Origin of the sequence: Bacillus sp. FSL K6-1106, from assembly GCF_038005245.1 — a bacterium.
GTDB lineage: Bacteria > Bacillota > Bacilli > Bacillales > Bacillaceae > Bacillus > Bacillus altitudinis.
In genome coordinates this window covers 634,387-865,072 of sequence record NZ_JBBOSV010000001.1, presented here as the reverse complement: position 1 = coordinate 865,072, position 230,686 = coordinate 634,387, and the positions used below count along the sequence as shown (strand labels likewise).

The 230,686-nt window shown below is 40.9% G+C and carries 239 protein-coding genes, 2 other RNA genes and 2 riboswitches (2 of these 243 running past the window's edge); of the genes, 191 read left to right on the top strand and 50 right to left on the bottom strand.

The window, feature by feature from the left end; all coding sequences use genetic code 11:
* From resB to MHI20_RS04380, 7 genes are all read left to right on the top strand, one after another.
* Positions 1–1,013: the 3' portion of a cytochrome c biogenesis protein ResB gene (resB, locus tag MHI20_RS04410; RefSeq protein WP_335352591.1), read on the top strand. It extends 667 nt beyond the left edge of the window; 1,013 of the gene's 1,680 nt are visible here — the last part of the coding sequence; its start codon lies off the left edge, out of view; the stop codon is at positions 1,011–1,013.
* Positions 997–2,175 (top strand): c-type cytochrome biogenesis protein CcsB, encoded by a 1,179-nt coding sequence (gene ccsB / locus MHI20_RS04405; RefSeq protein WP_017359778.1) that lies wholly within the window; start codon positions 997–999, stop codon positions 2,173–2,175. Before resB ends, ccsB begins: the two co-directional genes overlap by 17 nt.
* 86 nt (positions 2,176–2,261) lie before the next feature.
* The gene (locus tag MHI20_RS04400; protein ID WP_003215596.1) at positions 2,262–2,984 is read left to right on the top strand and encodes a response regulator transcription factor; all 723 of its coding nucleotides are present in this window, start codon (positions 2,262–2,264) and stop codon (positions 2,982–2,984) included.
* Positions 2,981–4,762 carry an ATP-binding protein gene (locus MHI20_RS04395; protein ID WP_024718919.1) on the top strand — a complete coding sequence of 594 codons (1,782 nt, stop codon included), beginning with the start codon at positions 2,981–2,983 and terminating at the stop codon, positions 4,760–4,762. Before MHI20_RS04400 ends, MHI20_RS04395 begins: the two co-directional genes overlap by 4 nt.
* 202 nt (positions 4,763–4,964) lie before the next feature.
* Positions 4,965–5,525: an RNA polymerase sigma factor SigX gene (gene sigX / locus MHI20_RS04390; protein WP_007501006.1), complete on the top strand. Its 561-nt coding sequence runs from the start codon at positions 4,965–4,967 to the stop codon at positions 5,523–5,525.
* Positions 5,485–6,591 (top strand): hypothetical protein, encoded by a 1,107-nt coding sequence (locus MHI20_RS04385; protein WP_041507008.1) that lies wholly within the window; start codon positions 5,485–5,487, stop codon positions 6,589–6,591. The genes sigX and MHI20_RS04385 overlap by 41 nt, the downstream gene beginning before the upstream one ends.
* Before the next feature lie 100 nt (positions 6,592–6,691).
* A complete protein-coding gene (locus tag MHI20_RS04380) occupies positions 6,692–7,339 on the top strand; it encodes a M23 family metallopeptidase (protein ID WP_041507009.1) in 648 nt (215 codons plus the stop codon).
* A 32-nt stretch (positions 7,340–7,371) separates the two neighbouring features.
* Here MHI20_RS04380 and serA read toward each other — a convergent pair whose 3' ends face one another.
* Positions 7,372–8,946 (bottom strand): phosphoglycerate dehydrogenase, encoded by a 1,575-nt coding sequence (gene serA, locus MHI20_RS04375; protein ID WP_017359773.1) that lies wholly within the window; start codon positions 8,944–8,946, stop codon positions 7,372–7,374.
* Between the two features lie 287 nt (positions 8,947–9,233).
* Positions 9,234–9,366, top strand: a riboswitch (FMN riboswitch).
* Positions 9,367–9,515: 149 nt separating this feature from the next.
* Between serA and MHI20_RS04370 the strand changes: the two genes are divergently transcribed.
* Positions 9,516–10,097 carry an ECF transporter S component gene (locus MHI20_RS04370; protein WP_008344490.1) on the top strand — a complete coding sequence of 194 codons (582 nt, stop codon included), beginning with the start codon at positions 9,516–9,518 and terminating at the stop codon, positions 10,095–10,097.
* A 34-nt stretch (positions 10,098–10,131) separates the two neighbouring features.
* On the opposite strand, the gene MHI20_RS04365 is transcribed toward MHI20_RS04370, so the two are convergent.
* Positions 10,132–10,380 (bottom strand): ferredoxin, encoded by a 249-nt coding sequence (locus tag MHI20_RS04365; protein ID WP_008344492.1) that lies wholly within the window; start codon positions 10,378–10,380, stop codon positions 10,132–10,134.
* Positions 10,381–10,648: 268 nt separating this feature from the next.
* Here MHI20_RS04365 and MHI20_RS04360 point away from each other — a divergent pair, with 268 nt between their 5' ends.
* From MHI20_RS04360 to fni, 17 genes are all read left to right on the top strand, one after another.
* A complete protein-coding gene (locus MHI20_RS04360; RefSeq protein ID WP_125590257.1) occupies positions 10,649–11,701 on the top strand; it encodes a helix-turn-helix domain-containing protein in 1,053 nt (350 codons plus the stop codon).
* Positions 11,694–13,202, top strand: a complete 1,509-nt coding sequence (locus tag MHI20_RS04355; RefSeq protein ID WP_340936905.1) for a RecQ family ATP-dependent DNA helicase — start codon at positions 11,694–11,696, stop codon at positions 13,200–13,202. Before MHI20_RS04360 ends, MHI20_RS04355 begins: the two co-directional genes overlap by 8 nt.
* Complete coding sequence (locus MHI20_RS04350) at positions 13,199–13,840, top strand: CPBP family intramembrane glutamic endopeptidase (protein ID WP_017359770.1); 642 nt, start codon at positions 13,199–13,201, stop codon at positions 13,838–13,840. The genes MHI20_RS04355 and MHI20_RS04350 overlap by 4 nt, the downstream gene beginning before the upstream one ends.
* Positions 13,785–14,549, top strand: a complete 765-nt coding sequence (locus MHI20_RS04345; protein ID WP_340936902.1) for a LysM peptidoglycan-binding domain-containing protein — start codon at positions 13,785–13,787, stop codon at positions 14,547–14,549. The genes MHI20_RS04350 and MHI20_RS04345 overlap by 56 nt, the downstream gene beginning before the upstream one ends.
* Before the next feature lie 64 nt (positions 14,550–14,613).
* The gene (locus MHI20_RS04340; RefSeq protein ID WP_335364298.1) at positions 14,614–15,066 is read left to right on the top strand and encodes a DUF2663 family protein; all 453 of its coding nucleotides are present in this window, start codon (positions 14,614–14,616) and stop codon (positions 15,064–15,066) included.
* A gap of 87 nt (positions 15,067–15,153) precedes the next feature.
* A complete protein-coding gene (locus MHI20_RS04335) occupies positions 15,154–15,942 on the top strand; it encodes a metallophosphoesterase (RefSeq protein WP_335364297.1) in 789 nt (262 codons plus the stop codon).
* 164 nt (positions 15,943–16,106) lie between these two features.
* Positions 16,107–16,685, top strand: a complete 579-nt coding sequence (locus MHI20_RS04330) for a genetic competence negative regulator (RefSeq protein ID WP_007500984.1) — start codon at positions 16,107–16,109, stop codon at positions 16,683–16,685.
* 196 nt (positions 16,686–16,881) lie between these two features.
* Positions 16,882–18,156, top strand: coding sequence for a Glu/Leu/Phe/Val family dehydrogenase (locus MHI20_RS04325; protein ID WP_007500982.1), 1,275 nt, complete (start codon positions 16,882–16,884; stop codon positions 18,154–18,156).
* A 124-nt stretch (positions 18,157–18,280) separates the two neighbouring features.
* On the top strand, positions 18,281–19,252 hold the full coding sequence (locus MHI20_RS04320; RefSeq protein ID WP_024718498.1) for a YpdA family putative bacillithiol disulfide reductase: 972 nt from the start codon (positions 18,281–18,283) through the stop codon (positions 19,250–19,252).
* Positions 19,253–19,407: 155 nt separating this feature from the next.
* The gene (gene prsW / locus MHI20_RS04315) at positions 19,408–20,064 is read left to right on the top strand and encodes a glutamic-type intramembrane protease PrsW (protein WP_008344507.1); all 657 of its coding nucleotides are present in this window, start codon (positions 19,408–19,410) and stop codon (positions 20,062–20,064) included.
* A 132-nt stretch (positions 20,065–20,196) separates the two neighbouring features.
* The gene (sleB, locus tag MHI20_RS04310) at positions 20,197–21,108 is read left to right on the top strand and encodes a spore cortex-lytic enzyme (protein ID WP_008344509.1); all 912 of its coding nucleotides are present in this window, start codon (positions 20,197–20,199) and stop codon (positions 21,106–21,108) included.
* 16 nt (positions 21,109–21,124) lie between these two features.
* Positions 21,125–22,474, top strand: a complete 1,350-nt coding sequence (ypeB, locus tag MHI20_RS04305) for a germination protein YpeB (protein WP_008344510.1) — start codon at positions 21,125–21,127, stop codon at positions 22,472–22,474.
* A 102-nt stretch (positions 22,475–22,576) separates the two neighbouring features.
* On the top strand, positions 22,577–23,224 hold the full coding sequence (locus MHI20_RS04300) for a flagellar brake protein (RefSeq protein ID WP_007500975.1): 648 nt from the start codon (positions 22,577–22,579) through the stop codon (positions 23,222–23,224).
* 63 nt (positions 23,225–23,287) lie between these two features.
* On the top strand, positions 23,288–23,470 hold the full coding sequence (locus MHI20_RS04295) for a YpfB family protein (RefSeq protein WP_008344514.1): 183 nt from the start codon (positions 23,288–23,290) through the stop codon (positions 23,468–23,470).
* A gap of 71 nt (positions 23,471–23,541) precedes the next feature.
* Positions 23,542–24,219: a (d)CMP kinase gene (gene cmk / locus MHI20_RS04290; RefSeq protein WP_017359766.1), complete on the top strand. Its 678-nt coding sequence runs from the start codon at positions 23,542–23,544 to the stop codon at positions 24,217–24,219.
* 223 nt (positions 24,220–24,442) lie between these two features.
* The gene (gene rpsA / locus MHI20_RS04285) at positions 24,443–25,594 is read left to right on the top strand and encodes a 30S ribosomal protein S1 (RefSeq protein WP_008344519.1); all 1,152 of its coding nucleotides are present in this window, start codon (positions 24,443–24,445) and stop codon (positions 25,592–25,594) included.
* 14 nt (positions 25,595–25,608) lie between these two features.
* Entirely contained in the window at positions 25,609–26,676 is a 1,068-nt protein-coding gene (gene fni / locus MHI20_RS04280; protein ID WP_046527082.1) for a type 2 isopentenyl-diphosphate Delta-isomerase, read from the top strand.
* A 175-nt stretch (positions 26,677–26,851) separates the two neighbouring features.
* Here fni and MHI20_RS04275 read toward each other — a convergent pair whose 3' ends face one another.
* The gene (locus MHI20_RS04275) at positions 26,852–26,983 is read right to left on the bottom strand and encodes a YpzI family protein (RefSeq protein ID WP_008344525.1); all 132 of its coding nucleotides are present in this window, start codon (positions 26,981–26,983) and stop codon (positions 26,852–26,854) included.
* 118 nt (positions 26,984–27,101) lie between these two features.
* Here MHI20_RS04275 and MHI20_RS04270 point away from each other — a divergent pair, with 118 nt between their 5' ends.
* From MHI20_RS04270 to ypjB, 36 genes are all read left to right on the top strand, one after another.
* Positions 27,102–27,704, top strand: a complete 603-nt coding sequence (locus MHI20_RS04270) for a YphA family membrane protein (protein WP_419145717.1) — start codon at positions 27,102–27,104, stop codon at positions 27,702–27,704.
* Positions 27,701–28,585 (top strand): YIEGIA family protein, encoded by an 885-nt coding sequence (locus MHI20_RS04265; protein ID WP_007500964.1) that lies wholly within the window; start codon positions 27,701–27,703, stop codon positions 28,583–28,585. Before MHI20_RS04270 ends, MHI20_RS04265 begins: the two co-directional genes overlap by 4 nt.
* A 6-nt stretch (positions 28,586–28,591) precedes the next feature.
* Positions 28,592–28,786, top strand: a complete 195-nt coding sequence (locus MHI20_RS04260) for a capping complex subunit for YIEGIA (protein ID WP_008344527.1) — start codon at positions 28,592–28,594, stop codon at positions 28,784–28,786.
* Positions 28,787–28,945: 159 nt separating this feature from the next.
* Positions 28,946–30,256 (top strand): ribosome biogenesis GTPase Der, encoded by a 1,311-nt coding sequence (der, locus tag MHI20_RS04255; RefSeq protein ID WP_008344528.1) that lies wholly within the window; start codon positions 28,946–28,948, stop codon positions 30,254–30,256.
* Positions 30,257–30,270: 14 nt separating this feature from the next.
* Positions 30,271–31,308, top strand: coding sequence for an NAD(P)H-dependent glycerol-3-phosphate dehydrogenase (locus tag MHI20_RS04250; protein WP_268431882.1), 1,038 nt, complete (start codon positions 30,271–30,273; stop codon positions 31,306–31,308).
* A 266-nt stretch (positions 31,309–31,574) separates the two neighbouring features.
* Positions 31,575–31,778, top strand: a complete 204-nt coding sequence (locus MHI20_RS04245; RefSeq protein ID WP_024718503.1) for a DUF2768 domain-containing protein — start codon at positions 31,575–31,577, stop codon at positions 31,776–31,778.
* An 18-nt stretch (positions 31,779–31,796) separates the two neighbouring features.
* A complete protein-coding gene (locus MHI20_RS04240; RefSeq protein WP_007500961.1) occupies positions 31,797–32,522 on the top strand; it encodes a hypothetical protein in 726 nt (241 codons plus the stop codon).
* A gap of 205 nt (positions 32,523–32,727) precedes the next feature.
* Positions 32,728–34,206, top strand: coding sequence for a stage IV sporulation protein A (spoIVA, locus tag MHI20_RS04235; RefSeq protein WP_008344534.1), 1,479 nt, complete (start codon positions 32,728–32,730; stop codon positions 34,204–34,206).
* Positions 34,207–34,580: 374 nt separating this feature from the next.
* Positions 34,581–34,859, top strand: coding sequence for a non-specific DNA-binding protein Hbs (hbs, locus tag MHI20_RS04230; RefSeq protein ID WP_003215863.1), 279 nt, complete (start codon positions 34,581–34,583; stop codon positions 34,857–34,859).
* A 190-nt stretch (positions 34,860–35,049) separates the two neighbouring features.
* The gene (gene folE / locus MHI20_RS04225) at positions 35,050–35,619 is read left to right on the top strand and encodes a GTP cyclohydrolase I FolE (RefSeq protein WP_003215789.1); all 570 of its coding nucleotides are present in this window, start codon (positions 35,050–35,052) and stop codon (positions 35,617–35,619) included.
* Positions 35,620–35,642: 23 nt separating this feature from the next.
* The gene (mtrB, locus tag MHI20_RS04220) at positions 35,643–35,873 is read left to right on the top strand and encodes a trp RNA-binding attenuation protein MtrB (protein ID WP_008344541.1); all 231 of its coding nucleotides are present in this window, start codon (positions 35,643–35,645) and stop codon (positions 35,871–35,873) included.
* Positions 35,874–35,988: 115 nt separating this feature from the next.
* Positions 35,989–36,756 (top strand): heptaprenyl diphosphate synthase component 1, encoded by a 768-nt coding sequence (locus MHI20_RS04215; RefSeq protein ID WP_024718505.1) that lies wholly within the window; start codon positions 35,989–35,991, stop codon positions 36,754–36,756.
* 3 nt (positions 36,757–36,759) lie between these two features.
* The gene (locus MHI20_RS04210) at positions 36,760–37,464 is read left to right on the top strand and encodes a demethylmenaquinone methyltransferase (protein WP_007500957.1); all 705 of its coding nucleotides are present in this window, start codon (positions 36,760–36,762) and stop codon (positions 37,462–37,464) included.
* A 24-nt stretch (positions 37,465–37,488) separates the two neighbouring features.
* Positions 37,489–38,451, top strand: a complete 963-nt coding sequence (gene hepT / locus MHI20_RS04205) for a heptaprenyl diphosphate synthase component II (protein ID WP_007500951.1) — start codon at positions 37,489–37,491, stop codon at positions 38,449–38,451.
* A gap of 129 nt (positions 38,452–38,580) precedes the next feature.
* Entirely contained in the window at positions 38,581–39,027 is a 447-nt protein-coding gene (ndk, locus tag MHI20_RS04200) for a nucleoside-diphosphate kinase (protein WP_003216015.1), read from the top strand.
* 144 nt (positions 39,028–39,171) lie between these two features.
* Positions 39,172–39,948: a CheR family methyltransferase gene (locus tag MHI20_RS04195; protein ID WP_282900957.1), complete on the top strand. Its 777-nt coding sequence runs from the start codon at positions 39,172–39,174 to the stop codon at positions 39,946–39,948.
* Positions 39,949–40,024: 76 nt separating this feature from the next.
* Positions 40,025–41,197, top strand: coding sequence for a chorismate synthase (aroC, locus tag MHI20_RS04190; RefSeq protein WP_008344548.1), 1,173 nt, complete (start codon positions 40,025–40,027; stop codon positions 41,195–41,197).
* Positions 41,197–42,288: a 3-dehydroquinate synthase gene (aroB, locus tag MHI20_RS04185; protein ID WP_056704669.1), complete on the top strand. Its 1,092-nt coding sequence runs from the start codon at positions 41,197–41,199 to the stop codon at positions 42,286–42,288. The genes aroC and aroB overlap by 1 nt, the downstream gene beginning before the upstream one ends.
* Entirely contained in the window at positions 42,285–42,668 is a 384-nt protein-coding gene (gene aroH, locus MHI20_RS04180) for a chorismate mutase (RefSeq protein WP_008344549.1), read from the top strand. Before aroB ends, aroH begins: the two co-directional genes overlap by 4 nt.
* A 232-nt stretch (positions 42,669–42,900) precedes the next feature.
* Complete coding sequence (gene trpE, locus MHI20_RS04175) at positions 42,901–44,448, top strand: anthranilate synthase component I (protein ID WP_268431892.1); 1,548 nt, start codon at positions 42,901–42,903, stop codon at positions 44,446–44,448.
* Positions 44,420–45,442: an anthranilate phosphoribosyltransferase gene (gene trpD / locus MHI20_RS04170; RefSeq protein WP_340936870.1), complete on the top strand. Its 1,023-nt coding sequence runs from the start codon at positions 44,420–44,422 to the stop codon at positions 45,440–45,442. Before trpE ends, trpD begins: the two co-directional genes overlap by 29 nt.
* Complete coding sequence (gene trpC / locus MHI20_RS04165) at positions 45,435–46,187, top strand: indole-3-glycerol phosphate synthase TrpC (RefSeq protein ID WP_340936868.1); 753 nt, start codon at positions 45,435–45,437, stop codon at positions 46,185–46,187. The genes trpD and trpC overlap by 8 nt, the downstream gene beginning before the upstream one ends.
* Positions 46,184–46,852 (top strand): phosphoribosylanthranilate isomerase, encoded by a 669-nt coding sequence (locus MHI20_RS04160; RefSeq protein WP_251185249.1) that lies wholly within the window; start codon positions 46,184–46,186, stop codon positions 46,850–46,852. Before trpC ends, MHI20_RS04160 begins: the two co-directional genes overlap by 4 nt.
* Positions 46,833–48,032 (top strand): tryptophan synthase subunit beta, encoded by a 1,200-nt coding sequence (trpB, locus tag MHI20_RS04155; RefSeq protein ID WP_007500937.1) that lies wholly within the window; start codon positions 46,833–46,835, stop codon positions 48,030–48,032. Before MHI20_RS04160 ends, trpB begins: the two co-directional genes overlap by 20 nt.
* Positions 48,029–48,832, top strand: a complete 804-nt coding sequence (trpA, locus tag MHI20_RS04150) for a tryptophan synthase subunit alpha (protein ID WP_340936865.1) — start codon at positions 48,029–48,031, stop codon at positions 48,830–48,832. Before trpB ends, trpA begins: the two co-directional genes overlap by 4 nt.
* Positions 48,833–48,843: 11 nt before the next feature.
* Entirely contained in the window at positions 48,844–49,941 is a 1,098-nt protein-coding gene (gene hisC / locus MHI20_RS04145) for a histidinol-phosphate transaminase (RefSeq protein ID WP_024718511.1), read from the top strand.
* A gap of 117 nt (positions 49,942–50,058) precedes the next feature.
* On the top strand, positions 50,059–51,174 hold the full coding sequence (locus tag MHI20_RS04140) for a prephenate dehydrogenase (RefSeq protein ID WP_041507024.1): 1,116 nt from the start codon (positions 50,059–50,061) through the stop codon (positions 51,172–51,174).
* A gap of 10 nt (positions 51,175–51,184) precedes the next feature.
* Positions 51,185–52,471, top strand: coding sequence for a 3-phosphoshikimate 1-carboxyvinyltransferase (gene aroA / locus MHI20_RS04135; protein ID WP_024718513.1), 1,287 nt, complete (start codon positions 51,185–51,187; stop codon positions 52,469–52,471).
* Between the two features lie 289 nt (positions 52,472–52,760).
* Positions 52,761–54,032 (top strand): tetratricopeptide repeat protein, encoded by a 1,272-nt coding sequence (locus MHI20_RS04130; protein WP_035702924.1) that lies wholly within the window; start codon positions 52,761–52,763, stop codon positions 54,030–54,032.
* 75 nt (positions 54,033–54,107) lie between these two features.
* Complete coding sequence (locus tag MHI20_RS04125) at positions 54,108–54,647, top strand: ReoY family proteolytic degradation factor (protein ID WP_008344562.1); 540 nt, start codon at positions 54,108–54,110, stop codon at positions 54,645–54,647.
* A 61-nt stretch (positions 54,648–54,708) separates the two neighbouring features.
* Positions 54,709–55,155, top strand: a complete 447-nt coding sequence (locus MHI20_RS04120) for a YpiF family protein (RefSeq protein ID WP_073414792.1) — start codon at positions 54,709–54,711, stop codon at positions 55,153–55,155.
* Between the two features lie 144 nt (positions 55,156–55,299).
* Positions 55,300–55,806, top strand: coding sequence for a ubiquinol-cytochrome c reductase iron-sulfur subunit (locus MHI20_RS04115; RefSeq protein ID WP_007500911.1), 507 nt, complete (start codon positions 55,300–55,302; stop codon positions 55,804–55,806).
* Between the two features lie 2 nt (positions 55,807–55,808).
* Positions 55,809–56,483 carry a menaquinol-cytochrome c reductase cytochrome b subunit gene (gene qcrB / locus MHI20_RS04110; protein ID WP_003215804.1) on the top strand — a complete coding sequence of 225 codons (675 nt, stop codon included), beginning with the start codon at positions 55,809–55,811 and terminating at the stop codon, positions 56,481–56,483.
* Positions 56,484–56,524: 41 nt separating this feature from the next.
* Complete coding sequence (locus MHI20_RS04105; protein WP_008344567.1) at positions 56,525–57,292, top strand: menaquinol-cytochrome c reductase cytochrome b/c subunit; 768 nt, start codon at positions 56,525–56,527, stop codon at positions 57,290–57,292.
* Between the two features lie 102 nt (positions 57,293–57,394).
* Positions 57,395–57,988, top strand: coding sequence for a DUF1405 domain-containing protein (locus tag MHI20_RS04100; RefSeq protein WP_007500909.1), 594 nt, complete (start codon positions 57,395–57,397; stop codon positions 57,986–57,988).
* 65 nt (positions 57,989–58,053) lie between these two features.
* Positions 58,054–58,860, top strand: a complete 807-nt coding sequence (gene ypjB / locus MHI20_RS04095; protein ID WP_008344572.1) for a sporulation protein YpjB — start codon at positions 58,054–58,056, stop codon at positions 58,858–58,860.
* Positions 58,861–58,891: 31 nt separating this feature from the next.
* Here the strand turns inward: ypjB and MHI20_RS04090 are convergent, their stop codons facing one another.
* A complete protein-coding gene (locus MHI20_RS04090) occupies positions 58,892–59,764 on the bottom strand; it encodes a YitT family protein (RefSeq protein WP_003215598.1) in 873 nt (290 codons plus the stop codon).
* A gap of 137 nt (positions 59,765–59,901) precedes the next feature.
* Here MHI20_RS04090 and MHI20_RS04085 point away from each other — a divergent pair, with 137 nt between their 5' ends.
* The 17 genes from MHI20_RS04085 (at position 59,902) to MHI20_RS04005 (ending at position 74,857) form a co-directional block, all read left to right on the top strand.
* Positions 59,902–60,237, top strand: coding sequence for a nucleotide pyrophosphohydrolase (locus MHI20_RS04085; protein ID WP_008344575.1), 336 nt, complete (start codon positions 59,902–59,904; stop codon positions 60,235–60,237).
* A 5-nt stretch (positions 60,238–60,242) separates the two neighbouring features.
* Positions 60,243–61,046: a 4-hydroxy-tetrahydrodipicolinate reductase gene (gene dapB, locus MHI20_RS04080; protein ID WP_017359745.1), complete on the top strand. Its 804-nt coding sequence runs from the start codon at positions 60,243–60,245 to the stop codon at positions 61,044–61,046.
* 17 nt (positions 61,047–61,063) lie between these two features.
* A complete protein-coding gene (mgsA, locus tag MHI20_RS04075) occupies positions 61,064–61,483 on the top strand; it encodes a methylglyoxal synthase (protein WP_035702930.1) in 420 nt (139 codons plus the stop codon).
* Entirely contained in the window at positions 61,470–62,174 is a 705-nt protein-coding gene (bshB1, locus tag MHI20_RS04070) for a bacillithiol biosynthesis deacetylase BshB1 (RefSeq protein ID WP_024718519.1), read from the top strand. The genes mgsA and bshB1 overlap by 14 nt, the downstream gene beginning before the upstream one ends.
* Before the next feature lie 2 nt (positions 62,175–62,176).
* Entirely contained in the window at positions 62,177–63,322 is a 1,146-nt protein-coding gene (gene bshA / locus MHI20_RS04065) for an N-acetyl-alpha-D-glucosaminyl L-malate synthase BshA (RefSeq protein WP_058336706.1), read from the top strand.
* The gene (locus MHI20_RS04060) at positions 63,315–64,517 is read left to right on the top strand and encodes a CCA tRNA nucleotidyltransferase (protein WP_268431909.1); all 1,203 of its coding nucleotides are present in this window, start codon (positions 63,315–63,317) and stop codon (positions 64,515–64,517) included. Before bshA ends, MHI20_RS04060 begins: the two co-directional genes overlap by 8 nt.
* The gene (locus MHI20_RS04055; protein ID WP_017367494.1) at positions 64,490–65,473 is read left to right on the top strand and encodes a bifunctional biotin--[acetyl-CoA-carboxylase] synthetase/biotin operon repressor; all 984 of its coding nucleotides are present in this window, start codon (positions 64,490–64,492) and stop codon (positions 65,471–65,473) included. Before MHI20_RS04060 ends, MHI20_RS04055 begins: the two co-directional genes overlap by 28 nt.
* Before the next feature lie 199 nt (positions 65,474–65,672).
* The gene (panB, locus tag MHI20_RS04050; RefSeq protein WP_256688472.1) at positions 65,673–66,512 is read left to right on the top strand and encodes a 3-methyl-2-oxobutanoate hydroxymethyltransferase; all 840 of its coding nucleotides are present in this window, start codon (positions 65,673–65,675) and stop codon (positions 66,510–66,512) included.
* Positions 66,509–67,375, top strand: a complete 867-nt coding sequence (panC, locus tag MHI20_RS04045; protein ID WP_047945929.1) for a pantoate--beta-alanine ligase — start codon at positions 66,509–66,511, stop codon at positions 67,373–67,375. Before panB ends, panC begins: the two co-directional genes overlap by 4 nt.
* Entirely contained in the window at positions 67,368–67,751 is a 384-nt protein-coding gene (gene panD / locus MHI20_RS04040; RefSeq protein WP_017359738.1) for an aspartate 1-decarboxylase, read from the top strand. The genes panC and panD overlap by 8 nt, the downstream gene beginning before the upstream one ends.
* 115 nt (positions 67,752–67,866) lie before the next feature.
* Positions 67,867–70,659, top strand: coding sequence for an ATP-dependent DNA helicase DinG (dinG, locus tag MHI20_RS04035; protein WP_340936849.1), 2,793 nt, complete (start codon positions 67,867–67,869; stop codon positions 70,657–70,659).
* Positions 70,660–70,791: 132 nt separating this feature from the next.
* Positions 70,792–70,962, top strand: a complete 171-nt coding sequence (locus MHI20_RS04030) for a YpmA family protein (RefSeq protein WP_008344594.1) — start codon at positions 70,792–70,794, stop codon at positions 70,960–70,962.
* A 12-nt stretch (positions 70,963–70,974) separates the two neighbouring features.
* On the top strand, positions 70,975–71,460 hold the full coding sequence (tseB, locus tag MHI20_RS04025; RefSeq protein WP_144665682.1) for a cell wall elongation/penicillin-binding protein regulator TseB: 486 nt from the start codon (positions 70,975–70,977) through the stop codon (positions 71,458–71,460).
* 116 nt (positions 71,461–71,576) lie between these two features.
* The gene (gene asnS / locus MHI20_RS04020) at positions 71,577–72,869 is read left to right on the top strand and encodes an asparagine--tRNA ligase (RefSeq protein WP_024718525.1); all 1,293 of its coding nucleotides are present in this window, start codon (positions 71,577–71,579) and stop codon (positions 72,867–72,869) included.
* 97 nt (positions 72,870–72,966) lie between these two features.
* Positions 72,967–73,671, top strand: coding sequence for a DnaD domain-containing protein (locus tag MHI20_RS04015; RefSeq protein ID WP_007500879.1), 705 nt, complete (start codon positions 72,967–72,969; stop codon positions 73,669–73,671).
* 17 nt (positions 73,672–73,688) lie between these two features.
* Positions 73,689–74,351 (top strand): endonuclease III, encoded by a 663-nt coding sequence (nth, locus tag MHI20_RS04010; protein WP_008344602.1) that lies wholly within the window; start codon positions 73,689–73,691, stop codon positions 74,349–74,351.
* Positions 74,348–74,857: a YpoC family protein gene (locus MHI20_RS04005; protein ID WP_144665680.1), complete on the top strand. Its 510-nt coding sequence runs from the start codon at positions 74,348–74,350 to the stop codon at positions 74,855–74,857. The genes nth and MHI20_RS04005 overlap by 4 nt, the downstream gene beginning before the upstream one ends.
* Positions 74,858–74,892: 35 nt before the next feature.
* Here the strand turns inward: MHI20_RS04005 and MHI20_RS04000 are convergent, their stop codons facing one another.
* Positions 74,893–77,565, bottom strand: coding sequence for a PBP1A family penicillin-binding protein (locus MHI20_RS04000; RefSeq protein WP_340936846.1), 2,673 nt, complete (start codon positions 77,563–77,565; stop codon positions 74,893–74,895).
* Positions 77,566–77,584: 19 nt separating this feature from the next.
* Positions 77,585–78,220, bottom strand: a complete 636-nt coding sequence (recU, locus tag MHI20_RS03995) for a Holliday junction resolvase RecU (RefSeq protein WP_017359733.1) — start codon at positions 78,218–78,220, stop codon at positions 77,585–77,587.
* A 46-nt stretch (positions 78,221–78,266) separates the two neighbouring features.
* On the opposite strand from recU, the gene MHI20_RS03990 reads away from it, so the two are divergent.
* Entirely contained in the window at positions 78,267–79,223 is a 957-nt protein-coding gene (locus MHI20_RS03990; protein WP_041507037.1) for a DUF2515 domain-containing protein, read from the top strand.
* 23 nt (positions 79,224–79,246) lie between these two features.
* Here the strand turns inward: MHI20_RS03990 and sspM are convergent, their stop codons facing one another.
* A complete protein-coding gene (gene sspM / locus MHI20_RS03985; RefSeq protein WP_017359731.1) occupies positions 79,247–79,351 on the bottom strand; it encodes an acid-soluble spore protein SspM in 105 nt (34 codons plus the stop codon).
* Between the two features lie 196 nt (positions 79,352–79,547).
* Here sspM and MHI20_RS03980 point away from each other — a divergent pair, with 196 nt between their 5' ends.
* The 3 genes from MHI20_RS03980 to MHI20_RS03970 all read left to right on the top strand — a co-directional run bounded on the left by MHI20_RS03980 (position 79,548) and on the right by MHI20_RS03970 (position 80,772).
* Positions 79,548–79,781: a DUF5446 family protein gene (locus tag MHI20_RS03980; RefSeq protein WP_224558417.1), complete on the top strand. Its 234-nt coding sequence runs from the start codon at positions 79,548–79,550 to the stop codon at positions 79,779–79,781.
* Between the two features lie 49 nt (positions 79,782–79,830).
* On the top strand, positions 79,831–80,211 hold the full coding sequence (locus MHI20_RS03975) for a YppE family protein (protein WP_225310452.1): 381 nt from the start codon (positions 79,831–79,833) through the stop codon (positions 80,209–80,211).
* A gap of 108 nt (positions 80,212–80,319) precedes the next feature.
* The gene (locus MHI20_RS03970) at positions 80,320–80,772 is read left to right on the top strand and encodes a YppG family protein (RefSeq protein WP_017359729.1); all 453 of its coding nucleotides are present in this window, start codon (positions 80,320–80,322) and stop codon (positions 80,770–80,772) included.
* Between the two features lie 21 nt (positions 80,773–80,793).
* Here MHI20_RS03970 and MHI20_RS03965 read toward each other — a convergent pair whose 3' ends face one another.
* The gene (locus tag MHI20_RS03965; protein ID WP_007500867.1) at positions 80,794–81,213 is read right to left on the bottom strand and encodes an Hsp20/alpha crystallin family protein; all 420 of its coding nucleotides are present in this window, start codon (positions 81,211–81,213) and stop codon (positions 80,794–80,796) included.
* Between the two features lie 168 nt (positions 81,214–81,381).
* Between MHI20_RS03965 and MHI20_RS03960 the strand changes: the two genes are divergently transcribed.
* Positions 81,382–81,888 carry a PTS sugar transporter subunit IIA gene (locus tag MHI20_RS03960; RefSeq protein WP_039165664.1) on the top strand — a complete coding sequence of 169 codons (507 nt, stop codon included), beginning with the start codon at positions 81,382–81,384 and terminating at the stop codon, positions 81,886–81,888.
* Positions 81,889–81,937: 49 nt separating this feature from the next.
* Here the strand turns inward: MHI20_RS03960 and MHI20_RS03955 are convergent, their stop codons facing one another.
* On the bottom strand, positions 81,938–83,056 hold the full coding sequence (locus tag MHI20_RS03955) for an NADH-dependent flavin oxidoreductase (protein WP_286069271.1): 1,119 nt from the start codon (positions 83,054–83,056) through the stop codon (positions 81,938–81,940).
* A 160-nt stretch (positions 83,057–83,216) separates the two neighbouring features.
* Between MHI20_RS03955 and MHI20_RS03950 the strand changes: the two genes are divergently transcribed.
* The 12 genes from MHI20_RS03950 (at position 83,217) to pbuX (ending at position 96,169) form a co-directional block, all read left to right on the top strand.
* Positions 83,217–85,463 (top strand): DEAD/DEAH box helicase, encoded by a 2,247-nt coding sequence (locus MHI20_RS03950; protein ID WP_340936838.1) that lies wholly within the window; start codon positions 83,217–83,219, stop codon positions 85,461–85,463.
* 23 nt (positions 85,464–85,486) lie between these two features.
* Positions 85,487–86,734, top strand: a complete 1,248-nt coding sequence (locus MHI20_RS03945; protein ID WP_340936836.1) for a ribonuclease H-like domain-containing protein — start codon at positions 85,487–85,489, stop codon at positions 86,732–86,734.
* A gap of 314 nt (positions 86,735–87,048) precedes the next feature.
* Positions 87,049–87,285 carry a spore coat protein CotD gene (cotD, locus tag MHI20_RS03940; RefSeq protein WP_072368252.1) on the top strand — a complete coding sequence of 79 codons (237 nt, stop codon included), beginning with the start codon at positions 87,049–87,051 and terminating at the stop codon, positions 87,283–87,285.
* Positions 87,286–87,334: 49 nt separating this feature from the next.
* Positions 87,335–87,877, top strand: a complete 543-nt coding sequence (locus MHI20_RS03935) for a DUF1273 domain-containing protein (RefSeq protein WP_340936834.1) — start codon at positions 87,335–87,337, stop codon at positions 87,875–87,877.
* Positions 87,878–87,952: 75 nt separating this feature from the next.
* Positions 87,953–88,258, top strand: coding sequence for a cell division regulator GpsB (gene gpsB / locus MHI20_RS03930; protein ID WP_008344631.1), 306 nt, complete (start codon positions 87,953–87,955; stop codon positions 88,256–88,258).
* Positions 88,259–88,318: 60 nt separating this feature from the next.
* Positions 88,319–88,700, top strand: an RNA gene (rnpB, locus tag MHI20_RS03925) — RNase P RNA component class B.
* 109 nt (positions 88,701–88,809) lie between these two features.
* Entirely contained in the window at positions 88,810–89,964 is a 1,155-nt protein-coding gene (locus MHI20_RS03920; protein WP_039165648.1) for a THUMP domain-containing class I SAM-dependent RNA methyltransferase, read from the top strand.
* Between the two features lie 105 nt (positions 89,965–90,069).
* Entirely contained in the window at positions 90,070–90,267 is a 198-nt protein-coding gene (locus MHI20_RS03915) for a hypothetical protein (RefSeq protein ID WP_017359721.1), read from the top strand.
* A 76-nt stretch (positions 90,268–90,343) separates the two neighbouring features.
* Positions 90,344–92,281, top strand: a complete 1,938-nt coding sequence (locus tag MHI20_RS03910) for an ATP-dependent DNA helicase (RefSeq protein ID WP_039165643.1) — start codon at positions 90,344–90,346, stop codon at positions 92,279–92,281.
* Positions 92,282–92,408: 127 nt separating this feature from the next.
* The gene (locus MHI20_RS03905) at positions 92,409–93,914 is read left to right on the top strand and encodes a carboxypeptidase M32 (RefSeq protein WP_024718539.1); all 1,506 of its coding nucleotides are present in this window, start codon (positions 92,409–92,411) and stop codon (positions 93,912–93,914) included.
* A 136-nt stretch (positions 93,915–94,050) separates the two neighbouring features.
* A riboswitch (purine riboswitch) is annotated at positions 94,051–94,150 on the top strand.
* A gap of 118 nt (positions 94,151–94,268) precedes the next feature.
* A complete protein-coding gene (gene xpt / locus MHI20_RS03900; RefSeq protein ID WP_008346333.1) occupies positions 94,269–94,853 on the top strand; it encodes a xanthine phosphoribosyltransferase in 585 nt (194 codons plus the stop codon).
* Positions 94,850–96,169, top strand: coding sequence for a xanthine permease PbuX (gene pbuX, locus MHI20_RS03895; protein ID WP_039165638.1), 1,320 nt, complete (start codon positions 94,850–94,852; stop codon positions 96,167–96,169). Before xpt ends, pbuX begins: the two co-directional genes overlap by 4 nt.
* Positions 96,170–96,233: 64 nt before the next feature.
* Here the strand turns inward: pbuX and MHI20_RS03890 are convergent, their stop codons facing one another.
* The gene (locus MHI20_RS03890) at positions 96,234–97,088 is read right to left on the bottom strand and encodes a polysaccharide deacetylase family protein (RefSeq protein ID WP_340936825.1); all 855 of its coding nucleotides are present in this window, start codon (positions 97,086–97,088) and stop codon (positions 96,234–96,236) included.
* Positions 97,089–97,904: 816 nt separating this feature from the next.
* Here MHI20_RS03890 and MHI20_RS03885 point away from each other — a divergent pair.
* The 6 genes from MHI20_RS03885 (at position 97,905) to MHI20_RS03860 (ending at position 104,875) form a co-directional block, all read left to right on the top strand.
* The gene (locus tag MHI20_RS03885) at positions 97,905–99,002 is read left to right on the top strand and encodes a type III polyketide synthase (RefSeq protein WP_135009185.1); all 1,098 of its coding nucleotides are present in this window, start codon (positions 97,905–97,907) and stop codon (positions 99,000–99,002) included.
* Positions 99,002–99,511 (top strand): isoprenylcysteine carboxyl methyltransferase family protein, encoded by a 510-nt coding sequence (locus MHI20_RS03880; RefSeq protein ID WP_144610229.1) that lies wholly within the window; start codon positions 99,002–99,004, stop codon positions 99,509–99,511. Before MHI20_RS03885 ends, MHI20_RS03880 begins: the two co-directional genes overlap by 1 nt.
* Before the next feature lie 64 nt (positions 99,512–99,575).
* On the top strand, positions 99,576–99,683 hold the full coding sequence (gene fbpC, locus MHI20_RS03875) for a Fur-regulated basic protein FbpC (protein ID WP_306172627.1): 108 nt from the start codon (positions 99,576–99,578) through the stop codon (positions 99,681–99,683).
* A 131-nt stretch (positions 99,684–99,814) separates the two neighbouring features.
* On the top strand, positions 99,815–103,408 hold the full coding sequence (locus MHI20_RS03870) for a dynamin family protein (protein ID WP_340936821.1): 3,594 nt from the start codon (positions 99,815–99,817) through the stop codon (positions 103,406–103,408).
* 41 nt (positions 103,409–103,449) lie between these two features.
* Positions 103,450–103,713 (top strand): YpbS family protein, encoded by a 264-nt coding sequence (locus tag MHI20_RS03865; RefSeq protein WP_008346351.1) that lies wholly within the window; start codon positions 103,450–103,452, stop codon positions 103,711–103,713.
* Between the two features lie 274 nt (positions 103,714–103,987).
* A complete protein-coding gene (locus MHI20_RS03860) occupies positions 103,988–104,875 on the top strand; it encodes a 5'-3' exonuclease (protein WP_340936817.1) in 888 nt (295 codons plus the stop codon).
* A 38-nt stretch (positions 104,876–104,913) separates the two neighbouring features.
* On the opposite strand, the gene MHI20_RS03855 is transcribed toward MHI20_RS03860, so the two are convergent.
* Genes MHI20_RS03855 through MHI20_RS03845 form a run of 3 tightly spaced genes read right to left on the bottom strand, consistent with a single transcriptional unit; the run spans position 104,914 to position 106,169 of the window.
* Positions 104,914–105,039 (bottom strand): hypothetical protein, encoded by a 126-nt coding sequence (locus MHI20_RS03855; RefSeq protein ID WP_008346357.1) that lies wholly within the window; start codon positions 105,037–105,039, stop codon positions 104,914–104,916.
* A 43-nt stretch (positions 105,040–105,082) separates the two neighbouring features.
* Positions 105,083–105,478 (bottom strand): reverse transcriptase-like protein, encoded by a 396-nt coding sequence (locus tag MHI20_RS03850; protein WP_079919900.1) that lies wholly within the window; start codon positions 105,476–105,478, stop codon positions 105,083–105,085.
* A 1-nt stretch (position 105,479) separates the two neighbouring features.
* On the bottom strand, positions 105,480–106,169 hold the full coding sequence (locus MHI20_RS03845; RefSeq protein ID WP_007500834.1) for a queuosine precursor transporter: 690 nt from the start codon (positions 106,167–106,169) through the stop codon (positions 105,480–105,482).
* A 309-nt stretch (positions 106,170–106,478) separates the two neighbouring features.
* On the opposite strand from MHI20_RS03845, the gene MHI20_RS03840 reads away from it, so the two are divergent.
* The 5 genes from MHI20_RS03840 to MHI20_RS03820 all read left to right on the top strand — a co-directional run bounded on the left by MHI20_RS03840 (position 106,479) and on the right by MHI20_RS03820 (position 109,868).
* Positions 106,479–107,378: an oxidoreductase gene (locus tag MHI20_RS03840; RefSeq protein WP_340936811.1), complete on the top strand. Its 900-nt coding sequence runs from the start codon at positions 106,479–106,481 to the stop codon at positions 107,376–107,378.
* An 85-nt stretch (positions 107,379–107,463) separates the two neighbouring features.
* Positions 107,464–108,369: a helix-turn-helix domain-containing protein gene (locus MHI20_RS03835; RefSeq protein WP_138278656.1), complete on the top strand. Its 906-nt coding sequence runs from the start codon at positions 107,464–107,466 to the stop codon at positions 108,367–108,369.
* 288 nt (positions 108,370–108,657) lie between these two features.
* Entirely contained in the window at positions 108,658–109,329 is a 672-nt protein-coding gene (locus MHI20_RS03830) for a ribonuclease H family protein (protein WP_340936808.1), read from the top strand.
* A 1-nt stretch (position 109,330) separates the two neighbouring features.
* Complete coding sequence (locus MHI20_RS03825; protein ID WP_008346366.1) at positions 109,331–109,513, top strand: zinc-finger domain-containing protein; 183 nt, start codon at positions 109,331–109,333, stop codon at positions 109,511–109,513.
* A 172-nt stretch (positions 109,514–109,685) separates the two neighbouring features.
* Positions 109,686–109,868, top strand: a complete 183-nt coding sequence (locus MHI20_RS03820) for a hypothetical protein (protein ID WP_008346368.1) — start codon at positions 109,686–109,688, stop codon at positions 109,866–109,868.
* A gap of 51 nt (positions 109,869–109,919) precedes the next feature.
* On the opposite strand, the gene cspD is transcribed toward MHI20_RS03820, so the two are convergent.
* The gene (gene cspD, locus MHI20_RS03815) at positions 109,920–110,120 is read right to left on the bottom strand and encodes a cold-shock protein CspD (RefSeq protein WP_003215784.1); all 201 of its coding nucleotides are present in this window, start codon (positions 110,118–110,120) and stop codon (positions 109,920–109,922) included.
* Between the two features lie 267 nt (positions 110,121–110,387).
* Here cspD and MHI20_RS03810 point away from each other — a divergent pair, with 267 nt between their 5' ends.
* The gene (locus MHI20_RS03810) at positions 110,388–111,089 is read left to right on the top strand and encodes an AIM24 family protein (protein WP_216894589.1); all 702 of its coding nucleotides are present in this window, start codon (positions 110,388–110,390) and stop codon (positions 111,087–111,089) included.
* Between the two features lie 35 nt (positions 111,090–111,124).
* Here MHI20_RS03810 and MHI20_RS03805 read toward each other — a convergent pair whose 3' ends face one another.
* Together MHI20_RS03805 and metA are read right to left on the bottom strand one after the other, a co-directional pair.
* Positions 111,125–112,276 carry a diglucosyl diacylglycerol synthase gene (locus MHI20_RS03805; RefSeq protein WP_007500831.1) on the bottom strand — a complete coding sequence of 384 codons (1,152 nt, stop codon included), beginning with the start codon at positions 112,274–112,276 and terminating at the stop codon, positions 111,125–111,127.
* Positions 112,277–112,503: 227 nt separating this feature from the next.
* Positions 112,504–113,412 carry a homoserine O-acetyltransferase MetA gene (gene metA / locus MHI20_RS03800; RefSeq protein WP_024718548.1) on the bottom strand — a complete coding sequence of 303 codons (909 nt, stop codon included), beginning with the start codon at positions 113,410–113,412 and terminating at the stop codon, positions 112,504–112,506.
* Positions 113,413–113,550: 138 nt separating this feature from the next.
* Here metA and MHI20_RS03795 point away from each other — a divergent pair, with 138 nt between their 5' ends.
* From MHI20_RS03795 to MHI20_RS03740, 12 genes are all read left to right on the top strand, one after another.
* Positions 113,551–115,233: a formate--tetrahydrofolate ligase gene (locus MHI20_RS03795; protein ID WP_340936802.1), complete on the top strand. Its 1,683-nt coding sequence runs from the start codon at positions 113,551–113,553 to the stop codon at positions 115,231–115,233.
* Positions 115,234–115,307: 74 nt separating this feature from the next.
* Positions 115,308–115,790, top strand: a complete 483-nt coding sequence (locus MHI20_RS03790; protein ID WP_340936800.1) for a glutathione peroxidase — start codon at positions 115,308–115,310, stop codon at positions 115,788–115,790.
* 2 nt (positions 115,791–115,792) lie between these two features.
* Positions 115,793–116,416 carry an HD domain-containing protein gene (locus MHI20_RS03785; RefSeq protein ID WP_340936798.1) on the top strand — a complete coding sequence of 208 codons (624 nt, stop codon included), beginning with the start codon at positions 115,793–115,795 and terminating at the stop codon, positions 116,414–116,416.
* Positions 116,417–116,446: 30 nt separating this feature from the next.
* The gene (locus tag MHI20_RS03780) at positions 116,447–117,586 is read left to right on the top strand and encodes a conserved virulence factor C family protein (protein WP_017367471.1); all 1,140 of its coding nucleotides are present in this window, start codon (positions 116,447–116,449) and stop codon (positions 117,584–117,586) included.
* A 320-nt stretch (positions 117,587–117,906) separates the two neighbouring features.
* Positions 117,907–119,583 (top strand): dihydroxy-acid dehydratase, encoded by a 1,677-nt coding sequence (gene ilvD, locus MHI20_RS03775; protein ID WP_007500822.1) that lies wholly within the window; start codon positions 117,907–117,909, stop codon positions 119,581–119,583.
* 81 nt (positions 119,584–119,664) lie between these two features.
* Complete coding sequence (locus MHI20_RS03770; protein ID WP_008346384.1) at positions 119,665–120,099, top strand: BrxA/BrxB family bacilliredoxin; 435 nt, start codon at positions 119,665–119,667, stop codon at positions 120,097–120,099.
* 65 nt (positions 120,100–120,164) lie between these two features.
* Entirely contained in the window at positions 120,165–120,962 is a 798-nt protein-coding gene (locus MHI20_RS03765; protein ID WP_017367470.1) for a class I SAM-dependent methyltransferase, read from the top strand.
* Between the two features lie 266 nt (positions 120,963–121,228).
* Positions 121,229–121,846, top strand: coding sequence for a YpjP family protein (locus MHI20_RS03760; protein WP_024718552.1), 618 nt, complete (start codon positions 121,229–121,231; stop codon positions 121,844–121,846).
* A gap of 18 nt (positions 121,847–121,864) precedes the next feature.
* Positions 121,865–122,392 carry a phosphatidylglycerophosphatase A family protein gene (locus MHI20_RS03755; protein WP_008346387.1) on the top strand — a complete coding sequence of 176 codons (528 nt, stop codon included), beginning with the start codon at positions 121,865–121,867 and terminating at the stop codon, positions 122,390–122,392.
* Between the two features lie 103 nt (positions 122,393–122,495).
* Positions 122,496–123,290: a thymidylate synthase gene (locus MHI20_RS03750; protein ID WP_017367468.1), complete on the top strand. Its 795-nt coding sequence runs from the start codon at positions 122,496–122,498 to the stop codon at positions 123,288–123,290.
* The gene (gene folA, locus MHI20_RS03745; protein WP_024718553.1) at positions 123,287–123,775 is read left to right on the top strand and encodes a type 3 dihydrofolate reductase; all 489 of its coding nucleotides are present in this window, start codon (positions 123,287–123,289) and stop codon (positions 123,773–123,775) included. Before MHI20_RS03750 ends, folA begins: the two co-directional genes overlap by 4 nt.
* A gap of 19 nt (positions 123,776–123,794) precedes the next feature.
* Positions 123,795–124,418 carry a lysophospholipid acyltransferase family protein gene (locus tag MHI20_RS03740; protein WP_024718554.1) on the top strand — a complete coding sequence of 208 codons (624 nt, stop codon included), beginning with the start codon at positions 123,795–123,797 and terminating at the stop codon, positions 124,416–124,418.
* A gap of 38 nt (positions 124,419–124,456) precedes the next feature.
* Here MHI20_RS03740 and trhA read toward each other — a convergent pair whose 3' ends face one another.
* The gene (gene trhA, locus MHI20_RS03735; RefSeq protein ID WP_008346394.1) at positions 124,457–125,092 is read right to left on the bottom strand and encodes a PAQR family membrane homeostasis protein TrhA; all 636 of its coding nucleotides are present in this window, start codon (positions 125,090–125,092) and stop codon (positions 124,457–124,459) included.
* 13 nt (positions 125,093–125,105) lie between these two features.
* Positions 125,106–126,074, bottom strand: coding sequence for a sigma 54-interacting transcriptional regulator (locus tag MHI20_RS03730; protein ID WP_024718555.1), 969 nt, complete (start codon positions 126,072–126,074; stop codon positions 125,106–125,108).
* 180 nt (positions 126,075–126,254) lie between these two features.
* On the opposite strand from MHI20_RS03730, the gene ilvA reads away from it, so the two are divergent.
* The 7 genes from ilvA (at position 126,255) to ypmT (ending at position 131,083) form a co-directional block, all read left to right on the top strand.
* Positions 126,255–127,523, top strand: coding sequence for a threonine ammonia-lyase IlvA (gene ilvA / locus MHI20_RS03725; protein ID WP_008346398.1), 1,269 nt, complete (start codon positions 126,255–126,257; stop codon positions 127,521–127,523).
* A gap of 36 nt (positions 127,524–127,559) precedes the next feature.
* Positions 127,560–127,811: a YpmP family protein gene (locus MHI20_RS03720; protein ID WP_008346400.1), complete on the top strand. Its 252-nt coding sequence runs from the start codon at positions 127,560–127,562 to the stop codon at positions 127,809–127,811.
* Between the two features lie 187 nt (positions 127,812–127,998).
* Complete coding sequence (locus MHI20_RS03715; protein WP_017359697.1) at positions 127,999–128,841, top strand: DegV family protein; 843 nt, start codon at positions 127,999–128,001, stop codon at positions 128,839–128,841.
* A gap of 22 nt (positions 128,842–128,863) precedes the next feature.
* Positions 128,864–129,454: a cytochrome c oxidase assembly protein gene (locus tag MHI20_RS03710; RefSeq protein ID WP_007500791.1), complete on the top strand. Its 591-nt coding sequence runs from the start codon at positions 128,864–128,866 to the stop codon at positions 129,452–129,454.
* A 69-nt stretch (positions 129,455–129,523) separates the two neighbouring features.
* On the top strand, positions 129,524–130,285 hold the full coding sequence (locus MHI20_RS03705) for an SGNH/GDSL hydrolase family protein (protein WP_017359696.1): 762 nt from the start codon (positions 129,524–129,526) through the stop codon (positions 130,283–130,285).
* Between the two features lie 9 nt (positions 130,286–130,294).
* Entirely contained in the window at positions 130,295–130,861 is a 567-nt protein-coding gene (locus MHI20_RS03700; RefSeq protein WP_007500787.1) for a YpmS family protein, read from the top strand.
* 24 nt (positions 130,862–130,885) lie between these two features.
* Positions 130,886–131,083 (top strand): protein YpmT, encoded by a 198-nt coding sequence (gene ypmT / locus MHI20_RS03695; protein ID WP_008346409.1) that lies wholly within the window; start codon positions 130,886–130,888, stop codon positions 131,081–131,083.
* Between the two features lie 188 nt (positions 131,084–131,271).
* On the opposite strand, the gene MHI20_RS03690 is transcribed toward ypmT, so the two are convergent.
* The 3 genes from MHI20_RS03690 to MHI20_RS03680 all read right to left on the bottom strand — a co-directional run bounded on the left by MHI20_RS03690 (position 131,272) and on the right by MHI20_RS03680 (position 132,802).
* On the bottom strand, positions 131,272–131,940 hold the full coding sequence (locus MHI20_RS03690; protein WP_024718557.1) for a DUF4397 domain-containing protein: 669 nt from the start codon (positions 131,938–131,940) through the stop codon (positions 131,272–131,274).
* Between the two features lie 117 nt (positions 131,941–132,057).
* Complete coding sequence (locus MHI20_RS03685) at positions 132,058–132,318, bottom strand: hypothetical protein (protein WP_024718558.1); 261 nt, start codon at positions 132,316–132,318, stop codon at positions 132,058–132,060.
* Between the two features lie 52 nt (positions 132,319–132,370).
* Entirely contained in the window at positions 132,371–132,802 is a 432-nt protein-coding gene (locus MHI20_RS03680; RefSeq protein WP_007500780.1) for a MarR family transcriptional regulator, read from the bottom strand.
* Between the two features lie 138 nt (positions 132,803–132,940).
* Between MHI20_RS03680 and msrA the strand changes: the two genes are divergently transcribed.
* Together msrA and msrB are read left to right on the top strand one after the other, a co-directional pair.
* Positions 132,941–133,474: a peptide-methionine (S)-S-oxide reductase MsrA gene (gene msrA, locus MHI20_RS03675; RefSeq protein WP_017367464.1), complete on the top strand. Its 534-nt coding sequence runs from the start codon at positions 132,941–132,943 to the stop codon at positions 133,472–133,474.
* The gene (msrB, locus tag MHI20_RS03670) at positions 133,474–133,905 is read left to right on the top strand and encodes a peptide-methionine (R)-S-oxide reductase MsrB (RefSeq protein WP_007500777.1); all 432 of its coding nucleotides are present in this window, start codon (positions 133,474–133,476) and stop codon (positions 133,903–133,905) included. Before msrA ends, msrB begins: the two co-directional genes overlap by 1 nt.
* 53 nt (positions 133,906–133,958) lie before the next feature.
* Here the strand turns inward: msrB and MHI20_RS03665 are convergent, their stop codons facing one another.
* Entirely contained in the window at positions 133,959–134,987 is a 1,029-nt protein-coding gene (locus tag MHI20_RS03665) for an SDR family NAD(P)-dependent oxidoreductase (protein WP_072368232.1), read from the bottom strand.
* Between the two features lie 254 nt (positions 134,988–135,241).
* Here MHI20_RS03665 and MHI20_RS03660 point away from each other — a divergent pair, with 254 nt between their 5' ends.
* The gene (locus tag MHI20_RS03660) at positions 135,242–135,964 is read left to right on the top strand and encodes an acylneuraminate cytidylyltransferase family protein (protein WP_138278649.1); all 723 of its coding nucleotides are present in this window, start codon (positions 135,242–135,244) and stop codon (positions 135,962–135,964) included.
* Positions 135,965–135,992: 28 nt separating this feature from the next.
* On the opposite strand, the gene MHI20_RS03655 is transcribed toward MHI20_RS03660, so the two are convergent.
* Positions 135,993–136,787, bottom strand: a complete 795-nt coding sequence (locus tag MHI20_RS03655) for a CgeB family protein (protein WP_234925056.1) — start codon at positions 136,785–136,787, stop codon at positions 135,993–135,995.
* Between the two features lie 183 nt (positions 136,788–136,970).
* Positions 136,971–137,372, bottom strand: a complete 402-nt coding sequence (locus tag MHI20_RS03650; RefSeq protein WP_007500770.1) for a hypothetical protein — start codon at positions 137,370–137,372, stop codon at positions 136,971–136,973.
* A gap of 208 nt (positions 137,373–137,580) precedes the next feature.
* Between MHI20_RS03650 and cgeC the strand changes: the two genes are divergently transcribed.
* The 7 genes from cgeC (at position 137,581) to MHI20_RS03615 (ending at position 143,681) form a co-directional block, all read left to right on the top strand.
* Positions 137,581–137,901 (top strand): spore maturation protein CgeC, encoded by a 321-nt coding sequence (cgeC, locus tag MHI20_RS03645; RefSeq protein ID WP_050827307.1) that lies wholly within the window; start codon positions 137,581–137,583, stop codon positions 137,899–137,901.
* A gap of 18 nt (positions 137,902–137,919) precedes the next feature.
* Positions 137,920–139,215 carry a glycosyltransferase family 2 protein gene (locus MHI20_RS03640; RefSeq protein WP_340936776.1) on the top strand — a complete coding sequence of 432 codons (1,296 nt, stop codon included), beginning with the start codon at positions 137,920–137,922 and terminating at the stop codon, positions 139,213–139,215.
* A 156-nt stretch (positions 139,216–139,371) separates the two neighbouring features.
* The gene (locus MHI20_RS03635) at positions 139,372–140,748 is read left to right on the top strand and encodes a sigma-54 interaction domain-containing protein (RefSeq protein ID WP_340936774.1); all 1,377 of its coding nucleotides are present in this window, start codon (positions 139,372–139,374) and stop codon (positions 140,746–140,748) included.
* Positions 140,749–140,864: 116 nt separating this feature from the next.
* Positions 140,865–142,265 (top strand): lysine 2,3-aminomutase, encoded by a 1,401-nt coding sequence (gene ablA / locus MHI20_RS03630; RefSeq protein ID WP_008346434.1) that lies wholly within the window; start codon positions 140,865–140,867, stop codon positions 142,263–142,265.
* A 2-nt stretch (positions 142,266–142,267) separates the two neighbouring features.
* A complete protein-coding gene (locus MHI20_RS03625; protein WP_340936773.1) occupies positions 142,268–142,549 on the top strand; it encodes a YokU family protein in 282 nt (93 codons plus the stop codon).
* Between the two features lie 79 nt (positions 142,550–142,628).
* Positions 142,629–142,853 (top strand): YozE family protein, encoded by a 225-nt coding sequence (locus MHI20_RS03620; protein ID WP_003215834.1) that lies wholly within the window; start codon positions 142,629–142,631, stop codon positions 142,851–142,853.
* A gap of 147 nt (positions 142,854–143,000) precedes the next feature.
* The gene (locus MHI20_RS03615; RefSeq protein WP_008346441.1) at positions 143,001–143,681 is read left to right on the top strand and encodes a hypothetical protein; all 681 of its coding nucleotides are present in this window, start codon (positions 143,001–143,003) and stop codon (positions 143,679–143,681) included.
* Here MHI20_RS03615 and MHI20_RS03610 read toward each other — a convergent pair.
* Positions 143,678–143,812 carry a hypothetical protein gene (locus tag MHI20_RS03610; RefSeq protein ID WP_017359686.1) on the bottom strand — a complete coding sequence of 45 codons (135 nt, stop codon included), beginning with the start codon at positions 143,810–143,812 and terminating at the stop codon, positions 143,678–143,680. The genes MHI20_RS03615 and MHI20_RS03610 overlap by 4 nt on opposite strands.
* Positions 143,813–143,931: 119 nt before the next feature.
* Here MHI20_RS03610 and MHI20_RS03605 point away from each other — a divergent pair, with 119 nt between their 5' ends.
* The 5 genes from MHI20_RS03605 (at position 143,932) to MHI20_RS03585 (ending at position 146,839) form a co-directional block, all read left to right on the top strand.
* Positions 143,932–144,102 carry a YozD family protein gene (locus MHI20_RS03605; protein WP_008346445.1) on the top strand — a complete coding sequence of 57 codons (171 nt, stop codon included), beginning with the start codon at positions 143,932–143,934 and terminating at the stop codon, positions 144,100–144,102.
* 51 nt (positions 144,103–144,153) lie between these two features.
* Positions 144,154–144,762: a phosphatase PAP2 family protein gene (locus MHI20_RS03600; protein WP_159159730.1), complete on the top strand. Its 609-nt coding sequence runs from the start codon at positions 144,154–144,156 to the stop codon at positions 144,760–144,762.
* 54 nt (positions 144,763–144,816) lie between these two features.
* Positions 144,817–145,134 carry a YodL domain-containing protein gene (locus MHI20_RS03595; protein ID WP_007500756.1) on the top strand — a complete coding sequence of 106 codons (318 nt, stop codon included), beginning with the start codon at positions 144,817–144,819 and terminating at the stop codon, positions 145,132–145,134.
* A 110-nt stretch (positions 145,135–145,244) separates the two neighbouring features.
* Entirely contained in the window at positions 145,245–145,940 is a 696-nt protein-coding gene (gene deoD, locus MHI20_RS03590; RefSeq protein ID WP_007500754.1) for a purine-nucleoside phosphorylase, read from the top strand.
* Between the two features lie 68 nt (positions 145,941–146,008).
* On the top strand, positions 146,009–146,839 hold the full coding sequence (locus tag MHI20_RS03585; protein WP_017367458.1) for a M15 family metallopeptidase: 831 nt from the start codon (positions 146,009–146,011) through the stop codon (positions 146,837–146,839).
* Positions 146,840–146,888: 49 nt separating this feature from the next.
* Here MHI20_RS03585 and MHI20_RS03580 read toward each other — a convergent pair whose 3' ends face one another.
* Together MHI20_RS03580 and MHI20_RS03575 are read right to left on the bottom strand one after the other, a co-directional pair.
* A complete protein-coding gene (locus MHI20_RS03580; protein ID WP_047946638.1) occupies positions 146,889–147,140 on the bottom strand; it encodes a hypothetical protein in 252 nt (83 codons plus the stop codon).
* A gap of 92 nt (positions 147,141–147,232) precedes the next feature.
* A complete protein-coding gene (locus MHI20_RS03575; protein WP_340936771.1) occupies positions 147,233–147,931 on the bottom strand; it encodes a class I SAM-dependent methyltransferase in 699 nt (232 codons plus the stop codon).
* A gap of 151 nt (positions 147,932–148,082) precedes the next feature.
* On the opposite strand from MHI20_RS03575, the gene MHI20_RS03570 reads away from it, so the two are divergent.
* Together MHI20_RS03570 and MHI20_RS03565 are read left to right on the top strand one after the other, a co-directional pair.
* Positions 148,083–149,468, top strand: a complete 1,386-nt coding sequence (locus tag MHI20_RS03570; protein ID WP_340936770.1) for a S41 family peptidase — start codon at positions 148,083–148,085, stop codon at positions 149,466–149,468.
* Between the two features lie 351 nt (positions 149,469–149,819).
* Complete coding sequence (locus MHI20_RS03565) at positions 149,820–150,734, top strand: class I SAM-dependent methyltransferase (RefSeq protein ID WP_327855395.1); 915 nt, start codon at positions 149,820–149,822, stop codon at positions 150,732–150,734.
* Positions 150,735–150,823: 89 nt separating this feature from the next.
* Here the strand turns inward: MHI20_RS03565 and MHI20_RS03560 are convergent, their stop codons facing one another.
* The 3 genes from MHI20_RS03560 to MHI20_RS03550 all read right to left on the bottom strand — a co-directional run bounded on the left by MHI20_RS03560 (position 150,824) and on the right by MHI20_RS03550 (position 153,375).
* Positions 150,824–152,317: a sodium:solute symporter family protein gene (locus tag MHI20_RS03560; protein WP_340936767.1), complete on the bottom strand. Its 1,494-nt coding sequence runs from the start codon at positions 152,315–152,317 to the stop codon at positions 150,824–150,826.
* Positions 152,302–152,520 (bottom strand): DUF3311 domain-containing protein, encoded by a 219-nt coding sequence (locus MHI20_RS03555; protein WP_017359680.1) that lies wholly within the window; start codon positions 152,518–152,520, stop codon positions 152,302–152,304. Before MHI20_RS03555 ends, MHI20_RS03560 begins: the two co-directional genes overlap by 16 nt.
* Before the next feature lie 237 nt (positions 152,521–152,757).
* Positions 152,758–153,375, bottom strand: coding sequence for a nitroreductase family protein (locus tag MHI20_RS03550; protein WP_017359679.1), 618 nt, complete (start codon positions 153,373–153,375; stop codon positions 152,758–152,760).
* Positions 153,376–153,516: 141 nt separating this feature from the next.
* On the opposite strand from MHI20_RS03550, the gene MHI20_RS03545 reads away from it, so the two are divergent.
* Together MHI20_RS03545 and MHI20_RS03540 are read left to right on the top strand one after the other, a co-directional pair.
* Positions 153,517–153,849 (top strand): winged helix-turn-helix transcriptional regulator, encoded by a 333-nt coding sequence (locus MHI20_RS03545; protein WP_008346466.1) that lies wholly within the window; start codon positions 153,517–153,519, stop codon positions 153,847–153,849.
* 75 nt (positions 153,850–153,924) lie between these two features.
* Positions 153,925–154,143: a hypothetical protein gene (locus tag MHI20_RS03540; RefSeq protein WP_003215921.1), complete on the top strand. Its 219-nt coding sequence runs from the start codon at positions 153,925–153,927 to the stop codon at positions 154,141–154,143.
* A gap of 40 nt (positions 154,144–154,183) precedes the next feature.
* Here the strand turns inward: MHI20_RS03540 and MHI20_RS03535 are convergent, their stop codons facing one another.
* Entirely contained in the window at positions 154,184–154,657 is a 474-nt protein-coding gene (locus MHI20_RS03535) for a spore gernimation protein GerT (protein WP_024718570.1), read from the bottom strand.
* Between the two features lie 86 nt (positions 154,658–154,743).
* Here MHI20_RS03535 and rarD point away from each other — a divergent pair, with 86 nt between their 5' ends.
* The 4 genes from rarD (at position 154,744) to bshB2 (ending at position 157,042) form a co-directional block, all read left to right on the top strand.
* Positions 154,744–155,652 carry an EamA family transporter RarD gene (gene rarD / locus MHI20_RS03530; RefSeq protein WP_251211171.1) on the top strand — a complete coding sequence of 303 codons (909 nt, stop codon included), beginning with the start codon at positions 154,744–154,746 and terminating at the stop codon, positions 155,650–155,652.
* A 78-nt stretch (positions 155,653–155,730) separates the two neighbouring features.
* Positions 155,731–156,012, top strand: coding sequence for a hypothetical protein (locus MHI20_RS03525; RefSeq protein WP_008346472.1), 282 nt, complete (start codon positions 155,731–155,733; stop codon positions 156,010–156,012).
* Positions 156,009–156,359, top strand: coding sequence for a YojF family protein (locus tag MHI20_RS03520; RefSeq protein ID WP_008346474.1), 351 nt, complete (start codon positions 156,009–156,011; stop codon positions 156,357–156,359). Before MHI20_RS03525 ends, MHI20_RS03520 begins: the two co-directional genes overlap by 4 nt.
* Before the next feature lie 17 nt (positions 156,360–156,376).
* On the top strand, positions 156,377–157,042 hold the full coding sequence (gene bshB2 / locus MHI20_RS03515) for a bacillithiol biosynthesis deacetylase BshB2 (protein WP_024718573.1): 666 nt from the start codon (positions 156,377–156,379) through the stop codon (positions 157,040–157,042).
* 21 nt (positions 157,043–157,063) lie between these two features.
* Here the strand turns inward: bshB2 and MHI20_RS03510 are convergent, their stop codons facing one another.
* Positions 157,064–158,428 (bottom strand): MATE family efflux transporter, encoded by a 1,365-nt coding sequence (locus MHI20_RS03510; protein ID WP_326377960.1) that lies wholly within the window; start codon positions 158,426–158,428, stop codon positions 157,064–157,066.
* A gap of 59 nt (positions 158,429–158,487) precedes the next feature.
* Entirely contained in the window at positions 158,488–158,613 is a 126-nt protein-coding gene (locus tag MHI20_RS03505; RefSeq protein ID WP_003215647.1) for a hypothetical protein, read from the bottom strand.
* Between the two features lie 81 nt (positions 158,614–158,694).
* On the opposite strand from MHI20_RS03505, the gene cdaS reads away from it, so the two are divergent.
* The 7 genes from cdaS to odhB all read left to right on the top strand — a co-directional run bounded on the left by cdaS (position 158,695) and on the right by odhB (position 168,939).
* Positions 158,695–159,321 (top strand): sporulation-specific diadenylate cyclase CdaS, encoded by a 627-nt coding sequence (gene cdaS / locus MHI20_RS03500; RefSeq protein WP_024718575.1) that lies wholly within the window; start codon positions 158,695–158,697, stop codon positions 159,319–159,321.
* 404 nt (positions 159,322–159,725) lie between these two features.
* The gene (locus MHI20_RS03495) at positions 159,726–161,057 is read left to right on the top strand and encodes a C40 family peptidase (RefSeq protein WP_024718576.1); all 1,332 of its coding nucleotides are present in this window, start codon (positions 159,726–159,728) and stop codon (positions 161,055–161,057) included.
* Between the two features lie 77 nt (positions 161,058–161,134).
* Positions 161,135–161,713 carry a superoxide dismutase family protein gene (locus MHI20_RS03490; RefSeq protein ID WP_008346485.1) on the top strand — a complete coding sequence of 193 codons (579 nt, stop codon included), beginning with the start codon at positions 161,135–161,137 and terminating at the stop codon, positions 161,711–161,713.
* An 89-nt stretch (positions 161,714–161,802) separates the two neighbouring features.
* Entirely contained in the window at positions 161,803–162,681 is an 879-nt protein-coding gene (locus MHI20_RS03485) for an ATP-binding protein (protein ID WP_017359496.1), read from the top strand.
* 11 nt (positions 162,682–162,692) lie between these two features.
* The gene (locus tag MHI20_RS03480; protein WP_327871805.1) at positions 162,693–164,609 is read left to right on the top strand and encodes a vWA domain-containing protein; all 1,917 of its coding nucleotides are present in this window, start codon (positions 162,693–162,695) and stop codon (positions 164,607–164,609) included.
* Positions 164,610–164,833: 224 nt separating this feature from the next.
* Positions 164,834–167,668: a 2-oxoglutarate dehydrogenase E1 component gene (gene sucA / locus MHI20_RS03475; RefSeq protein WP_017359494.1), complete on the top strand. Its 2,835-nt coding sequence runs from the start codon at positions 164,834–164,836 to the stop codon at positions 167,666–167,668.
* Between the two features lie 14 nt (positions 167,669–167,682).
* On the top strand, positions 167,683–168,939 hold the full coding sequence (gene odhB, locus MHI20_RS03470; protein ID WP_007500721.1) for a 2-oxoglutarate dehydrogenase complex dihydrolipoyllysine-residue succinyltransferase: 1,257 nt from the start codon (positions 167,683–167,685) through the stop codon (positions 168,937–168,939).
* Between the two features lie 31 nt (positions 168,940–168,970).
* Here odhB and MHI20_RS03465 read toward each other — a convergent pair whose 3' ends face one another.
* The 4 genes from MHI20_RS03465 to MHI20_RS03450 all read right to left on the bottom strand — a co-directional run bounded on the left by MHI20_RS03465 (position 168,971) and on the right by MHI20_RS03450 (position 174,547).
* A complete protein-coding gene (locus MHI20_RS03465; protein WP_251211176.1) occupies positions 168,971–169,921 on the bottom strand; it encodes a bile acid:sodium symporter family protein in 951 nt (316 codons plus the stop codon).
* A 152-nt stretch (positions 169,922–170,073) separates the two neighbouring features.
* On the bottom strand, positions 170,074–170,895 hold the full coding sequence (locus MHI20_RS03460) for a superoxide dismutase (RefSeq protein ID WP_340936749.1): 822 nt from the start codon (positions 170,893–170,895) through the stop codon (positions 170,074–170,076).
* Complete coding sequence (locus MHI20_RS03455; RefSeq protein WP_340936747.1) at positions 170,888–172,765, bottom strand: terpene cyclase/mutase family protein; 1,878 nt, start codon at positions 172,763–172,765, stop codon at positions 170,888–170,890. The genes MHI20_RS03460 and MHI20_RS03455 overlap by 8 nt, the downstream gene beginning before the upstream one ends.
* A gap of 297 nt (positions 172,766–173,062) precedes the next feature.
* Positions 173,063–174,547 (bottom strand): aldehyde dehydrogenase family protein, encoded by a 1,485-nt coding sequence (locus MHI20_RS03450; RefSeq protein ID WP_144665619.1) that lies wholly within the window; start codon positions 174,545–174,547, stop codon positions 173,063–173,065.
* Positions 174,548–174,756: 209 nt separating this feature from the next.
* On the opposite strand from MHI20_RS03450, the gene MHI20_RS03445 reads away from it, so the two are divergent.
* From MHI20_RS03445 to MHI20_RS03410, 8 genes are all read left to right on the top strand, one after another.
* On the top strand, positions 174,757–174,969 hold the full coding sequence (locus MHI20_RS03445) for a DUF6501 family protein (protein ID WP_017367443.1): 213 nt from the start codon (positions 174,757–174,759) through the stop codon (positions 174,967–174,969).
* Between the two features lie 49 nt (positions 174,970–175,018).
* Positions 175,019–175,156, top strand: coding sequence for a YozQ family protein (locus tag MHI20_RS03440; RefSeq protein WP_017359491.1), 138 nt, complete (start codon positions 175,019–175,021; stop codon positions 175,154–175,156).
* Between the two features lie 277 nt (positions 175,157–175,433).
* Entirely contained in the window at positions 175,434–175,775 is a 342-nt protein-coding gene (locus MHI20_RS03435) for a PH domain-containing protein (protein ID WP_008346505.1), read from the top strand.
* Between the two features lie 177 nt (positions 175,776–175,952).
* Positions 175,953–176,600 carry an SDR family oxidoreductase gene (locus MHI20_RS03430; protein WP_061419351.1) on the top strand — a complete coding sequence of 216 codons (648 nt, stop codon included), beginning with the start codon at positions 175,953–175,955 and terminating at the stop codon, positions 176,598–176,600.
* A gap of 89 nt (positions 176,601–176,689) precedes the next feature.
* Positions 176,690–177,190 (top strand): TraR/DksA C4-type zinc finger protein, encoded by a 501-nt coding sequence (locus MHI20_RS03425; protein WP_178930264.1) that lies wholly within the window; start codon positions 176,690–176,692, stop codon positions 177,188–177,190.
* Positions 177,191–177,323: 133 nt separating this feature from the next.
* A non-coding RNA gene (gene ssrS / locus MHI20_RS03420) (6S RNA) lies at positions 177,324–177,509 on the top strand.
* Between the two features lie 135 nt (positions 177,510–177,644).
* Entirely contained in the window at positions 177,645–179,426 is a 1,782-nt protein-coding gene (recQ, locus tag MHI20_RS03415; RefSeq protein ID WP_340936737.1) for a DNA helicase RecQ, read from the top strand.
* Between the two features lie 256 nt (positions 179,427–179,682).
* Positions 179,683–180,474: a LysM peptidoglycan-binding and 3D domain-containing protein gene (locus MHI20_RS03410; protein WP_007500712.1), complete on the top strand. Its 792-nt coding sequence runs from the start codon at positions 179,683–179,685 to the stop codon at positions 180,472–180,474.
* A gap of 152 nt (positions 180,475–180,626) precedes the next feature.
* Here MHI20_RS03410 and MHI20_RS03405 read toward each other — a convergent pair whose 3' ends face one another.
* A complete protein-coding gene (locus MHI20_RS03405) occupies positions 180,627–181,133 on the bottom strand; it encodes a GNAT family N-acetyltransferase (protein WP_008346514.1) in 507 nt (168 codons plus the stop codon).
* Positions 181,134–181,337: 204 nt separating this feature from the next.
* On the opposite strand from MHI20_RS03405, the gene MHI20_RS03400 reads away from it, so the two are divergent.
* From MHI20_RS03400 to prpB, 4 genes are all read left to right on the top strand, one after another.
* Positions 181,338–181,877, top strand: coding sequence for a DUF420 domain-containing protein (locus MHI20_RS03400; RefSeq protein ID WP_008346516.1), 540 nt, complete (start codon positions 181,338–181,340; stop codon positions 181,875–181,877).
* A 167-nt stretch (positions 181,878–182,044) separates the two neighbouring features.
* A complete protein-coding gene (gene mmgD / locus MHI20_RS03395; RefSeq protein WP_019743303.1) occupies positions 182,045–183,187 on the top strand; it encodes a citrate synthase in 1,143 nt (380 codons plus the stop codon).
* Between the two features lie 2 nt (positions 183,188–183,189).
* Positions 183,190–184,626 (top strand): bifunctional 2-methylcitrate dehydratase/aconitate hydratase, encoded by a 1,437-nt coding sequence (locus tag MHI20_RS03390; protein WP_135009158.1) that lies wholly within the window; start codon positions 183,190–183,192, stop codon positions 184,624–184,626.
* A gap of 12 nt (positions 184,627–184,638) precedes the next feature.
* A complete protein-coding gene (gene prpB, locus MHI20_RS03385; RefSeq protein ID WP_340936733.1) occupies positions 184,639–185,556 on the top strand; it encodes a methylisocitrate lyase in 918 nt (305 codons plus the stop codon).
* 34 nt (positions 185,557–185,590) lie between these two features.
* Here prpB and MHI20_RS03380 read toward each other — a convergent pair whose 3' ends face one another.
* Both MHI20_RS03380 and MHI20_RS03375 read right to left on the bottom strand, forming a co-directional pair.
* The gene (locus MHI20_RS03380) at positions 185,591–186,253 is read right to left on the bottom strand and encodes a lysozyme family protein (RefSeq protein WP_017359484.1); all 663 of its coding nucleotides are present in this window, start codon (positions 186,251–186,253) and stop codon (positions 185,591–185,593) included.
* A 97-nt stretch (positions 186,254–186,350) separates the two neighbouring features.
* Positions 186,351–187,676, bottom strand: coding sequence for an APC family permease (locus tag MHI20_RS03375; protein ID WP_017359483.1), 1,326 nt, complete (start codon positions 187,674–187,676; stop codon positions 186,351–186,353).
* A gap of 187 nt (positions 187,677–187,863) precedes the next feature.
* Between MHI20_RS03375 and czrA the strand changes: the two genes are divergently transcribed.
* Entirely contained in the window at positions 187,864–188,193 is a 330-nt protein-coding gene (gene czrA, locus MHI20_RS03370) for a Zn(II)-responsive metalloregulatory transcriptional repressor CzrA (protein ID WP_007500691.1), read from the top strand.
* Positions 188,194–188,228: 35 nt separating this feature from the next.
* Here czrA and MHI20_RS03365 read toward each other — a convergent pair whose 3' ends face one another.
* A complete protein-coding gene (locus tag MHI20_RS03365; protein WP_035391760.1) occupies positions 188,229–188,753 on the bottom strand; it encodes a hypothetical protein in 525 nt (174 codons plus the stop codon).
* Between the two features lie 118 nt (positions 188,754–188,871).
* Here MHI20_RS03365 and MHI20_RS03360 point away from each other — a divergent pair, with 118 nt between their 5' ends.
* From MHI20_RS03360 to MHI20_RS03330, 7 genes are all read left to right on the top strand, one after another.
* Positions 188,872–189,795 (top strand): helix-turn-helix transcriptional regulator, encoded by a 924-nt coding sequence (locus MHI20_RS03360; RefSeq protein ID WP_058336749.1) that lies wholly within the window; start codon positions 188,872–188,874, stop codon positions 189,793–189,795.
* Between the two features lie 53 nt (positions 189,796–189,848).
* Positions 189,849–190,325, top strand: a complete 477-nt coding sequence (locus MHI20_RS03355) for a GyrI-like domain-containing protein (protein WP_046526860.1) — start codon at positions 189,849–189,851, stop codon at positions 190,323–190,325.
* Positions 190,326–190,363: 38 nt separating this feature from the next.
* Positions 190,364–191,083: an MBL fold metallo-hydrolase gene (locus MHI20_RS03350; RefSeq protein WP_256688444.1), complete on the top strand. Its 720-nt coding sequence runs from the start codon at positions 190,364–190,366 to the stop codon at positions 191,081–191,083.
* A 3-nt stretch (positions 191,084–191,086) separates the two neighbouring features.
* Positions 191,087–191,659, top strand: coding sequence for a TetR/AcrR family transcriptional regulator (locus tag MHI20_RS03345; protein ID WP_340936722.1), 573 nt, complete (start codon positions 191,087–191,089; stop codon positions 191,657–191,659).
* 151 nt (positions 191,660–191,810) lie between these two features.
* Positions 191,811–192,692, top strand: a complete 882-nt coding sequence (locus MHI20_RS03340) for a hypothetical protein (RefSeq protein WP_024718313.1) — start codon at positions 191,811–191,813, stop codon at positions 192,690–192,692.
* The gene (locus tag MHI20_RS03335) at positions 192,655–193,260 is read left to right on the top strand and encodes a DUF4166 domain-containing protein (RefSeq protein WP_135009153.1); all 606 of its coding nucleotides are present in this window, start codon (positions 192,655–192,657) and stop codon (positions 193,258–193,260) included. The genes MHI20_RS03340 and MHI20_RS03335 overlap by 38 nt, the downstream gene beginning before the upstream one ends.
* Positions 193,253–194,878, top strand: a complete 1,626-nt coding sequence (locus MHI20_RS03330) for a YndJ family protein (protein ID WP_340936716.1) — start codon at positions 193,253–193,255, stop codon at positions 194,876–194,878. Before MHI20_RS03335 ends, MHI20_RS03330 begins: the two co-directional genes overlap by 8 nt.
* Here the strand turns inward: MHI20_RS03330 and MHI20_RS03325 are convergent.
* Positions 194,875–195,354, bottom strand: a complete 480-nt coding sequence (locus MHI20_RS03325; protein WP_007500681.1) for a hypothetical protein — start codon at positions 195,352–195,354, stop codon at positions 194,875–194,877. The two genes, MHI20_RS03330 and MHI20_RS03325, sit on opposite strands and share 4 nt — an antisense overlap.
* Positions 195,355–195,620: 266 nt before the next feature.
* Here MHI20_RS03325 and csaA point away from each other — a divergent pair, with 266 nt between their 5' ends.
* From csaA to MHI20_RS03310, 3 genes are all read left to right on the top strand, one after another.
* A complete protein-coding gene (gene csaA, locus MHI20_RS03320; RefSeq protein WP_017367427.1) occupies positions 195,621–195,953 on the top strand; it encodes a chaperone CsaA in 333 nt (110 codons plus the stop codon).
* Between the two features lie 516 nt (positions 195,954–196,469).
* Complete coding sequence (locus MHI20_RS03315; RefSeq protein WP_024718316.1) at positions 196,470–197,861, top strand: MFS transporter; 1,392 nt, start codon at positions 196,470–196,472, stop codon at positions 197,859–197,861.
* A gap of 25 nt (positions 197,862–197,886) precedes the next feature.
* A complete protein-coding gene (locus tag MHI20_RS03310) occupies positions 197,887–199,494 on the top strand; it encodes a glycoside hydrolase family 43 protein (RefSeq protein WP_340936713.1) in 1,608 nt (535 codons plus the stop codon).
* 46 nt (positions 199,495–199,540) lie between these two features.
* Here MHI20_RS03310 and xylR read toward each other — a convergent pair whose 3' ends face one another.
* Positions 199,541–200,701, bottom strand: coding sequence for a transcriptional repressor XylR (gene xylR, locus MHI20_RS03305; RefSeq protein ID WP_340936711.1), 1,161 nt, complete (start codon positions 200,699–200,701; stop codon positions 199,541–199,543).
* A gap of 213 nt (positions 200,702–200,914) precedes the next feature.
* Here xylR and xylA point away from each other — a divergent pair, with 213 nt between their 5' ends.
* The 3 genes from xylA to MHI20_RS03290 all read left to right on the top strand — a co-directional run bounded on the left by xylA (position 200,915) and on the right by MHI20_RS03290 (position 204,560).
* On the top strand, positions 200,915–202,252 hold the full coding sequence (xylA, locus tag MHI20_RS03300; RefSeq protein WP_340936709.1) for a xylose isomerase: 1,338 nt from the start codon (positions 200,915–200,917) through the stop codon (positions 202,250–202,252).
* Between the two features lie 33 nt (positions 202,253–202,285).
* Positions 202,286–203,779, top strand: coding sequence for a xylulokinase (gene xylB, locus MHI20_RS03295; RefSeq protein ID WP_340936708.1), 1,494 nt, complete (start codon positions 202,286–202,288; stop codon positions 203,777–203,779).
* Between the two features lie 94 nt (positions 203,780–203,873).
* Positions 203,874–204,560, top strand: coding sequence for a glycoside hydrolase family 11 protein (locus MHI20_RS03290; RefSeq protein ID WP_008346560.1), 687 nt, complete (start codon positions 203,874–203,876; stop codon positions 204,558–204,560).
* Between the two features lie 46 nt (positions 204,561–204,606).
* On the opposite strand, the gene MHI20_RS03285 is transcribed toward MHI20_RS03290, so the two are convergent.
* Both MHI20_RS03285 and MHI20_RS03280 read right to left on the bottom strand, forming a co-directional pair.
* Positions 204,607–206,646, bottom strand: a complete 2,040-nt coding sequence (locus MHI20_RS03285; protein WP_340936704.1) for a molybdopterin oxidoreductase family protein — start codon at positions 206,644–206,646, stop codon at positions 204,607–204,609.
* Positions 206,647–206,764: 118 nt separating this feature from the next.
* Entirely contained in the window at positions 206,765–207,961 is a 1,197-nt protein-coding gene (locus MHI20_RS03280) for a cytochrome P450 (protein WP_340936702.1), read from the bottom strand.
* A gap of 469 nt (positions 207,962–208,430) precedes the next feature.
* Between MHI20_RS03280 and proC the strand changes: the two genes are divergently transcribed.
* The 3 genes from proC to MHI20_RS03265 are packed head-to-tail and all read left to right on the top strand — an operon-like array spanning position 208,431 to position 211,661.
* Entirely contained in the window at positions 208,431–209,228 is a 798-nt protein-coding gene (gene proC / locus MHI20_RS03275) for a pyrroline-5-carboxylate reductase (protein ID WP_411814112.1), read from the top strand.
* Positions 209,229–209,255: 27 nt separating this feature from the next.
* Complete coding sequence (proB, locus tag MHI20_RS03270; RefSeq protein WP_025207481.1) at positions 209,256–210,374, top strand: glutamate 5-kinase; 1,119 nt, start codon at positions 209,256–209,258, stop codon at positions 210,372–210,374.
* 18 nt (positions 210,375–210,392) lie between these two features.
* Complete coding sequence (locus MHI20_RS03265) at positions 210,393–211,661, top strand: glutamate-5-semialdehyde dehydrogenase (RefSeq protein ID WP_324657292.1); 1,269 nt, start codon at positions 210,393–210,395, stop codon at positions 211,659–211,661.
* Positions 211,662–211,858: 197 nt separating this feature from the next.
* On the opposite strand, the gene MHI20_RS03260 is transcribed toward MHI20_RS03265, so the two are convergent.
* Entirely contained in the window at positions 211,859–212,428 is a 570-nt protein-coding gene (locus tag MHI20_RS03260; RefSeq protein WP_058336761.1) for a GNAT family N-acetyltransferase, read from the bottom strand.
* An 88-nt stretch (positions 212,429–212,516) separates the two neighbouring features.
* On the opposite strand from MHI20_RS03260, the gene MHI20_RS03255 reads away from it, so the two are divergent.
* On the top strand, positions 212,517–213,338 hold the full coding sequence (locus MHI20_RS03255; protein WP_340936695.1) for a MerR family transcriptional regulator: 822 nt from the start codon (positions 212,517–212,519) through the stop codon (positions 213,336–213,338).
* 59 nt (positions 213,339–213,397) lie between these two features.
* Here MHI20_RS03255 and MHI20_RS03250 read toward each other — a convergent pair whose 3' ends face one another.
* The 3 genes from MHI20_RS03250 to MHI20_RS03240 form a co-directional block, all read right to left on the bottom strand.
* Positions 213,398–215,227, bottom strand: a complete 1,830-nt coding sequence (locus MHI20_RS03250) for an ABC transporter ATP-binding protein (RefSeq protein WP_203143335.1) — start codon at positions 215,225–215,227, stop codon at positions 213,398–213,400.
* Positions 215,224–216,957 carry an ABC transporter ATP-binding protein gene (locus MHI20_RS03245; protein ID WP_203143333.1) on the bottom strand — a complete coding sequence of 578 codons (1,734 nt, stop codon included), beginning with the start codon at positions 216,955–216,957 and terminating at the stop codon, positions 215,224–215,226. Before MHI20_RS03245 ends, MHI20_RS03250 begins: the two co-directional genes overlap by 4 nt.
* Positions 216,958–217,051: 94 nt before the next feature.
* Entirely contained in the window at positions 217,052–217,954 is a 903-nt protein-coding gene (locus tag MHI20_RS03240; RefSeq protein ID WP_056704310.1) for a LysR family transcriptional regulator, read from the bottom strand.
* Positions 217,955–218,107: 153 nt separating this feature from the next.
* Between MHI20_RS03240 and gltB the strand changes: the two genes are divergently transcribed.
* Together gltB and gltD are read left to right on the top strand one after the other, a co-directional pair.
* Positions 218,108–222,679, top strand: a complete 4,572-nt coding sequence (gene gltB, locus MHI20_RS03235) for a glutamate synthase large subunit (RefSeq protein ID WP_340936689.1) — start codon at positions 218,108–218,110, stop codon at positions 222,677–222,679.
* A gap of 16 nt (positions 222,680–222,695) precedes the next feature.
* Complete coding sequence (gene gltD, locus MHI20_RS03230; protein ID WP_047946545.1) at positions 222,696–224,180, top strand: glutamate synthase small subunit; 1,485 nt, start codon at positions 222,696–222,698, stop codon at positions 224,178–224,180.
* A 63-nt stretch (positions 224,181–224,243) separates the two neighbouring features.
* Here the strand turns inward: gltD and MHI20_RS03225 are convergent, their stop codons facing one another.
* The gene (locus tag MHI20_RS03225; protein ID WP_017367412.1) at positions 224,244–225,446 is read right to left on the bottom strand and encodes a nitrate/nitrite transporter; all 1,203 of its coding nucleotides are present in this window, start codon (positions 225,444–225,446) and stop codon (positions 224,244–224,246) included.
* 169 nt (positions 225,447–225,615) lie between these two features.
* Here MHI20_RS03225 and nirB (MHI20_RS03220) point away from each other — a divergent pair, with 169 nt between their 5' ends.
* From nirB (MHI20_RS03220) to nirB (MHI20_RS03210), 3 genes are all read left to right on the top strand, one after another.
* Positions 225,616–227,877 carry a nitrite reductase large subunit NirB gene (gene nirB, locus MHI20_RS03220; protein WP_268383830.1) on the top strand — a complete coding sequence of 754 codons (2,262 nt, stop codon included), beginning with the start codon at positions 225,616–225,618 and terminating at the stop codon, positions 227,875–227,877.
* Positions 227,874–230,012: an assimilatory nitrate reductase catalytic subunit NasC gene (gene nasC, locus MHI20_RS03215; RefSeq protein WP_340936686.1), complete on the top strand. Its 2,139-nt coding sequence runs from the start codon at positions 227,874–227,876 to the stop codon at positions 230,010–230,012. The genes nirB (MHI20_RS03220) and nasC overlap by 4 nt, the downstream gene beginning before the upstream one ends.
* 89 nt (positions 230,013–230,101) lie before the next feature.
* On the top strand, positions 230,102–230,686 hold the beginning of the coding sequence (gene nirB / locus MHI20_RS03210) for a nitrite reductase large subunit NirB (protein ID WP_249855728.1). Its footprint extends 1,827 nt past the window's final position; only the first 585 of its 2,412 coding nucleotides appear in the window; its start codon is at positions 230,102–230,104; the stop codon falls past the right edge of the window.

Genomic DNA, 230,686 nt, shown 5'->3' with positions numbered 1-230,686 from the left:
TAATTATATTTCTCATTGGATCCATGCTTCGGTTTGTCCCAGGAATGTACGTGGATGAAACATTATGGGTAAGAGAAGGCGAAACGGCACCAATCCCAGGGACGGGAGGCCAATACTTCTTAAAGAATAATGCGTTTTCAATTGACCGCTATGAATCTGAAAAAGAAAAAGAAGTCTTTGAAAATGCTATTGAAAAGGCTGGCGATGGTCAAGTCGTCAAAAGTTATAAAACCGATGCCGTTTTATATAAACGTGAAGGGGAAGTTGTTTTTGGTGAAAAGCCAAAGCTGAAGCAGGTAACAGAACACGATATTAAAGTGAATGAACCGCTTAAGTTTGACAATTTCTCATTATATCAAGTGGATTTTAAACAAAATGAACTCGATCAAATGGTCTTTCAGCTGATTCGAAAAGATACTGAGAAATCTTTCGGAACAGTGAAGATTAATCTGCTGGAGCCTAAGTCAGAATATGATCTTGGTAGCGGTTACAAAGTCAAGGTGATGAGTTATTTGCCTGATTTTTATTTTGACGAAGATGGCACACCTAGTACGAAAACGAGGAATCCGAATAATCCTGCGTTCGTATTTGAAATGATCTCTCCTGAAAAACCAAAAGGTGAAAAAAGTTTTGTCGCGATTCAAGAGACAGTAGAGGGTTCTGATAACAATCTTTATAAAATGAAATTTGACCGGGTTGAAACAAAAAACGTGACAGGTTTAACGGTTCGAAAAGACTTAACACTCTGGGTACTTATTGTTGGCGGAATGATCTTTATGATTGGTGTCGTACAAGGGATGTACTGGCAGCATAGAAGAATCTGGCTGTCGGCAAAGGATGGAAAAGTGTTTGTGGCAGGACATACAAACAAAAACTGGTTCGGCTTAAAGTCTGATCTCAAGGTGTTACTGCATGGCAGTGGCATCAAACAGCCAGTGGATCAAAAAGAACTGCCTGATACAACAAGTATCAGCAAAAGCAAGGGGGAAGGATTAGATGGCGGCAGTCAGTGAAAACCTGTTATTTGCAGCTTTTCTATTGTATTTAGCAGCAGTTCCTTTTTTTGGAGGGGCCATTAAAGGAAAAAAGAAAGAAGAGGGTCCGCGCAAAAACAAGGCGGCACTTATCGGCATAACGCTCACCATCATCGGTTTTTTGAGTCAATTTGGCTATTTTATTTCAAGATGGATCGCGTCTGGTCACGCACCAGTCAGTAATCTGTTTGAATTCACCACAGCCTTTGGCATGATGCTGGTGCTCGCATTTATTATTTTATATTTTGTCTATCAAGTGTCTGTGCTAGGTTTATTCACACTTCCAATCGCTTTATTAATCATTGCTTATGCAAGCATGTTTCCATCGGATATTTCACCGCTGATTCCTTCGCTTCAAAGTAATTGGCTATATATTCACGTCACGACAGCAGCGCTTGGTCAAGCCATTTTGGCGATCAGTTTTGTGGCAGGTGTGATTTTTCTTTTGAAGCATGTCGATCAAACAAAACCGGGGAAGAAAACCTTTGGCTTAGAGCTGGTCATGTTTATGATTGTGGTCACCCTTGCATTTATCGCTGTCACGTCCATCTTTAGAATGACAGGGTATGAAGCGAAATTTAATTGGGTAGATAAAAATAAAGAAGAGAGCGTCATGGTCTATGAGCTTCCTGCCTTAGTAGGACCTCATAAAGGAGAACTTATCACAAAAGATCGTTTAGAGCCTGTAGTTGATCTGCCGCCTGTTTTTTCAGGTAGAAAGGTGAATACAGTGCTGTGGTCATTTGGCGTTGGGCTGATCATTTATGGACTGCTAAGATTGATCATTCGAAAACGACTAAGTGCGCTGCTTCAGCCGCTCGTAAGACAGGTGAATCTCGATTTAGTCGATGAAATTGGGTACAGGGCTGTTTCCATTGGTTTCCCTGTATTTGCGTTAGGCGGCCTTATTTTTGCGATGATCTGGGCGCAAATTGCATGGACGAGATTCTGGGGATGGGACCCGAAGGAAGTGTGGGCTTTAATTACATTTTTATTTTACGCCGCCTATCTCCACCTTCGGTTATCAAGAGGCTGGCATGGTGAAAAGTCCGCTTGGCTTGCTGTAATCGGATTTGCGATCATTATGTTTAACCTCATCTTTGTCAACCTAGTGATTGCGGGGCTTCATTCTTACGCGTAATCGCATGAAAAAGGCCAACTTTTATGATTCGATTCGGCTTTTTGTTAAAATGTATGTAACAACGGAGAAAGCAGGAGGATTGTCTAATGGAACACACAACTCAAACGAAAATATTAGTCGTCGATGATGAGGCAAGAATTCGTCGCCTTTTAAAAATGTATTTAGAACGGGAAAATTATGAAATTGATGAAGCGGAAAATGGGGATGAAGCCATTCAAAAAGGACTTCAAACCGATTATGACCTCATTTTGCTTGATTTAATGATGCCTGGGACAGATGGGATTGAAGTGTGTAATCAAATCCGAGATAAAAAAGCCACACCAATTATTATGCTGACAGCAAAAGGTGAGGAAGCTAACCGTGTGCAAGGCTTTGAGGCAGGAACGGATGATTATATCGTCAAACCTTTCAGCCCCCGTGAAGTGGTTCTTCGTGTGAAAGCACTGTTAAGAAGATCGTCTCAAACGTCATACCTTAATACTGGAACAACCACAAAAGATGTTCTCGTGTTTTCTCATCTATCCATTGATCATGATGCACACCGGGTCACAGCAGATGGAAAAGAAGTCAGCCTCACGCCGAAAGAATACGAACTTTTGTACTTCTTGGCAAAAACGCCGGATAAGGTCTATGACAGGGAAAAGCTTCTCAAAGAAGTGTGGCAGTATGAATTCTTTGGGGATCTGAGAACAGTGGATACTCACGTCAAAAGGCTTCGTGAAAAACTGAATAAAGTGTCACCAGAAGCAGCGAAAAAAATCGTGACAGTATGGGGTGTCGGGTACAAATTTGAGGTCGGCGCTGAATGAAGCTGTGGAAAAGTGTCGTCGGAAAGCTATGGTTAACCATTCTTTTCCTCGTGCTCATTGTTTTATCGATTTTAACTGTGCTTCTTTTAGAGTTCATTGAGAATTACCATGTGGAAGAAGCAAAGTCTGATTTAACACAAATGGCCAACAAAGTAGCAGTCATTTTAGAAAGCCATGAGGATCAATCGCTTGCAAGATCGATTACATCAGAACTAGCTGATAAATTGACAAGTATCGCGATTGTTCAAGAGGATGGACTAGAATGGTATTCGTCTGAAAAAGGCGGGAAGCTTCCTGCGATCACAAAAGAACAAATTGAAGCAGACAAAGATTTGAACAGGGCACTGACAGAACGAAAAAAAATCAGTAAACGAGCTGAATCTGATACAGGCAATCAGAAGGATGAGCGCATTGTAGTAGGTGTTCCTTACGAGGCGAACGGAAAGAAAGGGATGGTCTTTCTTTCTCAATCCCTCCTCGCAGTAGAGCAGACAACAAAACATACGACGCGTTATATCTTCCTCGCAGCCGGAATTGCGATTGTGCTCACCACGATTTTCGCTTTCTTCTTATCCACTCGTGTCACCTATCCTCTCAGAAAGATGAGAGAGGGAGCACAAGATTTGGCGAAAGGGAAATTTGATACAAAGATTCCTATTTTAACGCAAGATGAAATTGGGGAACTGGCGATCGCCTTTAATCAAATGGGTAAGCAGCTTAAATTTCATATAACCGCTTTAAATCAAGAAAAAGAACATTTGTCCAACATTCTCAGCAGTATGGCAGACGGTGTCATCACGATCAATATTGATGGAACGATCCTCATGACAAACCCTCCTGCAGAAAGATTCTTGCAGGCTTGGTATTACGAGCAAAATATGAAGATCAAAGATGGGGATGAACTGCCGCCAGAAGCGCGTGAATTGTTTCATACTGCCGTCAGTACGGAAAAAGAGCAAATGATCGAAGTCACGCTGCAAGGGCGTACTTGGGTTCTTCTCATGTCTCCGCTTTATAACCAGCAAGATGTCAGAGGGGCGGTAGCGGTACTTCGCGATATGACAGAAGAGAGAAGACTGGATAAGCTAAGAAAAGACTTCATTGCAAATGTCAGTCATGAACTCCGTACACCTATTGCTATGCTCCAGGGCTATAGTGAAGCGATTGTCGATGACATTGCCGGATCAGAAGAGGAAAAGAAAGAGATTGCCCAAATTATCTATGATGAATCACTTCGAATGGGTCGTCTTGTGAATGATCTTCTCGATCTCGCACGTATGGAAGCTGGTCATATTACACTGAATCTTGAATCAACTGATACAGAAGAGCTGACTGAAAAAATCTACCGTAAATTCCTTGGAATTGCGAAAGAAAAACAAATCAACCTGACGTATGAAATTCAAGTAGAAGAACCGTATTTTGTATTTGATCCAGATAAAATAGAACAGGTTTTTACAAATCTCATCGATAATGCCATTCGTCATACACCAGAAGGCGGAGAAGTTCACTTCTCAGTTCAATCGGTGGAAAATGGGCTCAAGATGGATGTGAAAGATTCGGGAAGCGGCATTCCTGAAGAGGATCTCCCGTTTATTTTTGAACGGTTCTATAAAGCAGATAAAGCAAGAACAAGAGGACGTTCCGGTACGGGGCTGGGCCTTGCGATTGTGAAGAACATCGTAGAAGCGCATCAAGGCTCCATTCATGCACATAGTAAAGCTGGAACAGGTACTCACTTCACTTTCTATATTCCGAAAAAAAAGCAGGAACTCGTCTAATCTTGACGAAGAATCTTGTTACATGAGAAACACTTCTTTTCGAAAGAAAATGAAGTGTTTTTTCTATTTTCATATTTTTAAGGAGAAGTTAAACTAAAAGCCCTTTCCAAATTGTCGATCTTGTAATATATTTGTCATAAAGTTGTAATGTAACGTTTTGTGAGAGTCACTCGACAAAAATAAGTGAACGGAGGGGTTTCCTATGCATGAAACCTTTCAAAAAATATATGATTCGTACCATCAAGATTTGTACCAATTTTTATTTTATATGGTAAAAGATAAAAATCAGGCAGAGGATCTCGTTCAGGAGGTTTACATTCGGGTACTTCACTCATATAAAACTTTTGAAGGAAGAAGCAGCGAGAAAACATGGCTGTTTTCAATTGCAAGGCATGTGGCAATTGACTGGTTTCGCAAACAGCAAACCATCAGACAACGGGTGCTTGGCACGTTTGATTGGGATAAACAGGATGTAAAAGATCCAGACCTGCTCCCAGATGAATTGGCTGTACAGGATGAAAATATCAAAGAAATTTATGCCGCACTTGATCATTGCACCATTGATCAACGAGCCGTCATCATTTTAAGGTTTATCCAAGGCTACTCAATCATGGAGACGGCCAAGGCGCTAAAGTTCTCGGAAAGCAAAGTCAAAACAACGCAGCACCGAGGCCTGAAAGTGCTCCGAAAACATATGGAGCTTTTGAAGGAGGAGCTAGTGAATGAAAACGAACAGGTCCAATTGGAGCGAAGAACGAATTAAAGTATTACTCAGTCAGCTTCCAAAGGTGGAGGACAACCGTTCATCTAAGCAGATTTACCAGCAAATGCTGATGGCAAGCGGGAAGAAAAAGAAAAGTGCCAGATGGATCGGTCCAGCGGTCGCAACCGTTGTGGTCTTATTTATGGCGTTTTTGATTTCTCCTCATTTATTTCAGCCGGCTGCTCAAGATATAAAGAAAGTGAAAATGGACTCGAGTGCTGAAAAAGGACAGGTGAATGCTACATTAGAGGCGGTAAAAAACACAAATGATCCTTCACATGTTGCTTATGCATCTGACAAAGAAAAGTATATGACGATTTCATACATAGATGAATCGACTTCTCAAGTTGTCCCAATCAGTATTCAAAAAGAAAATAAGCATGATGATGTGCAGGCGCTTCTTGATACATATGAAAAACTGGAGCTGCCTGAAATGACAAAACCTCTTCAAGCCTATATGGATATGGTGGATGTGAGTGAAAAAGGGGACACACTGATTTTTCAGCTGAAAAATGATTTGTCTCTTGATACATTAAAAGAAGCCAACCGTTTTAAAGACATGGTCAAAGAAACGTTAAAATGGAGCCAATATAAACAAGTACAGGTCAAGTCTGTCAATGGCTCGCACCTTCAATTAGGGACGAATGGCCGTCTTGGTACCATTTCAATTAATAAACAAACAAAGCACGCTTACTACGTTTTAGAAAATAAGAGCGGGACATTTTTGGTGCCGTCAAAAGATGATTATCCTTCTTATAAAGATGCGGTAGAGGCGATGAAGCGGACGAATGATGCAGGACTCGATCCACTCATTAAAGAAGAGCCTATTCAAAAGGTGACATCAAAAGGAAAACATGCAACCATCACGTTTGGAGCATCAGCACAATTAACGGACTCAATTGATCATATTTTACTTATTGAAGGACTGCTGCTCACAGCGAAAGATTTCGGTTTTACAGATGTCACGATACAAAATGCAGGAACAGATCAAGTAGGCCCATATGAATTAAAAGAACCGCTAGAGGTACCGGCATTGCCAAACCCAGTTGTTATCAAAGAACGCTAAAGGACGCAACTTATTGCGTTCTTTTTTCATGTATAGAAAAGGGCTTCCTTGAGGTATACTAAGCTGTCATGAAAAGAACTTCAAAGAAGGGAAGTCACTGATGAAAAGGTATTGCTACATATGTGCTAGCTGTTTCTTGTTCGTGACCTTATCACCGTTTGCCCGTGCAGAGAAAACAACCGAGTGGGTGGAACCAATCAAAGGTGAAGTCACTGATTTGTTTGGGACAAGAGGTGGTTCGCATAAGGGGTTAGACATTGCTGCACCGGAAGGAGAATCCATTTTGGCTGCTAGCGAAGGTGTGGTCACTCGTTCCTATGTATCTGCTACATATGGTGAAGTTGTATTTATTCGGCATCCAAATGGATATGAAACCGTCTATGCGCATTTAAATGCGCGTTTTGTGAAGAATGGTGACCATGTACAAACAGGACAGCCGATCGGCATCATAGGCAACACAGGCGCTTCTAGGGGCACTCATTTGCATTTTGAGGTGCACAGGGGTCATTGGTCAGTTAGTAAAGAAGATGCAGTAGATCCGCTCACAATCATTGCAAGAGATCGTTTCCAAGAGCCAGCCCTTCATGTAGATGGATATGAGAAACATACATATGTCATACAACAAGGGGACACGCTCTGGTCCATTGCTAAAGCACATCAAATGACCGTTGATCAATTGAAGAAAATCAATGCACTGACAACGCATCTCATACGTACAGGTGAACGTTTAATCGTTTCAACAAAATAAACCTCATGCTTTTGCATGAGGTTTACCATTTTTTATAGGTCAATCAGACGCACAGAAAGAATATCGCTTACTTCAGTTAACGTTTGGACAATTTCATCTTCAAGGTGCTTGTCAAAAGAAAGCATCATGATGGCTTCGCCGCCTTTTTCTTTACGGCCTACTTGCATTGTCGCAATGTTCACATCGTGGTCGCCTAAAATCTTTCCAACTTGACCGATCACACCAGGTGCGTCAGTATGCTGAATATAGACAAGGTGCCCATCTGGGTAAAAGTCAATATTGAAACCATTAATAGAAACGACACGTTCACCTAGATGCGGGATATACGTTGCTTTTAATGTAAAGGTGGAAAGGTCACCTTTGACTTCAATGGAAATGCTGTTCTCATAGCCAGATTCGCTTGAAGAAATTTTCTCGCTAAAGCTAATGCCGCGTTCTTTTGCCACCATACCTGCATTGACTTCATTTACAGTCGAATCGACACGCTCTTTCAAAAAGCCAGAAAGCAGACTTTTTGTAATAAATGATGTTTCGAGTTTTGCGATAGATCCTTCATATGAAATGCTGACTTCTTTTACAGGTTCTCTCATCGATTGAGAAACAAGACGTCCAAGTTTTCCCGCAAATTGATGATAAGGCTGGATTTTTTTGAACTCGTCTTTTGTCATCGCTGGTAGATTAATAGATGACATGACCGGGAGTCCTTTTGCAAATTGAAGAACTTCTTCAGAGACTTGTGCCGCCACATTTAATTGTGCTTCTTTTGTAGATGCACCAAGATGCGGAGTGGCAATGACGTTTGGATGATCCACAAGTGGATTCTCAGTAGGTGGTTCTACTTCAAATACATCGAGTGCAGCCCCTGCGACATGACCATTTTCAAGTGCTTCAAGAAGGTCTCGTTCGTCAATGATGCCGCCGCGTGCACAGTTCACTAGACGAACACCTTTTTTCGTTTTTGCGATTGTTTCTTTATTGAGAAGTCCTCTAGTTTCTTTTGTTAAAGGTGTATGTACCGTAATAATATCTGATACTTCAAGCACTTCATCAAGTGATTTTGCATTGACACCAATTTTTTCGGCACGTTCTTTTGTGAGGAAAGGGTCAAATACGTTGACCGTCATGCCAAATGCTCTTGCACGCTGGGCGATTTCACTTCCAATTCTGCCTAAGCCAACAATCCCAAGAGATTTTCCGTAAAGCTCAGCACCAACATATGCGCCTCTGTTCCATTCTTTTGATTTCACAGAAATATTCGCTTGAGGAATATGACGCATGAGAGATGAGATCATCGCAAACGTATGCTCTGCCGTTGAAATCGTATTCCCATTTGGTGCATTGATGACAATCACACCGTGTTTTGTCGCTTCATCAATGTCAATGTTGTCGACTCCCACACCGGCACGGCCAACGATTTTTAATGAAGTCATTTTTTCATAAAGTTCTTTTGTCACTTTTGTGGCACTTCTGACAAGTAAGGCATCAAACGTGTGTAATTCATCTTCTGCTTCTGTTACATTTTTTTGAACAATTTCAACAAAATCTGATTCTAATAGTGGTAAAAGACCATCATTGCTCATCTTATCTGAGACTAATACTCGAAACATCGTAAGATTTCCTCCTAAAATAAACGTCATAAATATCTGATAATTTACCATATTCCTTTTCACTGTGTCAATCAAATTAAAGCAGTAAAGCGAAAAAGAAAACACGAACATTTTTTAGTGTCTTGATCAAGAATGGACACCTTTAAACAAAAGATAACCAATTTTTACGCATTTGTCATTATAAATTTTAGGTTTTTTACGATTTCTTAAAACTGATGAATTTGCTCAGGATTTTTATCTGTACAAATGCTCATATATCATATATAATGATGTCGAATTGAATAATGATCAATCTTCGGGGCAGGGTGTAATTCCCTACCGGCGGTGATGAGGCATAGTCTCTAAGCCCGCGAGCCTTTTTTGGCAGGATTCGGTGTGATTCCGAAGCCGACAGTATAGTCTGGATGGGAGAAGATGGAGGTTCGTAAACGTTGAAAACATGTCTGTTTATACGTTTATTTGTGTAGCCTAAATTTCCCGCTCCTGTGTATGTATTCAGAGCGGTTTTTTTGTGGCTAAAATTGAACAATCCTCTTTTCGAAAGATTTGATCGAAAAGGAGAGAGAATATTGAATCAAAGTAAAGTAAAACGTTTAGTTGTCATCAGCATGCTTAGCAGTATCGCATTTGTATTAATGTTATTGAATTTCCCTTTCCCTGGGCTTCCTGGGTATTTAAAAATTGATTTTAGTGACATTCCTGCGATTATTGCGATTTTAATTTATGGGCCAGGTGCTGGGATTGCTGTTGAAGCTTTAAAGAATCTATTGCACTACCTCATTCATGGTAGCATGTCCGGTGTTCCTGTGGATCAAGTAGCGAATTTTACAGCAGGTGTACTATTCATCTTACCGGTGGCTTTTATTTTTAAAAAGATTAAATCAGCAAGAGGGTTAGCGTGGTCCATGATTCTCGGAACATTACTCATGACAGTCATGATGAGCATCTTAAACTATTTCTTGTTCCTTCCTGCTTATACATGGTTTTTGAATGCACCCGTCCTGTCAGATCATGTGCTAAAGGCAACCATTACAGCAGGGATCTTGCCTTTTAACCTGATTAAAGGAATCATCATCACCATCGTCTTTAGTTTCATTTTTGTCAAAATGCGTCCATGGTTTGAAAATAAACGCCGACTTCAAAATAGTTAATATAAAAAAAGCCCCTTTTAAAGGGGCTTTTATCCTATTCATGCTTAAGTGGATCACCATCGAAAGTTTCGTCCGCAACTTTAATTGAGTCAGTTGGGCAACCTTCAAATGCATCAAGCATATCTTCTTCAAGTACTTCTGGAACTTCTACAGTCCCCTGATTGTCATCAAGCGTGACAAATGCAATGCCTTCATCATCATAATCATAAATGTCTGGAGCAGCTGCACCGCATGCGCCGCAAGCAATACATGTGTCTTTGTCTACAATTGTATATTTTGCCATGTTAAAAAAATACCTCCCAGATTGTTCGATGGAACAAATGGTTTAACCTTTTTAGTTTCACCGATAAAAAACCAATTTCCTCAAACCTTATTGTAATGATTTTAAATTCACATTTCAACTGTAAAGTGATTGAGAATGCTTATCACATAAGGGTTTGTTCATAACTTTCCCCCATTAATTGAGTTTAAACATTTCTTCTTCAATGAAATCTGTTAAAATAAAGGGAGAAAATATTCGAATTTTGTCAGGAAGACAGGTGCTTTGGTCAATGACGATTCATTACTTGGATGTCATGTTGATGGACAGCGTACATAAATTGAACGGCGAACGCTCCATTAGTGCTGTCTACCATCTCTTTAAAGGAAAAAAATCATCTCAAACGATACAGGATGCAAGTTTGTTTCAGCTCTCTAGCTACTTCGGCTGCTATCCAGCTTTTACGAGGGATCAGCTGAACCGCTCTGTAAAAAGGCTGCTAGAGCAACACTTTATCAGAAATACAGAGGATACATTCATTGCCACAGATGAAGGAATAAGTATGCTAAGTCAGCGTTTTGCTGAAAAACCGATGCCAGTTTATTTTGATGGTGCCAAGTATCATGATAAAGCAAAAATATTATGGATGAGGCTGTCTTTACTTGTGCAGGTCCTTTCACATCATGCAGCGCGGTCACAACACTATGTGCCGATTCAAAGAGATATATCGGTTCAAAACTGGACGAAATCCTTCTTCTCGCAATATCATCAGAAGAAAAAGCTTTCTGAAGATATCCATCATGAGCTTGAAACACTTCTGGCTCATTTAACTGATCAAGAGGCACTGCTTTTTGTTTATTCATTGACTTCCAATGAAAGAATCGGACGGACGTACCAGCAAATGGCGGAATGGATGAAAGAAGATGTATGGTATGTTTACTTGCTTTTTTGGAATGTGCTCCATTATTTTATTCAATGTGCGAAAAAAGGTGAGGCACCGATCATTCAGCGAATGATAGATGATCTTCAATTCAAACGTGTGCTGACCACCTCTACTCATAAAACGCTTGAGCTTGTACAAAAAGGGTTCAGTATTGATCAAATTGCTCATATTCGTTCACTAAAAAAAGCGACAATTGAAGATCATATTGTGGAGCTCTCGATACATGAGCCGAGCTTCTCGATCGAACCATATGTCAGCAGTGAAGCTCAAAAGGCGATACATGAGGTAGCCGGTCAGCTCCAAACCAACAAGATGAAGCTGATCAAAGAAAGTCTCGAGCATTCATTTACTTATTTTCAAATACGATTGGCATTGACAAGGATGGTGAAAGCAAGTGGATAAGCTTCATCAGACGCTGATGCGATACTTTGGTTATGATGCCTTCAAAACAGGTCAGGAGGACATTATTCGAAGTGTACTTCAACAAAAAGATACGGTTGCCATGCTTCCTACTGGTGGCGGGAAGTCACTTTGTTATCAAATTCCGGGCTATTTGACAGACGGGTTAGTGCTGATCATTTCACCTCTTTTATCACTCATGGAAGATCAAGTGGAACGCATGAAAATGCGCGGTGAAAAGCGAGTAGCTGCGCTTAACAGTACACTGTCTTTTCAAGAAAGAAGACATATTATTCGGCATTTGCCATCATATAAATTTTTATTTGTCGCACCTGAGGCGCTTATGTCAGAGGCATTGTTAGAGCAGCTCAAAGCGATGCATGTGGGTCTATTCGTTGTAGATGAAGCTCACTGTATATCGGAATGGGGACATGATTTCCGCCCGGAATACTCCAAGCTTGGGGAATGGAGGGAAGCGCTCGGCAATCCTGTCGCCTTAGCACTAACGGCAACTGCAACGAAACAAACCTTAAAAGATACTGTGCAAACGTTGCGGCTAGAGCATCCAGATGTTCATATTCATTCAGTCAACCGGCCGAATATTGCACTATTAAAAGAGGCGCATGAAACGAAAGAAGCAAAAGAGAAACGAGCACTGGAGCTTGTGGAAACCCTTCAAGGGCCTGGGCTGATTTATTGTCCGACCCGGCAAATGACAGAAGATATCTCACGTTTGGTGAAACAAAAAACGCATCAACGTGTAGAGTTTTATCATGGCGGAATGGAGTCAGGGGACCGCATGCTGATCCAGCAGCAATTTATCAGTGGTCAAATTGATCTCATTTGCTGTACAAGTGCTTTTGGAATGGGAATTGATAAAGCAAATATACGCTTTGTGATTCATATGAGTCCGCCTCAGTCAATTGAAGCATTTATGCAGGAAATTGGAAGAGCTGGACGGGACGGGAAAAATAGTGTGAGCGTTCTTTTATATACAGAAGAGGATGCGGATATTCAAAGTCATTTGATTCAAGCAGAAGGTTTTGATGATCCAGAAATTGATTTTTTCTTAGCCCGATTATCACACATGCCGATAAATGATGAAAAGAAATTACGTGAACAATTGATGGAAGCAGGGCTTCAGGAGACGCGCGCGCGAATGCTCTCGCATTATTACACGATGTACCAAACTGAACAGCCTCGTTTGCTCATGAAGAAGCTGAAAGAAAAGCTGCAGGATAGACAAACAGAAAAGTTAAAAAAAGTGTGGCAGTTTAAAGAGCATATCACTGGCCATCGCTGCTTTAGGCAATCTCTGTTATCATACTTTGATGAGCAGCTTGATCTAACGGAGGACGCTTCCTTTGGGAACTGCTGCTCTTCATGCGGACTTGACCTGTCTGATTACGAAAAAAAAGATCAACCATTGGAGCTGAATGAAATGAAACACTGGAAGACCGAGCTGAATCGTCTGTTTCACCTGACAAAAGAGGCGCAGCATTGATTGAACAACATCGCCGTATTATTGAAAAATTAACCGATCGACAAGTAGTAGAACAGTTGTATTTCACACAGCTGCTCATGCTGATTGTCTCTTTTTTACTAGGGATGTTTATGTTTGATCATTGGACTGATTTTACAGCCTTATGGCAGATCCGAGATATGCGTATCCTGACTTACGGAATTGGCGGCGCTTTGCTTGTGATTATTGTCGACGCTATTGTCATGAAGGTGTTTCCGGCTCATATGTATGATGATGGCGGATTAAATGAAAAAATGTTCAAAAACCGCAGCATCCTGCATATTGTTTGGTTAACGCTGCTCATTGCCTTTTCAGAAGAAATTTTATTTCGCGGGATCGTTCAGCAGCAATTTGGACTGGAGATTGCAAGCATTGTGTTTGCACTTCTTCACTTTCGCTATTTGTCAAAAATACTCTTGTTTATCCTTGTGGTTTCTATTAGTATTTTTTTAGGACTTTTATACGAGTGGACAGGAAATTTATTCGTTCCTGTCATGACACACTTTGTCATTGACCTAGTCTTTGCATGTCAAATTCGTTTTAAATATTGGGGGAGGGATGAACATGGAAGAAATGTCGAGAATGAAGAGAAAAAAGCAGCAGCTGACAAACATCCATGATGATGATGTAGAGAAAAATTTTGAAGAAGAAAAAGTGCATCCTTCAGATGACTCTCACTTTCCTACACGAGAAGATTTTCATGAATATAAAAAGCAGCGAACCAAAAAGGTGCGTAATCCATTGTTTACGACACTGGCTATTATCTTTCCTATTATTGTCGTCACGGTTTTCTTCCTGTTGATTTATTACACATCAAAGGAAATTAACGATAACAACAATCAAGGTGTTTATATTGATAAAACATCGAGTGCTGACACAGATCCAGTCCCGTCAGCACTTGTTGACACAAAAAATGATTCAAGCGCTGACAAAGCGGATGCGTCTGATGATGAGAAGAAAAAGAAAGATGCTGATAAAGAAAAGCAGCGTTCAAAAGAAAAAGCAGAGCAAAAGAAAAAAGAACAAGCCGCTAAAGAGAAGGCTGAGCGTGAAAAGGCCGAAGCTGCAAAAAAGCGTGAGCAGCAACAGCTCGCTCTTCAAAAACAGCAAGAAGAAAAAAAGCGAAAAGAAGCAGAAGAGAAGAAGAAGCAGGAAGAAAAGCCTGTTCGTGTCGTGCAGCATACTGTTGGACCAGAGGAAAACTTGTATCGAATTTCCATGAAGTATTATCAAAACCGATCAGGGGAAGAGAAAATTCGAGCTTACAATCATTTAAAAGGAAATAGCGTGTACAGCGGGCAAGTATTGAATATCCCATTAGAAAATTAATATTTGACATGAATGAATCGCAAAGCACATACATATGTAGAAAAAAGGGACAAGGGTGTATGTGATGACTTTGCACGCAATCAGCCGCTATATGGATCAGCCGACACAGAAAATGATTGAAACATTGATCAAAAGGAAACGCAAATACGAGGGATTTGCAAAACAATGCAAAAGGTGGCAATGGACAGCCCTTTTATCACTTGCGATTCTTCTGTTTTATTTTGTGATAACAGCTAATAGCGGGGGCTCCCTGCAGCCGGAAGCGATGATTGCCACATTGCTTGGCCGTGAGGTGTTTCTGTTTTGGATCATGGCTGAAGTGTTTGCTTTTTACGCATCGTATTATTATAAGAAAAAAGAAGAAAAGGCTGAGGATGAATATCATAAGCTCAGATGTGAAATTATACAGAAAAGCACAGATTTATGGCCTCAATCAAATCAGTGGAAAGAGCGCGAGGCCGTTTTTCACTTCATGCAGACGCAATATGACATCAACCTCTATTATGAAAGTAAATAAATGAGCAAAAGACGTTTAAACAGTTGAAACGTCTTTTTTCATTCAAGCGTCCTATAAAAGAAAGCTGATACAAGGGAGTCATTCATAATGAAATATGCCATCGGATTTACTGCTGCCATAGCGGCTGTGACAACAGGTGTGTGTGTAACAGCGAAAATGGTGAAAACGGCAAAACAAAACAACATCAAAAAGCATTACTTTACAATAGAAGGACTTCAGTCAGATCGACCTGCAGTCATTTTCTTTATTTCTGATACCCATCGCCGTCTAATTAGTGATACTTTATTAGCGGAAGTGGAAGAGCAGCAGCCTGATGTCATTATGATTGGCGGGGACTTAGCTGAAAAGGGAGTCCCTTATGCTAGAGTCGAAGAAAATGTGAAACGTTTAGCAAGGATTGCCCCGGTGTACTTTGTGTGGGGGAATAACGACCATGAGCTGCATCAGCAAAAACTCAAAGACCTCCTCCATACCTATCAGGTGACGACATTGCAAAATGAGATGGCTGTGTGGGATTTTGAAGGACAGCCCATTAAAATAGGCGGAATCGATGATATCCGGCTTGAAAAAGCAGATTATGAAGCGATACGGCCGGAGTTTGTCAAAGAAGACGTGAATATCCTTTTATCACACAACCCAGATGTGCATCACTTGATGAGTGAAGAAGAGGGAATTGATCTCGTTTTGAGCGGTCATACCCATGGGGGTCAAATTCGTATTGGGAAATTTGGTCCGTATGAAAAAGGAAGAACAGGCCAAGTCAAAGGTGCTTTCTTTCTGATTAGTAATGGTTACGGAACAACAAAGATCCCGATGCGTCTTGGAGCAGAACCAGAAACCCATCTGATCTATTTAATGCCGCTAAAAACGCGCTAAGTTGATGCCCCATCAATATTTTCCATAAAAGTCACCGTAAGCATAGCTTCATGCTTGTCTTCCGTCTTGACACAGTGTAAACTGAATACAAAATTAAGAACCTATGACTCATCATCTCATATACTACAGTATGATGTGTGTTAGAAGAGGCAGGAGGGAACGTTATGCGGCTAGAGCGTCTGAATTATAATAAAATCAAAATTTTTCTCACACTAGATGATCTGACAGACCGAGGTCTTACGAAAGAAGACCTTTGGAAAGATTCGTTCAAAGTTCATCAGCTGTTTAAAGACATGATGAACGAAGCGAATCAGGAGCTCGGTTTTGAAGCGAATGGACCGATTGCTGTTGAAGTATTTTCTCTTCAGGCGCAGGGGATGGTCGTCATTGTGACAAAGAGTCAGCAGGAAGATGCTGATGATGAGTTTGATGAAGATTACATTGAGATGCAAGTCAAGCTCGACGAGAGCAAGCATGTGCTCTATCAATTTGCCTCGTTTGAAGATGTGATTCAACTGTCCCATAGTTTAAGTCGTATTGGACTTTTAGGGGGTACAGTTTACCATTATGAAGGTCAATATTTTCTCAGCCTAGATGATTTCGAAGAACTGTCTGCAGATACGGTCATTTCTATTTTAGCGGAGTTCGGTTCTCCGACGACATTAACCATTCACCGGTTAAAAGAATACGGAAAAGTGATCATGCAGGAAGATGCAGTGAAAACGATTCAACTGTATTTTTAATCACTTTTTTCTATTATATTTAATACTGTTGTGATGAAACAACAGTATTTTTTTATATCCATTTTTATATTTATAAACGCTGATATTTTATTTTGATAAAAAACGCTTTTTACCTTTGCTTTACCAGTACGAAGGTGTATACTATTGCTTGAAAGGGAGCAGTAGATCATGAAAGATTTCTAGGGGGTTTATTTTAATGGCAGCCGATCAAAACGCCGCTCATAACGCAGAAGATAAGCTAGATGTTTTAAAGTCAACTCAAACCGTCATACATAAAGCGCTTGATAAATTGGGCTATCCGCAAGAAGTGTATGAATTGCTGAAGGAGCCAATTCGCCTATTAACGGTCAAAATTCCAGTACGTATGGATGATGGATCGGTGAAAATTTTCACTGGTTATCGTGCGCAGCATAATGATGCTGTCGGTCCAACAAAAGGCGGAATTCGATTCCACCCGAACGTTACTGAAAAAGAAGTAAAAGCGCTTTCAATTTGGATGAGTTTAAAATGTGGTATTGTGGATCTTCCTTATGGCGGAGGAAAAGGCGGTATTATCTGTGATCCAAGAGAAATGTCATTTAGGGAGCTTGAAAAACTAAGCCGCGGATATGTTCGCGCAATTAGTCAAATCGTTGGACCAACAAAAGATGTTCCAGCGCCAGATGTGTTTACAAACTCTCAAATCATGGCATGGATGATGGATGAGTATTCTAGAATTGATGAATTTAACTCGCCAGGATTTATTACAGGAAAACCAATTGTTCTTGGAGGCTCACATGGACGTGATACTGCAACGGCAAAAGGTGTAACGATCTGTATTAAAGAAGCGGCGAAGAAAAAAGGAATTGACATCAATGGGGCTCGTGTTGTCGTTCAGGGATTCGGAAATGCAGGAAGTTACTTGGCTAAATTTATGTATGATGCCGGAGCGAAAATTGTAGGAATTTCAGATGCTTACGGCGGTTTGTATGATGAAGATGGTCTCGATATTGACTACTTGCTTGACCGACGTGACAGCTTTGGAACCGTCACTAAATTATTTAATGATACAATTACAAACCAAGAGCTGCTTGAGCTAGATTGTGATATCTTAGTACCTGCAGCCATTGAAAATCAAATTACAGAAGATAATGCGGCGAACATTAAAGCCAAAATTGTCGTAGAAGCAGCAAATGGACCAACGACATTGGAAGGGACAAAAATTCTTTCAGATCGTGGTGTACTGCTTGTTCCAGACGTACTTGCAAGTGCGGGTGGAGTGACTGTTTCTTACTTTGAATGGGTTCAGAATAACCAAGGGTTCTACTGGACAGAAGAAGAAGTAGAAACTCGTTTAGAAGATATGATGGTGAAATCATTTAATAATATTTATGAAATGGCGCAAAACCGCCGTATTGATATGCGACTAGCAGCATATATGGTCGGTGTACGTAAAATGGCTGAAGCTTCTCGATTCAGAGGCTGGATTTAAGCGACTTATTTGCATCGCGCCTTAAAATCTCCTATCCTTAAATAGGAGATTTTTTTATGGAATCATGCAAAGAATCAAACAGCCCAGCAATTGTTATTGCAGTGAAACGACAGGAGTGGAACAAATGAAACAAGAAAAAGCGATCATAATAGGAGGCGGCCCGTGCGGTCTATCAGCTGCCATTGCATTCAAGCAAATTGGGATTGATGCACTTGTGATTGAAAAGGGCAATGTGGTCAACAGTATTTATCATTACCCTACACACCAAACCTTCTTCAGTACAAGTGAAAAGCTTGAGATCGGTGACGTCGCTTTTATCACTGAAAATCGGAAACCCGTTCGTATTCAGGCGCTTTCCTATTACCGAGAGGTGGTCAGACGAAAAAGCCTTCGTGTGAATGCTTTTGAAAAGGTAAACGCTGTGACGAAAAAAGATGGCCGTTTTACGGTAAATACATCAAAAGACGACTATACATGTGACTATGTTGTGATTGCGACTGGCTACTATGATCATCCTAACTATATGAATGTAAAAGGGGAAGACCTTCCTCATGTGTATCATTATTTTAAAGAAGGACACCCCTACTTTGATAAAGATGTGACGGTGATCGGCGGGAAGAACTCTAGTGTTGATGCTGCCCTGGAACTTGTGAAATGCGGAAGCAGGGTGACGGTTTTATATAGAGGAACTGAATATTCATCCAGCATCAAACCTTGGATTTTACCAGAGTTTGAAGCGCTTGTTCGAAATGGCACCATTCGAATGGAGTTCGGTGCAGAGGTGAAGGAAATCACAGAACAGGATATTGTCTTTACAAACCAGCAGGGTCAAACGGATCGAGTGAAAAGTGATTATGTGTTTGCGATGACAGGTTATCATCCTGATCACTCATTTTTAGAAAAAATGGGTGTAACAATCGATCCAGAATCAGGTCGCCCAGCATTTGATGAACAAACAATGGAAACAAATGTAGAAGGTATTTTCATTGCAGGGGTCATTGCAGCTGGTAACAACGCCAACGAAATTTTCATTGAAAATGGAAGATTTCATGGCGGGTTAATTGCAGAAGAAATCAACAAAAGAATCAACGGGTAAAAAAAGAACTGGGTCCTTCTAAGGGATTCAGTTCTTTTTTGTGCAAATTGGGATTATATAGAAGATTATTTTTGGGAAAATGGGCTCGAGTCATATAAAAAAGGGGTGATTCGTGGTACGATAATAAAGGATAATGTAGGGAAAGAGGTCTGATTATGATCGCAATCATTTCAGCAGGTTTAGCTCCCGGCATCGCACTTTTAAGTTATTTTTATTTGAAAGATCAATACGACAATGAGCCGGTTCATATGGTCATCAGATCTTTTATGCTAGGTGTCATACTTGTGTTTCCAACCATGTTTATTCAGTATGTCCTCCAAGAGGAAAATATCGCTACGAATCCTATCGTGATTTCATTTGTGACATCGGGATTTTTAGAAGAATCATTAAAGTGGTTTATTTTAATGGTCAGTGTCTATGCGCACGTACAGTTTGATGAACACTATGACGGGATTGTCTATGGAACAAGTGTCTCGCTTGGATTTGCGACACTTGAAAATATTTTGTACTTAGTGGGTCATGGGGTAGAGTACGCGTTTACACGTGCCTTGCTGCCTGTATCAAGCCACGCTTTATTTGGTGTGGTGATGGGATTTTATATAGGTAAAGCTCGCTTCTCTGATAAAAAAGAGCAGCGAAAATGGCTGATTCTCTCTTTAATACTTCCTATCCTTTTTCATGGCTTATATGATTTCATTCTTCTTGGCATGAAAAATTGGGGATATATTATGTTGCCGTTCATGATTTTTTTATGGTGGTTTGGTCTGCGGAAAGCCAAAAAAGCCCGTGCGGTGAAGATGGTACAAATTTAAATTGGAAAACGTCCTATACGTCTTTAGGGCGTTTTTTGTCTTTTCCATCCAATTCCCTCCTGTGATGAATGTATAAAAATAGGGATCGGAAGAAACATATATTCAAACATCAAAAGTACAGGAGGATCAAATATGGACAAAGCTCGTTTTATGAAACAAATCGTCCTTATCTTCTCAATTGTTCTGCTCGCGTCTTCATTGATGACAGCTGAAAAAAGTGAAGCTTTCACGAATCAAGTGATTCAGCGAGGAGCTACAGGAGAAGATGTCGTCGAGCTCCAGGCAAGGCTCCAATACAATGGTTTTTACAATGGAAAAATAGACGGGGTGTATGGCTGGGGAACTTACTGGGCCGTGCGCAATTTTCAAAGCCAGTTTGGTGTAAAGAAAGTCGATGGACTCGTAGGGGAAAAAACAAAAAGCCTATTAGTTCAAAAGACGAAATACTATAAAGAGTTTGTGCAGCAGCAGCTGCAAAAAGGAAATCAGTTTACGCATTATGGTGGGAAACCTCTTGATCAGCAAACAAAGGCTCCTGCGCAAAGAAACACGCAAAAAAAGACAGCACAAGGTGCAAAAGAGAATCAAAAAAGTCAAAGCGGAGGAAACAGCTCGTCTGGAAAGCAGTCAGGAAATGGTCAAGCAAATCAAACGCCGAAACAAACAGCAGCCAACATGCCAGGTGGTTTTTCAAGCAATGACATTCAGCTTCTTTCACAAGCTGTTTATAGTGAAGCGAGAGGTGAACCTTATGAAGGACAGGTAGCGATCGCAGCCGTCATCTTAAACCGTTTAAACAACCCGACCTTTCCAAACACGATTGCTGGTGTCATTTTTGAACCGCTTGCGTTTACTGCTGTAGCAGATGGACAATTTTATATGGCACCAAATGAAACCGCTAAAAAGGCAGTATTTGATGCCATTAATGGCTGGGACCCATCTGAAAGCGCCGTTTATTACTTTAATCCTGATACAGCAACAAGCCCATGGATTTGGGGAAGACCACAAATTAAACGAATCGGGAAACATATTTTCTGTGAATAAAAAGAGGTGTAAATAAATGATCAGAGGAATATTGATTGCTATTTTAGGAATTGCTGTCATCTCAACAGGATACTGGGGCTATAAAGAGCATCAAGAAAAAGATGCAGTACTGCTTCATGCAGAGAACAACTATCAAAGAGCCTTCCATGATTTAACGTATCAAGTCGATCAGCTGCACGATAAACTTGGCGCAACACTTGCGATGAATAGCCAAACATCTATATCTCCAGCACTGGCAGATGTATGGAGAATGTCATCAGAAGCGCATAACAATGTCAGTCAGCTTCCGCTCACATTGATGCCTTTTAACAAAACAGAAGAGTTTCTAGCGAATGTCGGTGACTTTAGCTACAAATCGTCACTTAAATCTTTATCAGATGAACCATTAAACAAAGATACACACAAAACCATTACCACTTTATATGATCAAGCGGCAGATATTCAAAACGAACTTAGACAAGTGCAGCATCTCGTACTCAACAAAAATTTAAAATGGATGGATGTTGAAATGGCACTGGCTGATGGAGATCGAAAAAACGACAACACCATCATTGACGGATTAAAAACCGTTGAGAGAAATGCTGATGCGTTTGCAGATGTTGATCTTGGACCTACAAATGTGTCAACTGAATCAGAAACGCAAGGCTACAATCACTTAAAAGGGCAAAAGATTTCAAAAAAAGAAGCGATTCGCATCGCCCAGCAATTTGCGCCTGACCATAACAAAGATTTCAAGGTGAGAAAAAGTGGGAGTAAAACGAACCGTGATGTCTACAGCCTGTCAATGTCTGACCCAGACAACCGGGCAAACTTTTATTTAGACTTGACTGAAAAAGGCGGCCATCCTGTCTATCTTCTTCAGAACCGTGAAGTGAAAAAACAAAAAATCAGTTTAAATGATGCCTCAGAAAAAGCACTAAGTTTCTTAAAGAAGCATGGATTCGATACCGAATCATTTCATTTAGATGAGAGTGCGCAATTCGATAATATCGGCGTATTTACCTATGTACCTTTACAGAATAACGTATTGCTTTATCCAGATAGTATTCGAATGAAAGTCGCTTTAGATGATGGTGAGGTTGTGGGATTCTCAGCGAAAGACTATTTAATGAATCACAGAAAACGTGACATAAAAGCACCAAAGATTTCTCGAAAAGAAGCTGAAAAGACCTTAAATAAACATGTGAAGATCGAGGATACACATGTAGCTCTTGTTCAAAATGATATGTCAGAGGAAGTTCTCTGCTATGAGTTTTTAGGAACCATTAAAAACGACACGTACCGAATGTTCATTAATGCAGATACTGGAAAAGAAGAAAGAGTAGATAAACTAAAAAATGCAGAACCTATATATAAAGACCTATAGAAAAGGGAGCGAGGAAAAGGCGAATAAGCCTTTTCCTTTTGTTTTATACATGGTTTAATATAAGAGAGGATACGATTTCACAGATGAAAAGAGTGATGAGGAATGTTACAAATAGGGGATGCAATCACAATTGAGTATGTCAATGAGAACAAAGAAGTGAAAACCGCAAAATCGAAAGTTTTGGAAAATAATAACGATGATATTTGCATTAATTATCCAGCTGATAAAGAAACGGGGCGCACGATCTATTTAAATCAAGAAACAGAAATCACCGTCTTCTTTTTCGATGAAAATCAAATTCCATACAAATGTACAAGCAAAGTCATTGGGAAAAGAAAAGAAGATATCCCGATGATTGTCGTTTCGATTCCGCCAAAAGAAGAAATGATTCGGCTTCAGCGAAGAGAATATCTTCGAGTGGATACGATGGTGAAAGCGTCCATTACTCAAAATGGTGAAGAAACCTTCGACACATTTATTGTCAATATGAGTGCTGGCGGTGTAGCAATTGCTGTTCCAGAAGGTGTCTCACTAAAAGAATATGGCGAGGTCGTCACAGAGTTTGAACTTTCACTTAAAGAACCAGTGAAAATTAAAGCGATTGCAGAAATGAATCGTGTTTATCAAGATGAACAGACGGGGAAAACAAGAGCGATTATGGAATTTACTGAAATCACAAACGACCACCAGCAACACATCATGAAGTATTGCTTCCAGCAGCAGCTTCTAACACGTGTAAAAAAAGTATAAGAATAAAGGTTGTTAAAAGCTTCCATACTAGAGAGAAAGAATCTAGCGTTGGAGGCTTTTTGTATGAAAACAATGGAAAGATGGCTATTCAAAGCAGTGCTCATTCAGCTCATTCTGCTTTTGGCGGTTCAGGTCACCCTTCACTTGACGAAAGGAGAACTATTTTTGTCAAAAGTCGTACAATACGAGGGTGTGAATAACATGAGCATTGAAGATTGGATTGAGACATTTAAGCAAAAGGATTGATAGAAAATTCCCCCGTTTGAGCGGTGATCGTGTTACAATTCATAAGGGAGATTCAATCAAGGAGAGGTATTATGAAAAAGAAATTATCTATCGCAATTGACGGTCCTGCTGCAGCAGGAAAAAGCACTGTGGCAAAAATTGTCGCAGCGAAAAAATCATATATTTATATCGATACAGGTGCGATGTACCGCGCAATTACACTTGCAGCACTCAATCAAGGCGTAGACCTTGAAGACGAACAGGCACTTGATGCGTTATTGAAAAACACAGTCATTGAACTTGTGTCAACTGACGAAGGTCAAAAAGTACATTTAGACACGATCGATGTCACAGAAGACATCAGAACAGACCGCGTAAGCAATCAAGTCTCTGTTGTTGCAAAGCATCGAGCTGTTAGGGAAGAAATGGTCCGCAGGCAGCAAGAGCTGGGGAACCGAGGCGGTGTCGTCATGGATGGAAGAGACATTGGCACGCATGTTCTTCCAGATGCAGAAGTGAAAATTTTCTTGCTTGCGTCAGTAGAGGAAAGAGCAAAACGTCGTTTTGAAGAAAATCAGAAAAAAGGCTATGATGTCAATTACGATCAGCTGATTGAAGAGATTGCAAGACGTGACAAGCTTGATTCTGAGCGGGAGGTATCACCGCTGAAGAAAGCAGATGATGCCATTGAAATTGACACGACTTCCCTTTCTATTCAAGAGGTTGCAGGTAAAATTTTAGATGCAGCAGAGCGTGTAGAAAAACAGTAAGAAATTTTAGAAAACTTTTATAAGTTAGAGGTTTATCTCTTGACAAACAAGGTCTTTTATTAGAAGTTTATACTAATACTATTTTTATTGATCATTCAAGCAATTCTGTTGATTTGAATGTTTCTATAATACATATTCGGCTGGCAATCATCATGCTAAGGACACATATTCACCCAGTCGTTTTAACTAAGCTGTGTAGGTTTGGACCAAGGAGGTTATCGAAATGACAGAGGAAATGAATCAAATCGATGTTCAGGTACCAGAGGTTGGAGATGTAGTGAAAGGGATTGTTTCTAAAGTTGAGGACAAGCATGTCAATGTAGATATCGTCAATGTGAAACAACCTGGGATCATCCCAATCAGTGAATTATCAAGTCTTCACGTTGAAAAAGCATCAGATGTCGTGAAAGATGGCGACGAGTTAGAGCTTAAAGTAACAAAGGTCGAAGACGATGCTTTGATTTTATCGAAACGTGCTGTTGATGCAGACCGCGCTTGGGAAGACCTAGAGAAAAAGTTTGAAACAAAAGAAGTATTTGAAGCAGAAGTAAAAGACGTTGTCAAAGGTGGTCTAGTGGTCGACATTGGTGTTCGCGGATTTATTCCTGCGTCTCTTGTTGAGGCACACTATGTAGAAGACTTCACTGACTACAAAGGAAAAACACTCTCGCTTGTTGTGGTAGAGCTTGACCGCGAAAAAAACCGCGTGATTCTATCGCATCGTGCAGTCGTTGAGCAAGAACAATTAGACAAGAAGCAAGACTTCCTGCAAAAGCTTGCAGTAGGCAGTGTGATTGATGGAAAAGTGCAGCGCCTGACTGACTTTGGTGCATTTGTTGACATTGGCGGCATTGATGGATTAGTTCACATTTCTCAACTATCCCATGCGCATGTCGAAAAGCCATCTGACGTTGTTGAAGAAGGACAGGAAGTGAAAGTCAAAGTTCTTGCTGTTGACCGCGATAACGAACGTATCTCACTATCTATTAAAGAAACATTACCAGGACCTTGGAGCCAAATTGGTGAAAAGGTAAAACAAGGTGATGTTCTTGAAGGAACCGTTCAACGCCTTGTGAGCTTTGGAGCATTTGTTGAAATTCTGCCAGGTGTAGAAGGACTTGTGCATATTTCCCAAATTTCACACAAACATATCGGTACTCCTCAAGAAGTCCTTGAAGAAGGGCAGACTGTGAAAGTGAAAGTGCTTGATGTCAATGAAGATGAAGAGCGCATTTCACTTAGCATTCGTGAATTAGAAGAGAATCCTGAAAAACAAATCGAAGAGGATTACCGTCAATATCAGGCGAAAGAAGAAAATACAAGCGGATTCCAGCTTGGTGACCTGATTGGTGATAAACTCAATAAACTAAAATAATTTGGTGATCAAAATTGACGCGAGCAGAAAGAAAGAAACAGCATATTGAGCATGCTTTGTCGACTGGCCAGCATGCAGCAACAGGTTTACAAGATGTTTCCTTCGTTCACGCCAGTTTACCAGATCTTGCGACATCACAAATTGATACACATACGACAATTGGCGGACTGACTTTCGGTTCGCCAATTTTTATCAATGCAATGACTGGTGGAGGCGGAGAATCGACCTATGAGATTAATCGCTCTTTATCTATCGCAGCGAAGGAAACCAATATTCCAGTAGCAGTCGGATCACAAATGGCTGCACTGAAAGATGCAGACGAACGACGTACGTATGAAGTGGTTCGAAAGGTGAATCCAGATGGACTCGTTTTTGCCAATTTGGGCAGTGAGGCGACAATTCAGCAAGCACGGGATGCCGTTGACATGCTGGGGGCAAACATGCTCCAAATTCACTTAAACGTGATTCAAGAGATTGTCATGCCTGAAGGAGATCGTGATTTCAGAGGTGCTGTTGAGCGGATCTCAGCCATTGCTGAATCAATTGAGGTGCCTGTTGTCGTCAAAGAAGTTGGATTTGGGATGAGTAAGGAAACAGCAAAGAAATTATTTGATGCTGGAGTTGCTGCTGTTGATGTAGGTGGATTTGGGGGAACGAATTTTTCTAAAATCGAGAACCTGCGCCGTCAAAAAGCACTTCGCTATTTTGACCAGTGGGGAATTCCAACTGCAGCGAGTCTGGCTGAAGTACATACAGCCTTTCCAGATCAAACCGTCCTAGCTTCTGGAGGCATTCAAGATGCTCTTGATGTGACAAAATCAATTGCTCTTGGTGCGTCTGCCGTTGGATTAGCCGGCTTTTTCTTAAAATCCCTGACGAGTGGAGGAGAAAAGGGCCTCATCTCTGATATCATTGATCTACAAGATGATGTGAAGATGTTGATGACAGTACTTGGCATGAAAACAATGGAGGAGCTAAGGCAAGCTCCGATTGTGCTTACAGGGGAAACAAGTCATTGGCTAAAAGAAAGAGGCGTGGATACTACGTACTATAGTTTAAGAAATAAGAAGACAAAGGACTAAATGAAATGTAGCCCTTTGTCTTCTTTTCAGTGTGAAAGAAAACTTTTTTTGTCTATGAAAGACAGCTGCTTTTTGCGGAGCGAATTTGACATTCGTGAGCACCAATGCGCAGGACTGACACTGAATGCGAGGGTTTGTCTGCACGCTGAGACATGTGGTAATCACATGTCTTTTTTTATTGATTTCTTTTGCGAGCGTCTTCCGGGCCTTCTAAAGTTGTTGCCCCTTTGTGATGAATGGATTGATCGCGATCAGATTCAACTCTTCTTGACGCCTTTAGGCGTTTTTCCTGTCTATCCTTACCCATCATACATCCCTCCTCAACTATTAGGGTGTCACCTCTTGTTTATTTCATGCAAATCCCGCACCTTCTCATACGTTTAAAAACTGGAGATTTTCCCATAATGTAATTGAGGTGATGAGGGTTGGAGGCATTGTACTATTATTGGTCAATATGGTTCGTTTGGATTATGGTGACATTTATCATGGAGAAAAGCACGTGGCGCAATGTACTGGGCGTATGTGTTCTCATTCATATTATATGCAGTCATGTCATGGTTTCTATTTTAGACATTAGGATCAATGCAGGATTTTTGATGACCTTTTTATATGCTTGCATGTCATTCGTGATCTTTAGGCCTGCTCATCGAATCATGCGAATCATGCAATTAGGTTCCATGGTCAGTGCGTATGCCTTTTTTATGATTTTTGCATTATATGATCCAGTTTGGTTCACGATAATAAAGGTGGACTGGGTTGTATTTGCCTTGCTGATCTTGATGTGTTTAACATATGGGCATCAGTTAACGGAACGGATCACTTTATGGATGATGGCTATATGTCTGGGGGAAGCCCTTTATGCGCTTACGATTCATCGCCTCACTTCTTCCATTGTCATAGGAGATCTCTCGTTTCTTTCCATGGCTGTTCAAGGAGCTGTCTTTCTATTAGGTGTAGGTCAGCTTGAAAAACTCTTGAACACCCGTTCATCTAGAAAACCAGTAAAAGGGGCTGCAAAATCAACATGACGGATTACACGTTTCCTGTAATTATTGGTGTCATCTTTGGGATGGCGGCTAGGCTTTATATGCTAAGAACTGATTATCGGCAATATCCCACATATATTCATGGACAAGTGATTCACATTGCGCTAGGTTTTATCGCATCAGGGCTTGGTGCTATTATTATGCCTGCGCTGATCCAGGAAGAATTCACTGCAATTACCTTTCTGACGCTTGCAGCCACGCAATTTCGTGATGTGCGTAATATGGAAAGAAATACATTGACCCAAATGGATTCGTATGAGCTTGTCTCACGAGGCAGTACATATATCGAAGGCATTGCGATCGCCTTTGAAAGTAGAAATTATATTGCCATTCTTACTGCCCTTATTACAACGACCGCCTGTATTTTCTTTTCGCTCGTCGTTGGGACAGTGGTCGGTATTCTTTGTTTTTTCATGGCAAAACTATTAATGTCAGGGAGCCAATTAAAGGATATCGTGAATATTCAAAAAGGGGAACTTCGTTTTGACGGCGCAGGACTTTACGTAAATGATATTTACATTATGAATATCGGGCTGCCTGAAAAGCAAAAATTGATTTTAGAGCATGGAATGGGGTTCATTTTGACTCCGAAGAATTTTAACTCGGCCACAACCATCGCAAACCTTGGGCAGCGGCAAGCTATCTTATTTGATTTATCCAACGTGCTTGGTGTATACCGAGATTCTGGTGAACCATCGCTTTGTCCGCTCGCAAAACGTGATCTGAATAATGGCACACTTGGCGTATTCATTTTACCGCAATGGCAGCGTGAAGATTTGGCTGTCCGTGTATTAGAAGAGGTGCCTATTTTAGAAAATGCCATTAGAATGCCGACAGATTTCATTAAAAAGAAAGTGAGGTAATAGGGCATGGCGAACACCATTGAACAATTTATATTGGCTGTGGCGACAACAAATAAAGAGCGGGTCATTGGCGGAACAGCCGTTTTTTTCTGTGAAAATAAAGAAGAGCTCGACATGTATGCCATGAATTTAGAGGCCATTTTAGATGGAATTGCACACGGCATTGGAGAAGATCTTTACTTGATCGTCAAACATTTTTAAGTTATTCATTGTGGTCTGATTAAAAATTGATATAATATATAAGTTGAACCCTTCATGTTTGAAGGGTTTATTTCATAAAACTGAATGAAAATTATAAATCCCGGTTGAAACATGATGATGAACATATTGAATCGCGGCTGGATTGAAAGGAAGGGTACTATGGGTAAACCTGTCGTAGCCATTGTTGGAAGGCCCAACGTTGGAAAATCTACAATTTTTAATCGAATCGCAGGCGAAAGAATATCGATTGTAGAAGACACACCTGGTGTAACAAGAGATCGAATCTATAGCTCTGCTGAATGGTTAAATTATGACTTTAATTTAATAGATACTGGTGGAATTGATATTGGAGATGAGCCGTTTTTGGCGCAAATTCGGCATCAGGCTGAAATCGCAATGGATGAAGCGGATGTTATTATCTTTATGGTCAATGGAAGAGATGGCGTCACATCTGCGGATGAAGAAGTCGCAAAAATTTTATATCGCACGAAAAAACCTGTCGTACTTGCTGTCAATAAATTGGACAACCCTGAAATGAGAAGCGACGTGTATGACTTTTATGCACTTGGATTTGGCGAACCGTATCCGATTTCTGGAACACACGGACTCGGTCTAGGTGATCTGCTTGATGCTGTCGCAGAGCATTTCAAAAACTTACCAGATACACAGTATGATGAAGAAGTGGTCCAGTTCTGCTTAATCGGCCGCCCAAATGTAGGGAAATCCTCTTTGGTGAATGCGATGCTCGGTGAAGAACGTGTCATTGTCAGCAACATTGCTGGTACAACAAGAGACGCTGTAGATACAATGTTTACGTACAACCAACGTGACTTTGTCATTGTCGACACAGCCGGTATGAGAAAAAAAGGGAAAGTATATGAAACAACAGAGAAATACAGTGTACTCCGTGCGTTGAAAGCCATTGATCGATCGGATGTTGTCGCTGTTGTTCTTGATGGTGAAGAAGGCATTATTGAACAGGATAAACGTATCGCCGGCTACGCACACGAAGCGGGTAAAGCCGTTGTGATCATTGTGAACAAGTGGGATGCTGTTGAAAAAGACGAGCGTACAATGAAGGAATTTGAGCAAAACATTCGCGAGCATTTTCAATTCCTTGATTATGCACCTGTCTTATTCATGTCTGCTCTTACGAAAAAGAGAATTCACACGTTAATGCCAACAATCATTACCGCTAGTGAAAATCATGCGATGCGCGTTCAAACTAACATTCTAAATGATATTATCATGGATGCCGTAGCAATGAACCCAACGCCGACCCATAACGGACAGCGTCTGAAAATTTACTATGCAACACAAGTGGCGATCAAACCGCCGTCCTTTGTTGTGTTTGTAAATGATCCAGAACTTATGCACTTTTCTTATGAGCGTTTCCTAGAAAACCGAATTCGAGATGCATTTGGTTTTGAAGGAACACCAATTAAAATATTTGCGAGAGCGAGAAAATAAAAAGGGTGAGCAGGATGAAGAAAATTTCAGTACTTGGAGCAGGGAGCTGGGGAACAGCTCTTGCGCTTGTATTAGCTGATAATCATCATGATGTACACATGTGGGGACATAGACAAGAATTAATTGATCAAATCAACGAGAAACATGAAAATCATGATTACTTGCCTAATGTTGCATTGCCAGCGTCTATTCAAGCGACAACAGATATGAAACAGGCACTAGAAGAGACAGATGCGATTATTGTCGCTGTGCCAACAAAGGCTATTCGAGAAGTATTGAAACAGGCAAATGAGTTCATTACGTCAAAGGTGCCATTTGTTCATGTCAGTAAAGGAATTGAACCAGATACGCTTCTTAGAATTTCTCAAATGATTGAACAAGAAGTCCCAGAAGCGAAAAGGGAAGCAGTGGTTGTCCTGTCAGGACCAAGTCACGCTGAAGAAGTTGGCTTGCGTCATCCGACAACTGTGACTGTCTCGTCAGAACATATTGAAGCGGCTCAATTTGTTCAAGACTTGTTCATGAACAATAATTTTAGAGTGTACACCAACCCTGATGTGATTGGGGTGGAAATTGGTGGGGCGCTGAAAAACATCATCGCTCTTGCGGCAGGGATCACAGATGGACTCGGATATGGCGATAATGCGAAAGCAGCGCTCATCACAAGGGGGCTTGCTGAAATCGCCCGCCTCGGCACAAAAATGGGAGGAAACCCTCTTACGTTCGCCGGATTAACAGGTGTTGGAGATTTGATTGTCACATGTACAAGTGTTCATTCGCGTAACTGGCGCTGCGGGAATTTACTCGGTAAAGGATATAAGCTCGAAGAAGTGCTTGAAAAAATGGGGATGGTTGTCGAAGGCGTCCGCACAACAAAAGGCGCTTATCAGCTCTCCAAAGAATACAAGGTCAGCATGCCGATTACAGAGGCTCTTTACGGCGTCCTATTTGAAGGGAAAAAGGTTGACGATGCTGTAGAATCCTTAATGGCACGTGTGAAAACACATGAGATGGAAGACCTTGTGAACATGTTCGAAAACCAAACAAAGTAATTGGAAGACTGAACTTAGGCGTGTAGAGGATGCAAGAAGGGGAAGACTTGCATAACATAACAATGAAGTTTGAATAGAGCTTTGCCTCTACAGAATGAGGAAAAATAGTCGACCTAATGACTGAAGCAGAGTCCCCCTCTTTGCTTCAGTTTTTTTATTCACTTTTTTCTGAATGATTGGAAAAATGATTGATATTTTACTTAATTTTGGTTTAGAATGAAATATAAACGCTTACAATTCGTTTATATTAAAGGGGGACAGGCACGATGAGTTTTGCTTTAATCAAGATGTGGTTTGCGCTTGGTTCAATGGGGCTCATGTTTTTAGCCGTTGTAACCATTTATTTGAGTAGGTTTAAGTTGAAGAGCCGATTTCTGAAAATAACAGCCTCAACTGTCGCGTACAGCTTAATGCTCATATCAGGTATTATTGTGTTTTTAGTTGTAGTTAGCGGGCCGGTCAATGAATAAAAAAAAAGGAAGAATGTGATGATCAAAGCAAAAATCAGTGTCATGCTGTTAACACTTATTTTACTTACGGGGTGCCTCTATCCAGAGAATCGCAAAGCTGAAAACCGCGTGCCATATAAAGAGCAGCTGCAAAGTGTGCAGACAGCGATTGAAGATTTTCAAAAAGCGACAAATGGCCTTTTACCGATTGAAACAAAAGAAGGCGACACACCGATTTATCAGAAGTATGTCATTGACTTTAAGCGTCTGTCACCAAGATATTTACATGATGTACCGTCGACATCTTTTGAAGGCGGGGGCGAATATATCTATGTCCTCACAGACGTCGAACAAAATCCAACGGTGAAACTGCTTGATGTCAAAATGACACAAACGATCAGTGAATTACGTCTAAGGATCAAAATATATCAAGATGAACATACATATCCGCCATATGGCAAAGTAGTATCCAAAGATTTATATACGTTAAATGAAAAAAAACTAGGGTTAAAAGCACCGCCTACAGTGACGAGCCCTGTCACGGGTGAATCACTTCCATTACTGATTTCCTCAAATGGCGAAATCTATGTTGACTATCGCAGTGATTTTGCCCAGATTTTGAAAAATACGAAACAAAAGCTGAAACCAGGTGAAAATATTCAAGATGTCTATTGGCAGGAAACCCCGTTTGTACCAGCGTTTTCTGTTCCATATACGATCAACAAAAAAGGTGAGCCGGCTTTTTTAGAAAAAAAGACGTCATAAACAAGAATGAACCTTTCTCCTCTGCATATAAATGAGGAGAAAGGTTTTTTTATGGCTAAACATACTCTCAAAACAAAAAAGGTGTCATATTCAAATAGGACAACGTCATACACATATATTGTCCTGACACCTTTCAAGCACCGTTTGATTGAAGTATAGAGTATTTTATTTGAAAACGAGGATAGCAAGTCCGGGAGGGGATCACTTGGAAAAAGTCGATATTTTCAAGGATATCGCTGAACGAACAGGAGGCGATATATATTTAGGAGTCGTTGGAGCTGTTCGTACAGGGAAATCTACGTTTATTAAAAAGTTTATGGAGCTCGTGGTGCTCCCGAATATCAATAATGAGGCAGACCGTGCAAGAGCACAGGATGAATTGCCGCAAAGCGCAGCAGGAAAAACGATTATGACCACAGAGCCAAAATTTGTGCCAAATCAAGCGGCATCCATTCACGTGAGTGACGGCCTGGATGTCAACATTAGGCTTGTCGATTGTGTAGGCTACACCGTGCCTGGTGCACGCGGGTATGAAGATGAAAATGGTCCGAGAATGATTAATACGCCGTGGTATGAAGAGCCAATCCCGTTTCATGAAGCAGCGGAAATTGGTACACGCAAGGTCATTCAAGAGCATTCAACCATTGGTGTTGTGATTACAACAGATGGATCCATTGGGGAAATCCCAAGACATGACTATATTGAATCAGAAGAACGTGTCATTGATGAACTCAAAGAAGTTGGAAAGCCGTTTATTATGGTGATCAACTCTGTGAGACCTTATCACCCTGAAACAGAAGCACTGCGGCAGGAACTTAGTCAAAAATATGATATTCCTGTACTCGCGATGAGTGTCGAAAGTATGAGAGAACAAGACGTCCTCAGTGTACTTCGTGAAGCATTATATGAATTCCCAGTGCTTGAGGTGAATGTGAACCTGCCAAGCTGGGTCATGGTACTAAAAGAAGATCATTGGCTAAGAGAGAGTTATCAGGATTCAGTGAAAGAAACCGTCAAGGATATTAAGAGATTAAGAGATGTTGACCGAGTGGTAGGTCAGTTCAGTGAATTCGATTTTATCGAAAGAGCGGGCTTAGCAGGCATTGAAATGGGTCAAGGGATCGCAGAAATTGATCTGTATGCGCCGGATGATCTATATGATCATATCCTAAAAGAAGTGGTTGGTGTGGAAATTAGGGGCAAAGATCACCTTCTTGAGCTCATGCAAGATTTTGCACATGCGAAAACGGAGTATGATCAAGTGTCTGACGCTTTAAAAATGGTGAAGCAGACTGGTTATGGAATTGCGGCACCAGCTTTGTCGGATATGAGTTTAGATGAGCCGGAAATCATTAGGCAAGGATCAAGATTCGGCGTCAGATTAAAAGCAGTCGCGCCATCTATTCATATGATTAAGGTAGATGTAGAAAGTGAGTTTGCACCGATTATCGGAACAGAAAAACAAAGTGAAGAGCTCGTCCGATACTTAATGCAAGACTTTGAAGATGATCCGCTTTCTATCTGGAATTCCGATATATTTGGACGCTCACTCAGCTCGCTTGTCAGAGAAGGCATTCAAGCAAAACTTTCGCTAATGCCGGAAAATGCAAGGTATAAACTAAAGGAAACGCTTGAACGAATTATTAACGAAGGATCAGGCGGTCTGATCGCGATTATTCTATAGGATGTGAGACCTCTCATTGATGGGGGTCTTTTTTTGCGTGCAGGTGAAGTCATAAAAAGACAATTGTATAAAGATTAGTCAGATTCAGGCTGAAATTAGGAATATTCGTTCGCAAAAGTGCCCTTAATCCTTGACGAATAAGGATTCTTCCCTTTAAAATGCTTGATATGGTATTTCATATGTGTTAATCTACTTACAGAAAATCTTCACTTTGTTGGACAAACATTCCTTCAAAGAGAAGTTTTCTAATGAAAAGCCATGTATGACGCTTTCTAGACGCTCTTTTTTTCAAAAAAAGTGTATAGAAAGAAGATGAATTGTGAAGAAATGATAACAATCTATTGAATGCATATTTTTGGGAGGAGGTGAAAGGCATGAACAAGACAGAACTTATTAACGCGGTTGCTGAAGCAAGCGAGTTATCTAAAAAAGACGCGACAAAAGCAGTTGATTCTGTTTTTGATACAATTTTAGATGCACTTAAAAATGGTGACAAAATCCAACTTATTGGTTTTGGTAACTTTGAAGTACGTGAGCGTTCAGCTCGTAAAGGACGTAACCCACAAACTGGTGCAGAGATCGAAATCCCTGCAAGCAAAGTACCTGCTTTCAAACCAGGTAAAGCACTTAAAGACGCGGTGGCAGGTAAATAATCGTTATGTGTAATGATCCTATTGAAGGAGTTATACATATACAGTTTCACACTGGTCTAGAAAAGCCCCTTTGATAAGGGGCTTTTCCTTTTGAATCAAATGGTTTGTTTAGAACGCTCTCCTTTGCTTTTAGGATCTGAAGTGTGCTAGAATCTGAATGAAATGTAATCGCCTTTGGAGGATATAATACATGAGTGAAATAAATAAAGAATTAATCGAACACGCGGTACGCGATATATTAAAAGCAATCGGAGAAGATCCAGATCGTGAGGGACTTCTTGATACCCCAAAACGAGTAGCAAAAATGTATGAAGAAGTGTTCTCGGGATTAAATGAAGATCCAAAAGAACATTTTAAAACCATTTTTGGTGAAGATCATGAAGAACTTGTTCTTGTGAAAGATATTGCTTTTCATTCAATGTGTGAACACCATCTTGTGCCATTCTATGGCAAAGCCCATGTCGCTTATATTCCGCGCGGCGGAAAAGTAACGGGACTTAGCAAGCTGGCGAGAGCAGTAGAAGCCGTGGCAAAGCGCCCGCAGCTTCAGGAGCGCATTACATCAACGATTGCAGATAGTATGGTGGAAACTTTAAATCCACATGGTGTGATGATTGTCGTTGAAGCAGAGCATATGTGTATGACGATGCGCGGAGTGAAGAAGCCCGGCGCTAAAACAGTCACTTCAGCCGTACGTGGTACATTTGCAAATGATGCGGCAGCAAGAGCAGAAGTGCTTTCATTTATTAAAAACGACTAATCCATAGATGGAAGGTGAACAGATTGAGTGAAAATAAAGCATCTGATTTTGTGGTGATTAAAGCCATTGATAATGGTGTCAATGTGATCGGCTTAACTAGAGGTTCCGATACAAGATTTCACCATTCCGAAAAGCTCGATAAAGGTGAAGTCATTATCGCACAATTTACTGAGCACACATCAGCCATCAAAGTGCGGGGCGATGCTGTCATTCAAACAAGCTTCGGTGAAATTCAAAGCGAAGCAAAGAAATAACGCACGACTATGCACTTGATAGCATGAAAGTCAGGCCTGATATGGTATAATAAATCTCTATACAATGTAGAGAGCTACATATGAAACTGTAATTTTTGGGACAAGGGTGATATCTTTGCAAGACATCTACGGAATTTTATCTAATCTGAATATAAAATTAAACAAAAAGCTTTCTCATCCTTATTTGGCGAAGCATTTGCGTGCGCCGCTCATCGATGAAGATAAGCTCCTTCTTTTTCATGCAATGTTTGATGAAGCTCAAATCGATGCTGAGAAAAAAGAAAATTATATTTTAACGGCGATGCTTGTGCAAATTGCCCTTGATACCCATGACGAAGTCACAACTGCTGCAGCCATCAAACAAGACGAGTTCAAAAATCGTCAGTTGACCATCCTAGCAGGAGACTATTTCAGCGGTCTCTATTACTCTCTTCTCTCTGACATGAAAGATATTTACATGATCCGTACTCTCGCCACGGCGATCAAAGAGATTAATGAACATAAAATTAGACTATATGATCGATCCATTCAAGATGCAGCCCACTTTTATAAAAGTGTTGCTACAGTAGAATCTGCGCTATTCCAAAGAATTTCTGAGCACTTTCAATTGACGCATTGGAATGAAATTGCAAGTCGCTTCCTTGTTTATAAACGTTTTATGAAACAAGCAGAAGACGACAAACATTTAAAACTTTTTTTGAACGATAGCTATACGGACGCCTATACATGTTTTGACAACTTTGAAAGTGAAGGCTATGAAAAGGCCAAACGATCAATCAAGGAGCATCTAGTTTCATCTCCGATCGTTCAAAAAGAGCTATTAAATCGCTTGGATCATATGAAAAATGAACCTGCGTACCATCAGAAAGTGGAAGAAGGGTAAGTCATGCAGCAATCAAAAGAACAGCGAGTACACGGTGTATTTGAAAAAATTTATAAAAACTATGACCAAATGAACTCTGTCATTAGCTTTAAACAGCATAAAAAATGGCGCGATAAAACAATGAAGCTCATGAATGTTCAAAAAGGAGCCAAAGCACTAGATGTATGCTGCGGAACTGCCGATTGGACGATTGCGCTTGCAGACGCTGTTGGAGAAACAGGCGAGGTCAAAGGCCTTGACTTCAGTAAAAATATGCTGAGTGTTGGCGAAACGAAGGTGAAAACAGGCGGCTACAATCAAATTGAGCTGCTCCACGGCAATGCAATGGAGCTTCCTTTTGAGGACAACTCATTTGATTATGTCACAATCGGTTTTGGCCTTCGAAATGTCCCTGATTACTTAACAGTGCTAAAGGAAATGACACGAGTGGTAAAACCCGGTGGAATGGTTGTCTGCCTTGAAACATCACAGCCTGAGATGATTGGGTTTAAACAAGGATATTATGTCTATTTCAAATACATCATGCCGCTCTTTGGCAAGCTGTTTGCCAAAAGCTATCAGGAGTATTCATGGCTTCAAGAATCAGCCAAAACGTTCCCTGGCATGAAAGAACTGGCGTCTCTTTTTGAAGAGGCCGGTCTGTCTGATGTCTCGTATCATCCATTTACAGGCGGTGTAGCAGCAACACATATCGGAAAGAAGCTTTGAATAAACGATATTTGGGTGAAAATAATGAAACTAAAAGCAATGATTTCTTTTCTAAATCATGATATCGATATAATTGAAAAAGAGCTTGAACAAACCGTTCGCTCTGATTATGCATTATTAAGTGAAGCCGGTCTTCATTTGCTGCAAGCGGGCGGAAAACGAATCCGCCCCGTTTTTGTTCTCCTTTCAGGCATGTTTGGTGACTATGATATTAATAAAATTAAATATGTAGCCGTAGCGCTTGAATTAATTCATATGGCATCACTTGTCCATGACGATGTCATTGATGATGCAGAACTAAGAAGAGGAAAACCGACGATTAAAGCAAAATGGGACAACAGAATTGCGATGTACACGGGGGATTACTTATTTGCAAGGTCACTCGAGTACATGACGAAAATCAATCACCCAATGGCACATGAAATTTTGTCAAAAATGGTCGTCGAGCTCTGTCTTGGGGAAATAGAACAAGTCAAAGATAAATACAACATGGACCAAAACCTTCGTACATATTTAAGAAGAATTAAACGAAAAACAGCCTTGCTTATTGCAGGCAGCTGCCAATTAGGTGCGATTGCAGCTGGAACAGATGAAAAAACACATAAAGCCCTTTACTGGTTTGGGTACTATGTTGGTATGTCGTACCAGATCATTGATGATGTCCTTGATTTTACATCAACTGAAGAAGAATTAGGCAAACCTGTTGGCGGGGACCTTTTACAAGGAAATGTCACTCTTCCCGTTTTATACGCGCTTCAGAACCCGACGTTAGAAGGTCAATTGAAGCTGATCAATAGTGAAACGACGGAAAAGCAGCTGAAACCTGTGATTGAACATCTCAAACAAACAGATGCGATCGACCGTTCCATTCGAGTGAGTGAAATGTATTTGAAAAAAGCATTTGAACAGCTCGATCAACTTCCGCGCGGGCGGGCTAAATCTTCATTAGCGTCGATTGCAAAATATATAGGTAAACGAAAATTCTGATCAACGTTTCGTTGATTGGTTTTTTTGTGAAATTTTTTGTCAAAAATTGATTATTATAAAAAAAAATGATACGATCACTTTGTAACAATGTAAGCCTATACATACATAATGACGGGGTGGAAAACGTATATGGACAAAACATTTCTTATGGTCAAGCCTGATGGTGTGGAAAGACAATTAATCGGTGAAATTGTGTCAAGATTCGAAAAAAAGGGGCTTCAGCTTGTTGGAGCAAAGCTCATGAGCATTCCAAAAGAAGTAGCAGAAACACATTACGGAGAGCATAAAGAAAAACCATTTTTCGGTGAATTGGTTGACTTTATTACGTCAGGACCTGTATTTGCGATGGTATGGCAAGGTGAACAAGTCGTTGACGTAACAAGGCAGATAATTGGAAAGACAAATCCGAAGGAAGCGCTTCCAGGAACAATAAGAGGCGACTATGGATTAACTGTTGGCAAAAACATTATCCATGGCTCAGACTCACCAGAAAGTGCCGAAAGAGAAATCAACCTTTTCTTTAAACAAGAAGAACTGACAAACTGGGATCAAACGATCTCAAGCTGGATTTATTAATGTTCAAGCCAAAGTGTTCATCAAATGATCACTTTGGCTTTTTTATATTGAGATTTCTATCCGAATTTTCGCATGAGATGATACAAATTTATGATAAAAACAGCTATACTAGGACAAAGATAGATGAGACAGGAGAGGACATTGATGGATCAGTATCAAGTATTTGTTGGAAAATGGAAAAAACTAACTGGGGTAGATCTGAATTTATATAAAGAAGCGCAAATGAAACGAAGATTAACATCTCTTTATGATAAAAAAGGATATAAAGATTTTGAGGCATTTGCGTCTGCTCTTGAAAAGGACAAAGCGCTATTAGATGAAACGATGGATCGAATGACGATCAATGTGTCAGAATTTTACCGAAACTATCAGCGCTGGGAAGTACTTGATCAAAAAATCCTGCCGCTGCTTTCAAAAAACAGCGGCACCCTAAAAATATGGAGTGCAGCTTGCTCTACTGGAGAAGAACCGTATACACTCTCAATGTTGCTATCAAGCCATCCGCTTGTGAAGGACTTCCAAATTATTGCAACGGATATAGATGATAAAGTCCTGCAATCTGCGCAAAAAGGAATATATCATGAACGATCTTTGCAAGAGGTGCCAGATCAAATCAAGCAAAAATATTTCACCAAAGAAGATTCTTCATTTTACACGGTGAAGGATGAGATTCGAAAGCACATTCAATTTAAGAAACACAACCTTTTAGCAGATCCATATGAAAAACAGCTGGATCTCATCGTGTGCAGAAATGTCCTCATCTACTTTACAGAAGAGGCGAAAGAAGAAATTTACTTAAAAATGAGCAGCAGTTTAAAGCAAAACGGCGTATTATTTGTTGGTTCTACAGAACAAATTTTTCACCCAGAAAAGTTTGGATTAACCTCTGCTGATACTTTCTTTTATCAAAAGAAGGGGTAGTAGCTGACTTTTTAGTAGGAAGTGTGTTATCATAGTTTTACTTAAAAGCGTTAATGCGATGAAGGGAGAATAAGTCATGAGGTACTTAACAGCAGGTGAATCACATGGTCCACAACTGACCACAATTATTGAAGGAGTTCCAGCGGGACTTTACATAGAGCAGGATGACATCAATTATGAACTGGCTAGAAGACAAAAAGGTCATGGCCGCGGAAGAAGAATGCAGATTGAAAAAGACCAAGCGAAAGTGTTAAGTGGTGTCCGCCACGGGAAAACATTAGGTTCTCCTATTGCACTTGTTGTTGAAAATAATGATTGGAAGCACTGGACAAAGGTCATGGGTGCAGAGCCGATTACTGAAGAAGAAGAGAGTGAAATGAAGCGTCAAATCTCTCGTCCAAGACCAGGGCATGCGGATTTAAATGGTGCGATTAAATATGGTCACCGTGATATGAGAAACGTATTAGAGCGCTCATCAGCACGCGAGACAACGGTTCGTGTAGCAGCAGGTGCAGTAGCGAAACAAATTTTGGCTCACCTTGGAATCAAAGTGGCTGGTCACGTCCTTGAAATTGGTGGAGTAAAAGCTTCCCATACCGCTTATGAATCTATTGAAGATTTGCAAAAAGTAACAGAAGAATCACCTGTTCGCTGCTATGACAGTGAAGCTGGTCAAAAAATGATGGATGCCATTGACGAAGCGAAGCAAAACGGCGATTCAATTGGTGGTATTGTCGAAGTCATCGTTGAAGGGATGCCAGTTGGGGTCGGCAGCTATGTGCACTATGACCGCAAACTGGATAGCAAGCTTGCAGGCGCAGTACTGAGTATCAACGCTTTTAAAGGAGTTGAATTCGGTATTGGCTTTGAGGCGGCTTCTAAAAATGGCAGTGAAGTTCATGATGAAATCATCTGGGATGAAGAAAAAGGCTATACGAGAAAAACAAATCGCTTAGGTGGTCTTGAAGGCGGAATGTCAACTGGCATGCCAATCGTCGTAAGAGGGGTTATGAAACCAATCCCAACCTTATACAAACCATTGCAAAGCGTGGATATTGAGACAAAAGAACCTTTCTCTGCAAGTATTGAGCGTTCTGACAGCTGTGCTGTTCCAGCCGCAAGTGTTGTCGCAGAAGCAGTCGTTGCATGGGAAATCGCCAATGCAGTGGTTGAGCAGTTTGGTCTTGATCAAATTGACCGCATTAAAGAAAATGTGGACAAAATGCGCCAGCTTCAGAGGGAGTTTTAATGAAAACACTGGAAGTGAAGACGTCTTCAGCCACTTATCCTGTATATATCGGTGATGGGATTAGACAAAATATCGTAGACTTGATTACTTCCACTGGGCGATCCTACACGAAGCTCTTCATCGTGACAGATTCAGCCGTCGATGCCCTTTATGGAGATGAAATGGTTCAATTACTTAAACAGAAATGGTCTGTACAAAAAGTAGTGGTGCCAAACGGAGAACAATCAAAATCTTTTGCGCAGTTTGAGCAGATTCATACGAAAGCTATCCAATTTCAACTCGACCGCTCCTCATGCATCATTGCATTAGGAGGCGGGGTGATTGGAGACTTGGCTGGCTTTGCTGCTGCCACTTATATGAGAGGCATTGATTTTATTCAAGTACCGACCACGCTGCTTGCACATGATAGTGCAGTCGGCGGAAAAACCGGAATCAATCATCCGCTCGGCAAAAATTTAATTGGTGCGTTTCATCAACCGGCTGCTGTCATTTATGATACAAGTATGCTAGAGACACTCTCACCAATAGAGCTGAGATCAGGCTTTGCAGAAGTGATAAAACATGCACTGATTTCAAGTGAAGTCTTTTTATCAGAACTGATGTCCATTCGTTCGTTGACAGAATTATCAAAGGATGAACTGGCACATATGCTTTATCAAGGGATTCAAGTGAAGGCATCCATTGTTCAAGAAGATGAAAAAGAACAAGGTGTGCGGGCATACTTGAATTTAGGTCATACACTAGGGCATGCCATTGAAGCGGAGTATGGATACGGTGCGATCACGCATGGAGATGCCATTGCAATTGGCATGCAGTTTGCTTTATATGTCAGTGAAAAAGAGCAAGGACTCAGCCTAGATCGTGAGAAACTTAAATTGTGGATGAAAGAACTAGGGTTCCCAGTACAAGTCACACAAACGATTTCAACCAAAACATTTGTCGATCGCATGATTGGTGATAAGAAGGCAAGAGGCGGGAGTGTTCAGTTTGTTTTGCTAAAACAAGTTGGAGACGTCACCCTGCAATCTTTCACAAAAGATGAGCTGTATCACTGGCTCGAAGAATGGAAACGGGAGGAGGGCTGTCTATGATGTTTCGCGGGATACGCGGGGCTACAACTGTGACAGAAGATACAGAAACAGAAGTGTTAACCAAAACGAAGCAGCTGCTAGAAGCGATCATTTCAAAAAATCAAGTAGATCCAGAGCGTGTCGTGCAGATCTTGATTTCAGCTACACAAGATATTCACTCTGTTTTTCCAGCAAAAGCACTCAGGCAGTTTGAAGGATGGACCTATGTGCCTGTCACTTGTATGCAAGAGCTTGACATTGATGGAGGTCTAAAGAAGTGTATTCGCGTTTTAATGACCGTTCAGACAGATGTCAAGCAGGAAGACATCCAGCACGTATACTTGGAAGAGGCTGTCACGCTTCGGCCTGATTTACAGTTGACAAAAAACAAGGAATTATAATACGATATGAACAGCCGAAGTTTACACACAGGTGTGAACGGCATTGCAAGCTTAGAGAAGATGAGAATGAGACTAGGGTAGTTGAGATGAGTAGAGTTGAGCAGAGATACGATACTTCTATTTAATCATACTGCCTAAAAGAGCGAAGCCTCTTTTAGGCTTATTTCGTATACTCAAACAAATCCTCAAGATGTCCCCTCATTCTCCTTAATTCCATTTAAGGAGTGTGCTTATGAAATCCCAATCAAGCCTTACCCAATTTTTAAGAGACAGTCAGTTTTACAAAACCATCCCGATTGTTGAAACCATTACAGTTGATACGCTCTCACCCATTCAAATTGTTGAGAAACTGAAACAGGATATTGTGTATTTGCTAGAAAGCAAAGACGAATCTTCTAGCTGGTCGAGATATTCCTTTATCGGATTACATCCTTTTTTAACATTACATGACGAGCAAGACCATTATATTGCTCGTGACGCTGCGGGAAAGTCAGTGATGCAAAAAGCGGAGCTGAAAGAGTTGCTTGACTGGATGAAAGAGCAATATCAAATCAAGACACCTGAAATTGATATCCCATTTACTGGCGGAGCCGTAGGGTACTTAAGTTACGACCTCATTCCCAACATTGAGCCGTCTGTCAAGCCGCATCCGAATGCATCAATAACAGATAATTGCACATTATTTGTTTGCCAAACAATGATCGCATTTGATCACGAAACAAACCAAGTTCATTTTATTCAGTACACGCAGCTGAACGGTCATGAAACAGAGGAAGAAAAAATTCTGGTTTATCGAGAAAATCAAAAGCAGCTTGAACTGATGATACAGCAGCTTCATACAAAAATTGATATGAAAGAACTGATTATCTCAGGGAATTTGAATGAACCCCCTTCGTTTGAACAGGTGACGTCTACCTATGAAAAAGCAAAATTTTTAAAGGATGTCGAAAAAATCAAGGAGTATATTCGAGCGGGTGATATCTTCCAGGGTGTACTTTCTCAGCGTTTTGACATTCCAGTGACAGTGAGCTCATTTGAATTATATCGTGTGCTTCGGATCGTCAATCCATCACCGTATATGTATTTTATGAAATTAAAAGATCGAGACTTAGTCGGAAGCTCGCCAGAACGATTAATCCATGCGAAAAACGGCCACTTAGAAATCCATCCAATTGCTGGTACAAGAAAACGAGGAATGACAAAAGAAGAAGATGATGCACTAGCAAGAGAGTTGCTCGATGATGAAAAAGAAAAAGCAGAACATTACATGCTGGTGGATCTGGCTCGAAATGATGTGGGACGTGTGGCAGAATACGGCAGTGTGTCTGTCCCAACTTTTACAAAAGTCGTGAATTTTTCGCACGTCATGCACATTATTTCTATTGTGACAGGGAAGCTGAAGCAGGATACACATCCAGTAGACGCACTTATGTCCGCTTTTCCAGCAGGCACATTGACAGGCGCCCCCAAAATTAGGGCGATGCAATTATTAAACGAAATGGAGCCTGAGCCAAGAGAGACGTATGGCGGCTGTATTGCCTATATTGGTTTCGACGGCAATATCGATTCCTGTATTACCATTCGCACAATGAGCGTCAAACATCAGACTGCTTCTATACAAGCAGGTGCCGGCATTGTCGCTGATTCCGTTCCAGAAAACGAATGGGAAGAGACGTGTAATAAGGCAGGAGCACTTCTAAAAGCCATTCAGCTTGCTGAACATATTTTCTCAGAAAAGGAGAGTGTGCCAAATGAATCAACGACTATCAGCTCTTGTTAATGGAGGAAAACTATCAGAAAAAGAAGCGAATGGCCTGATGCATGATATGATGAGCGGCTCGTTAACAGATACTGAAGTCGCTGCTAGTCTATCTATTTTAGCGCATCGAGGAGAAACCGCTGAAGAAATGACAGGCTTCGTGAAAGCCATGAGGCAGCATGCAGCACCAGTAGAAAGGTCACTTGATGTCGTTGATACGTGCGGGACAGGAGGCGACGGTTTATCAACATTTAATATATCAACAGCCGCTGCCATCGTTGCTTCGGCTGCTGGGGCGAAAATCGCCAAGCACGGAAATCGTTCCGTCTCCTCTAAAAGCGGGAGTGCTGACGTGCTAGAATGTCTTGGTATTCAAATTCAATCCACACCTGAAGAAACAAGACGGCAAATACAGCAGAAAAACATGGGCTTTTTATTTGCACCGCTCTATCATTCTTCTATGAAACAAGTAGCCACCGTACGCAAGCAGCTCGGATTTCGGACGGTATTTAACTTATTAGGACCGCTTTGCCACCCGATGCAGGCCAAAAAGCAAATCATCGGTGTGTATGCAAAGGAAAAGGCAAAGCTCATGGCGAAAGCTCTTGCTCCTTTAGAGCCAGAACATGTCCTGTTTGTTTGCGGAGATGATGGGCTGGATGAATTAACCATTACAGCAAATTCATACATCATTGAACTCAAAAAAGGTGTCATGACAGAATATACGTTAAACCCAGAAGACTTCGGACTTGAAAAAGGGCATTTATCAGACATTCAGGTTCAATCACCAGAAGAAAGTGCCAAATTGATTCAGAATATATTGAATTATCAAGCGGGTGGAGCACCGCTTCATATTACAGCGCTTAATGCTGGGGCCGCATTATATGTGGCAGGAAAAGCAGAGAGTCTGATGGCAGGCACAATGAAAGCATTAGAAACGATCAAAAACGGATCAGCTAAAGAACAATTAGCCCGTCTAAAACAAAAAACGAAAGAGGAAGAGATCTATGCTTAATCAAATTATCGCCCGTAAAAAAGAACATGTGCAAACCTTGCAATTACCTGAGGAAGGACATTATGAAAGACAATCATTTAAAGAAGCCCTTATGAATCCTCACCGGTCGATCGGACTGATTGCTGAGGTGAAAAAAGCGTCTCCTTCCAAAGGAATCATTCAGCCTCATTTTGATCCTTTACAGACAGCAAAAGCATACGAAGCATCAAATGCAGATTGTTTATCTGTCTTAACGGATGAACCGTTTTTCCAAGGGAAAAACGAATATTTGTCTCTTATTAAAGAACACATCACACGTCCTATTTTAAGAAAAGATTTCATTATTGACTCTATACAAGTAGAAGAATCGAAACGGATAGGGGCAGATGCCATTTTATTAATTGGAGAGGCGCTTGAGCCGCAAAAGCTGTATGAGCTCTATACAGAAGCGAAAGAAAAAGGACTGGATGTCCTCGTTGAAGTACATGCAGCACATACACTAGAAAAGATCTTACACCTATTCACTCCTGAGATTATCGGTGTGAACAACCGGAATCTCAATACGTTTACAACAACTGTTGAACAAACAAAAGAGATCGCGCCACTTGTTCCAAAAGACGTATTACTAGTAAGTGAAAGCGGGATAAAGACATTTGATGCTCTGACCTTTGTGAAACAGCACGGAGCAAATGCCGTTCTTGTTGGTGAATCTTTAATGAGGGAACAATCACAGGAGAAAGCCGTTCAGGCATTGTTCGGAGAATGAAGAAAAGTAAGCCTTACTTAAAATATTGCGGGGCTGTCTCACAAGAGGATGTTGCATGCATCTCGCAATCTCAAGCGGATGCCATCGGTTTTATTTTTGCGCCGAGTAAAAGACGAGTTGATCCAGATCAAGTGAAACACTGGCTGTCAAAAGTAAAATGCAAAAAAGAGATAGTGGGGGTATTTGTGAATGAAAAAACACCAAAAGTGTGCGAGATCACAAACAACCTCCCCTTAGATATTGTGCAGCTCCATGGCGATGAGACGCCAGAAGATGCAAGCGACATCAAACAACAAACGAAGGCGCTCGTTTGGAAAGTGTTCCATCACGAGCCCGATGTAAACAACACACTTGAACATATGACGGCATTTGCTCCAAGTGTCGACGGCTTTCTCATTGATGCGAAAGTAAAAGGAATGAGAGGCGGTTCTGGAACAGCTTTTGCATGGGAGGCGGTGCCTTCATATGTTCAGCATGCAAAACAACTGGGGAAAACTTGCGCCATTGCTGGCGGGATCACGCCAGACACCATAATAGATCTGCTTGCTTTTGGTCCAGACGCCATAGACCTTTCAAGCGGTATAGAAGAAAACGGAAAGAAAAGCAGTACAAAGATGAAAGTGCTCGAAGAAAGGATGTTGAACCATGTACGCATATCCAAATGAGATTGGCAGATATGGAGAATTTGGAGGGAAATTCGTTCCTGAAACGCTCATGCAGCCACTAGAAGAGATCGAACAAGCTTTTCGTGAATTAAAAGAAGACCCTGCTTTTCAAAAGGAATATATATCGCTTTTGAAAAACTATTCAGGCAGACCAACTGCACTCACATACGCTGATCAATTATCGGCATATCTCGGTGGTGCTAAAATCTATTTAAAAAGAGAAGATTTAAACCATACAGGCGCTCATAAAATTAACAATGCGCTTGGGCAGGCACTGCTAGCGAAAAAAATGGGGAAATCAAATATCATCGCCGAAACAGGAGCAGGTCAGCACGGTGTAGCTGCTGCAACAGTGGCCGCAAAATTCGGTTTATCCTGCACTGTATTTATGGGAAAAGAAGATGTGGAAAGACAATCACTGAATGTGTTCCGAATGAAACTGCTCGGCGCTGAAGTCATACCTGTCACAAGTGGGAACGGAACATTAAAGGATGCAACCAATGAAGCCATCCGCTATTGGGTCCAGCATTGCAGTGACCACTTTTATATGATCGGCTCAGTCGTTGGACCTCATCCGTATCCTCAAATCGTCAGTGAATTTCAGCGGATGATCGGAGATGAGGCAAAAGCGCAGATACTTGAAAAGGAAGGGCAGCTTCCTCATAAAGTCGTTGCCTGTGTTGGTGGCGGGAGCAATGCGATAGGGATGTACCGGGCGTTCTTAGATGAAGAGGTCGATATCATTGGTGTAGAAGCTGCTGGGAAAGGAATCGACACTCCGCTTCATGCAGCGACCATCACGAAAGGGACAAAAGGTGTCATACATGGATCTTTGACATACTTGATCCAAGACGAATTTGGTCAAATTATTGAGCCTTATTCGATTTCAGCTGGATTAGACTATCCGGGGATCGGACCAGAGCATGCGTATTTGCATGCGAGCGGCCGGGTTCAATATGTGAGTGCGACAGATCAAGAAGCACTAGATGCGTTAAAGCTGCTCACAGAAAAAGAAGGAATCCTGCCAGCGATCGAATCTGCACATGCTTTAGCAAAAGCGTTTGAAATGAGCCAGAACATGAGTGAAGACGACATTGTTCTTGTCTGCTTGTCAGGCAGAGGAGATAAGGACGTGCATACATTAATGAATGTGCTTGAAAGTGAGGGTGAAACAAAATGATCACATTTCAATTAGAGCAAGGTCAGAAATTATTTATTCCATTTATTACAGCGGGTGATCCATCAGAAGAGATCACCATTGATTTAGCCCTCGCGCTTCAAGCAGCAGGGGCACATGCGATTGAACTAGGTGTTCCGTATTCCGATCCGTTAGCGGACGGCCCCGTCATTCAAAGAGCTTCTAAAAGAGCACTTCATCATGATATGAATATCGTAAAAGCGATAGAATTAGCAGGAAAGATGAAAAAAAACGGCATAAAAATTCCTGTAATTCTATTTACGTATTATAATCCTGTGTTACAATTAGACATAGAATACTTTTTCGCTTTACTGCGCAAAAATCATATTTCGGGACTCTTAACACCCGACTTGCCTTTTGAAGAGAGCAGCGAGCTGCAGAAGAACTGTCAAGCACACGACATTTCATATATATCACTCGTTGCACCAACAAGCAAGGAACGATTAGAAAAAATTGTAGAGCAGGCAGAAGGTTTTGTGTATTGTGTTTCATCTCTCGGCGTCACAGGCGTCAGACAATCTTTCGACGCATCGATTACAGATTTTATTCAACAAGTGAAACAGTTGAGTCAAATACCAGTTGCTGTAGGTTTTGGTATTTCAACAAGAGAACAAGTAGACTCAATGAATAAAATGAGTGATGGTGTCGTTGTCGGCAGTGCGCTTGTCAAAAAAATTGAAGAGCTTCAAGAACAATTAGTAGCAAGTGATACACGCCAAGAGGCTTTAAGAGAATTTGAAACATATGCAAAAACATTTAGTCCCCTCTATTCATTCAAATGAGGTGAAACATTTTGCAAATCAAAGATCAATTAAAACAGCTAAAACCGTATCAACCTGGGAAACCAATTGAAGAGGTCAAAAAAGAATATCAATTAGACAAAATTGTGAAATTGGCTTCAAATGAAAACCCTTTTGGATGTTCCACACATGCAAGAGAGGCCATACAAGCTGAACTTGAACATTTAGCGATTTATCCAGACGGATACAGCGCAAGTTTAAGAACGGAACTGGCTGAGTTTCTTCAAGTAAATGAAAAACAATTAATATTCGGGAATGGCTCAGATGAACTTGTGCAAATTATTGCTAGGGCATTCCTTGATCAACATACAAATACGGTGATCCCATCCCCGTCATTCCCGCAATACCGTCACAATGCAGTGATTGAGCATGCAGAGATTAGAGAAGTACCACTTCTAAATGGTGGAGCTCATGATCTAAAGGGAATGCTGGATGCGATGGATGACAACACAAAAGTCGTTTGGGTGTGTAACCCGAATAATCCGACAGGAAATCATTTGTCAGAGTCTGAGCTCGTATCGTTTTTAGATCAAGTGCCTGCTCACGTGCTTGTCGTTCTAGATGAAGCATATTTTGAATATGTTCGCGCGGAAGACTTTCCGAACAGTTTATCTCTATTAAAAGCCTATCAAAATGTCATTGTACTGCGCACGTTCTCTAAAGCATATGGACTTGCGGCACTTCGAGTAGGTTATGGGGTTGCCTCAGAGGAGTTGATTACCGCCATTGAACCTGCGAGAGAGCCCTTTAATACAAGTCGTATCGCTCAGGCAGCTGCACGTGCAGCCATTAAAGATCAAGACTTCATTCAATCGTGCAGACAAAAAAATGAAGCAGGTCTCAAACAATATCAAGATTTTGCAGACCGTTTTGGATTATTTATCTATCCATCTCAAACAAACTTTGTGCTGATTGATTTTAAAAGAGATGCAGATGAGCTGTTCAATGCACTTTTGAAAAAGGGCTATATCGTTCGATCTGGTCAAGCTCTCGGATTCCCAACTTCTTTACGTATTACTGTTGGAACAAAGGAGCAAAATGAAGAAATCCTAACTACACTTGCCGATTTATTACAAGGCATTCGTGCGTAGCATAACAATGAAGTCATATCCTGTTTATGGGATATGGCTTTCGTTGTAACTCATCCAATATACATATAAGCTATTGAAACAGCTTGTTTAATTTACGCGAAAAATCAGGTGATGAACATGAATGAAGCAAACGAAACCATATTAATCGCTGGGCTTGGTTTAATTGGTGGTTCTATTGCACTGTCGATAAAAAAAGAATTTCCACATAAAAAAATTGTAGGCTATGATGTCTCTAAAGAACAAATGATTGCTGCAACAAAACTAGGAATCATCGACGCGACTGCCGAGTCCTTGATGGAAGGCTTAAAAGCATCAGCAACGATTATTTTGGCAACGCCAGTACAACAAACCGTCAAAATGTTAAGTGATATTGCAGCATCTGGTATTGAAAGAGAGCTCACGATTACGGATGTAGGGAGCACAAAGCAAAAGGTCGTTCACTTTGCTGAAAAAACGTTGCCTGATCATTACCAATTTATTGGCGGGCATCCGATGGCAGGGTCTCATAAGTCAGGTGTCATTGCAGCAAAAGACTTTTTATTTGAAAATGCATTCTACATTTTAACGCCAGCAAAAGTAACAAGTCGTCAAGCTGTTGACCGTTTGAAGGATCTACTGAAGGGAACCAATGCTCATTTCATTGAAATGACACCCGAAGAACATGATGCTGTGACAAGTGTGATTAGTCACTTTCCACATATCGTCGCTGCCAGTCTTGTGCATCAAGCGCATCATTTTGAAGAAGAATTTCCTCTTGTAAAACGGTTTGCTGCTGGAGGCTTTCGAGATATTACCCGTATTGCATCAAGTAATCCTGCAATGTGGCGCGATATCCTTTTGCACAATAAAAACAAGATTTTAGACCGATTTCATGAATGGAAAAAAGAGATTGACCGCATTGAATCCTTTGTGCAACAAGAAGATGCTGAGGGGTTATTCTCTTATTTCCAAGAGGCCAAGGAATATCGCGACGGCCTGCCTCTGAGGAAAAAAGGAGCGATCCCTGCTTTTTATGATCTTTATGTCGATGTGCCGGATCATCCAGGTGTTATTTCGGAAATTACAGGATATCTAGCAAATGAAAACATCAGTATTACAAATATCCGTATTATTGAAACGCGAGAAGACATTAACGGGATTTTACGCATTAGTTTTCAAACAGATAACGATCGAAAGCGGGCAGAACTCTGTATAAAAAATAGAGCAAATTACGATACATTTTATGCTGATTGAGGTGAGGAACATGAAAATTCATAAAAGTGCTCCTATGAATGGAGAAATTCATATTCCAGGAGATAAATCCATTTCTCATAGATCTGTGATGTTTGGCGCTATTGCTGACGGGACTACAGTAGTAAAAAACTTTCTTCCTGGCGCTGATTGTTTAAGCACGATCGATTGTTTTAGAAAGATGGGTGTCGACATCGAACAAAAAGGTACAGATGTTGTCATTCATGGTAAGGGACTAAAAGGACTTAAAGAGCCGAGTGATATTCTCGATGTCGGTAACTCTGGCACGACCATTCGTTTAATGATGGGAATCTTGGCTGGCTGTGAGTTCCACAGTACGCTGATCGGAGACGAAAGTATTGCCAAAAGACCGATGAAACGGGTAACAGGTCCGCTAAGACAATTAGGAGCCAAGATAGATGGCAGAGCAAATGGCGAGTATACACCGCTTTCTATACGTGGGGGCAATTTAAAAGCTATCTCTTATGAGTCTCCGGTTGCAAGTGCGCAAATTAAATCGGCTGTCCTTTTAGCTGGACTGCAGGCAGAAGGAACAACGACGTTAACTGAACCGCATAAATCAAGAGACCATACCGAAAGAATGTTATCAATGTTTGGTGTCTCGCTACATGAAGATGCACAAAGTGTTTCAATTGAAGGTGGACAAACGTTAAAAGCAACAGATGTATTTGTCCCTGGAGATATTTCTTCAGCTGCATTTTTCTTAGTGGCTGGATCTATCGTTCCAAACAGCCGGATTGTATTGAGAAATGTCGGTTTGAACAAAACGAGAACTGGTATTATAGATGTGCTAAAACAAATGGGTGCAGACCTCGACATTCAAGAAGTGGATGCTAAAGGCGGAGAACCGTACGGTGATTTAACGATCTCTACCTCTTCATTAAAAGGGATCGACATTTCAGGTGATATGATCTCTAGACTCATCGACGAAATTCCTATTATTGCGCTTCTAGCTACTCAAGCAGAAGGAACAACGATCATTAAAGATGCCGCTGAATTAAAAGTGAAAGAAACCAATCGGATTGATACAGTCGTTTCAGAACTTAAAAAACTAGGTGCTCATATTGAAGCAACAGATGATGGAATGAAGATTCATGGTAAAACGAGCCTTAAAGGCGGCGCAGTCGTCTCAAGCTACGGAGATCATCGAATTGGTATGATGTTAGGAATTGCGGCATGTATAACAGAGCAAGCAATTGAGATTGAAGATACAGATGCAGTACGTGTATCTTACCCAAATTTCTTTGAACACATTGAATACTTAACGCAAACAGTCTGAGGATTTCCTCAGGCTTTTTCTTTCCTTTTGCATATTTGAAAGAACTATAGCATAGCTTGTCTCAAGGTGAAACCTTGAAAAAGAGCATTTTGCTGATTCAAAAACAATTTTTTAGCGTATTCGGTTTACAAATCATCAGTTTAGTAAAGTATTGATTGAAAAAGAGTCTTCAAAACACAAAAATGGCTTCATGTTAAAAGAGCAACATATTTGCTGGATATGCAGCTGTCGATTATGATATGAAGTAACAACAGTTTAGGTTTTTGGAAACAGAAAGGAACGGTTTGATTTGAATAGTTCATTACAAGAAGCCATAAAATTAGTTGAGGCGGGTGAGACTGAAAAGGGACTCCAAACACTTGCTCAAGCAGAGAAGCATCTTCATGATGAAGAAAAAGCCCAGGCAGCTCAATTATATTATGACTGGGGAGATATTGATAAAGCACGGAATCTCATTAGTGATTTACATGATTTATATCCAGAAGAAACAGGATTAACCTGTTTTTATGCAGAGCTGTTAATAGACTCTGATGAAGAAGAGAAGGCAATAGCAGTTCTTGAAACGATTCCTGAAGATGACGATGCGTATCCAGAGAGTTTATTGTTAATGGCAGATTTGTATCAAATGCAAGGACTATTTGAAGTTAGTGAACAAAAGCTTTTAAAAGCGAAAGAGTTACTACCTCATGAAGCCGTCATTGATTTTGCTTTAGGGGAATTGTATTTTTCTCAAGGTCTTTCAAAGAAAGCAGCCGACTATTTCTACAAAGTGGCCGATCAACAAAATGAAATTGGTGGTGTCAATGTATATCAGCGGCTCGCTGAATCATTAAGCACAGCTGGAGAATTTGAAGATGCCCTTGAATGGTATGAAAAGGCTGTAAAGGATCAAGTGGATCCAAATACACTTTTTGGCTACGGATTTACAGCGATGAGGGCTGGCAGAACGAAAACGGCTATTCAGCAGCTCTCTGAACTAAAAGATATTGATCCTTCGTATTCGTCACTTTATATGCCTTTAGCCAAAAGCTATGAGGAAGAAGGGCTATATCATGAAGCTTTAGAGATAGTAAAAGAAGGAATTAAAGTGGATGAGTATAACAAAGAGTTATATTTATATGGGGCAAAGATTGATTTGAAAAATGGCCATTCGGAAGATGCGAAAAAATTGCTTCAAGAAGCACTTGCTCTTGATCCAGGATATATTGAAGCGGTTCAAACGCTGCTTGCGATCTATTTAAATGAAGAGCTGTTTGATGAAATTCTGGATGTGATTAAAGAGGTTAAAAGCTTTGGGGAAGAAGATCCAAAATGGAATTGGTATGCTGCTTCTGCTTCTGTCGGACGAGAAGAATACGATGAAGCCGCTGAGTATTTCAAACTTGCTCTGCCTGATTTTGATGAGGAACGTGACTTTTTATATGAATATGCTTCGTTCCTTTTAGAAGAAGGTAGACAAAAAGAAGCCTTGCCGTTATTACGAAAAGTTCTTCAGAAAGATGGCACGAATGAAGAAATTGAAGAAACGATTTTAAGAATTGAAGACGAAATTTCCTTATAGTTTGCAGGAATGAAGAACTGGTTTGTTGAATAATTCATGTATAGCAATTTAATTTACGATAGAGGAGGGAATAACATGCAGACCCCTGTTTCTGTCAATGAAAAGAAGGAATTTATCCGGTGGTTCTTAAACCATTATCAGTTAAAGCGAAGAGAGTGTGTTTGGATATTAAATTATTTAATGAGTCACGACTCTTTGATGGAAAAGGTTCATTTTGTAGAGCAAGCAGAATTTTGCCCAAGGGGAATTATTATGTCAACACACTGTGTGGATGAAGTTCCCTTTAGATTTTATAAAGAAAATATCATGACGACAGATGCAGAAAAATCATTTCATGATATTCGTTTGAATAAACAGCAAGATTTGTTTATTCAATTGAATTTCCGATCTGCATATCGTTCGCCGGAATATGCCGCTGTACTCGAAACAAATCCTCATATACCTAAAGATCTTTATGAAAATGAAAAAGATAAAGATCTTGCTGAGAAAGTGCTAGAGCATTCTATCGCTACTTTCCAAAAAGAACGGCTGATGAAAGAAATCGATGAAGCGCTTGACCGTCATGATCAAGAAACATTTAATAAGTTAGCAAAAGAATTAAGCCTATTATCATAAACCAAGCCAATAAGCCTTGCCCTATACAGGCAGGGCTTATGTGATGAAAGAGGGGAACTAGATGAAGTTTCAGGCGGAGGACGCGGATCTCTTTTTACAATCTAAAGATTACATTGATACCGCTATCATTCCATTAGTTGGGATAAATGCAAGCCATATCAAACAAACCGTGTCTTTAGGTGAGTTTACAATGCTTGTGGCAGAGGATCTTGAAAGGCAACTGAAAGGCAGAGTGTTTCTTTTTCCTCCACATACATATTTAGAAGTAAATAATCGTAAGCAAGAAGACATACTTGCACTAAAACAATCATTGCAAGAACATTTTCAGCATGTTGTGTTTATCACATCTGATAACAAATGGAAAGAACAGCTAGAAGTGAGCGAATCGGCATTTATATTGCAGTCTGTTCCGCTTGAGCATTTAAAGGTCAATTTAAAGCAAAAAGTCATTCAAGACAGTGTAGAACAAATTTTGAACTTTTTGTTACAAAAATGGAACCCTTCATAAAAACCCTTACATTTGCATTGTACATAGCTTTTTAGGCTGTTGACCTTGTGAATAGATTGATATATTATGAGGGTGTCCTAGTTTTATGAAATTTTTTCTAATTCAGTTATAAAGTAGCTGACGACCTGAGGGGGGGAGAAAAAAATGAGCGAGAAGAGACATGGAGTGTCCAGGCGTCAATTTTTGAATTACACGTTGACCGGCGTGGGGGGATTTATGGCCGCTGGAATGCTCATGCCTATGGTTCGCTTTGCGCTTGACCCTGTGCTAAAAGGAACAGAGGATCAGGATATGGTTCAAGTTGTCAGTGTAGATGAACTGACAAAAGAACCGAAGCGCTTTGACTTTAAAATTGATCAAGTAGATGCATGGTATGAGTCAAAGGAATCTAGGTCTGCATGGGTGTACAAAGAAGGGGATGAAATTGTCGCTTTATCGCCAATCTGTAAACATTTAGGATGTACAGTGAACTGGAACAGTGATCCGAAAAATCCAAACAAATTTTTCTGCCCATGCCATTATGGGCTGTACGACAAGGATGGTACAAACGTACCCGGAACTCCGCCGCTTGCTCCGCTTGACCATTATAAGCAGCAAGTGAAGGACGGATACCTCTATCTTGGAAAAGCTGTGCCGAAAGGGGAAGGGTAACGATGCTTAACAAGATTTACGATTGGGTAGATGAGCGGCTGGACATCACACCGATATGGAGAGACATTGCGGATCATGAAGTGCCAGAGCACGTCAATCCAGCACATCATTTCTCTGCTTTTGTGTATTGTTTTGGCGGTTTAACGTTTTTTGTGACGGTCATTCAAGTCCTTTCGGGCATGTTTTTAACGATGTATTATGTACCGGATATTAAAAACGCATGGGAATCTGTCTATTATTTGCAAAATGAAGTGGCATTCGGACAGATTGTAAGAGGGATGCACCACTGGGGTGCGAGTCTAGTCATTGTTATGATGTTTTTACATACGCTGAGGGTCTTTTTCCAAGGGGCGTATAAAAAGCCTAGAGAGCTAAACTGGATTGTCGGTGTGCTCATTTTCTTTGTGATGCTTGGACTTGGTTTTACAGGATATCTTTTACCGTGGGATATGAAGGCGCTATTTGCGACGAAGGTTGGTCTTCAAATTGCAGAGGCGACACCTTTCATTGGGAAAGAGATTAAAACGCTGCTTGCAGGTCATCCTGACATTGTAGGTGCACAAACGCTGACGAGATTTTTCGCTATCCATGTCTTTTTCTTGCCAGCGGCATTATTTGGGCTGATGGCTGCCCACTTTATTATGATTCGTAAGCAAGGAATTTCTGGACCGCTGTAAAATTTTGCGTTTGATGAATGTTCAATGAGGAGGGGATGACTTTGCATAGGGGAAAAGGGATGAAGTTTGTCGGAGATTCCAGAATACCGGCAGAAAGAAAACCTAACATACCTAAAGACTATTCCGAATATCCGGGAAAAACCGAAGCCTTTTGGCCGAACTTTCTTTTAAAGGAATGGCTTGTAGGTGCTGTTTTTTTAATTGGATTTCTTGTCCTAACTGTTGTTCATGCACCTCCGCTTGAGCGGATGGCTGATCCGACAGATACGGGCTATATTCCGCTGCCAGACTGGTATTTCTTATTTTTATACCAGTTGTTAAAATATGAGTTTGCTGCAGGGAGCTATACGGTGGTTGGCGCAATGATTATGCCTGGAATTGCGTTTGGTGCTCTTTTACTCGCACCATTTCTTGATTCTGGTCCTGAACGTAGGCCATATCGAAGACCAATTGCAGTTGGGATGATGATTCTTGCAGTTGGTGCAGCAACCTATTTAACATGGGAGTCTGTTGCTACTCATGACTGGGAAGCAGCAGCGAAGCAAGGTGAAATCAAGAAAGAAGCAGAGATTGATACCTCAGCTGAAGAGTATAAAATCTATCAAGAGCAGACATGTATCTCCTGTCACGGAGATAATATGCAAGGAGGGGCAGCTGGACCGTCACTTGTTGACAATGGCTTAGCACCAGAGGAAATTGCGAAAATCGCTGTAGAAGGAAAAGGCAACATGCCTAAGGGCATTTTTAAAGGCAGCGATGAAGAACTTGAAAAGCTCTCGAAATATTTATCTGAGGTCAAATCTAAATAATTCAGTTGTTTAAATGCAAGTACAAGGATATACTCAAAAGGAGAAAAAAGCTGGCGCTGTCAGCTTTTTTCTGATTTTAACAGATCGTGAGTGAAGAGAAATATGAGATGGATTCAATATCTGCTAGCCACACGCTACATGCTTGTGCTCGTGCTCATTGTCAACTTTCTTGGCACTGCGTACGGCTATTACTGGTATATTCCGCAGCTCGTAGAGACGCCGGCTGTCTTTTTACCTTTTGTACCGGACAGTCCGACGGCAAGCTTTTTCTTTTTATTTGTATTACTAGCCTTTCTAATGAAACGCCATGCTCCTTATTTTGAAGCACTGGCCCTTGTCACCTTGATCAAATATGGATTATGGGCTGTAGGGATGAATCTTTTCGTGCTCGTTTCTGTTGATGATTTTCCGTGGGAAGGATATATGCTAATTGGTTCGCACTTTGCGATGGCGGTACAGGCTGTGTTATTTGCGCCGTATTATCGTTTTCACATGCGTCATTTGGTTGTAGCAGGCATATGGATTTTACATAATGATGTGATTGATTATGTGTTTGGAATGATGCCGCGTTATTCTATGCTTTCTGCCTATTCAAATGAGATCGGCTACGTGACGTTTTGGTTAAGTATTGCCGTTCTTCTTGTTTCGTATTATCTTGTCCTCTCGAAAAAATCGGTCAAGCTTGAACTCCCTTAACAATGTTGGTCTAACCTTGTCCTTTTCTTCATACGCTGTATGGAGAAAGGCTAGGAGGGACTTGCATGAAACGAAAGTCAATCGCGATGATTCTATTATTATTTCTCGTCTTGCATCCAGCTGCTGCAAAAGGTGAGGAAACAACAGCTGCTAAAGCGCTGCAAGAATTAACGGAACTATCAGATTCAATCTTTCAATTAACGAGACAAGCTAAATATGATGAGGCATTACAAGTCGCATTATATGCTGAAAAGACATTTAAAGCTGAGAATTGGCGTGGAACTCTGACGAATACGCAGGTTCGGCAAATTACACTTGGCTATCAAGATATCATTAAAGGACTCCCGCAGGAAGACTTAAATGAGCGCGAAAAACTTCGGTATGCCTCTCAGTTTAGAATGCTTCTTGATGCGATACAATCAAATTCGGAACCTCTTTGGGGTTCGCTCGAGAAGCCGATTATGGGGTCTTTTCCGACATTAAAGAAAGAAGTAAAAGATCCAGAATCGACGACGTTCTATGAAACTTGGAATGAGCTGGTTTCATTGTATGATATGATTTATCCGAGTTTAACCATTGATATCTCGCCTGAAAAGCTGCAGACGATTAAGCAGCACATGGAAGTAATTGAACAAGGTGAATTTTTAAAAGCATCGAGTGGGACAAAGCTTGAGCGTCTCACGAAACTTGAAGAAGATTTATCAAGTGTGTTTGCGAACGTTGATCAAGATGAAGCGGATCCATCGCTTTTATGGGTCATCTTAACAACAGGAAGTATGATTTTACTCACTCTAACGTATGTTGGGTTTAGGAAATACCGTGCTGAAAAAGAAAAAAAGCAAAAGCGACAAGCCGATTATCCAAAATCATAAAAAAAGAAGCACCGTTATCGGGCTTCTTTTTTTAGTGGGGATTGAGCGGCTTTTTATGTTCATCTAATGTGAAGCCTTCACCAAGTACGTCATGCACGTCACTCACTGATACAAAGGCATGAGGATCGACGGAAGTTACGACGCTCTTGAGGTGGACAAGCTCATTTTTTGGAACGACGCAGTAAAGGACGTTGCGTTCCTGTTTCGTATAGGAGCCGACACCCTTTAAAATGGTCACTCCGCGCTCCATTTCCTCTGTGATTTTCTTTTGAATGATGTCATCCTTTTCAGAAATAATCATCGCTCCTTTGGCAGCGTAAGCGCCTTCTTGCATGAAGTCGATGACTTTTGCAGCAACAAATACGGCAACAAGTGTATACATGGCTTCTTTGTAATTTAAATAGGTGAGAGAGATGGTAATGACGCATGCGTCGAAGATAAACATCGTTCTTCCCATTGCGACTTGATAATGTTTGTTGATCAGTCTTGCAATAATGTCCACGCCGCCTGTTGTCCCGCCGAATTTAAAGATGATTCCGAGGCCTGTTCCGATAAATACACCTGCAAAGAGTGCGGCTAAGGCTAAATCGTGCTGAAGAGGCATATGTATTTGAAAGCGCTGGAAGATGGCTAGAAAGACAGAAAGACTGACGGTTCCGACAATTGTATATGTAAACATGGTTCTGCCAAGCATTTTCCAGCCGATAAAAAAGATCGGAATGTTTAACACAAGGTTTGAAATAGATGGGTCAATGTGAAATAGAAAATATAAAAGCAGTGTGATACCTGTAAATCCGCCTTCCGCCAAGTTGTTCTGCATATTAAAATGAACAAGGCCGAAAGAAAAAATCGCAGATCCTATTAAAATAAATACGATATTTTTAAGACGAATTTCTTTTAGCAAAAGATCACTCCTTTTTTTGCTTAGACAGCGATAATATTATATGGTATGGAAGAGAAACAAGCAAACTGAGTTTTAAACATTTGTCAAATATTTATGATTTCGCTAACATGTAAGAGATGGATAGGAGGATGAGCTTCATGACGAATGAAAAAACGCTGCGTCACGTGCAGCAAGAAGTCGATGATTACATAGGACAATTTAAAGAAGGCTATTTCAGCCCGCTTGCCATGATGGCCCGTCTGACAGAAGAATTAGGTGAGCTGGCAAGAGAGGTCAACCATTACTATGGAGAAAAGCCGAAAAAAACAACAGAAACAGAAAAAAGCATGGAAGAAGAAATTGGCGATGTGCTGTTTGTGTTAACATGCCTTGCCAATTCACTCAATATATCACTTGAAGAAGCCCATGATCGTGTGATGCATAAATTCAATACAAGAGACAAAGACCGCTGGACAAAAAAAGAAGGGAAGTAGAGAAGATGACGAATCAAACCATCAAAGTTGTAATCGCTGGAGCAAGAGGAAGAATGGGGATAGAGGCTGTCAAGCTGGCAGAAGAAACAAGCCATTTTGAACTAGTAGCAGCACTTGATCACACACATGAGGGGAAAAAGTTATCAGATGTGCTTCATACAACATCTGATGCGCCCATTTATACGGATATTGACGTGTGTCTTTCAGAAACAGCACCGGATGTATTAATTGATTTGACGACCCCAGAAATCGGGAAAGTACATACAAAAAAAGCCCTTGAACATGGCGTACGTCCAGTCGTAGGCACAACAGGTTTTTCAGAAGACGACCTAAAAGAACTTCAGCAATTAACAGAAGAAAAAGGGATAGGCTGTATTATTGCGCCTAACTTTGCTGTTGGTGCTGTTTTAATGATGAAGTTTGCCAAAATGGCAGCAAATTATTTTCCTGATGTTGAAATCATTGAGCTTCATCATGATAAAAAATTGGACGCTCCGAGCGGTACAGGACTAAAAACAGCTGAAATGATTGCTGAAGTAAGAGAAAGCAAAAAGCAGGGGCACCCTGAAGAAAAAGAACTAATCGAAGGTGCACGAGGAGCAGATTATGATGGCATCCGCCTTCACAGCGTAAGGCTTCCAGGCATGATTGCTCATCAAGAAGTGCTGTTTGGAATGGACGGACAGACGCTCACGATTCGTCATGATTCTTATAACCGTGCATCCTTTATGTCAGGTGTGAAGCTTTCTGTTGAACAGGTGATGCATATTGATCAACTCGTCTATGGTTTAGAAAATATTATCGACTAATAAGGAGTGGATCCCTGATGAACATTGCTTTAATCGCTCACGATAAGAAAAAAAGTGACATGATTCAATTCGCCATTGCGTATCGAGATCTTTTGGCAGATCATACACTTTATGCAACAGGAACCACAGGTTTAAGAGTGAAAGAAGCGACTGGGCTGCCCATTCATCGTTTCCAATCAGGACCACTTGGAGGAGATCAGCAGATCGGTGCTATGATTGCTGATAATGCAATGGATCTTGTGCTCTTTTTTAGAGACCCTCTCACTGCACAGCCGCATGAACCGGATGTATCTGCACTCATCCGGCTTTGCGATGTGTATGCCATCCCATTAGCAACCAATATGGGGACCGCTGAAATTTTAGTCAGGAATTTAAATAAAGGTACGTTTGATTTTCGAGATGTAGCAAAAAACGGAGGAACGCATGAAACCACTTGATATCCTTGCATTCGGTGCCCATAGCGATGATGTAGAGATCGGTATGGGTGGAACGATTGCAAAATACGTAAAAAAAGGGGCACGTGTTGGGATTTGTGACTTGACTCAGGCTGAATTATCTTCAAATGGAACGGTTGAAAGCCGAAAAGAAGAGGCCAGAGCAGCCGCTGCCATTTTAGGCGTCACGACTCGAATCCAGCTCACGCTGCCAGATAGAGGACTTTATCTGAATGACGAAGCGATGAAAGAAATTGCAGGTGTCATCCGAACATACAAACCGAGACTTATTTTTGCCCCGCACCACCAAGATCGACATCCTGATCATGGTCATGCGGGTTCACTTGTAGAAGAGGCCGCTTTTTCTGCAGGTATACATAAATTTGAAGATTCATACAAGCAGCCAGCGCATAAAATAAGCCAGATGTATTATTACATGATTAATGGCCACCATCGTCCAGATTTTGTGATCGATATTTCAGACGAGATGAAGCAAAAAATTGATAGCTTACATGCGTATAAAAGCCAATTTGTCAAAACAGAGAGTTCAGTGGAGACACCGCTTGTAAATGGTTATATCGATTTTGTCAAAATGAGAGAGTCGATGTATGGAAGGGAAGTCAATAAACCTTTTGCAGAAGGGTTTCTGACAAAGAAGCCACTTTTGATGGACGATGACTTACTTGGGGGGTAATTATGAAAAAATTGAAGATCGGAATCACTTGTTATCCGAGTGTTGGCGGTTCGGGCATTATTGCCACAGAGCTTGGAAAACGTTTAGCTGAAAAAGGGCACGATGTTCATTTCATTACCTCAAGTATTCCGTTTAGACTCAATAAAGTGTATCCGAATATTTATTTTCATGAGGTGGATGTCACTCAATATGCTGTGTTTCAATATCCGCCTTATGACCTTGCACTGGCAAGTAAACTCGCAGAAGTCGCAAAACGAGAGAAGCTTGATATTATTCATGCGCATTATGCGGTCCCTCACGCTGTCTGTGCGTTCTTAGCCAAACAAATGACTGGACAGTCTGTCAAAGTCGTCACCACCCTTCACGGGACGGATATTACGGTTTTAGGCTATGACCCATCTTTAAAGGAAGTCATCCGGTTTGCGATCGAATCATCTGACCGCGTAACAGCTGTATCACATTCATTGGCTGCGCAGACATACGATCTGATTAAACCGAATAAAAAAATTGATACGATCCATAATTTCGTCGATGAGCGCGTATATTTGCGTGAAGATCACGAAGTGCTGAAGACGCATTATGGTCTTCTGCAGGATGAGAAGGTCGTCATCCATGTATCAAATTTCCGAAAAGTGAAGCGGGTGCATGACGTAATCCATGTGTTTAAACAGATTTCTGAACAGGTGAATGCAAAACTGCTACTGATTGGGGACGGACCTGAAAAATCGGTTGTTTGCGAGCTTGTGAAAAAGCTTGGATTAACGGACCGCGTGTTATTTTTAGGAAAGCAAGAGAAGGTGGAGGAGCTCTATTCGATTAGTGATTTGAAGCTGCTGCTTTCTGAGAAAGAGAGTTTTGGTCTTGTACTACTTGAAGCAATGGCATGTGGAGTACCTTGTATAGGAACAGACGTTGGAGGAATTCCAGAGGTGATTGCACATGGAGAGACAGGATTCCTTGTTCCGCTTGGTGATGTAGATGGAGCAGCAAAACATGCCATCTCTATTCTGAAAGACAATGCGCTCCATAAGCAAATATCGATGGCAGCCAAGTCTAGTGTTGAAGCCAATTTCTCTTCTGACAAAATTGTGAGAGAGTATGAAGAGCTTTATTTAGAATTGATCGAAGGTGATGTTGAAAATGAATGAACCATTCACACATGCGATCCCTATTTTACATACACTGCATGAACATGGGTATCAAGCTTATTTTGTCGGCGGTGCGGTGAGAGATGTCCTTTTAGGCAGGGAAATTGGGGATATCGATATTGCGACAGATGCCACACCTGATGTGGTGGAGTCTTTATTTGATAAAACAGTAGATGTCGGCAAAGAGCATGGCACTGTTATTGTGTTACTTGACGGGGTCAGCTATGAGGTCACTACGTTTCGGACTGAATCAGAATATGAAGACTTTCGCCGGCCTAAAGAAGTGGCGTTTATTTCATCACTAAAAGAAGATCTTTTAAGAAGAGATTTAACGATCAATGCAGTGGCCATGGATATTCATGGTGACATCATTGACCATGTGGGCGGCAAGCGGGATATTAAGCGGAGACGAATTCAAACGGTTGGAGATCCTGCATGCCGCTTTCAAGAAGATGCGCTTCGGATGATGAGAGCGGTGCGGTTTTTAAGCCAGCTCGGGTTTGAGCTTTCTAAAGAGACGGAAGAAGCAATGAAAAAAGATAAACATCTGCTTGCTAATATATCTGTTGAACGCAAAAAAATCGAAATGGAAAAACTTTTAAAAGGACGCTACTGTGAGCAAGCCATCAAGGTGCTCATCTCCACCAAATTGTATGAAGAATTGCCCGGCCTCAAAAAGGATCAGCTGAATGAAACGTTCCAAGCTTTCCCGTATTATTTATTGGATGGGTTAGATGAGGTGTGGGGAGCCTTTATCCATTTACTTGGTCTAGATGAGGCGGAGGCGGTGTCCTTTTTAAAAGAATGGAAGTTATCAACGAAACTTTTAAAAGAAGCCGTTGCCATTAGCAAATATGTTGATTGTGACTGGGATGCGGAAAAAATGTTTGAAGCTGGTGAACATGTCCTGCTTTCTAGTATGAAAATCACGCAACTCAAACATGAGCGCCGCATTTTCTTTGATGAGCTGGAGGCGGCGAAACGGTCATATGATGCGTTGCCGCTTAAACAGCTTCAAGACCTTGCAGTGTCAGGAAAAGATTTGATGGCCTTTCGGCAAAAGCCAGCTGGTAAATGGATTGCAGAAGAGCTTGCTTCTGTAAAAAAAGCCGTTTTGCAAAACCAGCTTGAAAACCGAAAAGAAGCCATAGAGGAGTGGCTCATAGCGTGCGATCAGCGATTAGAAAACGATTAATTGAACTATTTACAGCATCTGAGCAAGATTTTGTCTCAAGCCAGCAAATATGTGATGAGCTTGGCTGCTCCCGAACGGCAGTATGGAAGCATATAGAGGATTTGCGAAAAGAGGGATATGAGGTCGAAGCGGTCAGAAGAAAAGGATACCGGCTGCTTCGTAAACCGGACAAAATTAGTGAAGACGAAATTCTGTTTGGTTTGGAAACAGAGCTGTTTGGCAGGCATATTTACTTTCAAGAAGAAGTCGCCTCAACTCAGCTCATTGCCCATGACCTCGTCAATAAAGGAGCCCCGCACGGCTCGCTTGTTGTCAGTGATCATCAGACAAACGGAAAAGGCCGCCTTCAAAGAACGTGGCATTCACCAAATGGGACAGGCATTTGGATGAGTTTGATTCTCCGGCCGGAAATACCGCTGCACAAAGCGCCGCAAATGACGCTTTTAGCATCTGTCGCCATCGCTGAAGCCATAGCGCAGCAAACGGGTCTCAGTCCATCAATCAAATGGCCAAACGATATTTTGCTAAACGGAAAAAAGGTCGTTGGTATTTTGACTGAATTAAAAGCAGAAGCTGACCAAGTTCACGCAGTCATTATTGGTCCAGGCATTAACGTGAATCAGACGGCAAATGATTTTCCTGAAGAATTAAAGGATGTTGCGACGAGTTTGCAAATGGAGCTGGGTGAAAAGGTAGACAGAGCGGCATTGATTCAAACCATCATGTCCACCTTTGAAAAAAGGTATGATGAATATATGACTTATGGTTTTGCTCCGATCAAACAATTATGGGAATCGTATGCGATGACCATTGGAAAGCGTATCATCGCACGCACCGTCAATGGACAATATGCTGGAACGGCGCTTGGGATTAATGATGAAGGGGTTCTCTTACTCGAAACGGAGGGCGGAATCCAAAACATCTACTCCGCTGACATTGAGATCAAGTCAACTTAAGTGGAACACCCGGCACATTTTTGATATACTTCGTGTGGGCAGTATCTGAAAAAGAACTGTACCTGTTAGGAAGAAAAATTCGATAAATTTCTGCCTTGATCCTAAGGGACTTGGACAGAGGGATGATTCGTCTGCACATGAGAGATAAAAGCGTGTGAGATCAGACAAGCCATCTCCTCTCCAGAATGAGGAGGAACAAATGAAGACAAAGTTAGATTTTTTCAAAATGAAAGAACAAAACGAACCTATTGTGATGCTGACAGCATACGACTATCCATCTGCAAAGCAAGCGGAAAAAGCGGAAGTCGACATGATCTTAGTTGGTGACTCACTTGGGATGGTTGTCCTTGGACTTGATTCCACAGTGCAAGTGACGATGGATGATATGATTCATCACACAAAAGCAGTCAAAAGAGGCGCAAAAGACACATTTGTTGTGACGGATATGCCATTTATGTCTTATCATTATTCATTAGAAGAAACGATGAAAAATGCAGCACGCATTATGCAAGAAAGCGGTGCTGATGCCTTAAAGCTTGAAGGTGGAGACGGAGTATTTGAATCCATCCAAGCACTTACAAGAGGCGGTATTCCTGTTGTAAGCCATTTAGGGCTCACCCCCCAATCAGTCGGTGTCCTTGGCGGCTATAAAGTGCAAGGAAAAGACAAAGAGAGTGCACAGAAATTGATTGAAGATAGTCTGAAATGCGAGGAAGCAGGCGCCATCGCTCTTGTGTTAGAGTGTGTACCTGGTGAACTGACAAAACGGATTACTGACATGCTAAAGATTCCTGTGATCGGAATTGGGGCAGGGTCTGAAGCAGATGGACAAGTTCTCGTTTACCATGATGTGGTAGGGTACGGCGTATCTAGAACACCTAAATTTGTGAAACAATACGCGCAAATCGATGCTGTATTAGAAGAAGCGCTCATACAATATACAAAAGAAGTAAAAGCACGCACATTCCCAGAGGATGCTCATACCTTTCATATGAAAGAAGAAGTCCTTGATGGTTTATATGGGGGGATCAAGGAATGAAGGTTGTCTCCCATATTCATGAACTAAAAGAAATGATCAAGCAGCATCAAAAGAAGCAGCATTCCATTGGATTTGTCCCTACAATGGGTTTCCTTCATGAAGGACATCTTACGCTTGCAAAAGAAGCAAGAGATCAAAATGACATCGTAGTGATGAGCATCTTTGTTAATCCATTGCAATTTGGACCGAATGAAGACTTTGAATCCTATCCAAGAGATATGAAAAGAGACCAGCGTCTTGCCGAAGAAACTGGAGTAGATATATTATTTACACCTGATGTGAAGGAAATGTACAAAGACGAGCCATCGGTTACGATGACTGTTCAAAAGCGTACAGACGTCTTATGCGGGAAGAAACGCCCAGGACACTTCGACGGCGTTGTCACGGTGCTGACAAAGCTGTTTCACCTTGTCGCACCAACCAATGTATACTTTGGGCTAAAGGATGCACAGCAAGTCGCTGTTATCGATGCGATGATCAAGGATTTCTTTTTTGATCTTCACCTTGTGTCTGTTCCTACTGTTCGAGAAGAAGACGGTTTAGCGAAAAGTTCAAGGAACGTGTATTTGTCTGAAACAGAAAGGCAAGAAGCACCTGCTTTATACCGGGCATTAAAAAAAGGACAGACAGCTGTAGAAAATGGTGAACATGATGTAAATCGTATTTATCAATTAGTGGAAGAGGAGATTCTTCAAACGAGTGGAGAAATCGATTATATTGACATTTACTCCTACCCAGAGCTTGAACCTCTTCAGCACTTAACGGGCCAAGTGATCATTGCCACTGCTGTGAAGTTCTCCCGGGCAAGACTGATTGATAATGTGATTTTCCATGTTCCTGAAAGCGGTGAAAAGCATGTATAGAACTTTTATGACCTCGAAACTTCATAAAGCGACAGTGACTGAAGCAAACTTACACTATGTAGGCAGTATTACCATCGACGAAGATTTGCTTGATGCGGCAGGCATGATGGCAAATGAGAAAGTGCAAATTGTCAATAATCACAATGGTGCTAGACTTGAAACATATATCATCCCTGGAGAAAGAAAGAGCGGTGTCATTTGTTTAAATGGTGCGGCAGCAAGATTGGTTCAGCCAGGAGATGAAGTCATTATTATCGCTTATGGGATGTTGTCAGAGGAAGAAGCGAAATCGCACACACCTAAAGTGGTCGTGTTAAATAAACAAAATCAAATTGAACAAATGATTGGGCAAGAGCCTGCGAGAACGATTTTATAACGCACGCTCACATGGAAACAGAACAGTTTCATCATAAGGAAGCTGTTCTGTTTCAGCTATATTGCCCAGAGTGTGTTTCACTATGAGTGAAACGAGGAATTGAGGTGTCCATTTTATGACCGATCAAAGGTTTGTTGTCGTTGATATTGAAACCACCGGGAATTCACCAAAAAAAGGTGATAAAATCATTCAAATTGCTGCGGTGGTCATTGAAAATGGACAAATTGTCGAACGGTATTCAAAATATGTGAACCCAGGGAAAACGATTCCTGGATTTATTGAACAGCTGACAGGTATTAAGCAGCACATGGTTGATGACGCGGTGTTTTTTGAGGACATTGCCCAAGAGGTGTATGATCTCATACAGGGCGCTTATTTTGTTGCGCACAATGTTCATTTTGATTTGAACTTTTTAAACGATGAACTAAAAGCATGCGGGAAAAATGAGCTGGATGTGCTAGCGATTGATACGGTTGAAATTTCTAGAATTCTTTATCCTGAGCTTGAAGGTTATAAGTTAACTGAATTAAGCGAAGAGCTCATGCTTCCACATGACCACCCGCACAGGGCGGATAGTGATGCGGAAGTTACTGCCATGTTATTTTTAACCTTATTACATCAATTAAGGAATACACCGCCAAATGTGTTAAAACAGCTGCGCAGATTATCCTCTTATCTTCTAAGTGATATAGGACTTTTAATTAAGCAGCTTGAAACCAATCACTCTAGTCAGGATGATTCGCTTGTAGAAGTAGGATCTTTTGCTGTGAAAGATGTGACCAATCCTATCACTGAATCGACATATGCAGTAGGCGCTGACGACGAGCAACTGTTTGAGGAGATAAAAGAGAAGCTTCCTCAAACATTAGAAGGCTATGAAGTAAGAGAAGGCCAGCTCACGATGATGAACAAAGTAAGAGATGCGTTCCATGAAAGAGCTTATGCGTTAATTGAAGCGGCGCCAGGAATCGGGAAAACACTCGCTTATCTTATACCAGCTGCTTTAGAAGCAAAGAAATCAGGAAAACCTGTCATTATCAGTACATATTCAATTTTACTGCAGCAGCAAATGCTTCAGCGCGATGTTCCGTTGCTCAAGCAATTGCTCCCATTTGAGCCAGCCGCCTGTGTGTTTAAAGGGCGGGCACATTATATTTGTTTAGATAAGTTTGAGCATGTCCTGCATGAGGAAGATGATAACTATGATGTTGTCTTAACAAAAGCGCAAATTTTAATGTGGCTTCTTGTCACTGAAACAGGTGATTTGTCTGAACTGAATTTACCGTCAGGAGCTGCAAATATAAAAGACCGTATCTCTTGTGTGCACATGCCATTTACATCGAAAAAACGCCGTTTTAAAGAACATTGTTTTTATGAACGGGCTAAACGAAAGGCTCAAACCGCTGATTTAATTTTGACGAATCACCGTCTGCTTTTATCTCAAACAGAAGGAGCTTCTATCTTTCAGCATGCAGATGTCTATGTGATTGATGAGGCCCACCAATTTGAAAAAACAGCCAATGAAACGCTAGGTGACAGTGCGTCTTATCTCCAGCTTCATGCGAAATTAACGCAGCTTGGCTCTTTGCATGGCGGGCTGCTTAAGAAATTGAAAAAGAGATTTCATGGGGCAGGTTTATCAACTGACACCTTTATTGAAATGGACGAGTATCTTCAGCAGCTTCAGATGGAAAGTGACGCATTTTTTAGTACCGTACATTCTTTTGTCAAAAGGACAAAACCAAAAGCGGACATCAATCGTCTCATTCATAGAGTCCGTCATCATTCAAAACATGCTCAGTGGGTCCGAATTAAAGAATCAGCGAGTAAGCTTTGTTCATTATTGATTGCTTGTGAGAAACTGTATGAGCAGCAAAAAAATGAGTTACTTCACAAAAGTGATCAGTTCATAGAACACTTTGCATTTGAAGCAGAAGAATACGATCAAGTGATGTCATTTATGCAGACATTCTGCAGTACGCTGTACCGGTTTATCTTTGAACCAAACAATGATGAAACCGTTTGGATTGAGATTGATGCAAAGGGTGCCAAGAATGCTGTCTTTATGCACGCGCAGCCGCTAGATACAGGGGAGTTGCTAGCTGATCGGTTCTTCATGAACAAAAAAAGCGTTGTCCTCACATCAGGGACGCTTACCATCAATCAACGCTTTGATTATTGCTTGGAACGTTTTGGCCTGCAAGATTTTTACCCACACCTTGTCCAAATTGATTCACCCTTTGAACTTGAAAAACAGCTTAAGGTCGTTGTACCGGCTGACATGCCGCCGATCACAAACCGTGATGAACGCGAATATGTGAAGCAAGCTGCAAATTATATTAAGATCATGGAAAAGCAGGATCAAGCGAAAATATTGGTGTTATTTAATTCACATGAGATGTTAAAAGCAGTGTATGAAGAGCTGAAATCAGAAGGTATGCAATCGGCCTTGTTTGCTCAAGGTTTGACAGGCGGGAGCCCTGTAAAATTGACAAAAATGTTCAAATTGGCGAAGCAGGCCATCTTGCTAGGAACAGGGAGTTTCTGGGAAGGTGTGGATTTTCCTGGCTCAGAGCTAACGACCGTCATTATGGCAAGGCTTCCTTTCCGCCCGCCCGATTCACCGCTCATTGAAGCAAAATGCGAAGCGGCAAAAAAACAGGGGAAGAATCCGTTTAAAGCCGTCGCTCTCCCGGAAGCTGTGTTAACTTTTAAGCAAGGAGCCGGCCGCTTGCTGCGCTCGGAAAAAGACATCGGAACATTGCTGATTTTAGACCGCCGAGTGAAAACCGCTTCGTATGGAAAACTATTTTTAGAATCACTTCATCATGCACCAGTTCACGAGATGTCCAAAGAGTCGCTTGAGGCGTATATAGAAAAGCTTAACAACGAAAAGCCGCTGTCATAAGCGGCCTTTCACTGGTGTGGGTTTGGAGTTAATTTATCGTAACGGTTTTTTATGTTCCGTTGTAAAAATAGTATCGGTTCTCACATTGAAAAGTATGACTAACAATATTTACGTACCGAGGAGGAATTAGAAGTGGAAAGTAAAATAGAGGTACTTTCAACTGTTCAAATTAAGCATTCAGAAGACCTATACAAAATCGTCGATTTGCTGAACAGAACGCTTAAAAGGGAAGATCTTATGTTTGGATTAGCATTAGATCAAGAAGATCAAAATCAAGCGATATTTACCATATATCGCACATAGGGGAAGCTTGACATGAAAAAAATAGTTTGGATTATTTCATCCATTGCTGCGCTCGTTTTACTCATTGGCATCATTAGCTTTTCGTGGATTTATCAAATTGCCATGGGACAAAAAGAAGAAGGTCATGAGGCAGCGATTGAACGAGCAAAAAAGCAAGCATCAATAGAACAAGTAGAGCAAGTGGATACCTTTGTTGGGAAAGAAAAGCAATTTATTGTGGAAGGTAAAAACAAACAAAACGAAGCGATCTATGTGTGGGTACCTGCCAGCAAAAAAGAAAAAGTCATTGCTAAAAAAGCAAAAGAAGGCATTACTTCAACCCAAGCAGTACAAGCCGTTCAAAAGGAGAACACCATTTCTAAGCTGAAAAATGTTCAATTAGCACGAGAAGGTGACGTCCTCCTTTGGGAAGTAACGTACTTAAATGAGAACGACCAATATAGTTTCAGTTATGTTGATTTTACGACAGGACGAGTGGAAAAAAATTTAACACCATAGTTTCTTCTGTCTTGCGTTGACCATGCTGATTTAGAACGGTTATAATAAAATGTATGAAAAAAGAATCACACCTATTTAACAAGGTGAGTTTCTTTCTGGCTTTGGAGGGAAATATGTTGAAAACAACTATTAATCAAGTGTTCAAACACGTCGATGAAGAAGTAACAATCGGCGCATGGATTGCCAATAAACGTTCAAGCGGGAAAATTGCATTCTTGCAGCTTCGCGACGGGACAGGCTTTATTCAAGGAGTCGTTGTAAAAGCAGAGGTGGAAGAGGAAGTCTTTAAGCTTGCGAAATCAGTGACACAAGAGACATCGGTCTATGTCACAGGACAAGTAACAAAAGACGAACGTTCACCACTTGGTTTTGAATTACAAGTGAAATCCATTGAAGTGATTCACGAAGCAACAGATTACCCAATTACACCAAAAGAACATGGAACAGAATTCTTAATGGATCACCGTCATTTATGGCTGCGTTCTAAAAAACAGCATGCCATTATGAAAATCCGTAATGAAATTATTCGTGCTACATATGAGTTTTTCCATCAAGAAGGCTTCGTGAAAGTGGATCCGCCAATCTTAACAGGAAGTGCTCCTGAAGGAACAACAGAGCTGTTTGCTACTAAATATTTTGATGAAGATGCATACCTTTCTCAAAGTGGACAGCTTTACATGGAAGCTGCTGCGATGGCACTCGGAAAAGTATTCTCATTCGGTCCAACATTTAGAGCAGAAAAATCGAAAACAAAACGTCATTTAATCGAGTTCTGGATGATCGAGCCTGAGATGGCATTTGTTGAATTTAATGAGAACCTTGAGTACCAAGAAAATTATGTGTCTCACGTTGTTCAAAGTGTACTTGAAAATTGTAAAGTAGAACTCCACACACTTGGCCGTGATACAGCAAAATTAGAAAACATCAAAGCACCATTCCCGCGCATCACATATGATGAAGCGATTAAATTCTTGCAGGATAAAGGATTTGATGACATTGAATGGGGAGATGATTTCGGTGCGCCGCATGAAACAGCGATCGCCGAAAGCTATGATAAACCAGTCTTTATCACTCATTACCCAACCTCATTAAAACCATTTTATATGCAGCCTGCACCAGACCGTGATGATGTCGTCCTTTGTGCAGATTTAATTGCGCCAGAAGGCTATGGAGAGATTATCGGCGGTTCTGAACGTGTTCATGATTTAGATCTGCTTGAAGCAAGACTAAAAGAACATGGGTTAGATCAAGAAACGTACAAATGGTACACAGAATTAAGACAGTATGGTTCTGTACCACATTCAGGTTTTGGTCTTGGACTTGAACGAACAGTTGCTTGGATTAGCGGAGCGCCGCATGTGCGTGAAACAATTCCATTCCCAAGATTATTAAACCGTTTATATCCTTAAGACGTGAAAGCCTCCAACATATGGAGGCTTTTTCAAACGTCTTAAGGGCAGCACGTATGAGAAAACGTGATATACTGAAAGTGAAGAGGTGTATCCGATGAAAAGGCAGCAATTTATAGATATGCAGAAAATGGGTTCGACCAGTTTGCCTAATTTGCTGATTGCCCATTATGAGCAATTAGGACTGAATGAATCACAAATGATGGTCATGTTAAAGATTAAAATGAATGAAGAACAAGGCGTCTTTTTTCAAACATTTGAAGAGCTTTCACATGGTATGACCATTTCGGCCGAAGAATGTGCTTATATGGTGCAGTATTTGATTCAAAAAGGGTTTATTTCGATCCAGCCGTTTGAAGACAGGTCTGGTATTCAGCATGACCGATACTCGGTAGAACCCTTATGGGGTGTGCTGTATGACTTTTTAGAAGCAAAACAGGCGAAAGACCTGCAAAAGAATCATGTGCAGGCTGAAAAATCTTTATATGCGCTATTTGAAGATGAGTTTGGCAGACCACTTTCTCCTCTTGAAGGGGAAACACTCTCGATCTGGATGGACCAAGACCATCATGATGCTGAAATGATTCGTCTTGCTCTAAGAGAAGCCGTTTTATCCGGAAAATTAAATTTTCGCTATATCGATCGAATATTGTTTGAGTGGAAAAAGAAAGGGCTGAAAACAGCGGAAGAAGCGAAAGAGCATAGCCAGCATTTCCGTTCGCAGCAAAAAGCCCCACCTTCAAAAGAAGAAACATCTTCATATAAAAGACAAGTTCCTTTTTATAATTGGCTGGAACAATAACCAATAAAGGAGAAGGCATGTTATCAAAAAAACAAATCAATGAATGTTTAGATATTATAGGAGATATGTTTCCAGAGGCTGAGTGTGAGCTTGTTCATTCCAATCCATTTGAACTAGTGATTGCTGTCGCACTCTCAGCGCAATGTACAGATGTTCTAGTGAACAAAGTGACCAAACATCTATTTCAAAAATATAAAACACCAGAAGACTATTTAAGTGTGCCGCTTGAAGAGTTGCAGCAGGATATTCGTTCGATCGGTCTTTATCGTAATAAGGCAAAAAACATTCAAAAATTAAGCCAAATGCTGATTGAAGATTATGGCGGTGAAGTGCCAAGAGATCGAGATGAGCTAATCAAGCTCCCAGGGGTTGGACGGAAAACAGCAAATGTCGTTGTGTCTGTCGCTTTTGGAATTCCCGCCATTGCAGTAGATACACATGTCGAGCGTGTCAGCAAACGACTTGGGATTTGCCGCTGGAAGGATTCTGTTCTTGAGGTAGAGCAAACCTTAATGAAGAAGGTGCCAAAAGAGGATTGGTCCGTGACCCATCATCGTCTTATCTTTTTCGGCAGATATCACTGTAAGGCGCAGCGGCCACAGTGTGAATCTTGTCCACTTCTTGATATGTGCAGAGAAGGGCAGAAGAGGCTGAAAAAAGGGCTGGTGAAGCTGGCATGAGCGGAGCAGCTGTTTTCACCTCATATGTCGAAAAGCTAAAAGAGAAAAAGGTAGAGATAAGCGGCGAAAAAAAGGATATATTAAGAATCAATCCACTCGCATTTGATCTATCTTCAGAACCTTTACTAGATGAGCAACCGTGGAAGAAAACGGAAGAATTTGTTCCTTTGATGTTTGATCTGTGGAATGAATTAAAAGACAACATGCTTCCTCGCTTTCAAACGAGAAAATCTCGGTGTGAAGAGGATGATATGCTGCAAGGCATTGTCAGTATGATTGCAATGTTTTACTGGATCAAAGGAGAGAAGCTTCAAACCATTGATTGGGAGGAAATTAAACAACAGACGTTTCCAGTAGCCCCCATTAACTGGACAGAACGATTAGAGTTTATTTTGCTTAAACCTACCCAATATCATTGCTTTATTCAATTGGACGAGTTATACACAGAGCTCAAAAAGCAGTATGGAAAATATGAAGCACTCAGAAAGTTAAAACAAAATCGTTAAAAAAGCACTTGCCACATAGGGCAAGTGCTTTTTTGTTATTCGTCTTCTTTGCGAGAAGTAGAATTTGACTGAGTATTTGAGCTTTGAGAATTGGCTTTCTCGTCGTCTTTCTTTTTATCTTTATTGGCATCGCTCTGTGAGTTGCTGTTTCCATTTGAACTGTCTGAGCCATCACCATTTTCGGTATTTCCGCCTTGATCTTTTTTATCATCAGGCTTCTGCTCATCAGTGCCGCCTTGGTTTTGATTATCATCTGTTTGATCTGTTTGCTCATCATCAGGTTGCTGTGGCTCTTCTTCTTCTTTGTTCTCATCATCTGCTTTTTCTTCCTCTTCTTCGTCATCTTTAATGGTGAGGAAGGTAGAAGCAGCTTTACTTGTGACATCGTCTACAGTCGCTGTCACTTGGAATTTATAGGTGGATCCTGGCTTCACATCAGAGATGACGGCTTCTTTAGAAGAGCTGTTTTGAATGTCTTTATAGCCGCCATCATCGACCGCTTGCTTCACATTAAATGTTGCATCTGCATCGTCATCATAACCCCAAGTGAGTGTAATCGATTTTTTCTCTTCATCATACACCGCTTTTAAGTCAGATGGTTTGTCAGCTTCTTTCTTTTCATATGTGTCAGAAACTTTTGTTGGGACAGTTCCTTTGACGAAGTATTCCGTTGTCTTCTTATCACTTGGTGTGTTTGGTCCAGCTAACTTCGCTGGATCTGATCCTTTTTCAACCGTTGCTTCAACGACACTATCTGGCTTTTCAAATGAGCCGCTTCCATCATCAATTTGAGAAATTAATTTCTGGAAGACAACTTTGGCAACACGTTGTTCATAATCCGTGAGCCACATTTTGCCGTCTGCATCTTTTGAGTTGCCGATTCCGGTCCACACAGCTGCTGTGTATTGCGGCGTGTAACCGACAAACCATGAATCTTTCGCCCCGCCAGAAGGGATGTTGTATTTATTAATATCATCTTGTGTAAAGTTGGTTGTACCTGTTTTACCAGCTACTTGAACATTCGGTACTTGTGCGAGTGTACCTGTTCCAGATTGTACAGCAGTTTTCAGCATATCTGTAATCATAAATGCAGTGTAATCACTCATGGCTGCTTTAGAGTCTGGCGTTAAGTCAAGCTTCGTCCCGTCATTAAATTCAACAGACGTTACGGCATGAGGTTCATTATAGTATCCGTTGTTACCGAATGCACTAAATGCACCAGCCATTTTAAGAGAAGAGACACCTTCGTCAAATCCGCCGATTGAGTAAGACTCAGGAATGTCAGAAGGTAAGTCCAAACCTAAGTTATTGGCGAATTGAACAGCATTATCTGTACCAGCTTCTTGGAAAGCTTTTAAAGCAGGGATGTTTCGTGATTGTGCCAAAGCACTTCTCATCGACATTTTCCCTAAGTGTCTTCTGTCAAAGTTGTTAATTGGTGTACCGTTAGAGTACGTATAAGGCGCATCATCAATTTGCTGATATGTTGACCATTTTTTGTTTTCAATTACAGGACCGTAATCTAAAATTGGTTTAATTGTAGATCCCGGCTGGCGTTTTGCATCAGTGGCATAGTTAAAGCCGCCGGCTGGCACATCACGACCACCACCAATGGCACGAATTTCGCCATTTTTTGTATCCAGCAGGGTGACTCCAGCTTGCATACCTTTCGTAAATCCGGCTGAATCCCCATTGATGATGTCATCCAGATGATCCTGAGCTTTTCGATCAAGAGAAGTATAGATTTTTAATCCATCTGTTGATACATCTACTTTGGCTTTTTTCTGTACTTCTTCCATGACTTCTTCAATATAAGCAGAGTACTTACTTGAGTTTTGACTCTTATATTTATCAGCTGAAACAACTGTTTTGCTGACAGGTGTTGCTTTTGCTTCCTCATACTCTTTCTCTGAAATATAGCCTTGTTTTTTCATTAGGCCTAAAACGATATTACGGCGTTTTTCCGCTGCCTCTGGATGTTTCACTGGGTTATAGGCAGATGGACTTTGCGGCATACCTGCAAGTGTGGCAGCCTGTGCAACAGTTAGTTTATTTAAATCTGTCACTCCGAAAAATTGTTCAGCCGCTTTCCCAACACCATAAGCATAAGGAGAGAAGAAAATACGGTTTAAATACATTTCTAAAATTTCATCTTTAGAGTATTTTTGCTCAAGCTGAATCGAGAGCCATACTTCCTGTACTTTACGTTTTAACGTCTTTTGATTGTTAAGCAGGGAGTTCTTCACAACCTGCTGTGTAATCGTACTTCCACCTTCTGCTCCAAAACCGTCCTCGACGTTTGCGACAAGAGCACCGCCAATACGGATAGGATCAATCCCGTGGTGTTTATAAAAACGTGCATCTTCAGTTGCAATAAACGCGTCTTTTACCACATCGGGTATATCTTTAATCGAGACATACGTTCTTTTTTCCGCCCCGACTTCTGCAAAGACTTTTTTGTCTTTATCGTAAAGTTTTGAAGAATACGGCGTTTTTAGCTTGCTATCATCAATAGAAGGAGCGCTTGATGCAAAAACGGCAAAAGTTGTGATTCCGGCTACTAAACAAAGAAGACCGATCACGAGTAAAGATAAAAATATTTTTTTAAATAGACCTGCTTTCTTTTTGCCTTTTTTGTTCTTTTGCTTCTTATTGTTTTCTTGACTTGCTTTACGTCGCTGTTCACGACTTGTAAATTGATCAGACATCACATCTCAACCTTTCGTGTTAAACCTTTTTCGAACGTAAATGTTGCTTGCTATCATCCGAAAAATGAAGTGTCTCCACTACTTTAATATAATCAATTCTTGGCGAATATCCAAGTGTCATGAGGTGACCTGCTTCCATTAATTCATCTTTGCTAATGGATTTACGGCCGTTTTGCTGCTGCCGCTCCCAAAAGAAGAAGAGGTCAGTAGCGGACAAATAATAAACGGAACCAAATGCGGATATAATAACAAAACAAATACCGCCTTGCTTTTCAACCTGTTTCATATGCTCAATTTGATGGTCGTGGAAATTTTTGAGCGGAAACGAGGTGGTGCTTTTGGTTTCCTTTGCTTCAAAATCGATATAACGCCCTTTGTATACCCCGTTGTAGTCTGTTGTGGAGGATTGTTTAAAATAGGCTTCTTTAATGACAGCAGCGCTTCTTTTTGGATAATCCACATTGACAATTTGAACAGGGGTAGGCTTTTTATGAATGACTGCGATCCCGTTGACCAAATAGTACTGGTTCGTTTCATTTAAGTCAGCTTCAAGCGTCATCCCGCGGTTACTATAAGATGATTCGCCGCTGATTCTTTTTTTTGTCCCAATTTGTTGAATGGGCTGATACGATTTTCCGTTAGGATACCGAATCATCAAGTTTCAGCCTCCTTTTAATGCATTTTGTATTGGAGAGATCACCATGTTGTCACAACAAGAGCACATGATTACCCAGCATATTTTACATGAAACGAAAGCGAAAAATAAGGACAACCTGACAAGGACAAATGCGTACAAGCGCTTTTATGACCGTCATCCAGAGATGAAATGGTCTCTGCTTGCTTCTTTTGTCTCCAGAAATGCTGGATGGTCGATGACAGATTTAAAAGGCGAGCTTTTTCATCCGGGTTTAACGGATCAGCAAGGGCATCTGTTCTTTACAGCATATGAAAGAGCGAATTGGTTGATCTTTTCAGATGCTTACCCGCAGCTTCTCTTGTATGAATGGTCAAAAAGGTGCCGTAAACCTTTATTTCATCTGCTGCCCCATTTCGGTGTGTCTCGTTTTATGAGCGCTGAGTGGGAACGATTTTGGCAAACGCGTGACACAGAGCGACTGCTGCATGCACTCATCATAAATGAACAATATACTATACAATCTCCTATTATACAAAATCCTCTCCTGAAAAAGAATGTTTTTCACTCGATTCAATATCTTTTCAGCGAGTGGGCACATTTTCAAACCGTCGTTTTTCCGACAGTAGACGGGCATTTGTATGGGTTAACCATACGAAAGTTTTCCCAAGTAAAAGAGCGCATTACGTTAGGGAAAAAGCTAGCAAAACTATTGTTTCGAGCCGATTTGTTTTCGGATTTTTATCACTTTTTGCATACCGTGCCGCATACGGGATCTCGATTTGATTTTGAACCGTTTTTAGGGATTGCGCGAAGGTCAAGCCCTTTCCTCAGAACGGTGTATCCAGTCATGACACATTCATTAGACGATCAAAGGGAAGATTGGTTTCAAAAGAAATTGAGTCCATCCTTGTTTGAAGTAGAGCGTTTACCAAAACAAATTGAGCTGACCGACTGGTATTTTCATAAAAAAAGGCAGCTTCGTTTTCTTTTCTCATTAGAACACTATTTTTTGCATAAATAAAAAGCAGGGGGTACCTGCTTTTTTTACGTGGATGGACGGTTAGGGCCGCCGAGCTTTTTATCAAGCTGATCTGTACTGTTTTCTTTCCCTTTTGTTTTTTGCTCTTTTGGTGCTTGCTGCTTTTTCATGACATCTACCTCCTTTGTCCTTAGAATTTACACAATCGGACGCGATCATACAAAGAAGGACAAGCACGTGTCGAAATGGAAGAAATTGCGCTTATCTTCACTTAGATTGGCGATTTAGTTCTAGTTTTGTCATGTATGAAGGAGGGAGCAAAAGAAAAGAGAATGTAACGAGAGATGATAAAGGAGGAATCTGATGATGAGCGAATTTGTATCAAAAGAATCCATTATGCAGTTGTTAGAGGAAATTGAGCGAAAGATTGATGCGGTGGAAGAAGAACTGTCTTTAGCTGTCAAAAAAACAAAAAACGCTGCCGTAGAGGAGCAAGAACAAATCATTGACCGTCTTGAATCTGAAGTGAAGGAATGTGAATTGAAAATTCATGCAGCAGAGTATAAGCTACAGGCAAGACCCGCATATCACGCCGGATAGCTTTTCTATTTGAGCAATAAGTAAACGTTTGATAGGATGGTTCATAGAGGTGAACACTTTGGATAATCAAACATTACTTAAACATACACAAGAGTTGATCACGTGGATCGAAGAAGCATACGAGCAGTACCTAAAGGGAAAGGCAGAAGAGGAATACCCAGTTTATGATTTTTACAACGATATTCAACCGGCCGTTGTCAAATTTGATCAGCAAATGGAAGAGTGGCTTACTGCTGCTACCTCATTTATTCATCAGGCCAAACCTAGATACTTACATCAAGAACAGCTTGAAGCCGTCCAAGAAAATGGAAAAGAGGTTGTGCTGCAATCTTATTTTGGCAAACAGCATGCACCTCGTGTGAAAAATTTAGTTGAGTCAGTGATTTATACACTGAACCTTTTAATAGAAGAAATCAACAAACGCAGCTGATGAAACAGCCTGCGTTTTTCTTATGGCTGCTGTAGGCACATCTTCTGCTTCCTGAACATAATATATCATTGACTTCAATATGTTTTCAGAGCGAGAGGAGCGAGATACATGTTCCCTTATTCAAACCAGCCATCTTATGAAATGAATCAATTTCAGCAACGGCCTTTTCCGTATCCAGATATGCAGCAGCCTCCGCAGCCTCCAGAATATTTCATGCCCCCATATCAAGGTGAAATGAACCAGCCGCCGTCTGCAGGCTATCAGCCGCCTTTTGGATATCAGGAAAACTTCCAGCCTTATCAGCCGCAGCCTGAAGCAATGAATCAGCCGCAAATGCAGCCGCCGGGCATGATGCCTATGCAGCAGCCTATGAATCCTTATCCTTTGCCAAGGCCGCAAAAACAGCAATCATCTCAATTTAAAAGTGTGCTGTCACAATTTAAAAAAACGAATGGGCAATACGATTTTAATAAAATGTTTGATACTGCTGGACAAATGATGAGTACAATGAATCAAGTGGGCTCATTGGCGAAAGGATTTACTAGTATTTTTAAAGCATAGCAAAACCCAATAGATATACATCTATTGGGTTGTTTGTTTTGGCGCAGTCACACGAAGTGATTGATCTTTCCAAACGCTCTTCATATTGGTTTCATCTATTTTTGCAGGCATTAAAATGGTTTTGGTAAAGCTTGAATAGGAGGAAGTCGTGTCTGTTTTGATTTTTTCCTGTACCGATAAGTGTAAATATTGCGCTTTCACTTCTAGTGCGATATCACCTTCGACAAAATGGTCTGGAAATCGAATCTCAATATATACATATTGATCATCTTCTGTCACATCAGTTGTAATGGATGCAAGTGAATGGCTCGTGGTCATCAGCGCCTCTGCACTATTTAAAATGTCGTGAAACGGCGATGATGCAAAAAATTGTTCAATTGCTTCATATAGAATGTCTTCATTTGCTAACAACTCGTGTTTCTTTTCACTTTCATGTTTCATTTGAATCACCTCTCATCTACAGCCTATGCAAAAGGGGCTCAGGCGGTTATCAATTGATGAGAGGAAAAAATTATGATTAAATAGTGTTGAATGAAGCAAGGTGTATGGGCGTGAAAGTTTATACGCTGAATAGATCTAGAAGCAAAGCTTGAAGGGAGCAAATGAACATTGCTGAAAAAATTATTCGGTTTCGGAAAAAACCAAGATGATGTAAAGGAAGAAGTCATTTATTCTCCAGTTGATGGAGAGTTAATGGATATGACCGATGTACCAGATCCCGTTTTTTCTCAAAAGATGATGGGAGACGGCGTAGCTGTAAAACCAAAAAACGGAACCATTGTGTCGCCAGTAGATGGTGAAGTTATTCAACTCTTCCATACAAAACATGCAATTGGGATTCGAACACTCTCGGGGCTTGAGCTTCTGATTCATATCGGACTTGAAACGGTTGGATTAAATGGTGAAGGCTTTGAAGCACACATAAAAGAAGGGGATAAAGTGAAAGCAGGTGATCCTCTCATTACATGTGATTTAGCGCTGATTGAAGAAAAAGCGGCAAGCACAGTGACACCAATTGTCATCATGAATGGTGATTTAGTAGAACATCTTGACAAAGAACCTAAGGGCTCTGTAGAAAAGCAGACGTCCAAGCTTTTGACAGTGAAAATGAAATAATCCAAAAAAACTACCCTGAGTTGATAGGGTAGTTTTTTTATTGAGGAGACTAATCCTCCATTGGAACCCAGCCTTTACTTGCTTCCATGACAGTCCATAAACCCTCTGGAATCATGTACTTGTCTTTTTGACTGCGTTTAATGACGGTTTCAATCTCGTTTTCTCTGCCTTCTTTAATCTTTACTGCCCAATCGGGATCAACAATGACTTCTCTTGCAACAGCGATGAGTGGAATCCCTTGATTGTATGCATTCAGTGCATCCTCAGCTGTAATGACGCTGCCGACGCCGATGAGTGGAAGCGTGTCACCACAGCGCTCTTTTAATAACTCCATCCGCGTCTTACTTGTATCAGCACCACGTCTTGCTTTAGCGTCAATCTCCATTAAAGAAATATGCAAGTAATCAAGGTTTTTTGTCTTAAGTACGTCCACTAAAGTAAATGTTTCTGCCATGGTTAAACCAGGTGTTTCTGGTTCTTCAGGTGATAATCGATAGCCAAAGATAAATGGTTTTGTTACATGCTCTTTGATTGCTTCTTTCACTGCATCTACTACTGCAATTGGAAATGCGAGACGTTTTTCTTCGCTTCCGCCCCATTGATCTGTACGCTGATTACTATGCGGAGAGTAGAATTGCTGTAATAAATATCCGTTCGCTCCATGGATTTCGATCCCATCAAATCCTGCTTGGATTGCGCGCCTTGCTGCTTCTTTAAATGAGTCGATGATGTGAGGAATTTCTTCTTCTGTCAAAGCTCTCGCAATTTGTTTTCCATCTTTAAATACATCACTTGGCGCAACGACATCACCGTTTGGGACTAAATGAGGGAGAGCCTGAGAGCCGCCATGATGAATTTGCATAATGGCTTTTGTTCCTTTCGCTTGAATCGCAGAAGCAAGCTTTTGAAGGCCAGGTATATCTTCATCCCTTGCAATAGAAGGCTGTCCTTCAAACGCCTTACCATCTGGCGTCACGTTTGCACATGCGGTGATGACCATGCCCATTTCGCTTGATCTAGCGGTAATAAAATCAATTTCTTCCTTTGAGATCGTGCCATCCTCATGAGAACCGAAGTGTGTCATTGGTGCAACGACTAAACGGCCATCAATAGAGGCACCCCCTGGGAATGTAAAAGGTTCAAATAAAGGCTTAAATTCGTTTTTCAATCTGATCATCTTCTTCCTTGATAAAATCATTTCACTATAGAAGTGTAATAGATATTGTTACAACACATCAAAATATTTGCTCACAAGCGGTGCATCAAAAAATTGCCGCCTAGTCATGCAAACAAATATTCGGTACACTAGAATGAGAGGTGGATACCAGATGAAGAAGAAAACAATGAACGAACTCATAGAAGAATTAAAAAAAGACGAACAGGTCGAGCATTGGCATGAAATTGAAGCGAAGCCTGCACTGACTTCTTCAATTCCTGAAAGAGTAAATGACAGGCTCAAAGTGGCGCTTGAAAAAAGAGGTGTGAGCGAACTGTACATTCATCAAAAGGAAGCCTTTGAACGTGTGATGGATGGTGAGAATGTGGTGACTGTGACACCTACAGCTTCAGGTAAAACGCTTTGCTACAATCTGCCAGTTCTTCAGTCGATCGCAGAAGATCAGACAAGCCGCTCCCTCTATTTATTTCCAACAAAAGCACTTGCGCAAGATCAAAAAAGTGAATTAAACGAAATCATTCATGAGATGGATGTTCCAATTCACAGTGAAACCTATGACGGGGACACCTCCCCAGCGATTCGCCAGCGCGTCAGACAGGCAGGACATATTGTCATCACAAATCCAGATATGCTGCACTCAGCGATTTTGCCTCATCATACGAAATGGGTCAGTTTATTTGAGAACTTAAAGTATATTGTCATTGATGAACTTCATACATACCGAGGCGTGTTTGGCAGTCATGTCGCCAATGTCATTCGAAGACTAAAGCGAATTTGTGCATTTTACGGAAGTGACCCGACCTTTATTTGTACATCAGCGACCATAGCGAATCCGAAAGAGCTTGCAGAGCAGCTGACCGGAAGCAAGGTGCATCTCATTGAACAAAACGGAGCACCTAGCGGTAAAAAGAATTTTGTCTTTTACAACCCGCCAGTCGTCAATAAGCCTTTAAATATTAGACAAAGTGCGGCCACTGTTGTGAATCAGCTCGCTAAAACATTTTTAAAAGAAAAAATTCAAACGATTGTTTTTGCTAGAAGTAGGGTAAGAGTTGAAGTCATCCTAAGTCATATTCAAGAACTAGTGAAAAAAGAAATTGGTCCTAAATCGATCCGTGGTTATCGCGGGGGCTATTTGCCGAAAGAGCGGCGTATGATTGAAAAAGGCTTAAGGGAAGGAGACATTCTCGGTGTTGTCAGCACAAACGCACTAGAATTAGGAGTAGATATTGGACAGCTAAAAGTCTGTATCATGACCGGATATCCTGGCAGTGTAGCGAGTACATGGCAGCAGGCAGGACGAGCTGGAAGGCGTCATGAGGAAGCACTCATTATCATGGTCGCAAGCTCATCGCCACTTGACCAATATATTGTTAGACACCCTGAATACTTCTTTAACAGACCACCTGAATCGGCAAGAATCAATCCTGAGAACCTTATCATCCTAGTCGATCATCTAAAATGTGCGTCCTACGAGCTACCGTTTCGAGAAGATGAACAGTTTGGCGGTATGGAAGTAGAAGAAATCTTGCAATACTTACATGAAGAAGGGGTTCTCCATTTCAGCGGCAACCGTTATTATTGGTCAGATCAATCGTTCCCGGCTCATGGCATCAGTCTGAGATCTGCAAGTCAGGAAAATGTCGTCATTGTCGATCAATCCGATGTAGCGAATGTTCGAATTATTGGGGAGATGGATCGATTCAGTGCGATGACTTTACTTCATGATGAAGCGATTTATTTACATGAAGGGGTTCAGTATCAAGTGGAAAAGCTAGATTATGAGCATCTTAAGGCTTATGTGAAACAAGTCGATGTAGAATATTATACAGATGCGAATTTAGCAGTTCAGCTCAAGGTGCTTGAAATTGATCAAACAACAGAGAAAGAGGCGGTATCTGTTCACTACGGTGATGTGACCGTCAATGCAATGCCGACTATTTTCAAAAAAATTCGATTATCAACCGGTGAAAATATCGGTTCCGGCCCGATTCACTTACCTGAAGAAGAGATTCATACGAGTGCTACTTGGTTTGAATTACATGAAGCAGAGCGGACATTTGAAGAAAAAACACTTGAACAGCTGTTGCTCGGTATTGCCAATGTTCTTCAGCATATTGTTCCGGCGTTTGTCATGTGTGACCGTTCAGACATTCATGTCATTTCTCAAATAAAGGCAGCCCATACCGGGAAACCGACCGTATTTTTATATGATCATTACCCAGGTGGAATCGGTTTAAGTAAAGAGGTGCAGGCTCGCTTTGATGAAATTGCCCGTGCAGCCACTCAGCTGATTGAGCGATGCAGCTGCGAGAACGGCTGTCCATCTTGTATTGGCATGGAAATGAAAGAGATCGATGGAAAAAGCAGTATCATTCAATTGATGGCAGGATTTTAATGAAAGGGGGAATAGACCTATTTATGTCATTAAAAGGAAAATTAAACAGAATGAAAAAACACCTGTCGCACAATCAGTCAGATGAAAAGCGTGGGGCAGTAAAAGAGGGACAAACGCACACTGTGACGGCTGAAACCATTCCATTTCTAAAAGAGTGGGGGGAATTAGGTGCAGCTCCTTACTACTTTGAAGACTCTTTCTGCCTCATTCGGGAAGTGACCTATCCACTTGACCATCAGCATGGGCGATATTCATTTGCAGAACTGCCGGAGATGGTGAGTGCATGGAACAAAAGTGAGATTCAGCATTCTCTTTCTGCAAAAGGCTACAAGCCTCACGAGCTATTTTTCTTCGATACAGAAACAACAGGACTATCTGGCGGAACGGGAAATATGATTTTTCTACTTGGGCATGCGAGAGTTTATTCAGATAAAGTGGTGGTAAAACAACATTTGCTCACGAATCCAGGAAATGAAGCGGCACTTTACAAAAGCTTTCTTAGTGAGGTGGATGTTGAATCGCTAGTGACATATAATGGAAAATCATTTGATTGGCCTCAAGTCAAAACGAGGCATACATTATTACGCGATCAAATACCTGCTCTACCTGAATTTGGTCATTTTGACCTTCTGCATGGGTCAAGGAGATTGTGGAAACATAAATATGAGCGTATGGCTCTTTCGGTTGTAGAAAAAGAGGAACTGCACGTCAATCGAGAGGGAGATACACCGGGGTTCCTCGCACCAATGATCTATTTTCACTTTTTAAAGGAACAAAACCCGAAACTGATTGAAGGAATTTTGACTCACAATGAACTTGATGTCTTATCGTTAATCAGTCTCTACATTCATTTGTCTAAAAAAATCTTATCCAAAGATGCGGTGAAGGAAGACGATGAGAAATATGCATTAGCTAAGTGGCATCTTGCTCACCGTGATGTGCAGGAAGCAACAAAGCACCTGCAAGAATTAACGGGAGCAGCGTTTGAGCATGCGGATCAAGCAGCTTATGACCTATCGTTACAGTACAAGCGATTAAAACAATGGGGTGAAGCGGCATGCATATGGAGACGTCTATTTGAATCAAGTGATGTTCATTTAAGATTAAAAGCGGGTGTAGAGCTTGCAAAGTATGAAGAACACCGTCAAAAAGATCCAAAAGCAGCCCTTTCCATTACCCAAACATTGTTATCACGATCGTCTTTAAGTGAACGAGACATTGTGGAACTTGACAAGCGAGAAAAGCGGCTCTTAAGAAAAGCTGGGCAATGAAATTATTGCCTGGGAAAGCGCAAAAAAAGACAACGTTCGGCTCTCGGCCGAAAATAAAAATTGTTTAGCACTTTTATTGTAGAAAAGTCACGAATCCTGTAAAATAACGTTAGATATTGAATGAGGAGCGTAGAGCATGTATAAGGGTCTTTTCTACTTGTTTTTTCTTGTTGTCATATTGGTCGCTTTTGTGTTTTCAAACTATAAAGATGTTTTTCTTGCAAACTTTTAAAATAGGTTAATGCATTAGTACATGTACACCTCTTGATTCATACATTATTAATGTAAGAAAATCAAGGAGAGGGGAATGCTACATGTACCATCATCATCATTGCAATCCAAATGTTACACAGCCAATTGTACATCCAACGAATCACTGCTGTACGCACAGTGAGTCAACTACAATTGTGCCGCACATCCACCCGCAGCATGTAACAAATGTTCATCACCAAAATTTCCAACATGTTCACTACTTCCCGCATACGTTTTCTCAGGTGGACCCGGCAACACATCAACACTTTAACTGCGGTGGACCTTGCTGTAACAGATAAAGTGAAATGGGACTTTTATAAGTCCCTTTTTTTAAAAGCAGGTGAAAAAATGAAAATTATTGCTGTCACAGGGTACAAGCCATTTGAGCTTGGGATCTTCAAACAAGACGAGCCTGCACTTCAATACATAAAAGCGGAACTTCGGAAAAGGCTGACGGCACTCATTGAAGATGGGCTGGAATGGGTGCTCATTTCAGGTCAGTTAGGGGCAGAAATATGGACAGCTGAAGTGGTCTTTGAGCTTCAAGAGGAGTTTCCAGATTTAAAACTTGCTGTCATTACACCATTTTATGAACAGGAAGAGCGCTGGAATGAACAAAATAAAGAGCTGTATGAAAGCGTTCTTGCACAAGCTGATTTTGTAGAAAGTGTCACGCATAGACCGTATGAAAGTCCGGCACAATTTAAACAAAAGAACCGCTTTTTTATTGAAAAAACGGACGGCCTTCTCGTCTTATATGATCCCGAGCACGAAGGCTCGCCAAAATATATGATCAAAGAAGCTGAAACCTATACCGACTACCCAATTATGTATATCACAATGGATGATTTAAGAGCACAGGTTGAGGCGGAAGATCCGTTTTTTGACTAAAAGCAAGAGAAAATTTGACAACGTCACGTATTTCTGAAAAAATATACTATGAATTCACGATATGAGGTGAAAAAGATGCTTGCTGATAAAGTAAAGCTTTCTGCGAAAGAAATTTTAGAAAAAGAATTTAAAACAGGTGTCCGAGGGTATAAACAAGAAGAAGTCGATAAATTTCTAGATATGGTCATTAAAGACTATGAGACATTCCATCAAGAAATTGAAAAACTCCAACAAGAAAACCTTCACTTGTCAAAACAGCTTGAAGAAGCGGTTGAGCAAGGGAAAAGACAGCCTGCACAGTCCAATACAACAAACTTTGATATTTTAAAAAGACTATCTAATCTTGAGAAACACGTTTTCGGCAGCAAACTTTATGATTGAGTAATACCAAAAAAGCTTGTGTCAGATGACATTGTTGTTTATAATAACGCATGTTGATTAACGTTCGGGTAATCGCTGTAATGCTTTGACATTGCAGAGGAAAGTCCATGCTCGCACGGTGCTGAGATGCCCGTAGTGTTCGTGCCTGGCGAAAAAATAAGCCAGGGCAGCCTGGGAAAGGCTGACGGCAGGAAAAATGCCTACGTCCTTTTAGGATATGGCAAAGTATCCTTGAAAGTGCCACAGTGACGAAGTCTCACTAGAAATGGTGAGAGTGGAACGCGGTAAACCCCTCGAGCGAGAAACCCAAACTTGGTAGGGGAACTTTCTCAAAGGAACCAAACGGAGAGAAGGACAGAGAATTCTGTAGATAGATGATTACCACCTGAGTACGAGGCTTTTGCCGTTTGCAGTACAATGGAACAAAACATGGCTTACAGAACGTTATATCCGTTATCATAAACATGATGAAATCAAAGCTCTCCTATTTCTACATATGGAGAGCTTTTATCTTGATTACAGAATAGAACGAGAAAACAGGTGATAAACAAATGAAAACCTATACACTCATCGCAACAGCGCCAATGGGAATTGAAGCGATTGTTGCAAAAGAAGTAAGAGACCTCGGGTATGAGTGCACCGTAGATAACGGAAAAGTTATTTTTCAAGGGGATGCGCTTGCCATCTGCCGTGCGAATCTATGGCTGCGTACAGCAGACCGGATCAAGGTCCAAGTTGCTGAATTTTCGGCTAGAACATTTGATGAGCTTTTTGAACAGACTAAAGCCATTGACTGGGCCGCATTTTTACCGAAAAATAGCACATTTCCCGTCATTGGTAAATCTGTTAAATCTCAGCTTGCCAGTGTGCCGGATTGTCAGCGCATCGTCAAAAAGGCTATCGCGCAAAAACTTAGATCATCTTACAACATACAGTCTGAATGGCTAGAAGAGACAGGCCCTGAATACAAAATCGAGGTAGCGCTTTTAAAAGATAAAGTATTGCTGACGCTTGATACGTCTGGTGTGGGTCTTCATAAACGTGGATACCGTGCAGATCAAGGGGGCGCTCCGATTAAAGAAACCCTTGCAGCGGCGCTTGTCTTATTAACGAACTGGACACCTGACCGTCCGTTTGTCGATCCTTTTTGCGGATCAGGAACAATTGCTATTGAAGCAGCGATGATTGGACAAAACATTGCTCCTGGATTTAACCGTGAGTTCGCATCTGAATCATGGGAATGGATCGGTGAGGACGTTTGGAACAAAGCACGCCTTGAAGTAGAAGAAAAGGCGAATTATGATCAGCCGCTTCACATTATCGCGAGCGATATTGATCATCGTATGGTAGAGATTGCGAAACTGAACGCAGAAGAAGCTGGTCTTAGTGAACTGATTCAATTTAAGCAAATGCAAGTGAAAGACTTTCAAACTAAAGATGAGTATGGTGTGATTGTCGGAAATCCGCCTTACGGTGAACGTCTCAGCGATAAGCCAGCTGTGGAAAAAATGTATCAAGGCATGGGCGAAGCATTGAAAAACCTAGATACGTGGTCCATTTACATTTTAACGTCACATGAAAAATTCGAAGAGTGTTTCGGAAGAAAAGCGACGAAAAAGAGAAAACTGTTTAATGGATTTATTAAAACAGACTATTATCAATACTGGGGAAAACGCCGGCCTAGAAAGCAAACAACTGAATCGTAACAAATGTCCACACCACGAGAAGGTGTGGATTTTTTATGCTAAAAAGGTATAAGTCTTGACGGGACGGAATAAACTGAACTTGATTTTAAAAAAAGAGGTGTCTTCATGATTCATTATGATCAATTTCAGTTAATTCAAAAAGCACTCGCTTCAACAGCCCGAGAAATAGAAGGGATTGAAACGGGACAATCTGCTAAACTTACGGCAGCCATCGAGAACTTAGCAATGGCTCAAAACTACATAGACCATTCAGAGCACGCATTTTTAATGAAGGAAAGCTACCAGCATCGCCTGCGCTCTTAAAAAAAAGATTGTCATACCCCAGCATAAATGTTACTATTGAATGTCTGAATGATTCAAAAGTTGGGGGTTGAAGCAGGTGACAGCATCTCGTTTGCCTTTTTCATTAACAAAAGAACATAATTTTTACGAAGAACTGGGCAACTGGATTGGTGATGTGTTTTATGACATTTTGCCAGAAAAGGGCTTTGATCTTCGAGATGAACAAATATTCATGGCTTTTCAGTTAGAAAGGGCCTTTAAAGAAAAAAGTGTGATGTTTGCCGAAGCTGGGGTAGGCACAGGCAAAACAATCGTTTATCTTTTATTTGCGGTCACATATGCAAGATATACAGGGAAACCTGCGATCATTGCATGTGCAGACGAAACGTTAATTGAACAGCTGGTCAAACAAGAAGGTGATATCTATAAAATTGCCAATCACCTTGATATTCAAATAGATGCGAGATTAAGTAAATCGCATGATCAATATTTATGCTTAAAGAAACTAGAGAAAACGATGCAACGTGAAGATGATGAGAAGTGGCTCGACATTTATGAATCGCTTCCTTCATTTGTTCATGAATCTCATGGGATGCAGACATTTTATCCGTATGGTGATCGAAAAGAGTATCCAGAATTAACAAATGATGAGTGGTCAAGAATTGGTTATGACTCTTTTCAGGACTGCTTAACGTGCGACATGCGGCACCGCTGTGGCTTGAATTTATCAAGAGACCATTACCGAAAAGCAACAGACCTCATCATTTGTTCTCATGACTTTTACATGGAGCATGTATGGACAAAGGAGTCACGTAAACGTGAAGGACAGCTGCCGCTCCTTCCTGAGCATAGCTCTGTTGTATTTGATGAAGGGCATCTTCTTGAGTTTGCAGCACAAAAAGCGCTAACATACCGAGTGAAACAATCAACACTTGAGACGTTTTTGGAGCGTCTTTTGCAAAATGATATTCGTGAAGAGTTTGCAGAGCTTGTTGAAGATGCACTTGCAACAAACGATCAGTTCTTTTATCTCTTAAAAACGAATGCCAAAGAAATCAAAGGATCACACCGTCTTGAAATTGGTCGTGTAGATGAGGTAAAGCGTTCAGCAAGTGAATTATGTGATTTGCTTGAGAAGATTGGAGAAGCGCTCGTATTTGAATCAGAGATGTACACAATTGATCAATACGAATTGTCTGTTGTGGAAGAGTACATTGAGCAGATGGCGTATTCTTTGTCGCTTTATCAGAAAAATGCCATTAGCTGGCTGGAGAAGCAGGAATTAGATACCACCTTTGTCGTCATGCCAAAAACGGTAGCAGAAGTTCTCGGTGAAAAGGTATTTTCGCAAAAAATCCCTTATATTTTCTCATCTGCTACGTTGTCTGAAAATCAATCATTTGATTATTTAGCTGAAAGCCTTGGGATCAAAGATTATTTATCCATGAGTGTGGCTTCGCCGTATGATTATGAGGAGCAAATGCAAATGCATTTCCACGGAATTCAGCAGCCAATGACAGAGTCAGCTGTAAAAGGTCAGCACGTGCTGTCTCAAGTAAAAGAAAATGGCGGTCGATCTCTTATTTTATTCCCTTCATTTGATGAACTGCATGTATTTAGAAAGCAGCTCGATGCATCAAATGAATCACTGCCTTTCCATGTGTATTTTGAAGGAGACGAGGAGATCAGTACCATTGTTCAAAAGTTCCAAGCGGATGAAACATCTGTGTTATGTTCCGTTCACTTGTGGGAAGGGCTGGATATTCCAGGACAGTCTCTAACAAATGTGGTCATTTGGGGACTTCCATATCCACCGCATGACCCAGTATTTGAAGCAAAACGGAATGAAGCGAAAGATGCATTTACTGAAGTGGATCTTCCGTACATGTTGCTTCGTCTAAGGCAGGGCATTGGGAGACTGATTCGGACAAGCCAAGATGCTGGCAGCATTCATATTTACTTTGGCAGTCAGAAAGATATTGAGCTGCAAAGTAAAATTGAATCCGTTCTTCCAGTAAGGCCAGTGATCTCTTAATGATAGAAAACCATTCAATAAGAGGAGGATACGATCAGCGTATCCTCCTTTTTCATTGACAAAAGAACATTTATTGAAGTAGCCTTGAAACGTACATACATATTTTATTGATTGGGGGAACGAACGCATGAGTCTTGAATCAAAAGAGAAAGCGTTTTATCAATTACTAGGAAAAATCGCCCATTATACAGAGGCGCTTCATTTACTTTATTGGGACTCTCGAACACAAGCGCCTAAAAAAAGCGCTGATTTCAGAGCAGAAACCATCGGTCAATTATCCAGCGATATCTTTAATATGAAGACTTCTGATGAAATGAGAGATCTTCTTGATGCATTAAATAAAGAGAAAGAAAAGCTGTCAAAAGACACGCAGAAGGCACTCGAATTATCGCAAAAAGAATATGATGAAAACAGCAAAATTCCAAAAGAAGAATTTAAAGAATACTCCATTCTACAATCAAAAGCAGAGCATGTTTGGGTAGAAGCAAGGGAGAAATCAGATTTTTCACTCTTTGCACCCTATTTAAAACAACTGATTGATTTTAACAAGCGTTTCATCCAGTATTGGGGCGTGAAAAAAACACCATATGATGTGCTGCTCAATAATTATGAGCCGGATATGACGGTTGAACAACTCGATCAAAAATTCGGTGCACTTCGAGACGCCATCGTTCCTCTCGTGAAAAAAATTGAAGCTTCGCCAAATAAACCAGATACTTCGTTTTTATCGAAAAGCTTCCCGATCGACAAACAAAAAGAGCTGAGTCTCTTTTTCTTAAAAGAGTTAGGGTATGACTTTGACGCAGGACGACTTGATACAACGGTTCATCCATTTGCTGTGACATTAAGCAGAGGGGATGTACGTGTGACGACGCGTTATGATGAGCACGATTTTCGCATGGCGATCTTTGGCACCATTCACGAATGCGGCCATGCCATTTATGAACAAAATATTGATGAGGCACTGAGCGGAACGCTCTTATGTGACGGCACATCAATGGGTATTCATGAATCACAGTCTCTTTTCTTTGAGAACTTTATCGGCAGACATGAAGATTTCTGGAAAACGTATTATCAAAAGCTGCAAGAGGCATCTCCTGAACAATTTAAAGATGTCACTTTAGAAGAATTTGTGCATGCGGTGAATGAATCGAAGCCGACTTACATTCGAATTGAAGCAGATGAACTCACGTATCCACTTCACATTATTATTCGCTATGAAATTGAAAAAGCCATTTTCAATGAAGAAGTAGCCGTTGAAGATCTGCCAGCGTTATGGAATGAAAAATATAAAGCATATCTTGGCATTACGCCGCCTAACGATGCGCTTGGTATTTTGCAGGATGTTCACTGGTCTGATGGTAGTTTTGGTTATTTCCCTTCATATGCACTTGGTTATATGTATGCGGCGCAATTAAAGCAGCAAATGATCAAAGATTTACCGAATTTTGATGAACTGATTCAAAATGGGTCTTTTGCACCGATAAAAGAATGGCTAACGGAACATGTCCACAAGCATGGAAAACGGAAAAAGCCATCTGAGATCATTCAAGACGCAACTGGTGAAGAATTAAATGTTCAATACTTAATTGATTATTTAACAGATAAGTACACGAAACTGTATTTATCATAAATGAAAGGCACCCTTTAATCAGCAGGGTGCTTTTTTGCTGGTTGAATATTCTAAAAACGAACGTTTAAAGCTTGATGATTATTTAAGTTCGGTATTTTTCTAGAAAAGTGCTTTCCAAGCGTCTGAAATCTTGTTATAATTTGAACACTATAACACTCATATAATCGCGTGATGATGGCACGCAAGTTTCTACCGGACACCGATACCGTCCGACTATGAGTGAGCAAAATGAAACAGCTTTTGTATGAGCTGAAGATCCCGTGGATCGTTTTCGCATTGCTTGCTCCTTAATGGACAGCAATGCTTTTTTTATGCAAAAAAATGAAAGTTGCTAATATGCTGGGAGGAAGAATGATGGAATTGTTACGTCAAAAGATAGAGAACGAAGGAATTGTTCTGTCAAATCAAGTGTTAAAGGTAGATGCTTTTTTAAATCATCAAATTGACCCTGTGTTAATGCATGAGATCGGTCAAGAGTTTGCTAGATTATTTAAGCATGATGGAATTACTAAAATTATCACAATCGAATCTTCTGGTATTGCACCTGCTGTCATGGCTGGACTTGCCCTTCATGTGCCAGTTGTTTTTGCCCGAAAGCGGCAATCACTTACTTTAACGGATAACCTTTTGACAGCAAGTGTGTATTCTTTTACCAAAAAAGTAGAAAGTACGATCGCTGTCTCTAACACGCACCTTAGTGAGGATGATTGTGTGTTAATCATCGACGACTTTTTAGCAAATGGAGAAGCCGCTAAGGGACTAGCTGCAATCGCAAAGCAAGCGAAAGCAAAAGTAGCTGGTTTTGGAATTGTTATCGAGAAATCATTCCAGCCTGGAAGAAAAGAGCTTGTGCAAATGGGCTATAGAGTCGAGTCACTCGCACGTATCGAATCGCTCGAGGAAGGAAAAGTCACGTTTGTACGCGAGGTACAATCATGAGTGCCGCTAAAAAAGCCAAAACCCTTTCGCTAGGGATACAGCATGTACTGGCGATGTATGCAGGTGCGGTTCTTGTCCCGCTCATTGTTGGAGATGCGCTTGGGCTCACGCCAGCCCAGCTGACGTACTTAATTTCGGCAGATATTTTCATGTGCGGCGCCGCCACACTGCTTCAAGTATGGAAAAACCGCTTTTTTGGCATCGGTTTGCCTGTTGTACTAGGCTGTACATTTACTGCGGTATCTCCTATGATTGCGATTGGCTCTAAATATGGAATTTCGTCTATATATGGAAGTATTATCGCCGCAGGGTGTATTGTCATTGCTCTTTCATTTTTCTTTGGGAAGCTTGTGAAATTCTTCCCGCCCGTTGTCACAGGTTCCGTCGTCACGATCATTGGAATTACCTTAATTCCGGTAGCCATGAACAATATGGCAGGTGGTGAAGGAAGTGCAGACTATGGTTCTTTTGAGAATCTTGGACTTGCTTTTCTAGTGTTGTTTATTATTGTCCTTCTCTATCGATTTACAAAGGGATTCATGAAAGCCATTGCCATCTTAATCGGCATTCTACTTGGGACAGCAGTTGCTGCTTTCTTAGGGAAGGTGGAGACGGCAGAAGTGGCGAATGCACAAGTTTTCCGCATCATTGAGCCTTTTTACTTTGGGTTGCCTACTTTTGAATTTGCACCAATCATGACAATGACATTAGTTGCCATTGTGTCATTAGTCGAATCAACGGGTGTATACTTTGCGCTCGGAGATTTAACGAATCGTTCATTAAAAGAGAAAGATTTAGCAAAGGGATATCGTGCAGAGGGAATTGCCGTCTTATTAGGCGGTATCTTCAACGCTTTTCCATACACAGCTTACTCTCAAAACGTTGGATTGATCCAATTAACAGGTGTGAAGAAAAATCAGGTCATTGTGGTGACAGGTGTATTATTAATGGTATTTGGCCTTTTTCCTAAAATCGCGGCATTTACAACGATTATTCCTAAATCCGTTCTAGGCGGTGCAATGGTCGCCATGTTTGGCATGGTCATTGCGTACGGGATTAAAATGCTCTCACGCGTCGATTTTGCAAAACAGGAAAACTTACTCATTGTCGCATGCTCAGTTGGCATCGGGCTCGGAGTAACGGTGGTACCGCAAATGTTTGATCATTTGCCAGAATCGATTAAATTGTTAACAAGTAACGGAATCGTCGCCGGAAGCTTTACCGCTATTTTGCTTCATATTATTTATCACATGATTCCTTTTAAAAAAGAAACAGAGCAGGAGCTAATGGAAGAACCTAAGCAATCTGTTATGTAAACACTTCTCTTGGAGAGGTGAAAGCCCGCATCCTTTGGATACGGGCTTGTTGTGATTAGTGCTATTAATGTTGTACCGGCGGCATTGTTTCGTTAATGACTGCAAATGTATAGCCCCTTGCTTTTAGTTGTGTAATCAGGCTATCTAAATAGTTCGTGGTAGAGGGTTGATCATGCATTAAAATAACTTTTGGTTCCCATGGTTTATTTTTCTCAAACATTTGCAGTTGATTCAATACCTCTGGAACATATTGTGAGTTTTTATATCTCCAGTCAAGGCTATCAATCGTCCAATCCCAGTAAATAAAGCCATTTTGGTTTAAACGTACTTTTTGATCATATGTTAAATTTGGAACACTGCCATAAGGTGTTCTCACAAGACGGGTATAAACGCCTGTAACAGAAGCAAGAATGAGCTGAGCTTCTTTCATTTCATTTGCGGGAGACTCACTGTTCTGATAAAAGCGGTTTATATCATGCGTCATGCCATGAAGCCCTAATTGATGTCCTTCTTGATAAAGTCTTTTCACCGCTGCTTGGTGAGCTTGGATTTGCGGTCCAAGCATGAAGAATGTCGCCTTCACTTGATGTGCTTTTAAGACATTTAACAGCTGATTTGATGTAGCAGAAGGGCCATCATCAAATGTTAAAAAGACCGTTTTATTCGTTGTCTGTTGGTTTGGATTGGTCCTAAATTGTTGATCCAATGTTCTTGTAGAATGATCTTTTGCTTTCAGACTGATACTTGTGTCTCGGAAGTCACTGCTAGTAACAATTTTTGCTTGCCCATTTGTCGCCTGCAAATGGGGTTTAGACATATCCCAGATAAAAACGAGAAACAGTGTAAGAAGCACTAAACCAATTATCTTCGAGAGAAATATCGTGTTGTAGGGTGTCTGTTTTTTGGACACCTTTTTCATGACAATCACTCCAGTCAATTAAATTTTGTGCCGAATCATGTAGTAGATTCTGTCTTTATTCACTATTTTTCATGGTGTTCATATTGATTAAGTATACAGGAAAAAAACACCTTTTTATATATAGTTATCAAATAAATTAGAATTTTATGGTTATTTATTTGTGTTGATCAGAAAAAAAGGTGATCCATTCATGTTTAAATGAAATAATTCTGAATAGTGATCGAAAAGTTGGTATTTATACGCTAAGATAGCAACAGATTTAACCATTAATGCGAAGTGAAAGGAGATTCCGTATGAAAGTGTTGTAAAATGACGATTTCAGTGAAAAAAGGATGCTCATGTGGATATTGGAGATAGAGGCTATCAAACGCGAAATACATAGAGAAAAGTCCTCCCCTACAAAATAAAGAAGAAACAAAAGAAAGCAAAGTCAGTACAACTGAATCAGAGATTGGCTACTATGTAAAAGGTGAACGTGAAAAGTCATTTGCTTATTCCTTTCATACAGCACTTTTACTTGAAGTAAAGGTGGGGTTTGTCTACGGTCTGCACTTCTCATTTGACAGGTGTTTTTTCATAAAGCTATGTTAAATAATTCTATTAAAATTGCATAAAAAAAGCAGGTTCGCTTGGCTTGGAACGAACCTGTGAAGGAGGAAAACTACATCATGTTTTCACCTATATTATCCAATATTTATCAATTGTCGTCAAGACAAAAAGTTAGACGGAGGAAAATATTTTGACTGAATTGTGTCGTTTTGGCATGTATATCCTTTTTTTGATTGGGGATATTAACCGAAAAAAGAGGTGAAACCGATGGCATACATTCTTTCAGTTGGAACAAGTCTGCCAAAACATCATGTGGATCAGCAAGCAGCTGCTCAATTTGCAAGGTCTCAATTTAAACGATCGTTTAAAGATATTGATCGGCTATTAAAAGCTTTTAATAATGGCGAAATAGAGAGCAGGCAGTTTGTACAGCCTATTGATTGGTATCAAGAACATCACTCTTTTGAAGAGAAAAACAACCTCTATATCGAAAAAGCATTGGCACATGCGAAAGAAGCCGTTTTTCACTGTCTTCATGAAACAGCGTTCCTTACAAAGCCAGTTCCTTTTGATGAGATTGATGCTTTGTTTTTCATCTCCAGTACAGGGTTATCAACACCAAGTCTTGATGCAAAGCTGATGAATGTTCTTCCATTTTCTCCTTATACGAAACGAGTGCCAATTTGGGGGTTAGGATGCGGGGGCGGGGCGGCAGGCTTATCCCGAGCTTATGAATACATCAGGGCGTATCCAGAAGCGAAAGTGCTCGTTGTTGCCTGCGAGCTTTGCAGCCTCACTTTTCAGCCGCAAGATCAATCAAAAAGCAATTTAATTGGAACCTCGCTGTTCGGTGACGGGACTGCGGCCGTTCTTTTAACTGGAGAAAAGGCTGCCTCTAAGTATACGCGGTTAAAAACAGTACCTAAAGTGCTTGGCACGCAGTCAGTGACCATGAAAGATTCTGAGGATGTGATGGGATGGGATTTTACCGCCGACGGATTTCGGGTCATCTTTTCACGTGACATTCCGTCCATCATTTCTGGGTGGTTAAAAGAGCAAGTGGATCAATTTTTACATCAGCTAGGATTTTCAACAGAGGATGTATCCGTTTTTCTTGCTCACCCTGGAGGAAAAAAAGTGATTGATGCCTATCTTGAAAGCCTATCTTTACAAGAGCATCAGCTATTTTCTTCAAAAGAGGTTCTGAAACAGCATGGAAACATGTCCTCTGCCACCGTTTTATATGTCATGAAGCATTTTCTTGAACATCAGTCACTAGATGCAGGACAGGTGGGGCTTTGCGGAGCACTTGGTCCAGGCTTTTCATCAGAATTATTGCTCATGAAATGGGAGGGGCTTTCGTGATGATTTTCTGGATAGTGATTGGCATTTTCATTTGTCAGCGCCTCATTGAAGTGCTTGTGGCGAAAAGAAATGAAAAGAAGGTGAAGGCGATCGGAGCGATTGAATTTGGTGCAAGCCATTATCCTTATATGGTCGCTATGCATGCAGCTTTTTTCCTCTCGCTTATTGGAGAGACATGGCTGCTGCATCGTCAACCGTCTCGTTTTTTCCTATTGCTGCTTGTGTTTCTGCTTGCTACCCAGGTGATTCGGTACTGGGCACTATGTTCACTTGGGACGTTTTGGAATACAAAAATCTTAGTCGTTCCAAATGCGATGATTGTGAAAAAGGGGCCGTATCGCTGGTTAAAGCATCCTAACTATGTGGTGGTGGCGATTGAACTGATGTTCATTCCGCTGCTATTTAACGCATTTATTACTGCCATTTTGTTTACGTGTTTAAATGGATGGATGATGATGGTCAGAATACAAACAGAGGAAAAAGCACTGAATCAGTATTTACTAAATTAATATTGAAAATCATTATCAATTGTGCTACACTTTCATTAATGATAAACATTCTCAATCATGAAGGATGGACGGTGATCACATGACAATGATTTTCTTACTCGGTACGGTCTGTGTATACAGCTTATTGATTGGCTTCGTATTAAAAGGTGTTTCAAAAAAATCTGCTTCCTGATTGCAGTCCATTGTGACTGATCGGGCAGCAGATTTTTTTATTTCCTCAGATCAGAAGAAAAATCTCTTTATTTTGTGTAAAATGGTACACATACATAACTGACTTTTCTAAAAACAAAGGGGTTTATCGTCATGAAAGACTTGTCTATTCGAGATTCGCTCGTTCAAACTACAGGTGCTTTATATCAAAGCCTTCTGAAAAGGGATGATCACGAGCGCGCAGCCAAACTTGCATCTATTATGAAAAAGGAAGCTGAAGAAGAAGTATATATCGCATTTACCGGCCACTATTCTGCTGGTAAGTCATCACTAGTGAATCATCTTCTTCATGATCACATCCTGCCCACAAGCCCAATTCCAACGAGTGCAAACTTGGTTGTTGTCAGGAAAGGGGTCAGTGAAGTTCAGCTCCATACGTCTGATGGACGTTTTGCAAAAATGAGCGGTTCTTATGATAAAGAAGCGGTGCAGCGTTTTTGTAAAGATGGGGAACAAATTGAGATGGTGGAAATTAGCGGTGATTATAGTGGACTTGAAGAAAAAGTGGCACTCATTGATACACCGGGAATTGATTCAACGGATCATGCGCACTTTTTATCCGCTGCTTCTATTCTTCATCAAGCGGATGCTCTTTTTTATGTCGTTCATTATAACCATGTCCATTCTGAAGAAAACATTCGCTTCATTCGCTCGATTAAAGAGAAAGTGCCCAATCTTTATTTCATCGTCAATCAAGTGGATCGGCATGATGAACAAGAGACAACTTTTGAAAACTACAAAAAACAAGTCGTTGAGATGCTTTTAAAAGAAGGCATTGAAGAAGAACATCTATATTTTACTTCTGTGACGGATGAGGCACACCCAAAAAACGAAATGATCCGTTTAGTGAAGAAACTACAAGAATTACAAACCATGCCTAAAGCATCACTTCGAGCCTATACAGAGCAGAAAATCGAACATGTTTTAAAAGAACATATAGACTCGTTAAAAGAAGAACTGCATGAAGAGGACCTTGATAAGCAGCTTCAAGAAAAAAGGAATGAAGTGAAAGAACTAGAAGAGAAACGCCGATTTATTGAAAATGGTGCAAAGCAGGTAGAAGATGAAGTGTCTTCTGAAGTAGAGAACATCTTAAAAAATGCAAACCTCACGCCATTTAAGATGCGAGAGCTTGCAAGTGACTATATCGAATCGAAAGCACCTGGCTTTAAAGTGGGTTTACTTTTTGCCAAAAATAAAACCGAGCAGGAAAAGGAAAAGCGGGCAAATGATTTCTTAGCAGATGTAAAAAAGAGAATGAAAGCAGAAGTTGACTGGCACATTGCCGAGCTCCTCAAAAAAGAAATAAAACAGCATCAGCTTGGGGAAGCGTTATTAGACAAAGCCATGGCATTTGAGACACCTATTGAAGAATCCCTGCTTGAAAAGGTCATTCACCAAGGGGCAACTTTTTCTAACGAATATGTTCTTCAATATGCGAAAGATGCTGGTGAAGCATTGAAAAGACAGGCGAAACAGCAAGCACTTCAATTGATTGAACAGATGATTGAAACCTTGAAAGACCAGCTCAAGAATGAACAGGAGAAGCAAGAGGAAAAATGGGAGCAAGCGAAACAAGAGCTTCAGAGCCTTGAGGAGTATAACGAAAAAAATGAACAAATAAGACAGGATATTCAGCATTTATGGGATATTTGGCAAAACGGAACGGATGAGCATATCCCAGGCGACTGGTTTTATGCGAAAAAGCAATGGATGCAGCACGACCAGCTGGAGAAGAATCGCGCATCAATTCATGTTGAAGAGAGCGATCAAGCTGCTGAACGGACAAAGCGCGATCAATACCGTCAATCGCAGCATTTAACAACAGCACAATCGATTGCACAATTTAAAGAGCTTTCCCGCATTTTATCGCCTTTAGATATTCTAAAGTCTCAAAGAGATTCCTTTGAAAAACGAACAGAACGGCTGCAGGCAAAAGAATTTACACTCGCATTATTTGGCGCTTTTAGTTCTGGAAAATCTTCTTTTGCCAATGCGCTTGTTGGACGGAAGGTGTTACCATCATCTCCTACGCCAACAACTGCGACAATTAACAAACTGACACGACCTACGGAAGATCATCCTCATGAAAGTGTTAAAGTGGTGTTTAAAACCAAGCAGGACATTCTAGAAGAACTCGATCAGATTCTTGGATTTTCGATCACAACAGAAAAAGGAGATTCGTTTAAGGCAAAGCTGGAAAGAGTGCTGAAAAAACGGCAGCTCGAACAGGATCACCGAATCATTGTAGAACATTTTCTACAAGCCTATGCCAAGTTTCATGATGACATTGACAACCAAACCAATTTACATGTCACACTTCAAGAATTAAAGCCTTATGTAGCGGAAGAATCTGTTTCTTGTGTGGTGAAGGAAGTGACGGTGTATTTAAGTACACCTCTGACAGATAAAGGGCTGACGATTGTCGATACACCAGGTGCTAGCAGTATGAATAAGCGTCATACAGAAATCGCCTTCCAGTATATGAAGGATGCAGACGCCCTTCTTTATTTAACGTATTATCAGCATTCTTTCTCAAAAGCTGATCGCTCATTTTTACGGAAGCTTGGACTCGTAAAAGATTCCTTTAGCATGGATAAAATGTTCTTTATCATCAATGCAGCTGATTTGGCTAAGGATCAAGCAGAGCTTGAAACCGTATTTGACTATGTACGAAGCGAGCTCACAAAAGAAGGCATCCGCAATCCAAACCTGCATCATGTGTCTAGTAAGGAAGAGATCGAAGGGAAAGAGCCGACATCTTATAATCAATATGCAACACTGAGAAAACAGCTTGACTATTTTATTGAGGAAGAATTAACGAAAGATGCCATTGAACTTTTGCATTTTGAAGCTAATACATTATGTACAACGGTCGATAGACTACGTGCGACCTTGCATCAATCAGAAGATGAGAAAGAAGCTGAAAAGAAAAACATCAAGACATCCTATGAAGCCATTCTCGAAAAAATGCAAGATGTGAAACGGTCTAAGCTTGTGACTGAAAGCGTAAAAAAAGACGTGCATGAACAGCTCTATCATATTGTACAGCGGCTTTCATTATTTGCGAATGATCTATTAAAGTCGGCTTTTTATCCTGGCATATCTCAAGGGAATTTTGGTCAGCAGTTAAAAAAGGCACTTGAGAAAGCGTTAAAGGAGTATGAATTTGAATTTGTGCAGGAGCTCAAGGCACTTGATATCCGAATGGAATCGTTTATCCACCATTATTTCCAGGAGGAGTGGGAAAAAGGGATGCAGGCTGCATGTGCGGAAAATCCTTACTTTTCTCTCAGCCTGTCAGCCCCTGAGGAGAAAAACGCTGAGCTAAAACAAATTGAAGTCGAAGCAGAGATTGCACCATTTGAGCCGCTTTTAAAGAAACAAAAATCAGCGAAAGCCTTCTTTGAACAAAATGAAAAGGCTACGTTTATTGAAGCCATTCGAGATGTTCTACATCAAATGACAACACGTTGGGCAGATAACGAAAAAGAAGAGTTGCTGAGCAGATATGAAAAGCTAGTGAAGACCTATACGGAAAGGTACGAACAAGATGCTCTCCAACAGCTCAATGAGCAAAAACAGACATTTATGACAAGCCTTACAACAGATGCTGAAAAACAGGCGATCATTGAACAAGTTTATGAACAAACAAATGAATGGAAGAACCAGTTGAAAACGATATGATTCATGATAGACTATATAAAAAAGAAAGCAGTTGATAGACGATGACGAGCGTACACGAAGAAATTTCTGCACATTCACAGAAACAACATGCCCACATCCAATCTTTTCTTGCACTTGAACAAAAAAGAGAGCAGGCGATTGAATCGGCTGTGAAAAAATGTGAACACAATGAACCATTTTCAACAGATGAGATCAACGCCATTACGTCTAAAATGAATGAGCTTGCCCGAGGCGGAATTGTTCCCCTTCGTAAACATGTCACGATTGAGATGGTGGAGGAATACACCCAGCGTAAACAGAAATAAAGAGTAACTTTCTCATTTTTGGTCATCTTAACAAATGAACCAGAAAGGGGAATGATCATGGCAAAAAAGCAAAACGTAAAGCAGCAGGAGGAGCGCATGCCGAAGGAAAAAGGCATGCCATCCTACGCAGAAGCGGAAACGAAAAAAATGCAATATGGTAAAAAGTAATCGGGCTGCCTCTTCTTTATCAAAAGAAGAAGGCGCCTTTTTTATGTTCGTTTCGATGTTCTATGATAGAATAGGAGTATTGTTTATAAAAAGGGAGTTTAGATGAATGAATAAACACGTACTACTTGTAGATGGCATGGCACTTCTTTTTAGGTCGTTTTATGCGACGGCTGTCCATCGCAATTTTATGATAAATGATCGTGGTGTGCCGACAAATGGAGTGAATGGGTATTTGAAGCATTTGTTAACAGCTGTCCAAACATTTGAACCGACTCATATCGTATGCTGCTGGGATATGGGGAGCCAGACATACCGGAACGAATTGTTTCAAGATTATAAAGCCAATCGAGGCGAGGCGCCTGTTGAGCTTATCCCGCAGTTTGATTTAGCAAAAGAGGCGACAGAAGAACTGGGGATCATGAACATTGGTGTGAAAGGTTTTGAAGCAGATGATTGTATTGGAACGCTTGCATCAATCTATCAAAACGAAGCACATGTGACCGTTTTAACAGGAGATAAAGATTTGCTGCAGATCTTGAATGAACAAGTGACCGTGGCTTTAATGCAAAAAGGCATCGGGAATTATAAGCATTATACAAAATCCCTTTTTGAAGAGGAAATGGGCATATCTCCAAAGGCGCTGATTGATATGAAAGCGCTGATGGGTGATTCTAGCGATAATTACCCTGGTGTAAAAGGAATCGGCGAAAAAACAGCGTTGAAATTTATTCAAACGTATCAAACGATTGATCGACTGTTAGAAAATGTTCATGCATTAACGGCAGCTCAGCAAAAGAAAATGCAAGCAGGATTAGAAGATCTGAAGCTATCTCGTATACTGGCAGAAATTAAATGTGATGTACCACTCAGCTGTCCGATTGACGAAACAAAAATAAAAATGGACCCAGAGCGGGCAGCGGCAATGCTTCGCTTGCATCAAATCAAAGGGATCGAACCAATGGTTAACCGCTTAAGTCAATTAGGAATCAGTTAAGGTTAGAAAAAAAAGAAAGGGCTAAAATCAAGTTCATTTTAGCCCTTTGTGTTGCTTTTTTTCGCCTTATTTTCTAATTGCGATATTGGCTGTTTATCTTTTGTTTGCGCATCACCTTGAGGAGTCGTTCCGTTTGTCACACGGCCTCTGTTCTCTTTATCCAATTCGTATCACCTCACACATTAGCATAACCAAAAGAAAAGCGATTCATCCTTTTGAAAGGTGAATCGCTTTTCTAGCGAGCTGATCAGCCACTTGATTTTCCTTGCTCGGAATCCACTTAATGAAAAATAAATCAAATTCGTTTTGAAGCTGCAGCATTTCTTCGATAAAATGACGAAAAGATGGATTTTTGGCAAATCCTGCATTGGCTGCACGATCCACTACTTGTGAATCAGTGCGGAATGAAACGGTCCGTAATCCTTTTTCTACGCAAATTTTCATGCCTTCAATGAGCGCGGAAAACTCTGCTTCATGATTGCTCATGATGCCAAGAGGAATGGAGAAAGACTCAGCTTTTCCGTCATATTTCAAGAAAATGCCGATGCCAGATGGACCTGGGTTTCCGGCACTAGCACCGTCAATATATATTTCAGCTGGCAATTTATTTCCCCCTTTCATCAATCGGAACCATTTTTTTCGCCGCATAGGCATAAGGTGTGCCAATGGCAGCGACGATAAATTTAATCACATAAGTCGTGATGAAAATTTCGATCCATATATGAAATGGGTAGGTCCCAAGAAAGGCAATGGTTGTGAAAACGAGTGTATCAAGTAGCTGGCTAATCATTGTACTCCCCGCATTTCGCAGCCAGAGCGCACCATCTGAAGGAAATATCCGGCGAATAAACGAATATACATAAACATCTAACATTTGACTGATGATATAAGCAGCAAGACTACCAAGAGCGACCCTTGGCATAAAGCCAAATATCGTTTCTAATGATGATTGGGAAATGTCAGATGGAGCGGGATGGAAAAGCAAAGCCTCCTGCATGACAACAGTTAATGTTAAAAGGGTGGCAAAGCCAATCCAGACAGCTTTTTTCGCTTCGGTTTGTCCATATTTTTCATTTAGGACGTCCGTTGCAAAGAACACACTGCCATATAAAATGTTGCCAAGTGTTGCTGTTAAGCCAAATAATTCAACGGTTTTGACCACTTGTAAATTGGCAGCAACTGTTGCAAAACCAATCCATACGAAAAGCCCCATCTTGCCAAATCCTTTATAAAATAGAAGAACAATGATAAAATTAATGATCGCAAATAAGATCCAAATACCTTCATTAAACAAGTGACATGAACTTCCTTTCTAAATGTAAAATGTAACTTTTTGATTATAGCATAACGTATGTTTACCTTAAAAGGGTTGTACTAGCGTACTAGCGATGATGACATCATCCGCAAACATAATGTTATTTCGGTCGACTTCTATTTTATTGAGGCCTTTTTTTATTTTAGTAGCCTTTTTTCTTTGAGACGGAGCATAGTATTACAGAGATTTGGATAAATCCGCAGTGGATGCGTATATGTACCAAACTGTTCATCAAGGGTAATCTGAACTTAATGAATTAAATAAATTCTAGAAGGGCAGGAGACGAATTTGAGAAAACAGCATTGGGACACAACCAAAATACCTGATCAAAAGGGAAAGGCTATTATCGTAACAGGCTCAACGAGCGGTCTTGGTAAAGAAGCTGTAAAAACCATTGCAGGTAAGAACGCAAAGGTTATTATGGCTGTAAGGAATGTAGATAAAGGTAAAGAAGTAGTCAACGATATCAAAAGGGAATTTAAACATGCGGATATTGACGTTTGGAAATTAGACTTAGCCAATCTGAGTTCTATTCGAGCTTTTGCAAATGTAATGGTGGAAAACTATGATCGGTTGGATATACTGATTAATAATGCAGGAATTATGTTTCCTCCTTACTCTAAAACCGTTGATGGGTTCGAGAATCAGTTCGGAACCAATCATCTAGGCCACTTTGCGTTAACTGGCTTACTTATGCCTCTTTTGAAAAAGACAGAAGGATCAAGAATTGTCGTGCTATCCAGTTTAGGCCATACGATGGGAAAACTCGATTTTGAAGATTTGAACTGGGAAGCGAGAAAATATGATACACAGAAGGCTTACGGTGACAGTAAATTAGCAAACCTTTACTTCACGTATGAACTTGCAAGAAGGCTCAAAAGAGAAGGTGATCACCCAAGAATTACGGCTGCACATCCGGGTTGGACAGCTACAGACTTACAGAGAAATTCAGCTTTTATGAGCAGGATGAATAGGTTTTTTGCACAGCGTGTGCATATGGGGGTTTTACCTACCCTTCGAGCTGCTTTTGATGAAGAGGCTAAAGCCGGAGATTTTTTTGGACCATCCAAATTGATGAATATGAGAGGGTATCCTGTAGCACATCAATCTAACAAACTATCGTATGATGAGACAATTTCAAGAGAATTATGGAAGCGTTCAGAGGAAATGACGGGAATAAAATTCTAACCTGAAGTAGAACGTTTATTCAAAGTAAAGAGAATTGAAATCATGAAAGAGTACAGACTATTTGTAATCATAAAAGGATGATAAGATGCACGAAACGACAAGGATTGATTCAATTTCTTCATTACATGAGTTTTTGGGGTATGACAAACCCAAACATCCTCAGATAACATGTATAGAACTAAACAAATTTAATCCTACAATGGTACATCAGACCAAACAGTTTATCAATGGATTTTATACGATATCATTAAAAAACGGTGCGAATTTTGATATCAAATATGGTCGACGCTACTATGATTTTAGTGAAGGAAGTATGATCTTCGTGGCACCGGAACAGTTATTAACGGTTGACTATGATCCAGGTGATACCGTTTCCGAAGGTTGGATGCTATGTTTTCATCCGGATTTGATTAGAAAAAGTTCATTAGGAAGTAAAATGGATGAGTATTCTTTCTTTTCTTATGCAGCTAACGAGGCACTTCATTTATCAGAGAAGGAGAAGGATACTGTAACAAAAATAGTGCACATCATAATTGAAGAGTGCAATCAAAATATAGATATATACTCGTCAGACTTAATTGTTTCCAGTCTTGAAGTATTGCTTAACTATGCACAACGATTCTATGGGAGACAATTTATTACCAGAAAAACGATTCATCATGATGTGGTAGACAAATTTGAACAATTGTTAAAAGAAAGCTTTTCCTTGCAGTATCTGGGTGAGAACGGTATACCTAGTGTTAAAGAGCTTGCGAAAGGAATGGGGTACTCAACAAATTACTTAAGTGATTTGTTAAAGAGAGAAACGGGAAAAAATACACAAGAACATATTCATTATCAGATCATCAATCATGCAAAAAACTTGCTATCCGGTACTTCAGAACCGATCTCTAATATTGGTTATAAACTTGGTTTCGAATACCCGGCCAATTTTTCCAAATTCTTTAAATCACGAACAGGAATGTCGCCGAATCAATTTAGAAAAAATTAGAGCAGATCGAACAAGCTAGAAAAAGAGCTAAGCGACAAGCTAGTTCCTGCATTCTACAGGAGCCAGCTTGTTTATATTTTTTCTTCGTTGTAAAAAATCGGATCAACTCTTCAATTCTCTTTTGTACCTCATCCAAACTTCGTATATCATTGGGATAAAGTGGTTTCGCGTTTAAATGCAAGAAAAAGCTCCTAACAACTGAATTGTCAAAGTAATTATCACGATGTGTCATGCTGATTTTGGTAGCGATGGAAGTATTTCTAAAAGCACGGGAAGGCGATGTGATCAATGAAACTAAGAGCGCACTATACAATGAAAGTGAAATCGATTGGGTCCATTGCTTTTTTCCAAGAAGATTGGATGGAGCTCAAAGAGGCCTTGCTTTTAGCAAAACATATAGACAAAAAAGAACCGCAGTCACTTCTATCATTTGAAGATGAAAAGGGTGCGATGTGGTCGATGAAAGAACTTGAAAAGCTAAACGAAGAACTTAGGCTTGAACCCGATCAGCTTCAGGTCTATTTTGATGCGAGTTTTCGCAAAGAAACAGGTGATGCTGGGCTTGGAATTGTCGTGTATTATCAGCTCGGACAGGATGCATACCGATTAAGGAAGAATCAGCCTTTTCAGAGCACCACGAACAATGAGGGAGAGTATGCGGCTTTATTTGAAGCGGTAAAAGCTTTAAAAGAACTGGGAGCCAGCAGAAACTCTGTAACGATTAGAGGAGATTCTCTTGTTGTGATGAATCAGCTCAAAGGGGAATGGCCTTGTTATGATGATATACATAACAAATGGCTCGACCGAATTGAGGCTGCGATCAAAGAGCTGAAGCTCACGCCAACATATGAAGTCATCGATCGTAAACAAAATGCAGAAGCAGATCAGCTTGCCAGACAGATACTTGCAGACGTCCCTATCGAAAGTAAGTTGAAATTAGAAGCAGACGGAGCTGAATAAAGTGGATAAAAAAACAGCAGTAAAAGAATTAACAGATCTTCAAGACACGTATTGTTCAGATTGCTTGATTAAGAAACACTTTCGTAAAGAATTTGGCAAAAAATACGCCCACTCCTTTTGTATACAGCAATGCACGGTAGGAGAGAAGATCAAACAATACGGGAATGAATTACTCAAAAAATAAGCGTACACTCCGGTTTTCCTCTAGATATATCATGCGTTCGCGAAAAAAAAACGAATAGAATGTGTAAAAAAAGAACATATTCTGAAAAATGAGCCGATATAACTATAGAAAGTTTTGGTTGAGTTACTTTTTGACTAAGTGACGGATAATAGAGGAAAAGGGGAAGGCCGGCATGGATAATAAGGATTTTGAAACGGTATTACATCGGACATTTCAAGAGGTGTACAGTGATCTAGAGCAACTGGTAGATGTAGCAAAGAAGGGAAGACCTTTTCTCGAAAAAGATATCTCTGAAATTGAACAAAGATTAAAGCAAAATATTTTAGCGATTGAAATTCAGCTGAAAATCAAATAAGAGAGGCATACGCCTCTCTTTATTTTGTCGTTTCATCATTGATTGAGTTGATTAGATTTTTGTTACGTTTGCAGCTTGAGGTCCACGATTACCTTCAACGATTTCAAAAGAAACTTCTTGTCCTTCTTCTAGAGATTTGTAACCGTCACCTTCGATAGCTGTGAAGTGAACGAATACGTCGTCTCCGCCTTCAACTTCAATGAAGCCGAAACCTTTTTCATTATTGAACCATTTTACTTTACCGTTTTGCATATTGCTTTTTCCTCCTAGTACTGTAGCACACCTTTCGGCATACTAAAAAAAATTTTTCATCACCTAACGACTTAAGAAGTTGTTAAATGATGGTTCCACTATACACCATCAAAAGTAAAGCGTCAAGCAGGCAAGCCAAATTTTGAGCAGAATGTTTGATTTTTTTGTTTTTTTAGTGAATGACATTTATCTATAAAACGTCCTAATCTCATGAAACCTAACGTATAACTTGTCCGTATATAGTAAAAATACAGAAAGAGGTGCGTCATGAATCGTTACACAATTGAGGAGTTTGTTCAGAATACGCAGCAAGAAGACAAAGGGGAAGGGGTCTTTGAACTTGAAACACCAAGATTGTTAGAAATTAATTTAACGGATACCATTTGGGCAAAAACAGGCTCTATGGTTTCATATCGCGGGAAAATAAAGTTTGAACGTGAAGGTGTGTTTGAACACGGTGTGTCAAAGATGTTCAAAAAAATGTTATCAGGAGAAGGAACTTCTTTGATGAAGGCCACAGGTGATGGGAAATTATATGTAGCAGACCAAGGGAAAAAAATCTCGATTCTTCGATTGGGTCAAGGGGAGTCTATTTTCGTTAATGGAAACGACTTGCTCGCATTTGAACCGTCTGTTCGGTGGGATATTAAATTAATGAAAAAGGTGTCTGGCATGCTTGCAGGCGGATTATTTAATGTCAAACTTGAAGGACCAGGTCTTGTGGCAATCACAAGTCATTACGAACCGCTGACGCTGATTGTTCAGCCAGGTGATTCTGTTTATACAGATCCGAATGCGACGGTCGCATGGTCAGGAGATTTGCAGACTGAATTTGTGACAGATGTATCGTTCAAAACGTTTATTGGCAGGGGAAGCGGAGAGTCCATTCAAATGAAGTTTAGCGGAAGCGGCTTTGTTGTCGTGCAGCCGTTTGAAGAAGTGTATACAACGAATGGGAATCAAGGTTAAAAGAAAAAAGGTGTCCGTCATTGACGGACACCTTTTTATGATAATGCTTGAGCATACGATTTGTTGCTCATGATCAGATCTGATTGTTCGACGATATCTTCTAAAATGGTTTGAGAAGACTGTTTTAAGTGTAATTTTTTGATGTTTTGTTTCATGGATTCTAATTTTTCTTCGTCTTGCAACAAGTTGGTGACAGATTCTAAAATGTCTTCATGTCTGTTGATGACAATGGCAGCACCGTAATCTTCAAAGAAAAGAGCATTTTCTTTTTCTTGTCCTGGAACAGGTTTGTAAAGAATAACTGGGACACCAATTGCTGTTGCTTCTGTTAATGTAATTCCGCCCGGTTTTGTAATCATACAGTCCGTTACTCTGAACAATTCATCAATTTGTTCCACATATCCAAGCGCCTTCAATTGATTTGGGTGTGCTTGTTCAAGTTCGCTAAGCGATTGCTTCAGCGCTGCATTCTTACCGCACACAACAACAATTTGTACTTCACTGTCAAGAAGTAGTGCTTCACACAATTCCTTCACATTTTTTAGTACACCATGGGCACCCGCCATAATGAGAAGGACTTTTTTGTCTGATGATAATCCATATTTTTTATAGATGATCGATTTAGGCACGTCTACTTCAAATTGTGGTCTAATCGGAATGCCTGTTACCTTGACATCGCTTGGATGTGTGCCGATTTCTACTAGCTTTTGTTTCACATAATCGGTTGCAACATAGTATCGGTCAATGTTTTCATGTACCCAAATTTTATGAAGACAAAAGTCTGTCATCACATTAAATGTTGGAATGACTTTACCTGTTTTGTTTCGGTATTCAGGTACAACAATCATCGGGAATGTAATGATGATGATATCCGGATTGTGTAATTGAATTAATTCATCTAGACGCTTATTTCCCATCTTTAAATAAATGTTAAATTTGCGTTTATTGTAAATTTTATCTACACCGTAATAAAACAAGCGATAAAATTGTTTCCCAATGGAGAAGCTCTTTAAATATAAATATTGAGTCACTTCGGACACAATGGGATTTGATTCTTGATACAAATTAGAAACTATCACATGTTCAAACCCTTGGGATTTGCATTCATCATACAGTGTTTTTGCAACCTGCATATGTCCATTTCCATAATTTGCGGTCAAGATTAATATTTTTTTATTGGTATTCAAGAATATTCACCTCAAATGTAATCAACAACAACAAAACTTCGTACGAAACTATAAATCTCATAGGTCTACATATACATAAAGATAACATATAAACAGCGAGAGCATATCATTCGTTACGAAAGAATTAAACTAATTTTAAAAAACAAACAGACTAAATTGATAATGGAAGACAGAGCCATTTGTATTTTAACACATTTTAAGCATTTATCATCAGACTACAGTCTATTTTATTCCCACACATATGGTGTTTCTTGATAAACATAGTAATTAAGCCAATTCATAAACAGCAAAGTAGCATGGGCTTTCCAGCGGTTCACTGGAACTAATGTGTCTCCATCTTCGATGAAATAGTGGACGGGTTTTTTGACTGTATCATGTTTCAACAAATCTCTTTCATATTCCTGCTTCAATGTATCTGTATCGTATTCAGGATGTCCAGTTAAAAATACTTGTTTATCATCATCTGAAACAATTAAACAAACACCAGCTTCCTCAGACGTGCTCAATACTTTTAGATTCGGCGTGTTTTTTATTTGTTCTGTATTAATATCTGTATGCCTAGAATGTGGGACATAGTATACTTCATCGAAACCTCTTACTAATCTTTCTTTTTTCTCTTTGACAAGATGCTCAAAAACACCGAATTTTTTCTCTGGAAGCTTGATTTTTTCAATGCCATAATGGTGATAAAGACCAGCCTGTGCCCCCCAGCATATATGGAGAGTAGACGTCACATTCGTTTTACTCCAGTCCAAAATGTCCTGCAGTTCTTTCCAATAGGAAACTTCTTCGAAAGCTAAATGCTCAATTGGTGCACCTGTAATGATCATGCCATCAAATTTTTTATGGCGAATCGAGTCAAAGGTCGTATAAAATTCATCTAGATGCTCTCTCGATGTATTCTTCGGTGTATGTGTACTTGGAATCAAAAATGTAAAATACACTTGCAAAGGAGAATTTCCGAGCATTCTCAGCAGCTGCGTTTCAGTTTGTATTTTTTTTGGCATTAAATTTAAGATCACGATATTCAAAGGACGGATATCTTGTTTGAATGCCCTTGTCTCATCCATGACGAAAATGTTTTCGCTCTCTAGTATTTGTTTTGCCGGCAGATGAACTGGTATGTTAATAGGCAACTCGCCACCCCCTGAACCAAAGCTAATTTCACTTCATTATAGGAACTTTCTGGCGATATTTCAATGTTTCAATTATGTTACAATGAAAAATAGAGCAAAAAAGAAAGCTGTTTCTGTCAAAAAAGGAGGCCATTAATCATGATCACAAAGCATTTATCAGATATTTACATTGCCCAAAAGGCAAAGCTGAGACCGATTCAAGACATCGCAGCAAAATTACAAATACATGACGAAGAATTAGAATGCTATGGTTTCACAAAAGCGAAAATATCTTTGACTATTTTTGACCGTTTGAAGGAACAAAAAGAAGGAAATGTGATTCTTGTGACTTCGATCAACCCAACGCCAGCAGGTGAGGGGAAGTCCACCGTAACAGTTGGCCTCGGTCAAGCCTTCGAGAAAATTGGGAAAAAAGCGATCATTGCCATGCGTGAACCTTCACTAGGTCCCACAATGGGTATTAAAGGTGGTGCAGCTGGCGGCGGATATTCACAGGTGTTGCCTATGGAAGAAATCAATCTTCATTTCACAGGGGATTTTCATGCGATTACATCTGCACATAACGCTTTATCTGCTTTTATTGATAATCATATCCATCACGGAAATGAGCTTGGGATCGACGCACGCCGAATTGTATGGAAACGAGTGTTAGATTTAAACGATCGTGCTCTAAGACAAGTGGTCGTAGGACTTGGCGGTCAATTAAATGGGTACCCTAGAGAAGATGGATTTGATATTACGGTTGCATCCGAAATGATGGCCATCCTCTGTTTAGCAGACGACTTAAACGATCTAAAAAAACGTCTTTCTTCTATTGTTGTTGCCTACAATCAAGAAGGTGAACCGGTCACAGTTGGAAATCTAGGATATGAAGGCGTATTAACCTTGCTTTTAAAAGATGCGCTGAAACCAAACCTTGTTCAAACGATTGAAGGAACTCCAGCCCTTGTTCATGGTGGTCCTTTTGCCAATATTGCACATGGATGCAATAGTTTAATTGCCACAAAAATGGCGGCAAAACTAGCAGATTACGTCGTAACAGAAGCGGGATTTGGTGCAGACCTCGGCGCGGAAAAATTTCTTCACATCAAAACAAGAGCCGGTGATTTTAAACCAGGCGCTGTTGTCATTGTAGCAACTGTCAGGGCGCTTAAAATGCATGGCGGAATGCAGAAAACAGAGCTCAAGGAAGCAAATGCACAGGCTGTATTAGAAGGTATACATAATTTAGAGAAGCATATTGAAACAGTGCAAGCCTTCGGTCTACCATACATCGTTGCAGTGAACCGTTTTATTACCGATACAAAAGAAGAAATTCAAGCAATAGAAAACTGGTGCGAAACGAATGGACATCCAGTCAAAGCCGTCAATGTATGGGAAGAAGGGGGAGCTGGCGGCGTAGCACTTGCCGAAGAGCTCACGACACTCATTGAAAAGAATGAAAACAGCTTTTCTTATTTATATGAGGAGCAAGATTCCATTGAAGAAAAGTTGTCAAAAGTCGCCAAAGTGGTTTATGGTGCAGACGGCGTCAACCTTACATCAAAAGCAAGAAAGCAGCTAGCTGCAATTGAGAAAAATGGCTGGGCCCATTTGCCTGTTTGTATGGCAAAAACACAATATTCACTATCGGATGATCCGGCTTTAATCGGCAGACCAAAAGGCTTCACCGTTACGATTCGAGAGTTAAAACCATCTGTAGGAGCAGGTTTTATCGTTGCACTAACGGGAAGCATTCTGACCATGCCAGGTCTCCCTAAAAAACCTGCTGCACTTGAGATGGATTTATTAGAAGATGGCAGTGTAACTGGACTCTTTTAGCAGGAAGCATAAAAAGCGATTTTCTAAAAGAAGCATGTTACGATAGGAAAAAGTGAATCCTAGGAGGCTATGAGATGTCAATTTATGATATTCAGGTCAAGACCATTAACGGTCAGGAAAAATCAATGGCAGATTACAAAGGGAAAGTACTGATCATCGTGAACACAGCGAGCAAATGTGGACTGACCCCTCAATTTAAACAATTACAAGAGTTATACGATCAATATCATGAAAAGGGCCTTGAAATTTTAGGATTTCCGTGCAATCAATTTATGAATCAAGAGCCAGAAGGGGAAGAAGCAATTCAAGAATTCTGTTCGTTAAACTATGGTGTGACCTTCCCGATGTTTGCAAAAGTAGATGTCAATGGTGACAATGCGCATCCGCTTTTCAAATACTTAACGAGTCATGCGAAAGGTGTGCTTGGTACAAAAACGGTGAAATGGAATTTTACAAAATTTATCGTTGACCAAAACGGAGAAGTGACTGAACGATTCTCTCCTAAAACATCACCAAAAGAATTAGAAAGCTCCATTATCGCTCTTTTGGAGAAATAAGCATGTATTCGAGTAAGCAGCAAGAACAATTGGAGGCAGCTGCCTCCTTTGTTTCAAAACAGCTAAAGAATGAACCGACTGGACACGATGAAGCTCATATCAATCGTGTTCGCCAGCTTGCCGTCCATATTGCACAACAGGAGGGCGGGTCGCTTTTTGTCATTGAAATGGCAGCGATTGTCCATGATGTAATTGATGACAAGCTGTCTAGTGAATGGAAGCTTTCACCGCATGATCTCAAGCAGCAGCTCCTTTTGTGGGAAGTGGACACGCGAGATATTCGCTATATCATGGATATCATTACAACAATGTCTTTTCGTCACCGGCATATGAAGCATAAGCCAGTGACATTAGAAGGGGCCATTGTTCAAGATGCAGATCGACTGGATGCGATAGGTGCAACTGGGATTGCAAGGGTGTTTACATATGCCGGTGCAAAAGGGGAGCCTCACTATACAGAGGGTGCTCACCAAGGCACAGTACTTTTGCATATGCAAGAAAAGCTGCTTCAATTAAAAGACTTGATGAACACACGTGCTGGAAAGCAGCTGGCTCATGATCGACATGAGTTTATGTGTCTATTTATTAAGACATGGAAAGAAGAATGCGGCCTTACAGATGAGTAGGGTCTTTATGTGTGTAAGGAGGATGTATAGATGAAAATAACTGCCATAGAACCAACGCCAAGCCCGAATACAATGAAAGTCATTTTGACAGAAGCGCTTGCAGGCGGTAAAAGCAATAACTACAAAAAAGATCAAAAAGACGAAGCGCCAGAGATGATCAAGCGCATTTTAACCATTGAAGGTGTAAAAGGTGTTTACCATGTAGCCGATTTCTTAGCGGTTGAGCGCAATGCGAAATTTGACTGGCAAGGTATTTTACAGCAAGTCAGAGAAGCCTTTGGACAAGAAACAGAAGGTCTTCAGGGAGAATCGCAGTCAGGTGATGACACATTTGGAGAAGTCAAAGTGTTTGTTCAAATGTTTAATGGGATTCCGATGCAGGTGAAGCTGACAGACGGTGAAAGAGAAGAACGATTTGGAATGCCTGAACGTTTCCAGGCAGCGATTTTAAAGCTAAGAAGCAGTTCAGATAATGTTGTATTTGAACGTGTGTGGAAAGAACATGGCGTACGTTTTGGAGAATTTGCTGATATCGGTCAAGAAGTCACAGAAGAGCTGCAAGCTGCATATGACGACGAGCGTTTATCCCGTTTAACAGAGGCAGTGAAGGAAGGTCAAGAGGCTGTAGATAAACAAGTGAACCGAAAAGCATATGATGTGACAGAAGAGATGCTGCGCGATGAAGATTGGAAGAAACGTTTTGCTCATTTAGAGCAAATGCAGCCAGAGAAAAAGGATATACCTGTTTTAATGAAAGCGATGGAGGATCCAAAAACATCGATTCGCAGACAAGCTGTAGTGAATGCTGGCATGATTGAAGATCCAGCCATTTTGCCTATTTTGTATAAAGGGCTTGAAGATAAAACAGTGACAGTTAGAAGAACTGCAGGAGATTGTATTTCGGATCTTGGTGATCCTAGTGCGATTGAAGCGATGATCCAAGCCTTAAAGGACCCAAGTAAGCTTGTCCGCTGGCGTGCGGCCATGTTCCTTTATGAAGAAGGTGACGAAACAGCACTTGAAGCTTTAAAAGAAGCGGAGCAGGACCCTGAATTTGAAGTCAGTCTTCAAGTGAAAATGGCCATCGAACGAATTGAGCACGGAGAAGAAGCAAAAGGCTCTGTGTGGAAGCAAATGACAGAAAGTAGAAAAAATGCATCAGAATCATAAGAAAAACGAGCAGGCTGCCAATAAAAGGCAGCTTGTTTTCTGAAAATGGCTTTTTTATTGGCAGAAAAATTTTTTTAGAAAAATTATTTTGAATATTGTTGAAATATGTTGAAATATGAGAAAAAACTCTATATAGTAGTACCAATATAGAATATTGGAGGTCAGATTTTATGACACAATCCTTGCTGAGCACTTGCTTCAGCAGAGAAATCAGTCACTATCTATTATAGGTGGCTAAATAAACAGAAAATTTGTAAAATAAAATGAACTCAAAATCATACAGTCAACAAGACTAGTAGTATAGGAGGCTTTTTAAACAGATGGCAGAACTTCGCAGTAATATGATTAAACAAGGAATTGACAGAGCACCTCACCGAAGCTTACTAAGAGCAGCTGGGGTAAAAGATGAGGATTTTGGCAAACCGTTTATTGCCGTATGTAATTCCTATATTGATATTGTCCCAGGGCATGTCCATCTTCAGGAATTCGGAAAAATTGTGAAAGAAGCCATTCGTGAAGCTGGCGGTGTTCCATTTGAATTCAATACAATTGGGGTAGATGATGGTATTGCGATGGGGCATATTGGGATGAGATATTCATTGCCAAGCCGTGAAATCATTGCTGATTCAGTAGAGACGGTGGTGTCGGCACACTGGTTTGATGGCATGGTTTGTATTCCTAACTGTGATAAAATCACGCCAGGTATGATGATGGCTGCCATGCGTGTGAATATCCCAACTGTATTTGTCAGTGGTGGACCGATGGAAGCTGGTAGAACAAGTGATGGCAGAAAAATTTCTCTTTCTTCTGTCTTTGAAGGCGTAGGCGCATACCAATCAGGGAAAATTAATGAAGAGGAATTAAACGAATTAGAGCAATTTGGCTGTCCAACATGCGGATCTTGCTCTGGTATGTTTACAGCAAACTCAATGAACTGTTTAGCAGAGGCGCTAGGGATTGCTCTTCCTGGAAATGGAACCATTTTGGCGACTTCACCAGAACGAAGAGAATTTGCGAAGAAGTCAGCAAAACAATTGATGGAGCTGATCAAAAAAGACATTAAACCACGTGATATTGTCACCGAAAAAGCGATTGATAACGCATTTGCTTTAGATATGGCACTTGGTGGTTCAACAAATACAGTTCTTCATACATTGGCGATTGCAAATGAAGCAGGCGTTGAATATTCACTTGAACGCATCAATGAAGTCGCAGAACGTGTGCCTCATTTATCGAAACTTGCTCCAGCTTCAGATGTTTATATTGAAGATTTACATGAAGCAGGCGGAGTGACCGCTGCACTAAATGAATTGTCCAAAAAAGAGGGGGCTCTTCATTTAGATACCATGACCGTCACAGCGAAAACGTTAGGCGAGAACATCGCAGGGCATGAGGTAAAAGATTATAACGTCATTTATCCAATTGACAAGCCATTTACTGAAAAGGGCGGTTTAGCCGTTTTATTTGGAAACCTTGCGCCAGATGGAGCGATCATTAAAACAGGCGGTGTACAAGACGGCATTACGCGTCATGAAGGACCTGCGATCGTATTTGAATCCCAAGAGGAAGCACTTGAAGGAATCATTAATCGAAAAGTAGAAGCAGGACATGTTGTCATTATTCGTTATGAAGGACCTAAAGGCGGTCCAGGCATGCCTGAAATGCTTGCACCAACTTCACAAATTGTTGGAATGGGACTTGGTCCAAAGGTTGCTTTAATTACAGACGGACGATTCTCCGGTGCTTCTCGCGGATTGTCTATTGGACACGTTTCTCCAGAGGCAGCAGAAGGCGGCCCGCTTGCCTTTGTTGAAAATGGTGATCATGTCGTTGTTGATATCGAAAAACGCATTTTAAGTGTAGATGTCCCGGAAGAAGAATGGGAAAAAAGAAAAGCAAACTGGAAAGGCTTTGAGCCAAAAGTAAAAACAGGTTACCTTGCCAGATACTCAAAACTTGTGACATCAGCCAATACAGGCGGAATCATGAAAATTTAATGTGAAATTGAACATTTGAAAATTGGCTCTCTCTATAGTATCCTTTATTCACAACATAAGGATTATAGAGGGGGCTTTTTTATGTCAATGGCATATGAAGAATATATGCGTCAGCTCGTCGTACCAATGCGCCAAGAACTGACAAGTGCAGGGTTTCAAGAATTGACAACTGAAGAAGAAGTAGAAAAAACGATGCAGGAAGCAGAAGGAACAACATTTGTTGTCGTCAATTCCGTATGCGGATGTGCTGCCGGTTTAGCACGCCCTGCTGCTACTCAAGCTGTCATGAAAGCAGAAAAAGCACCAGATCGAATGGTGACGGTCTTTGCTGGTCAGGACCGGGAAGCTACGGCTAAAATGAGAGAATACTTCACAGGTGAGGAGCCATCTTCTCCATCTATGGCACTTTTAAAAGGAAATGAACTCGTTCACTTTATCCCGCGTGACGAAATTGAAGGTCATGAAATGGAAGATATTATGAAGAACGTCTTATCTGCATTTGAAAAACATTGCTAATACAAATGTTGAAATGTCCTGTGATCCATCAGGGCATTTTTTCTTGATTATGATGGAGGAACGTCATGCTCATTACAACAAGCTTTAGAGCAAATGAACAAACAATTGAAACGGCAAAGGCCCTCGCAAAGGACTTGCATGGTGAGTATATCGAGCGGCGTAAACAATCTGTCAAACAGCTTGCGATCAAGCGGGGGGATGTACTCGTTGTTGGGAAAGAACGATTTGAATGGTATCAGCCAAATGGTGAAAAGTTCTTTTTCCATCCAAGCTCAGCGATGTTTAGGGTGAAGCGGGTTCTGCGAGGGGAAAAAGATCCATTAATAGAAGCAGCACAATTAAAGCCGGGCGATTCCTTTTTAGATTGTACGCTTGGCTTAGGATCTGATGCGATTACCGCAAGCTGCGCTACAGGAGCCAATGGAAAAGTGGCCGGTATTGAAAAAAATCCGATGACGGCATTGCTTGTTCGAGAAGGACTCAGCACATGGGAAACGGGTGTGAAAGAGGCAGACGAAGCGATGAAACGGATATCTGTCATCAGCGGGGATAGTATTGAGCAGTTAAAGAAGCTCCCTGATCGATCCTATGATATCGTCTATTTTGACCCAATGTTTGAAGAAACCATACAAGAGTCTGCTAGTATGATGCCGCTTCGTCATGCAGCTGAGCATCATTTTGACCATGAAACCGCTGTGAAAGAAGCAATGAGAGTGGCTAGAAAAAGAGTGGTTTTAAAAGATCATTGGAAAAGCACACGATTTACCACTGATTCCTATCAATTTCAGGTGATGAAACGTAAAACCGCCCAATTCCATTACGGATATATCTCAATAGAAGAAGACAAATCAACAAAACTTTAATCACTCTTAACAATTAAAAAAGCCCTATTTCAGGGCTTTTAATCGGTGATCTCCATATAGACAAAATAAAATAACGTCAGCAAGGAAGCTGTGATGAAAAACCCTTCAAGCATATCCATTCCTCCCAAATTTTAGTCGTCGTTACTGTCATTGTAAACGTTTTATCATGAAAAAGAAAGTCTCAACTCAATGACCAAATTGAATGACTGAAAATTCATTATATGCTAGAATAGCAGTATGATAACTTATGGAAGGAATTAGATATCATGAAAATGTGGATGAGAAAAACGCTCGTTGCACTCTTTACGATTGCGACTTTTGGTTTAATCTCTCCTCCATCAGCTTTGATGACAGACAAGCCATCTGAACTTTCTTCATCTGATAAATCACCTTATACAGCAGTTTATGATACATCAGATGATACGCGCAGCTGGGAATTATCGCAAGAAGACAACAAAGAGCGGGTAGACCCCTTTGAGCAATATAAGCAAGAGGTTCTATCAAGTGCAGAAAACCAATCCTTTCTCAAATTTGGTCGTAAAATCACACCTGTCATTGAGGACGAGTATAGAGAAGAGATTCAACCAAAAATTGAACAAGTGTTAACCGACTTTTTAACAAATTTCAAAGATGACGAAAAATTTCAAGATGTTGTTTTAACTGATCAGCCTTCAAGCGGAAATGGGGAAAAAATCTTCCACATTTATAATAGAAAGACTGGAGAAGATTTGCTTCGTTTTCATGTCAGGAGAGATCAGCCGCCTCACAGCGGATATTGGTTTAACTTTCACTACCATACAGCAGAAGATGGATTCCAGACGCATCATGAACTCGGTAATATTTACTGGGATAAAAACACCCCGCCGAGCTGGATGAGCCACTAGAAGGAGATGTCATGCCAATTGAAAAAGTATACAATGAACGAAATGGTTCGCATTACAAAACAGATGTTAAACGAGCGTGGAGTGAAAATAGAAGATATTGCACACATTGTGCTGAAACTCCAAGAGAAATACAACCCAAATCTTCCACTTAGTGTCTGCATTGAAAATGTTGAAAAAGTGCTGAATAAAAGGGAAATTGTCCACGCAGTTTTGACAGGACTTGCTCTTGATCAGCTGGCAGAAAAAAAGCTTTTGCCAGAACCTTTGCAGCATTTAGTTGAAACAGATGAACCGCTATATGGAATTGATGAGATTATTCCGCTTTCCATTGTCAATGTATATGGATCAATCGGTTTGACCAACTTCGGTTATCTAGACAAAGAGAAATTTGGTATTATTAGAGAATTAGATGAAGGTCGTCCTGGTGAAGTACACACCTTCCTTGATGACCTTGTCGCTGCGCTTGCCGCTGCAGCAGCAAGTCGCATAGCTCACTCTCACCAAGATATTAAGGACGAAGAGCAGGATCGAGTGAATCAAGCATAAAAAGAAAAACATGTCTGCTCATCTTGCAGACATGTTTTTTTGGTTTCAACAAAAGCAGAAATAAGGTAAACTACAACAAGAACATAAATAAAGGATGAAAAAAATGAAACAATACAAAGAGTTATGCCGTCATGTATTACAGCACGGGGATGAAAAAGGTGACAGAACAGGAACAGGCACTATCAGCACGTTCGGTTACCAAATGAGATTTGATTTACAGGAAGGGTTTCCTTTATTAACAACAAAGAAATTACACCTGAAATCAATCATTCATGAGTTACTGTGGTTTTTAAAAGGTGATACAAATGTCAAATATCTTCAAGAAAATGGCGTCCGTATTTGGAATGAATGGGCAGATGAAAATGGAGAGCTAGGGCGTGTGTATGGTGCGCAGTGGAGATCATGGGCGAGTGGAGACGGAGAGACAGTAGATCAGATCAGCAAGCTGATCCATGATATTGAGAATCATCCTAATTCGAGAAGATTGATTGTCAGTGCGTGGAATCCAGGAGAAATTGATCAGATGGCGCTGCCTCCTTGTCATTGCTTGTTTCAATTTTACGTATCAAACGGTAAATTATCGTGCCAGCTCTATCAACGTTCGGCAGATATCTTTTTAGGTGTGCCTTTCAATATTGCTTCGTATGCACTTCTAACGATGATGATTGCCAAAGTGACAAACCTTGAGCCAGGAGAGTTTATTCATACGCTAGGAGATGCTCATATTTATCAAAATCATCTTCCGCAGGTCAAAATGCAGTTAGAGCGTGAGGAGCGCACACTTCCGCAGCTTCGCATCACTAGAGATGTCAAAAGTATTTTTGATTTTACGTTTGATGATTTTGTGCTCGAGAACTATGATCCACATCCGCATATTAAAGGAGAAGTCAGTGTATGATTTCCATGATAGTGGCGACAGGAAAAGACAGAGTCATTGGCAAAGATAATCAAATGCCTTGGCATTTACCCGCTGATTTAGCGTATTTTAAAAAAGTCACAAGTGGCCATACCATTGTCATGGGCAGAAAAACGTTTGAATCAATTGGACGAGCACTGCCTAACCGCCGGAATATCGTGTTGACCACAAGTTCTTCTTTTCAAGCTGAAGGATGCGAGGTGGTCCATTCAATCGATGATATTTTAACCATTGCGAAGACCGAGGAAGAATTATTGATCATTGGCGGGTCTAAGCTGTATGAGGAAATGATGCCATACGCAGATCGTCTATATATCACGCACATTCATCATTCATTTGAAGGCGACCGTTTCTTCCCTTATTACGATGAAGAGAATTGGACGGTTGTATCACGTGAAAAAGGCCATCGTGACGAAAAGAACCCCTACAATTATGAATTTGTCGTCTATGACAGAAAAGAAGGATAAGTGAGTAGGAGGAGTACGGTTGTTTCGTTATTGGTTTTTAACGATTTATGTTGTTGTATCCTTTTTTAAAAGTATAAGGCATTTGTATGATCATGAATTAACGGATCCACGCATTTCCTATACGAAACGAATGCATCTCATCCATGAGCATGCAAAAAGGTTTGCCAGAGGGTGTATTGATCAATCAGGGTCGGTCATGACCATTCATCAGCAAAAAAAGCTGCCAGATGGTCCTGTTATTTATGTCACAGAAGCACATCATCCAGTGACGACGACATTGCTGATTGGTCACTTAGAGAAGCCATTTGCTTTTATGGCAAAACCGCATCTGTTTCGCTATCCCATCTTAAAACAATGGTTGAAGAAGATGGCGGTGATCAAGCAGAATGAATCTGATGAGGCGTTATTAGAAGAAGCAAGAGAAAGAGTTCTATCTGGCCAGAGTCTGTTGCTTTCTGAACAGTATCGTGTCATGGCAGAAACGCTTGCTGAAGAATGTAACTGCTCACTTGTTCCGGTTGAAACAAGCGGCACAGACCGTCTTTTAACAGGGAAGATCGTCAAAAGACTTCGTCCAGTTAATGTCGATATCCATATCAAAGCACCGGTCAAGATGAGTGATTACGCACAAAAGCGCGCATAGAAAAAACCAGCATCCGAATGTGGATGCTGGTTTTTTGATCATGCTGGGATGTTGACGCAATAAAATAGAATGCAGAAGAACATGGATGCACTTCCTCCGAGAACAAAGCTGTGCCAAATCGCATGATGATAGGGAATTTTCCGCCAAATATAAAAGATCGTTCCGACTGAATACAAAATACCGCCTAATAGTAAGAGGCTGAATCCAGCTCCTGTTAATTGAATGTACAGAGGTTTAATTGCGATGATAATCATCCAGCCCATTAATAAATAAACAAGGGTGGATACAATGATAAACCGTTTGACGAAAAAGATTTTAAAAACGATACCCCCTGCAGCAAGCGCCCATACGATTGCAAGAAGAGTATAGCCAAGTGCGCCTTTTAATGGGCCAAGCAAAAATGGCGTATATGTACCAGCAATCAATACATAAATCGCAGAGTGGTCAAGGATTTCAAATACATCTTTTGTTTTTTTGTGCCGAATACTATGAAGCAAAGTAGAGCTTAAATAAAGCAGCAGCATCGACGCGCCAAATATCGAAAAGCTAATAATGTCAGTGACAGTGCCGTATTGAACAGCGAATAAAACGAGAAAAACAATGGCGGGAATGGATAAAATGACGCCAATGCCATGTGTAATTGCGTTGGCGATTTCTTCTTTTACAGTAAACAATGGATGTCCTCCTTTATTGAACCGGTATATAACCATCAAGCGACTTCAGAAATGAGAGACCTTCAAGTGTAATCTTCGTTCCAGCTCTGCCTTTCCCTTTTGTCACATAGGCTTTTTTCTCAAGATCATCTAATCGACTCCTGACTTGCTGAGGGGTCAGCGGGATGTCGCCTTGTTTGCTTAACTCAGACAAGATACGTCTGCTGGCTGCTTCTCCTTTTTCATTTAGAGACTTAATGGCTTCGAGTAAGAAAACAAATTCTTGTTTCTCCATAAGCGTGAGCTGGTGTTCTTCTTTTTTTCCTTTACCAGCTGTTTGTTGAGGTAATAATACAAAAGGTGGCAAGTGATGCAAGAAAACTGTTTGCCCTTCGAGAATCGCGGCTGCATAATGAACGATATTTTTGAGCTCCTGGACATTCCCTTCAAACGAATATTGCTGTAAGACTTCCCACACACTTGAGTCGATGTCAGGCGTCATGTTCAGTTCTTGAAAGAAAGCAGCGGTTAAAATAGGAATATCTGTTTTTCGATCTTCTAAAGGCGGGAGAGGGATATGAAGCACATTGAGCCGATAAAACAGCTCAGGTAAAAAACTGGACGAAACGCTCATCGCCTCTAATGATAAAGACGAAGAAGCAATGATTTTTGTTGCAGGAGAATCTTCGAGAAAACGAATGACCTGATGCTGCATAGGAATACTGAGTGCGCTGACTTCGTCTAAATAAAGCACATGATTTGCCGCATGAGTAAATGCTTCCTGCAAAGTCACTTCATCTACAATGGGGCAATAGATATATTTCATCGAAGCCTGCGCAGCAAATGAATGGGCCATTTCTTGTGCAAAGCGTGATTTGCCTGTTCCAATTTCACCTGTGATCAACACAGGCTGATCGTTTTTCGTGAATTGTTTTGCCAAATGAATGGCGTGTTTTATATCTTGGTGTTCTCCATATATATTAGCAAACGGATGTGTGGTCATCGAGCGATTCCTTTCTTTTGGTTCTAATTGGTTTTATTATAACACCCAATTAGAACAAATGTATAGAAAAACGAAAAAGTTCATGAAATTTATCTCCGATCCATGATCTATTGGTTTATTTTTTGAATATTCATGTTATAATGACAAATTAAATAAGGTTAAAGAGAAAGGATCTTGTACATGAAACCGTTGCTCAAAGAAAACACGCTAATTCAAGTGAAAGACATCTTAAAAGCCCATCAAAATTTGAAGGATGTAGTGATTCATACACCACTTCAAAAAAATGAGCGACTTTCTGAACGATATGAATGTAATGTCTACTTAAAAAGAGAGGACCTGCAAGTTGTTCGTTCTTTTAAATTAAGAGGCGCTTTTAATAAAATGAGCCAGTTGCCAAAAGAAAAACTAGAAAACGGCATTGTTTGTGCCAGTGCAGGAAATCACGCACAAGGCGTTGCCTATTCTTGCAAATATTTAGGTATCCACGGGAAAATCTTTATGCCTGCTACCACACCAAGGCAAAAAGTATCTCAAGTGGAGCTTTTCGGAAAAGAATATGTTGACATTATCTTAACCGGAGATACCTTTGATGATTCGTATCATGAAGCAGTCAAATGCGGAGATAAGGAAAAGCGGGAATTTATCCATCCATTTGATGATTTAGATGTCATGGCAGGACAAGGAACAACTGCTGTAGAAATATTAAATGATATCGAAGTGGAGCCTCACTTTTTATTTGCAAGTGTTGGGGGCGGAGGTTTGTTATCTGGCGTTGGCACGTATATGAAAAATATCGCACCAGAAACAGAAATTATTGCAGTCGAGCCGCTTGGTGCCGCCTCACTCCATGCTTCCCACGAGAAAGGGGAGGTTGTCACACTTGATTCAATAGATAAGTTTGTAGATGGAGCAGCGGTTCAGCGGATTGGCGAAAAGACGTTTACGTCGCTTCAGTCTGTTGTCGATAAGATTAGTCTTGTACCAGAAGGAAAAGTATGTACAACCATTTTAGAGCTGTATAATCAATGCGCAATTGTAGCTGAGCCAGCAGGTGCGTTACCGATCGCGGCTTTAGATGCACATCGTGAGGAGATTAAAGGGAAAAATGTCGTTTGTATTGTTAGCGGAGGCAATAATGACATTGGCCGAATGCAAGAAATCAAGGAACGCTCCATGATTTATGAAGGACTCCAGCATTATTTCATCGTTAATTTTCCGCAAAGAGCAGGTGCTCTCAGGGAATTTTTAGATGAAGTGTTAGGGCCAAATGATGATATCTCACGCTTTGAATATACGAAAAAGAATAACCGAAGCAAAGGACCTGCGCTTGTTGGGATCGAATTGAAAGAAAGAGATGACTATGCAGCGCTGATTGACCGAATGAATAAAAAAGGCTTCCACTATGTTGAAGTGAATAAAGATCAAGATTTATTCCACCTATTTATTTAGGCTTAACAGATAATTGGAAAAGAGGATTGATCGTTTGTGCTGCTCAAAACAATATGTTTTAGACGGATGGATGGAGCTCAGATCAAGGTAACAGAAGTCCCTGTTTTAAAGGGAGATGAATCCTATGGTTTCATGCTCACCTTTAGACTTGAAGCTTTCTTGAAAAAAGTCTATGTATCTAAAGGAAAGAGGCATGTGTACTCTTTCAGGGAGGATGTGAAACGTAACGTCAAGTGGAGCACATATGAACAGATCTACCAAGAGCCTACACTAAAACACAATGCGTAAATTGGAATCTTTGCCAAAGAGAGTGAGCGGCCATTTTCAAATGGCGGCTACTCATCTTGGCAAGGATTTTTTACATGAAAAGAAGAAAATGTGACAATTTCAAAAACGTTCTGACAGTTGTTTTCAAGTATGCACGAAATAAGGTAATATCATATGTAAAGACTAAGACAGCAAGGATGAGACGATAGTGAAACAAATTAAAATTGTAACAGATTCAACTGTGGACCTTCCGCAAGAAAAAATCAATGATCTTTCCATTCATGTCATTCCGCTCAATATCTCCATTTCTGGGGTTGATTATATTGACCGAGTGAACATACAACCAGATGAATTTATTGAAAAAATGGAGGCCGCTGAGGAACTGCCGAAAACGTCTCAACCTGCGATCGGTCAATTCGTCGAATTATATGAAAAACTGACGGCAGATGGAAGCGAAGTCATTAGTATCCATTTAACTGGTGGGATGAGTGGTACGGTTCAAACTGCTGAAAGCGCTTCTAAAATGGTAGACGGAAATATCACTGTCATCGATTCGAATTTTATTTCCTATGGTTTAGGGTTTCAAGTCACCAAAGCAGCAGAGCTTGCAAAAAAAGGGGCAAGCCGTGATGACATCCTCAAAGAAATGGACAAAATTCGTCTTAAAACAAAGCTATTTGTCACAATCGATACATTAGAAAATCTCGTGAAAGGTGGACGAATTGGAAGAGGAAAGGCGCTGATCGGTTCACTTCTTCATATTAAACCAATTGCCAGCTTAACAGACGGCATATACACACCAGAAGCGAATGTGAGAAGTTACTCCGCTCTTGTCCGCTATTTGACAAAACAGTATGTACAGGCGGTGAAAGGGAAAACCGTTCAGGCAATTGGGATTGCACATGCAGACGCATTAGAACTTGCAGAAAAGCTTAAAGCAGCACTGCTTGATCACACACCTGATGCACTAGTTGACATCGCTTATACAACACCGATTATTTCCTGTCATACTGGTAAGGGCGCTATAGGCTTTACTTTTTATACCGATTGATTGAAAAGGGGATGTAATTGTCATGTATACAAAAAGGGGAGCCTTATTTGGTGCGCTTACGATTATAAGCGTGCTTCTTTTAGTCTCATGTTCAAATGGACAAATCAAGGATGCATTAAATTATCAAATCCAGCCGTTTGAGTATCAAAACCAGGATGGTCAAAAGGTGTCGCTCGACGATTTAAAGGGGAAAGTCTGGGTGGCAGATTTTATTTTCACAAGCTGTGAAACGATTTGCCCGCCGATGACCGCACATATGACAGAGCTACAAAAACGGTTAAAAGAAGAAAAATTGGATGCGCACATCATTTCATTTAGCGTCGACCCAGAGGTGGATTCACCGAAAAAGCTAAAGGAATTTGCAAAAGCATATCCATTATCCTTTAAAAATTGGGATTTTCTCACTGGTTACTCGCAGTCAGCGATTGAAAAATTTGCAATGAAAAGCTTTAAGACGATTGTGAAAAAACCTGAAGACGAAGACCAAGTGATACACCAATCTCTGTTTTTCCTCGTTGATCAAGAAGGAAAAGTGATGAAAAACTATGATGGTGTTCAAAATACGCCATATGATGAAATCATCAAGGACATCAAAACACTGAATCGAAGCTAGTATAAGGATGTTCAAATGAGCGAAAACATGATACACTTTTTTAATCAGAAAAAGGAGGGACATCATCGTTTGAAGGCTCGTTTGATTTTGATTGTGATGTCTCTAGCTTTTGTTCTTTCTGCATGTTCCGCGCAAGAGGCTGGCATAAAGGATAAACTAGAAGACACACAAAACGTAAAAGAACATATTACGATCGCAGCGGTTGGAGATTCCTTAACAGAAGGAATCGGAGATCAAAATAAAAAAGGGTATGCCGGCATCACCCGTGACAAGATAGAAGCGGTGGACGGTGTACAGTCTGTTACATTAAAAAACTATGCCATTAAAGGCAGTAGAACGGTAGATTTATTAAAAAGATTAAAAGAAAAAAAAGTGCAGGATGGACTGAAAGACGCTGATTATATTTTCTTTACGATCGGCGGAAATGACTTAATGCATGTCGTCCGTCAAAATGTGCTCAACTTGACATTTGCTCCTTTTCAAAAAGAGCAAGGTCCTTTTGAAGAGCGTTTTAAGACCATTCTTGCTCAATTAAGAGAGCATAATGACCATGCAAAGATCATGTATGTCAGTATGTACAATCCTTTTAAGTTCAGCTTGTCTGAGCTGAGAGATATTGATGAGGTCGTCAAAGACTGGAATGCTGCTGCCGAAAAAGAACTAAAAAAAGACGGCAATGCTGATATGATCGATGTAGCAGATTTATTTGAAGATGATAAAGATGAAAAATTACTGGCAGATGATGATTTCCACCCAAACCAAAAGGGGTACTCTCTTATGGCAAATCGTTTATTCTCAGAAGTGAAAAAAGAAGGACTGCCGAAGGAATAGGGTGAAAAGATGAAAAAATGGAAGAGTTTATTTTTTATTTTACTGTCAATTAATCTATTGATTGTTCTTGTATGCGGTATTTTTATGCTGCTGCCGAGCGATCAATCCGCTTCGAAAAAAGAAGTAAACAGCGAGTATGCTTTTAACATTTCTAGTTCAAAAGAGTCGCTCACCAGCTTTGTCAATGATTATTTGAAAAACCAAGGATCAAGCGATATGCCCGACTTTCATGTTGCGATTGACCAAGATGTGAAAGTAACAGGTGCAATCAAAGCTTTTTCTTCAACGATTAATGCAAATGTATCATTTACACCAACTGTTGAAGATAACGGGGATGTTCTGCTGAAAGTAGATGACTTTTCAATTGGACAATTAAGCATCCCAATCAGTTTTGTTTTAAGCTACATGGGTCAATTCTATGAACTGCCTGATTTCGTTCATGTGAAACCAGACCAAAAAACGGTGGAAGTGCGCCTTTCAGAAATGCCGCTGACGAATGATATGTATGTCAAAGCGAACAAAATTGATCTTGAGAATGATGAAATTGAATTCTCATATTATCATCCAAAGCAATAGAACGTGTAAGTCAGGAGTGAAACTATGAAGCGAGTCTATCAATATTTTAGTTTACTGTCGCTCTTATTTGCTGCATACTTTGGCATGACAGCTGCCTCTCATTTAAAAGCAGAAAATATCGACCAGTTTTACTTAAATATCGCCTATTGTGCATTATTTTTAGGTACCATGATTCTTGCTTTTGATTTTCAAAAACAAGAAAAAGCTGAAGATGTCTCGTAAATAGCCTTTTCCATTTGGAAAGGCTATTTGTCTTCTTTTCAGCGGAATAGAAAACCTTTGCATTCTAGGAAGGACGAGTACCGGCGCATAGTGAATGTGACATTCGTGAGCACCGGCACGCAGGACTGACACCGAATGCGAGGCTTTGTCTACACGCTGAGAGCCTTTTCCATTTGGAAAGGCTCTTTTTACATTTGGTGAGACAAGACGACTTTTGCCATTAGCTCTGGCTCTCCGTTTGCAAATCCATGAAGTAAAATAAGATAGGCCCGCTTTGTTTGCAGGTGAACTTTCGGAATATCAAGCAGTACACTTTGAGTACCGGCAGCTTTTAATTCAAAGTGATACTTATTCGGAGAGAAGTGGTGGGTTTGGGTGCCGTTCACATATCCGAGTTCCTTTGATAACATGCCTTGATCTCGTTCATATATATCAATGAAAGGGAGGTCTGGTGACAGCTGGATAAACGTGAGTGCTGATAGCTCTTCTTGCTTAATCAGCGAGTCTTGCTTTTCTGTGAGCAGCGCAAAGCCGGTACGAGCTCCTGTGATACATAGCGTGTAAGTCTCGTTTCCATTAATCATCATACGAGAAGAAAGAATTCTTTCTTTTGTAGCCAGCTTGAATACTTCTATCTCATAAACACCCTCATCCCATTCCATATAAGCAGACAGCTGACCGTATGGCAGCTTTTTTTGGATTGGCTGCTGATTTACAAATACAGCAAGCTCACTTAAATCCGGTGCAGCGTGAAATAATCGAATAACAGCTTTGGAAATGGTGTTTCTCGGATGGTATGGGGGAAAGGTAGCTAATGGACGATATAGAAATTGATTCATCTCGTAGAGCTGCTGCACGTCTTTATCCCTTCTTTCTCTGCAATGTGTTTTTTGTAGCGTATGCAAGAAAGGGACGATCTGTATAGGCAAAAGAAACATAGAAAAAAGCCTGACAAAAAGTGTCAGGCTCTCGTATTAAGAAGGAGATGAATATTGATGATATTCAGCCAACTTAATGAACGTTTTTTCATCCTCGATTAATCCGCAAACGCCGCACTGGACTTTGATTTTCGGTCCTTGATAGTCCATGTGAAAAGGAGAAAGCTGATCTCCTTCATATGTTTCGACAATAGCTCCAGTTGCTGGATCAAGTTTCACAGGTTCTGAATGCTGCTCGATGAGATTAAAACGCGTTCTGTTGGTTTTGCAGTTCGGACAAAGATATGGACTTGTCATGGTTCATTCCACCTTTTTATCCGTAGCATGTCCTCCACGCTAAAATCTATGCTTAATCCTTTTGACTTTTATCCAGCTTTTTAAATAATTTGATCATCGTTTTCAGTTCTTCATCATCAAATGATTCAAATCGTTCCATGAAGTATTCTGTTTTCTTTTTCTCAAAATGCTCAGTAATTTCCTTACCCTTATCGGTTAAGTGGATTTTGATGATGCGTCGATCCTCTTTTGAACGGATACGAGTGATCCAGCCTTTTTCTACAAGCGTGTCGGTTACAGCTGTAATATGGCTTGCTGATACACCGAGAATTGAGGCGAATTCCGTTACTTTTTTTGCGCCTTGTTCACGCAGCAGATTTAAAATGAGAAATTCATTCCGAGATAATTCGTTTTCAAGCAAGCTGTTAATTTCATAACGTATTTGCTTAAATACGGTTCTCAGTAAAGTATCCATTTCATACATCATTTGTTTTCTTTGTTCCAATCATTAAACCCCCATTATATTTTAAGATACGACAGAATGCTTTCATTTGTTTTTAGGTATACAAGTCGTATCATTTTCATTATTTTTTATCATGTTATAATATGATGATACCATTTTTTAAATGAAGGGGGCACTAATATGTCTGAAAAACAAGAATTAGCCACATTTGCTGGAGGCTGTTTCTGGTGTATGGTTAAACCTTTTGATGAACAGCCAGGCATTATCAAAGTTGAATCAGGGTATACTGGCGGACATACAGTGAATCCAACCTATGAAGAAGTATGTACAAATACGACAGGCCATAGAGAAGCCGTTCAAATTACCTTTGATCCAGACGTTTTTCCGTATGAGAAGCTATTAGAACTATATTGGCAGCAAATAGACCCAACAGATGATGGAGGACAATTTGGTGATAGAGGAGAGTCCTACCGTACAGGGATTTATGTCCACAATGAAAAACAAAGGCAACTTGCAGAAACATCAAAAGAGCAGCTGAGCCAAAGCGGAATTTTCCAAAAGCCAATCGTGACAGAAATTTTAGAAGCTGGTCCTTTTTATCCTGCTGAGGAATATCATCAGCATTATTATAAAAAGAACAAAATGCACTACGAACGATACCATGTCGGTTCGGGCAGAGCAGGTTTTATTCAATCTCATTGGAGTGATAAATAATGGCTAACGAAAAAGAGCAGCGCATCAAAGAATTAAACCGAATGCAGTACGAAGTGACGCAAAATAATGGCACTGAGCCGCCATTTCAAAATGAATTTTGGGATCATAAGGAAGAGGGCATTTATGTAGATATCATTTCAGGCAAGCCATTGTTTTCTTCTTTAGATAAATTTGATGCCCATTGCGGCTGGCCAAGTTTTACAAAGCCGATTGAAGATCAAGAGGTAGAAGAGAAAGTAGATACGAGCCATGGCATGGTGCGGACTGAAGTTCGCAGTAAGACGGCCGACTCTCACCTTGGTCATGTATTCCCTGACGGCCCAGGGCCAAACGGTCTAAGGTATTGTATTAATTCTGCCGCTTTAAAGTTTATCCCGAAGGATGATCTTGAAAAAGAAGGCTATGGTCATTTGAAACACATCTTTCAATAATTGATTTTAAAAATCGTCACATGGAAGTCAGCTGCTTCCGTGTGACGATTTTTTTATTTTTTATGGTGGGTATGATGTAATTGTTCAATGATGTGAAACAGCTTCTCTTTTGTAATGAGCGGTGCTTCGTTTGATGTGTAATGGGTCAAATGAACTTTTTGAAAATGAGGGTGAAGATGTGGTCTTGGTAAAATGGCATAAAATTGTTCATGTTCAAACAGTGCATCTGCCTCGTGAGGGAATGTGAGCTCCTCGTGAAGTTTTTCTCCAGGTCTTTTTCCGACAACGAGAATATCAGGAGAAGGAACATTGATCAGACCGGCATATTCATGAAATGCTTTCAATAGATCAGCCAGCTGTAATGACTCCATCTTGAGGATGAATGTTTCGCCGCCTTTCATCATGATAGCTGCTTCAAGCGTGAGAGATACAGCTTCTTCGATAGACATAAAAAAGCGTGTCATCTTAGGATCAGTTACAGTTAGAGGTTGTTCATTTAACAACTGTTGAAGCATGATGGGGATGACGGAACCCCTTGATCCAAGCACATTGCCAAACCGGACAGAGCAAAACCTCGTTTTCTGATTTGAAATACTTTCATTCGCTTGAAAAAACAATTTTTCTGAAATTAATTTTGTAGCTCCCATGGCATTTGTCGGAGAAACCGCTTTGTCGGTTGAAATGTTGACAACATGACTAACTTCATGTTCAAGTGCTGCTTCAATGACATGCTGTCCGCCGATGATGTTGGTTTGGACAGCTTCAAACGGATTATCTTCGCAGGTGGGTACTTGTTTGAGTGCAGCTGCATGGAAGATGATATCTACCCCTTTGGCAAGCTGCCTGACGCGGCTGGCATCCCTCACATCTCCAAGTGCAAATACAACCTCTGGATTTGCCGCATATTCATTTTTCATCATGTATTGTTTACTGTCATCTTTACTGAAGACAATGACCTTTTTAGGAGAGCAGGCTGTTAATTTTTTCACAATCTGCCGGCCAATCGAACCCGTACCGCCTGTGACCAAGATGATTTTGTCACGAAAAAAGGTCTTCAAACTCGTTTCTATTTGTTTGGACATATCTAATCCCCCAACTCTCATTTCTCTACTTTGCATCATATGTGAAAGAGTGGAAGACGTTTGAGGAAAAGAACCACTTCATGCATAAATTAGGTGAACCAATTATAACCATCTGCTTGACGACTTAATAGAATATGTAGAGATAGAAGATTAAGTAGAATAGCGAGGCACCTGAAGAACTTCAGTACGGTGATCAGTTCAGCTCTCAGAATTTATTCTCTGATACTGAGCTGCGCGAGGGGAGAAGATCATACATGTATAGGGGAAATCGTATTTTAGCTATGATACCAGCTTTTAGCAGCAAGCAGGAACATCATGCTGAACACATTCGCGTATTGGCGGAGCGGCCGCTGATCTATTGGACCATTCAGCCATTATTACAAATGATTGAATTAGATGAAGTCATCGTATCTTCAGAGGATGTGAATACTCAAATCATTTCATCTCACTACGGAGCAAATGTGATTGAACTGCCAAGCACACATGTGACGGAACAAACACCTTCTTTAGTAGCTGTGAAGCATGCACTTGCTTATTTAGAACGAGAGGGAAAGACGTTTGATATTGTTTTGTATTTGCATCCATCATCACCACTAAGGCAGACGGCAGATATTGAGAACTGCTTACAGCTTCTAGTAGAGGGTGGATATGATTGTGCGGCTTCTTTTACAGAGGCGTTAGAAAATCCAAATGAAACTTGGACACTTCATGACACCAATGAAGCCAGCCTGTATAAGGACAATCATTATTTTTTTGTACCAACTCAGGAGCACCCTTATACGTATGGACGTTTAAATGGAGCTGTCTATGCGTTTCATGTTCCATATGCAAAAGAATGCATTCATTCCTTTTTAGAAGGATCTGTTGGTGCATATATGATGGATCATGCGCAATCGCTTGTTGTGAAAAGTGAGGAAGATCGGAAAAAGGCAGAGAAGAATTTATTGGCTCGGCAAGATGCAGAAGGAACGGCATAAGATGATGGCAATTAGAAAAAGCGCCCGGTCATAGGGCGCTTTTGACTATTTCATAAAGTCTGTAAGGCAGCGTATCAAATGTGTTCCAGCGAACGACTTGCTCGTAATTGTTCTCTGCAACCGATTGTCTTTGTTGAGGGTTTGTTACATAGTGCTCGACCTGCTTAATCAAATCGTTTTCATGTGTGTAAAAAGCGAAGCTTGAAAATGCCTGTGACGGTTGTAGATCTGTCAACTGAAAGCCTCCGCTTGCAGCGATATCAAATGCTCTGTTGTTGAGGCTCATATTTTGAACATTGGCTTTGTTTTGATTATAGGCAAATTGCGCGGGCCTGTGCGGATTCAGAACAATGGCTGATGTTTGATAGATGTTTGCCATCTGCTCGGGACTCAGCCAGTGGGTCATCAGTGAGAGATCACGATATCGTCTGCGTGATTTATTCAACACGCGATGCCACTCTTTTCCTGCTACGAGAATGCGCCATTTGTTTTGATGTAAGAGTGTATTGATGGCTTTGATGCGGTTTGGATAAGGGTAGCCAATGAGTGCAATGTCATAGATGCACGACTCATGTGGTGATTTTTTTTTCTGAAATACGTGTGTATTGGTTGGAATGGGAAAGTAGTGCGTGTGATCAGCGCCCAGTTGTTTGTAAAATGACAAAGCACCTTCGTCAATCGTTAAGATCAGCTGTGCATCACTTACACATGCAGCTGACACATCTATATAAAAAGGGTCTTCTGTCATCCACAGTACAACGGGGATCTTTTCTTGTTTGAATTGATGAAGCAGTTCTGTTGGAATATGATCACCGATCATCATGAAAACAAAATCCGGAGAAAATGTCCGGATTTTGTGCATATGAGCGGGTAGAGTTTCCCTTTCCACCTTGACGCATGAAAAGGGGGAATCAATGAAGCTATCTTCTATCCATTGATCGAACATCCGATAGATTCCACCGTAGCCAGAGCTGATATAAAGAAGCTTCATGATGGCCCTCTCACATTAAGATGTGAACGTAACACTTTCTACTTTATCTACATCTAATAGAGTCGTTGCAGAGCCCGTAGGTGTCACAGAGCTTTCTTGTGTGACGAAAACAACACCTGTTGAAGCATCGAATGATACGAATTGAACGGGTCCGATTAAGTCACCTGAGTCCATGACAATGCTAATGACTGTTCCAGGTGCAAGTCTTGCGAAAATCCATCTTGCTGGTTGAGATACGTCGAGTGTTGTAGCAGAATCTGAAGGTGATGCTTCAGCAGCTACCTCACTAAATAAATCGTTCAATTTTTCTTCCACTTGAACTCCTCCTTCTTCGAGATTAACTGTTAACGCATGACTAAGCGGTTTGAAAAACAGCTTTAATAGCTCTTTTTTTAATTCGGCACGCTTTTCGCTCATGTTTTCCCCATCCTTTCTTCATCCATTCAAACACACCACTATGTATATGCCGTTCTCTTTTTTTGGTATAAGCAGAATGCTCATTCCTTGCTCTTTTTTTCATTTAATGACTTCACACATTTTTGAAAAATGTTTTCAAATGCTGATGCTAAATGAAGTGATCCTCATACTCTAGTAAAGATCAAACGAGAAGAAAGAGGGAATCTGAATGGAATTTGAACAACTATTAAATGGCTGGAACGAAGAATTACTAGAAACAGAAGGAATACTTGAAGTTGTGTTGATAATACTTCTTCTTCATCTTTTAGAGGAAAGTGAGGAAGGGAATGCGTCAGAGATTAAAGAATTGCTGCGCCCGTGGCTTGAGCTCGGCATTCCGCTGCCGCGTGTTCATTTAGTCAATGGAGATGTGCTGCAAAACGTGGTTGTCGTACAATTGTTTGACTCAGTAGCAGTCTTTAAAAATGCGACAAATCAGCTAAGAGTAAGTGTTCCTTATGTGAACATTGTCAGCTGGGGGGCTTTTTAATCTATTTAAAAAAGGATAATGGTCATGAAAGTATCAGTGATATTAACAAGCTACAACAAACCTGATTTCATTGAACGTGTGCTAAAGAGTGTGGTAGAACAAACGTATCAGCATTGGGAGCTTTTGATCATGGATGATGGCTCTGAACAAGAAACGATCCAAAAGATGCAGCCTTATTTAGTGGATAAGCGCATTCAATTGTATTCTCATCAAATTCATCCTGCAAACCGGCTGAAGACTGTACGTTATGCAACGCTAATTAATGAAGCATTAACACGTATAACAGGTGAGCTGGTTTGTTATGTAACTGATGATACAGTCTACAGAAAAGATCGTTTAGAGAAAATGGTCGAGGTTTTTCAATCGAAGCCTCACATAGATATCGTCTATTCCTCGCAGCGTGTCGTGCATGTGAATCAGCATTTGGTGGAAACGGCGAGCTTCGTTCGAGAAGCAGATCAAGTGTTGGAGCATGCATCCTTTCAAGTCGACCATTGCTCTGTTATGCATAGAAGCCGGCTGCTTTCGCTTATTCATGAAAAATACGGACAATACTGGGCCGACGAACCAAAACATTGGCATCATGCTGACTCTGTGTTTTGGATGAGACTGAATCATTTTGCTGCGTTCTTTCCATTAAAAGAAGTACTTGATACCACATATAAAACGCCACAATCATTCCATCATATGTTTGCGAGTATGCCCTACGATTTAATTGACGGAGCTGTGATTGACAGAGAAGGCGCTTATTATCAAATCGCTAGCGGATATCTTCATCGCATTGACAGGCGCTGGGTGAATGAAAAGAACAGGCGTGCGATTCGTGTTCCCTCGTTATGTGCGATGAAATATGAAATGAACGAGCCGCTGACAGTCCCAAATTATACAGTCGTCACCGCAGATAACGGCAGAACATTTTATTATATTGAACATCAGACAAAAAGACGGTTTGCTTCAAAACGTGATGTGCAATATTTTCAGTTTCATCAAAAGGAGATATACACGGTCACAAAACAGCAGCTGGAGACGTTTGAGGATGGCAAGATCATTCAAGTATCTCCTATATTCAGCCCGCCAAATAGACGGCTGTTTAAATGGAAACAAGATGTCTATTTATTTGTGCATGATACCTTTTGCCGAATTGTCCCTGAGGTAGTGAAAATATTTGCGTTTTACCATCAGCCAATCAAACTACAACCTTCTCAATTTGCATTTTTTCAAGAAGGAAAGCCAATTGTGCCGCTGTATATGGAGTCACTTCAGGAATTTGACTTGTCTCTTTATCAAACGTCAGGGCGAAAGCACTCCTCCTAAGAGGGGTGCTTTTTTTAGAATTGACGAAAAAAGCAGGAGATCGACAGGAAAAAGCGAAACGTGAAAAGGATAGGGGAACACGTTGAATATCATCAAGCCGCTGAAAATTGGGCAATACAGTGCCGGATTTTCGGCATAGAAAGTGAGGGGGAAATAGTGGGGAAGGTTGTCGAAAGAGCGGATTGGTTTGAATTAATTTTAGAAGCCATCGATGAAGCGATTCACGTTGTAGACGATCGAGGGGTCACCATCTTTTATAATCATAATGCAGCGAAGTTCGACTGTTTAGCGAAAGAAGAGGTGATTGGCAAGTACATACTGGATGTGTATCCTTCATTAACTGAAAAGACAAGTACACTCATGCATGTACTTAGAACAGGAAAACCCATTTATCATTCGTTGCAAACCTATTTGAATAAAAATGGAGAAAAAATTGAGACCGTCAACACCACACTGCCCATTATGGAAGGCAGCAAGTTAATTGGGGCGGTAGAAGTAGCGAAGGATGTGTCGAAGCTGTCGGCGCTTTCGAATCGTTTAGATCAAAAAAAACGAACGGATGGTGCCGCAGAGACCACTCAAATGCTCGATTTTTCTTCATTTTTAACAAATGATCCACACTTAAAAGAGATGCTGGAGAAAGCGAAAAAAGCTGCTGCATATCCTTCATCGGTTATGGTCTTCGGGGAAACTGGGACAGGAAAAGAGGTACTCGTACAAGCGATTGTTCATGCCTCTGATCGGAAAGATCAAGTCTTTATCCCGCAAAACTGCGCTGCTCTTCCAGAATCGCTGCTTGAAAGTCTTTTATTCGGGTCTGTCAAAGGAAGTTATACGGGCGCAATAGATCGCAAGGGGCTGTTTGAGTTAGCAGATGGCGGTACTCTTTTTCTTGATGAGCTGCAAGCGATGCCGCTTACGCTTCAAACAAAATTACTGCGTGTGTTAGAGGATGGTGTTGTCCGCCGGATAGGTGATGCAAAGGCGGTTCAAGTAAATGTCAGAGTGATTACTGCCCTCAATATCGACCCATTTGAAGCCGTTAAAAAACAAATGTTAAGAGAAGACTTATTTTATAGACTGCATGTGTCATCATTTCATATCCCACCGCTTCGCACAAGGAAGCATGATATCCAGCTGTTATCCCGCCACTTTATTCAAACGTATCATCAGCAATTTTCTAAAAACGTCAACCGCCTTTCTGAAGAAACCGTCCAAGTATTTATGGCCCATCAGTGGCCAGGGAATGTCAGAGAATTAAAACATACGATCGAGCATGCCGTCTTGATGATGCCAAAGGAAGCAGAAGAAATCACCCCAGCATATCTCCCTGCCCATTTGCGGACGCATCAGATAGAAAGTCATCCGCCAGAGTCCTCATTAAAAAGTCAAGTGACGTCATTTGAACAAACGCTGATTCAAGAAGCTTTAAGACAGCACGCAGGGAATATTAAGCAAACGGCAGCCGCTTTAAAAATTCCTCGACAAACATTGCAGTATAAACTAAAAAAATATACAGATGCCGAAAAGTAGGCACTTCAAACAGGTGAATGTGACGGAAAAGCTCCTTTTGTAAAGAATAGGGGCATTTTCCCATGTTGGCACATAACTTGCATAGTATAAAGTGAATGCTGATAGGGGGAATGGATATGAATCAAAAACTGTATCAACCTGCGCGACATTGGAAGGACATTGAACTTTGGAAGGACGTACCCGAGGAAAAGTGGAACGACTGGATTTGGCAGCTGACGCATACGGTCAAAACGCTTGAAGATTTAGAAAAAGTCGTGAACTTAACAGAAGAGGAAAAAGAAGGGGTGAAGATTTCCACGAAAACCATTCCACTCAACATAACACCCTACTATGCCTCACTGATGAATCCAGACGATCCAAGATGCCCAATTCGTATGCAGTCTGTACCGATTGCAGAAGAGCTTCATAAAACAAAATATGACCTCGAAGATCCTCTCCATGAAGATGAGGATTCACCTGTTCCAGGTTTAACGCACCGCTACCCAGATCGTGTGCTGTTTCTTGTCACAAATCAGTGCTCCATGTACTGCCGCTATTGTACGAGAAGGCGCTTTTCTGGTCAGATCGGGATGGGCGTGCCGAAAAAGCAATTAGATGCCGCCATTGGATATATTAGAGAAACCCCTGAAGTGCGGGATGTGTTAATTTCAGGCGGTGACGGGCTGTTAATTAATGATCAAGTGCTTGAATACATTTTGAAAAACTTACGAGACATTCCTCACGTTGAAATCATTCGAATTGGAACACGTGCGCCGGTCGTGTTTCCACAGCGAATTACAGATGAATTGTGTGAGATTTTAAAAAAATATCATCCTGTTTGGCTGAACACTCACTTTAATACAAGCATTGAAATCACAAAAGAAGCGAAAGAAGCGTGTGAGCGACTTGTCAATGCTGGCGTGCCTGTTGGTAATCAGGCGGTGATCCTAGCAGGAATTAACGACAGTGTTCCAATTATGAAGAAGCTGATGCATGATCTCGTCATGATTCGCGTCAGACCTTATTATATTTATCAATGTGATTTATCTGAGGGGATCGGCCACTTTAGAACACCGGTTTCAAAAGGCCTTGAAATCATTGAAGGTTTAAGAGGACATACGAGTGGTTATGCTGTGCCAAGCTTTGTTGTAGATGCACCAGGTGGAGGAGGTAAGATCACCTTACAGCCAAATTATTTATTATCTCAAAGCCCAGAGAAAGTGGTCCTGCGTAACTTTGAAGGTGTGATCACTTCTTATCCGGAGCCAGAACATTACGTCGCCGGCCAAGCGGATGCGTATTTTAATGAAATCTATGAAGAAAAGAAAGAACCCGCCATTGGCATAACAGCTCTATTTGAGGATGAAGCAAGATCCTTTACGCCTGAAAATTTAAGCCGAATGAAACGAAGAGAGTCTTATGAAACGAATCCTGAACATGATACGCTCAAAAACAAACGCGAAAAACGAGATGAATTAAAAGAGAAGAAATATCAAGCCCAGCTCAAAAAAGAACAAACCGTAAAGGAGGAGAAATAACGTTGCTGACATGTGATTGGTGTGAGGAGAAGAAAGCGAACGCAGGACAGACCACAGTCTATTGGGAACTCATCACGGGCATACAATCGATTGAAATTTTGGAAACGCCTTCGATTTCTTGCACGCATTGCGGGATGACGTATCAGAAGGATGAGACAGTAAAAGAGATAGAAGATCAATTAATTTTAGTCGATCAAACAAAACTTCCAGAAAAAATCTCATATGAAGAATTAATGAGCATGGAGCGGTTATTAAAGCGTAATTACTTTGATTTTTCTTCATAAGTTGTACCTCCGCCTATACAAGTCATCAAATTCCTGTATAATATAACAACAAAATAGAGTGTCGCGGAGGGAAAAACAGGTGAAGTCGTTTTACCATTATTTAATGAAGTACAGACATCCAAAACCGAAGGATGAAATCAGTCATTTTGCAAATGCTGCTTATGAAGATCACAGCTTTCCTAAAGCATCCACTGATTATCATGAGCTATGTGCCTATTTAGAGTTAAATGGGGACTATTTAAGCTCCATGACGACATTTGATGAGGCTTTTGAGCAATACGAAGTAGAAGTCAAAAAAAAATAACACACACAACCGCTTGTTCCGTATGGAAGAAGCGGTTTTTTCATGAAGAAATAAAATGGCGTTTTGCATGGTGTGGTTGCCCATGCAGAATTCCTTGCGCCGGCATACGATACGTTAAGACCAAAAGTCGGGCAAGGGGGAGACAGAATGAAGGCGAAAGCACCAAAATATAAAGTAGGGGATATTGTCGTCGTTGTCATGTACGGCACAGTTGGAACGATAACAAAAGTCCATCAAATTGACCAACATTATCTATATGAGGTCAATCATAATGAGGTGCTTTATTTTGAAACATCACTTCAGCTTTACGATGAGTACGACGGGGTGATTGTAGATACAGAAAAGCTGGACATTGAATATGAGTTCCTCATTGGCGATGTTGTATATGTAAAGGATTACGGGAAAGAGCTATTTAAAATCATTGGTCATCGGACTGAGATATGGCGCTACCTTGAAGATGGCTGGGAAGATGTCATTTATGAACTGACAAGGTTAAAAGACGGAGAATGGCTGGAAACAGAAGAAGAAGACTTGACGCTTGTCCTAAGGAAATATGAGATGGATCAGTTTGTTCATCAGCTTCTTTTTGTGCATTACGTTGGAGAAACCTCAAAAGAAATAGAGGAAGATATGGTGCAAACCGCTCTATTACAGTTAGAAGAGAAACAAGAAAGCGAAGCATCACTAGAATTTCTAGCTGTATCTATAGTGGATGAGCTTCTTGATATTTACAATGATTATAAAATTCTCTATGAATTTTTCAAAGACCCAGAATATAAGGATATGATGGACTTTATTTTGGAAAGTTTAAACGAACATTTTGGTTAAAAGAAGACTTGTCCTAACACGAATAAAAAGTAAGGAACACAGAAAAAAGCAATCACATAAAACCATCCCCTCAAGATACGGCCCATCACCTGATCAAAAGTATGTCCATCTAAAATGCTTAACCATTTCATTGCCTCATGCCCCTTTTCTTTTCGTTTACTGCATTTATATGTATGGAATGAGCCATTATGACAAACTGTAATAAAAATAAGGCAGCGTTCATACATCATAAAAAAGGAGGCGGAAAGCAATGAAAGAAGCAGATTTGGTGATTGATACAGAGGAAATTGCAGAATTCTTCTACACGGAGCTGGTCAAAAGAGGGTACATACCATCTGAGCTGGAAACGTTTGAGCTTGCCGATATTACATTTGAATATATGCTGAGGAAAGCAATGATAGTTGAAGAAGAGGCGCGGTAGGCACTATACTTTGAAGAGATTCTGAGTAGAAAGGGAGGGGAATTGTTTCGCGTGTATGTCATCATTTTTTTTCTTTTGTTTGGCGCCATCGCAGCGCTTATGGTGTCTGGCATGTTCCAGGAGTTGGACAACCAGATCATCTTATCGTTTGAAAACATCAGACTTCCTTTTTTAAATGATGTCATGCTGACTTTGACTGACTTTGGTATCAGTGCGCTGCTTGTCCCAATCATGCTCATCTTTAGCGTGGTGCTGTTTATGTATAAACGCTACCACTCTATTATGCTGCTTTTTCTACTATATATAGCAGAAAAAACGGTCAATCATGAACTGAAAGGACTGTTTGCTAGAGAGCGTCCAGCCTTCGATCATCTAGTGAATGAGACCTATTATAGCTTTCCGAGCGGTCATTCTATGAATGCGGCAACGATCTATCCATTTATCGCCTATCTATTAATTGAAATGATTCCATGGCTGAAAAAGAGACAAAAAGCAGTCTACATGGTGACAGGGTGTTGTGTGCTGATGATCGGCATCAGCAGGATGTATATCGGTGTTCATTATGTCACTGATGTAGCAGGGGGCTTTGCGATAGGACTAGCTTTATTTCTCATATGTAAAAAGATTGACGAAAAATTGTCCGTCATTCGACAAAAATAGAAGAAGGAAATTCATAGATCCCAGCCAATTTTATATAAAAGGGGAGGGATTTGAATGCAATTGACGTTGAGATTTTTTCAAAAGAAACCTTCAGCTTATCACTTAACCATTTATCAAACACCTGAATATGGTGCAGAAAGCGGGCATCAACCTGTATACCGGACAAAGATTGGCGGCAGGACACACCTTGATGTACTAGAAAAAGCATTCTCGACATTTAATGTACAAGATACAGTCCCTAATGATTACAATGCACGGTTTATCACAACAGGAGATATCGTTGTGATTGATGACCAGAAAAAAGGGAAGTGCTACTACCAGCTCTTTCCGGCAGGATGGAAACGCAGTGAACGCCTAATGACGATGAGTTAAATATAAACGACGATGCCAGCTTTACTTTCAGCTGGTATTTTCTTTTTTGATCTCAATCGTTTATAATAAATGGGACTAAACACATGTTAAACGTAAGTGGAGGCTAAAAAATGAGTGTACATATTGGAGCAGAAAAAGGACAAATTGCAGAAACGGTATTGCTGCCAGGCGATCCGCTTCGTGCGAAATATATTGCAGATACATATTTAGAAGATGTTGTGTGCTATAACGAAGTGCGCGGCATGTATGGTTATACTGGAACATATAAAGGAAAACGCATTTCTGTACAAGGTACTGGAATGGGCGTACCGTCTATTTCGATCTATGTGAATGAGCTGATCCAAAGCTATGATGTTCAAAACTTAATCCGTGTTGGTTCTTGCGGAGCGATCAAAAAAGATGTCAATGTACGTGACGTCATTTTAGCTCAAACATCATCAACAGATTCTCAAATGAACCGTGTGGCATTTGGACCGATTGATTACGCACCATGTGCTGATTTTGGTTTACTGAAAAAAGCCTACGACACAGCAGAAGCGAAAAATGTAGCTGTGCGTGTTGGGAATGTATTTACAGCAGACCAATTTTATAATGAAAAACCACTTGAGCTGATGGACCAATATGGAATTCTAGCGATCGAAATGGAGACAACGGCTCTTTATACGCTTGCTGCAAAATTTGGCAGAAAAGCGTTGTCGATTCTGACAGTGAGTGATCATGTGCTAACAGGAGAAGAAACAACTGCTGAAGAGCGTCAAACGACATTTGACGAAATGATCTTAATTGCACTAGATTCTGTTTTATAATAGTATAAAGGGTGTGCTACGATGTAGCGCATCTTTATTTTTTTAGTAGAGCAAAAGGAAGGTATGTCATGAAGAAAAGCTATAAAATACTCTCAATCGCATCGATTCTTGGTTTGACGGCCGCATTATCAGGCTGCCAGTTGCTGGATCAGAAAAGCGGTACCACTGAATCTAACAAAACAAACGAACAAAAGAACGCAGCAAGTTCATCACCCCAGCAAAACTCAAACGATACGGCAGATTCATCTAATCAAGAGCTGACGTTAAAGAGTGAATATTTCAATGACATCAAGGTAGTGAGCGGACTGAAGACCATTCAAAACCCTGAAAATGTGCTTGCTTTAGTGAACAAAGAATATGCACTGCCAGGAACCTATAAACCTTCTGATCTCGTTGTACCAAAAGTGGAATTCTCTTTTTCAGAGGATATTGAAAAACGATATATTCGAAAAGAAGCAGCGGAGGCACTTGCGAAGTTATTCAAAGGTGCTAAAAAGGAAAACTTTGAGCTTGCTGCAGTATCGGGCTATCGTTCCTATGACCGTCAAAAAGTCATTTTTGATAGTGAAGTGAAACTAAAAGGGAAAGAAAAAGCCCAAGAAGCCGTAGCCTTACCAGGCGAAAGTGAACATCAAACAGGTCTAGCTATGGATATTTCCTCAAAAAGTGCCGGCTTTGAAATCTCTGAAAAATTTGGTGAAACACCTGATGGTAAATGGGTAGCCAAAAATGCTTACAAATATGGCTTTATCATCCGTTATCCAAAAGGGAAAGAAGACATCACGAAATATGAATATGAGCCGTGGCACCTGCGCTATGTAGGGAAAGAAGCTGCAAAAGCGATGCATGATCATGATTTAACATTCGAAGAATACATGAACAAAGTGAAGAAAATATAAACAAATAAAAGGCCTCCCGAAGCTGGGAGGCCTTCTTTTATACGCCGTTTTAAAAAAAGAACAAACCTGCTAAAGCGAAGCCGGTAATAAAACCGAGACCGATGCCATAAGCTGCACCCCAGCCATAATAACCTCCGTAATATCCATAACCAAAGCCCCCGCGGGACCCGCCGACTGGACGAATATAAACTTTGCGGTTTGTCACCCGCTCAATACGTCCAACATGTACTCTGCCATTTCGATCAGTAATTCTAGCTACTTTCCCCATATGCTGCTGACAAAGTTTGTAGTAGCGCTCCATGTTTTTCCTCCTTATGACAAACTCTTTTCACTCTTATCCTATGCGAAAGACTTCATAGAGTTTGGACAAAACATATAGGAGATTCGCTCATTTTATACTGTACATTCAAATACAAGGTGACTCAGATGTTCTCGGTGTGTTTGAATCAGGTCATAGTGTGTCTGTAATGTATCATAAAGAGAAGGTGGTATTTCATCTGATAATTCCATTTCGGTCGGCTCCTCCTGCACCATGTGCTCATCGAATGAGAGAATCTGAATGTCACGGAATCCTGCGGACGCTAACTGTTTTTTCCATTCAGAAAATGAAAAGAGGGAGTGAAACCCATAAAACTCCCGAATGGCTGCCTGTTCTTTTGAGGGAAGCGGCACTTTTAACACAGCCTCATTTGCGATCAATTGTTGTCCAGGAGCAAGCACCCGTTTTATCTCAGCAAGCGCAGCAGGTAAATGGGTGAAACTTAAAACAGATTCACTGATCAGTAGAGAGAACGAGTCATCTGCAAATGGTAGGTGTTCGATCGATGCTTGCTGTGCACGGAAAGGTAGTTGTTCCCGCTCGAATCGCAGATTGGCTTTTTCAATCATCAAAGAATGTGTATCAATCGCCTCTACTTCATAACCTAAATGTCCTAAATAGGCGGCTGTTTGTCCTGTGCCGCATCCAACATCCAGTATACGATCGTCAGACGTCAAGTTAAGATGCTCAATCATCGTTTTTGTTAGCTCAATTCCACCAGGATGGGCACCTGATACCCCAAAATAAGCAAGCATTTCTACATAGTCACTCATGGAATCCCTTCTTTCTTTATCATGTTTCTCTCTAAAGATTATGCATTGCAGGGCGAAATGGCTTATCTTTTCAAATAGAAGTTTGATCCTTTGGTTGACGGATGAAGAATCGTCCTTGATAATAATGAAAGGAGATAAAGGTGGTGTTTTTTTGAAAAAACAATTCAAGTTCGTGATAGCCATTCTGGTGACAGCAGCGCTTTCCTCAGTGATTACATTTGTGATCACAAAACAAGGTGCTGTCAGCGTTTCAGGAGATGAGAAGTTTAGTAAACTCATGGCTGCATATACGAAGGTAAAAAACGAGTATTACGAAAAAACGGATGATCAAAAACTAGTAGACGGTGCGATTCAAGGCATGATTGCATCACTTGATGATCCATACTCTACATATATGGATCAGGAGGAAGCCGAAGGGTTTAACAACACCATTTCATCTTCATTTGAAGGAATTGGTGCACAAGTAGAAGAGAAGGATGGACAAATTTTAATTGTCGCACCGATTAAAGGCTCTCCTGCTGAAAAAGCTGGTTTGAAACCTCATGATCGTATTTTAAAAGTGGATAGTAAAAGTACAAAAGGTATGTCAGTGAATAAAGCCGTTTCTCTTATCAGAGGGAAAAAAGGAACGGATGTCAAACTGCATTTGAACCGACAAGGTGTTGGAAATGTGGATGTCACGATCACAAGAGATACGATTCCACTTGAAACGGTGTATGCAAAACTAACAAAAGATAAAATAGGCGAAATCCAAATCACTTCTTTTGCTGAAACCACGTCTAAAGAGTTAGATAAAGCGATTGATGATCTCGAGAAAAAAGGGGCAAAAGGTTTTGTCATTGATCTGAGAGATAATCCAGGCGGCATTATGACAGAAGCAATTGAAATGAGCAATGACTTTATCGATAAAGGAAAAGTCATTATGCAGGTTGAGGAAAAAGGAAAGAAACAAGTGTACAAAGCGGAAAAAGAACGCAAAGTTCATCAGCCGACAGTTGTTCTTGTAAACGGCGGTTCAGCGAGTGCTGCTGAAATCATGGCGGCAGCTCTGCACCAATCCTCCAGCATTCAACTTGTTGGAGAAAAGACATTTGGTAAAGGGACTGTTCAGAATGCGCAAAGCTACAATGATGGTTCTAGTGTGAAATTAACCATTGCCAAGTGGCTGACACCAGACGGGTCTTGGATTCACAAAAAAGGAATTGAGCCACAGGTGAAAGCATCTCTGCCGAGTTATGCGAAGCTGCCATACTTAAGTCCGAAAAAGACGTATCAACTGAATGATGATGGAGATGAAGTCAAAGCGGCTCAAAAAATGTTCCAAGCGCTTGGCTACAAAGCAAAAGCCAATGGAGAATATGATCAAGCATTCCAGTCGGTCGTGAAAAGGTTCCAATCAGATCACGATCTGAAGGCTGATGGTATTCTGACAGAGGACACAACGACGGTACTGATGACAAACATCCAAGATAAGCTCAAGAAAAATGATACGCAAATGAAAAAAGCCATTGAAGTGTTGAAAAAAGAAATGAAATAAAAAACAGTCTCATAAGAGGACTGGTTTCGAACTGTAGATTAACCCCACCTTTACTTTAAGTAAAGTGGGGTTTTTATATTTTTTGAAGTATTTTACGTTGGATATGGTTCTTTCCTTGTCCAATTTCATGGCTTTTTAAGATTCATGGCAGTGGAAGTAAGCATTGCATGCACTGAAACCTTTTTGGGATAAGGTAAGAATTTCTTCTTTTTTTGCGCCATCTAACACTTGCTAAGTGCGAATATTTGTCCGAAAAAAGCTGTGACAAATAATTTATCTTGACAAAATAATTCAATTATGATATAATTTAATTTTATATTTTTTTGTTCTAAAATGAAGGGGTGTGTTTGTATGAAGAAAGATGAATCAAGTGTGACTTCGTTAATATCGGCTTTTGCCAGATCCTATCATAGTCAATTTGATACCCCTAAAATCTTTAATGATTATTTAGCTAAAGAATTCATTTCGGAAAAAGAATTCACTGATATCAAAGAAAATATGGTCCAAGGCATACACTTCTTCAACAAAGATATCGCACAAAAATTCGAGGGAAATACAGAAGAAATATTAAAATGGATTACACAAGTCCAACTTTCTCCAATCACCTTGTCACGAGCTGCGTATTGCGAAAAAGTATTACTTCTTGAGGTAGCGTTAGGATTAAGACAATACGTCATACTTGGTGCTGGATTAGATACTTTTAGTTTCCGACATCCAGAATTGGAAAATAGCTTAGAAATATTCGAAATTGATCATCCCGCTACACAGGAATTTAAAAAGCAAAGGTTGGACGAGGCTAAATTAAAAATCCCAAGTAATCTTCATTTTATTTCTATGGACTTCACCAAAAATTTATCCTATCAAAACCTAAAAGATAAAGGATTTGATAACAAAAAGACGTTTTTTAGTCTTTTAGGTGTTTCTTACTATTTAACTAAAGAGGAAGTTACAAGCTTAATAGATTATCTATTCACCAGTGTTCCATCAGGAAGTTCAATCGTTTTTGATTATGCAGACGAAAAACTATTCGAAGAAAAAGGAATCTCTAATAGAGTTGAGAATATGGTGAAAATGGCTTCAATAGGCGGAGAACCGATGAAATCATGTTTTTCGTACTTTGAAATCGAAAAGATGTTAGAAAAATCAAATCTACTTATTTATGAACATTTATCTCCTGAAAAAGTTAATGAACTGTATTTTAACAATAGAGAAGATTACCTATCAGCTTTTGAGACCATTCATTACATTCATGCTATAAAAAAATAAAACACAACGAACATGGTGTTATACCAAAAATTTGTAGACTTTGTCTACAAGATAAAAGCAGTCCTCATATGAGGACTGCTTTTTTAATCTCACACTTCGTTTACGGTCGTCGCTGTTTTGTCGTGATCTTTTTCAAATAGATCATTCATGACAGAATTGGATGTGATCTTCTTTTGGAAGAATGGATTCAAAATCAGGATGACCACAACGTTTGCTAATAAACCAAGAAATCCTTCATAAAGACCAAACGTGACTTGGGAGATATTAGCTGTAAAGGTGACGATGATGCCAACAACCAAACCCGCAATCGTTGCTTCTCTCGATTGTTTTTTCCAGAACAAGCTGATGGCAATGGCTGGGAAAATTTGAACCATTCCAGAAACACCGATCAGCTGAAGCGTGACAAGCGCAGTCGGGAACAGCATACCGAATAAAAGAGCAAGCCCGATCACGATAAATACCATCGAACGTGTAATGATCGTTAACCGTTTAGGTGACACATTTGGATGGATTAAATCACGGTACAAATTATTGGCAAATAAATTCGACGCCCCAATGGCCATGATCGAACATGGAATGAGAGAAGCAAGTGCAATCGTTGAATACGCAAGCCCCTGCATCACGCCGCCATATGACGTCTGAATTAAATGAAGAAGAGCAAATCTTGGATTTGTATCTTCCGGTAAGACTAAAAAGGCAATGAAGCCAAGGAAGATGACCAAAATCAATACAATGTTGTAAAGAGGTAAAAACATACTGTTTTTACGGATGGCATCTGCGCTTTTGGCTGTGAAAACACCAGTTGCTGCATGAGCCCACATAAATAATGCGAGTGCAGAAACACCTGATGCGGTAATAAACCACAAAATGCCTTTAGGGCCGCTTTCAGGAATCGTCAGAAGCTGTGGGGCCTCCTTAGCTAACGTATTCATCATTGGTGTCCAGCCGTTAAAATGAATAATCGGGAGGGAAACGACCATAAAGAGCATGATCACCCAAACAAGAATATCTTTAATAATGGCTGTATATGTAGGACCTTTAATACCACTGAAAAATGTATAAAGTGCAACTAAAATAAATGAAATCATAACCACTGCATTCACATTAATATAACTCGTTCCAGCGACAGTTAATGTATCTTGAATCCCGTTTAGCTGAAGACAAATGTATGGTATGAGCATGAGTACACCAACAATGGCAATCAAACTAGATAACAGTTTACTGTCAAATCGTTCACGTGCATAATCAGCAAGTGTTGTCAGCTTGTGATTTTTTGCAACCGTCCAAAGTTTTGGTAAGAAGAAATACGCAATAAAATAAGCAAGAACGGAATAGGGGATAGCGAAAAAAGCAACACTTCCTGCTGTATAAGCTGTACTTGTGAGCCCTAAAAAGGTATAAGCAGTATATAAGTCTGCGCCAACAAGGAACCAGACGAGAAGCCCGCCAAATTTTCTCCCGCCAACAGACCATTCTTCTACTGATTGTCTTGATGATTTATCACGACCAGCGGCAAAACCGATGACCACGACGATGAAAATGATACTTGCAGTAATCAATAAAGCTGTTAAGTTTCCTTGCATTCGTCAGTTCCTCCATTTGAATGTTGCATCCTGTAAATGATAAATGTGCAAACGGGTGTGAGTACAATCCATAGTAAGAGCCAGAAGTGGAAAAAAGGCAGCCCGATGACAAATGGATGAATACGATTCACAAAGGGGAGCAGTGCAAGCTGTCCAATGAATGGAATCGCGATGAGTAGCGCCAGTATCAGTTTTTTGTTCATGTTTACCTCCTCTAATATTTTGTAATTTCATAATAATAGCAGTTGTCAGATTAGATCACAAGACCATTTTCAGAAAAAACAATCATTTTTATGAATATCATACTAATATAACGCTTTCATTTTTAAAAAGAGGTAAATACTGAAGAATGAGAAAGGAAGACTTGAAAATAAGTATGGAAAAATAATATTTAGAGCAAATAAAAAAGCCCCAGCATGACGCTGAGACTGTGCCGTTTTTTATAGGAAATCAGATACTTCTTCGATGTCAAAACGATTGCTTTTGTGAGCTTCTTTTGCTGCTTTCCCGACAGAAATCAACATCACTGGTTCGTATCGACCACTCACATTGAATTCTTTCACGTACGCTTCTTTGCTGAAACCGCCCATTGCGCATGTATCATATCCCATTGCTTTCGCCGCAATCATTAACTGCATAGCAGCTAACGAAGCGTTTGAATACGCAGCTTCACGTGCATATTGCTCGCTTTGGTAAGCACCATTGATTTGCGTCATCAGTGTTTCTTTAATATCTTCTGTGATGAAGCCTTGTTCTGCTAGCTCACTGTAGATTTTTTCACCCTTTAGATTGGCTTCAAGGTCACCTAGCACAGCAATCACAGCTGATGCTTGAGAGACTTGTTTTTGGTTGTAAGCAATTGGAAGAAGTTTTGCTTTTGATTCAGCACTATGGAACACAGTGAAATGCCAATGCTGAAGGTTCCAAGCAGATGGTGCTTTTGTTGTGATATCAAGAAGCTCTGTTAACTCTTCTTTTGTCATTTCATGAGTTGTATCATACTCTTTTACTGAAGCTCTTTCTTTTAAAATGTCAATCGTTTTTTGATCGCTCGCCATATGGATATTTCCTCCCGTTTTTGCAAATAGTATGGTACAATAAATAAAAAAGTGAGAAACTTACTTATTGTAACTAGAGATATATTTTAAATTGTATACCGTTAGTTTGTCAAACGATTATGAAAAGAAAGGCTGAAATATATGGAATTTCAATTATGTCCAAACATTCAGCAAGCTTTTTTGCTTCTTGGCAAAAGGTGGAATGGTCTCATCATTCATGTATTGCTTGATGGTCCGAAGCGGTTTAAAGACCTGACGGACATTATTCCATCCATCAGTCAAAAAATGCTCGCAGAACGCTTAAAAGAGCTTGAGCAAGAAGGAATCATAAAGCGCACTGTACTTCCTGAAACGCCAGTCAAAGTCATCTATTGTCTAACCGAAAAAGGGAGTGCATTACATGGTGTGTTCGGAGAAGTATCGCGCTGGGCAGGGGAGTATGCTGGATCTCATGTAAAAAAGGAGCAAGCCTAGTTTTAGGTTTGCCCAAACGTTTTGTCTCCTAATGAATATGCTGATGTTAGGCACATGACAAAGGAGGAGAAAAGCATGTACCCTCATACTCCGTATTTTCGAGGCGGTGCCCCTGGCATTCCGCCATATGAATCTAGAGTCCCTTTGTTTTTTGGTTTTGGCGCTCCTTTAGTCGGCGGACTGCTTGGCGGATTTCTAGGAAGTGCGATTTTTAATTATCCTCGTCCATATTACCCGCCACCACCACCGCCTGTTCCACCACCTTATGGCGGCGGATATCCACCATATTATTAAGTAAAAAGAGTAAGCCTGCTTCCATTTCAAAGCAGGCTTTTTATAATGGAATATCAATTTCAGAAATGCCTGGATCATCATGCTTTAAAAACATAATTTCTAAAATACCATCTTGATACGAAGCCTTCGTTCCTTTTCTTTTCACAGCAGCAGGCAGGACAACCTTCTTTTGTTTATTCTCTTCAGGAAAATGATCAATAAACAGCAGATTGGCTGTATGTTTGATTTTTACTTTTTCCGTGTTCGGACGATCGAGCTCTATTTTGACAAACACGTGATCTGTCGTCTCAAATACTTCAACATTCGGCTCTTTCTTTTTTTTATCGTCTGTCTCTCTTGTTTTCTGCTGCTGAGACAGCGGATCCTGAAAGGGGAATTGAGCAGAATAATTGGAGCCGAAAACACTTTCCATGACTTGATTGACATATTGCTCAACGTCTTTAGGATCTGAATTTTTTAACGCTTCTTTTGAAAATTGCTTTTGAAAAGGGAATAATCGGTTCCAGTCAAACATGCAAATCATCCTTTCTAAATGCCCTGAATTAGTATATGCCCATAAAGTGATGTGCGTGCTATAATATACGATAGGTTTAGAAAGGAATGGTTAGATTGAACGAACAACAATCAAAAGGTGTCTTATATACGGCTGCATCTTTTACATTATGGGGATTGTTCCCATTATATTGGAAACTGATGGAGCATATTTCGTCAGGCGAAATTTTAGCGCACAGAATAGTATGGTCCTTTGTTTTTATGTGCGGTATTCTTTTATATTTAAAGCAAGTCCGTCCAGCGATGCAGACTGTGAAAGGTCTGATGATAGATGGAAAAGCACTTTTTTCATTACTTTTATCGGCTATTTTAATTTCGGTCAACTGGTATGTATACATTTGGGCTGTAAATCACGATCTTATGCTGGAAGCGAGTTTAGGGTATTATATTAATCCGCTTGTATCAGTTTTACTAGGCATCATTTTCTTAAAAGAACGACTGAATAAAATGCAAACCACCGCCATTCTCATTGCCGCAGCTGGGGTCATCATCTCAACTGTTCAGTACGGCTCATTTCCTGTCGTGGCTTTCGTATTGGCTTTTAGTTTTGGGTTTTATGGACTGATTAAAAAAAGGATGAGTTTTACGAGTGCCATTGGATTAACCATTGAAACACTGCTTCTTGCACCAGCTGCGCTTGTTTACTTATTCTTCTTAAAAGAACCTGTTGTCACGATGAATCCGAGCAGTTTCGGCTCTCTTGGGCTATTATTTTTTGCAGGTGTCTTTACAGCTGTACCGCTTCTTTTATTTTCTGAAGGGGCCAAAAGAATTCCTTTATATCAAGTTGGTATTTTGCAGTATATTGCACCGACCATTACACTCTTTTTGGGGCTGTTTGTGTATCACGAACACTTATCTGCAGCAAAAATCGTGACATTCCTCTGTATTTGGGTGGCGATTTTACTATTTACAACCTCTCAACTGCGAATGAAAAAAACAGCGAATTCTCATTAAAGAGACGAAGCAGTTTGCTTTTTTTTGCAGGCGGATCATGTCATAATAAGTTGTTACCAAAACTGTAGAGGTGATCACATGTCATCAGTCGATGAGCTTGCACACGCTTATCAATCTTTATGGAAAAATCGGCAGCTTGATGTAGTGGATATGACTTCATTACACGAGGCGATACGAGATGATTTGCTTGATGCACGCACCCATCCTCGCGCAAGAAAGTCATTGCATCAAAAGTATGTACTCGCTGTGGAAAGAATTTTAGAAAGCACGATTGAACAGGGTCATCAACTACAGCTGATCAGCTTACATACAAAAAAGCTGCGAGAACTAATTCAAAATGAAGGAAGGAACCACTCATGAAACCAATTCAAACGGAAGATGTCACAGCACATCTTGAATCGTTTTTAAATCGGCCAGTCTTCGTTCATCTTGAAACGACAACTGGTTCTTATTCAGCTCATGTGAATGAGCAAAATATGACGGTCGTGGCGTATATCCGCAACGCAAAAGTCGTCTATTCACAGGCAAAAATAAAAGGACAAGGTCCATACCGTGTCGGGATGAAAACAGAAGATGGCTGGATTTACGCAGAAGGTTTAACCGATTACGTGTTTGATGAACAAGGCCGCCTGCTGTTAGCAGGACACCTGCCAGACGGAAAACTAGCGATCTCATTACAAATTAGTGAAACACCATTTCAGGTGTAGGAGAGAGGGGAACAGTGATGAACGAACATGTACTTGTGATGCTGCCTCACCCCGACGATGAATCCTTCGGGGTCGCAGGGCTCATCGCGCAAAGCAGAAAACGTGGAATTCCAGTGACGTATGCATGCGGGACACTTGGAGAAATGGGAAGAAATATGGGAAGTCCAACATATGCTAACCGTGAGACACTTCCTGAATTAAGAAAACAGGAATTAATCAATGCATGTAAAGAAATGGATGTCACAGACTTGCGAATGCTTGGTCTTCGGGATAAAACGTTGGAATTTGAAGATGATGAGTATTTAGCGGATGTGATGGAAAGTATTATTGATGAAGTGAAACCAACCCTTATTGTCACATTTTATCCAGGTCATGGTGTACACCCTGATCATGACGCGACAGGTGAAGCGGTCATTCGTGCTCTATACCGAAAGAAAAAAGAAGACCGTCCCGTCACATACTGTATGGCCATTACGAAAAATCGAGAAGAAGTGCTAGGAAATGCCGATATTGTGATTGATATTACGGATGTAGCCGATATCAAATTAAATGCACTAAGAGCGCATAGAACACAAACAGAAGGCATGCTAAGAGAGCTTGAACAAAAGTTGAAAAACAAAGAACCAGTCGTTCAAAAATGGTTTGATGAAGAAATTTTTTGGACGTATCAATGGAATGACTAAATGAAAGGCAGCTGACTTCAGTCAGCTGCCTTTTCCTGTTGCAGAATGCATACGTCTTTCAATCAACCTGAGACGAACAAATAGGACGATGGCACCTGCGGCAAGCCCAGTAATCAGACCAATCCAATAACCAAACGCTCCAAATGAGGTATACGTGCCAATCAAGTAGCCAGCTGGAAGGCCGATGACCCAGTAAGAGACAAACGCAGCAATCAGTGTATAATTCACATCTTTATACCCGCGTAGAGCTCCCTGAATTGGTGCGGCGATCGCATCTGACAGCTGGAAAAAGATCGCATACATCAAAAAGTGCTGTGTCATTTGTAAAACAGCTGATTCAGTTGTATATAAACCAGCGATCTCAGGTCTAAATAACAAGATGAGTGCTGCGGTACATAATGAGAACAAAACAGCTGTTGCAATACCAATATAGCTGTAGCTTTTTGCGTCTTTATACCGCATGGCACCGGCTTCAAAACCTACAACAATCGTTAAAGCCATTGAGATACTAAGCGGCAGGATATATAAAATAGAAGCAAAGTTCATTGCTGCTTGGTGACTGGCGATTGTCACGGTATCAAAGTGACCCATTAAGAGCGTGACAGCTGCAAAAATACTTGTTTCAAAAAAGATCGCAAACCCAATAGGGATACCGATTTTCAGTATTTGACCCATTCGGGAGACGTTAAAACGAGGTAATGTCTGAAACAACCGAAAGGATGCAAACGGTTCGGCTTTGATGACAATACATATACTCATGATGAAAATCGCCCAATACGTCAGCGCAGATGCAAGACCTGCCCCTGCACCGCCTAGCTTTGGAAACCCAAAGTTTCCAAAAATAAAGAGATAATTTAAAACAAAATTAATAGGAAGTGCGGTTAACGTAATGAACATCGTCACACGTGTTTTTCCTAATGCATCAATGAACGATCTCATGACTGAATAACCAAAAAGCGGGATGATTCCAATAGCAAGGAAGCTGAGAAAATGACGGGCAATGATTTCTACGGATGGTTCAAGCCCAAGTCTCCCTAAAATAAAAGGAACACACAACGATCCAATGACAATCACCACGATACTTAAAAGAAAAGATAAATAAATGGCCTGAAAGACTGCACGAGGAACGTCTTCCCTGCGGCCGCCGCCCATTAACTGAGCTACAATAGGGGTAACAGCCATTAAAATACCAGCGAGACCAGTATAAACAGGTGTCCAAATGCTCGAACCGATTGCTACACCTGCTAGGTCTTCTGCACTCACTTTTCCAGACATCACCGTGTCTAAAAATGTGATGAGCGAAAGACCTGCTTGTGTAATTAAAATCGGAATCAATATGGTTAAAAATTGTGCCAACTTTGCTCGAATACTATTCGTTTCTCTCATCATAAGTTCCTCTCTGAACAGAAATAACGAGAGGAATTATATCACGCTATGTAAAAAAATCAATTCTCCGTCGGATTATTTTTCTTTGAGGGCTTCGTTTTTTTGAACATTTGGGCATAAATAAAAGAAAGACTGACAACACCTAAAATGCTGCAAGCATATTGAATCACTTTTTGAATGGTCATATTGAATTCACCTCCATGCAAATAGAATGTGCACAATTTGTTATTTTATGACACTAGCGAAAGAAGGAGGGACATGGTGAGATGATCAATCGCACAAATGAAGAAGCGATGTTTAAGTTAGAAATGAAATCTCATTTAACGCAAATTATGATGGATGCAAGGAAAATCGTCGATTCACTTGACCAGACGGAACAATGCCTTCTTTGTGAACTCGAATCATTGCATGATCAGTTTAATGAAATGCATGCAGAGGCTTCCTCGTTTTATTTACAAGCATATATGGAAGAATTTACGCCAGGTTTTGCTCAATTTTCTTTAGCCATTGAGAACTTATCAAAACAAAAGCATGGCGCACTGATTGTGATTCAAAGGAGAGATGAGGTGGAGGATTATATACAAAAAGGGACAAACCTCCATGCGAAAATTAGCGCATCATTAATAGAAAGCATTTTCTATCCTGGAAACCCACTTCATGATGGCGCCCTTTTAGTGAAAGAAAACACGCTTGTTTCCGCTGCAAATGTCCTACCGCTCACCTCGAAAAAAGTCAGCCCTTCTCTAGGCACAAGACACCGGGCAGCTATTGGACTTTCTGGCATGACTGATGCCCTTGTTCTTGTGGTATCAGAAGAAACAGGGAAAATGTCGTTTGCGAAAGAAGGCGTCCTTTATCCGTTAACTGTAAAAGATCAAGAAATCAGAAAGTAAACATGAACACAGCATTCTTCATGGGGAAGGGTGCTTTTTTTATTGAGGAGAAAAAACAGGCAATTAAGTAAAAAGTCATTTGATACAGAAAAATTTGTCATGTAGAATAGAACTATGAAACTAGCAACGTGCTTGTTTTGACAAATTTCTAAACGTCAACTTAAAAATTCCTTAAAAAATGTTTATAAATACAGCAAACAGCCGATAGAAACGATATGGCTTTGTTTTAGCATTTTGAGTTTGCTGCTCTAAAACCTATTTAGTATTGCCCAACGTCTTCATGTCGAGTAATATTATAGAAATAAAGATAAAATAGTGCAAGAGAAGCAGAACCATTAAATGCTAAACTCAAAACTAGTACATAAGTCTTATGGTACGAAATCATGAAAGGCGGAGATTCATCTATGAAGAAAAAAGTAGTAACCGGCCTCACAGTTTCAGCGATCGCAGGCTCAGCTGTTATTGCTGCACCGGCAGAAGCACAGACGATCAAGGTGAAAAGCGGTGACTCACTTTGGAAGATTGCCGAACAGTACAACACAAGTATTTCGGAACTTCAATCTCTTAATCAATTAAAAACGACGATGATTTTTGCAGGACAAAGCTTAAAGATTCCTAGTGCAAAAAGTTCAAAATCCAGCTCATCAACAAGTTCAAAAGCAACGAAATCAAGTGCTTCAACAACATCTAGCTATACAGTCAAGCTTGGGGATTCATTATGGCTGATTGCGAAGAATCACAAAATGTCAGTTGCAAGTTTGAAAAGTTTGAACAGCTTAAACAGTGACCTCATTCGTCCTGGACAAAAGCTGAAAGTGTCTGGAACAGCGAAAACGAGCGGCAGCCAGTCCTCAAATTCAAACTCAACATCTAATTCTAGCTCAAGTAACAAATCAACGAATTCTAATAGTTCGTCGTCAGCATCTAGTACATATAAAGTGAAATTAGGCGATTCACTTTGGAAAATTGCCAATTCGTTAAATATGTCGATTGGTGAAATTAAAACATTGAACTCGCTAAAATCTGATACGATTTATCCAAATCAAGTATTGAAGGTAAAAGGAACGGTGACGTCAAAACCAAGTCAGCCGAAAGCACCTGCTCAACCTAGCACGCCTTCAAACAGCAATCAGTCTTCAAGTAGTAAAACCACATCTTATACGGTTAAATCAGGTGATTCATTATGGAAAATTGCGAATCAGTTTAAGGTGCAGGTTCAATCAATCCGCACAGCAAACAGCTTGAAAAGTGATGTGCTTAGAATTGGACAAGTATTAAAAATCAACGGAACAGCTTCCGGTTCAACTGGATCTAATGGTTCTACGTCAAACGGTTCAACAACACCGGTCAACAATAATAAAAATGACGTTCCAATGAATGCAAAAATCACGACAATGATTCAAGAAGGTAAAAAACTCACAGGCATTCCTTACAGATGGGGCGGCAATACACCAGCTGGATTTGATTGCAGCGGCTTTGTTTACTATCTCATTAATAAGGTTTCATCAGTATCTAGATTGAGTACAGCAGGATACTGGAATATGATGACGCCTGTCAGCACACCACAAGTTGGAGATTTTGTTTATTTCACAACGTACAAAGCAGGTCCTTCTCATATGGGACTATACCTAGGTGGAGGAGATTTCCTTCATGCAAGTGACAGCGGAGTAGGAATTTCAAACTTAAGCAATCCTTATTGGAAAAAAGCGTACCTAGGTGCGAAACGTTTCTTCTAAAAAAGCCGATTTCCGGCTTTTTTTGTTTGCCCAATGCTGTGATTGTCCATACTGATAACAAAAGGGGGCAGTCATAAATGAAAAAGTCAGTGTGGATGATCATGATATGTTTGATCTTTACCGCATCAGCATGTCATGCACCGCCGAAAAAAGAAACGACAGAAGAAACAAGAGAAGTTGCCGCACCTAAACAAGCACCAGTCACAACGTCACTCATAAACGAAAGCGGGCAAAAAATAGGGAGCATTGAAATAAGAGAGTCCTCAGAAAATGGGCTGGATCTGCATGTGAAAGCGAAAGGACTGCCGCCAGGTCCTCACGGCTTTCATATTCATGAAACAGGAATATGTGAAACGCCAGATTTTGAAACGGCGGGGGCTCACTTTAATCCGACCCATAGAGAGCATGGCTTCGACAACCCAAAAGGGCATCATGCTGGAGATATGCCTAATTTAGAAGTAGGGGCAGATGGTCAAATTGACGTCGTTGTGAATGTTCCGAATGTGACGGTCAAAGGAGGCCCGAATCAATTGGTTGATCAAAACGGGCGAAGTTTCATCATCCATGCAGAAGCAGATGATTACTTAAGCAACCCTTCTGGCAACTCAGGGAAACGCATTGCTTGCGGAGCCATCACAAAAGAAATGGTAAAATAACAGAAGACGAACCTTTATGTATTGAGTGCATAAAGGTTTTTTTAGTATACTTGGTGAGGAAAATGATCGAAGAGAGGAATTAATCATATATGTTTAACCAACCAGCACTCCCAGAAGAAATTCAAGCAATGATCGAAGCAAAAGGAAAAGTTCTCGAAGAAGAATTTCGTCCGCTTATCGGAACAGGTGGCTATGAATCACAAGATACGTCTATTATTCAAGATGCCATGATTGCACTTGCCCTAGGAAAAAATGTTCTGTTAAAAGGACCAACGGGCTCAGGTAAAACAAAACTAGCAGAAACTTTATCCGCGTTTTTTCAACAGCCGATGCACAGTGTAAACTGCTCAGTTGACCTTGATGCAGAAAGTCTAATTGGCTATAAAACCATCCATAATGATGGACAAGTTGCTTCTATAGAATTCATTGAAGGACCCGTTACAAAAGCAATGAAAAAAGGACACCTTTTATATATTGATGAAATCAACATGGCAAAACCAGAAACACTGCCTATTTTAAACGGTGTGCTTGATTACAGAAAAATGATGACAAACCCATTTACAGGTGAAGTCGTTAGAGCAGAAGAAGGTTTTGGCGTGATTGCAGCAATCAATGAGGGATATGTGGGGACAGTGCCGCTCAATGAAGCGCTGAAAAACCGTTTTGTCGTCATTGAAGTTCCTTACATTGGCGGAGGCATTTTAAAAGAAGTACTGCACACTCAATCCGTATTAAAGGATGAGCGTTTAATCGATCAATTCGTGCAGCTCTCATCAGATCTCATCGTCCAAGCACACAATGGACAGGTCAGTGAAGAAGCCGCATCCATTCGCGCACTGTTAGATACATGTGATCTTGCGCAATATATCCCGCCGCTTCGTGCAATTGAACGAGGAATTGTAGAGAAGCTAGAAGATGACCGGGAAAAAGCAGCGGTAAGAAATATCGCTCAAACATTATTCGAGTGAGGTTCTGACTTTTGAAATTCATCAAATTTAATGACAGCAGAATCGATTCATTTCTATTTATGGAATTAACGGATTTAGCCAAAACACTTGCCAAAAGTGATGATGTGGAGCTTGAATACGGTGTTCAATCGTACTATGAACCGTTTGAAAAGAAAATTTTCATCAGCCATTTTTGGGATGATCGTCATCAAGAGGATATGATGGCAGGCCTAAAAAGTGATGTGTTCCTGCGAGCAGTAGGGACAGTGTATAGCGATCTTACAGTATTTGAAGACATCATTCGCTATGCCCACACATTATCCATTCCTGATGTGTGCAAACAATTGTTTATGCTGTTTGAAGATATCCGCATTGAAGAGCGGATTAAACGTGACCGCCCAGGAACAAAAAAGGTGTTTAAACGGAGAAGAGAGCTTTACAGACGTCACTTTAAAACACAATTAACGATTAACCAAGAGCGCAGTATTTTAACAGATGCACTCTTTTGTGCGATATACGTGAAGCTGACAGCCGAATCTCCGCTTGAAGAAATTCCACCCCTTCATGAGCGGATAGATCCAATGATTCCGTTTATTGAGTCAAGTCTTGAACGTGTATATGACGCACGCTCGACATCTGATATCGCCATTATTGTGAAGGAATTGACAGAAGGCTTCGATGAGCTCCTTGAAAAGGATATGCTGAACACATACTTTTTCTTCCCAGAATTGGACTATGAAAAAGCGGCAAAAGAACCGCTTTTCCATGACCTCAAAAGAAAGCCAAAATTAAGTGAGGATATAAAAGTCGATCGGGAAAAAGAGGGGGATGAAGACATCCACCAGGAGTATATGGAAGTATGGCATAGAGAAACGGAAGCACCATCTAAAAGTTTCCTTCAATTTGATTTAGAACACGGTGGTAAAAGCGATCTCGGTAAAGATGCGGCAAGAGAAGGTGACGATGGAGATCAGGCGCTTGGAACGGTTCAAGGTTCAGCCAAACAAACTCATCGAAAAGACTATTCAAAGCTTGAAGCACTAGAAGAGGCAGAAGGAGAAGAAAGCGGGGCAGATGCGCATGAGAATGGAAAAGAAAACAAATATGCATTTCCAGTCATGATTTCACCAGAACCTCCTTCACCAGAGCAAATAGATGTGTACAAGCAGCACGCAAAGGCAATCGAGCCTTATCAGAAACGCTTAAAACAAATGATTCAAAAAACACTTGAGCATAAAAAATCATGGCCAAAAACAGATCTTCATGCAGGACGTCTCAGTAAAAAGCTCATTCGTTATTTTACAGAGTCCAATCCTCGACTATTTTATAAAAAACAAGCGCCATCTTCTCAAATTGATGCTGTGTTCACTTTATTAGTTGACTGTTCTGCGAGTATGTTTGACAAGATGGATGAGACAAAAAAAGGGATTGTTCTGTTTCATGAAGCTTTAAAATCAGTGCAGGTACCTCATCAAATTGTAGGGTTCTGGGAAGATACAAATGACGCAACTGAAACAAGTCAGCCGAACTACTTTAACACCGTCGTATCGTTCAGAGATTCCTTATTTGACGCAGGACCATCCATTATGTCACTTGAGCCAGAAGAGGATAACCGGGACGGCTATGCGATTCGCCAAATGACAAAAATGATTTTAAAACGAAGAGAAGAGCAAAAGTTCCTCATTGTTTTCTCAGACGGAGAGCCGGCTGCATTCAGCTACGAACAAAATGGGATCGTGGATACACATGAAGCGGTTCTCGAAGCGAGAAAAAAGGGAATTGAAGTGATCAATGTGTTTTTATCCAATTCTCCGATTGAAGAGGCGCAGATGAAAACGATCCAAGATATGTATGGCAAGTTCAGCATTTTTGTACCGGATGTCGATACATTGCCTGATGTGCTATATCCATTACTCAAGAAATTGCTGCATAAAAGCATTGGGGCATAAGGTTTTGCCCCTTTCTTTAAAATATTTTTCGGAATGATTTAAATTTTTTGTTTTTCTTTGAATTTTTTATCTTTAATTGAACAAAGAATGTAGAAAGTAATCCGAAACAGTGGTAGAATATGATTGGAAGCGTTTTATTACATAAATTTGGTCATTGTGTTCTGGAAGTTATATCGAGATAGTGTTCAATCACTTGATGATCAAAGTTGGGGGTAGTGTTCAAAATGTTTCAAAATGATGTGAAACAACCGTTGAGTTGGGAAGAATTTCATGGTCCGAACCTCGGCTACGTGCTCGAGCTCTACGATCAATATGTCCAGGATCCTACTAGTGTTGATGAAGACATAAGAGGCATATTTGATGAACTTGGTGCACCACCGAGTGAAATGAAGGAGGAAATTGGGAAAAAAGAAAATAGCGTAGTTACTTCTGAACAAATCCAAAAGATAGCATCAGTCGTTAAACTGGCAGAAGACATCAGAACGTATGGCCATTTAAATGCTTCCGTCAATCCTCTTCGCAAAGAAAAGGAATTACAAGAGCTGTTTCCATTAAAGGAATACGGTTTAACTGAAGAAGACGTTAAGAATATTCCAATATCAATTATTAGTCCAGATGCACCTAAACACATTTCAAACGGCATAGAAGCCATTAACCATTTGAGAAATACGTATAAGCGTACCATTTCATTTGAGTTTGATCACGTACATGACTTCGAAGAGCGCAACTGGCTCTCTAAATCTATTGAGTCTGGTGAATTATTTAAGAAAAAACCAGCAGATAAACTAGTTTCTGTATTCAAAAGATTAACAGAAGTCGAGCAATTTGAGCAGTTCCTTCATAAAACATTTGTTGGACAAAAGCGTTTTTCTATTGAAGGATTAGACGCACTTGTTCCAGTACTTGATGAAATTATATCCGAGTCTGTTACACAAGGGACTTCAAATATTAACATTGGAATGGCACATAGAGGTCGTTTAAATGTATTAGCACATGTGTTAGGAAAGCCATATGAGATCATTTTCTCAGAATTCCAGCATGCGCCTAATAAAGAGCTTGTACCATCAGAAGGCTCTATCGGCATCAGCTACGGATGGACAGGGGATGTAAAATATCATCTCGGTGCTGACCGCCAAATCAAAGATGAAGATACAAAGAGTGCAAGAGTCACACTTGCCAATAACCCAAGTCACTTGGAATTTATTGACCCGATTATTGAAGGAAGCACTCGTGCTGCTCAAGAATCGCGTACTCAAAAAGGCTATCCAGTTCAAGACGTTGAAAAAGCGTTAGCCATCTTAATTCATGGGGATGCTGCATTTCCTGGAGAGGGAATTGTCGCAGAAACATTAAATTTAAGTCAATTAGTCGGCTATCAAGTGGGGGGAACGATCCATATCATTGCCAACAATATGATTGGATTTACCACAGAAAGCAATGAATCTCGTTCAACAAAATACGCTAGTGACCTTGCAAAAGGTTTCGAGATTCCAATTGTTCACGTCAATGCAGACGATCCAGAAGCTTGTTTAGCAGCTGTTCAGCTGGCGGTAGAATACCGTAAACGGTTTAAAAAGGATTTCTTAATTGACTTGATTGGCTACCGCAGATATGGCCATAACGAAATGGATGAGCCATCTACTACTCAGCCAATGCTGTACGATGCGGTCAGAAAGCACAAAACGGTCAAGAATATCTTCGCAGATAAGCTTGTCACTGAGGGCCTTCTGTCAAAAGAACAAAGAGAAGAAATTGAGCAGGCTGTCACGGCAAAAATTGAAGAAGCTTATAAAAAAGTACCTTCAAAGAAAGAACATACGATTCAAGAAATCGAACTGCCAGAGCCTGTATCTAACGGCTTCCCTGCAGTTGATACATCTGTAGAGTTTGATGTATTAAGAAAGCTGAATGAAGAATTAATTAGCTGGCCGAAAGACTTCCAAGTATTCGGAAAGCTAAAGCGGATCCTTGAAAAACGTGCAAAAGTGTTTACAGATGATCGCAAAGTGGAATGGTCACTTGGTGAAGCACTGGCATTTGCATCTATATTAAAAGACGGTACGCCAATTCGAATGACCGGACAGGATTCTGAGCGAGGCACATTTGCTCAAAGAAACCTTGTTCTTCACGACAGTCAAACGGGGGATGAATTCATTGCTCTTCATGAGCTGAGTGATGCAAATGCATCATTTACAGTCCATAACAGTCCACTGTCAGAAGGCTCTGTCATCGGGTTTGAATATGGTTATAATGTCTATTCTCCTGAAACATTAGTGATTTGGGAAGCTCAATTTGGAGACTTCGCAAATGCGGCTCAAGTGTATTTTGATCAATTTATTTCAGCAGGCCGCGCCAAGTGGGGACAAAAGTCAGGGCTTGTGATGCTCTTGCCACATGGATATGAAGGACAAGGTCCAGAACATTCTAGTGGAAGAACAGAACGCTTCTTGCAATCAGCTGCTGAGAATAACTGGACAGTTGCGAACCTGACAAGTGCAGCTCAATACTTCCATATTCTTAGAAGACAGGCGAAAATGCTGCTTCGTGAAGAGATTCGTCCTCTTGTCATCATGACACCGAAGAGTCTGCTTCGTAACCCGAACACATTATCCGAAGTCCAAGAACTAACAGATGGACAGTTCCGTCCAGTTCTTGAACAGCCGGGCCTTGTGCATGATCATGAAAAAGTAACACGCCTTGTGCTATCGAGCGGGAAGGTATCGATCGATATTAGTGATCGTTTTACTCAAATGGAAGACTCAAAAGATTGGCTTCATATTGCGAGAGTGGAACAATTATATCCATTCCCAGCCAAAGATATTAAAGCCATTTTATCAAAACTGACAAACTTAGAAGAAATCGTATGGGTGCAAGAAGAACCGCAAAATATGGGCGCTTGGGGATATATTGAGCCATATTTACGTGAAATTGCATCTGAAAAAGTAAAAGTACGTTACATCGGCCGCAGAAGACGTTCAAGTACGGCTGAGGGTGATCCAACTGTTCATAAAAAAGAACAAGAACGAATTGTATCTGATAGCTTGACTCGCAAAAACTAAGGGGGAAATGAAAAATGGCGGAAATTAAAGTACCTGAACTAGCGGAATCAATCTCGGAAGGAACAATTGCTCAGTGGCTAAAACAGCCGGGCGATTATGTTGAGCAGGGGGAATACCTGTTAGAACTTGAAACAGATAAAGTCAATGTCGAATTGACAGCTGAAGAATCTGGTGTTCTAAAAGAAGTACTGAAAGATTCTGGTGACACTGTCCAAGTTGGAGAAGTCATCGGAACGATTGCAGCAGGTGAAGCTGGCGGAAGCGAGTCCGCAGCTCCAGCACCTGAGCAAGATTCTGCACCAGCTTCGAAAGAAGAACCAGCAGCTGAACAAAAAGAAGAGGCAGCAAAAGAAGAGCCGAAATCTGGTAATGGCAGAACGATCGCTTCTCCAGCAGCTAGAAAACTAGCAAGAGAGAAGGGGTTAGACTTATCTGAGATTCCAACCGCAGATCCGCTGGGCAGGGTACGAAAGCAGGATGTAGCTTCTTACCAAAAGAATGAAGCTCCTGCAAGTGCACCGAAAGCTGCGCCAAAAGCAAATGCTGCGGTGCAAAATGATCAAGCAGGGAAACCAGTTGAGCGTGAAAAAATGTCACGCCGCAGACAAACCATTGCAAAACGTTTAGTTGAAGTTCAACAAACGGCAGCGATGCTGACAACATTTAATGAAGTCGATATGACAGCTGTCATGGATCTAAGAAAGCGTCGCAAAGATGCCTTCCTTGAACAAAACGATGTGAAACTGGGCTTCATGTCCTTCTTCACAAAAGCAGTGGTAGCAGCACTTAAAAAATATCCACTTCTCAACGCAGAAATTCAAGGTGATGAGCTTGTCATTAAAAAATTCTATGACATCGGTATTGCTGTAGCCGCCAATGAAGGGCTTGTGGTACCAGTTGTCCGTGATGCAGACAGACTATCGTTTGCTGGAATTGAAAAAGAAATCGGTCATCTTGCGAAAAAAGCAAGAGATAACAAATTATCGCTCAATGAATTACAAGGTGGATCATTCACGATCACAAACGGAGGAACATTTGGTTCTCTGCTTTCAACACCAATTTTAAACAGTCCTCAAGTTGGAATTTTAGGTATGCATAAAATTCAGCTTCGTCCTGTTGCAATTGATGAAGAACGCTTTGAAAACCGTCCAATGATGTATTTAGCTCTTTCATACGACCACCGTATTGTCGATGGTAAAGAAGCTGTTGGGTTCCTTGTCACGATTAAAAATCTACTTGAAGATCCTGAACAGCTATTGCTTGAAGGATAATCGAAAGAAAAAGCTAGTACCGATGAGGGTACTAGCTTTTTTGGTCTTTATTTTCTGGGTAGCCTCTTTTTGACCAAAATGTTGCCAGCCAAGAGCCAGATAAATTATGCCATACGCTAAAAATGGCACTGGGAACGGCGGCAAGTGGAGAAAAATGTGCGGTTGCAAGGGCTGCGCCAAGTCCAGAATTTTGCATCCCTACTTCTATTGAAATTGCTCGTTGAGAAGGAATGTCCATTTTACACCATTTTGCAATGAGGTAACCCAATAATAGACCAAGAGCATTATGTAAAACAACAACGGCAAAAATAAGCAGTCCAGATTGCAGAATCTGTTCTTTATTTGCGCTGACAACAGCTGCAATGATGGCGACAATGCCAACCACAGATACAAGCGGGAGTGCTTGTACAGCATACGTCACTTGTTTTTTAAAAAACAATTTGACGATGACCCCTAAAATAATCGGAATTAAGACAACTTGGACAATCGATAAAAACAAAGCACCCGGTGATACAGATAACCAAGATTTTGCAAAGATATAAATGAAAACAGGGGTCAAAATGGGAGCAAGTAGGGTCGAGATCGTTGTCACGGCAACGGATAAGGCCGTATTTCCTTTCGCCAAAAAGGTCATTACATTGGATGCAGTCCCGCCTGGACAGCAGCCGACGAGAATGACACCAACAGCGATTTCAGAAGGCAAATGTAACCCATAGGCCAATAAAAATGCAATGAGTGGCATCAGTGTATACTGCGCTAAAACCCCGATCAATACATAAAGAGGCTTTCTAAAAAGCTCTTTAAAATCTTCAGAAGACAGCGTCAGCCCCATGCCAAACATAATAATGCCAAGTAAAAAAGGGATATAAGGTCCAATCAAAGAAAATGTCGCAGGAAAAGTAAAGCCTAGACAAGCAAAGACAATGACCCATATAGCAAATGTTCTTCCTGCAAAGTGACTAATGTGTAAAAGGGTCTTCATACTATCATTCAACTCTCTTTCTTTTCATATCTTTTCTATTTTAAATGAATTTTCTGAAAAAACAACCTATGATTTTACATCTGGTGCTCATAATATTATTATGTAAACTAATAAAAAAACCACATAGTATATGAACTATGTGGAGTATGCGATCAAAAAGGTGTCCATTTCACTTGTTGAGCCTGTTTTAGTCTTGCTTCTGGCTCACGCCAGTCAACGACATTCCACCACTGGTCTACATATTGCGCCTTTTCATTTCGATATTGGAGGTAATAGGCATGCTCCCACACATCAAGAGCAAGAAGGGGGATGATGTCCCATTGCGAGAGGAACTGATGGCGCTCTGCTTGTAAAATGTCTAAACGCTGAGATCGCGGGGACCATACAAGGATCGCCCATCCGACACCTTCTACTTGTTTGGCAGCAGCTGAAAAATGTGACTTGAACGCCTCATAGCTGCCAAATGATTGATCAATGAGACGAAGCATTTGACCAGTAGGTTTTCTTTTTCCTGAAGGACTCATTGAAAACCAAAAGATACAATGTAAATAATGTCCTGCCCCATGAAAGGCAAGTTCACGTTCCCAATGCTTGATCATCGTAAAGTCGTTGGTTCTTCTTGCTTTTTTTAGCGCAAGTTCAGCTTGATTTAGACCATTAACATAAGTTTGATGATGCTTTTGATGGTGCAAGTACATAATTTCTTTTGAAATATAAGGTTCGAGCGCGTCATACCGATAAGGCAGTGGTGGTAACTGATGATTTCCAGCTGCTATATCGCGCACTTCTTCGTGTGGCTGCATGTCTTCTGCAATCCTTTCGGCTAGTTCGTACCATTCTTGTTCACTCGAATGATCATCCTCCATTTTGAGTCGTAAATTTTCCACTTTTCGATGAATTTTATCATCTTGCCACACATGTTGAATCGTGCTAAGCCACTCTTTGAGCTGTGAGCGATATTCTTCTTTATTCATGTATACGCCTCATTTCGTCTAAAAATGTAGAACAAGCCATCATCGGAAACACAAATGGGTAGCTATGATAGGTGATGTAAAATTGTTTTGGCAGTCCAATGCCGACTGGATAGTACATGGCTTCTTCAGTATGGTGATGGTTCACTAAAAAGGAGACAGCTTTCAAAATGGCTGCGTTATTTGCTTTCTCATATTGGAGGAGCGCCTCGGTCGCCCATGCGGTTTGAACCACTGTGCCAAAGGGAAGCGGGACATAGGTTTTCAGTTCTGCACTTTTACACGATTCTCCGAAACTGCCATCTTCAAGCTGAATCTGCTTTAGAAAACGGCACGCTTTTTGCACAGCAGGGTGTGAGGAGGGAACGCCGGCCGCTTTCAGTCCTGTTAACGCCGCCCAAGTTCCATAAATATAACAAACACCCCATCTGCCAAACCATGATCCGTTTTTCTCTTGGTGGTCAATGAGCCATTTTACACATCGATCTTTTTGCCTGAGAATCGAGGGTGAAGCAGTATCTTTTTCTTCTAAACCAATCAAATGGAGCACACGACCAGTAATATCAGGAGTTGACGGATCAATCGCCGCATCCTCCGCAGATTCAAGCGGAAGGTGACGAAGTAGAAAGTGATCTTGATTTTTTTCAAAAGCAGAAAAGCCGCCATCACGGTTTTGCATGGAGAGAAGCCAGTCATATCCTCGTTTCCACTGAAGTGGAGCGTATTCTTTTGGAATCGCTTTTAACACAATTTGCGTGTCATCACAATCAGGATTATTCGTATTGATATGTGAGAAACCAAAGCCCCCGGGAGCAGCATGACGGTTATGAACTGCCCAATCCGCTTTCTTCATTTGCTGTCGGTCCAGCAAATAGTTGAAGGAATTCATGATCATGGGATCTTCTCGTTTTCTTCCTGCTCTTTGAGAAGCGTAACTGACAAGCGCTGTATCCCACACAGTCGAGGTGGAATTCTCAGCATATATCTTGCCTTGACAGGAGGTGACGAGCTTTTTCATACCTCTGACTGCTTTTTGGATGAGATGATGTCCAGGGGAGTACCCAAGGCTCATGAGGGCATAGACCATAAAGATGGTTGCACTTAAGTAACTGTACAGCGTCCCATCTTTTTCAAGACGGTCAAACATGTATCGCTTTGCCGCTTCATATCCGAAAAAGTCGAGCCGGCTGTCGAGGGCTGTATATGACCGCATATACATGAGGAAGTCATCAGTCGAACGTTCTTCTCTTGCCATAAACCAGTCAAATGGATTTTTAGACATGTTTTCATCAAGATGGGCTAATGATGGAAACGCAGCATGAGAGGTGTACCGTTTGTTCAGTGCGATCATCATGGGTACAAAATGAATCCTTGCATAGGCACTAAGGTGGTAGAAGTGCAGCGGAAAAGACGTAGGGATGAGTAAAAGGGAAAGAGGTGCATAGAAGTAGGGCCAAGGGTGCATGCCATTTATGGCAAGCATCCATTTTGTCATAAAATGAACGTTCTTTAGGCCACCTTTTGAGCGAATATATTGTGCTGCTTTTTCCATATGGGGCTCGTCTTTTTGAAATCTGCCAGATGCGAGCATGCCGCAATAACCTTGTACTGTAGCTGTGAGATGTCCCGACTGGTCATGATACAAAGAAAAGGAACCATCTTCATTTTGTTTGGCATGTATTGCTTCGGCCAATTGATGGATCAATTGCTGATCAGGGTCACCAACGGCTTTTAACAGCATAATGAAAAAAGCATTTGTTATCATAGGTCCTTCAAAGCAGAAAATAAATGCGCCATCTTCTCTTTGTCTGCGTTCTACCTGCATGTGCAGTTCATCGATATATTCGTTGACTCTCGTTTTAAAATCTTGCATTCGGCCATGCTCCTTTCCTTTATCACTATATTCAGGAGTCGGCCTGTCACATGCCAGCACAAAAAAAGCCGATGACATCGTCACCGGCTCTGCGTGTAGACAAACCCTCGCATGCGCCCGCAGTCCTGTGTGCTGGTGCTCACGAATGTCAAATTCGCTCCGCGCCAGTACTCGTCCTTCCTAGGGCTGCAAAGGTTTTCTATCACGCTGAAAAGAAGACAAAGGGCTAAAATAAAGTTCATTTTATCCCTTTGTCAACAAATTAAGCCGATGACATCGTCACCGGCTTTAGCGTGATTAGTCTTGCAGATTAATCCACACGCTTTTGACTTCTGTATAGTTGTTAAGGGCATATGATCCCATTTCTCTGCCAAGGCCTGACTGTTTATATCCGCCAAACGGGGAGGCGGCATCAAAGACATTATAGCAGTTGACCCAAATGGTTCCTGCTTCTAGGCGTGCAGCGATATCGTGAGCATGCTTTAAGTTTTCTGTCCAAAGTCCTGCCGCTAACCCATAGTCAGATTGATTGGCCCGTTTGACCACTTCATCAATGGAATCGTAAGGAATCGCAGATAGAACTGGACCGAAGATCTCTTCTTTTGCGATTGTCATTTCATCTTCTACATCTCTAAAGACAGTAGGGGAGACGAAATAGCCTGCTTCATAAGGGCAGTCACCACCGACTACGGCTGTTGCACCTTCTGACTTCCCTTTTTCGATGTAACCTAACACACGTTCATGCTGCTCTTTACTCACTAGAGGCCCAATCTGGGTATCATGATGAAGACCAGCTCCTTGTTTTAATGATGTCGCATATTTAGCCATTTGATCGACGACTTCATCATATTGGCTCCGGTGCACAAAGACCCTTGATCCTGCACAGCACACTTGACCTTGGTTAAACATCACGCCGTTTAATGCACCTGGAATGGCTTTCTTTAAATCAGCATCTGGTAAAATAATATTCGGCGATTTTCCGCCAAGCTCTAAAGTAACACGCTTGATGGATTTGGCTGCTTTCTCCATGATCAATTTCCCAACACTTGTTGATCCAGTGAAAGCCAGCTTATTGACATCAGGGTGATCGGTTAATGCTTCACCGGCTGTTTCACCGAATCCAGGAACGATGTTAATCACGCCTTCTGGGAATCCGACTTTATCCACTAATTCAGCTAAATATAAAGCAGATAGTGGCGTTTGTTCAGCTGGCTTTAAAACGATGGTGCAGCCTGTTGCTAGTGCAGCACCCATTTTCCACATGGCCATGAGCAGCGGGAAGTTCCAAGGAATGATTTGTCCCACAACGCCCACAGGCTCATGGCGGGTATAATTAAAATATCCCTGGCTGACAGGAAGGGTTTGTCCAGTCATTTTTGTGGTCCACCCTGCATAATAGCGCATGTGCTCAATGGCAAGAGGGATATCCGCATTGGTTGTTTCATTAATTGGTTTTCCATTATCAAGTGTTTCCAGCTGAGCCAGTTCTTCTTGGTGTTCTTCCATTAAATCTGCCAGCTTAAACATCAAGCGGGCACGTTCGGCTGCAGACATAGAACGCCAAGGTCCATGGAACGCCTTTTTAGCAGCTTTTACTGCCTCATCAATGTCGGCTGCACCTGCTTCATATACATCAATAAGGGTTTCTCCTGTGGCAGGGTTAGGCGTAGAGAATGTTTTGTTATCATGACTTGTGACAAACTGACCGTTAATGTAGAGTTTTTTCGTCCCTTGGAGAAAAGATTCGAGTTTTGAACTGATTTGAAGTGTTGTAGAGCTCATAAATAAACAAACCTCCTTAAAGATATGGGTTGTTCTGCGAGTTCTAGGTGGAAAAAGTGGACATGAAGCCATTTGTATACGCACACACATGTAAACGTATACATTTATCATATTACACGACATCTTTGAAAGCAATCGATAACACTCATTGCATTTCACGAAAAATTGGCTACAATAAATGTATAGATGAAAAAAGGAGTTTTTAAATCATGATCCATCAAAACTGGCAAACGGCTGAAACGGTAAAACAAGTAAAATGTGTACATACAAATGCGAAAAAATATATGGTTGACCGGGCATTAACGGTTGGGCACACATATGATGTGAAAAATGAAACAGAGGAATTTCTCTTTGTCGTTGATAATACGGGTAAAGTAGGCGGGTATTACAAAGAGTATTTCGAAGACAATTCTGCTGAATGATTTTGATGGTCATCACTCATACTAAGAAAAACAGTAAAGGGTGATGATGATGAAAAAGCAGCAGCAAGAAGAGCAGAAACATCAAAATGCTTGGCATGACAATGAAGATGCTGATATGGCGATTACACTTGAGCAAATTTCTGATGTGTATGCCGAAGGAACGATTGATACCCCGAAAGATGAATAGTCATTTAAAACAGTGATTTTACATAATCACTGTTTTTTTATGGTCTCATAACGAATGATTTCTTGAAAAAAACTGAAACTTTTTTCCTGCTTTAACAGTCTAAATAAGTAGAGGAAAGAGCATCGGATCAAAAAGAAAAAGTTAAATGAAATTTAATCTATTCGTAATGGAATAACGACGATTTATAGCGTATTCTATAAGTGAGAATAAAACGTACCCACAGAGCCGTGTGGCCGTTTTGTCATAAAGGAATTTGATGCAGGAAGAGGGGGTTTACGTGGGTATTTTTTCTGTCAGTAAACAAAATGATCATAAAAAATTCGAATCCTTATTAATTGAAGGAGAAAGAATTGAGGCTGTTTACAGACTGCGTCACGACCAAATTTGTTTCACCAATAAACGACTGATCTTTGGCGATAACCGCGTATTTTCTAAAAAGAAAGTCAGGGTCTCCTTGCCGTATCGATCTATTGAAAGTTTTGCCATTCAAGAAGCTGGCGTGTTTGATCAGGACACTGGTATGCTGCTTGTTACAAGCTCAAAAGTATTTGAACTCGATTTTTCTAAAGATACCGATTTGAGTGACGTGCAGGCCATTTTAACCAAACATCTTTGCTGATCAACGATGCGATTACATAGATCACATGCACTTTTCTCATTCTTTGTTCTTATTTTTATCTATCGCATATCCCTTGAGCTTTTCCCATCACAGTGGGGAAGGCTTTTTTCTATTCGTGTGTTTGAATCACATCAAAAAAGGATAAAGATGAAACAGATACAGAAAGGAGAATGAACAATGAAAGTATTAGTTGCTGGAGCAAACGGACATACAGGGAGACTTGTCATTCGATATTTAAAAGAAAAAGGACATGAGCCGCTTGCTCTCATTCGAGATGAAAAACAAGCAGATGCGCTAAAAGAACTTGGTGCAGCGCCTGTCATCGGTGATCTTGAAAAGGATGTGACAGATGCTGTGAAGCAAGCAGAAGCTGTCATCTTTGCAGCTGGTTCAGGCTCAAAAACAGGTGCAGATAAAACCATCGCTGTTGATCAAGAGGGAGCAAAACGCCTAGTTGATACAGCCAAAAAAGAAAATATTCAGCATTTTGTGATGCTGAGTTCTTATAATGCCGACGATCCTCATCAAGGAAAAGGACAAGGCAGTATGGAGCTTTATTATGAAGCGAAAAGAAAAGCCGATGAACATTTAAAACAGTCTGGTCTTTCTTACACCATTGTGCGGCCAGGAGCACTGCTGCATGAGGAGAAGACAGGGAAAATAGAAGCGGCTGCTCATATTCCAGACGATCGTGACATTGAGATTTCAAGAGAAGATGTAGCCACTGTCTTAGTGGAAAGCTTAACGGAATCCAATGTGAAAAATAAAGCCTTTGACTTAATCAAAGGTGATACACCAGTAGAAGAAGCACTTCGCAATCTTTAAATGAAGAAAGCTGCTGCCAAAGGCGGCGGCTTTTTTGATGTTTTCATTTCACATGGAGCGGGAAGGTAAAGAGAAAGGAGTGATTGACCGTGAGCTTAACGAAAGAGCAAAAAGCTGATTTATATGAAAGACTTATTCAATTAAAAGAAGATGTGAAAGGATCAAAAAAGAAAGAAGAATCCATGCTGGTCGAATCGAATGAGATTTCAAATGGTGTTGGAAACCATATCGCAGATCACGGAAGCATCTATTTAGATCGCATGACCGAACAGACGCTGGATCAAGTCGATGATCAGATCGAAGGTGAAATTGATGCGGCGCTTAAGCGGATGGAAGACGGAACATATGGAATTTGTGAAAAAACAGGAAAAGACATTCCATATGAACGTTTGAAAGCAGTACCCTATACTCGTTATTCAATTGATGCAAAAATAAATGAAGAAACCAATCAAGATCCAAATGAATTTGACCGTTCGTTCTCTGAGCAAATGCGTGATTTAACAAATAGAGAAACAATGGATCAATTACATTCAGATACGTATGAAAGGCTAGAAGAAGAACAAGATGTTGATGTAGATGAGGAAAAATAACATGATGAGAGGAATTTATGTTTTCTCACCATAATGTTTTCCCACGTCTACATGGACAAAAATCTTGTATACATGAGTATTTTTTTAGAAAAAACATATCTTGAAATTTAATAAACTTTCGTGTAGTATAGTTTAAAGGCTGCGATGCGCGTAATGTTAATTAAGTTTTAACCTTTAAGCTGTAATAGGGAGTTTTATATTGAAGCCGGAATGTCACGCCTCCTTCGAGAGGAAGACAGGAACGTTTCTGCAAACACCCACTTTGAGGAGTGGTGGTTTAAAACTTTCTTACTTAGATTACGGCATCCGCAGCTTTTCCTAGGATGATTCAAGCCATTTTCCATTTTTGGAAAATGGCTTTTTATTTTGTCCAAAATACGATTTTGAACAGACCGAATGTGGATGTACAAATGTATGTTAAAATAGACAAAACAAACGACGGAGAGGGAATTGGATGTTACAACAAGCAGAAGCACTTCTTAAACAATATTATGGCTTTGATGCTTTTAGACAAGGACAAAAACAAGCCATTGAATCGATTGTGAATAAACGGAAGGATACGGTCTGCATTATGCCGACAGGCGGAGGGAAATCAGTTTGCTACCAGATTCCTGCCCTTATGATGGAAGGAACGACAATCGTTGTATCTCCGCTTATTTCTTTAATGAAAGATCAGGTTGATGCGTTAAATGAGATGGGAATACGATCGTCCTTTTTAAATAGTACACTTTCAGCAGGTGAAATGAATACAAGGCTGAAAAAATGTGAACAGGGGGAGTATGATTTGCTTTATATCACCCCTGAACGCTTACAAAATGAACGTTTTTTTCAGCTGCTTGATCGATTGACGATTCCTTTAATGGCTATTGATGAAGCGCACTGTATATCTGAGTGGGGACATGATTTTAGACCGAGCTATCGCTTTATACAAGAATGTGTAAACAAGCTTTCAAAAAGGCCTGTTATTGTAGCATTAACAGCCACTGCTACAAAGAAGGTCCAACAGGATATATGTGAGCAACTTGGCATGGACGAAGAAGAAACAATCTTTACTGGTTTTGCTAGAGAAAATTTGTCTTTTCAAGTGGTGAAAGGGCAAAACAGCGACCAATTCATCACACAATATATGAAGAAAAACAGTCTTGAGTCAGGCATTATTTATACAGCCACACGAAAAGAAGCAGATCAAATTTATCATCGTCTAAAAAAGCAAAAGATCAAAGCGGGTGTTTATCACGGAGGATTAGATGATGAAGTGAGAGAAGAACAGCAAAATCTTTTTTTAAATGATGATATTCAAGTAATGGTAGCTACATCTGCATTTGGTATGGGGATTAATAAGTCTAATGTACGTTTTGTCATTCATCATCAAATTCCAAGAGATATTGAAAGTTACTACCAAGAAGCAGGACGTGCCGGGAGAGACGGGCTTGAAAGTGAATGCATTTTACTGTTTTCACCGCAAGGCGTACGCGTGCAGCGCTTTCTCATTGAACAATCAACAGAAGATGAATTGCGGTATCAGCATGAATTGCTCAAGTTGAGACAAATGGTAGACTACTGTCATACGGAACAGTGCCTTCAGCAATTTGTGATGGATTACTTTGACCAATCATCAAGTGCCCCTTGTCAAAAATGCAGCAACTGTCTAGACGAGAGAGAGCGTGAAGACGTCACGAGAGAAGCACAAATGGTTTTGTCGTGTACCGTTAGAATGAACGAACGATTCGGAAAAATGATGATTGCTCAAGTATTAGCCGGCTCTAAAAACAAAAAAGTGCTTGATTTTGGTTTCGACCGGCTTCCTACTTATGCTTTAATGAAACAGCATTCAGCCCAACATATCAGTGATTTCATTGAGTTTTTAATTACAGAAGAGTATTTACACATGTCTGAAGGAGCTTTTCCAACACTAAAAGTGACACAAAAAGGAAAGAAAGTGCTAGTGGGGCAGGAGACCGTCTATAAAAAGCAGGCGATAAAGGCAGAGGCTATTCAAGAAAATGATGCTTTATTTGAGCAGTTAAGAATGGTCAGAATGAAGTTGGCAAGAGAGCAGGGCGTTCCGCCATTTGTTGTCTTTTCTGATCAAACATTGAAGGAAATGTCAGCAGTAGAGCCTAAAACAGAAGAAGAACTTTTAAATATTAAAGGTGTCGGTACACAAAAAAGAGAGAAATATGGAGATGTTTTTTTAGAAGAAATTCGTTTATTTATAGAAAAAGAGAAAAAATAAAGAGTTTGAAGAAGGAAAATAAATTTTTTTCGTTTCACTTGGACGCGTTTTCATCATGATGATTTCCATCCCTACAAAACCTTGATATGATGCGGAATTGAGCCATTTAGTGGGCTGATTTACCAATGGAGAGAGATGTTTCATGTAAAGGAACTGTAATCTAAAACATATCGTTTTGTTATTGAAATGACATTTACATATGTTACGATAGCACTCGTTAGCCGCCATAAAAAGCTAACAAGGGAGGATTTACTTTATGAAGAAGACTATTATGTCCTTGGTTGCTGTTGCAGCAATCTCAACAACAGCATTAGGAGCACAGCAAGCTTCTGCAAAGGAAATCACTGTACAGAAAGGTGATACACTTTGGGGAATCTCTCAAAAAAATGATGTGTCTCTAAAGGACCTAAAGGGTTGGAACAATTTATCTACAGACATGATCTATGTAGGAGATAAATTGACAATCTCTTCAAAAGAGAAAACTCAGGAGCAGTACAAAGTCCAGAAGGGGGACAGCCTCTGGAAAATCGCTCAAAAATTCAATGTGTCAATTAGCGATATTAAGTCTTGGAATAACTTAAACTCAGATATAATTATGATTGGTTCAACATTAAGTGTTGCTGGTCAAAGCTCAGCTCCGGTAAGCTCAGAACCTGTTCAAAAACAGGCACCTGTCCAAAAAGAGCAAACAACGAAAAAAGCTGCTCCTAAAAAGGAAACAGCTAAAGCAGAATCATCTTCTGCTAGTCAAAGTGTTCAAAAAGAAATGACTGTAACGGCTACGGCTTATACAGCAAATGATGGTGGCATCTCAGGTATCACTGCAACAGGGGTAAACTTAAACAAAAACCCAAATGCAAAAGTAATCGCAGTAGATCCTAATGTCATTCCATTAGGAAGTAAGGTTTATGTTGAAGGCTACGGTGAAGCCATCGCAGCAGATACTGGCGGCGCAATTAAAGGTAACAAAATTGATGTACACGTACCAAGCAAATCCCAAGCTAAAAATTGGGGCGTAAAATCAGTCAAAGTGAAAGTACTTAACTAGTAGTCTATTGTTTTTGGAAGAAAGCATCAGGTGGCGGCCTGATGCTTTTATTATACCTTTTTTTGGCCGGAAATACACATATTTTTCTGAAAAATTCGCATTTTCGACAAAAACCAGCGTATAAGTCCATCTCAACGCTGGTTTTTGTGTCGTTAGCTGTCCACCCAATAAATTTCTCCGCTTTGCTCTTTCCAATTAATTTGAACATCAAAATGGTGTTTTTCATAAAAATGAATCAGGCGGTCCACATGGTTCCAATCTCTTTTGACGAGATCCCCAGTAATGACTGGAATGTTTTGCTCTCTTGCGATTTCTTTTAAATGCTTCATACAGATGGATCCATAGCCATTATCAGGCGGGCCTTTAATATCGGCAATGTGAATTTTTCCTTCTTCAGGATATTCCGCGATCAAGGAAAAATCAGATTGTCCGCGAAAAGCTTTTTCACAATCGCTTAACATGATTTTGCACGTATCTGCATTCTCAATTGCAGAGACGATCATCCATTCATCTTCCTTCGCTTGATCAATGCCAATAATCTTTGCTTTTTTTGAAATATCTTTTATATTTTCTTGCATTCGATACATTTGGAACTGCAACTGCTGTAATTCTTGCTCTAATGTCTTCACATCTTTTGTTGTTTCCTGTAAGATTGACAAGTCTATTGCTCCTTTCATAGAAGAGTTGATAAAAACCACACAAATTCCCATTCTAAAGGAAGTGAGTGGATCTTTCAAGCCGCTAGAAGGCAGGCAATCGGCAAGTTTGTCTAAAATTCGACGAAGACAGCGAATTCATTGACTTTAGAGACAAAGTTAAATAACATACTCTTAGTCGGAACTAATAAAGAGAGGTTTTCAAACATGAACGAACAGAATCAAAAACCGAAAAATTTCACCGGCATTGTTGTCTTTTTAACAATTGCCATAAACGGCTTAATTGCTTTATTATTTTTCATGCCAAAAACAGATAAATTTAGTCATCTGGATATTACATTTCTGCCGTTACTGAATGCCGTGATGAACAGTTTTACGTTTATCTTTTTACTTTCAGCGCTCATTATGATTAAACAAAAGAACATTAAAGCCCATAGACGATTTATCTTTGCGGCTTTTTCAACAACACTTGTCTTTTTAATTTCGTATGTGACGTATCATTCAATGGCAGCTGATACACACTTCGGGGGAGAAGGAATCATTCGTCCGATTTACTTCTTTATTCTCATCACACATATCGTCTTATCTGCCGTCATTGTACCGCTTGCACTGATCACTCTCTTTAGAGGCGCACAAATGCAAGTCGAACGTCATCGTAAAATTGCCAGATGGACCATGCCCCTTTGGCTCTATGTCAGTCTAACAGGTGTCATCGTATATATTATGATTTCTCCATACTACAGCTAACGTATGTCCATCTGGGCATACGTTCTTTTATTTACAAGATGAAGTGCTTTGGATAAAATGGGAATTGGGTATCCGACTTGCACGGTATCTTCCCACCTATAGAATCACATCATGTCTGGCCGTTTGCTCGTTTGGAGAACACAATTGAACGAAACGGGGGTTATATGATGACTGAACAATTGCAGTACAAACCGGGGCTTGAAGACATTGTGGCAAGCGAAACGTCAATTTCGTTCCTAGATGTCCAGCAAGAAGAAATTGTGATTCGCGGTTATGACCTCATCGAGCTGGCACAAAGCAAGACGTACTTAGAAACAGCCTATCTGCTCATTTATGGAAGATTACCAGATGCAATGGAATATCACCAATTTCAGCAAGATATTTCCTCACAAACAAGCTTACATCCAACCATTCAAACCATTTTGACAAAACTGCCAAAAACCACTCACCCAATGGATGCCATGAGAACGTGTTTATCTGCTCTTGCAGGGTACGATGAACAACTGAATGATCGATCAGAAGCATGCCAACAAGCGCGTGCCGTTCGATTACTTGGCCAGCTACCAGCGATTGTTGCGGGAAGCTATCATATTCTCACACAAGACACCACACCTACTCCAGACCAGACCAAATCCTACACTGAAAACTTTCTAGCGATGTTAACAGGCCGCACTCCGGCACAAGACGAAATTAAAGCATTTGACCAAACGCTCACGCTTTATAGTGAGCATGAGCTGCCGAATTCAACATTTGCAGCAAGAGTCATTGCATCTACTCATTCTGACATGTATGGTGCTTTTACTGGAGCGATTTCTTCATTAAAAGGTGACTTACACGGAGGCGCAAACGAAGCAGTCATGCACATGCTGCTCGAAGGCAAAACAACAGAAGGTTTCCTTGCGCTCATCGAACGTAAATTAGCCGCAAAAGAAAAAATGATGGGCTTTGGACACCGGGTATATATGAGAAAAATGGACCCAAGAGCGGCTCTTTTAAAACGATCGTTGAAAACGCTTACCGAATCAAAAGGAGACACGACGCTTTATGACATGTGCGTCGCAGGCGAGGCATACATGAAAGAAAAGAAAAACCTCTATCCAAACCTTGATTATTACGCAGCACCTATTTATTACGTGCTCGGCATTCCTATTTCACTTTATACACCGATTTTCTTTGCTGCGAGAGCAAGCGGATTAGCAGCGCATGTCATCGAGCAGCATTCACACAATCGGATTTTTAGACCGAGAGTAAGATATTTAGGACCAAGAGGATTAAAAGTCTCAAATGATGATGGAAAAACGGGGGAATGAATATGAATAAAACAGCAGTAGCCAATCAAACAGATCAACTATTAGAAGATATCGCAGCCTATGCCGTGGATGGAGAAATTACGAGCAAAGAGGCCATTGAAACAGCTCGGTATGTACTTATGGATACACTCGGCTGCGGAATGCTGGCGCTCAACTTTCCAGAATGCACGAAGCATCTTGGACCCATCGTACCTGGAACTGTTGTCCCTAACGGAGCAAGAGTGCCCGGCACTTCATTTGTATTAGATCCTGTTCAAGCGGCTTTTAATATAGGATGTATGATCCGCTGGTTAGATTATAATGATACGTGGCTTGCACAGGAGTGGGGACATCCCTCAGATAACCTGGGCGGGATATTGGCTGTAAGTGATTATATCAGCAGAACGAGGCTTGCAAACGGAGAAGAACCGCTTTCGATGAATGACGTACTGCATGCGATTGTAAAGGCACATGAAATACAAGGTGTGCTTGCTTTAGAAAATTGTTTGAATCGAAATGGCTTGGATCATGTTCTTTTTGTCAAGGTGGCATCAAGTGCAGTTGTTTGTGCAATGCTTGGCGGAACGAAAGAAGATGTGCAGCATGTGTTATCACAAGCATTTGTGGATAATTCACCGCTTAGAACGTACCGGCATGCCCCGAACACAGGATCAAGGAAATCGTGGGCAGCAGGGGATGCCACAAGCCGTGCAGTGAGACTAGCGATGATGACATTGAAAGGAGAAATGGGCTATCAGACGCCCCTCAGTGCAGAAAAGTGGGGATTTGAAGATGTGTTAATGAAAGGAAAACCACTCACACTTGCCCAGCCGCTCGGGTCATATGTGATCGAAAATGTACTCTTTAAAATTGCCTATCCAGCAGAATTTCATGCGCAAACTGCCGCTGAGGCCGCTGTCATTCTACATGACGCGGTAAAAGACCGTTTAGATGAGATTGACAGGATTGAGATTACGACACATGAATCAGCCATTCGAATTATTGATAAAAAAGGACCGCTTTACAACCCGGCAGACCGTGACCATTGCTTGCAGTATATTACGGCCATTGGGTTAATCTATGGTGAGCTGACTGCTGATCATTATGAAGAAGAGACGGCGCAGAATCCGCTCATTGACCGTTTGCGTGATCAAATGATCGTCAAAGAAGATAAACGGTATACAGAAGACTATTTAGATCCGAAAAAGAGATCAATTGCAAACTGTGTTCAAATCTTCTTTAAAGACGGAACGATGACAGATCGAATTGAAATTGAATATCCGCTTGGTCATCGCAGAAGAAGGCAGGAAGGGATCCCGCTGCTTGAAAAGAAATGGGCATATCATTTGAAAACGAGATTTCCACAAAAACAAGTCGATCAAATTGTTTCACTTTGCCAAAATCCAAATCAATTAAAAACAACGACAGTACCAGCATTTATGGATTTATTTGTCATATAAGGGGGAGCTAGTGTGTGGATCGTGAATGATGAAGTAAATCAAGCTGACTTAGCCGCAGCTTTTAAAGAGCAAATGCACAAATCCGCTTTATTTCAAATTCCAGGCGTTCACGATGGAATGTCTGCGCTCTATGCGAGGAAAATGGGATTTCAAGGGCTTTATTTATCGGGTGCCGCTTTTTGCGCAAGCAAAGGGCTTCCTGACCTCGGTATGATTCATTCCACTGAAATGGCGGAAAAGGCAAAGGAAATCATTCGTGCTACTCAGCTGCCTCTTTTAGTTGATATGGATACTGGCTATGGCGGTGTATTAAATGCAGCCAGGGCAGCAAAAGAAATGGTGGAGAGCAAGGTAGCGGCTGTTCAAATTGAAGATCAGCAAATGCCGAAGAAATGCGGACATTTAAACGGAAAATCACTCGTTTCTGTAGAAGACATGATGGCGAAAATCAAAGCGATCAAACAAGCGGCACCTACACTTCTCGTCATCGCAAGAACAGATGCGAAGTCAGTAAACGGGATGGAGGATGTCATTCACCGGGCGAATCTCTATCTAGAAGCAGGAGCAGATGCCATTTTTCCTGAGGCGCTGATTACAGCAGAAGATTTCATGTATGCTTCAAACAATATAAAAGGGCCGCTTCTTGCAAACATGACGGAGTTTGGAAAAACACCTTATTATCATGCAGACGAATTTTCTATGTTTGGCTTTCAAATGGTGATCTATCCAGTGTCATCCCTGAGAGTTGCTGCAAAAGCGTATGAGCGTTTATTTACAGAGATTAAAGAAAAGGGGACGCAACAGGGAATGCTGGAGGACATGCAAACGAGAAAAGAGCTATATGAAACAATTCATTATGATGAATATGAAGAAATGGATCAGCATTTAGCCAAGACGATCCTGCCGGAAATCGGGAAAGAGCATTCATAAAATGAAAAGCACTTCCTTCATGGAAGTGCTTTTTTTACGATGATGGTGTGGATGATGAAGCCAATTTCATCTTTTCTTCAACTGTTTTCGTTTTTTCTTTTACTTTTTCAGCATAAGTGAAATCACCGTAGCAATACGGATAGCGGAAGTTATCTTTGTCGCCCCCGCATGTATAGACTTCAGGGTTTCGCTTCACTTGCTTTTTGGAGTATTGCTTTGCCAATTTTTCGGAATGTTTTCCCCCGTTTTTTGCAACAAAATCAATATAGCCGATTCCCATGTTATAGCTTTGAATAATGGTTTCCAAATCAACGCCTTTTTTCTTCCCATGCTTGTACATGGTTGAAAAATGATGGACTCCTTGTTTAATGCTTTTCTGAGGGTCATTGATTTCATTTCGTTTCAAACCAAGAGATTCAGAGGACTGCATTGGATCTCCGCCTCTGCCTTTTGATTCTTGATACATCATACCGAGAATTAACGCGGTATATTGATCTAAATCTTGATCTCTTAACTCTGTTTCTACAAGCGGTTTGTAATCATCCAGTCTCGACAAAACAATTGATTCCGTATCAATCGGCAACTTTTTTAACTCCTTTTGATTAAAGGAAATGACAATGGCCGCTAATACGCAAACAAACAGAAAAATCGTGAAACAGCCTGAAATGGCAAAACATCCTGTTTTTTTCTTTTTCAAGGTCAGTTCACCCCTGTTTTGCCCCGCTTTTAAAAGGGAAGTACAGCCTTTATATTATGCCATATCCTGCACAGGATACCAAGTGAAAACCTTATATTCAATCATAGCCAAACGTAAATTCTGTTCTTGTTTTCAGTCTATAGCAGAAATAAACAAAACCGATCATGAGCCACACCATGCCGATGATTAATGCATTTGTACTGATGCTTGTTAAGAGCCAAATACAAAAAGCCGTTCCGCAAAGAGGGATGATGGCATACCTCAGTGTGTTTAATACACCTCTTTGTTTTTGTTTGATGAAATAGTAAGCGAAAACAGACAAGTTAACAAACGTAAATCCAATTAATGCCCCGAAGCTGATAAACGAGTAAATGACCTCAAGCTCACCAACAACTGCGGTTAACGAAAAAACACCAATTAATAAAATATTAAATACAGGCGTTTTCAATGTTGGGTGAATATAACCGAAGAAACGCTTTGGTAATGATTGATCTCTTCCCATCGCATACAAGAGTCTTGCGGCACTCGCATGTGATGATAGGGAGGAAGAGATGACAGCGACCATGGTGCCGGCTAAAAAGAATGAGTGGAGAAACGCGCCGCCCACAAATTCTGCAATTTCAAGTGATGCCGCATCTGGATGCTTGAACTGTTGAAAATTTGGAAACACCTGCTGTAAAAAATAAGAGGTGAGGGTAAACAGCACACCTCCAATAGCGACCGTTAAAAATATGGCGAGAGGAATTGTTCTTTTTGGTTTAATTGTTTCCTCAGACATGGTCGAAATCGCATCAAATCCTAGAAAAGAAAAACATAAAATCGTCGCGCCGGAAAAAATAAGGGCGGGATCTAAGCTCGCTGAATAAAACGGACGGGTTGATAGTATCTCTCCCGTGCCTGCATGCTGCGTGAGCCCATAAATAATAAACCCAACAAATGTCACAGCGACAATCACCTGAAAGGTCACAAAAAGCGCTGTAATGTTGGCTGTAAGACGTATACCGATCACATTGACAGTCGTTATGGCGATAGCAAGTATGATGATCCAAATGTAATGAGGTACATCAGGAAAGGCTGCGGTTAAATATGCACTTCCGATTGCAAAATTCACCATAGGCAAAAATAAATAGTCCAGCAATAGTGTCCAGCCTACAAGGAAGCCAACGTGAGGATGAATACTTTTTTGCGCGTATGTATATGCAGATCCTGCTTTTGGAAAAGCCTTCACCATATTCCCATAGCTAAGCGCTGTCAATAGTAATGCCAGTAAAGTAAAGATATAAGCTGCAGCAACGTGTCCTTTCGTCAGCTGAGCAACAATGCCGTATGAATCAAATACGACAAGTGGGTCCATATAAGCAAGCCCGATCACAACAAGTGGAAAAACAGTCAGGCTGCGTTTTAGTCTTGGCTCTTCAGTCAATTTGCCTATCAGCTCCTCTAAAAAAATGAATAAATAATGCTCATTTTAAAAAGAATGCTACTACGTGTCAATGCTATTTGAATAAATCTTTTTTCAAAAGGTGTGGAAGCTTTGCATGCTACACGTTTTGGTATATGATGATACATAGAATAAGTCGTGAGTTGACTGACAAGAAAGGTGAAGCGAAATGAAGGAAGAACTGAATACAAATCAAGAACAGGAACGGATGGAGCTGGACGAAGAAAGTCTATTTCTTGTCTCCCAAACATTTAAAGCCTTATCTGATCCGACGCGTATTCGTATTCTGCATTTGCTGTCTCAAGGTGAACATTCAGTAAATGATATAGCAGAAACACTAAACCTTATGCAATCAACCGTATCTCATCAGCTGCGCTTTTTAAAAAATCTTCGTCTCGTGAAATCTAGACGAGCAGGGACCTCGATTTTTTACAGTCCTGAAGATCAGCATGTGATGGAAGTGCTTGAACAAATGATACACCATGCACAGCATGATTGAGAAAAAACCTTCCTACTTTTATATAGGAAGGTTTTTTATGCATGATGTACTTGGGTTGATCGTTTATTTGCTTTCATCATTTGATAAGAAAACACAATATAGTAAGCCGCTAGAAGGAAAAAGCTGAGTATTGTCAGCGCATCATCGCTGACAATATGCTGATACAATTCAACAATATCCATTTTGGTGATCGCATGTGTTGTCAGATTGACCGATTTAAATGCAAGCCTAGATAAAAACAAACATAAAATAAAGCTTTCAATCCATTTACTTGTTTTCATATACAGCCGGCCATTTTCTAATTTCATCTGAATCGTCTGATAGGCGTGAACGGCGAGACTGCTCCCGAAAATCATGCCAATGACGGCATAGATAAAAATACTGTGATTTTGCCATCCTTCTGATAAGAGAATAAGGGCAGTGAGACTAAATACATACATTCTCATGAAAAGATTTACCGGGCGCACAAGCTGATAGCGTCTCATTCGATTCATTCGAATGATGATCCAGACGAGCATGACGATCCCGATCATGAACAACTGCCATACGTGATGTGTCATGATGCAACCTCCTCCTGCACAGGCAGGGATGTAAACGAATGCTGGCTGTTACTTATCATTACCATTCTTTCTTTTTTTATCAAATCAAAACCTATATTTATGAAAAAGAGGAAAAGTCATGAAAATTGATCGCATTTTGTCCATTGTGATGATACTGATTAGCAAACGGCAAGTACAGGCGAAAGACCTCGCTGAACTACATGAAGTGAGCGTAAGAACCATATACCGTGACATTGATACGATTAATCAAGCGGGGATTCCAGTTGTCACAAAACAAGGCGCAGGGGGTGGAATTTCACTCGTTGACGACTATCGTCTAGAGAAAAAATTATTCACCGATGATGATATTGAACTGATTTTAACAGCTCTTGAAAGCATTACGAGTGCATACACCTTTAAAGAAAGTGAACATGTACTAAAGAAAATGAAATCCCTGATTCCGTCTCAAAATGAAAAACAGCAACATGTATTTATTGATTTAAGCTCTTGGGGGAAAGACAGCTACTTAGAAAAGAAGCTCCAGCTCATTCATACCGCTGCCTCAGCGCATCAATATATCCAGTTCACCTACCGCAATGCAAAAGGCGAAACACTTCCTAGAAAAGTAGAGCCTTATACACTTGTCTTAAAAGGAAGACACTGGTATTTGTATGCGTATTGCTGCGTGAAAAAAGCGTTTCGCCTGTTTAAACTCAAAAGAATGTCAGACCTTATCACGCATTCAGTATCCTTTCTTTCTAAACGAATAAAAAATGAAGAAAAGCCTTGGAATGATTCTTGGCACGAAGAACCTTCCGTCAGTACACTAACGCTCAGGTTGACTGAAGATTCTGTTGGTAAAGTGAAGGAATGGATAGATGAAAATGAATTCACCGTATGTGCAGATGGTACGTATCTTGCCACAATCACGTTGCCTCAGGATGATTGGTTATATAGCTTTCTTTTTTATTTAGGGCCAGATATCGAGATTGTCTCTCCGCCATCCGTTCGGGAAGCGTTTGATCTCAAGTTGAAACAATTTCAAAAACCAAAAGGAACTTGACACAATGTTGTCAGGTTTCTTTTTATATGATGGAAAAAAGGAGATGAGAATGTATGTACGATATCGTGATTTTACAGAAACAATGGATCAAGGGATTATCTGTTCGAACAACAAACGAAATGGAGCAAACAAACGAGCGGAAGATTGCACCGCTTTGGCAGCAATTTTTCACGCAGCAGCTTCGCGGAGGACATGCGCCAGTCATAGGGCTGTATTCAGATTATGAAAAGGATGAAAATGGCGCTTATTTGTTCACAGCGGGGCAATTGGTTGACCAGCAGCTAGCACAAGATGCAAAAGAGATTCCAGGCTCCACCTACGCAAGATTTCAAACGAGAAAGGGCCCGATTGAAGAAGTTGTGTTTGAAACATGGCAGCAGATTTGGAGTTGGGATCAGCGTTATTTGCGAACATATACTGGCGATTTTGAATGGTACGACGAACGATCGATTGATCCAAAAGAAGCGCAAATTGATATTTATATTGCTGTCGATGAAAAAATAGTTGCTAAAACTAATGATATTAGTTAATATAAAACTAACGACATTAGTTTTAGGGGGAAAACAAGATGAGATTGACAACATTTGACCGTTTGCACCAGCTTACATTAATGCCGCGTATTTTTCCGGTAAATTGTTATGTATTTGAGGAAGAGAATGAACTCATCTTAATTGATGCAGCTTTGAAAATGGCAGCAAGCTCGATAATTGAATTGGCACATCAATTAAACAAACCCATTAAAAAAATTATTCTGACTCATAGTCATATGGATCATATTGGCGCACTAGATGAAGTGAAAAAGGCTTTTCCAGAGGCAGTTGTTTATTTATCGAAACGAGATGCTCGCCTGTTTGCTGGCGATTTCTCTTTACTTCCTGGTGAGCCAGAGAAAAAAGTCAAAGGCAGTTTTTCAAAAGACATTCACACAAAACCAGACGTGCTTGTTGAAGAAGGGGACGAGATTGGGTCCCTGAAAGTCATTGCCACACCAGGACATACACCAGGAAGCATCTCTTTATACGATGAAAAGTCAGGGGTTGTCATTGCGGGTGATGCAGTTGTGACAAAAGGCGGTTTATTTGTAACGGGTGAGTTTCGCTTCACCTTCCCATTCCCGGCTTTTGCCACTTGGGATGCAGAAACAGCACTAAAAAGCGCTGAAAAATTACTGGCACTTCCCTTGTCTTGTCTCGCAGCAGGGCATGGTGATCTCATCATAGAGCCTGAGGCAAAGCTCAGAGCCGCTATCGAAAAAAGGAAGCAGCAGCTACAAAAGGGGGGACAGTAAGCCATGTCTCCAAGAATGGGTATCACACAAGAAAAAATTGTTGAATCTGCCATCGAATTTGTCGATGAAGAGGGCTTTTCCGCTTTGACTATTGCTACATTGTCCAAACGGCTTAACATCAGACCACCATCTCTTTACAACCATATATCCGGTCTTCATGAAATACAGGCAGCTCTTGCTGTCAAGGGGCTGACAATGCTTTGTGAGGCCGGCAAACAAGTAACAGCGGGGCTGGAAAAAGAAGACGCTGTTTTAGCATTTGCAAGACAATATGTTCAATTTGTTCGTCAGCATCCCGGTCTTTATGAGGCTGCTTTTTCACATATGAATGAAAAAGAAGTCAGTGTGGCTGCAGAGAATCTTGCTGATTTTGTCCAATCCATCATGTCTCGTTTTGGTGTAAGAGAAGAGGACATGACGCATGTCGTGAGAGGGCTCAGAAGCTTACTACACGGTTTTGGAGATATTTCAAACAAAAAAGGATTTCAACGGAAAGAACAGCTTGAAGATAGTGTGAGCTATGCGGTCCGTCTTTATATTGCAGGCATCAAAGAGCAAGAAGATCTGTCTCATTGACAGGTCTTTTTTATGTATCGAACCGATATGATGAAGGAGATGTAAACAAATCAAAACATTTTTTGGGCAAAAAACCAATAAAGATTTGACAGTTTTGTGAAACATGGTATGCTTATTATGTGAAATAATTCACATAGAGGAGTAGAGGCAGATGAAAAGAAAGCCTGTTTATGTGGAAACAACCATTCAAGCACCTATTGAAAAAGTATGGGAGTATACGCAAAATCCAAAGCTTCATGAACAATGGGATTTGCGATTTTCGACCATTTCATTAAATGGACCTAGTGATGAACAGCCCCAATCCTTTTTGTATGAGAAACACCTTGGATTCGGCATTAGTGTAACTGGGACAGGAGCGTATCGAACGAGCGTGAAGGATGAGCGTCATGAAAGAGCATCCTCACTTCAATTTAAATCATCACACCCTTTGTCTTTCATCAAAGAAGGCGGAGGGTATTGGAAATACATGAAAACGAATGATCACATTGTGTTTCAAACGCAATTTGATTATGAAACAAAGGAAGGAAAAGGGTGGAAATGGGCAGACCGTTTGTTTTTTCGACCAATGATGGGGTTTATGACTGCCTTTAGCTTTGGCGCATTAAAGACGTGGCTTGAAAAGGGCACGCATCCCCGGTTGCTGCTAGAGAGAACACTTGCCCATTATGGCATTTGTTTGTTGTTTGCTATCGTCTGGTTATGTCAAGCGATCATTCCTTTTTCACCTTCTGCTTTTGATCATAGCACCGGATTTCGATTGTTTTATGCGCTATTAGGTGTATCATGGCTCATGCCTAAACTGCCAAAGAAATATATATTCATCCTTCAAAGCATCTTTCTGCTGCTGATGCTTGGTATAGGGATTTTATCGCCAGAAACGACTCTGCACGAGCCGCTGGTGCTGAGTGCATTTTTCATTTTATCCGTTGCAGGAATGATTAATTTAAAAGATTGTGTAGATGTGTTTTCGATCAAACGAAAAAGGGGAGGTAGACATGGTCGTTCATCATCATCAAGTAAAGGACTACGATAAGCTGCATCCAACATTAAAAGAACGTTATAACCGCGCGTTTACGGCCGAAGGTATCATGGAGGAAATAGGAGGCGGGACAAAGCTCATCCGATTGTTATTCAAAATCGGTCCATTGTTTCGCTGTTTTTTTCCTGAAAGAGGGCGAAATATTCCCTTCCAAATTGTGAACAAGCCTTTTACGACAAGTAAGGGAGAAGAAGGGATGCACTGGTTTCGAACGTTCTATTTTCCTGACAAGGAAAGACATTTTGATGCAGATATGATCATTGATCAGAAGAGCCATCAAGTACTAGACTACTTTGGAAAACCTAGGCTTCTTGTGTCAGAGCTTCATTTTACAGTCACGGAAAAAGGGTTCTTGCACATTCAATCAGGTAAGCAAAAGTTTTTGCTGTTTGGGCGAGAGTGGCCGCTCCCTTCTTGGCTTTATGGTGAATCTGATGTAACAGAAGGGTACGATGAGCGTGCAGGTGAGTATACGATTGATGTTCAAGTGAAAAATCGCCTTTTTGGCACTCTTTTTACTTATAAGGGCCGGTTTACGGAAAGGGTGTCACCTTATGAATAAATGGCATTTGATGTGTAGCATCGTGTTGATGTCCTGCTTTCTCTTTACACGTTTGACGACAGCTCCCATACCAGAATTTTTTGTTTTGATTGCGATTTTATTTTTTCTTCCCGCTTTCTTACACTTTTTTTATCAGGAAGAGAAGAAACGGCAGCAGAAGGGGCTGATCGGTTTCATAATGAAAGCCTTTCCAGTAGCAGCTCTATGTGCAACAGGCGCATTCATCTATCATTCTCTTTGGCTTGCATTGGGATGGCTTTTCTTTACAATGATTCTGGCTTTATTTGGTTTCACCCGTTTGCTGAAAAGAGGGGCCCATCCGCTTCATGAGCTGATGATCGATGGCGCATGTATGTATATCGCTCTAGGTGGGCTTTGGTTCTGGCTGTACATAGCAGATATACAAGTGATGACATTTTCACCGATGATTGTTCTTTTGACAGCTATTCATTTTCATTACTCGGCTTTTTTTATCCCTATCTTTTATGGCTTATTAGGAAGGCAGCGGAAAAAAGAGACGACGCTATACAAAGTGGGCGGCTGGGTTATTTTACTGTCGCCAGTGATGATTGCTGTTGGAATCAGCTATTCTCGCCTGTTTGATACGTTCAGCGTCATTTTGTATGTGATCGCACTTTATTTGTATGGAATTTTGTGTATGACAACTTCTTTTCGTTCAACTGTCGCAAAAGGGTTCGTTGTGCTTTCTAGCATCATGTTAATGGGAACCATCGTCCTATCATTCCTTTATTCTGCCGGAATGCTTTTACATGTTACCTACATCAGCATGGATCAAATGATTTGGTTTCATGGCAGTATCAATGCAAGTTTGGTTATTTTACCAGGCCTCATTGGATGGTTGATTGAAAGACCAGCTGATCGATTGAAACAGAAGGATTTTCCGGTATCGAGAGTTCACGGTCGTTTTCAGATCATGTCTTTTCAACATGACGACATGCAGCATGATGAGAAGATTGGTTTAGTCGATTCTCTTGACCAATTAAATGGAAAGGCATTTTCAGCAGAGAGTGTGTCACCGGTTATTCGCAGATTTTATGAGGACCCGATGTCCTTTACGTTAAAAGCAGCCGTCTGTTTTCATTGGTGGGTAAGGCCGTTTGTCTTTTTGCTTCAACCTGTTTTTAGACAAATAGGACAGCTCTATTTAGGGTCATCACGAATGCCATATGAAATGCCGGGGAGTCTTTCAAGATTTCAACATCCTCTTGAAGAAAGGAAGAATGTACGTGTGTGGATCAGGCGCAATGAGAAAGGCGAGCAAGTCTTTTATGCGCTCTATGCCCAGCACCATGATGAAGAGACAGTCTATATGAATATTGCTTTGCCGCTTCCTTTTTCACAGCTTACGGCTATTTTAAAACCTTTGAATGAAAAGGAAGATTTTCTATTAAAAAGTAAAAGTCCAAAAGGCAGTACGGGTGATGAAGGATTGTATTTGCATACGTCTTTCATCACCATGAAACTGCCAATGGAAGAAAGCTTTCATATGAAACCGGAGACGGAAAAAAGTCTCACAGCAATTCATCAAATGAAGCTATTCGGCATTCCTTTTTTAACGATTCAGTATCAAATCGACAGTGAAAGCCACTCATCTTAATCAATGATGTCACATGGTTCACCGTGACGAATAATGTTCACAATCGCTTGCCCATCACTCGGATGATGATCTGCATACTGTACTGGCAGTAAAGCAAAAAATACATAGTAGACTGAGAAGTAAGCAAATTGATAGAAAAATTGATGTTCTGGCAGGAAATCGTTGGCGATCATTGTGTTCAATATGAGAACACTGAGCAGGTTGCATAATGATCCGCCTAAGTAGACAAGAATGTGTGAGAAACGGTTATTTCTCCTCATTTCTTCATAGTGGCAAAATGCATCTAGAAAATAGATTCTTCTAATTTCAACGACGCCTATTTTCAATACTTTTTTGCCTCTGCCAAGTGCAAACGAAACCTTTGCTCCAAACAGCCAGGCGACTACAATGTGACCCAGCTGATGCAAGATGGCAACGATAGGAAGAATGACGAAAAACGACCAGCAAAACGTCCACATATCTGATAATGTAAACAAGTGTTAACCCTCCCTGAAATATTCGAGAGGAAGCAGTAGGATTATTTGCCATTTTACCGAATTCACTTTCATGATGCAAACATTTAATAGACTACTATAAAATTATTATGTAAACTAAAAAGGATTTTCAATGAATAGGCTTTTTAACCCTTTCTTTTAGAAGAGTAGGGTGTGCTACAATAAAGAAATTAGTGGAAGACAAGTGGTCATCCAGCAGAAGAAAAATGTGACCTTTTTTATGAAAGATTGAAAGGAGAGAGATTCTAATGGCAGATATTGAACAGTTTTTAGCGTTAGACATTCGCGTTGGGACGATAGTAGAAGCAGAATTTTTTGCAGAAGCAAGAGTGCCTGCTTTCAAGCTGAAGATTGACTTTGGGGATGAGATTGGCATAAAACAATCTAGTGCACAGCTGACAAAACGTTATCAGGCTGAGAATCTCACTGGGAAACAAATTATTGCAGTGGTCAATTTCCCGCCAAGAAGAATTGCCGGGTTTAAATCAGAGGTACTTGTCTTAGGAGGCATGCCGTCAAAAGAAGACGTTGTCCTGCTTGCCACTGATGAGCCGGTTGAAAATGGCACCAAAATAGGGTAAGAAAAAAGACATCTTCATCAGAAGATGTCTTTTGCGTATTGAGGCGGAATAACCACACGCCACATTCGTGTGTGTCTCAAAGAGACGTGTTACCCGACTTACACAATTCAGCTCATCGCTTGATTAATATAGCATGGGATTGGTATGAATGCAACCATTATTTGAGTTCTCTTTGATTTTGGAAGATAAAAAGAGATTCATATCCTCATATCATAGAAAAAATGACAAGAAATCAATTATTTGGATTATTTTTTCAAAAAATATTGAAAAGTCAGATCATATTTTATAAAATGAATTCATCTTAGTTTGTTTAATCAATAAACTAAGATGGCGATCATCTATTGATCTATTGTTTAAAGCGAATGATTTGCTGCTATGTGGGCTAAGCTGAAAGAAAGAGATGTTCAGCTTCATTTTTACAACGAATTGAAAGCGCTTTATTTTTGACCTATTGATTGCTGCTGCCCTGCACCATCTGTCCGTTAGAAGAGGCTAAGTGAAGAAGGGAGAAAACTCATGGTGAGTGAGAATTTAAAGAAGATTCGTATGTCTGAAAAAGTGGGGTATGCTTCAGGAGATTTCGCATGTAATTTAATTTATGCAACTGTCTCTACGTATCTATTATTTTTTTATACGGATGTCTATGGATTATCAGCAGCAGCAGCAGGGACGATGTTTTTGGTGGTTCGGGCCATCGATGCGCTTGCAGATCCGTTTATTGGGGCGATGGTTGACCGAACGAACAGCCGTTTTGGCCGGTTTAGACCTTATTTGTTATTTGGTGCGTTACCTTTTGCCGTTCTTGCCATTCTTTGTTTTACGACACCGGATTTTTCCGAAATGGGAAAACTCATTTATGCGTACATCACGTATGTTGGTTTATCGCTTACATACACGTTCATCAATGTTCCTTATGGTGCTTTAACTTCCGCAATGACAAGAAATAACCAAGAGGTCGTCAGTATTACGTCTGTTCGTATGCTTTTTGCAAATCTCGGTGGGTTAGTTGTTGCTTTTTTTGTTCCGTTTCTTGCGACGTTTTTGAGTGATACAACAGGAAATACAGCACTTGGCTGGCAGATCACGATGGCATTTCTCGGTGTACTTGGGGGCGGATTACTGATTTTCTGTTTTAAAAGTACGAATGAGCGCGTCACGCTTCAAAAGCCAGAGGAAAAGATCAAGTTCAGTGATCTCTTTGTCCAGTTACGAGTGAATCGTCCGCTTGTTGTGTTAAGCATTTTCTTTATCATTATCTTTGGTGTGAACTCGATCAGCAACTCAGTGGGGATCTATTATGTGACGTATAACCTAGGCAGAGAAGATTTAGTGAAGTGGTACGGCCTGATTGGCAGTCTGCCAGCTTTAATGGTGTTGCCGTTTATTCCTAAGCTGCACAAGTTGTTAGGAAAGAAAAAGCTGCTGAATTATTCATTATTGCTGAATATTGTAGGCCTTCTTGCCTTACTTGTGATCCCGCCGAGTCAAATCACTTTAATACTTGTTTTCAGGCTCGTTGCGGCTGCAGGGAGTATTACAGCAGGTGCTTACATGTGGGCACTCATTCCTGAAACTGTTGAATATGGCGAATATAAAACAGGAAAAAGGATGGGCGGACTGATCTACGCAGTGATTGGCTTCTTCTTTAAATTTGGGATGGCCTTAGGTGGCATCGTTCCAGGGCTTGTCCTTGACCGATTTGGTTATATTGCAAACCAAGTGCAAACACCAGAAGCTTTACTGGGCATTTTAATCACGACAACGGTGATTCCTGTATGCTTACTAATTTTAGCGATGGTTGATATTAATTTTTATAACCTAGATGAAGAAAAACATAAAAAAGTCGTACGAGAGCTTGAGAATAGAGACAAGGTGTATATCGATCATATGGACGACTTTAAAATGTAGTTCTCTGAAAGAGGAGGAAGTTCAATTGAAGATTACTAATCCAGTGCTCAAAGGGTTTAACCCTGACCCAAGTATTTGCCGTGCGGGAGAGGACTATTACATGGCGGTTTCTACATTTGAATGGTTCCCGGGGGTGCAAATTTATCACTCGAAGGATCTCGTCAACTGGCGGCTTGTCGCGCGTCCCTTGCAAAAAACTTCTCAACTCGATATGAAAGGAAATCCTGATTCCGGCGGGGTATGGGCGCCGTGTTTAAGTTATGCGGATGGTCAGTTTTGGCTCATCTATTCAGATATTAAAGTAGTAGATGGTCCGTTTAAGGATGGTCATAATTATTTGGTCACAGCTGACGAAGTAGATGGTGAGTGGAGCGATCCGGTTCGGCTCAATAGTTCTGGGTTTGATCCTTCCTTGTTCCATGATCCAAGCGGAAAGAAATACGTGTTGAATATGCTGTGGGACCATCGAGAAAAACATCACTCCTTTGCAGGTATAGCCTTACAGGAATACAGTGTATCTGAAAAAAAACTGGTCGGTGAGCGGAAGGTCATTTTTAAAGGCACACCAATCAAACTGACAGAAGCCCCGCATCTTTATTACATCAATGATGTCTATTATTTATTAACAGCTGAAGGGGGAACACGTTACGAACATGCAGCCACAATCGCCCGTTCCTCGCGTATTGATGGGCCGTACGAGGTTCATCCTGACAACCCAATTTTAACGGCTTTTCATGCGCCTAGCCATCCACTACAAAAATGCGGGCATGCTTCCATTGTACAAACGCATACAAATGAATGGTATATGGCTCATCTGACTGGCCGCCCAATTCATTCAAGGAAGGAATCCATTTTTCAGCAAAGAGGCTGGTGCCCTTTAGGAAGAGAGACAGCCATACAAAAGCTTGAATGGAAAGATGGCTGGCCGTATGTGGTAGGCGGAAAAGAGGGGCTCCTAGAGGTTGAAGCGCCTGCGATGAGCGTAAAAGAGTTCTCTCCAACCCATCACATTGTCGATGAATTTAAAGATTCATCGTTAAATAGACATTTTCAAACATTAAGAATCCCATTTACGGATCAGATTGGTTCAGTGACGGAAAATCCTCATCATTTAAGGCTGTATGGGCAGGAATCTTTAACGTCTAAATTTACCCAAGCGTTTGTTGCGAGGCGCTGGCAAAGCTTTTATTTTGAAGCAGAGACAGCGGTTTCCTTCTTTCCGAAAAACTTTCAGCAAGCGGCAGGTCTTGTGAATTATTATAATACGGAAAATTGGACTGCACTTCAGGTGACTTATGACGAGGCGCTTGGCCGTATCCTTGAGTTATCTGTGTGTGAAAATCTGGCCTTTTCTCAGCCGCTAATTAAAAAAATCATCATCCCAGACGAGATTCCGTATGTGTATTTAAAAGTGACTGTTCAGAGAGAGACGTACACGTATTCTTATTCTTTTGATCAACAAGAGTGGGAAAAAATAGATGTACCGCTTGAATCGACCCATTTATCAGATGATTTTATTCGAGGAGGGGGGTTCTTTACAGGGGCTTTTGTCGGAATGCAGTGCCAAGACACAAGCGGCGAACGTCTGCCTGCCGATTTTAAGTATTTTCGATACGAAGAAACAACTGAATAAAAAAAGACAACACTCTAAAGGCTGTCTCTCTTTAACATGTATTCCATTATGGTGAAGGCGTGACATCACGCAAAAAAGCTTCAGTGACTAGAGATGTCATCCCTAAGGCTGGTGCGTTTTGTCCTAATGACGAAGGAAGCAGCTCCACCCGTGAGCTGAATTGTGCATCCATTCTAGAGGATACTTCATCTTGAATGACACTTAGAACGGCCTGCTCAGATTCAATGACCTTGTTTCGTAAAATAACGGCTTGTGGGTTGAAGGTATGCAGAACGTTTGTGAGACCTACCCCAATGTAAAAGCCAAAGTTACGCAAGGCATTGAGTGTCTTCATATCATTTAACTTCGCCAGCCGCTCAATATCTTGATAGGTGAATGGCTGACCATCTGTTTGGAGCGATTGGAACAGTGCCTTCTCAGATGCATACAGTTCCCAGCAACCACGATTTCCGCAGCTACATGTCGGTCCATTAAAGTCAATCGTCATATGTCCCATTTCACCAGAAAAACCGTTTGTGCCTCTATATAAATGATGATTGATAATGATTCCTATTCCAATACCAGTGCCGATACTTGCATAGATCAGATGGTCATAATGTTTAGCAGCACCGAAGATTTTTTCACCGTACGCACCGGCATTTGCTTCATTCTCGATAAAAACCGGTACTTGGAATGTGTCTTGGAGACTTGTTTTCAGATCGACATTTTTCCATTTTGAATGAGGCGTAAACACAATTTGTTCATCTGCATCGACCAGACCTGGTATACAAATCCCTATACCAATCAGCCCGTATGGAGAAGTAGGAATGTGTGAACGTAACTGCTGAATCAATTCAATTAAAATACGGACGGTCACATCAGGTGTGCTGGATGGGAGCTTGAGCTGCTCATCATGAATAATCGACCCTTCAAGGTCTGTTAAAATGCCGTTGATATAATCAACACCGACATCAATGCCGATAGAGTAACCTGCACGTTTATTAAACATGAGAAGCACGGGTCTTCTTCCGCCGCTAGATTCGCCTTGACCGATTTCATAAACAAGATGTTCTTTCATTAATGTACTCACTTGAGAAGAAACGGTCGATTTATTTAACCCAGTGCGTTCAGATAATTTTGCTCTGGAAATTGGTGCATGGTGCAGAATTTCGTTTAGCAATAGCTTTTGATTTATTTTTTTCACAAAGTTCTGATCCGCAATATCCATTGTATCCACTCCATTTGTTTCGTCTTTAGATTAAGTGAAGAAAAGCCGTTTTTTGTCGAGTTCATTCTCTATAAAACATGCTTTTTATTTTATTATAACGAAAATATTTCTAAAAAACTAAAAAATATGGAAAATTCAAAGAGATTAGTTGGTAAACTCGTTTGTTCGTTTGTTGAATCAACTTACTAAGTGAATATATAGGGGGAATCACTTATGGTCAAATCAAATATGACTTCGTTAAGTAGTTTACAGGGGATTGGCAACATTCAATATGAAGGAAAACATTCAAAGAACCCATTCGCATTTAAATATTATAATCCGAGCGAAATGATTGGCGGAAAGACAATGAAAGACCACCTGCGATTTTCCGTCGCTTATTGGCATACACTGACTGCTGATGGAACAGACATGTTTGGAACTGGCACGATGAAAAGAGCTTGGGATTCTTATAGTGGAATGGATTTGGCGAAAGCTAGATTGGAAGTGGCTTTTCAGCTCTTTGATTTATTGGATGTTCCGTATTTTTCATTCCATGACCGTGATATTGCACCAGAGGGCGACACGCTTCAAGAGACCAATCAGCAGTTAGACATCATCATAGAAAGAATGAAAGATTACATGCAGCAAAGCGGGGTTCGGCTTCTATGGAACACGGCTAATATGTTTAAGCATCCAACATTTGTTCACGGTGCAGCGACATCCTGTCATGCAGATGTATTTGCGTATGCAGCTGCACAAGTGAAAAAGGGCATCGAAACAGCAAAGGAACTCGGCGCAGAAAATTATGTTTTCTGGGGAGGACGAGAAGGTTACGACACACTGCTGAATACAGATATGAAAAGAGAGCTTGACCATTTGGCGACCTTTTTGCATATGGCGGTCGATTATGCAAAAGAAATCGGATTTACAGGTCAATTTTTAATTGAGCCAAAGCCGAAGGAACCGACAACTCATCAATATGATACGGATGCAGCGACATCGATCGCCTTTTTAAAACAATATGGATTGGATACACACTTTAAATTAAATATCGAGGCCAATCATGCAACATTAGCGGGTCATACGTTTGAGCATGAGCTGCGTGTAGCAAGAATTCATGGACTGCTCGGTTCCGTTGATGCCAACCAAGGAAACTCCCTTCTAGGCTGGGACACAGATGAATTCCCAACGGATTTATATGCCACAACACTCGCCATGTATGAAATTTTGCAAAATGGCGGACTTGGAACAGGCGGTCTCAATTTTGATGCAAAAGTCAGAAGAGCCTCCTTTGAACTGGAAGATCTTCTGTATGCCCATATTGCAGGGATGGATGCATTCGCAAAAGGGCTGCGGGTGGCTCATAGACTCATAGAAGACCGTGTGTTTGAAGATGTGATCAAGCACCGGTACCGTAGTTTTTCTGAAGGAATTGGACGGGAGATTTCAGAAGGAACGGCAAACTTTCATACATTAGAAGAATATGCACTGAAACATCCGCTCATCAGAAACGAATCTGGCAGAGAGGAACAGTTGAAAGCCAGATTGAATCAATATTTGTTAGAAGATTAATGGAGCGGGCTGCTGTTTTGAAGGAGTGAACACATGAAGTATGTGATGGGAATTGATCTTGGAACGAGCGGAGTCAAAGCGATATTAGTAGATGAGAGCGGGAAGGTATGCTGCGAGACGACTAAATCTTACCGCCTCATTCAAAGCAAACCAGGTTATTGTGAGCAAAATCCTGAAGACTGGGTAGAGCAGACGATGGCTGCGATGACAGAACTTATGGAGAGAAAGCCTGTTCAGTCAATGCAGGTAGAAGGCATCAGTTTTTCTGGACAAATGCACGGACTTGTTTTATTGGATGAATCCCTTCAGGTGCTCAGGCCTGCCATCTTGTGGAATGACACAAGAACAACACCGCAATGCGTGCGCATGACAGAAAAGCTAGGAGGCAGGCTGCAAGCGATCACAAAAAATCAGGCGTTAGAAGGGTTTACACTGCCAAAGTTGTTATGGGTAAAGGAACACGAACCAGAAATTGATCAACGAATCCATTTGTTTTTACTTCCAAAAGATTATGTCAGATATCGATTAACCGGCGCTATTCATATGGACTATTCTGATGCGGCTGGTACGTTACTGTTGGATATTGGAGAACAAACATGGAGTGAGGAGATTTGTCAAACCTTTGATATTCCGATTCGTATTTGCCCGCCGCTCGTTTCATCGGAGGCGGAGGTTGGAACACTTTTGCCGCAGATCGCAAAGGAAACCGGGATGACAGAAGAGGCGAAGGTTTTTGCGGGTGGAGCGGATAATGCTTGCGGTGCCATTGGTGCCGGCATTTTATCATCAGGTCACACACTATGCAGCATTGGCACATCAGGTGTCATTCTTTCTTATGAAGAAAATCATAACAGAGAGCTGAATGGAAACTTGCATTTATTCCATCATGCAAAAAAAGACGCTTTTTATACAATGGGAGTCACTTTATCAGCAGGTTATAGCCTCGATTGGATTAAATCTTTACTTGCTCCAAATGATTCGTTTAAAGCCCTTTTAGCCGGAGCGAAGGATATAGCGCCTGGCGCAAATGGATTGCTGTTTACGCCATATTTAGTTGGGGAAAGAACGCCTCATGCAGATTCAGTCATTCGTGGAAGCTTCATTGGATTAGACAGCCGGCATGAAAAAGCGCATATGGTTAGAGCTGTGCTCGAAGGAATCACTTTTTCATTAAATGAATCGATCGCTTTATTCAGGCAGGCCGGAAAAAGAATCGATGCTATTGTGTCCATTGGTGGAGGTGCGAGAAGTCATACATGGCTTCAAATGCAGGCAGACATTTTTCAAGCTAAGGTGATTCAGCTTGAAAATGAGCAAGGGCCTGCGTTAGGTGCAGCGATGCTTGCAGCAGTTGGATACGGCTGGTACGAGTCACTTGAGGCGTGCGCGGATCAGTTTATCCATCAAGCGGCCGTATTTACACCAAATCAACAGCATGTCGATGTATATGATCATCTCTTTCGTTTGTATCAAAGCATTTATACAAACACAAGAGACATTCATGTGGGTCTAGCACAGTATCGATAATCTAGTAGTGAGAAGGTGCATGAAAGGAGGTGATGAATTCGTTTCATCTTAGAGATGACAGAATCAAAAGGATGAAAAAGGAGAGGAATGGAAGATGAATTTGAGAAAATTAAGACTGTTGTTTGTGATGTGTATTGGACTGACGCTTATACTGACGGCTGTACCAGCACATGCGAGAACCATTACGAATAATGAAATGGGTAACCATAGCGGGTACGATTATGAATTATGGAAGGATTATGGAAACACCTCGATGACACTCAATAACGGCGGGGCATTTAGTGCAGGCTGGAACAATATCGGAAATGCTTTATTTCGAAAAGGAAAAAAGTTTGATTCCACTAGAACTCACCATCAACTTGGCAACATCTCCATCAATTACAACGCAAGTTTTAACCCAGTCGGGAATTCCTATTTATGTGTCTATGGCTGGACACAATCTCCATTAGCAGAATACTACATTGTTGATTCATGGGGCACATACCGTCCAACAGGGACACATAAAGGAACATTTTATGCAGACGGGGGCACATATGACATTTATGAAACAACCCGTGTCAATCAGCCTTCCATTATCGGGATCGCAACCTTCAAGCAATATTGGAGTGTACGTCAAACGAAACGTACAAGCGGAACGGTCTCCGTCAGTGCGCATTTTAAAAAATGGGAAAGCTTAGGGATGCCAATGGGGAAAATGTATGAAACGGCATTTACTGTAGAAGGCTACCAAAGCAGCGGAAGTGCAAATGTGATGACCAATCAGCTGTTTATTGGCAACTAAAAAAGTCAAAGAAAAGAGCCGGGAGCAAAACGCCTGGCTCTTTCTATCATAATTTTTCAACTTCGACTCTGCCGGAAAAGAACGTCGCACCACCGCCCATATCTGCCAAACGATCAGGTGTGAGGCCATTCACCAAATGTTTTTTGCCTTTTTGGTCTGCCCATAATCCCTGGCTGACAACAACGCCAGATAACACATTTTGTCCGACTGACACGATGAGCTCGCATTCTCCTCGATCATTCAGCACACGAACCATGTCCCCATCTTCAATCTGTCTTTCTTTTGCATCTTGTTCATTCATATGAAGCTTCGGATATTTCTCAAGCTTTTGATGCTTCTCATGAAGAGAGAAGGTGGAATTAAGAAAATTATGGTTTGGTCCCGGTATAAACGTCAGTGGATAATCACTTTCCTTGAATAAAGGTACATAGGTTGGAAGGGCTGGATATCCATCTTTTTTCATTTGTTCAGAGTAAAGCTCAATTTTCCCGCTTGGGGTAGGGAGCTTTAAATCTTCGAAAGGCCCTCGTTTTGCTTTGATCCACTTTTTCTCTTTTAACGCTTGATATGAAATGTTTTCATAGTGCGGATTTTCAGGATGATGAAGAGCTTGTTCCATTAGTTCCGCATCTGTGTCTTTAAAGGCTTCATCTTCAAAGCCCATCGCATGAGCCAAAAGACGAAACACTTCTGTGTTTGATTTGCTTTCTCCATAACGTTCTATAACAGGTTCTTGAATTTGAATGTAATGATGCCAGTAAGAAGTATAAAAATCCTCATTTTCAAAGGCAGAGGTCGCTGGCAGAACAATATCCGCATAAGAGGCTGTCTCTGTCATGAACAAGTCATGGACAACCGTAAATAAGTCTTCCCGCATCAAACCGTCTCTTACTTTATTTGCTTCAGGTGTCACAACAGCCGGGTTGCAAGAGTAGACAAAAAGAGAATCAATAGAAGGTTCTGCGTTCGTTAGCACGCTGCCCAGCTGATTCATATTAAATGTTCTAGGTTCGCGTTCCTTTAATAATTCCGGCCGCTGAAGAGCGATTTCATTATAACTAAGAAAAGAAGAGTTCGATTTCATCGCACCGCCGCCTTTGTGCAGCCATTGACCGGTGAGGGCAGGGAGGCAGGAGATGGTTCGAATACTCATACCGCCATTATCGTGATGCTGTAGCCCATTGCCAATACGAATGAGAGACGGCGATGTCTCTGCGTACATTCTCGCAAGTGTGATGATGTCTTCTTTCGGGACACCCGTGATTTGTTCAACCGTTTCTGGATCGTACTGCTTCACATGCTCGCGAAGTTCGTTGTGACCGACCGTGTAAGTCTCTAAAAATGACGTATCTGTGAGGTCTTCTTTAAAAAGGACATGCATGATCCCAAGAGCTAGCGCACTGTCAGTGCCAGGGCGAAGCGGAATGAACCAATCTGCCATCCGGCCCGTTTGGTTTTTGTGCACATCAATGACGACAATTTTAGCCCCTTGCTTTCGAGCTTTTTGTGCCAACGTGATTTGATGCATATTGGTTGAAACCGCATTGATGCCCCAAAAGATAAATAGTTTCGTATGAATGGTCTCTTCTGGGTCTGTCCCGATGCTTGCGCCCATTGTATATTTATAGCCAGTTGTTCCGGCTGATTGACAAATGGTTCGGTCTAGCTGACTTGAGCCAAGTCGATAGAAAAAGCGGCGGTCCATTCCTTCTGCATTGAGATTCCCCATATTCCCATAGAAGCTGTAAGGCAAAATGCTTTCTGGTCCTTTTTCTTCGATCAGTTTTGTCCATTTTTGACGAATGGTTTCAATCGCTTCTTCCCACGTAATTGGAGCAAACTGCCGGTCACCTTTTTGACCTACACGTTTTAATGGTGTTGTCAGACGTTTTTCATCATATAAACGAGCTGTGACATTCCGCACTTTATTGCAAATGTTTCCTTGAGTGACTGGATGATCTGGATCTCCTTGAACTTTAACGATCTTTCCGTTCTCTTTATGTATTAAAAGACCGCACTGATCAGGGCAATCTAACGAACAAACTGATTTGAATATTCCGTCTTTCATTGCTGTGTAATCGGTCATACGTTTAGCTTCCTTTCCGAATTCCGTGATCACTGTACATATGGATTTTATTTTAGCATGTTCAGACGAGGAAGGTAAGGATAAGTATATGAAAAAAAGCCCCTAATGAAAGGGACTTTTAAAAACGGGTGACCTGCACAGGGAATTCTTTGACCCCAAACACAAACGTGCTTTGAATCGGTTTCAGCTGATCTGCCGCACAGGTGATTTCTCGAAACGTACGGAGTAAAATCTCAAGTGCTAGATGAGCCTCAAGCCGGGCGAGAGGGGCACCAAGACAAAAATGGATGCCGAAGCCAAAGCTCAAATGTGGATTTGATTTTCTGTCAAGACGAAACGTATCTGGATCGTCAAACTTCCGTTCATCACGATTCGCAGATGCCACCCAGCTGATAAGATAGTCTCCTTTTTCAATGTGAGAACCGGCAATCTGAACATCCTCTGCTGCAACTCGCCCAATCGCTTGAACAGGCGGATAATAGCGCAGCGTTTCTTCTGTCAATTGAGGAATGAGAGACAGGTCTTGCCGCACTGATTCGGCGATATGCGGCTGCTCTGTTAAAAGTCGTACGGCATTTGTAATTAAATTCGTTGTTGTTTCATTACCAGCAACGAGTAAGAGTATACAAAAGCCAAGCAGTTCATTTTCTGATAAACGCTCACCGTCAATTTCCGCTTGGATGAGAAGGGAGATTAAGTCATCGGCTGGCGTTTCTTTTCGTTTTTGGATCAAATGAGCAAAGTACTCTGACAGCTCTTTTTCTGCTTGTTTTTGCATGTCGACAACGACTTGAACAGCTTCTTTTGAATCATCTTTGGCTCCTGCAACTAGAGTATCTGAATGTTTTTTGATCAGCTCTCTGTCTTTCACTTCTGCACCGAGAAGCTCGGCGATGATCATGACAGGTAGGGGAGCGGCCAGATCTTGCACAATATCGAAGGTCCGTTGATCCTTTACTTGATGTAATAGATCATGGGTCAAGTCTTTGATCTTTTCTTCTATTTGTTTGATCGCTTTTGGCGTGAAGGCTTTATTGACGAGTGCTCTCATTTTGGTATGTTTTGGAGGGTCCATTGTTAAAATACTCGTTTTAGATGTGCTTCTTCCTCGCTGTGATGAAAACACTTTTGGCTGCTTCAGAACGGACTGAATATCAGCATATCGAAAAAGATCCCAGCACTTTCTCGTTTCATCGTATCGAATATCACCCTGCGATCGTAATTCATTGTAGATAGGGAATGGGAAAAGAAGGTCATCTGTAGATCGGATTTCTTTCATTGGGATGACATTGACGTAATTTTCTTTTACTTTCATTATGAACGCTCCTTTTTCTCTTGATTCCCTTTCACGGTATCACCACAAAAAAAGCATTTCAACGGACATGTTTTCTAAAATATGTCAATAGTCTAATCGAAAGATTCAAACACATTCTTCCTATAGGAAAATAGAAAGCCATCAAAATGATAGCGCTTTCTAAAAACTAGAATTGAAGTCACCGAAACCAAAAATAAAATGGTGAATTCAGTCGAACGAAAGGGTACTATGATTCAAATCTGTATAGTTCTTTTGATCTAAATTGATGATTTTAAAAAACACGGCTAACATACATACCGCAAGCTGTTCAGCGTGTATTCGGGACTTTTGAAAAGCGCTGGCTCTTTCTTGACACGATTTCTCATCATGTTACGATAACTAACGTGCGAAAAACACGAACAAAAAGCGAACAAGGGAGAGGATCAATATCATTGATCAAAAGAAAGTTGCTTTCATTGGAGCAGGTTCTATGGCGGAAGGAATGATTGCAGGTATTGTGCGATCAGGTCAGATGCCGCTCAGCCAAATTTACGCAACAAACAAGCAAAATAAGCAGCGATTAAACGAACTAACGAAACGCTACGGAATCCAAATAGCCACAATGGATTCATTTCCTTTTGAAGAAATGGATATGTTGATCCTGGCAATGAAGCCAAAGGATGCTGAAACAGCACTTGAATCATTAAAACCTCATATTCAGAAAGATCAGCTCATCCTGTCTGTACTTGCAGGTGTGAAATCATCGTATATTGAAGACATGCTGCATGAAGGGCAGCCTGTTATGCGAGTAATGCCAAATACGTCAAGTACGATTGGGGCGTCGGCGACCGCTTTATCTGCTGGACGTTATGTGAAAAATGAACATGTAAGCATGAGTCGGGCTCTTTTATCTGAAATGGGAGAAGTGTATACCATTCAGGAAGAGCAAATGGATATTTTCACAGGAATTGCCGGAAGTGGTCCAGCTTATTTTTATTTCTTAATGGAAAGAATCGAAGAGGCTGGAGAAGAAGCTGGCTTATCAAAAGAAATGTCCCGTCAAATCGGTACACAGACACTTCTCGGTGCAGCGAAGATGCTGCAAGAAACAGCTGAAAATCCTTCTGTCCTCAGAGAAAAAATTACGTCACCTAATGGAACAACTGCTGCAGGACTAGATGCATTAGATGATTTTGGCGGAGGAGAAGCCATCAAACAGGCTGTCAAACATGCTGCCAATCGATCAAAAGAAATAAGTGAACAGCAAAAACAAAAAGTAACGATATAAATAGAGCCTCAATACAGGAGTGATAAGGTGTACGCAGATAAAGAGAGAAAACGAATTGTTGTGAAAATCGGAAGCAGCTCTCTTACTAGCTTTCAAGGTGAGATTAGTTTAAAAAAACTAGAAAACCTCGTCAATCAAATTGTAAAACTCAAAGATGAAGGACACGAAGTCATTTTGGTCTCATCTGGTGCGGTTGCAGCTGGTTACCGAAAATTAGGGTTTATTGATAGACCGAAAACACTGCCAGAAAAACAGGCGTCTGCCTCAATAGGGCAAGGGCTTTTAATGGAGTCATATTCTACTTTATTTTTATCGCACGGTTATATTGCTTCACAGCTATTAATTACAAGAAGCGATTTTTCAGATGAAACGCGCTATCAAAATGTGCGAAATACAATGAATGTGTTATTAGATCGAGGGATCATCCCGATTATTAATGAGAATGATACAGTGACGATCAATCGGTTGAAGTTTGGAGATAATGATACATTGTCTGCAAAAGTAGCTGGACTGATTGATGCGGATTTCCTCGCTATTTTATCTGATATTGACGGCTTGTATGAAGATAACCCTCATACAAACCCGAATGCGAAGAGAATTCTAGAAGTCACAGAAATCACAGAAGACATCGAAGCAGCCGCTGGAGATGCGGGAAGCAGCGTTGGCACAGGCGGAATGAAATCAAAACTCGACGCCTTTAAAATTTCAATGGCCTCAGGCATCAATGGCTTTTTGGGAAAAGCCGATACACCTCACATTTTAGACAAAGCCATCAACGGGACAGAGGACGGCACTTATTTTACAGCTGACGAAAATTTAGCGCCGCTGAATTATAAAAAACAGTGGATTGCTTTTCATTCTGGCCCAAAAGGCGAAATCGTTGTTCAAGAGAAAACACAGGAGCTTCTCATGCATCGTGAGAAAAGTCTGGATTCTGACGGCATAGTCAATGTAAAGGGTTCGTTTAAAAAAGGCGATGTTGTCCGTATTTTAGATCAAGATGAAAGAGAAATAGGGCTTGGCATTGTCAATTATGCGTCCGACGAACTCGCACTGAACGGTGACTTGCTACAGGATGAAGTGGTGCATGTCGTAGATCTTGAAGCGTTTGTTTGTCATTTAGATTTATCAATACCAGTTTGCTAATCATAAGGGAGGAATTTCATGACACTGACAGCTGAAGTTGTCACATCGGTCAAAGAAAAAGCGAAAAAAGCAAAGCACGTATCAAAAAAACTAGGTTTACTTCAAACAGAGGAAAAAAATGAGGCGCTGCTGAAAATAGCAGAAACACTCGAACAGCAAAGTGATTTTATTTTACAGGAAAATCAAAAGGATTTAGAGGCAGGAAAAGAAAAGGGCTTCTCTGAAGCATTAATGGATCGATTAATGTTAAATGAAGAGAGAATTCATGAGTTTGCGGAAAGTTTGCGGCTTGTGACGAGATTAACAGATCCTGTTGGAGAAATATTGGATGAATGGACTCTTGAGAACGGCTTACATGTGAAAAGTCGAAGAGTACCGCTCGGCGTGATCGGGATGATCTATGAAGCGAGACCGAATGTCACTGTCGATGCAGCAGGGCTTGCCCTCAAGGCAGGCAACTCAGTGATTTTAAAAGGCGGTTCCTCCGCTATTTCTTCCAACAAAGCCATCGTCCGTGTCATTCATGAGGCATTGGATCAAACAAAGATCCCTCGTGATGCGGTACAGTTTATTGAACAAACAGACCGTTCATCGGTTCAAGCGATGTTTCATCTAAAAGAATGGATCGATGTTTTAATTCCGAGAGGCGGGGCTTCGTTAATCAAAACAGTTGTAGAAGAATCGACCATTCCAGTTCTTGAAACAGGGACAGGGAACTGCCATATCTTTATTGATCAAACAGCGAATGTAGAAAAAGCCATTCAGATTGTCATCAATGCGAAAACAAATCGTCCGGCCGTTTGTAATGCGCTTGAGACTCTGATCGTTCATCGCGATTGGCTGAAAGAAAATGGTGCAGGATTGAATGAAGCATTGCTTCAGCATCATGTCACTGTGCATGGAGATCAAGACGCTCAATCTTTCTTTTCCGAAGCGGTTCCTGCGGAGGAAGTGGATTGGACAGATGAGTATTTAAGTCTTGATCTTGCGGTGAAAGTCGTTGACTCAATTGAGGACGCCATTCACCACATTGATCAGTACGGAACGAAACATTCAGAAGCCATCGTAACAGAGGATGAAAAAAACGCACAAATCTTTCTAAACGAAGTCGATGCGGCCGCTGTTTATCATAACGCATCTACACGTTTTACAGATGGCGGTGCACTAGGATATGGCGCTGAAATTGGCATTTCTACTCAAAAGCTGCACGCAAGAGGGCCAATGGGACTTCCTGCACTGACAACGACAAAGCTGCTTCTATCTGGTGATGGTCAGATTAGAAGCTAGAATGAATGTAAAGAACACTACCTTTCTAACTTGAGGTAGTGTTTTTTAGTGACTGATGAAAGAAGAGAGAAAAAAGGGAACGACATGGAAACGATGCTGAAGCACTGACAACTCTTGAAAAAGAAGACAAAGGGCTAAAATAAAGTCCATTTTAGCCCTTTGTCAACAATCTGAAACTCCCCATAAGAGGGAGTTTTTTATGAACTTGAACGGTCTTTTTTCATGACTTTCTCAAATTTGAAAAATTCAAATGTCTCAGGCGCTAAAGGGTCATTTTCTTGATCGTTCTCATGAGGCAAGCTCGGATCTGGATGGTGCAAGTGATAAAACTCAACAATCTGAAACCCGCATTTGTTCACATAAAAATGAATGTTGCGCTTTTCAAAATAAGGAGTGACAACTTCCCACACCTTCGTTTCTGGATATTGCGCCTCAATGGCTTTCCATGCTGCCTGACCAATGCCTCGGCTGTGAGATGATGAAGAAATGTATAATAGGTCCACCGAATTGCGGTGTGTGAGAGGGTTGATTTTTAAAACAACCCCTCCTGCCTTTTGACCGTTTAGTAAAATATGATAGACAAGGTTCTCAGTCGAATAAAAAGATTCATCAATAGACTCATCAGGAGGAATTGGTCCACCTTCTGCATCGCCAAATGCATCAATGATGCCAGCTGTGAAAGCATCTTGCAGTTCTTTTTTCATCAAAGGGAAGTCTTCTTGATTTGCAAGTGATAATGTGACTTGATCTTGTGCGATTTTGTTCATGTGTAAATCCTTTCTCCACATATGTGGTGTTTCTGCATGTTATCATAAAGGATGGAGTAACTCCATAGTCAAGAAAGGAGCCCTAAAAATGATGAACGATGTTCAAAAAACATTTTTAACTGGAGAATTTGCGGCATTATTTGAAGTGAAAAAAGATACACTGCTCTATTATGATAAGATCGATTTGTTTAAGCCGGCAGGTGTTCAGGAAAATGGGTACCGTTATTATACGTTTGAACAGTTTGATCATTTCATGGCCATTCAATCTCTTCGCGCTGTTCAATTTCCGATCAAGCAATTAAAACAATACTTTACTGAGCCTTCTCAGGAAAAATTGCAAATCCTGGCGATTGAGCAAGCAGAAAAGGTCGGGGAGGAGATCCAAAAACTACAGGATATTCAATCTTTCCTTTTTCGTGTGATCGAGACAACGAATGAATTATCATCAGTGAAAACAGGGGAGGTCTTGTTTCAAGAACTGCCAGAAGAACCGATCGTCCTCAGTACATCAAACCCGATTGATTCAAACACACCTATAGAAGAAATTTCTCGAATTGTAGGAGAATTTCTGAAAGGGATTGGTATTAAAGGTGCCGCGGCAAATGGTTCTGTTTTAAACAAGGAGCAGTTTATGCAGCGTCATTATCATCAATCTGATAGGCTGTTTTGCCGAATGGAAGGGCCGGATGCAGTCAAAAAGCCAGCGGGTCTATATGCAGTCATGTATCAACAAGGAACATATGAAGAGATGGAGACTGCCTATTCACGTTTATTAGATCGAATCGAAGCAGAGGATATGATACTGGATGGAGATGTCTTTGAGGAGTATTTACTTCATTCTCTGATGTCTAAAAATGAAGCGGATTACATGACAAAACTCAGTGTGAAAGTCAGAAAACGGGAAGCTTAAGGCATCACAAAAAGGATAGACAGGCATTTTCACATGCTGTCTATCCTTTTTGGTGCTGTTTAACCGACTTGGTTTTCGGCAAATTGACTCATATAGAGGTCGGCATAAAAGCCTTTTTCTTTCAAAAGCTCACGATGAGTTCCTTTTTCAATGATCGTGCCATCTTTCATGACTAAAATGAGATCGGCATCTTTAATCGTTGAAAGTCGATGTGCAATGACGAAGCTTGTTCTGCCGTTCATTAATTCATTCATCGCTTTTTGAATATGCATCTCTGTCCGTGTATCGACACTGCTTGTTGCTTCATCTAAGATTAATATCTTCGGATCAGATAAGATGGCACGGGCGATGGTTAACAGTTGACGCTGACCTTGTGAGAGGTTGCCGGCATCTTCTGTTAAGAGTGTGTCATATCCATCTGGAAGGGTGCGGATGAAATCGTCTGCATAGGCATGTTTAGCGGCCTTCAACACATCCTCTTTTGAAACATTTGGTCTGCCATATGCGATGTTGTCATAAATTGTGCCTTCAAAGAGCCATGTATCCTGAAGAACCATCGCAAATAAGTCACGCACTTGCTCTCGGCTGAGGTCGGTTGTTTTTACGCCGCCAATGCGAATGGAGCCTTGATCTAGCTCGTAAAAGCGCATTAACAGATTAATAATCGTTGTTTTTCCAGCGCCTGTTGGCCCAACAATGGCAACTGTTTGTCCTTCTCGGACTTGTAAATTCAAATCTTTAATAATGGGTTGATCTTTCTCATAACCGAAGTGAACGTGCTCAAAGGCCACATCTCCGGAAAGGGATTTAAGATCAATCGCTGCATCTTCTTCCGCATGTTCTTCTTCCTCATCCAGAATTTCAAACACTCGTTCAGCAGAAGCGATAGCAGATTGAACTAAGTTTGCAACACTGGATGCTTGCACAAGCGGCTGCGACATTTGTTGTGTGTATTGGATAAATGCTTGCACATCCCCAACACGAATATTCCCGTTAATGACAAGAATTCCGCCAGCAACACTTACCGCCACATAGCCAAGATTCCCAATAAAGGTCATCATCGGCATCATTAAGCCGGAGATAAATTGTGCTTTTCTTGAAGATTCATATAGTTGTTCGTTTAATTGATCAAATGTATCAATGGCTTTCTTTTCATAGCCATACGCACGAACCGTCTGATGTCCTGTGAACATTTCATTAATATGTCCATTGATCATCCCTAGTTCTTTTTGCTGTGCTTTAAAATGCTTTTGCGAAAATGATGTAATGCCTCGAATCGCAAACAAACTAAGAGGTAGCGTCAAACAAACAAGCAGCGTCAGTAGCGGACTGATGAAAAGCATCATGACGACAATTCCAATGACTGTAATGACAGATGTGATCACTTGCGTGAGTGCCTGCTGTAAAGAAGTATTAATATTATCAATGTCGTTCATCACCCGGCTCAGCGTGTCTCCATGTGTTGTTTTATCAAAATAACGAAGGGGGAGACGTGTGAGCTTGTCATTTGCTTCTTGCCTTAATTCAGCAATGGTCTGCTGCGAGACACCCGCCATTACATATTGCTGCACGAATGAGAAGAGAGATGCCACGACATATAATAGAACAAGCAACAATAAAATGCGTGAAATGACATCGAATTGAACGCCAGTTCCTTGTGTAAAACTTTCAAATAGGGAAGAGGTGGCATCCCCAAGTAATTTTGGACTGACGACATTAAAAACGGTTGAACCGATCGCTGCAATCAGGACAATGATCAGCTGAAATTTCCTCGGTTTTAAATAGCCCGTTAAACGAAGAAGTGTTTTTTTAAATTCCTTCGGTTTTTGTACTGGGCCCCTTGGGTGACCGCCTTTATGTCCCATTCCAGAAGACATTTTTTTACTCATCCTTGCTCCACCTCCTGACCTTCCTGTGATGCGACTATTTCTTGATAGACAAGGTTATCTTTCAGTAACTGTTCATGTGTACCGATACCTGCTATTTTTCCATCATCTAACACAATGATTTTATCGCTATGCTTCACTGTACTGATTCTTTGAGCCACAATAATCAAAGCAGCATGCTCTTTTTCAGCTTCTAGCGCTGACCGAAGTTTTGCATCCGTTTTGTAATCAAGGGCAGAGAAGCTATCGTCAAACAGGTAGAATGCAGGTTTTCTTACGAGTGCTCTTGCGATCGAAAGACGTTGTTTTTGACCGCCAGAGAGATTCGAACCCCTTTGGTCTATCTCTGCGTGAATTCCGCCATCTTTTTGCAAAACAAATTCTTCGGCCTGTGCTGTCCGCAGTGCCTGCCAAATCTCGTCATCTGTAGCATCTCGTTTGCCAAAGCGCACATTATCAGCAATGGTTCCGCTAAATAAAATGGCTTTTTGAGAAACATAACCCATCTGACTTCTCAGTTTCTCTTGAGGCAATTCTCTAATATCGACACCATCTAATGTAATTTTTCCTTCTGTTGCTTCATAAAAACGTGTCATCAGCTGAAGAAGTGTCGTTTTCCCGGAACCTGTACTGCCGATGATCGCCGTCGTTTCACCTTTTTTGGCTTCAAACGTCATGTCTTGAACGGCTGGTTTTTCAGCATTTGAATAATAAAATGACACATCCTCAAAGCGAATGGACTGGGCTGGCTGATCAAGTTTAGTGACAGCTTCTTTTTTGTCTTTAATTTTTGGTTCTAGATTTAACACTTCATTCATCCGTTTAGCTGATGCCTGAGCTCTAGGCACCATAATAAAACTCATAGACAGCATAATGAGTGCCATTAAAATCATCATCGCATATTGAATGAAGGCGATTAGATTCCCGACTTCCATCTGTCCGGCATCAATCCGATTAGCGCCAATCCAGACAATGCCGATATTCGTGAAGTTCATGATAATGAGCATAAAAGGGAACAAGTACGCCATTAATCGATTGACTTTAAGGCCAGTATCCTTATACGATGTATTGGCTTCTTGAAAACGTTCTTTTTCGTCATCTACTCGGTTAAACGCTCGAATGACCCGAATGCCTGAAAGCGACTCTCTCATAATCAAGTTCAGCCGGTCCGTTTTTTTCTGAAGCTGGCCAAAGAGGGGGATCGCTTTTCTCGACACTAAATAAATGAACCCGCCAAGAAGGGGAAGAGCTGCTAAAAAGATGAGAGATAACACAGCATCTCTAGATACAGCCAAAATAATTCCACCAACGAGCATAAGAGGCGCCCGTGTCATCATTTGTAAGATCATGATCGTGACATCTTGAACTTGTTTCACATCATTTGTGGATCTTGTAATAAAGGAAGATGTCCCGATTTTTTGAAATTCTTCTAATGAGAATTGTTCGACATGCACAAACAGCTGTCTTCTCATATCACGCCCGAAGCCTAGAGCTGTCTTAGATGACAAGTAGGACTTCCAAATCGTGAGCAAGATGGCAAGTAAAGAACAACCCACCATCCAGCCCCCAACTTTCCATATATAAGCGACATCTCCTTGGACGATCCCGACATCAACGATATCTGCCGTAAGCGTCGGTAAATACAGCTGGAGCATACTGCTTAAAAAGGTGAGAATCACAATGGACACAACGGATAGCCGATAGGGCTTTAAAAACGATAAAATTGATTTCATACGATTACCTTTCTTCCATATAGTCTGTTGTTCTGTAACTCATCATATACAAAGAGGGATTATTTCTACAAATGAAATGTCTTGTTTTAATGAATTATTTATATTGTTCAATTTTTGAAAAGAAGTCCTTTACAAACATATAAAAATCATGGGCAGAAGGAGACATCTCTCTCGATTTAGACGCAATAATTCCGACCGTTCTTCTCACTTGAGGGAAATCAATGGGAATTTTCACTGTAAATCGCGGTGTTGTTTCATAAAAAGCACTTTCGGGTAATAAAGTAACGCCCATACCCGCTGACACAAGACCTTTAATGGCATCCAAATCTTCTCCTTCAGATGAGATAGTTGGCTCATAGCCAGCCTGCTTACAGGCATCAACCGCAATTTGTCTCAGCACATATCCTTCAGGAAATAAAACGAAATGGTCTTTTCTCAAATCACTTAAATGAATACTTCTTTGCCCGCTAAAGGGGTGACTAATAGGCAAAAGGGCATAAATGCTTTCGGAAAACAAGATATTTCCTTCTATTTGAGGATCGTTTGTCGGGACGGGTCCTAAAAAGGCAAGATCAATGTCTCGATTTTTGACAGCTTCAATCAGAAACTTATAGGAACCTTGACGAAGTAAAAAATCGACCTCTGGATATTCCATCTTAAATGCGGAAATGACAGAAGGGAGCACTTGGCTTGCTAGACTTGTAGGAAATCCAATGTTCACTGTCCCTTTGTGGGGGTCTAAGTATTCATCAATTTGTTCTTTGGCGTAATCTATCGCTTTTAGGGCAGTTCTGACATGGTCCAAAAATTGTCTGCCGATTTTCGTTAATTTGATATTTCGTCCTTCTCGTTCGAATAAAGCCACTCCAAGTTCTTCTTCTAAATTGGCAATCTGCCGGCTGATGGCAGATTGGGCAACGTGTAAGTTTTCAGCCGCTTCTGACACGTGTTCACGGTCAGCAACTTCTACAAAATAACGTAATTGACGAAGCTCCATTTTTGCACTTCACACCCATCTATCTCAAAAAGAGATTGTTTTGATCTAAATTATATATTGTTTATATTAATTTGAAAACTTAAAATAAGTTACAGAGTTTGTGAGATTTTATTACTGTGAAAAAACGGATCTTTTAAACGGGGGAGAGAAACGATGACTTATAATCAACTACCACAACCACAAGGTCTCTACCGTCCTGAATTTGAACATGATGCATGTGGAATCGGACTGTACGCCCATTTAAAAGGGGAGGCGACACATAGCATCGTCAAAAAGGGATTGCAAATGCTGTGCCAGCTTGATCACCGCGGCGGGCAAGGCAGTGATCCGTATACAGGTGATGGTGCCGGATTAATGGTACAACTGCCAGACGCTTTTTTTAGAAAGAACTGCCAAGACTTTGCACTTCCTGAAAAGGGCCGTTACGGGGTAGGAATGGTGTTCTTTTCAAAAGATGATGATGCCAAAACGCGTCAAGCGATCGAACAAAAGATCAACGGCTTCATTAAACAAGAAGGGCAAACATTAATTGGCTGGAGAACGGTCCCTGTTGATGCTGGGAAAATTGGAACGGTTGCAGCGAAGAGCTGTCCGGTTGTCCGGCAAGTGTTCATCGGAGCAAACGACAACGTAACAGACCGTTTGTCATTTGAACGAAAATTATACGTCATCCGTAAGCAGGCTGAAAACTGGGGAACAGCAGAAGAAAAACAATTTTACTTTGTCAGTCTGTCTAGTCAAACCATTGTATATAAGGGGCTTTTAACATCAGATCAAGTTGATGCTTTTTATCTTGATCTACAGGATGAAACATTTGTTTCTGCATTTTCACTCGTTCATTCAAGATTTAGTACAAATACATTCCCGACATGGGAACGAGCGCATCCAAACCGTTACTTAATTCATAACGGAGAAATCAACACATTAAGAGGAAACATCAATTGGATGAGAGCAAGAGAACAACAATTTGTGTCTGAAGCCTTCGGAGAAGATCTAGACAAGATTTTGCCAGTGCTGAATGCAGACGGAAGTGATTCATCCATTTTAGACAATGCCTTTGAATTTTTCGTGCTTGCAGGGCGTACTCCTGCTCATACAGCGATGATGCTGATTCCTGAGCCGTGGACGGAGAATACGCACATGTCTAAAGAGAAACGGGCATTTTATGAATATCATAGTTCGTTAATGGAGCCGTGGGATGGCCCGACAGCGATTTCGTTTACGGATGGTAAACAAATCGGCGCCATCTTAGATCGGAACGGATTAAGACCTGCGAGATACTACGTAACAAATGACGATCATATCATTTTCTCATCTGAGGTCGGCGTCATCGACACAAATGAAGAAGATGTGAAGTATAAAGACCGTCTTGAACCAGGTAAAATGCTGTTAATCGATTTAGAAGAAGGACGCATTATTTCTGATGAAGAAGTGAAATCTTCGATTGCGAATGAACTTCCTTATCAAAAATGGCTCGATGAAGAAATGGTTCACGTCAATCGCTCTGAAGAAAATTCAGAAAATTCTAGTATAATGAGTGATTTGTTAACACGTCAGCGTGCTTTCCATTATACGTACGAAGACATTCAAAAGTATTTAATTCCTTTACTTGAAGAAGGCAAGGACCCAATCGGCTCAATGGGAAGTGATACACCGCTTGCTGTGTTATCAGATCGTGCGCAGTCGCTGTTTTCTTATTTTAAACAGCTGTTTGCTCAAGTCACGAACCCGCCAATTGATGCCATTCGTGAGCAGCTCGTTACATCGACCATGACTTGGTTAGGTACTGAGGGAGATATTTTACATCCAAATGAATATTCATGCCGAAGAATTAAACTTTATACACCTGTTTTAACAAGCGGGCAGTTCAACGGCTTGAAAACGATTGTTCATAACGCCTTTAAAAGCAAAACGATTCATACACTTTTCACTGATGACCTAAAACGTGGTCTTGATGCGATGTTTGAAGAGGCAGAAAAAGCCATTCGTGAAGGGGTATCTTTACTAATTCTTTCCGATCGTGACATGACGGAAGAAAAAGTGCCGATTCCACCACTTCTTGCATTGAGTGCACTTCATCAGCATCTTGTGCGTCAAGGCTTACGAACAAAGGTGAGCTTAATCGTCGAATCTGGAGAAGTAAGAGAGGTTCATCATTTTGCGGCACTGATTGGCTACGGTGCAGATGCGATCCATCCGTACCTCGTTTACGAAACATACAAACAGCTTATTGCTGAAGAAGCGATTGCGATTAGCTTTGATGAAGCTGTCACAAAGTTTGGGAAAAGTGTGACTGAGGGCGTAGTTAAAGTAATGTCTAAAGTGGGAATTTCCACTGTCCAAAGCTATCGAGGCGCACAAATTTTTGAAGCAGTCGGCATTAGTGAAGATGTCATCCAGGCGTATTTCACAGGAACAGCTTCTCAGCTAGGCGGTATTGATCTTGACACCATTGCAAGTGAAGCAAAGCTTCGTCATGAGGCTGGGTATCAGGCATCAACTGATCAAACGCTAGAATCAGGCAGTGAGTTCCAGTGGAGAAAAAATGGAGAGCATCATGCCTTTAATCCAAAAACCATTCATACCCTTCAGTGGGCATGCCGCAACGAAGATTATGATCTATTTAAGCAATATACGAAGGCGGCGGATGAAGAACGAATTGGTTTCCTTAGAAATCTATTTGCTTTTCGTTCAAAACAAAAGCCAGTTCGTCTAGAAGAAGTTGAATCTGCTGAATCCATTGTACGCCGCTTTAAGACAGGTGCGATGTCATTTGGTTCACTAAGTAAAGAAGCGCATGAAGCACTAGCGATTGCGATGAACCGAATTGGCGGCAAAAGCAACAGCGGAGAAGGCGGGGAAGACCCTGCACGCTTCACAGTAGATGAGCACGGGGATGATCGCAGAAGTGCGATTAAACAGATTGCTTCTGGCCGCTTTGGCGTGAAAAGTCATTATTTAGTCAATGCAGATGAACTGCAAATTAAAATGGCGCAAGGTGCAAAGCCGGGAGAAGGCGGACAGCTGCCAGGAAATAAAGTATATCCTTGGGTCGCAGACGTACGTGGTTCTACGCCAGGTGTTGGCCTAATCTCACCACCGCCTCACCATGATATTTATTCAATCGAGGATTTGGCTCAATTGATCCATGATTTGAAAAACGCAAACCGTGATGCACGCATCAGTGTCAAGCTAGTTTCTAAAGCTGGCGTTGGTACGATTGCAGCAGGTGTCGCAAAAGGGACAGCGGATGTCATCGTAATTAGTGGATATGATGGCGGTACTGGAGCTTCTCCGAAAACAAGTATTAAACATACAGGACTTCCTTGGGAGCTTGGATTGGCAGAAGCGCATCAAACCCTTGTCTTAAACGGCCTTCGAGAGCGAGTCGTTCTTGAAACGGATGGCAAATTAATGACAGGACGCGACGTTGTCATGGCTGCGATTTTAGGAGCAGAAGAATACGGCTTTGCGACAGCTCCACTTGTCGTATTAGGATGCGTCATGATGAGAGCATGTCATTTAGATACTTGCCCAGTCGGAGTCGCTACTCAAAACCCAGAACTTCGCAAAAAATTCATGGGTGACCCTGATCACATTGTCAACTTCATGATGTTTATTGCAGAGGAAGTAAGAGAAATTTTAGCTGAACTTGGCTTTACATCAATGGATGAATTGATTGGGCGTACGGATGTTTTATCAGTAAGTGAAAGAGCAAAAGCACACTGGAAAGCAGGACAGCTGAACCTTGAAACCCTGCTATATCAGCCAGAGGGACCACGCACATTCAGAACGCCGCAAAATCATAAAATTGATGAATCACTGGATATGAATGAGATTCTCCCTTATGTACAGGAAGCGCTCGATCATCAAACACCGGTTGATCTGTCACTAAACATTCGCAACATTCACCGTGTAGCTGGAACGATTACGGGCAGTGAAGTGTCTAAGCGCTACGGAGAAGAAGGTCTGCCAGAGGATACGATCACACTTCGGTTCACTGGTTCAGCTGGACAAAGCTTCGGCGCATTTGTTCCAAAGGGGATGTCTTTATATTTAACAGGTGACTCAAATGACTATATCGGCAAAGGACTCTCTGGAGGCAAAATTGCTGTCAAAACATCTGATCACTTTGTACAAAATGGACATGAGAACGTGATTGTCGGTAACGTTGCATTTTACGGCGCGACAAGCGGAAAAGCGTTTATTAACGGTCGTGCAGGTGAACGTTTTGCCGTGCGTAATTCAGGTGTCAATGTGGTCGTTGAAGGAATCGGTGATCACGGCTGTGAATACATGACTGGCGGACGTGTTGTCATTTTAGGTGACGTTGGGAAGAACTTTGGCGCAGGGATGTCTGGCGGTATCGCTTACGTGCATACATCCGATGCAAAACAGTTCAAAAGAATGTGTAACATGGAAATGATCATGTTTGAAAAACTCACAGATCACGAAGAAGAACAAGAAGTGAAGCAAATGATTCAGGAACACCTTGATTATACAAACAGCTCAAAAGCAGCAGCGCTTCTAGAGAACTGGGCACAAGAAAAGAATCAATTCATTAAGATCATTCCGAGAAACTACAAAATGATGCTTCAATGCATTGAGGAACAAAAACAAGCAGGCCTCAGCCACGAGGAAGCTGTTATGTTCGCATTTGAAGCAAACACAAAACCGAAAAATAAAGAAACGGCAAACGGGCAAAAAGCAGCCGTCGCTCATTAAGAAAGGGGAGAGGACAATGGGCAAAGCAACAGGTTTTATGGATTATAAAAGAGAAAAGCCAAATGAACGTGACCCTCTCACTCGTCAAAATGACTGGAAAGAATATTCAGCTCCTTATACAGATGAGGTATTGAAACAGCAGGGTGCTAGATGTATGGATTGCGGAACACCGTTTTGTCAAATTGGAATGGAGATCAGGGGCGGCGTTTCTGGCTGCCCGATCTACAATTTAATTCCAGAATGGAATGACCTTGTCTACCGGGGCAGATGGAAAGAAGCGCTTGAAAGACTACAAAAAACGAACAATTTCCCTGAATTTACTGGAAGAGTATGTCCAGCACCTTGTGAAGGCTCATGTACCGTCGCGATCAATGATCCAGCAGTATCGATTAAAAATATCGAACGGACGATCATTGATAAAGGTTTTGAAAATGGCTGGATTACACCAAGAATTCCTTCAAGTCGTACAGGGAAAAAGATCGCCATTGTCGGATCAGGACCAGCAGGAATGGCAAGTGCAGACCAACTAAACCAAGCAGGACACGCTGTAACCGTGTTTGAACGATCTGATCGTCTAGGAGGACTGCTCACTTATGGTATTCCGAATATGAAGCTCGACAAAGAAGTCGTGGAGCGAAGAGTCAAACTTTTAAGACAAGAAGGCATTGACTTTGTGACCAATACAGAAATTGGTGTGGATATCACGGCTGATGAACTGAAAGAGCAATTTGATGCGGTCATCCTTTGTACAGGTGCACAAAAGCAGCGTGACCTGTTAATTGAAGGCAGGGAAGCAAAAGGGATTCACCTGGCAATGGATTATTTAACACTCGCAACAAAAAGCATGCTTGATTCAGGATTCAAAGATAAAAACTTTATTGACGCAAAAGGGAAAGACGTCATTGTGATTGGCGGAGGAGATACAGGCGCTGACTGCGTCGCAACTGCACTTCGCCAAAAAGCAAAAAGTGTTGTTCAATTCGGAAAGCATCCAAAGCTTCCAGATACACGTGTAGGGGATAACATGTGGCCAGAACAGCCTTATGTCTTCTCTCTAGATTATGCTTACGAAGAAGCACAAGCAAAATTTGGAGAAGACCCGCGCCAATATTCGATTCAAACCACAAAGATTGTGGCTGATAAAAATGGGAAGTTAAAAGAGCTTCATACCATTCAAATGGAAAAGGTGAAAAACGAGCAAGGGAAGTTTGAATTTCATGAGATTCCAGGAACAGAGAAGGTATGGCCAGCTCAGCTAGTCTTTATTGCGATTGGTTTTGAGGGAACTGAACAGCCACTAGTGAAACACTTTGGCGTGGACAGCAAAAACAATCGGATTGACGCAAAATATGGGGAATATACAACGAATGTAGAAGGCGTATTTGCAGCGGGAGATGCAAGACGCGGTCAAAGCTTAATTGTCTGGGCAATTAACGAAGGCAGACAAGTGGCGCACGAGGTAGACCGTTATTTAATGGGGAGTTCGGTTCTGCCAAAATAGGTCAAACAAAGGGTGTTTACCATATATAGAGAAAAGCCATGACCAAAGAGTGGTCATGGCTTTTTATGATTCAGACATGGTTGGCTGGATAATGACTTTTTTACGTTTGAACTGGGATACAACCAAACAGAGGAAGACAGCAAGAACAAAAAGAGAAATGGTCAAAAAGCCAAACGTATAGGAGCCCGTCATTTCTTTTAAACTGCCAAGAACGTTTGGTAAAAAGAATCCCCCAATGCCGCCTGCAGCCCCTACAATTCCAGTCACAATCCCAATTTCCTTATGAAACACTTGCGGCACAAGCTGGAACACCGCCCCATTCCCCATACCAAGACACATCATTCCGACAAATAAAAGCGCAATGACCACTGGTAAAGCAGGTAGACTACTCACTGCCCCTAAACAGATACCAATCAAAGCAAATAAACCGAGCAGTACTTTCATCCCGCCAATTTTATCGGCAATCAAACCGCCAACTGGCCGAAAGAAGCTGCCTGCCGCCACGCAAAGCGTCACAAAATCACCGGCATGAATTTTCGAAATCGCATATTGGTCCACAAAGAAAATACTCAAGAAACTTGAAAGGCCGACAAAACCACCGAATGTAATTGCATAAAGAAGACAGAAAAACCACGTTGTCTTTACTTTAAAGACTGAAAAATAGGACCGAAGCGGCTGAGGGGCCGGCTGGTTTGGTGCATCTTTTGCTGTGAAAATAAAAAACAAAAAGACGAAACTTAAAGGAATAAGAGCGAGCCCCATCACTGTATGCCAGCCATACATCTCCGCAAGCCTTGGTCCAAAGAGTGTCGAGATCAGTGTTCCGCTGTTTCCGGCGCCGGCAATTCCCATCGCTACCCCTTGTAAATGAGGAGGGTACCAGCGGCTTGCCATCGGTAAAGCGACCGCAAAACTCGCACCTGCAACCCCTAATAAAATCCCGATCAGTACTAGCTCTGAAAGGGTTGTACCACCGAAAAACCCCCATATAAGCGGAATGGTGGTCAAAATCATGCCCATCATCGCTGTTTTTTTAGGTCCCATTCGGTCTGTTAATAGGCCTAGCACAATTCGAAAAAAAGATCCAGATAAAATCGGAATGGCTACAATCATGCCTTTTTCTATTGTCGATAAGGCAAAATCTTGTGCAATAAAAGCACCGAGTGCCCCCAGTAAAACCCAAATCATGAAACTCACATCAAAATATAAAAATGAACCAAACAATGTCTTAGGATGACCACTAGAAGTCAATTCTGAGAGTTTCACAAAACCCCTCCTTTATTTTGAATTTTCTGACTTAAAGATAGCGAGTTGATAGAAGGTATGGAAGTATTGTGTTAGAAAAAATGACATGGATAAACACTTTTTTACAAATGTGTGCCATAATCTAGGCAAACATTGCTTTGGCGCAAAAAGCTAGAAAGGTTGATCTCACATGGCAAAACGTAAACTCTTGTTTATCGGAAACGGCATGGCGAGTATGAAATGTATCGAACATATTGTAAAGAAACAGCCAGAACGCTATTCCATCACAATCATTGGAAAAGAGAAGCACCCAGCTTACAATCGAATAAAACTTTCATCGGTTTTACAAAAAAGTGAATCATTGTCTCAGATTGAACTAAAGCCAAAAGAATGGTACACCAAACATGACATCACCATCCAAACAGGCGAAGCAGTTGTCCACATCGATACAAAGCGTCAATTGCTCATGACAGAAGCACGCCGGAATATCCCGTATGACAAACTGGTTATCGCCACAGGCTCATCGCCTCATTTTCTGCCTATACAAGGCGTATCCAAAAAAGGGGTCTATGCTTTTCGTACGATTGACGATTATGAGGCCATTTACGCTGATTCTTTACGCTATGAGCGTGCAGCAGTCATTGGAGGTGGTGTACTTGGTGTGGAAGTGGCCGCTGGTTTACAGATCGCTGGACTGAAGACAACCTTGATTCATCACACGGATTGGCTTATGCAACGCCAATTAGATGAAACAGCTGCAGGGCTTTTGTCTCAACAATTAAGTCGCAAGGGGATTCAGGTAAAAACAAATGCTCATACGATTGCATGTTTAGGAAACGAGAGAGTAGAAGGCGTTCTGTTAAAAAGTGGAGACATCGTGGATGCTGATCTCGTGGTTTTCACAACAGGGGTCCGTCCGAATATAGAGCTTGCAAAACAGCACGGCATTCATACAAGAAAAGCCATTGTTGTAAATGATGTCATGCAGACAAACGTTGAGAATATTTATGCTATTGGAGAATGTGCAGAGCATAAGGGGATGGTGCACGGTCTTGTGCAGCCTATTTATGAACAAGCAAACGTGCTTGCGAATCATTTATTAGATGAACTGGTCATGAATTTACCTCCTGCCATTTATTCAACAAAATTGAAAGCAAATGACATATCTATTTATTCTGCTGGCAGTATTGTAAACCGATCCCCCTCCGCTTCAGTGGTGACTTACTTAGATGAAGAACAAGAAGTATATAAAAAACTAGTGTTTGAACATGATGTGCTCACAGGCGTTGTATTAGTTGGTCAACTTGAGAGAGCTGAGCAGCTTTTGCAGGATGTAAAAGTGGGGCGTGATAAAAGCGTAGTCATGAAATCACTGAATGAAGAGCAGATATCCCCTTTAGATTCATTAAAAACAGAGGATCTCATCTGCCAATGCCACACGGTGACGAAGGGAGCGATATTCAAAAGCATATCGGTCCATCAGCTGACAAATTTAGAAGAGATAAAAAAACAGACAGGGGCCGCAACGGGCTGCGGAGGCTGTCAAGAGCTTGTTCGTGCCTGCTGCCATGTCTCATCAAATCAGCTAACGGAAGCACTGGACACGTTTTGCTCGTGCACAAATGTAGAGAAACAGACCATTTTTTCGTATATAAAAAATCAGCAGCCGCTGAATGAAGAGCAAGTAAGAAGACAATTTGATTGGATGACAGATAACGGCTGTGACAAGTGCCGAGCAGCCATTCCATACTATCTTGAGCAGTTTCAAGATCTTTTCGTAAAAGACAGCCCATCAGATCATGAGCACATACTAATGCCTCAGTTATATGGTGGCCGTCTTGATCTGACATTTTTACAGATGATAACCGAATTATTAGAGCAAAAGCAAATTCAGCACGTAGAACTAACGGAGAATAAACGAATTCGGCTGATCGGTATTTCACAAGAGGCCGCCCATATTGTAAAAGAACATGGACACATCATGCCACAGGAAAGCAAGAGACTTTCTCATGTTCTTTCATGTGATTGTCGTCACGATCCATCTGTCACAACACTTGTCATGGAGATCGAAAGACAACTAGAAAACACGCTTTTACCTGCAGTCACATCGATTCATATCGCTGGTCCTTCCTGCGTATGTCATTTCAGCCCCATCTATGACATCTGCATCAAGAAGCAGCTGGATGAATGGGACATTTATATAGGAGGCAGCATACGTCAACCTAAGGCAGGTCAGCTTTTTTATTCTGTGAGCCGAACGGATGAGCTGATTCCTTTTTTAAAAGCACTGCTTGAAGACTATAGAAAACGTGCATATTTTCAAGAATCTATTGGAGACTGGATCCAAAAAAACGGCAGCATTTCCATCCGAGAAAAATTGCTCGATGAGGAAATGAGAGAAGAGCTCTGCGAGCAATTTGAGCAAAGTAGACAAAAGGGTGTGAATGTATGAATCAATCTTTTTTACAATATGTGCAGCAAACATCAGAGCAGCAAGAGCGAAAAAGGGTGTTCCCATCTCAATGTCCGTTTTGCAGTATGCAGTGCAAAATGCAATTAGTCGAGCAGCACGCAGAAGGGCGAACACGCTACCAGACGATAGGTATTCATAATCCAACCACGTTCGGCAGGATCTGTATGAAAGGGCAGCATGCTCACCAGCACGCACTGCACAAGGAACGATTGAATCACCCCCTCATCAAAAGAAACGGTCAATTTGTCAAAGTGAGTTGGCAGGAGGCACTTGACGAAATCAAAGCACGCACTCAAACCCTTCAGACGGAACATGGGAACGATGCTATCAGTGTTTATGGTAGTGCATCGATTACAAATGAAGAAGCTTATTTACTCGGAAAATTTGCAAGGGTCGCCCTTAAAACGAAATACATTGATTACAATGGAAGACTGTGTATGTCTTCAGCAGCAACAGCAGCTAACCAAACATTTGGACTTGATCGGGGTCTAACATTTCCGCTTCGTGACATCAAGCATGCCCGGGTTTTACTATTGGTTGGAACCAATATAGCGGAATGTCAGCCGACCCTCATACCGTACTTGGAAGAAGCTAAAAAGAACGGGGCATTTCTCATCGTGATCGATCCGCGAAAAACAGCAACAGCCAAACTAGCTGACTTACATGTCAGCTTAAGGCCTGGGTCAGATGCTGCACTCGCAAATGGAATCTTACACGTCATGCTTCATGAACAGTTACTAGACGAAGAATTTATTAAAAAACGAACATCTGGTTTTCAAGAAATGAAACAGCATATTTCACACATGTCCCTGCAAAACATTACGCAGCAAACCGGTGTATCGATGAAAGTCATTCAAAAAATAGCGAGAAAATTCGCCCGCGAAAAAACAGGCATGATTCTGACTGCAAGAGGCATTGAGCAGCAAATAGACGGGACAGCATCCGTTCGTAATTTCCTGAATATTCTGCTTGTTACAGGGAAAATTGGCCGGATTGGGTGTGGCTATGGTGCCATTACTGGGCAAGGAAATGGACAGGGTGCAAGAGAGCATGGACAAAAAGCAGATCAGCTTCCTGGTTACCGTGATATCACAAACCCAGTACATAGAAAAGAAATGGCTGAAATATGGAAGATCGATGAAAAAGAACTGCCTGGAAAAGGTGTATCTGCTTTTGAAATGTTTGAAAAAATGCAGAAAGGAGAGATAAAAGCGCTCTTTTTAATGTGTTCTAATCCCGTTCAATCAGGTCCGCATGCAAGTTTTATCAAAAAAGCCATCGAGCAGCTGTCCTTTTTTGTCGCAATTGATTTATTTATCTCTGAGACGGCTGCACTCGCAGATGTTATTTTACCAGCTTCGTCATATTTAGAGGACGAAGGGACCATGACGAACATAGAAGGACGCGTTACGCTGAGAGAAGCAACCTATCCACTCAAACACCAAAGAAAGCACGATTGGCAAATCATTTGTGATATAGCAGCAGTATTAGGCAAAGGCGGCTCTTTTTCTTTTTCATCTGCAGAAGACATCTTTGAGGAATTGAGAACAGCAACGAAAGGAGCCAAAGCCGATTATTCCGGTATGACCTATGACAGGTTAAGGAAGACGCAAGGCATATTATGGCCCTGCTCTCATTTGGAAGACCGAGGAACAGAAAGACTGTTTGAGCATCAATTCTCACATCCTGATCAATTATCAAAATTTGCAGTCGTTGCACATGGACAACAGGGTGCAAAAGAACCAGTCAGTCCAGAATATCCACTCTATTTAACGACCGGCAGGGTGATGGCTCATTACCAAACGGGCGTTCAAACAAGAAAAAGCACCTCTCTTGTTGCCCGGCAGTTTGAAGCTTATGTAGAGCTTCATCCTGATACAGCCGAAGCTTACGGGATTCAGCACGGGGAACTCGTCACCATCCAGTCAAAACGAGGTAGTGTCATCATGAGGTGCCACATAACAGATACCACCCGAAAAGATACTGTGTTTGTTCCATTTCACTGGAATAAACATCAATCCATTAACCTATTAATTGGTAAACAGTTAGATCCACACAGTAAAATGCCAGGTTTTAAATATTGTCCTGTACAGCTGTCAGCCTACAAGAATTGAAAACTATGTGAGAAATTTTAACATGTATTTTCCATCTTTGTTTAGATTATGGTACTTTCTAAAAAACGATCACATGAGGGGTGTTTTTCATGAAAGAAAAACTCGTATTAGTAGGGAATGGTATGGCTGGTATCCGAACGCTCGAAAACATTTTAAAAACAGACAATGAACGATTCGACATGACTGTATTTGGAACTGAGCCGTATCCTAACTATAATCGGATTCTTTTATCGAAAGTTCTCCAAGGGGATACAAAGACAGAGGATATTACGTTAAACGATTGGAATTGGTACAAGGAACATCATATTCAGCTGTTTACAAATGAGACCATTGTGAAGATCGATCCAGACAATCAAACCGTTATGAGTGATCAAGGACGGACCGTGCATTATGACCGTTTAATTTTAGCGACAGGGTCACTCCCGTTCATCCCGCCCATTCCAGGGAGCGATAAAAAAGGGGTAACAGCTTTTCGTACATTACAAGACACAGAGGAAATGGTCAAAGCATCTATGATGTACAAAAAAGCAGCCGTCATTGGAGGCGGACTCCTTGGACTTGAAGCCGCGCGTGGTCTATTAAACTTAGGTATGGAAGTGACCGTCATTCATCTTGGCTCTCATCTAATGGACCGGCAGCTCGATCCGGTGGCAGGTCAACTTCTGCAAACAGCA

What these genes read in the sequence shown, in the direction of transcription:
- MHI20_RS03750 (WP_017367468.1), top strand. Translation starts at nt 122,496, where the DNA reads ATGAAACAATACAAAGAGTTATGCCGTCATGTATTACAGCACGGGGAT.
- trpD (WP_340936870.1), top strand. Translation starts at nt 44,420, where the DNA reads ATGAATCAACGACTATCAGCTCTTGTTAATGGAGGAAAACTATCAGAA.
- MHI20_RS03640 (WP_340936776.1), top strand. Translation starts at nt 137,920, where the DNA reads ATGGTCATGAAAGTATCAGTGATATTAACAAGCTACAACAAACCTGAT.
- MHI20_RS03540 (WP_003215921.1), top strand. Translation starts at nt 153,925, where the DNA reads ATGTACCCTCATACTCCGTATTTTCGAGGCGGTGCCCCTGGCATTCCG.
- MHI20_RS03880 (WP_144610229.1), top strand. Translation starts at nt 99,002, where the DNA reads ATGATTTTCTGGATAGTGATTGGCATTTTCATTTGTCAGCGCCTCATT.
- MHI20_RS03545 (WP_008346466.1), top strand. Translation starts at nt 153,517, where the DNA reads ATGGAATTTCAATTATGTCCAAACATTCAGCAAGCTTTTTTGCTTCTT.
- MHI20_RS04360 (WP_125590257.1), top strand. Translation starts at nt 10,649, where the DNA reads ATGACGATTCATTACTTGGATGTCATGTTGATGGACAGCGTACATAAA.
- MHI20_RS03565 (WP_327855395.1), top strand. Translation starts at nt 149,820, where the DNA reads ATGAAGAAAGATGAATCAAGTGTGACTTCGTTAATATCGGCTTTTGCC.
- panC (WP_047945929.1), top strand. Translation starts at nt 66,509, where the DNA reads ATGAAGGTTGTCTCCCATATTCATGAACTAAAAGAAATGATCAAGCAG.
- MHI20_RS03990 (WP_041507037.1), top strand. Translation starts at nt 78,267, where the DNA reads ATGTTGTCACAACAAGAGCACATGATTACCCAGCATATTTTACATGAA.
- MHI20_RS03280 (WP_340936702.1), bottom strand. Translation starts at nt 207,961, where the DNA reads ATGAAAGTAAAAGAAAATTACGTCAATGTCATCCCAATGAAAGAAATC.
- cdaS (WP_024718575.1), top strand. Translation starts at nt 158,695, where the DNA reads ATGATCAATCGCACAAATGAAGAAGCGATGTTTAAGTTAGAAATGAAA.
- cspD (WP_003215784.1), bottom strand. Translation starts at nt 110,120, where the DNA reads ATGCAAAACGGTAAAGTAAAATGGTTCAATAATGAAAAAGGTTTCGGC.
- MHI20_RS04250 (WP_268431882.1), top strand. Translation starts at nt 30,271, where the DNA reads ATGAAGAAAATTTCAGTACTTGGAGCAGGGAGCTGGGGAACAGCTCTT.
- serA (WP_017359773.1), bottom strand. Translation starts at nt 8,946, where the DNA reads ATGTTTCGAGTATTAGTCTCAGATAAGATGAGCAATGATGGTCTTTTA.
- MHI20_RS04260 (WP_008344527.1), top strand. Translation starts at nt 28,592, where the DNA reads ATGGCGAACACCATTGAACAATTTATATTGGCTGTGGCGACAACAAAT.
- nth (WP_008344602.1), top strand. Translation starts at nt 73,689, where the DNA reads ATGTTATCAAAAAAACAAATCAATGAATGTTTAGATATTATAGGAGAT.
- MHI20_RS03965 (WP_007500867.1), bottom strand. Translation starts at nt 81,213, where the DNA reads ATGAAACATGAAAGTGAAAAGAAACACGAGTTGTTAGCAAATGAAGAC.
- MHI20_RS03685 (WP_024718558.1), bottom strand. Translation starts at nt 132,318, where the DNA reads ATGACAAGTCCATATCTTTGTCCGAACTGCAAAACCAACAGAACGCGT.
- ypeB (WP_008344510.1), top strand. Translation starts at nt 21,125, where the DNA reads ATGATCAGAGGAATATTGATTGCTATTTTAGGAATTGCTGTCATCTCA.
- MHI20_RS03585 (WP_017367458.1), top strand. Translation starts at nt 146,009, where the DNA reads ATGAAGAAAAGCTATAAAATACTCTCAATCGCATCGATTCTTGGTTTG.
- MHI20_RS03605 (WP_008346445.1), top strand. Translation starts at nt 143,932, where the DNA reads ATGAAAGAAGCAGATTTGGTGATTGATACAGAGGAAATTGCAGAATTC.
- xylB (WP_340936708.1), top strand. Translation starts at nt 202,286, where the DNA reads ATGAAGTATGTGATGGGAATTGATCTTGGAACGAGCGGAGTCAAAGCG.
- trpA (WP_340936865.1), top strand. Translation starts at nt 48,029, where the DNA reads ATGATCACATTTCAATTAGAGCAAGGTCAGAAATTATTTATTCCATTT.
- MHI20_RS04365 (WP_008344492.1), bottom strand. Translation starts at nt 10,380, where the DNA reads ATGGCAAAATATACAATTGTAGACAAAGACACATGTATTGCTTGCGGC.
- MHI20_RS04210 (WP_007500957.1), top strand. Translation starts at nt 36,760, where the DNA reads ATGCAGCAATCAAAAGAACAGCGAGTACACGGTGTATTTGAAAAAATT.
- xpt (WP_008346333.1), top strand. Translation starts at nt 94,269, where the DNA reads ATGGAATTGTTACGTCAAAAGATAGAGAACGAAGGAATTGTTCTGTCA.
- MHI20_RS03710 (WP_007500791.1), top strand. Translation starts at nt 128,864, where the DNA reads ATGTATACAAAAAGGGGAGCCTTATTTGGTGCGCTTACGATTATAAGC.
- panB (WP_256688472.1), top strand. Translation starts at nt 65,673, where the DNA reads ATGAAGACAAAGTTAGATTTTTTCAAAATGAAAGAACAAAACGAACCT.
- MHI20_RS04395 (WP_024718919.1), top strand. Translation starts at nt 2,981, where the DNA reads ATGAAGCTGTGGAAAAGTGTCGTCGGAAAGCTATGGTTAACCATTCTT.
- der (WP_008344528.1), top strand. Translation starts at nt 28,946, where the DNA reads ATGGGTAAACCTGTCGTAGCCATTGTTGGAAGGCCCAACGTTGGAAAA.
- MHI20_RS03505 (WP_003215647.1), bottom strand. Translation starts at nt 158,613, where the DNA reads ATGACCATTCAAAAAGTGATTCAATATGCTTGCAGCATTTTAGGTGTT.
- MHI20_RS04380 (WP_041507009.1), top strand. Translation starts at nt 6,692, where the DNA reads ATGAAAAGGTATTGCTACATATGTGCTAGCTGTTTCTTGTTCGTGACC.
- aroA (WP_024718513.1), top strand. Translation starts at nt 51,185, where the DNA reads ATGAAAATTCATAAAAGTGCTCCTATGAATGGAGAAATTCATATTCCA.
- MHI20_RS03575 (WP_340936771.1), bottom strand. Translation starts at nt 147,931, where the DNA reads ATGAGTGACTATGTAGAAATGCTTGCTTATTTTGGGGTATCAGGTGCC.
- msrB (WP_007500777.1), top strand. Translation starts at nt 133,474, where the DNA reads ATGGCTAACGAAAAAGAGCAGCGCATCAAAGAATTAAACCGAATGCAG.
- msrA (WP_017367464.1), top strand. Translation starts at nt 132,941, where the DNA reads ATGTCTGAAAAACAAGAATTAGCCACATTTGCTGGAGGCTGTTTCTGG.
- MHI20_RS04060 (WP_268431909.1), top strand. Translation starts at nt 63,315, where the DNA reads ATGAATGAACCATTCACACATGCGATCCCTATTTTACATACACTGCAT.
- MHI20_RS04385 (WP_041507008.1), top strand. Translation starts at nt 5,485, where the DNA reads ATGAAAACGAACAGGTCCAATTGGAGCGAAGAACGAATTAAAGTATTA.
- MHI20_RS03455 (WP_340936747.1), bottom strand. Translation starts at nt 172,765, where the DNA reads ATGCAAGATTTTAAAACGAGAGTCAACGAATATATCGATGAACTGCAC.
- MHI20_RS03610 (WP_017359686.1), bottom strand. Translation starts at nt 143,812, where the DNA reads ATGAAATGGTTAAGCATTTTAGATGGACATACTTTTGATCAGGTGATG.
- MHI20_RS03255 (WP_340936695.1), top strand. Translation starts at nt 212,517, where the DNA reads ATGATGAACGATGTTCAAAAAACATTTTTAACTGGAGAATTTGCGGCA.
- MHI20_RS04295 (WP_008344514.1), top strand. Translation starts at nt 23,288, where the DNA reads ATGAAAACAATGGAAAGATGGCTATTCAAAGCAGTGCTCATTCAGCTC.
- MHI20_RS03490 (WP_008346485.1), top strand. Translation starts at nt 161,135, where the DNA reads ATGAAAAAGTCAGTGTGGATGATCATGATATGTTTGATCTTTACCGCA.
- MHI20_RS04265 (WP_007500964.1), top strand. Translation starts at nt 27,701, where the DNA reads ATGACGGATTACACGTTTCCTGTAATTATTGGTGTCATCTTTGGGATG.
- MHI20_RS03285 (WP_340936704.1), bottom strand. Translation starts at nt 206,646, where the DNA reads ATGACCGATTACACAGCAATGAAAGACGGAATATTCAAATCAGTTTGT.
- MHI20_RS03810 (WP_216894589.1), top strand. Translation starts at nt 110,388, where the DNA reads ATGAATCGTTACACAATTGAGGAGTTTGTTCAGAATACGCAGCAAGAA.
- MHI20_RS03360 (WP_058336749.1), top strand. Translation starts at nt 188,872, where the DNA reads ATGAAAATTGATCGCATTTTGTCCATTGTGATGATACTGATTAGCAAA.
- MHI20_RS03765 (WP_017367470.1), top strand. Translation starts at nt 120,165, where the DNA reads ATGCTCATTACAACAAGCTTTAGAGCAAATGAACAAACAATTGAAACG.
- ypjB (WP_008344572.1), top strand. Translation starts at nt 58,054, where the DNA reads ATGAAACGAAAGTCAATCGCGATGATTCTATTATTATTTCTCGTCTTG.
- rarD (WP_251211171.1), top strand. Translation starts at nt 154,744, where the DNA reads ATGGTTAGATTGAACGAACAACAATCAAAAGGTGTCTTATATACGGCT.
- aroH (WP_008344549.1), top strand. Translation starts at nt 42,285, where the DNA reads ATGATGTTTCGCGGGATACGCGGGGCTACAACTGTGACAGAAGATACA.
- MHI20_RS03365 (WP_035391760.1), bottom strand. Translation starts at nt 188,753, where the DNA reads ATGACACATCACGTATGGCAGTTGTTCATGATCGGGATCGTCATGCTC.
- aroB (WP_056704669.1), top strand. Translation starts at nt 41,197, where the DNA reads ATGAAAACACTGGAAGTGAAGACGTCTTCAGCCACTTATCCTGTATAT.
- MHI20_RS03265 (WP_324657292.1), top strand. Translation starts at nt 210,393, where the DNA reads ATGACACTGACAGCTGAAGTTGTCACATCGGTCAAAGAAAAAGCGAAA.
- MHI20_RS03780 (WP_017367471.1), top strand. Translation starts at nt 116,447, where the DNA reads ATGAAAATAACTGCCATAGAACCAACGCCAAGCCCGAATACAATGAAA.
- qcrB (WP_003215804.1), top strand. Translation starts at nt 55,809, where the DNA reads ATGCTTAACAAGATTTACGATTGGGTAGATGAGCGGCTGGACATCACA.
- deoD (WP_007500754.1), top strand. Translation starts at nt 145,245, where the DNA reads ATGAGTGTACATATTGGAGCAGAAAAAGGACAAATTGCAGAAACGGTA.
- nasC (WP_340936686.1), top strand. Translation starts at nt 227,874, where the DNA reads ATGAATCAATCTTTTTTACAATATGTGCAGCAAACATCAGAGCAGCAA.
- czrA (WP_007500691.1), top strand. Translation starts at nt 187,864, where the DNA reads ATGAAGGAAGAACTGAATACAAATCAAGAACAGGAACGGATGGAGCTG.
- MHI20_RS03950 (WP_340936838.1), top strand. Translation starts at nt 83,217, where the DNA reads ATGAAGAAGAAAACAATGAACGAACTCATAGAAGAATTAAAAAAAGAC.
- aroC (WP_008344548.1), top strand. Translation starts at nt 40,025, where the DNA reads ATGAGGTACTTAACAGCAGGTGAATCACATGGTCCACAACTGACCACA.
- MHI20_RS03580 (WP_047946638.1), bottom strand. Translation starts at nt 147,140, where the DNA reads ATGGAGCGCTACTACAAACTTTGTCAGCAGCATATGGGGAAAGTAGCT.
- hepT (WP_007500951.1), top strand. Translation starts at nt 37,489, where the DNA reads ATGAAACTAAAAGCAATGATTTCTTTTCTAAATCATGATATCGATATA.
- MHI20_RS04330 (WP_007500984.1), top strand. Translation starts at nt 16,107, where the DNA reads ATGCGGCTAGAGCGTCTGAATTATAATAAAATCAAAATTTTTCTCACA.
- MHI20_RS04340 (WP_335364298.1), top strand. Translation starts at nt 14,614, where the DNA reads ATGACTTTGCACGCAATCAGCCGCTATATGGATCAGCCGACACAGAAA.
- MHI20_RS04015 (WP_007500879.1), top strand. Translation starts at nt 72,967, where the DNA reads ATGAAAAGGCAGCAATTTATAGATATGCAGAAAATGGGTTCGACCAGT.
- ablA (WP_008346434.1), top strand. Translation starts at nt 140,865, where the DNA reads ATGAATCAAAAACTGTATCAACCTGCGCGACATTGGAAGGACATTGAA.
- MHI20_RS03460 (WP_340936749.1), bottom strand. Translation starts at nt 170,895, where the DNA reads ATGAATAAAGAAGAATATCGCTCACAGCTCAAAGAGTGGCTTAGCACG.
- MHI20_RS03730 (WP_024718555.1), bottom strand. Translation starts at nt 126,074, where the DNA reads ATGACCACACATCCGTTTGCTAATATATATGGAGAACACCAAGATATA.
- MHI20_RS04125 (WP_008344562.1), top strand. Translation starts at nt 54,108, where the DNA reads ATGCAGACCCCTGTTTCTGTCAATGAAAAGAAGGAATTTATCCGGTGG.
- hbs (WP_003215863.1), top strand. Translation starts at nt 34,581, where the DNA reads ATGAACAAGACAGAACTTATTAACGCGGTTGCTGAAGCAAGCGAGTTA.
- MHI20_RS03290 (WP_008346560.1), top strand. Translation starts at nt 203,874, where the DNA reads ATGAATTTGAGAAAATTAAGACTGTTGTTTGTGATGTGTATTGGACTG.
- cgeC (WP_050827307.1), top strand. Translation starts at nt 137,581, where the DNA reads ATGGAATTTGAACAACTATTAAATGGCTGGAACGAAGAATTACTAGAA.
- MHI20_RS04335 (WP_335364297.1), top strand. Translation starts at nt 15,154, where the DNA reads ATGAAATATGCCATCGGATTTACTGCTGCCATAGCGGCTGTGACAACA.
- dapB (WP_017359745.1), top strand. Translation starts at nt 60,243, where the DNA reads ATGACGAATCAAACCATCAAAGTTGTAATCGCTGGAGCAAGAGGAAGA.
- MHI20_RS03410 (WP_007500712.1), top strand. Translation starts at nt 179,683, where the DNA reads ATGAAGAAGACTATTATGTCCTTGGTTGCTGTTGCAGCAATCTCAACA.
- MHI20_RS03665 (WP_072368232.1), bottom strand. Translation starts at nt 134,987, where the DNA reads ATGTCCAAACAAATAGAAACGAGTTTGAAGACCTTTTTTCGTGACAAA.
- xylA (WP_340936709.1), top strand. Translation starts at nt 200,915, where the DNA reads ATGGTCAAATCAAATATGACTTCGTTAAGTAGTTTACAGGGGATTGGC.
- MHI20_RS03885 (WP_135009185.1), top strand. Translation starts at nt 97,905, where the DNA reads ATGGCATACATTCTTTCAGTTGGAACAAGTCTGCCAAAACATCATGTG.
- MHI20_RS03865 (WP_008346351.1), top strand. Translation starts at nt 103,450, where the DNA reads ATGACGAGCGTACACGAAGAAATTTCTGCACATTCACAGAAACAACAT.
- MHI20_RS03335 (WP_135009153.1), top strand. Translation starts at nt 192,655, where the DNA reads ATGGTCGTTCATCATCATCAAGTAAAGGACTACGATAAGCTGCATCCA.
- trpC (WP_340936868.1), top strand. Translation starts at nt 45,435, where the DNA reads ATGCTTAATCAAATTATCGCCCGTAAAAAAGAACATGTGCAAACCTTG.
- MHI20_RS03970 (WP_017359729.1), top strand. Translation starts at nt 80,320, where the DNA reads ATGTTCCCTTATTCAAACCAGCCATCTTATGAAATGAATCAATTTCAG.
- MHI20_RS03350 (WP_256688444.1), top strand. Translation starts at nt 190,364, where the DNA reads ATGAGATTGACAACATTTGACCGTTTGCACCAGCTTACATTAATGCCG.
- MHI20_RS03915 (WP_017359721.1), top strand. Translation starts at nt 90,070, where the DNA reads ATGATTCATTATGATCAATTTCAGTTAATTCAAAAAGCACTCGCTTCA.
- mgsA (WP_035702930.1), top strand. Translation starts at nt 61,064, where the DNA reads ATGAACATTGCTTTAATCGCTCACGATAAGAAAAAAAGTGACATGATT.
- MHI20_RS03400 (WP_008346516.1), top strand. Translation starts at nt 181,338, where the DNA reads ATGAACGAACAGAATCAAAAACCGAAAAATTTCACCGGCATTGTTGTC.
- MHI20_RS03525 (WP_008346472.1), top strand. Translation starts at nt 155,731, where the DNA reads ATGTCATCAGTCGATGAGCTTGCACACGCTTATCAATCTTTATGGAAA.
- MHI20_RS04160 (WP_251185249.1), top strand. Translation starts at nt 46,184, where the DNA reads ATGAAGAAAAGTAAGCCTTACTTAAAATATTGCGGGGCTGTCTCACAA.
- rpsA (WP_008344519.1), top strand. Translation starts at nt 24,443, where the DNA reads ATGACAGAGGAAATGAATCAAATCGATGTTCAGGTACCAGAGGTTGGA.
- folA (WP_024718553.1), top strand. Translation starts at nt 123,287, where the DNA reads ATGATTTCCATGATAGTGGCGACAGGAAAAGACAGAGTCATTGGCAAA.
- ccsB (WP_017359778.1), top strand. Translation starts at nt 997, where the DNA reads ATGGCGGCAGTCAGTGAAAACCTGTTATTTGCAGCTTTTCTATTGTAT.
- cmk (WP_017359766.1), top strand. Translation starts at nt 23,542, where the DNA reads ATGAAAAAGAAATTATCTATCGCAATTGACGGTCCTGCTGCAGCAGGA.
- MHI20_RS03535 (WP_024718570.1), bottom strand. Translation starts at nt 154,657, where the DNA reads ATGTTTGACTGGAACCGATTATTCCCTTTTCAAAAGCAATTTTCAAAA.
- MHI20_RS04400 (WP_003215596.1), top strand. Translation starts at nt 2,262, where the DNA reads ATGGAACACACAACTCAAACGAAAATATTAGTCGTCGATGATGAGGCA.
- MHI20_RS03980 (WP_224558417.1), top strand. Translation starts at nt 79,548, where the DNA reads ATGAGCGAATTTGTATCAAAAGAATCCATTATGCAGTTGTTAGAGGAA.
- MHI20_RS03345 (WP_340936722.1), top strand. Translation starts at nt 191,087, where the DNA reads ATGTCTCCAAGAATGGGTATCACACAAGAAAAAATTGTTGAATCTGCC.
- xylR (WP_340936711.1), bottom strand. Translation starts at nt 200,701, where the DNA reads ATGGATATTGCGGATCAGAACTTTGTGAAAAAAATAAATCAAAAGCTA.
- ilvA (WP_008346398.1), top strand. Translation starts at nt 126,255, where the DNA reads ATGAAACCGTTGCTCAAAGAAAACACGCTAATTCAAGTGAAAGACATC.
- odhB (WP_007500721.1), top strand. Translation starts at nt 167,683, where the DNA reads ATGGCGGAAATTAAAGTACCTGAACTAGCGGAATCAATCTCGGAAGGA.
- MHI20_RS03700 (WP_007500787.1), top strand. Translation starts at nt 130,295, where the DNA reads ATGAAAAAATGGAAGAGTTTATTTTTTATTTTACTGTCAATTAATCTA.
- MHI20_RS03905 (WP_024718539.1), top strand. Translation starts at nt 92,409, where the DNA reads ATGAGTCTTGAATCAAAAGAGAAAGCGTTTTATCAATTACTAGGAAAA.
- prsW (WP_008344507.1), top strand. Translation starts at nt 19,408, where the DNA reads ATGATCGCAATCATTTCAGCAGGTTTAGCTCCCGGCATCGCACTTTTA.
- gltD (WP_047946545.1), top strand. Translation starts at nt 222,696, where the DNA reads ATGGGCAAAGCAACAGGTTTTATGGATTATAAAAGAGAAAAGCCAAAT.
- MHI20_RS03555 (WP_017359680.1), bottom strand. Translation starts at nt 152,520, where the DNA reads ATGAACAAAAAACTGATACTGGCGCTACTCATCGCGATTCCATTCATT.
- panD (WP_017359738.1), top strand. Translation starts at nt 67,368, where the DNA reads ATGTATAGAACTTTTATGACCTCGAAACTTCATAAAGCGACAGTGACT.
- MHI20_RS03860 (WP_340936817.1), top strand. Translation starts at nt 103,988, where the DNA reads ATGAATAAACACGTACTACTTGTAGATGGCATGGCACTTCTTTTTAGG.
- MHI20_RS03835 (WP_138278656.1), top strand. Translation starts at nt 107,464, where the DNA reads ATGCACGAAACGACAAGGATTGATTCAATTTCTTCATTACATGAGTTT.
- MHI20_RS04240 (WP_007500961.1), top strand. Translation starts at nt 31,797, where the DNA reads ATGATCAAAGCAAAAATCAGTGTCATGCTGTTAACACTTATTTTACTT.
- trpE (WP_268431892.1), top strand. Translation starts at nt 42,901, where the DNA reads ATGAAATCCCAATCAAGCCTTACCCAATTTTTAAGAGACAGTCAGTTT.
- MHI20_RS03485 (WP_017359496.1), top strand. Translation starts at nt 161,803, where the DNA reads ATGTTTAACCAACCAGCACTCCCAGAAGAAATTCAAGCAATGATCGAA.
- MHI20_RS03920 (WP_039165648.1), top strand. Translation starts at nt 88,810, where the DNA reads ATGAAAACCTATACACTCATCGCAACAGCGCCAATGGGAATTGAAGCG.
- MHI20_RS03660 (WP_138278649.1), top strand. Translation starts at nt 135,242, where the DNA reads ATGTATAGGGGAAATCGTATTTTAGCTATGATACCAGCTTTTAGCAGC.
- MHI20_RS04085 (WP_008344575.1), top strand. Translation starts at nt 59,902, where the DNA reads ATGACGAATGAAAAAACGCTGCGTCACGTGCAGCAAGAAGTCGATGAT.
- MHI20_RS03650 (WP_007500770.1), bottom strand. Translation starts at nt 137,372, where the DNA reads ATGAGCGAAAAGCGTGCCGAATTAAAAAAAGAGCTATTAAAGCTGTTT.
- bshB1 (WP_024718519.1), top strand. Translation starts at nt 61,470, where the DNA reads ATGAAACCACTTGATATCCTTGCATTCGGTGCCCATAGCGATGATGTA.
- MHI20_RS03795 (WP_340936802.1), top strand. Translation starts at nt 113,551, where the DNA reads ATGATCACAAAGCATTTATCAGATATTTACATTGCCCAAAAGGCAAAG.
- MHI20_RS04245 (WP_024718503.1), top strand. Translation starts at nt 31,575, where the DNA reads ATGAGTTTTGCTTTAATCAAGATGTGGTTTGCGCTTGGTTCAATGGGG.
- MHI20_RS03770 (WP_008346384.1), top strand. Translation starts at nt 119,665, where the DNA reads ATGTCAATGGCATATGAAGAATATATGCGTCAGCTCGTCGTACCAATG.
- MHI20_RS03250 (WP_203143335.1), bottom strand. Translation starts at nt 215,227, where the DNA reads ATGAGTAAAAAAATGTCTTCTGGAATGGGACATAAAGGCGGTCACCCA.
- MHI20_RS03790 (WP_340936800.1), top strand. Translation starts at nt 115,308, where the DNA reads ATGTCAATTTATGATATTCAGGTCAAGACCATTAACGGTCAGGAAAAA.
- MHI20_RS03890 (WP_340936825.1), bottom strand. Translation starts at nt 97,088, where the DNA reads ATGAAAAAGGTGTCCAAAAAACAGACACCCTACAACACGATATTTCTC.
- recU (WP_017359733.1), bottom strand. Translation starts at nt 78,220, where the DNA reads ATGATTCGGTATCCTAACGGAAAATCGTATCAGCCCATTCAACAAATT.
- MHI20_RS03785 (WP_340936798.1), top strand. Translation starts at nt 115,793, where the DNA reads ATGTATTCGAGTAAGCAGCAAGAACAATTGGAGGCAGCTGCCTCCTTT.
- MHI20_RS03550 (WP_017359679.1), bottom strand. Translation starts at nt 153,375, where the DNA reads ATGGCGAGCGATCAAAAAACGATTGACATTTTAAAAGAAAGAGCTTCA.
- MHI20_RS03830 (WP_340936808.1), top strand. Translation starts at nt 108,658, where the DNA reads ATGAAACTAAGAGCGCACTATACAATGAAAGTGAAATCGATTGGGTCC.
- ndk (WP_003216015.1), top strand. Translation starts at nt 38,581, where the DNA reads ATGGACAAAACATTTCTTATGGTCAAGCCTGATGGTGTGGAAAGACAA.
- MHI20_RS03560 (WP_340936767.1), bottom strand. Translation starts at nt 152,317, where the DNA reads ATGCAAGGAAACTTAACAGCTTTATTGATTACTGCAAGTATCATTTTC.
- MHI20_RS03520 (WP_008346474.1), top strand. Translation starts at nt 156,009, where the DNA reads ATGAAACCAATTCAAACGGAAGATGTCACAGCACATCTTGAATCGTTT.
- sucA (WP_017359494.1), top strand. Translation starts at nt 164,834, where the DNA reads ATGTTTCAAAATGATGTGAAACAACCGTTGAGTTGGGAAGAATTTCAT.
- gltB (WP_340936689.1), top strand. Translation starts at nt 218,108, where the DNA reads ATGACTTATAATCAACTACCACAACCACAAGGTCTCTACCGTCCTGAA.
- MHI20_RS03260 (WP_058336761.1), bottom strand. Translation starts at nt 212,428, where the DNA reads ATGAACAAAATCGCACAAGATCAAGTCACATTATCACTTGCAAATCAA.
- MHI20_RS03450 (WP_144665619.1), bottom strand. Translation starts at nt 174,547, where the DNA reads ATGAGCTCTACAACACTTCAAATCAGTTCAAAACTCGAATCTTTTCTC.
- MHI20_RS04100 (WP_007500909.1), top strand. Translation starts at nt 57,395, where the DNA reads ATGAGATGGATTCAATATCTGCTAGCCACACGCTACATGCTTGTGCTC.
- csaA (WP_017367427.1), top strand. Translation starts at nt 195,621, where the DNA reads ATGGCAGATATTGAACAGTTTTTAGCGTTAGACATTCGCGTTGGGACG.
- MHI20_RS03440 (WP_017359491.1), top strand. Translation starts at nt 175,019, where the DNA reads ATGAAAAAGCAGCAGCAAGAAGAGCAGAAACATCAAAATGCTTGGCAT.
- fbpC (WP_306172627.1), top strand. Translation starts at nt 99,576, where the DNA reads ATGGACGGTGATCACATGACAATGATTTTCTTACTCGGTACGGTCTGT.
- MHI20_RS04300 (WP_007500975.1), top strand. Translation starts at nt 22,577, where the DNA reads ATGTTACAAATAGGGGATGCAATCACAATTGAGTATGTCAATGAGAAC.
- recQ (WP_340936737.1), top strand. Translation starts at nt 177,645, where the DNA reads ATGTTACAACAAGCAGAAGCACTTCTTAAACAATATTATGGCTTTGAT.
- ypmT (WP_008346409.1), top strand. Translation starts at nt 130,886, where the DNA reads ATGAAGCGAGTCTATCAATATTTTAGTTTACTGTCGCTCTTATTTGCT.
- ilvD (WP_007500822.1), top strand. Translation starts at nt 117,907, where the DNA reads ATGGCAGAACTTCGCAGTAATATGATTAAACAAGGAATTGACAGAGCA.
- MHI20_RS03340 (WP_024718313.1), top strand. Translation starts at nt 191,811, where the DNA reads ATGAAAAGAAAGCCTGTTTATGTGGAAACAACCATTCAAGCACCTATT.
- trpB (WP_007500937.1), top strand. Translation starts at nt 46,833, where the DNA reads ATGTACGCATATCCAAATGAGATTGGCAGATATGGAGAATTTGGAGGG.
- MHI20_RS03595 (WP_007500756.1), top strand. Translation starts at nt 144,817, where the DNA reads ATGCAATTGACGTTGAGATTTTTTCAAAAGAAACCTTCAGCTTATCAC.
- MHI20_RS03945 (WP_340936836.1), top strand. Translation starts at nt 85,487, where the DNA reads ATGTCATTAAAAGGAAAATTAAACAGAATGAAAAAACACCTGTCGCAC.
- MHI20_RS03430 (WP_061419351.1), top strand. Translation starts at nt 175,953, where the DNA reads ATGAAAGTATTAGTTGCTGGAGCAAACGGACATACAGGGAGACTTGTC.
- proC (WP_411814112.1), top strand. Translation starts at nt 208,431, where the DNA reads ATGGCGGAAGGAATGATTGCAGGTATTGTGCGATCAGGTCAGATGCCG.
- nirB (WP_268383830.1), top strand. Translation starts at nt 225,616, where the DNA reads ATGGCAAAACGTAAACTCTTGTTTATCGGAAACGGCATGGCGAGTATG.
- MHI20_RS04320 (WP_024718498.1), top strand. Translation starts at nt 18,281, where the DNA reads ATGAAACAAGAAAAAGCGATCATAATAGGAGGCGGCCCGTGCGGTCTA.
- MHI20_RS03465 (WP_251211176.1), bottom strand. Translation starts at nt 169,921, where the DNA reads ATGAAGACCCTTTTACACATTAGTCACTTTGCAGGAAGAACATTTGCT.
- MHI20_RS03445 (WP_017367443.1), top strand. Translation starts at nt 174,757, where the DNA reads ATGATCCATCAAAACTGGCAAACGGCTGAAACGGTAAAACAAGTAAAA.
- MHI20_RS03820 (WP_008346368.1), top strand. Translation starts at nt 109,686, where the DNA reads ATGGATAATAAGGATTTTGAAACGGTATTACATCGGACATTTCAAGAG.
- MHI20_RS03615 (WP_008346441.1), top strand. Translation starts at nt 143,001, where the DNA reads ATGAAGGCGAAAGCACCAAAATATAAAGTAGGGGATATTGTCGTCGTT.
- sleB (WP_008344509.1), top strand. Translation starts at nt 20,197, where the DNA reads ATGGACAAAGCTCGTTTTATGAAACAAATCGTCCTTATCTTCTCAATT.
- sigX (WP_007501006.1), top strand. Translation starts at nt 4,965, where the DNA reads ATGCATGAAACCTTTCAAAAAATATATGATTCGTACCATCAAGATTTG.
- MHI20_RS03240 (WP_056704310.1), bottom strand. Translation starts at nt 217,954, where the DNA reads ATGGAGCTTCGTCAATTACGTTATTTTGTAGAAGTTGCTGACCGTGAA.
- MHI20_RS03315 (WP_024718316.1), top strand. Translation starts at nt 196,470, where the DNA reads ATGGTGAGTGAGAATTTAAAGAAGATTCGTATGTCTGAAAAAGTGGGG.
- MHI20_RS03390 (WP_135009158.1), top strand. Translation starts at nt 183,190, where the DNA reads ATGAATAAAACAGCAGTAGCCAATCAAACAGATCAACTATTAGAAGAT.
- MHI20_RS03355 (WP_046526860.1), top strand. Translation starts at nt 189,849, where the DNA reads ATGTACGATATCGTGATTTTACAGAAACAATGGATCAAGGGATTATCT.
- bshA (WP_058336706.1), top strand. Translation starts at nt 62,177, where the DNA reads ATGAAAAAATTGAAGATCGGAATCACTTGTTATCCGAGTGTTGGCGGT.
- MHI20_RS03330 (WP_340936716.1), top strand. Translation starts at nt 193,253, where the DNA reads ATGAATAAATGGCATTTGATGTGTAGCATCGTGTTGATGTCCTGCTTT.
- MHI20_RS03510 (WP_326377960.1), bottom strand. Translation starts at nt 158,428, where the DNA reads ATGAGAGAAACGAATAGTATTCGAGCAAAGTTGGCACAATTTTTAACC.
- MHI20_RS04325 (WP_007500982.1), top strand. Translation starts at nt 16,882, where the DNA reads ATGGCAGCCGATCAAAACGCCGCTCATAACGCAGAAGATAAGCTAGAT.
- MHI20_RS04275 (WP_008344525.1), bottom strand. Translation starts at nt 26,983, where the DNA reads ATGGGTAAGGATAGACAGGAAAAACGCCTAAAGGCGTCAAGAAGAGTT.
- MHI20_RS04345 (WP_340936902.1), top strand. Translation starts at nt 13,785, where the DNA reads ATGGAAGAAATGTCGAGAATGAAGAGAAAAAAGCAGCAGCTGACAAAC.
- dinG (WP_340936849.1), top strand. Translation starts at nt 67,867, where the DNA reads ATGACCGATCAAAGGTTTGTTGTCGTTGATATTGAAACCACCGGGAAT.
- MHI20_RS04120 (WP_073414792.1), top strand. Translation starts at nt 54,709, where the DNA reads ATGAAGTTTCAGGCGGAGGACGCGGATCTCTTTTTACAATCTAAAGAT.
- MHI20_RS03935 (WP_340936834.1), top strand. Translation starts at nt 87,335, where the DNA reads ATGAAAATTATTGCTGTCACAGGGTACAAGCCATTTGAGCTTGGGATC.
- MHI20_RS03760 (WP_024718552.1), top strand. Translation starts at nt 121,229, where the DNA reads ATGAAAATGTGGATGAGAAAAACGCTCGTTGCACTCTTTACGATTGCG.
- sspM (WP_017359731.1), bottom strand. Translation starts at nt 79,351, where the DNA reads ATGAAAAAGCAGCAAGCACCAAAAGAGCAAAAAACAAAAGGGAAAGAA.
- mmgD (WP_019743303.1), top strand. Translation starts at nt 182,045, where the DNA reads ATGACTGAACAATTGCAGTACAAACCGGGGCTTGAAGACATTGTGGCA.
- folE (WP_003215789.1), top strand. Translation starts at nt 35,050, where the DNA reads ATGAGTGAAATAAATAAAGAATTAATCGAACACGCGGTACGCGATATA.
- MHI20_RS04195 (WP_282900957.1), top strand. Translation starts at nt 39,172, where the DNA reads ATGGATCAGTATCAAGTATTTGTTGGAAAATGGAAAAAACTAACTGGG.
- MHI20_RS04140 (WP_041507024.1), top strand. Translation starts at nt 50,059, where the DNA reads ATGAATGAAGCAAACGAAACCATATTAATCGCTGGGCTTGGTTTAATT.
- MHI20_RS04000 (WP_340936846.1), bottom strand. Translation starts at nt 77,565, where the DNA reads ATGTCTGATCAATTTACAAGTCGTGAACAGCGACGTAAAGCAAGTCAA.
- MHI20_RS03495 (WP_024718576.1), top strand. Translation starts at nt 159,726, where the DNA reads ATGAAGAAAAAAGTAGTAACCGGCCTCACAGTTTCAGCGATCGCAGGC.
- MHI20_RS03245 (WP_203143333.1), bottom strand. Translation starts at nt 216,957, where the DNA reads ATGAAATCAATTTTATCGTTTTTAAAGCCCTATCGGCTATCCGTTGTG.
- bshB2 (WP_024718573.1), top strand. Translation starts at nt 156,377, where the DNA reads ATGAACGAACATGTACTTGTGATGCTGCCTCACCCCGACGATGAATCC.
- MHI20_RS04005 (WP_144665680.1), top strand. Translation starts at nt 74,348, where the DNA reads ATGAGCGGAGCAGCTGTTTTCACCTCATATGTCGAAAAGCTAAAAGAG.
- MHI20_RS03655 (WP_234925056.1), bottom strand. Translation starts at nt 136,787, where the DNA reads ATGATGATCGGTGATCATATTCCAACAGAACTGCTTCATCAATTCAAA.
- MHI20_RS04115 (WP_007500911.1), top strand. Translation starts at nt 55,300, where the DNA reads ATGAGCGAGAAGAGACATGGAGTGTCCAGGCGTCAATTTTTGAATTAC.
- pbuX (WP_039165638.1), top strand. Translation starts at nt 94,850, where the DNA reads ATGAGTGCCGCTAAAAAAGCCAAAACCCTTTCGCTAGGGATACAGCAT.
- MHI20_RS03870 (WP_340936821.1), top strand. Translation starts at nt 99,815, where the DNA reads ATGAAAGACTTGTCTATTCGAGATTCGCTCGTTCAAACTACAGGTGCT.
- gpsB (WP_008344631.1), top strand. Translation starts at nt 87,953, where the DNA reads ATGCTTGCTGATAAAGTAAAGCTTTCTGCGAAAGAAATTTTAGAAAAA.
- cotD (WP_072368252.1), top strand. Translation starts at nt 87,049, where the DNA reads ATGTACCATCATCATCATTGCAATCCAAATGTTACACAGCCAATTGTA.
- tseB (WP_144665682.1), top strand. Translation starts at nt 70,975, where the DNA reads ATGAAAAAAATAGTTTGGATTATTTCATCCATTGCTGCGCTCGTTTTA.